The 230,686-nt window shown below is 70.4% G+C and carries 191 protein-coding genes, 1 pseudogene and 1 riboswitch (2 of these 193 running past the window's edge); of the genes and pseudogenes, 84 read left to right on the top strand and 108 right to left on the bottom strand.

Going from position 1 to position 230,686, the window contains the following annotated elements:
- Window positions 1-502: the final stretch of a BTAD domain-containing putative transcriptional regulator gene (locus OG598_RS07075; RefSeq protein ID WP_328653623.1), read on the top strand. It extends 1,796 nt beyond the left edge of the window; the window shows 502 of its 2,298 coding nt (coding positions 1,797-2,298); the start codon falls outside the window, past its left edge; it ends in the stop codon at window positions 500-502.
- Window positions 503-552: 50 nt separating this feature from the next.
- Here OG598_RS07075 and OG598_RS07070 read toward each other — a convergent pair whose 3' ends face one another.
- Both OG598_RS07070 and OG598_RS07065 read right to left on the bottom strand, forming a co-directional pair.
- Window positions 553-2,634 carry a PQQ-dependent sugar dehydrogenase gene (locus OG598_RS07070; RefSeq protein WP_328653622.1) on the bottom strand — a complete coding sequence of 694 codons (2,082 nt, stop codon included), beginning with the start codon at window positions 2,632-2,634 and terminating at the stop codon, window positions 553-555.
- A 156-nt stretch (window positions 2,635-2,790) separates the two neighbouring features.
- The gene (locus OG598_RS07065; RefSeq protein WP_328653621.1) at window positions 2,791-3,339 is read right to left on the bottom strand and encodes an RNA polymerase sigma factor; all 549 of its coding nucleotides are present in this window, start codon (window positions 3,337-3,339) and stop codon (window positions 2,791-2,793) included.
- A gap of 56 nt (window positions 3,340-3,395) precedes the next feature.
- Here OG598_RS07065 and OG598_RS07060 point away from each other — a divergent pair, with 56 nt between their 5' ends.
- Window positions 3,396-4,760 (top strand): serine/threonine-protein kinase, encoded by a 1,365-nt coding sequence (locus OG598_RS07060; RefSeq protein WP_328653620.1) that lies wholly within the window; start codon window positions 3,396-3,398, stop codon window positions 4,758-4,760.
- Here the strand turns inward: OG598_RS07060 and OG598_RS07055 are convergent.
- A complete protein-coding gene (locus OG598_RS07055; RefSeq protein ID WP_328653619.1) occupies window positions 4,757-5,461 on the bottom strand; it encodes a hypothetical protein in 705 nt (234 codons plus the stop codon). The genes OG598_RS07060 and OG598_RS07055 overlap by 4 nt on opposite strands.
- Window positions 5,462-5,771: 310 nt before the next feature.
- On the opposite strand from OG598_RS07055, the gene OG598_RS07050 reads away from it, so the two are divergent.
- The 4 genes from OG598_RS07050 (at window position 5,772) to OG598_RS07035 (ending at window position 11,086) form a co-directional block, all read left to right on the top strand.
- On the top strand, window positions 5,772-7,739 hold the full coding sequence (locus OG598_RS07050; protein WP_328653618.1) for a serine hydrolase domain-containing protein: 1,968 nt from the start codon (window positions 5,772-5,774) through the stop codon (window positions 7,737-7,739).
- A gap of 42 nt (window positions 7,740-7,781) precedes the next feature.
- Window positions 7,782-9,077: a sensor histidine kinase gene (locus tag OG598_RS07045; RefSeq protein WP_328653617.1), complete on the top strand. Its 1,296-nt coding sequence runs from the start codon at window positions 7,782-7,784 to the stop codon at window positions 9,075-9,077.
- Entirely contained in the window at window positions 9,074-9,730 is a 657-nt protein-coding gene (locus tag OG598_RS07040) for a response regulator (protein ID WP_091399607.1), read from the top strand. Before OG598_RS07045 ends, OG598_RS07040 begins: the two co-directional genes overlap by 4 nt.
- A 180-nt stretch (window positions 9,731-9,910) precedes the next feature.
- Window positions 9,911-11,086, top strand: coding sequence for a sulfite oxidase (locus OG598_RS07035; RefSeq protein ID WP_328653616.1), 1,176 nt, complete (start codon window positions 9,911-9,913; stop codon window positions 11,084-11,086).
- On the opposite strand, the gene OG598_RS07030 is transcribed toward OG598_RS07035, so the two are convergent.
- The 11 genes from OG598_RS07030 to OG598_RS06980 all read right to left on the bottom strand — a co-directional run bounded on the left by OG598_RS07030 (window position 11,053) and on the right by OG598_RS06980 (window position 23,746).
- The gene (locus tag OG598_RS07030; protein ID WP_328653615.1) at window positions 11,053-12,177 is read right to left on the bottom strand and encodes an LLM class flavin-dependent oxidoreductase; all 1,125 of its coding nucleotides are present in this window, start codon (window positions 12,175-12,177) and stop codon (window positions 11,053-11,055) included. The two genes, OG598_RS07035 and OG598_RS07030, sit on opposite strands and share 34 nt — an antisense overlap.
- A gap of 18 nt (window positions 12,178-12,195) precedes the next feature.
- On the bottom strand, window positions 12,196-13,263 hold the full coding sequence (locus OG598_RS07025) for an LLM class flavin-dependent oxidoreductase (RefSeq protein WP_328653614.1): 1,068 nt from the start codon (window positions 13,261-13,263) through the stop codon (window positions 12,196-12,198).
- A gap of 28 nt (window positions 13,264-13,291) precedes the next feature.
- Complete coding sequence (locus tag OG598_RS07020; RefSeq protein ID WP_328653613.1) at window positions 13,292-14,641, bottom strand: NtaA/DmoA family FMN-dependent monooxygenase; 1,350 nt, start codon at window positions 14,639-14,641, stop codon at window positions 13,292-13,294.
- Window positions 14,642-14,656: 15 nt separating this feature from the next.
- Window positions 14,657-15,862 (bottom strand): LLM class flavin-dependent oxidoreductase, encoded by a 1,206-nt coding sequence (locus tag OG598_RS07015; RefSeq protein WP_328653612.1) that lies wholly within the window; start codon window positions 15,860-15,862, stop codon window positions 14,657-14,659.
- Window positions 15,859-17,502: an ABC transporter ATP-binding protein gene (locus OG598_RS07010; RefSeq protein WP_328653611.1), complete on the bottom strand. Its 1,644-nt coding sequence runs from the start codon at window positions 17,500-17,502 to the stop codon at window positions 15,859-15,861. Before OG598_RS07010 ends, OG598_RS07015 begins: the two co-directional genes overlap by 4 nt.
- A complete protein-coding gene (locus OG598_RS07005; protein ID WP_328653610.1) occupies window positions 17,502-18,392 on the bottom strand; it encodes an ABC transporter permease in 891 nt (296 codons plus the stop codon). Before OG598_RS07005 ends, OG598_RS07010 begins: the two co-directional genes overlap by 1 nt.
- Before the next feature lie 5 nt (window positions 18,393-18,397).
- Window positions 18,398-19,333, bottom strand: a complete 936-nt coding sequence (locus OG598_RS07000) for an ABC transporter permease (protein WP_328653609.1) — start codon at window positions 19,331-19,333, stop codon at window positions 18,398-18,400.
- 1 nt (window position 19,334) lies between these two features.
- Window positions 19,335-20,975, bottom strand: a complete 1,641-nt coding sequence (locus OG598_RS06995; RefSeq protein WP_328653608.1) for an ABC transporter substrate-binding protein — start codon at window positions 20,973-20,975, stop codon at window positions 19,335-19,337.
- Window positions 20,976-21,373: 398 nt separating this feature from the next.
- Entirely contained in the window at window positions 21,374-22,282 is a 909-nt protein-coding gene (locus OG598_RS06990) for a zinc-binding dehydrogenase (RefSeq protein WP_328653607.1), read from the bottom strand.
- A gap of 40 nt (window positions 22,283-22,322) precedes the next feature.
- Entirely contained in the window at window positions 22,323-22,856 is a 534-nt protein-coding gene (locus OG598_RS06985; RefSeq protein ID WP_328653606.1) for a flavin reductase family protein, read from the bottom strand.
- 32 nt (window positions 22,857-22,888) lie between these two features.
- The gene (locus OG598_RS06980) at window positions 22,889-23,746 is read right to left on the bottom strand and encodes a DUF1684 domain-containing protein (protein WP_328653605.1); all 858 of its coding nucleotides are present in this window, start codon (window positions 23,744-23,746) and stop codon (window positions 22,889-22,891) included.
- 364 nt (window positions 23,747-24,110) lie between these two features.
- Between OG598_RS06980 and OG598_RS06975 the strand changes: the two genes are divergently transcribed.
- Window positions 24,111-24,908: an SAM-dependent methyltransferase gene (locus OG598_RS06975; RefSeq protein WP_328653604.1), complete on the top strand. Its 798-nt coding sequence runs from the start codon at window positions 24,111-24,113 to the stop codon at window positions 24,906-24,908.
- A 55-nt stretch (window positions 24,909-24,963) separates the two neighbouring features.
- On the opposite strand, the gene OG598_RS06970 is transcribed toward OG598_RS06975, so the two are convergent.
- Complete coding sequence (locus tag OG598_RS06970) at window positions 24,964-25,686, bottom strand: cellulose binding domain-containing protein (protein WP_328653603.1); 723 nt, start codon at window positions 25,684-25,686, stop codon at window positions 24,964-24,966.
- A gap of 316 nt (window positions 25,687-26,002) precedes the next feature.
- Between OG598_RS06970 and OG598_RS06965 the strand changes: the two genes are divergently transcribed.
- Window positions 26,003-27,076, top strand: a complete 1,074-nt coding sequence (locus OG598_RS06965; RefSeq protein ID WP_328653602.1) for a hypothetical protein — start codon at window positions 26,003-26,005, stop codon at window positions 27,074-27,076.
- 37 nt (window positions 27,077-27,113) lie between these two features.
- Here OG598_RS06965 and OG598_RS06960 read toward each other — a convergent pair whose 3' ends face one another.
- Together OG598_RS06960 and OG598_RS06955 are read right to left on the bottom strand one after the other, a co-directional pair.
- On the bottom strand, window positions 27,114-28,211 hold the full coding sequence (locus OG598_RS06960; RefSeq protein WP_328653601.1) for a winged helix DNA-binding domain-containing protein: 1,098 nt from the start codon (window positions 28,209-28,211) through the stop codon (window positions 27,114-27,116).
- 125 nt (window positions 28,212-28,336) lie between these two features.
- Window positions 28,337-29,593: a phosphodiester glycosidase family protein gene (locus OG598_RS06955; RefSeq protein WP_328653600.1), complete on the bottom strand. Its 1,257-nt coding sequence runs from the start codon at window positions 29,591-29,593 to the stop codon at window positions 28,337-28,339.
- 349 nt (window positions 29,594-29,942) lie between these two features.
- Here OG598_RS06955 and OG598_RS06950 point away from each other — a divergent pair, with 349 nt between their 5' ends.
- Complete coding sequence (locus OG598_RS06950) at window positions 29,943-35,405, top strand: ATP-binding protein (protein ID WP_328653599.1); 5,463 nt, start codon at window positions 29,943-29,945, stop codon at window positions 35,403-35,405.
- Window positions 35,406-35,491: 86 nt separating this feature from the next.
- Here OG598_RS06950 and OG598_RS06945 read toward each other — a convergent pair whose 3' ends face one another.
- The 10 genes from OG598_RS06945 to OG598_RS06900 all read right to left on the bottom strand — a co-directional run bounded on the left by OG598_RS06945 (window position 35,492) and on the right by OG598_RS06900 (window position 46,620).
- A complete protein-coding gene (locus OG598_RS06945) occupies window positions 35,492-35,953 on the bottom strand; it encodes a hypothetical protein (RefSeq protein WP_328653598.1) in 462 nt (153 codons plus the stop codon).
- Between the two features lie 209 nt (window positions 35,954-36,162).
- Window positions 36,163-36,741: a sigma-70 family RNA polymerase sigma factor gene (locus OG598_RS06940; RefSeq protein ID WP_328653597.1), complete on the bottom strand. Its 579-nt coding sequence runs from the start codon at window positions 36,739-36,741 to the stop codon at window positions 36,163-36,165.
- Window positions 36,742-36,911: 170 nt separating this feature from the next.
- Window positions 36,912-38,738, bottom strand: coding sequence for an ABC transporter ATP-binding protein (locus tag OG598_RS06935; RefSeq protein WP_328653596.1), 1,827 nt, complete (start codon window positions 38,736-38,738; stop codon window positions 36,912-36,914).
- The gene (locus OG598_RS06930) at window positions 38,735-40,441 is read right to left on the bottom strand and encodes an ABC transporter ATP-binding protein (RefSeq protein ID WP_328653595.1); all 1,707 of its coding nucleotides are present in this window, start codon (window positions 40,439-40,441) and stop codon (window positions 38,735-38,737) included. Before OG598_RS06930 ends, OG598_RS06935 begins: the two co-directional genes overlap by 4 nt.
- Before the next feature lie 55 nt (window positions 40,442-40,496).
- Window positions 40,497-41,087: a gluconokinase gene (locus tag OG598_RS06925; protein ID WP_328653594.1), complete on the bottom strand. Its 591-nt coding sequence runs from the start codon at window positions 41,085-41,087 to the stop codon at window positions 40,497-40,499.
- Window positions 41,077-42,306, bottom strand: coding sequence for a D-mannonate dehydratase ManD (gene manD / locus OG598_RS06920; protein WP_145795781.1), 1,230 nt, complete (start codon window positions 42,304-42,306; stop codon window positions 41,077-41,079). The genes OG598_RS06925 and manD overlap by 11 nt, the downstream gene beginning before the upstream one ends.
- 30 nt (window positions 42,307-42,336) lie before the next feature.
- Window positions 42,337-43,485 (bottom strand): galactonate dehydratase, encoded by a 1,149-nt coding sequence (gene dgoD, locus OG598_RS06915; RefSeq protein WP_328653593.1) that lies wholly within the window; start codon window positions 43,483-43,485, stop codon window positions 42,337-42,339.
- Window positions 43,486-43,492: 7 nt separating this feature from the next.
- Window positions 43,493-44,308: a carbohydrate ABC transporter permease gene (locus tag OG598_RS06910; protein ID WP_238683956.1), complete on the bottom strand. Its 816-nt coding sequence runs from the start codon at window positions 44,306-44,308 to the stop codon at window positions 43,493-43,495.
- Entirely contained in the window at window positions 44,305-45,258 is a 954-nt protein-coding gene (locus OG598_RS06905) for a carbohydrate ABC transporter permease (protein ID WP_328653592.1), read from the bottom strand. The genes OG598_RS06910 and OG598_RS06905 overlap by 4 nt, the downstream gene beginning before the upstream one ends.
- Window positions 45,259-45,333: 75 nt before the next feature.
- On the bottom strand, window positions 45,334-46,620 hold the full coding sequence (locus tag OG598_RS06900) for an ABC transporter substrate-binding protein (protein WP_328653591.1): 1,287 nt from the start codon (window positions 46,618-46,620) through the stop codon (window positions 45,334-45,336).
- 135 nt (window positions 46,621-46,755) lie between these two features.
- Here OG598_RS06900 and OG598_RS06895 point away from each other — a divergent pair, with 135 nt between their 5' ends.
- On the top strand, window positions 46,756-47,529 hold the full coding sequence (locus tag OG598_RS06895) for a FadR/GntR family transcriptional regulator (RefSeq protein ID WP_328653590.1): 774 nt from the start codon (window positions 46,756-46,758) through the stop codon (window positions 47,527-47,529).
- Between the two features lie 36 nt (window positions 47,530-47,565).
- Here OG598_RS06895 and OG598_RS06890 read toward each other — a convergent pair whose 3' ends face one another.
- The 13 genes from OG598_RS06890 to OG598_RS06830 all read right to left on the bottom strand — a co-directional run bounded on the left by OG598_RS06890 (window position 47,566) and on the right by OG598_RS06830 (window position 61,783).
- On the bottom strand, window positions 47,566-48,969 hold the full coding sequence (locus tag OG598_RS06890; RefSeq protein WP_328653589.1) for a carbohydrate-binding domain-containing protein: 1,404 nt from the start codon (window positions 48,967-48,969) through the stop codon (window positions 47,566-47,568).
- 148 nt (window positions 48,970-49,117) lie between these two features.
- Window positions 49,118-49,858, bottom strand: a complete 741-nt coding sequence (locus OG598_RS06885) for a DUF6069 family protein (RefSeq protein ID WP_328653588.1) — start codon at window positions 49,856-49,858, stop codon at window positions 49,118-49,120.
- Window positions 49,859-49,862: 4 nt separating this feature from the next.
- Complete coding sequence (locus OG598_RS06880; protein ID WP_442931495.1) at window positions 49,863-50,864, bottom strand: RNA polymerase subunit sigma-70; 1,002 nt, start codon at window positions 50,862-50,864, stop codon at window positions 49,863-49,865.
- A 258-nt stretch (window positions 50,865-51,122) separates the two neighbouring features.
- Window positions 51,123-52,034 (bottom strand): hypothetical protein, encoded by a 912-nt coding sequence (locus OG598_RS06875; protein WP_328653586.1) that lies wholly within the window; start codon window positions 52,032-52,034, stop codon window positions 51,123-51,125.
- Window positions 52,035-52,046: 12 nt separating this feature from the next.
- Window positions 52,047-52,835, bottom strand: a complete 789-nt coding sequence (locus OG598_RS06870) for an SDR family NAD(P)-dependent oxidoreductase (RefSeq protein ID WP_328653585.1) — start codon at window positions 52,833-52,835, stop codon at window positions 52,047-52,049.
- Between the two features lie 82 nt (window positions 52,836-52,917).
- Window positions 52,918-54,222 carry an enolase C-terminal domain-like protein gene (locus OG598_RS06865; RefSeq protein ID WP_328653584.1) on the bottom strand — a complete coding sequence of 435 codons (1,305 nt, stop codon included), beginning with the start codon at window positions 54,220-54,222 and terminating at the stop codon, window positions 52,918-52,920.
- Complete coding sequence (locus tag OG598_RS06860; RefSeq protein ID WP_328653583.1) at window positions 54,222-55,061, bottom strand: fumarylacetoacetate hydrolase family protein; 840 nt, start codon at window positions 55,059-55,061, stop codon at window positions 54,222-54,224. Before OG598_RS06860 ends, OG598_RS06865 begins: the two co-directional genes overlap by 1 nt.
- 64 nt (window positions 55,062-55,125) lie before the next feature.
- Window positions 55,126-56,103, bottom strand: a complete 978-nt coding sequence (locus OG598_RS06855) for an aldo/keto reductase (protein WP_328653582.1) — start codon at window positions 56,101-56,103, stop codon at window positions 55,126-55,128.
- Window positions 56,100-57,632, bottom strand: coding sequence for a sugar ABC transporter ATP-binding protein (locus OG598_RS06850; RefSeq protein ID WP_328653581.1), 1,533 nt, complete (start codon window positions 57,630-57,632; stop codon window positions 56,100-56,102). The genes OG598_RS06855 and OG598_RS06850 overlap by 4 nt, the downstream gene beginning before the upstream one ends.
- On the bottom strand, window positions 57,629-58,579 hold the full coding sequence (locus OG598_RS06845; RefSeq protein WP_328653580.1) for an ABC transporter permease: 951 nt from the start codon (window positions 58,577-58,579) through the stop codon (window positions 57,629-57,631). The genes OG598_RS06850 and OG598_RS06845 overlap by 4 nt, the downstream gene beginning before the upstream one ends.
- Window positions 58,576-59,649 carry an ABC transporter permease gene (locus OG598_RS06840; RefSeq protein WP_328653579.1) on the bottom strand — a complete coding sequence of 358 codons (1,074 nt, stop codon included), beginning with the start codon at window positions 59,647-59,649 and terminating at the stop codon, window positions 58,576-58,578. The genes OG598_RS06845 and OG598_RS06840 overlap by 4 nt, the downstream gene beginning before the upstream one ends.
- The gene (locus tag OG598_RS06835) at window positions 59,646-60,734 is read right to left on the bottom strand and encodes a mandelate racemase/muconate lactonizing enzyme family protein (protein WP_328653578.1); all 1,089 of its coding nucleotides are present in this window, start codon (window positions 60,732-60,734) and stop codon (window positions 59,646-59,648) included. Before OG598_RS06835 ends, OG598_RS06840 begins: the two co-directional genes overlap by 4 nt.
- Window positions 60,734-61,783, bottom strand: coding sequence for a sugar ABC transporter substrate-binding protein (locus OG598_RS06830; protein ID WP_328653577.1), 1,050 nt, complete (start codon window positions 61,781-61,783; stop codon window positions 60,734-60,736). Before OG598_RS06830 ends, OG598_RS06835 begins: the two co-directional genes overlap by 1 nt.
- A 124-nt stretch (window positions 61,784-61,907) precedes the next feature.
- On the opposite strand from OG598_RS06830, the gene OG598_RS06825 reads away from it, so the two are divergent.
- From OG598_RS06825 to OG598_RS06810, 4 genes are read left to right on the top strand one after another with little or no spacing between them, the layout of a single operon-like run.
- The gene (locus OG598_RS06825; protein WP_328653576.1) at window positions 61,908-62,627 is read left to right on the top strand and encodes a GntR family transcriptional regulator; all 720 of its coding nucleotides are present in this window, start codon (window positions 61,908-61,910) and stop codon (window positions 62,625-62,627) included.
- Between the two features lie 28 nt (window positions 62,628-62,655).
- Window positions 62,656-63,366, top strand: coding sequence for a (Fe-S)-binding protein (locus OG598_RS06820; protein ID WP_328653575.1), 711 nt, complete (start codon window positions 62,656-62,658; stop codon window positions 63,364-63,366).
- Window positions 63,363-64,808, top strand: coding sequence for a LutB/LldF family L-lactate oxidation iron-sulfur protein (locus OG598_RS06815; RefSeq protein WP_328653574.1), 1,446 nt, complete (start codon window positions 63,363-63,365; stop codon window positions 64,806-64,808). Before OG598_RS06820 ends, OG598_RS06815 begins: the two co-directional genes overlap by 4 nt.
- Window positions 64,805-65,419: a LutC/YkgG family protein gene (locus tag OG598_RS06810; RefSeq protein ID WP_328653573.1), complete on the top strand. Its 615-nt coding sequence runs from the start codon at window positions 64,805-64,807 to the stop codon at window positions 65,417-65,419. Before OG598_RS06815 ends, OG598_RS06810 begins: the two co-directional genes overlap by 4 nt.
- On the opposite strand, the gene OG598_RS06805 is transcribed toward OG598_RS06810, so the two are convergent.
- Window positions 65,408-65,917, bottom strand: coding sequence for a signal peptidase II (locus OG598_RS06805; protein WP_328653572.1), 510 nt, complete (start codon window positions 65,915-65,917; stop codon window positions 65,408-65,410). The two genes, OG598_RS06810 and OG598_RS06805, sit on opposite strands and share 12 nt — an antisense overlap.
- 186 nt (window positions 65,918-66,103) lie before the next feature.
- Here OG598_RS06805 and OG598_RS06800 point away from each other — a divergent pair, with 186 nt between their 5' ends.
- Genes OG598_RS06800 through OG598_RS06780 form a run of 5 tightly spaced genes read left to right on the top strand, consistent with a single transcriptional unit; the run spans window position 66,104 to window position 71,237 of the window.
- Window positions 66,104-67,693, top strand: coding sequence for an ABC transporter substrate-binding protein (locus OG598_RS06800; protein WP_328655287.1), 1,590 nt, complete (start codon window positions 66,104-66,106; stop codon window positions 67,691-67,693).
- On the top strand, window positions 67,663-68,682 hold the full coding sequence (locus OG598_RS06795) for an ABC transporter permease (protein ID WP_328653571.1): 1,020 nt from the start codon (window positions 67,663-67,665) through the stop codon (window positions 68,680-68,682). Before OG598_RS06800 ends, OG598_RS06795 begins: the two co-directional genes overlap by 31 nt.
- The gene (locus OG598_RS06790; protein WP_328653570.1) at window positions 68,675-69,559 is read left to right on the top strand and encodes an ABC transporter permease; all 885 of its coding nucleotides are present in this window, start codon (window positions 68,675-68,677) and stop codon (window positions 69,557-69,559) included. The genes OG598_RS06795 and OG598_RS06790 overlap by 8 nt, the downstream gene beginning before the upstream one ends.
- On the top strand, window positions 69,556-70,560 hold the full coding sequence (locus OG598_RS06785; RefSeq protein WP_328653569.1) for an ABC transporter ATP-binding protein: 1,005 nt from the start codon (window positions 69,556-69,558) through the stop codon (window positions 70,558-70,560). Before OG598_RS06790 ends, OG598_RS06785 begins: the two co-directional genes overlap by 4 nt.
- On the top strand, window positions 70,557-71,237 hold the full coding sequence (locus OG598_RS06780; RefSeq protein WP_328653568.1) for an ABC transporter ATP-binding protein: 681 nt from the start codon (window positions 70,557-70,559) through the stop codon (window positions 71,235-71,237). The genes OG598_RS06785 and OG598_RS06780 overlap by 4 nt, the downstream gene beginning before the upstream one ends.
- A 79-nt stretch (window positions 71,238-71,316) precedes the next feature.
- Here the strand turns inward: OG598_RS06780 and OG598_RS06775 are convergent, their stop codons facing one another.
- Window positions 71,317-72,216, bottom strand: coding sequence for an ABC transporter substrate-binding protein (locus OG598_RS06775; RefSeq protein WP_328653567.1), 900 nt, complete (start codon window positions 72,214-72,216; stop codon window positions 71,317-71,319).
- Between the two features lie 176 nt (window positions 72,217-72,392).
- Here OG598_RS06775 and OG598_RS06770 point away from each other — a divergent pair, with 176 nt between their 5' ends.
- Window positions 72,393-72,752 (top strand): ankyrin repeat domain-containing protein, encoded by a 360-nt coding sequence (locus OG598_RS06770; RefSeq protein ID WP_328653566.1) that lies wholly within the window; start codon window positions 72,393-72,395, stop codon window positions 72,750-72,752.
- 60 nt (window positions 72,753-72,812) lie between these two features.
- Here OG598_RS06770 and OG598_RS06765 read toward each other — a convergent pair whose 3' ends face one another.
- The 3 genes from OG598_RS06765 to OG598_RS06755 form a co-directional block, all read right to left on the bottom strand.
- A complete protein-coding gene (locus tag OG598_RS06765; protein WP_328653565.1) occupies window positions 72,813-73,535 on the bottom strand; it encodes a sigma factor-like helix-turn-helix DNA-binding protein in 723 nt (240 codons plus the stop codon).
- A 21-nt stretch (window positions 73,536-73,556) separates the two neighbouring features.
- A complete protein-coding gene (locus tag OG598_RS06760; protein ID WP_328653564.1) occupies window positions 73,557-73,706 on the bottom strand; it encodes a sigma factor in 150 nt (49 codons plus the stop codon).
- 370 nt (window positions 73,707-74,076) lie between these two features.
- Window positions 74,077-74,808 (bottom strand): class I SAM-dependent methyltransferase, encoded by a 732-nt coding sequence (locus OG598_RS06755; RefSeq protein WP_328653563.1) that lies wholly within the window; start codon window positions 74,806-74,808, stop codon window positions 74,077-74,079.
- A 133-nt stretch (window positions 74,809-74,941) separates the two neighbouring features.
- Here OG598_RS06755 and OG598_RS06750 point away from each other — a divergent pair, with 133 nt between their 5' ends.
- Window positions 74,942-75,799 carry a hypothetical protein gene (locus tag OG598_RS06750; protein ID WP_328653562.1) on the top strand — a complete coding sequence of 286 codons (858 nt, stop codon included), beginning with the start codon at window positions 74,942-74,944 and terminating at the stop codon, window positions 75,797-75,799.
- Between the two features lie 448 nt (window positions 75,800-76,247).
- Here the strand turns inward: OG598_RS06750 and OG598_RS06745 are convergent, their stop codons facing one another.
- A complete protein-coding gene (locus OG598_RS06745) occupies window positions 76,248-77,564 on the bottom strand; it encodes an MFS transporter (protein ID WP_328653561.1) in 1,317 nt (438 codons plus the stop codon).
- A gap of 268 nt (window positions 77,565-77,832) precedes the next feature.
- On the opposite strand from OG598_RS06745, the gene OG598_RS06740 reads away from it, so the two are divergent.
- On the top strand, window positions 77,833-78,732 hold the full coding sequence (locus OG598_RS06740; protein WP_328653560.1) for a LysR family transcriptional regulator: 900 nt from the start codon (window positions 77,833-77,835) through the stop codon (window positions 78,730-78,732).
- Between the two features lie 130 nt (window positions 78,733-78,862).
- Here the strand turns inward: OG598_RS06740 and OG598_RS06735 are convergent, their stop codons facing one another.
- On the bottom strand, window positions 78,863-79,141 hold the full coding sequence (locus OG598_RS06735) for a phosphotransferase (RefSeq protein ID WP_328653559.1): 279 nt from the start codon (window positions 79,139-79,141) through the stop codon (window positions 78,863-78,865).
- Window positions 79,142-80,309: 1,168 nt separating this feature from the next.
- Here OG598_RS06735 and OG598_RS06730 point away from each other — a divergent pair.
- Window positions 80,310-80,744 (top strand): hypothetical protein, encoded by a 435-nt coding sequence (locus tag OG598_RS06730; RefSeq protein WP_328653558.1) that lies wholly within the window; start codon window positions 80,310-80,312, stop codon window positions 80,742-80,744.
- Window positions 80,745-81,056: 312 nt separating this feature from the next.
- On the opposite strand, the gene OG598_RS06725 is transcribed toward OG598_RS06730, so the two are convergent.
- Window positions 81,057-82,025, bottom strand: a complete 969-nt coding sequence (locus OG598_RS06725; protein WP_328653557.1) for a hypothetical protein — start codon at window positions 82,023-82,025, stop codon at window positions 81,057-81,059.
- Window positions 82,026-82,227: 202 nt separating this feature from the next.
- On the opposite strand from OG598_RS06725, the gene OG598_RS06720 reads away from it, so the two are divergent.
- The 4 genes from OG598_RS06720 to OG598_RS06705 all read left to right on the top strand — a co-directional run bounded on the left by OG598_RS06720 (window position 82,228) and on the right by OG598_RS06705 (window position 86,838).
- Window positions 82,228-82,929 carry a hypothetical protein gene (locus OG598_RS06720; RefSeq protein ID WP_328653556.1) on the top strand — a complete coding sequence of 234 codons (702 nt, stop codon included), beginning with the start codon at window positions 82,228-82,230 and terminating at the stop codon, window positions 82,927-82,929.
- Between the two features lie 227 nt (window positions 82,930-83,156).
- Window positions 83,157-83,843 (top strand): hypothetical protein, encoded by a 687-nt coding sequence (locus OG598_RS06715; protein ID WP_328653555.1) that lies wholly within the window; start codon window positions 83,157-83,159, stop codon window positions 83,841-83,843.
- A gap of 1,268 nt (window positions 83,844-85,111) precedes the next feature.
- Window positions 85,112-86,005 carry an NAD(P)H-binding protein gene (locus tag OG598_RS06710; protein ID WP_328653554.1) on the top strand — a complete coding sequence of 298 codons (894 nt, stop codon included), beginning with the start codon at window positions 85,112-85,114 and terminating at the stop codon, window positions 86,003-86,005.
- Entirely contained in the window at window positions 86,002-86,838 is an 837-nt protein-coding gene (locus tag OG598_RS06705) for an NAD(P)H-binding protein (RefSeq protein WP_328653553.1), read from the top strand. The genes OG598_RS06710 and OG598_RS06705 overlap by 4 nt, the downstream gene beginning before the upstream one ends.
- A 1,260-nt stretch (window positions 86,839-88,098) precedes the next feature.
- Here OG598_RS06705 and OG598_RS06700 read toward each other — a convergent pair.
- The gene (locus OG598_RS06700; protein WP_328653552.1) at window positions 88,099-89,085 is read right to left on the bottom strand and encodes a zinc-dependent alcohol dehydrogenase family protein; all 987 of its coding nucleotides are present in this window, start codon (window positions 89,083-89,085) and stop codon (window positions 88,099-88,101) included.
- A 114-nt stretch (window positions 89,086-89,199) separates the two neighbouring features.
- Complete coding sequence (locus tag OG598_RS06695; protein WP_274523461.1) at window positions 89,200-89,646, bottom strand: acyl-CoA thioesterase; 447 nt, start codon at window positions 89,644-89,646, stop codon at window positions 89,200-89,202.
- 197 nt (window positions 89,647-89,843) lie between these two features.
- Window positions 89,844-90,057: riboswitch (cobalamin riboswitch) on the bottom strand.
- A 131-nt stretch (window positions 90,058-90,188) separates the two neighbouring features.
- On the opposite strand from OG598_RS06695, the gene OG598_RS06690 reads away from it, so the two are divergent.
- The 6 genes from OG598_RS06690 (at window position 90,189) to OG598_RS06665 (ending at window position 98,519) form a co-directional block, all read left to right on the top strand.
- Complete coding sequence (locus tag OG598_RS06690) at window positions 90,189-92,252, top strand: copper resistance CopC family protein (RefSeq protein WP_328653550.1); 2,064 nt, start codon at window positions 90,189-90,191, stop codon at window positions 92,250-92,252.
- 65 nt (window positions 92,253-92,317) lie between these two features.
- Window positions 92,318-92,920 (top strand): copper chaperone PCu(A)C, encoded by a 603-nt coding sequence (locus OG598_RS06685; protein ID WP_328653549.1) that lies wholly within the window; start codon window positions 92,318-92,320, stop codon window positions 92,918-92,920.
- A gap of 23 nt (window positions 92,921-92,943) precedes the next feature.
- Window positions 92,944-94,158 (top strand): Dyp-type peroxidase, encoded by a 1,215-nt coding sequence (locus tag OG598_RS06680; protein WP_328653548.1) that lies wholly within the window; start codon window positions 92,944-92,946, stop codon window positions 94,156-94,158.
- Complete coding sequence (locus OG598_RS06675; protein ID WP_328653547.1) at window positions 94,155-94,733, top strand: copper resistance CopC family protein; 579 nt, start codon at window positions 94,155-94,157, stop codon at window positions 94,731-94,733. The genes OG598_RS06680 and OG598_RS06675 overlap by 4 nt, the downstream gene beginning before the upstream one ends.
- Window positions 94,734-94,791: 58 nt before the next feature.
- A complete protein-coding gene (locus OG598_RS06670) occupies window positions 94,792-96,906 on the top strand; it encodes a cytochrome c oxidase assembly protein (RefSeq protein WP_328653546.1) in 2,115 nt (704 codons plus the stop codon).
- A gap of 137 nt (window positions 96,907-97,043) precedes the next feature.
- Window positions 97,044-98,519 (top strand): PepSY-associated TM helix domain-containing protein, encoded by a 1,476-nt coding sequence (locus tag OG598_RS06665; RefSeq protein WP_328653545.1) that lies wholly within the window; start codon window positions 97,044-97,046, stop codon window positions 98,517-98,519.
- Between the two features lie 48 nt (window positions 98,520-98,567).
- Here OG598_RS06665 and OG598_RS06660 read toward each other — a convergent pair whose 3' ends face one another.
- Window positions 98,568-99,701, bottom strand: coding sequence for a cupin domain-containing protein (locus tag OG598_RS06660; protein ID WP_328653544.1), 1,134 nt, complete (start codon window positions 99,699-99,701; stop codon window positions 98,568-98,570).
- A 13-nt stretch (window positions 99,702-99,714) separates the two neighbouring features.
- On the bottom strand, window positions 99,715-99,975 hold the full coding sequence (locus OG598_RS06655; RefSeq protein WP_328653543.1) for a hypothetical protein: 261 nt from the start codon (window positions 99,973-99,975) through the stop codon (window positions 99,715-99,717).
- 197 nt (window positions 99,976-100,172) lie between these two features.
- Between OG598_RS06655 and OG598_RS06650 the strand changes: the two genes are divergently transcribed.
- Together OG598_RS06650 and OG598_RS06645 are read left to right on the top strand one after the other, a co-directional pair.
- Window positions 100,173-101,753 (top strand): helix-turn-helix transcriptional regulator, encoded by a 1,581-nt coding sequence (locus OG598_RS06650; protein WP_328653542.1) that lies wholly within the window; start codon window positions 100,173-100,175, stop codon window positions 101,751-101,753.
- 7 nt (window positions 101,754-101,760) lie between these two features.
- Window positions 101,761-102,588 carry a GNAT family N-acetyltransferase gene (locus OG598_RS06645; RefSeq protein WP_328653541.1) on the top strand — a complete coding sequence of 276 codons (828 nt, stop codon included), beginning with the start codon at window positions 101,761-101,763 and terminating at the stop codon, window positions 102,586-102,588.
- A 3-nt stretch (window positions 102,589-102,591) separates the two neighbouring features.
- Here the strand turns inward: OG598_RS06645 and OG598_RS06640 are convergent, their stop codons facing one another.
- Window positions 102,592-103,602 (bottom strand): aldo/keto reductase, encoded by a 1,011-nt coding sequence (locus tag OG598_RS06640; protein WP_328653540.1) that lies wholly within the window; start codon window positions 103,600-103,602, stop codon window positions 102,592-102,594.
- A gap of 116 nt (window positions 103,603-103,718) precedes the next feature.
- On the opposite strand from OG598_RS06640, the gene OG598_RS06635 reads away from it, so the two are divergent.
- Window positions 103,719-104,327, top strand: a complete 609-nt coding sequence (locus tag OG598_RS06635) for a TetR/AcrR family transcriptional regulator (RefSeq protein ID WP_328653539.1) — start codon at window positions 103,719-103,721, stop codon at window positions 104,325-104,327.
- Window positions 104,328-104,332: 5 nt separating this feature from the next.
- On the opposite strand, the gene OG598_RS06630 is transcribed toward OG598_RS06635, so the two are convergent.
- The 3 genes from OG598_RS06630 to OG598_RS06620 form a co-directional block, all read right to left on the bottom strand.
- A complete protein-coding gene (locus OG598_RS06630) occupies window positions 104,333-104,962 on the bottom strand; it encodes a VOC family protein (protein ID WP_328653538.1) in 630 nt (209 codons plus the stop codon).
- Window positions 104,963-105,026: 64 nt separating this feature from the next.
- On the bottom strand, window positions 105,027-106,217 hold the full coding sequence (locus tag OG598_RS06625; RefSeq protein WP_112697299.1) for an MFS transporter: 1,191 nt from the start codon (window positions 106,215-106,217) through the stop codon (window positions 105,027-105,029).
- A gap of 98 nt (window positions 106,218-106,315) precedes the next feature.
- On the bottom strand, window positions 106,316-106,795 hold the full coding sequence (locus tag OG598_RS06620) for a MarR family winged helix-turn-helix transcriptional regulator (protein WP_328653537.1): 480 nt from the start codon (window positions 106,793-106,795) through the stop codon (window positions 106,316-106,318).
- Window positions 106,796-106,881: 86 nt separating this feature from the next.
- On the opposite strand from OG598_RS06620, the gene OG598_RS06615 reads away from it, so the two are divergent.
- A complete protein-coding gene (locus OG598_RS06615) occupies window positions 106,882-107,727 on the top strand; it encodes an NAD(P)H-binding protein (protein ID WP_328653536.1) in 846 nt (281 codons plus the stop codon).
- 76 nt (window positions 107,728-107,803) lie between these two features.
- Here OG598_RS06615 and OG598_RS06610 read toward each other — a convergent pair whose 3' ends face one another.
- The 4 genes from OG598_RS06610 to OG598_RS06595 all read right to left on the bottom strand — a co-directional run bounded on the left by OG598_RS06610 (window position 107,804) and on the right by OG598_RS06595 (window position 111,385).
- The gene (locus OG598_RS06610) at window positions 107,804-108,688 is read right to left on the bottom strand and encodes a pyridoxal-phosphate dependent enzyme (protein ID WP_328653535.1); all 885 of its coding nucleotides are present in this window, start codon (window positions 108,686-108,688) and stop codon (window positions 107,804-107,806) included.
- A 63-nt stretch (window positions 108,689-108,751) separates the two neighbouring features.
- Window positions 108,752-109,285, bottom strand: a complete 534-nt coding sequence (locus tag OG598_RS06605) for a hypothetical protein (RefSeq protein ID WP_328653534.1) — start codon at window positions 109,283-109,285, stop codon at window positions 108,752-108,754.
- Between the two features lie 125 nt (window positions 109,286-109,410).
- Window positions 109,411-110,124: a GAF and ANTAR domain-containing protein gene (locus OG598_RS06600; RefSeq protein WP_328653533.1), complete on the bottom strand. Its 714-nt coding sequence runs from the start codon at window positions 110,122-110,124 to the stop codon at window positions 109,411-109,413.
- Window positions 110,125-110,257: 133 nt separating this feature from the next.
- A complete protein-coding gene (locus tag OG598_RS06595) occupies window positions 110,258-111,385 on the bottom strand; it encodes a DUF4185 domain-containing protein (RefSeq protein WP_328653532.1) in 1,128 nt (375 codons plus the stop codon).
- A 248-nt stretch (window positions 111,386-111,633) separates the two neighbouring features.
- Here OG598_RS06595 and OG598_RS06590 point away from each other — a divergent pair, with 248 nt between their 5' ends.
- Genes OG598_RS06590 through OG598_RS06575 form a run of 4 tightly spaced genes read left to right on the top strand, consistent with a single transcriptional unit; the run spans window position 111,634 to window position 116,950 of the window.
- Window positions 111,634-113,076, top strand: coding sequence for an FG-GAP repeat domain-containing protein (locus OG598_RS06590; protein WP_328653531.1), 1,443 nt, complete (start codon window positions 111,634-111,636; stop codon window positions 113,074-113,076).
- Between the two features lie 19 nt (window positions 113,077-113,095).
- Window positions 113,096-115,150, top strand: coding sequence for an N-acetylmuramoyl-L-alanine amidase (locus tag OG598_RS06585; protein ID WP_328653530.1), 2,055 nt, complete (start codon window positions 113,096-113,098; stop codon window positions 115,148-115,150).
- Window positions 115,151-115,165: 15 nt separating this feature from the next.
- On the top strand, window positions 115,166-116,158 hold the full coding sequence (locus OG598_RS06580; RefSeq protein ID WP_328653529.1) for an alpha/beta hydrolase: 993 nt from the start codon (window positions 115,166-115,168) through the stop codon (window positions 116,156-116,158).
- A 21-nt stretch (window positions 116,159-116,179) separates the two neighbouring features.
- Window positions 116,180-116,950, top strand: a complete 771-nt coding sequence (locus tag OG598_RS06575) for a DNA alkylation repair protein (RefSeq protein ID WP_328653528.1) — start codon at window positions 116,180-116,182, stop codon at window positions 116,948-116,950.
- Here OG598_RS06575 and OG598_RS06570 read toward each other — a convergent pair.
- Complete coding sequence (locus OG598_RS06570) at window positions 116,869-119,166, bottom strand: LLM class flavin-dependent oxidoreductase (protein WP_328653527.1); 2,298 nt, start codon at window positions 119,164-119,166, stop codon at window positions 116,869-116,871. The two genes, OG598_RS06575 and OG598_RS06570, sit on opposite strands and share 82 nt — an antisense overlap.
- A gap of 144 nt (window positions 119,167-119,310) precedes the next feature.
- On the opposite strand from OG598_RS06570, the gene OG598_RS06565 reads away from it, so the two are divergent.
- Entirely contained in the window at window positions 119,311-119,835 is a 525-nt protein-coding gene (locus OG598_RS06565; RefSeq protein ID WP_328653526.1) for a MarR family winged helix-turn-helix transcriptional regulator, read from the top strand.
- A gap of 74 nt (window positions 119,836-119,909) precedes the next feature.
- Here the strand turns inward: OG598_RS06565 and OG598_RS06560 are convergent, their stop codons facing one another.
- The gene (locus OG598_RS06560; RefSeq protein ID WP_328653525.1) at window positions 119,910-120,692 is read right to left on the bottom strand and encodes an SAM-dependent methyltransferase; all 783 of its coding nucleotides are present in this window, start codon (window positions 120,690-120,692) and stop codon (window positions 119,910-119,912) included.
- A 253-nt stretch (window positions 120,693-120,945) separates the two neighbouring features.
- On the opposite strand from OG598_RS06560, the gene OG598_RS06555 reads away from it, so the two are divergent.
- The 3 genes from OG598_RS06555 (at window position 120,946) to OG598_RS06545 (ending at window position 124,298) form a co-directional block, all read left to right on the top strand.
- On the top strand, window positions 120,946-121,380 hold the full coding sequence (locus OG598_RS06555) for a hypothetical protein (RefSeq protein WP_328653524.1): 435 nt from the start codon (window positions 120,946-120,948) through the stop codon (window positions 121,378-121,380).
- A gap of 117 nt (window positions 121,381-121,497) precedes the next feature.
- A complete protein-coding gene (locus OG598_RS06550) occupies window positions 121,498-122,433 on the top strand; it encodes a hypothetical protein (protein ID WP_328653523.1) in 936 nt (311 codons plus the stop codon).
- Between the two features lie 173 nt (window positions 122,434-122,606).
- On the top strand, window positions 122,607-124,298 hold the full coding sequence (locus OG598_RS06545) for a cellulose binding domain-containing protein (RefSeq protein WP_328653522.1): 1,692 nt from the start codon (window positions 122,607-122,609) through the stop codon (window positions 124,296-124,298).
- 100 nt (window positions 124,299-124,398) lie between these two features.
- Here the strand turns inward: OG598_RS06545 and OG598_RS06540 are convergent, their stop codons facing one another.
- From OG598_RS06540 to OG598_RS06505, 8 genes are all read right to left on the bottom strand, one after another.
- Window positions 124,399-125,388, bottom strand: a complete 990-nt coding sequence (locus tag OG598_RS06540) for a LacI family DNA-binding transcriptional regulator (protein ID WP_328653521.1) — start codon at window positions 125,386-125,388, stop codon at window positions 124,399-124,401.
- A gap of 112 nt (window positions 125,389-125,500) precedes the next feature.
- Window positions 125,501-127,228 (bottom strand): IlvD/Edd family dehydratase, encoded by a 1,728-nt coding sequence (locus OG598_RS06535; protein WP_328653520.1) that lies wholly within the window; start codon window positions 127,226-127,228, stop codon window positions 125,501-125,503.
- Window positions 127,229-127,310: 82 nt separating this feature from the next.
- Window positions 127,311-128,195 carry a carbohydrate ABC transporter permease gene (locus OG598_RS06530; protein ID WP_210781498.1) on the bottom strand — a complete coding sequence of 295 codons (885 nt, stop codon included), beginning with the start codon at window positions 128,193-128,195 and terminating at the stop codon, window positions 127,311-127,313.
- Window positions 128,196-129,137, bottom strand: a complete 942-nt coding sequence (locus OG598_RS06525) for a carbohydrate ABC transporter permease (protein WP_328653519.1) — start codon at window positions 129,135-129,137, stop codon at window positions 128,196-128,198.
- Window positions 129,138-129,213: 76 nt separating this feature from the next.
- Window positions 129,214-130,554: an ABC transporter substrate-binding protein gene (locus OG598_RS06520; protein ID WP_328653518.1), complete on the bottom strand. Its 1,341-nt coding sequence runs from the start codon at window positions 130,552-130,554 to the stop codon at window positions 129,214-129,216.
- A gap of 104 nt (window positions 130,555-130,658) precedes the next feature.
- Window positions 130,659-132,842, bottom strand: coding sequence for an alpha/beta hydrolase (locus tag OG598_RS06515; RefSeq protein ID WP_328653517.1), 2,184 nt, complete (start codon window positions 132,840-132,842; stop codon window positions 130,659-130,661).
- Between the two features lie 171 nt (window positions 132,843-133,013).
- Window positions 133,014-134,009, bottom strand: coding sequence for a LacI family DNA-binding transcriptional regulator (locus tag OG598_RS06510; RefSeq protein WP_328655286.1), 996 nt, complete (start codon window positions 134,007-134,009; stop codon window positions 133,014-133,016).
- A 316-nt stretch (window positions 134,010-134,325) separates the two neighbouring features.
- Window positions 134,326-136,698 carry a glycoside hydrolase family 3 N-terminal domain-containing protein gene (locus OG598_RS06505; protein WP_328653516.1) on the bottom strand — a complete coding sequence of 791 codons (2,373 nt, stop codon included), beginning with the start codon at window positions 136,696-136,698 and terminating at the stop codon, window positions 134,326-134,328.
- Window positions 136,699-136,981: 283 nt separating this feature from the next.
- On the opposite strand from OG598_RS06505, the gene arfA reads away from it, so the two are divergent.
- A complete protein-coding gene (gene arfA, locus OG598_RS06500; RefSeq protein WP_328653515.1) occupies window positions 136,982-138,505 on the top strand; it encodes an arabinosylfuranosidase ArfA in 1,524 nt (507 codons plus the stop codon).
- 111 nt (window positions 138,506-138,616) lie between these two features.
- On the opposite strand, the gene OG598_RS06495 is transcribed toward arfA, so the two are convergent.
- The 7 genes from OG598_RS06495 to OG598_RS06465 form a co-directional block, all read right to left on the bottom strand.
- Window positions 138,617-140,191, bottom strand: a complete 1,575-nt coding sequence (locus OG598_RS06495; protein WP_328653514.1) for an alpha/beta hydrolase-fold protein — start codon at window positions 140,189-140,191, stop codon at window positions 138,617-138,619.
- Between the two features lie 322 nt (window positions 140,192-140,513).
- On the bottom strand, window positions 140,514-142,031 hold the full coding sequence (locus OG598_RS06490) for an aldehyde dehydrogenase family protein (RefSeq protein ID WP_328653513.1): 1,518 nt from the start codon (window positions 142,029-142,031) through the stop codon (window positions 140,514-140,516).
- Window positions 142,028-143,230 carry a fumarylacetoacetate hydrolase family protein gene (locus OG598_RS06485; RefSeq protein WP_328653512.1) on the bottom strand — a complete coding sequence of 401 codons (1,203 nt, stop codon included), beginning with the start codon at window positions 143,228-143,230 and terminating at the stop codon, window positions 142,028-142,030. Before OG598_RS06485 ends, OG598_RS06490 begins: the two co-directional genes overlap by 4 nt.
- Entirely contained in the window at window positions 143,227-144,408 is a 1,182-nt protein-coding gene (locus tag OG598_RS06480; RefSeq protein WP_328653511.1) for a mandelate racemase/muconate lactonizing enzyme family protein, read from the bottom strand. Before OG598_RS06480 ends, OG598_RS06485 begins: the two co-directional genes overlap by 4 nt.
- Before the next feature lie 8 nt (window positions 144,409-144,416).
- Entirely contained in the window at window positions 144,417-145,247 is an 831-nt protein-coding gene (locus OG598_RS06475) for a carbohydrate ABC transporter permease (RefSeq protein ID WP_145794216.1), read from the bottom strand.
- The gene (locus tag OG598_RS06470) at window positions 145,244-146,197 is read right to left on the bottom strand and encodes a carbohydrate ABC transporter permease (RefSeq protein WP_328653510.1); all 954 of its coding nucleotides are present in this window, start codon (window positions 146,195-146,197) and stop codon (window positions 145,244-145,246) included. The genes OG598_RS06475 and OG598_RS06470 overlap by 4 nt, the downstream gene beginning before the upstream one ends.
- A gap of 75 nt (window positions 146,198-146,272) precedes the next feature.
- Window positions 146,273-147,547, bottom strand: a complete 1,275-nt coding sequence (locus OG598_RS06465; protein WP_328653509.1) for an ABC transporter substrate-binding protein — start codon at window positions 147,545-147,547, stop codon at window positions 146,273-146,275.
- A gap of 135 nt (window positions 147,548-147,682) precedes the next feature.
- Between OG598_RS06465 and OG598_RS06460 the strand changes: the two genes are divergently transcribed.
- Window positions 147,683-148,474 carry an IclR family transcriptional regulator gene (locus OG598_RS06460; protein WP_328653508.1) on the top strand — a complete coding sequence of 264 codons (792 nt, stop codon included), beginning with the start codon at window positions 147,683-147,685 and terminating at the stop codon, window positions 148,472-148,474.
- 19 nt (window positions 148,475-148,493) lie between these two features.
- On the opposite strand, the gene OG598_RS06455 is transcribed toward OG598_RS06460, so the two are convergent.
- The gene (locus OG598_RS06455) at window positions 148,494-148,808 is read right to left on the bottom strand and encodes a chorismate mutase (RefSeq protein WP_328653507.1); all 315 of its coding nucleotides are present in this window, start codon (window positions 148,806-148,808) and stop codon (window positions 148,494-148,496) included.
- 139 nt (window positions 148,809-148,947) lie between these two features.
- On the opposite strand from OG598_RS06455, the gene OG598_RS06450 reads away from it, so the two are divergent.
- Window positions 148,948-149,832, top strand: coding sequence for a CDP-diacylglycerol diphosphatase (locus OG598_RS06450; RefSeq protein WP_328653506.1), 885 nt, complete (start codon window positions 148,948-148,950; stop codon window positions 149,830-149,832).
- Here the strand turns inward: OG598_RS06450 and OG598_RS33530 are convergent.
- From OG598_RS33530 to OG598_RS06440, 3 genes and pseudogenes are all read right to left on the bottom strand, one after another.
- Window positions 149,742-150,089 (bottom strand): hypothetical protein, encoded by a 348-nt coding sequence (locus OG598_RS33530; protein WP_442931494.1) that lies wholly within the window; start codon window positions 150,087-150,089, stop codon window positions 149,742-149,744. The genes OG598_RS06450 and OG598_RS33530 overlap by 91 nt on opposite strands.
- 191 nt (window positions 150,090-150,280) lie before the next feature.
- A pseudogene (locus OG598_RS06445) lies at window positions 150,281-150,802 on the bottom strand (TetR/AcrR family transcriptional regulator); the annotation flags it as partial.
- Complete coding sequence (locus OG598_RS06440) at window positions 150,795-151,631, bottom strand: alpha/beta fold hydrolase (protein ID WP_328653504.1); 837 nt, start codon at window positions 151,629-151,631, stop codon at window positions 150,795-150,797. The gene OG598_RS06440 and the pseudogene OG598_RS06445, both read right to left, overlap by 8 nt.
- 145 nt (window positions 151,632-151,776) lie before the next feature.
- On the opposite strand from OG598_RS06440, the gene OG598_RS06435 reads away from it, so the two are divergent.
- A complete protein-coding gene (locus OG598_RS06435; protein WP_328653503.1) occupies window positions 151,777-152,379 on the top strand; it encodes a class I SAM-dependent methyltransferase in 603 nt (200 codons plus the stop codon).
- Between the two features lie 93 nt (window positions 152,380-152,472).
- Here the strand turns inward: OG598_RS06435 and wrbA are convergent, their stop codons facing one another.
- Window positions 152,473-153,081, bottom strand: coding sequence for an NAD(P)H:quinone oxidoreductase (wrbA, locus tag OG598_RS06430; RefSeq protein WP_091399821.1), 609 nt, complete (start codon window positions 153,079-153,081; stop codon window positions 152,473-152,475).
- A gap of 182 nt (window positions 153,082-153,263) precedes the next feature.
- Here wrbA and OG598_RS06425 point away from each other — a divergent pair, with 182 nt between their 5' ends.
- Window positions 153,264-156,086: an AfsR/SARP family transcriptional regulator gene (locus OG598_RS06425; protein ID WP_328653502.1), complete on the top strand. Its 2,823-nt coding sequence runs from the start codon at window positions 153,264-153,266 to the stop codon at window positions 156,084-156,086.
- 69 nt (window positions 156,087-156,155) lie between these two features.
- Window positions 156,156-157,721, top strand: a complete 1,566-nt coding sequence (locus tag OG598_RS06420) for an alpha/beta hydrolase (RefSeq protein WP_328653501.1) — start codon at window positions 156,156-156,158, stop codon at window positions 157,719-157,721.
- A gap of 119 nt (window positions 157,722-157,840) precedes the next feature.
- Here OG598_RS06420 and OG598_RS06415 read toward each other — a convergent pair whose 3' ends face one another.
- The gene (locus OG598_RS06415) at window positions 157,841-158,233 is read right to left on the bottom strand and encodes a YybH family protein (protein ID WP_328653500.1); all 393 of its coding nucleotides are present in this window, start codon (window positions 158,231-158,233) and stop codon (window positions 157,841-157,843) included.
- A gap of 360 nt (window positions 158,234-158,593) precedes the next feature.
- Here OG598_RS06415 and OG598_RS06410 point away from each other — a divergent pair, with 360 nt between their 5' ends.
- Window positions 158,594-160,342 (top strand): alpha/beta hydrolase-fold protein, encoded by a 1,749-nt coding sequence (locus OG598_RS06410; RefSeq protein WP_328653499.1) that lies wholly within the window; start codon window positions 158,594-158,596, stop codon window positions 160,340-160,342.
- A gap of 66 nt (window positions 160,343-160,408) precedes the next feature.
- Here OG598_RS06410 and OG598_RS06405 read toward each other — a convergent pair whose 3' ends face one another.
- Window positions 160,409-161,122, bottom strand: a complete 714-nt coding sequence (locus OG598_RS06405; protein ID WP_328653498.1) for an alpha/beta fold hydrolase — start codon at window positions 161,120-161,122, stop codon at window positions 160,409-160,411.
- A gap of 109 nt (window positions 161,123-161,231) precedes the next feature.
- On the opposite strand from OG598_RS06405, the gene OG598_RS06400 reads away from it, so the two are divergent.
- The 3 genes from OG598_RS06400 (at window position 161,232) to OG598_RS06390 (ending at window position 164,504) form a co-directional block, all read left to right on the top strand.
- On the top strand, window positions 161,232-161,897 hold the full coding sequence (locus OG598_RS06400) for a DNA alkylation repair protein (protein WP_328653497.1): 666 nt from the start codon (window positions 161,232-161,234) through the stop codon (window positions 161,895-161,897).
- Between the two features lie 74 nt (window positions 161,898-161,971).
- On the top strand, window positions 161,972-163,210 hold the full coding sequence (locus OG598_RS06395; protein WP_328653496.1) for an MFS transporter: 1,239 nt from the start codon (window positions 161,972-161,974) through the stop codon (window positions 163,208-163,210).
- A 1,009-nt stretch (window positions 163,211-164,219) separates the two neighbouring features.
- Window positions 164,220-164,504, top strand: a complete 285-nt coding sequence (locus OG598_RS06390) for a hypothetical protein (protein WP_328653495.1) — start codon at window positions 164,220-164,222, stop codon at window positions 164,502-164,504.
- An 87-nt stretch (window positions 164,505-164,591) separates the two neighbouring features.
- Here OG598_RS06390 and murQ read toward each other — a convergent pair whose 3' ends face one another.
- Window positions 164,592-165,485, bottom strand: coding sequence for an N-acetylmuramic acid 6-phosphate etherase (gene murQ, locus OG598_RS06385; protein ID WP_328653494.1), 894 nt, complete (start codon window positions 165,483-165,485; stop codon window positions 164,592-164,594).
- A 252-nt stretch (window positions 165,486-165,737) separates the two neighbouring features.
- Here murQ and OG598_RS06380 point away from each other — a divergent pair, with 252 nt between their 5' ends.
- Genes OG598_RS06380 through OG598_RS06370 form a run of 3 tightly spaced genes read left to right on the top strand, consistent with a single transcriptional unit; the run spans window position 165,738 to window position 171,406 of the window.
- On the top strand, window positions 165,738-167,300 hold the full coding sequence (locus tag OG598_RS06380) for a sodium:solute symporter (protein ID WP_328653493.1): 1,563 nt from the start codon (window positions 165,738-165,740) through the stop codon (window positions 167,298-167,300).
- Between the two features lie 11 nt (window positions 167,301-167,311).
- On the top strand, window positions 167,312-168,508 hold the full coding sequence (locus OG598_RS06375; RefSeq protein ID WP_328653492.1) for an anhydro-N-acetylmuramic acid kinase: 1,197 nt from the start codon (window positions 167,312-167,314) through the stop codon (window positions 168,506-168,508).
- Between the two features lie 24 nt (window positions 168,509-168,532).
- Window positions 168,533-171,406, top strand: coding sequence for an FAD-binding and (Fe-S)-binding domain-containing protein (locus OG598_RS06370; protein WP_328653491.1), 2,874 nt, complete (start codon window positions 168,533-168,535; stop codon window positions 171,404-171,406).
- Between the two features lie 69 nt (window positions 171,407-171,475).
- Here the strand turns inward: OG598_RS06370 and OG598_RS06365 are convergent, their stop codons facing one another.
- From OG598_RS06365 to OG598_RS06350, 4 genes are all read right to left on the bottom strand, one after another.
- Entirely contained in the window at window positions 171,476-172,399 is a 924-nt protein-coding gene (locus tag OG598_RS06365) for a peptidase inhibitor family I36 protein (RefSeq protein WP_328653490.1), read from the bottom strand.
- 6 nt (window positions 172,400-172,405) lie between these two features.
- A complete protein-coding gene (locus OG598_RS06360; RefSeq protein ID WP_328653489.1) occupies window positions 172,406-173,290 on the bottom strand; it encodes a peptidase inhibitor family I36 protein in 885 nt (294 codons plus the stop codon).
- A gap of 33 nt (window positions 173,291-173,323) precedes the next feature.
- Window positions 173,324-174,187 (bottom strand): peptidoglycan-binding domain-containing protein, encoded by an 864-nt coding sequence (locus OG598_RS06355; RefSeq protein ID WP_328653488.1) that lies wholly within the window; start codon window positions 174,185-174,187, stop codon window positions 173,324-173,326.
- Window positions 174,188-174,395: 208 nt separating this feature from the next.
- Window positions 174,396-175,424 carry an NBR1-Ig-like domain-containing protein gene (locus OG598_RS06350; RefSeq protein ID WP_328653487.1) on the bottom strand — a complete coding sequence of 343 codons (1,029 nt, stop codon included), beginning with the start codon at window positions 175,422-175,424 and terminating at the stop codon, window positions 174,396-174,398.
- Between the two features lie 137 nt (window positions 175,425-175,561).
- On the opposite strand from OG598_RS06350, the gene OG598_RS06345 reads away from it, so the two are divergent.
- Entirely contained in the window at window positions 175,562-175,978 is a 417-nt protein-coding gene (locus OG598_RS06345) for a hypothetical protein (protein ID WP_328653486.1), read from the top strand.
- A 70-nt stretch (window positions 175,979-176,048) separates the two neighbouring features.
- On the opposite strand, the gene OG598_RS06340 is transcribed toward OG598_RS06345, so the two are convergent.
- The 4 genes from OG598_RS06340 to OG598_RS06325 all read right to left on the bottom strand — a co-directional run bounded on the left by OG598_RS06340 (window position 176,049) and on the right by OG598_RS06325 (window position 180,670).
- Entirely contained in the window at window positions 176,049-178,088 is a 2,040-nt protein-coding gene (locus OG598_RS06340) for a hypothetical protein (RefSeq protein ID WP_328653485.1), read from the bottom strand.
- 156 nt (window positions 178,089-178,244) lie between these two features.
- Window positions 178,245-178,391 (bottom strand): hypothetical protein, encoded by a 147-nt coding sequence (locus OG598_RS06335; RefSeq protein ID WP_167337290.1) that lies wholly within the window; start codon window positions 178,389-178,391, stop codon window positions 178,245-178,247.
- A 132-nt stretch (window positions 178,392-178,523) separates the two neighbouring features.
- A complete protein-coding gene (locus OG598_RS06330) occupies window positions 178,524-179,165 on the bottom strand; it encodes a GNAT family N-acetyltransferase (protein ID WP_328653484.1) in 642 nt (213 codons plus the stop codon).
- Between the two features lie 275 nt (window positions 179,166-179,440).
- A complete protein-coding gene (locus tag OG598_RS06325; RefSeq protein WP_328653483.1) occupies window positions 179,441-180,670 on the bottom strand; it encodes a cellulose-binding domain-containing protein in 1,230 nt (409 codons plus the stop codon).
- Window positions 180,671-181,076: 406 nt separating this feature from the next.
- On the opposite strand from OG598_RS06325, the gene OG598_RS06320 reads away from it, so the two are divergent.
- The 8 genes from OG598_RS06320 to OG598_RS06285 all read left to right on the top strand — a co-directional run bounded on the left by OG598_RS06320 (window position 181,077) and on the right by OG598_RS06285 (window position 190,857).
- A complete protein-coding gene (locus tag OG598_RS06320) occupies window positions 181,077-181,679 on the top strand; it encodes a hypothetical protein (RefSeq protein ID WP_328653482.1) in 603 nt (200 codons plus the stop codon).
- Between the two features lie 112 nt (window positions 181,680-181,791).
- Window positions 181,792-182,178 (top strand): YciI family protein, encoded by a 387-nt coding sequence (locus tag OG598_RS06315; RefSeq protein ID WP_328653481.1) that lies wholly within the window; start codon window positions 181,792-181,794, stop codon window positions 182,176-182,178.
- Entirely contained in the window at window positions 182,178-183,392 is a 1,215-nt protein-coding gene (locus OG598_RS06310; protein ID WP_328653480.1) for an RNA polymerase sigma factor, read from the top strand. Before OG598_RS06315 ends, OG598_RS06310 begins: the two co-directional genes overlap by 1 nt.
- Window positions 183,393-183,531: 139 nt before the next feature.
- Window positions 183,532-184,023, top strand: coding sequence for a sigma-70 family RNA polymerase sigma factor (locus tag OG598_RS06305; protein WP_328653479.1), 492 nt, complete (start codon window positions 183,532-183,534; stop codon window positions 184,021-184,023).
- A 14-nt stretch (window positions 184,024-184,037) separates the two neighbouring features.
- Window positions 184,038-184,880: a hypothetical protein gene (locus OG598_RS06300; RefSeq protein WP_328653478.1), complete on the top strand. Its 843-nt coding sequence runs from the start codon at window positions 184,038-184,040 to the stop codon at window positions 184,878-184,880.
- Window positions 184,881-184,927: 47 nt separating this feature from the next.
- The gene (locus tag OG598_RS06295) at window positions 184,928-185,281 is read left to right on the top strand and encodes a VOC family protein (protein WP_328653477.1); all 354 of its coding nucleotides are present in this window, start codon (window positions 184,928-184,930) and stop codon (window positions 185,279-185,281) included.
- A gap of 221 nt (window positions 185,282-185,502) precedes the next feature.
- Entirely contained in the window at window positions 185,503-188,643 is a 3,141-nt protein-coding gene (locus tag OG598_RS06290) for a glycosyl hydrolase family 95 catalytic domain-containing protein (RefSeq protein ID WP_328653476.1), read from the top strand.
- 84 nt (window positions 188,644-188,727) lie between these two features.
- Window positions 188,728-190,857 (top strand): ThuA domain-containing protein, encoded by a 2,130-nt coding sequence (locus OG598_RS06285; RefSeq protein ID WP_328653475.1) that lies wholly within the window; start codon window positions 188,728-188,730, stop codon window positions 190,855-190,857.
- 194 nt (window positions 190,858-191,051) lie between these two features.
- On the opposite strand, the gene OG598_RS06280 is transcribed toward OG598_RS06285, so the two are convergent.
- A complete protein-coding gene (locus OG598_RS06280; protein ID WP_328653474.1) occupies window positions 191,052-193,760 on the bottom strand; it encodes an RICIN domain-containing protein in 2,709 nt (902 codons plus the stop codon).
- A gap of 563 nt (window positions 193,761-194,323) precedes the next feature.
- On the opposite strand from OG598_RS06280, the gene OG598_RS06275 reads away from it, so the two are divergent.
- Window positions 194,324-195,454 (top strand): LacI family DNA-binding transcriptional regulator, encoded by a 1,131-nt coding sequence (locus OG598_RS06275; protein WP_328653473.1) that lies wholly within the window; start codon window positions 194,324-194,326, stop codon window positions 195,452-195,454.
- Window positions 195,455-195,569: 115 nt separating this feature from the next.
- Here OG598_RS06275 and OG598_RS06270 read toward each other — a convergent pair whose 3' ends face one another.
- Window positions 195,570-196,046, bottom strand: a complete 477-nt coding sequence (locus OG598_RS06270) for an RrF2 family transcriptional regulator (RefSeq protein ID WP_328653472.1) — start codon at window positions 196,044-196,046, stop codon at window positions 195,570-195,572.
- Window positions 196,047-196,156: 110 nt separating this feature from the next.
- Here OG598_RS06270 and OG598_RS06265 point away from each other — a divergent pair, with 110 nt between their 5' ends.
- Complete coding sequence (locus tag OG598_RS06265; protein ID WP_328653471.1) at window positions 196,157-196,624, top strand: cupin domain-containing protein; 468 nt, start codon at window positions 196,157-196,159, stop codon at window positions 196,622-196,624.
- Between the two features lie 81 nt (window positions 196,625-196,705).
- Here the strand turns inward: OG598_RS06265 and OG598_RS06260 are convergent, their stop codons facing one another.
- Window positions 196,706-199,186: a M14 family metallopeptidase gene (locus OG598_RS06260; RefSeq protein WP_328653470.1), complete on the bottom strand. Its 2,481-nt coding sequence runs from the start codon at window positions 199,184-199,186 to the stop codon at window positions 196,706-196,708.
- Window positions 199,187-199,417: 231 nt separating this feature from the next.
- Here OG598_RS06260 and OG598_RS06255 point away from each other — a divergent pair, with 231 nt between their 5' ends.
- The 4 genes from OG598_RS06255 (at window position 199,418) to OG598_RS06240 (ending at window position 202,850) form a co-directional block, all read left to right on the top strand.
- Complete coding sequence (locus OG598_RS06255) at window positions 199,418-200,446, top strand: hypothetical protein (protein ID WP_328653469.1); 1,029 nt, start codon at window positions 199,418-199,420, stop codon at window positions 200,444-200,446.
- Entirely contained in the window at window positions 200,433-200,963 is a 531-nt protein-coding gene (locus OG598_RS06250) for a hypothetical protein (protein WP_328653468.1), read from the top strand. Before OG598_RS06255 ends, OG598_RS06250 begins: the two co-directional genes overlap by 14 nt.
- Before the next feature lie 79 nt (window positions 200,964-201,042).
- Complete coding sequence (locus OG598_RS06245) at window positions 201,043-201,990, top strand: hypothetical protein (RefSeq protein ID WP_328653467.1); 948 nt, start codon at window positions 201,043-201,045, stop codon at window positions 201,988-201,990.
- An 8-nt stretch (window positions 201,991-201,998) separates the two neighbouring features.
- Window positions 201,999-202,850: a CPCC family cysteine-rich protein gene (locus OG598_RS06240; RefSeq protein ID WP_328653466.1), complete on the top strand. Its 852-nt coding sequence runs from the start codon at window positions 201,999-202,001 to the stop codon at window positions 202,848-202,850.
- Here OG598_RS06240 and OG598_RS06235 read toward each other — a convergent pair.
- Together OG598_RS06235 and OG598_RS06230 are read right to left on the bottom strand one after the other, a co-directional pair.
- Window positions 202,828-203,781 (bottom strand): cyclase family protein, encoded by a 954-nt coding sequence (locus OG598_RS06235; RefSeq protein WP_328653465.1) that lies wholly within the window; start codon window positions 203,779-203,781, stop codon window positions 202,828-202,830. The two genes, OG598_RS06240 and OG598_RS06235, sit on opposite strands and share 23 nt — an antisense overlap.
- Window positions 203,782-204,030: 249 nt before the next feature.
- A complete protein-coding gene (locus OG598_RS06230) occupies window positions 204,031-204,450 on the bottom strand; it encodes a VOC family protein (protein WP_328653464.1) in 420 nt (139 codons plus the stop codon).
- Between the two features lie 228 nt (window positions 204,451-204,678).
- Here OG598_RS06230 and OG598_RS06225 point away from each other — a divergent pair, with 228 nt between their 5' ends.
- A complete protein-coding gene (locus OG598_RS06225; RefSeq protein ID WP_328653463.1) occupies window positions 204,679-205,866 on the top strand; it encodes an amidohydrolase family protein in 1,188 nt (395 codons plus the stop codon).
- Window positions 205,867-205,879: 13 nt separating this feature from the next.
- Here the strand turns inward: OG598_RS06225 and OG598_RS06220 are convergent, their stop codons facing one another.
- Window positions 205,880-206,314 carry a glutaredoxin domain-containing protein gene (locus OG598_RS06220; RefSeq protein ID WP_328653462.1) on the bottom strand — a complete coding sequence of 145 codons (435 nt, stop codon included), beginning with the start codon at window positions 206,312-206,314 and terminating at the stop codon, window positions 205,880-205,882.
- A gap of 364 nt (window positions 206,315-206,678) precedes the next feature.
- On the opposite strand from OG598_RS06220, the gene OG598_RS06215 reads away from it, so the two are divergent.
- From OG598_RS06215 to OG598_RS06200, 4 genes are all read left to right on the top strand, one after another.
- Entirely contained in the window at window positions 206,679-208,082 is a 1,404-nt protein-coding gene (locus OG598_RS06215; protein WP_328653461.1) for a family 43 glycosylhydrolase, read from the top strand.
- A 62-nt stretch (window positions 208,083-208,144) separates the two neighbouring features.
- Window positions 208,145-209,791 carry an RICIN domain-containing protein gene (locus tag OG598_RS06210; RefSeq protein ID WP_442931460.1) on the top strand — a complete coding sequence of 549 codons (1,647 nt, stop codon included), beginning with the start codon at window positions 208,145-208,147 and terminating at the stop codon, window positions 209,789-209,791.
- Window positions 209,792-209,911: 120 nt separating this feature from the next.
- Window positions 209,912-210,430: a hypothetical protein gene (locus OG598_RS06205; RefSeq protein WP_328653460.1), complete on the top strand. Its 519-nt coding sequence runs from the start codon at window positions 209,912-209,914 to the stop codon at window positions 210,428-210,430.
- 184 nt (window positions 210,431-210,614) lie between these two features.
- Window positions 210,615-212,357 carry an RICIN domain-containing protein gene (locus tag OG598_RS06200; protein WP_328653459.1) on the top strand — a complete coding sequence of 581 codons (1,743 nt, stop codon included), beginning with the start codon at window positions 210,615-210,617 and terminating at the stop codon, window positions 212,355-212,357.
- A gap of 71 nt (window positions 212,358-212,428) precedes the next feature.
- Here OG598_RS06200 and OG598_RS06195 read toward each other — a convergent pair whose 3' ends face one another.
- Together OG598_RS06195 and OG598_RS06190 are read right to left on the bottom strand one after the other, a co-directional pair.
- The gene (locus tag OG598_RS06195; RefSeq protein WP_328653458.1) at window positions 212,429-213,694 is read right to left on the bottom strand and encodes a prolyl oligopeptidase family serine peptidase; all 1,266 of its coding nucleotides are present in this window, start codon (window positions 213,692-213,694) and stop codon (window positions 212,429-212,431) included.
- Window positions 213,695-213,862: 168 nt separating this feature from the next.
- Window positions 213,863-214,462: a hypothetical protein gene (locus OG598_RS06190; RefSeq protein WP_328653457.1), complete on the bottom strand. Its 600-nt coding sequence runs from the start codon at window positions 214,460-214,462 to the stop codon at window positions 213,863-213,865.
- Between the two features lie 173 nt (window positions 214,463-214,635).
- On the opposite strand from OG598_RS06190, the gene OG598_RS06185 reads away from it, so the two are divergent.
- The 4 genes from OG598_RS06185 to OG598_RS06170 all read left to right on the top strand — a co-directional run bounded on the left by OG598_RS06185 (window position 214,636) and on the right by OG598_RS06170 (window position 219,539).
- Window positions 214,636-216,894 (top strand): ATP-binding protein, encoded by a 2,259-nt coding sequence (locus OG598_RS06185; protein ID WP_328653456.1) that lies wholly within the window; start codon window positions 214,636-214,638, stop codon window positions 216,892-216,894.
- A gap of 85 nt (window positions 216,895-216,979) precedes the next feature.
- Window positions 216,980-218,119, top strand: coding sequence for a sensor histidine kinase (locus OG598_RS06180; RefSeq protein WP_328653455.1), 1,140 nt, complete (start codon window positions 216,980-216,982; stop codon window positions 218,117-218,119).
- Window positions 218,116-218,775, top strand: a complete 660-nt coding sequence (locus OG598_RS06175) for a response regulator transcription factor (RefSeq protein ID WP_328653454.1) — start codon at window positions 218,116-218,118, stop codon at window positions 218,773-218,775. The genes OG598_RS06180 and OG598_RS06175 overlap by 4 nt, the downstream gene beginning before the upstream one ends.
- Window positions 218,776-218,876: 101 nt before the next feature.
- Window positions 218,877-219,539 (top strand): DUF2306 domain-containing protein, encoded by a 663-nt coding sequence (locus OG598_RS06170; protein WP_328653453.1) that lies wholly within the window; start codon window positions 218,877-218,879, stop codon window positions 219,537-219,539.
- Window positions 219,540-219,612: 73 nt separating this feature from the next.
- On the opposite strand, the gene OG598_RS06165 is transcribed toward OG598_RS06170, so the two are convergent.
- The 6 genes from OG598_RS06165 to OG598_RS06140 all read right to left on the bottom strand — a co-directional run bounded on the left by OG598_RS06165 (window position 219,613) and on the right by OG598_RS06140 (window position 224,297).
- Window positions 219,613-219,945, bottom strand: coding sequence for a TraR/DksA family transcriptional regulator (locus OG598_RS06165; protein WP_266301961.1), 333 nt, complete (start codon window positions 219,943-219,945; stop codon window positions 219,613-219,615).
- A 441-nt stretch (window positions 219,946-220,386) separates the two neighbouring features.
- Window positions 220,387-221,121 (bottom strand): VOC family protein, encoded by a 735-nt coding sequence (locus OG598_RS06160; RefSeq protein WP_328653452.1) that lies wholly within the window; start codon window positions 221,119-221,121, stop codon window positions 220,387-220,389.
- Window positions 221,122-221,272: 151 nt separating this feature from the next.
- Window positions 221,273-221,923, bottom strand: a complete 651-nt coding sequence (locus tag OG598_RS06155; RefSeq protein WP_328653451.1) for a hypothetical protein — start codon at window positions 221,921-221,923, stop codon at window positions 221,273-221,275.
- 174 nt (window positions 221,924-222,097) lie between these two features.
- The gene (locus OG598_RS06150) at window positions 222,098-222,454 is read right to left on the bottom strand and encodes a DNA polymerase ligase N-terminal domain-containing protein (protein ID WP_328653450.1); all 357 of its coding nucleotides are present in this window, start codon (window positions 222,452-222,454) and stop codon (window positions 222,098-222,100) included.
- A gap of 50 nt (window positions 222,455-222,504) precedes the next feature.
- Window positions 222,505-223,617 (bottom strand): Gfo/Idh/MocA family protein, encoded by a 1,113-nt coding sequence (locus tag OG598_RS06145; RefSeq protein ID WP_328653449.1) that lies wholly within the window; start codon window positions 223,615-223,617, stop codon window positions 222,505-222,507.
- Entirely contained in the window at window positions 223,587-224,297 is a 711-nt protein-coding gene (locus OG598_RS06140; RefSeq protein ID WP_328653448.1) for a ThuA domain-containing protein, read from the bottom strand. Before OG598_RS06140 ends, OG598_RS06145 begins: the two co-directional genes overlap by 31 nt.
- A gap of 776 nt (window positions 224,298-225,073) precedes the next feature.
- On the opposite strand from OG598_RS06140, the gene OG598_RS06135 reads away from it, so the two are divergent.
- Both OG598_RS06135 and OG598_RS06130 read left to right on the top strand, forming a co-directional pair.
- Window positions 225,074-228,823, top strand: coding sequence for an nSTAND1 domain-containing NTPase (locus OG598_RS06135; protein ID WP_328653447.1), 3,750 nt, complete (start codon window positions 225,074-225,076; stop codon window positions 228,821-228,823).
- A 197-nt stretch (window positions 228,824-229,020) separates the two neighbouring features.
- Window positions 229,021-229,473, top strand: coding sequence for a peptidoglycan-binding domain-containing protein (locus OG598_RS06130; protein WP_328653446.1), 453 nt, complete (start codon window positions 229,021-229,023; stop codon window positions 229,471-229,473).
- A gap of 175 nt (window positions 229,474-229,648) precedes the next feature.
- Here the strand turns inward: OG598_RS06130 and OG598_RS06125 are convergent, their stop codons facing one another.
- A protein-coding gene (locus OG598_RS06125) for an RICIN domain-containing protein (protein ID WP_328653445.1) crosses the window boundary here: on the bottom strand, window positions 229,649-230,686 show its 3' portion. It continues 438 nt past the right edge of the window; the window shows 1,038 of its 1,476 coding nt (coding positions 439-1,476); the start codon falls outside the window, past its right edge; its stop codon occupies window positions 229,649-229,651.

Raw genomic sequence — 230,686 nt, 5'->3', positions numbered from 1 at the left:
CGCGATGCTGATCCGCGCCGACGAGTTGTACGGCGGGGACTTCCTCGCCGACGACCCGTACGAGGACTGGGCGCAACCGCTGCGGGAGGAGGCACAGGTGGCGCACACCCGCGTGTTACGGGCCCTGGCGCAGCACACCTCGGACACCGACCAGAAGTTGGTCTACCTGATGCGGCTCGTGCACCGGGACCAGTACGACGAGGACGCCCACCTGGAGTTGGTGGAGGTGTTACGCGCCGCCGGCCGGCACGGCGAGGCGCAGCGGCGCTACCGTGCGTACGTCGAGCGGATGCGGGAGCTGGGCATCGACCCGGCGCGCGCCGACGACCCGGCCACCTCGGCCGGACCGCGTACCGACTCGTCGGCCGGCCCGGGGTCGCGGGTGGCCCGGTGGCGGGCGCCGGCCACGCTGTCCCGGCCCTGGACGACGGAGTTCGGGGACGCCGAGATCCCGACCCAGCGGGCACTGAGCTTCCAGAGTCTGAGCAAGCACCCGGTCTGACCCGCGCCCCACCAGGGCCGCCCGGAGGCGGCCCCGCGGGGACGTCGGAACTAGTTGCCGAGCGTGACGTGCAGAATCCTCTCGTTGCTGTTGTTCGGGGTGCTGTCCTTGTCACCGACGTTGGTGGTGGTCAGCCACAGCCCCCCGTCGGGAGCCGGCTCCACCGTCCGCAACCGACCGTAGGTGCCACTGAAGTACGTCTGCACGTTCGTCAGGCTGCTGCCGCTGATCACCGCGCGGTACATCCGAGCGCCTCGGGCACAGGCCACATAGAGCGCGTCGCGCACGATCGTTATGCCGGAGCAGGACCCTTCGGCAGTCGGATAGGTGCGCGCCGGCGCGATGAACCCGGCCGTACCGCAGGCGCCGCTGGTGCCCTCGCACGCCGGCCAGCCGTAGTTTCCACCCTTGGTGATCAGGTTGGTCTCGTCCATCACCGAGTTGCCGAACTCCTGCTCCCACAGTCGGCCCTGCGAGTCGAACGCCAGCCCCTGCGGGTTGCGGTGGCCGTAGCTCCACACGTAGTTGCCGAACGGGTTGTCCGAGGGGACGGTGCCGTCCGGGTTGAGTCGCAGGATCTTGCCTTCGAGGCTGGACCGGTCCTGGGCGTAGTTACCGTTCTGGGCGTCGCCGGTGCTGGCGTACAGCTTGCCGTCCGGGCCGAACCGCAGGCGACCACCGTCGTGGTACTTGTTACGCCGAATGCCGCTGAGCAGGACCTGCTCGCTGGCGGTGTTGAGTCGCCCGTTCTCCAGCCTGATCCGGACGATGCGGTTGTCGCTCGGCGAGGTGTGCATGATGTACAGCCAGCGGTCGCTGGAGTAGCTGGCCGAGATGGCAAGCCCCAGCAGGCCGCCCTCACCGTCGGTGCTCTGCACGTTCGGCACGGTGCCCAGGTTGGTCTTGGCCCCGGTGGTCGGGTTGAGCTGGATGATGTCGTGCGCGTCGCGGCGGTTGTAGAGCACGCTGCCGTCGGGCAACGTCACCAGACCCCACGGGATGTCGGTGTCGGTGGTGACCTGCCGCACCCCGCACACCGGGTTGGCGCACGCCGCGCCGGTGGTCACCGTCGCGGTGCCGCTGCGCGACGAGGCGTTGTCCTGCGCGTCCCGAGCCACCACGTAGTACTGGTAGGAGGTGTTCGCCGCCAGGCCGCTGTCGGTGAACGTGGTCGCCGGCGGCGCGCCGGTGACCGTTCCCACCTTCGTGCCGGCCCGGTAGATGTCGTACGCCCGGACCCCGATGTTGTCGGTCGACGCGGTCCAACGCAGCGTCACAGTGGTGCCCGACGCGGTGCCGGTGAGCTGTTGCGGCGCCGTCGGTGGCTGACTGTCGGCCTGACAGGGCGGCGGAGTGATCGAGACAGTGGCGCTCGCCTGAGACACGTTGCCGGCGGCGTCGCGGGCGTTGACGTACAGGCCCCAGGTCGCCCCGGCCACCACTGTCAGGTTGGTGGAAAGCGTCGTGCCGCTCACCGACGTCATCAGCTGGCCGTCGTGGTAGATGTCGTAGAAGGCCACCGCGACGTTGTCCGTCGAGGCGTTCCACGCAAACGTCACCGAGTTGCAGGTCAGGCCGCTGACCCGTGGGCTGCCCGGCGCCGTCGGCGGCTGGCTGTCGGCGCTGCCGAAAGCTGTCGTCCACCGCTGGTTGGACTGCCCGTTGCAGGTCCAGAGACCGACTGTGGTGCTGTTGGCCGTGCCCGCGCCGGACACGTCCAGGCACAGGCCGGACTGGACCCCGACGATGGTCCCGGAGGTGGTGATCCGCCAGCGTTGGTTGGCGCCGCCGGTGCAGCCGTTGATCTGTGCCGCGGCCGGGGCGGTGGTGTCCTGGCCGACCACGTCCAGGCACATCGTGTCGTCGTAGACCCGCAGCTCACCACTTGAGGTGAGCGTCCACGCCTGGTTGGCCTGGCCGTTGCAGTCGTAGATGTTGATGCCGGTACCGGCGGTCCTGACGTTGCCGACCACGTCCAGGCAGCGACCGCTGGCCACGCCGACGACTGTCGACGGCGCCGCGGCGGCTGCCGGCACACCGACGGCCAGGCTCAGCAGCGTCACCGCCGCCATCGCCACCGGCAACAGCCGCCGTCGTGGGCGTAGTGGGCTTCTCCGGGCGATGACTCGCATCCGTCCTCCAGGCTCAGGGCGTCGCCCGACCCGGCCAGACGACCACGCGCCCGACCACGCCGAACAGACACATCGACCATCAAAGATGCGTTCGGCGTACATGTCAAACGATGTCCCCCGATCGGGGGCAAACCCACGGATCGGCGTGCGCTTCGCTCAACTACCCTGCAACGCCTCTCGGACGTACCGACGGGCGTGATGGATCCGGGACTTCAGCGTGCCGATCGGGATACCCAGCTGCCCGGCGATCTCCTGATAGTCGAGCTGACACAGGTCGCGGAGCACGAGGGCCGTGGCCAGCTCCGGCCGGTGCGCCTCCAGCCGGTCCAGCGCGTCCAGCAGGTCGAGACGCGATCCGGCGATGACGCTCGTCGTACGGGGGTCGGGCACCTCGACGGGCAGCAGCGCGCTGGGCCGCTCGGCCGCCCGTCGCCGCAGTGACCGGTAGGTCTGACGGGCGCAGTTGGCGACCACCGTGTGCAACCAGGTGGAGAAGAGCGACCGCCCCTCGAACCGTTGGATGTGCCGGGCCACCTGCAACAACGCGTCCTGTGCCGCCTCCTCCGCGTCCTGCCGACAGGGCAGGAACCGCCCGCACTGCTCCAGCACCCGTGGACCGATCGCGGCCAGCAGCGCGTCGAGGGCGGCGGTGTCGCCGGCCGCCGCCCGCCCCGCCAGCTCCTCGATGTCAGATTCCTTCGCCACCCGCGCTCCCCCGCTCATGGGCGTCACCGGAGTCCCGATCGCCGGATAATACGATCATGTCCATCCCGCCGCAGGTTGGCCGGTACCGCATCGCACGCCCCGTCGGCGCCGGTGCGTTCGCCACCGTGTGGCTGGCGTACGACGACGAGCTGCACTCGCCGGTGGCAGTGAAGGTCCTCGCCGACAACTGGTCCCAGCGGGCCGACATCCGGGGGCGCTTCCGCCAGGAGGCCCGGTTCATGCGGCAGGTCGACTCCGATCACCTGGTCCGGGTGTTGGACATCGGTGAGCTGCCCGACGGCCGCCCGTACCTGGTGATGACGTACGCCGCTGGCGGCACACTCGCCGATCGGCTGGACGGCGGGCCGATGCCGGTGCGCGCGGCGCTGCGGATCGCCGCCGACATCGCCAGGGCGGTGGCGGTCCTGCACGACAGCGGCGTGCTGCACCGCGACCTCAAACCCTCCAACGTGCTGTTCGACCCCACCCCGGCCGGTGACCGCGTGTTGGTCGCCGACCTGGGGCTGGCCAAGACGCTCGCGCACGCGTCCGGGTTCACAGTGGTCGCCGGCACGCCCGCCTACATGGCGCCCGAGCAGCTCGTCCCCGGCGGAGGGATCGACGTGCGCGCCGACGTGTACGCGATCGGCGCGCTGACGCACCACATGTTGACCGGCTCGCCGCCCGGGCAGCCGGTGGCGGCGGCACCCCACGCCTCCGCCGCCGTCGAGCGCGCCGTCCGCCGGGCGCTGCATCGCGATCCGGACCGCCGCTGGCCCACCGCGGCCGCTTACGCCGCCGCGTTGGAGGGTCTGCTCGCCAGCCGGCGGCTGGCGGCCCGCCCGCCGCCGCGGCGCATCCGCCGGTTCCTCGCCGCCGTCGGCACAGTGACCGCGACGCTGGTCATGGCCGGATCCGCCACCGCCGCCACCGCGCCGCACGGCTGGACCCGGGTGGGTGACACGACCGGCGCGGTCTCGGTGGCCGTTCCCGACGGCTGGGCACGGCAACTGCGCGACGGCGGCTGGGACCCGGCGGTGATCGGCCTCGCCGACGGACGCGGCCCCGGCCTGCTCGTCGGGACCGACCTCACCGAGTGGTCCGATGTCGACAGCGCGACACCGGGGGTCTTCGTGGGAGTGAGCCCCGGGCTGCGCGAAGCGGAGCGGCCGGCGCTGCCCGATCACAGCCGATGCACACCCGCCGCCGGCCGGGCGGTCACCGTCGCCACGTTCAGTGGGACCGTCCGGCACTGGGCGCGATGCGGTGGCACGCAGACGTCGTTCAGCGAGGTCACACTGGTCGCGGCCGCCGGCACCTTCGGCGTGTACGTCCAGGTCAAGCAGACCGACGGCGTGGACCGCACCGACGAGATCCTCGGCACCTTGCGGGTGGACACGTCGAGCGTCCCGCAACGCTAGTACCGTTCCCAGTTCCCGGCGAAGTCGACAGTGCGCCACCGACGCGTCTCGGTGCCGCCGTCGAGCTTTCGGACGGTGGCCTGCACGTCCTGGCCCACCACCCGGTACGAGACGAACGTCATGACCCGGTCGCCGGACGGGCTGGAATTGTCCCCCAGGATGATCGGCCGCGCATACCGCTCTCGGCCGTCGTACGAGAGCTGGACCGGCACGAGGGCCTGCCGCCGTGCGGCATCGGGGTTGCCCAGTTCGACGAGGACGAGCGCGTCCTCGGTCGATGGCGCGTTCGCCGGCTCCTCGGTGAGGAAATCGGCGTATACCGGCCGCGCGCCGTTCGGCAGGATCCGGCACGGGATATCGAGGCCGTTCGACCCGTTGCGGAACACCACGGAGTCGTCGGACTCACCGCAGAATTTCAGATCTCGGATGACCGCGTTGGGCCAGTTGGTCCGCCTGATCTCGCTCACCGGCGCGGCTGGCCGGGAGGTACGGGTGGCCGGAGCACTCGGGGTGGCGCTGCGGGTGGCCGGAGCACTCGGGCCGGCGCTGCCGGTCGCCGGAGCGCTCGACGCCGACGGGCTCGCGCCTGTGGACGGAGAGCCGGCGGGTCCGGCGTCGCCGCCGACCCGCTCCACCGGTGACGTGCAACCGGCGACGAACGTAAGGGTGAGCATCGCACCGACGAGCAGGTTGCCGCGCATGGGTGGTCCTTCCTCCGCAGGGTCTGTCACAGGGTTTGATGCACCGGCACGGGCGTTGGTTCACGCGACAAGGGCGGCACCTCTGCCCACCATCGGTGCACCCGCTCCTCCTCCTCAGGTCGTAGGCGCATTGCCGTCCTGCGCCAGATGGATCGGCGCGGTCGCTCGAACAGGCTTGTCCCAGGGCATCGGGTGACGCCGTACGGACCCGCTCCGGACACCCGTTCGCCTGGGAAGGCTCTGGCAGCCAATGCGCCCTCTATCTCTTCTTCCATCCCGCCCACCCCGGCCCGTCGTCCGACTCGGCGCGGTGCTGGCGACCGCTGTCGTTCTCGCCGTGGGCGCCGCCGGCTGCGGCGCGCCCCAGCAGAACCCCGCACCGCACATCGATGCTCCGGCGGCACCCGCCGCAGCGAGCGGGACAGGCTCCGCCCTGACCGACACCGACGTCAACGCCTGGCTCGACGGCCTGCTGCCAGCCGCGCTCGACCGTACCGGCATCGCGGGCGCCACTGTCGCCGTCGTGAACAACGGCAAGATCCTCACAACCCGGGGGTACGGGTACGCCGACACCGGCGCCGGCGGGAACGCGGCCGTACCTGTCGACGCGGACCGCCACCTGTTCCGGATGGGATCGGTGTCGAAGCTCGTCACCGCCACCGCGGTGCTGCAACTCGTGCAGGACGGGAAGCTCGACCTCGACACCGACGTCACGACGTACCTCGACTTCGAACTGCCGCTGCGCTACGAGCGGGCTGTCACCCTGCGGCACCTGCTGACGCACACCGCCGGCTTCGAGGAGCGGATCGCCGGCCTCATCGGCACCGACGCCGGGGACCTCAACCTGCGCAAGGCCCTGATGACCGACCCACCGGAGCAGATCTACCAGCCCGGCACCGTCCCCGCGTACTCCAACTACAGCAACGCGCTCGCCGGCTACATCGTCGAACGCGTCAGCGGGACACGCTTCGAGGAGTACGTCCAACGCAACGTCCTGGACCGCGCGGGCATGCCGTCGTCGACCTTCGAGCAGCCCCTCCCGGCGGCGCTGCGCGACCGGATGTCCAACGGGTACGACACCTCCGCCGGGCCTGCCGCGCCGTTCGAGATCGTCGGCACGCCCCCGCCCGGTGCGCTGAGCGCCCCGGCGACGGACATGGCGCGATTCATGCTCGCCCAGCTCGGCGAGCCGGTGGGCTTCGCGCCCCTGCTGGACCGACCGACCCGTGAGCTGATGCAGCGGCCGGCACTGGACGCGGCGTCGTTGGGCACGCTGGCCGACGGGCCTCGGATGACCCTCGGATTCTTCGCCGAGGACCGCAACGGCCACCGGATCCTCGGCCACGGCGGCGACACCAAGTACTTCCACTCCCACCTTCAGATCTACCCCGACGACCGGGCCGGAATCTTCCTGTCCCTCAACAGCAACGGCTCCGGCGCCCTCGACAGCCACGAGCTTCGCGAGTCGCTCGTGAACGGCTTCGCCGACCGCTACTTCCCCGCCCGCGACGACCAGCCGACCGCCGGCGTGGACCCGGCGACCACCGCCAAGCACGCCGCGCTGGCCGCCGGCACCTACGAGTCCTCGCGAGCGATCGGGAGCAACTTCCTGACGGCGATCGGCCTGGTCGGCCGGACCACTGTCAGCGTCGCCGACGATGACCGGTTGCTGGTGGAGCCGGGCCCGCTGTCGGACTCTCCCGCCCTCTACGAGGAGGTGGCACCCTGGGTCTGGCGTGAGGTCGGCGGGCAGCGCACCATCGCCATGCGGGCCACCGACGACCGGGTCGAGGCGATCAGTTTCGACTCCGCGTTCGCGTTGCTGCCCGTCGAGCCCGCCCGCGCCTGGGAGGTGGCCGTTCCGGTGCTGGCCCTGTCCACGGTCGTGCTGCTGCTCACCGTCCTGTCCTGGCCGGTCGGCGCGCTCGTCCGCCGTCGGCTCGGCCGTGCTCCCCGGGAGCGGGCGGGGCGGACCGCGCGGATCCTGAGCCGCCTCGCCGTCGCCGGCACGCTGCTCGCGTTCGCCGGTTGGGTGCTGAGCATCGGCAGCATCATGAGCCTCCAGGACGTTCCCGGGCCCGCCCTTCGCACCATCCAGGTGCTGCAACTGGTCGGCCTGCTTGGAGTGCTGCCCGCTGCGGTTCGGCTCGTCGACGACGTGCGACGCCACGTCGGCTGGCGGCGGATCACCGGCAGCGGCCTGATCCTTGTCGCTCTGGCCGGCGCGGGCTGGTTCGCCGTGGAGTTCCACCTGCTCGCGCCTAGCATCTCCTACTGACCCGCCCGACCCGGGACGATCCGGAGCAAGGATGCGCGCCGCATGAGGGACCACGCCGACACCGAACCCGGCACACCGCGACTGACGAAGTGGCTCGACGGACGGCTCACCCGCATCGGGGTGACCGGGGTGTTCCCCCGGGACTGCCTGCTGGCCGCCGCGCTGACCGTCCTGACGTTCGTCCTGCTCACCGCACTGTTCTGGTTCGTGGCACCGGAGGACGGGGTGTCGTTCGACAGGGCGCGGGCCTGGCTGCTCGTCGCCATCTGCTGCGCGCAGGCGATGCTGCTGTGCCTGCGTCGGGTCCGGCCACTGCTCTGCCTCGCACTCGTCGTCGGTCTTCAACTGCCCATCATCGGCTTCTCCCTGCCCGAGGCGACCATCCGGGGCCTCGCACCGTTCGTCGTGGCGTACACCGTCGGGTCGTTGCTGCCGGTTCGCCGGGCGCTGCTGGCCGTCGGTGCGGTCGTGGTGGTGGAGTCGATCGGGGCGGCCGTCGTGGTCACCCCGGATCTGCTGACGGCCATCGCGTACGTCTCGGCGAGCGCCCTGACCTACGCCAGCGCGACCTTCGTCGGCGGCTACGTGGCCACCTACCGGCGCTACGTCGAGTTGGTCCGGGTACGGGCGGACGAGGCGATCCGGGAGCAGCGCACGAAGGTCCAGGCGGCGATCGGCGCGGAGCGTTCCCGGATGGCCCGGGAGTTGCACGACGTGGCGGCGCACCACCTCTCCGGCATGGTCGTGCAGGCAGCGGCGGTCGAGCGGCTGATCGACCGGGACCCGGCGGCCGCGAAGGCCGGTGTGGCCTGGATCCGCAGCCAGGGCAAGGAGACCCTGGACAACCTGCGGCTGGTCGTCGGTGTGCTGCGCGGCAGGCCCGGGCACGAGGGCGGCGACGGTGCCGCCCCGGTGCCCGGGCTGGGCATGCTCGACGACCTCGTCGACACCGCGGGCAACCTCGCCGGCCCGGTGGAGTTCGTCCGGGAGGGCGAGCAGCGCGAGGTGCCGCCGATCGCCGACGTCGCGCTCTACCGGATCGCGCAGGAGTCGCTCAGCAACGCCCGCCAGCACGCCCCGGGCGCTGCGGCGCGGGTGGTGCTCCGCTTCGAGCCCCGCTCGGTGTCGCTGGAGGTGGTGAACGAACCCGTCGCGCCGCGACGCGTACCGGCGGCACGGACCGGTGGCGTCGGCCTGGTGGGCATGCGTGAGCGCGCCCAGCTGATCGGGGCGACGTTCACCGCCGGCCCGACGGCGGCCGGTGGCTGGTCGGTCGCCGCGACCCTCCCGACGAACGGCCCCGCCGCAACCCGGTCGAAGGAAGAGGCCCCAGCATGATCAGAGTGATGCTCGTCGACGATCAGGCAGTCGTCCGCGCCGGCTTCCGCGTCATCCTGGAGCAGGCCGGCGAGATCGAGGTCGTGGCGGAGGCGTCGAACGGGTCCGCCGCCGTCGAGCTGGCCCGCCGGCTGCAACCGGACGTCATCTGCATGGACGTCCGGATGCCGCACGGCGACGGGCTCACCGCGACCCGGCAGATCGTCGCCGAGGCGACCGGGACGCCACCGGCGGTGCTGGTCGTGACGACCTTCGACCTCGACGAGTACGTCTTCGGCGCGTTGGAGTCCGGCGCCAGCGGGTTCATCCTGAAGGACTGTGAGCCCGAGGAGCTGATCGAGGCGATCCGTCGCCTGGCGAGCGGGTACGGGCTCGTCGACCAGGCCGTCACCCGTCGGGTGATCTCGGAGTTCGCCAGGCGTACGCCCGCTCCCCGCTCGGACGCGGCGGCGGCGCACCAGCTGACCGCGCGGGAGACCGAGATCGTTGAGTTGCTCGCGCAGGGCCTGTCGAACGTCGAGATCGCCGAGCAGCTCTTCATCGAGACCAGCACCGTCAAGTCGCACCTCGGGCGCGCCATGGCCAAGATCGGCGCACGGGACCGGCTACAGACCGTCGTGTGGGCGTACCAGAACGGGGTGGTCCACCGGTGACAGCCACGCTCCCGTGAGGCAGGCGCGGCTGTCACGACCGGCACCTCGGCGGTCAGCTGGGTAAGGAGGCGCGCAAGCCCGGGTAGACGTCGAAACCCTCCCAGGTAGGGGTCGGGCTGGCGCACCGGTAAGTCCTATTGATTCAATAGGATTTGCCAACAAAGATTCGGAGGGGTTCGGGTGACTCTCTCCCTCCCGTCCCGTACGGACGCGACGATCGCCAAGCCACTACCCCCACGGCTGCTCACCCTCCGCGACGGCAACGCCGAGATGCGGTGGGAAGCCATGGCGGGGCAGGGCTTCGCGGTCCCCACTGACCGGTTCTTCGTCCGCAACCACACCCGCAGCCCGCTGCTGGACGTGGACGCGTGGCGTCTGCGCCTGTTCGGCACCGGCCTGCGGGGCTCACCGACCCGCGACGACCCGGTCGAGTTCGACTACGGCGACCTGCGGGCCATGCCCGCCGAGGAGACCCCGGCCCTGCTGGAGTGCGCGGGCAACGGTCGCCGCCTCTTCGCCTCCCAGCAGGCCCACCCGACACCGGGGGTGCCGTGGGGTCTCGGGGCGGTGGGGGTGGCGCGCTGGCGCGGCGTACGGCTGTCGACCGTCCTGCGCCACGCCGGGCTGACCGAGGACGCTGTCGACGTGCAGCCCGAGGGCCTGGACCCGGACTTCGTGACCGGCGGGGTGAATCTCGGCCGAGTGCGCCGCCCGATCCCGATCGCCAAGGCCCTCGACGACGTGCTGCTGGCGTACGAGATGAACGGGGAGACGCTGCCGGTCGACCACGGCTTCCCGGTGCGGGTGGTGGTGCCGGGCTGGATCGGCATCTCCTCGATCAAGTGGGTCGGTCCGATCGAGGTCTCCGCGACGCCTCTCTCCTCGGCGTGGAACACCCGGTTCTACCGCCTGTTCGGGCCCGGCCATCCGGTCGACGGCCGGCTGGTGACGGCCCCGGTGGTCAAGAGCGCCTTCGAGCTGCCGTGGGACGTCAGCGTTCCGAACGGCGAGCCGCTGCTGATCGCCGGCCGGTCCTGGTCCGGCAACGGCCCGATCCGCGCCGTCGACATCAGCACCGACGACGGGGTGACCTGGCAACCCGCCGACCTGCACGCCGACGACGAGGGCGGCGCCTGGCAGCGCTGGACGACGCTCTGGCGTCCGCCACGGCCCGGCCGGTTCACGGTGCGGGCTCGGGCCACCGACGTCACCGGGGCGAGCCAGCCGGACCAGGCCCGCCCCAACGCTCTCGGGTACCTGTTCGACGGTGTCGTCCGGCACCCGGTGACGGTCTACCGACCACCGCCGCCGTCCCCGCCGGGTCAGTCGTTCCACTCCTTGGCGAGCAGCTCGTAGGAGCTGACCCGGTCGGTGTGGGCGTGGGTGATCGTGGTGACGAGCAGCTCGTCGGCGGCGGTGACGTCGCGCAGGGTACGCAGCAGCTCGACCACCGTCGGAGGTGATCCGACGAACTGGGTGTCCACCCGGTCGGCGACCAGTTCGCGATCGTCGTCGGTCCAGGGCAGCGCGGCGGCCTGCTGCGGGCTCGGGAACGGGATCGCACCCTCGCCGCTGCGGATGCTGCGCACCCACGGGCCGTACGGTGCGGCCAACCGGCGTGCGGCGTCGTCGGTCTCGCCCACTACCACGTCGGCGGAGACCACCACGTACGGAGCGGTGAGCGCGGTCGAGGGCCGGAACGCGGCGCGGTAGGCGGCGACCGCGTCGAGCACCGACGAGGGGCTGACGTGGTAGTTGGCGGCGAAGGGAAGGCCCAGCGCGCCGGCGAGTTGGGCGCTCTCCCCTCCGCTGCTGCCCAGCAGCCACACCTGGAGATCGGTGCCCTCCCCCGGCACGGCGTGCGCGTCCAGGCCGTCGGCGTCGGTGTAGTCGCCGCGCAGCAGGGCCAGGACGTCGGCCACCTGTTCGGCGAAGGGCGGTGGCTGGGCGCCCGGTTGGTGCAGCAGGGCGCTGCTCTGGGCGAAGCGCGGTGAGGCGAGCACCTGGGCGTAGGAGAACGGGGGCGGAATGAGCAATCCGTCGACCACCCGGGCCGGGACCGGAGGCGCGGTGGGAGCGACTACCTCCCGGGCGGCTTCGACGCGCCGTTGACCGGATCGGCCGAGCCCGAGGTCGATGCGGCCGGGGTACAGCGCGGCGAGGGTGCCGAACTCCTCGACGACCGACAGGGCGGTGCGGTGACCGACCTGGACGGCCCCGGAGCCGACGCGGATGGCGCTGGTGGCCGCGGCGACCTGCCCGATGAGCACGGCCGGCGCGGAGCTGGCGACACCGGTGGCGAGGTGGTGCTCGGCCAGCCAGTAGCGGTGGTAGCCGGACTGCTCGGCCCGACGGGCGAGGTCGACGGTGTTGCGCAGGGCGTCGGCGACGGTGCTACCGGCGGGCACCGGGGCGAGGTCGAGGATGGACAGTGGCGTGGAGGGCATGGTGATCCCCGTTTCTGGTCAGGCCGTGGCCGCGGCGGTCAACGGCGGATGGAAGGGACGGCTGGGAATCTCCCGGCGCAGCACCGGCGCCACCTCGGCCTGGAACAACTCCAGGCTCTCCCGGTGCTGTTTGTCGGTCAGCCCGTCGTGGTCGGCCTGGAGGTGGATGACCTCGTGGCCGAACTGTTCGTGATAGCGCAGCACCTTGTCGACGAGCTGCTGCGGGCTGCCGACCAGGATCGAGCTGCGGTCGATGGCGTCCTCCAGGGTGCCGAAGACCGGTGGCACGCCGAGTCGCCGGAACGCGGCCACCCGGGCGTCGAAGATCGGCCGGTACCGCTCGATCGCCTCCTGCGAGGTGCGGGCCACGTGGAAGCCGGCGGTGCCGGCACCGACGAGGGCGTCGGCCGGGTCGTGCCCGTAGTGCGCCCACCGTTCCCGGTAGTGGCGGATGAGTTCGGCGTACGGCTCGATGGGGTTGGTGACGTTCGCGGAGAAGATCGGGTCGCCGTACCGGGCGGCGAGGTCGACGGATTCTCGGCTGGTGGCGCTGCCGTGCCAGACCCGGATGGGCTGTTGGAGCGGGCGCGGCCAGGTCTCGGCCTCGGTCAGCGACGGCCGGTACGTCCCGGACCAGGTGACAGTGTCCTCCCGCCAGAGCCGGCGGAACAGCTCGTAGCCCTCCCGGTTGCGGTCCCACTGGTCGTCGGCGGTGACGTGGAACAGTTGCGCCTGCGCGGCCCCGTTGCCCTTGCCGATGATCAGTTCGAGTCGGCCGTCGGAGAGGTGGTCGAGGGTGGCGTAGTCCTCGTAGGCGCGGACGGGGTCGAGCAGGCTGAGCGTGGTGACCGCGGTGAACAGCCGGATGGTGGAGGTGCGGGCCGCGATGTGGCTCAGCACCACCGGCGGCGACGACGAGATGAACGGACGCTCGTGCCGTTCACCGACGCCGTACCCGTCGAACCCGAGCTCCTCGGCGAGGACGGCAGTGTCGACCACCTCCCGGAACCGCTCGGTGGTGCTCCTCCGCTGGCCGGTGACCGGGTCGGGCAGGTGGGTGATGAGCGTTATCAGCAGGAACTTCACGCGGGGACCGTCACTTTCGGCTGGAGGGTCAGGCGGATGCCGCCGCGGTCACCGCAGGGCTGAGGCCCAGGTGGTCGCGCAGGGTGGTGCCGGCGTACTCGGTGCGGAAGACGCCACGCTCCTGGAGCAGTGGGACCACCCGGTCGACGAAGTCGTCGAGCCCACCCGGGGTCAGGTGGGGCACCAGGATGAACCCGTCGGCGGCGTCCGACTGCACGAAGTGGTTCATCCGCTCGGCGACCTGCTGCGGGGTGCCGACGAAGGACTGCCGGCCGGTGACCTCGATGATCAGGTCGCGGATGCCCAGCCCCTTCTCCTCGGCCAGGGCCCGCCACTGCCGGGCGGTGCCGACCGGGTCGGGATACATGCCGGTCCGGCCTCGGCTGATCGCGTCGCCGGAAACGTCCGGGTCCTCGGCGGGCAGCGGCCCGTCCGGGTCGTACCCGGACAGGTCCCGATTCCAGAGCTGTTCCAGCAGCAGGATCGCGGTCTGCGGGCTGACCTGCTGTCGGCGGATGTGGTGGGCGCGTTCCTGCGCCTCGGCGTCGGTGTCGCCGAGCACGAACGTGACGCCGGGGACGACCTTGAGGTCGTCGGGTTGGCGGCCGTACCGGGCGAGCCGGGACTTCACGTCCCGGTAGAACTCCTGGCCGTCCTCCAGTGTGCCGTGCCGGGAGAAGATCGCGTCGGCGCTGGACGCGGCGAACTCACGACCGTCGGGGGAGTCGCCGGCCTGGAGGATCACCGGGTGCAGCTGAGGGCTGCGGGGCACTGTGAAGTGCCCGGCGATGTCGAACTGGTCGCCGTGGTGCGCGAAGGCGCCGGGGCCGGCCTTGGTGACGTACCGGCCGCCGTCCCGGTCGCCCACTATCGCCTCCGCCGGCCACGACTCCCACAACTGACGCGCGGTACGCACGAACTCGGCGGCGCGCTCGTAGCGCAGCGTGCGGTCGAGGTAGCCGCCCCGGCGGAAGTTCTCCCCGGTGAACGCGTCGGAGGTGGTGACGACGTTCCAGGCGGCGCGCCCGCCGGAGAGGTGGTCGAGGCTGGCCAGCTGCCGGGCCAACTCGTACGGTTCCCGGAAGGTGGTGTTCAGCGTGCCGGCCAGCCCCAGGTGGGTGGTGACCGCCGCGAGGGCAGCGAGCACTGTCAACGTGTCCGGGCGGCCGACCACGTCCAGGTCGTGAAGACGGCCCCGCTGCTCGCGCAGACGCAGCCCTTCGGCGAGGAAGAGGAAGTCGAACTTGCCGCGCTCGGCGGTGCGGGCCAGGTGGACGAAGGACGCGAAGTCGATCTGGCTGCCGGAGGCGGGGTCGCTCCACACCGTGGTGTTGTTCACGCCGGGGAAGTGCGCGGCCAGGATGATCTGCTTGGGCATGACGGTCTCCAGTGCTCAGACGGTCGCGGCGGCGTAGCGGCTGGCCGGTCGGGGCAGGCCGAGCAGGTCGCGCAGCGTCCCGCCGGGGTAGCCGGCCCGGAACAGGCCCCGGTCGCGCAGCGCGGGCACCAGTGCCCGGGTGATGGCGGTCAGGTCGTTCGGGAGCACGGCGGGCCGCAGCCGGAAACCGTCCACTCCGGCGTGGTGCCACTCGGCGAGCAGGTCGGCCACCTCACCCGGCGTGCCAACGACGATGGACGCGTCGGAGGTGAACTGCGCGCCGTGCAGCTCGTCGAGGCGGGTCCCGCGGCGCCGGGCCAGCGTCGACGTCTCGTCGAGCAGCACGACCAGGTCGGCGAGGATCCGCAGCGGTGCGCCCGCCCGGCCGACGGTCTCCTCGGTGGCCCGCACCTCGGCCACGATCGCGGCGGCGTGCTCCGGCCCGGTCGGGGTGACGAAGACGATGTCGGCGTGCCGGGCGGCGAACGCGTACGGCACCGACGAGTGGGCGAGCGCGGCGACGAGCGGTTGCCCCTGCGGGGACCGGGGCACGATGGACGGGCCCTTGACGGAGAACCACTGGCCGGTGAAGTCGATGTAGTGCAGCCGCTCCCGGTCGACGAAGCGGCCGGTCGGCACGTCCCGGATCACGGCGTCGTCCTGCCAGCTGTCCCAGAGCCGGCGAACCACCTCCACGGCGTCGCCGGCTTCGGCGAAGAGGTCGCCGACGACCCGTACGGCTTCCGGTTCGTCGAGGCGGGCCAGGTCCAGGGGCGGGATGTCACGGCGACCGAAGTGCCCGGCCTCGGCCCTGCGCGCGGAGACCCGGGGCCGCCAACCGGCCCGCCCACCGCTGATGTGGTCGAGGGTGGCTATCGCCGTGGAGAGGTGGAACGGTTCGGTGTGGGTGGTGCTGGTGGTCGGGATCAGTCCGATGTGCCGGGTCAGCGGGGCGAGCCGGGACGCGATCTGCACCGCGTCGAGGCGGCCCCGGACCTCGTCGACGCGGTCGTCCGGGCCGTCGGGCTGTGACGACTGGAGGTCGAGGCTGTCCTCGATGGTGAGCAGGTCCAGTGCGGCGTGTTCGGCCTCGCCGGCGAGGGCGTTCCAGTAGCGCGCGGTCAGCGGCGCTGTCGCGTCGGCGTGCGAGAGCCGCCAGGCGGCGGGATGCCAGCCGAGGCCGTCGAGGGCCACGGCCAGGTGCAGGCTCTTCTCGGTCATGGGTGTCTCTCCTCCGGTCGGCCGGCGGTGACCAGCGTGGGCAGCGCGTTCAGCAGGGACCGTGTGTAGTCGTGTCGGGGGTAGGTGAAGACGTCGCCGACCGGGCCCTGCTCGACCACCGCTCCCTGGTGCATCACCAGCACCCGGTCGCTGAGGTGGTGCACCACGCCCAGGTCGTGGGAGATGAAGAGCAGGGCGGTGCCGTCGGTGGCGCGCAGCTCGGCCAGCAGGTCGAGGACCTGCGCCTGCACGGAGACGTCGAGGGCGGAGACCGGTTCGTCGCAGATGATCAGGCTGGGTCGGGGAGCGATGGCACGGGCGATGGCGACGCGCTGCCGCTGCCCACCGGAGAGCTGCCGGGGATGCCTGTCGAACAGGTCCGCGCCGAGACCGACGCGACGCAGCAGGTCGACGACGTGCTCGCGGCGGTCGGCGCGGCCGACCTCGGGGCCGAGGTTCTCCGCGACGGCCCGCCCGACGCTGTAGCGCGGGTCGAAGGAGCTCAGCGGATCCTGCGAGATCAGCTGCAACCGGCGCCGCAGCGGGCGGCGGGCCCGCTCCGGCACGCCGGCCCACGGCGTCTCCTCGAAGGTGACGGCGCCCGCGTCGACGTCGAGCAGACCGGCGACGATCCGGGCCACAGTGCTCTTGCCGGAACCGGACTCCCCCACCAGGCCGAGCGTCTCACCCCGGGCGATGGTGAAGGAGACGTCCCGCACGACCGTGTGCTCGCCGTACCTCTTGGTCAGACCGGTCGCGTCGAGCACTGTGTCGTCGGCGCGGACCTCGGGCCGGGCGGGCAGCGTCGCCCGTGCGTCCCCGGCCCGTGCCGGCCCGGCGAGCCGGCGGCCCCGCGAGGTCGCGGACGGCACCGCGGCCAGCAGTTGTCGGGTGTACTGGTGTTCCGGTGCCCGCAGCAGCCGGTCGGTGGGGCCGTGCTCGACGATCCGACCGTCGCGCATCACCAGGACCCGGTCGGCGACCTGGGCGACGACCGCCAGATCGTGGCTGATCAGCAGCAGGCTCACCCCGGCGGCGCGTCGCTCGGCGAGCAACCGCAGGATCTGCGCCTGCACTGTGACGTCCAGCGCTGTGGTCGGCTCGTCGGCGATCAACAGGGCCGGCTCGCCGGCGATCGCCGAGGCGATCAGCGCTCGTTGCCGCAGCCCACCGGAGAGCTGGTGCGGGTACTGCCGGGCCCGCCGTTCCGGCTCCGGCAGGTGGACCTCGTCGAGCAGGTGGGTGACCCGGCCGGCCCGTTCGCGGCGGCCGACGATCTCGTGGGTGGTGAGCACCTCACCGATCTCGGCGCCCACGGTGCGCAGCGGGTCGAGGGAGACCAGCGCGTCCTGCGACACCAGCCCGGCGAAGCGGCCACGAATCCGCCGCCAGTCCCGTGGCCGGTGGCCCCGCACGTCCCGATCTGCGAGTTCCAGTCGGGCGGCGCGGACCCGCGCGCCCGGGCCGGCGAGACCGACAAGGGTACGAGCGGTGACGCTCTTGCCCGAGCCGGATTCCCCGACGACGGCCACGCACTCGCCACGCTCGACGGTGAAGCTGATCCCGCGCACCGCGGCCACCCGGCCGGTCGGGGTGTCGAAGTCGACGTGCAGGTCCTCGACCGTGACCAGGGGTGCCATCAGCGCCGCCGCCCGTCGAAGCGTGCCTGCCAGTGGCGGCCGACGACGGTCAACGACACCACTGTGGCGGTGACCGCCAGGCCGGGCAGGATGCTGATCCACCAGGCCACCTGGAGGTAGTTGCGTCCCTCGGAGAGCATCGCCCCCCACTCCGGCGACGGCGGCTGTGCGCCCATGCCGAGGAAGCTGAGCCCGGCGGCGGCCAGGATCGCCTCACCGAGCCCGATCACCGCGAGCACCGGCACCGGGCCGACCACGTTGGGGAGAACGTGGCGCAGCACCAGCCGGGGCCGGGACTGGCCGAAGGTGACTGCCTGTTCGACAAAGCCTGCGCGGCGGACGACGAGCGTCTGACCACGGACCACGCGGGCGTGGTGCGGCAGGGTGGCGATGCCGATGGCGATGATCAGGCTGGCGGTGCCGGGGCCGGCGATGGCGATGAACAGCAGGGCCAGCAGCAGCATGGGAAATGCCGACAGCGCGTCGAACGTGCGGCTCAGCGCCTCGTCGGCGATCCGGTGCGTGAGGCCGGCGAGCAGGCCGAGCAGCACCCCGCCGGCCACCGCGAGCGCGGTGGCGGCGACACCGATGGTGAGCGAGTGGCCGACGCCGTGCACCACCCGTGTCCAGACGTCGCGGCCGAGGTGGTCGGTGCCGAACCAGTGCGCCGCGTCGGGCGGGCCGAGCACGCCGAGCGGGTCGGCCGCGAGCGGGTCGCCGGGGGCGAGCGCCGCCGGCCAGACCGCGGCGACCACCAGCAGGATGAGGTACGCCCCGGCGGCGAGCAGGCCGGGTCGCGGCCGGGACCGTCGGCGTACGGCCGGTTCGGCCGGGTCGGCGAGGATCCGCGCGGGGGCGTCGGTGAGCGGGGGGCCCACTGTGACTGTCATCGGGGTCAGCTCCTTCTCAGACGCGGGTCGACCAGCAGGTACGCCAGGTCGGCTGCGGTGTTGACCACGACGTAGACGGCAGCCGAGAGGGTGACCACGGCCAGCACCACAGGCATGTCCCGGGTGGTGACCGCAGTGAGGGTGACCTGGCCGAGGCCGGGGCGGCCGAAGACCTGCTCGACGATCACGGCGCCGCCGAGCAGGATGCCGAAGAGCCAGCCGGCCAGGGTGACGGCCGGCAGGAGGGCGTGCCGCAACGCGTGGCGCACCAACACCGTCCGTTCCCGTACGCCTCGGGCGCGGGCGGTGAGCACGAAGGGCTCGTCGAGGGCCTTGTCGATGCCGTCGCGCAGCACCTGGGTCAGCAGCCCGGTGATGGGCAGCGCGAGGGTGACGGCGGGGAGCACCAACGCGGCGATCCCCCGATCGCCGGAGACCGGGAAGATCCCGAACCGGAACGACAGCACGCTGAGCAGCAGAAGTCCGATCAGGAACGGCGGGGTGGAGACCAGCAGCAGTTCGGTGCCGGAGCTGACCCGGCGCAGCCACGGTCGCCGGTCGCCGGCGGTGGCCACCGCGATGAGCAGGGCGAGCAGCACCCCGAGCCCGGCGGCGGCGACCGCGAGGGTGAGGGTCGGGGCGAGTTGTTCGCCGATCACCTCGGCGACCGGGCGTTGCAACAGGTACGAGCGACCGAGGTCGCCGCCGACGAGCCGCCGGAGGTAGTCGAGGTACTGCACGACGGCAGGGCGCTCCAGCCCCCACTCGGTGGTGATCTCGGCACGGATCTGCGGGGTGTCGGCGCCGTCGCCGACGATGTTGTCCACTGTGTCACCGGGGGCGGCCAGCAGTGCCAGGTAGGCGGCGGTGGCCGCGACCCAGAGGACGACCAGGCCGGCACCGAGCCGGCGGGCCACGGCACGTACGGGTGGGCGGCTCATGTCACTTGCCGATCCACAGGTCGTACGCGCTGGCGGGAACCCCGGCGGTGGGCTCGAAGCGCACCCCGCCGACGCTGGTGCTGGCGGCGATCTGGTCGGCCGGGGCGTACAGCGGCAGCAGCAGGGCCTGCTCGGCGACGACCTGCTGTTGCAGGTCGGCGTAGATGCCGGCGCGCTTCGTCGGGTCGGCGGTGGCCTGACCGGTCTCCAGAAGCTTGTCGATGCGCGGGTCGTTGACCTGGGTGCGGTTGATGCCGCCCAACGAGTGCAGCAGCAGGTTGAGTGCGGCGCCGGCGTCGGTGTCGGCGCGCGAGTTGTCGAAGACCTCGTACTCGTTGCGCTGGAACGCGTCGGTGGCGGTGCCCTGGTCGACAAGCGACACCTTGAGGTCGATGCCGGCGCTCTGCTTGACGGCGGCCTGGACGGCCTGGGCCAGGACGTCGCGGCGGTCCCGGACGAAGGGTGCGGACTGCACGAGCCGTACGGTGAGCCGCTTACCGGCCTTCACCCGGTAGCCGTCGGCGTCCCGGGCAGCCCATCCGGCCTGGTCGAGCAGGGTGTTCGCCTTGGCGGTGTCGCCGCTGTAGCCACCTTCGAGCCGCTTGTCGTACAGCGGGCTGGACGGGCTGATCACGCTCCAGGCACGGGTGGCGGTGTCGCGGTAGACCGACTTCAACACGGTGTCCACGTCGACGGCCTCCCGGAACGCCTGCCGGACCCGCAGGTCGTCGAAGGGCGCGTGGGAGGTGTTGAAGTAGTAGGAGTAGGCGGAGCCGGAGTTGAGTTCGCGGTTCAGGCGCAGCGTCCGGTTGCCGGTTACCAGCGGCTGGTCGGTGGCCGGCACCCCCTCGATGATCTGCACCTGGTTGGACGTGAGGGCGCCGACGCGTACCGCCGACTCCTTGAGGAACCGGTAGGTGATCCCGTCGAGGTGCGCCGGGCCGGTGTGCGTCGCGGTGGGTGGCGCCCAGTCGTAGCTGGCGTTGCGCCGATAGTGCAGCTCCTGGCCGGGGACGTAGCGGTCCAGCACGAACGGCCCGGTGCCGACCACGTCGATGCCGCCGGCTTTGAGGTTCTTCGCCTGGCGCAGCGACGTCGGGGAGACCTGCGCGCCCTGTGGGGAGGCGAGGAAGTCGAGGATGAGCACGTCCGGCGCGCTGAGGACGAGCCGTACGGTGCGCGGGTCGACCGCCTCGACGGCCTTGAGGTTGCGCAGTTGGACGGCGGCGACGGCCGGGGCGTACCCGGGTTCCCGGAGCTTGTCGATGTTGGCTTTGACGGCCGCCGAGTCGAAGGGCGTGCCGTCGGAGAAGGTGACCCGGTCGCGCAGCGTCAGGGTGTAGGAGAGCCCGTCCGGCGTGACCGTCCAGCCGGTCGCCAGCCACGGCACGAGCTTGCCCTGCTGGTCGTAGGTGAGCAGCGACTCGAAGGTGTTCCAGACCAGCAGGCGGGCCTTGGCCTGGGCGTACTGGTGCGGGTTGAGGGTGACCGGCTCGGTCTCCACGGCCCAGGTGAGGGTGCCGCCGGAGCGGGGTTGGCCGGCGGCCTCGGCGGTCGGGGTGGCGGTGGAGCAGCCGGCAACGACGGCGAGCAGTGCGGCGAGCGCGGTGGCGGGCAGGGTTCGCAGACGGTTCGCGGGCATGGTGAGATCTCCTGTCCAGGCAGGCGGAAGCGGGTATGCCGACACCCGGCCCCACGCAGGGGCGTGGGCCGGTGAGGGTGTCGGGTGCGGTGGCGGCGCGGCGGTGCGCCCCACCCCGGCGGGCCGGTACGGCGGGCCGGGCTATGGGCGAGGGTGCCGGGTCAGGCCAGACAGGAACTCGACCACACTCGACCGAAGTCGATGTGGCCACGGATCGTCAGCCGCAGCTCGCTGGACATGAGACCGAGTCCACCTCCAGCGCGTGGTGGTGTCAACGAATCCAGGGCCGGATGTCGGCTATCGCACGGGCGGGCGTCGATTCGTTGACGCATATCCTACTAAGGCTATAGGGTTTACAGGGATTGCGCCCGGTTGCCGGGTCAGCCGGAAGCCAGTCCTCAATCCAGGTCGAGCACAACCTTGCCCGCCACGCGGCGTCCCCGCAGCGCGTCGGCCGCCTCCCCGAGGCGCTGCCACGAGCCGCGCCAACCGATCGGCGACCGCAACACTCCGCGGGCCACGAGACCCGCCAGGACCGCGAGATCCGGCCCCGCCGCGGTGGCGTCGCCGAAGGACCGCAGCGTCCGTGCCGCGCCCGGGGCGAAGGTGGAGTTCACCGGGAAGACGGACGGCTCACCGGACGCCCAGCCGATGCTGTGCAGGACCCCACCCGGGGCAAGCAGACCCCAGGCCGCCACCAGCGAAGGACCGCCGACCGTCTCCAGCACCACGTCGACCGGGTCGACGATCGCATCGAGGCCGACCGCCACCTCGTCGGCGCCCAGATCGGCCAGCCCGGCGCCACGAGCAGAAGAACCGACCACCGCGACCACGTAGGCGCCTCCGTGTCGCGCGAGCTGGACGGCGACCTGACCCACACCCCCGGACGCGCCCGTGATCAGCACCCGGCGACCGAGGAGCGCGCCTGACGTCCGTAGGGTGCGCAGTGCGGTCAGGCCAACCATGGGCAGTGCGGCCATCTCGGCCAGGTCCACGTCGGCCGGGACCACCGCCACGCTGTCCACGTCGAACACCGCGAGACGGGCCCAGGCACCCGCGCCGAAGGCGACCACGCGCTCACCCTCGCGCGGTCCGGTCCCGTCGGTCGCGCCTCGCGCCACGTGACCCGCGGCGTCGTACCCGAGCACGCTCCCGGCCGGCCAGACGTCGAGGTGACGGATCTCGCCGGCGTTGACCGCCGCGTGCCGCACATCGACGAGGACCTGCCCAGGGCCGGGGACGGGGTCGGGCAGGTCCGTCAACCGGAAGCCCTCGGGTGTGTCCGGAGCTGCGACGATCGCACGCATGCGGATCTCCTCGGCGCGGATGGGCGAGCGGCGGCGCCGGTCAGGCGGCGGGACGGCGGGACGCACCCGGCTGATCGCCGGCCAGCCCGGCGTAGCGCCCCCGGTGGTACAGCAGGGGCGAACCGACGTCGGCGTGCCGGAGCACCTCCGGCTCGGCCAGCACCACGGCGTGGTCGCCGACGGTCACCCGGTCGACGACCCGGCAGAGGAGCCAGGCCAGGGTGTCGTCGAGGATCGGCACCCCCTCCGGGCCGGCCCGCCAGCGAGTGGGTGTCGCGAACCGGTCGATGCCACTGGTCGCGAAGGTCCGGGCCAACTCCTGCTGATGGTGGGCGAGCAGGTGCACTGCCACGTGGCGGGCACGGGCGACCGCGGGCCAGCTCGACGACCCGAGGTTCAGACAGAACGAGACGATCGGCGGTGCCAGCGACACCGAGGTGAACGAGGTGGCGGTGAAGCCGACCGCCGGCGAGCCGGGAGCGGTGACCACAGTGACGGTGCTGGCCTGGTGGCGCAGCAACGTCCGCAGCGCGTCGCTGTCGGCGTCGATCGGGGCGTCGGCGGACTGGGTCATGGCGATCCTCCCGAGGGTCTGGTCCGCTGGGACTACGAACGGTCGGCGGAGCTGTCCGCCAGCCGCTCGTACGGGGTCTTCTCGCCGGCCTCGACGGCGATCGGCAGCCGGTTCTCCGACGGGGGCAACGGGCAGGTCGCGTAGTCGGTGTACGCGCACGGCAGATTGGTGGCCCGGTTGAAGTCGACGGTGACCCGGCCCCGCTCGTCGGGGGCGCCGACCACCAGGGACCGGTTGGCCGGATAGGTAGTGACGCCCGAGGTGGCGTCGGTGAACAGCACCGACAGGCTCCCGGGCGCGTGCCCGTTGAACGCGGTCACTGTCAGCGGCACCCCGTCGACGGCGAACTCGATCTGGCCGGGGGCGTCGTAGACGTGCGTGAGCCCCTCCACCGCCGCGCCGACAGTGGTCGGCCGAGGGCTGTCGAACGGTACGAAGCGGCCGCTCAGGACCCATCGGCGGCTGGGGGGATAGGTGGGGGTGCCCCGGTAGGCGACGCGGAGTGGGTGATCCGGGCGCCGGGGACGGAGGATGTCGTGCCCACCCCGGCGGGCCACCTCCAGCACCCCACCGTCGATTCCCACTGTGACGCCGCCGCGCTCGGCGATCGGCCCGAACTCGTGCCGGCCTCGAATCGGCAGGTCGTCGACGACGAGCACCTCGTCAGCGTCGAGAGCCACAACGGGTCCGCTCTCGCCGGTGTGCCACTCCCCCGGCATGTCGGGAAATCGCTGCGGCGCCGAGGTGAGCCAGTGCAGACCGGTCACGGCGAGGAAGCCGTGCCTGTCGGCCCGAGCCTCCTCGTGGCGTCGGTGCCACTGCCGCCACTCCTCGTCGAACTGGGGCTGGGCGTCCGCGGCGGCGGGTGCTGGGGCGTCGTTGATCGTCACAGGTCCTCCTCGACGGGGTGCACCTCCGCGCTGGCGGGGTGCGGGGATACCGGTCGCGCGCGGCGGGCCAGCGGCGACGACCGGGCAGGCGAGGGCTGGAAAGCCCGTTCAGGCAGGGATGGGCGCGCCCGGACAGAGCTGCGCGGCGACCCGCATCAGGTCGACGACCCGGCGCGAGGTGAACATCCGAACGGGTGGCATGCGGTCGATTTTCCTACCAACAAGGTAGGATTTCAAGCCCCCAGGTCGGGCGAAGCGCCGCACGGCCACCGACCCTGCGTCGAGAGTGGACCTTGCCGGAGTACGATCCCGGGCGTACCGCTGTGGAGACCTCCAGCTGACGACCCCTCGATAGGAGCCAGGCATGGCCGGCCCGGACCCCGAACTCGCCGCGAAGCTTCAGCCCGACGTGCCGCACGCGGCACGGATCTGGAACTACTGGATGGGCGGCAAGGACAACTTCCAGTCCGACCGGGCGGCCGGTGACGCTGTCGCCGAGGTCTACCCGGAGATCGTCCTCATGGCGCAGCAGTCGCGCGTGTTCCTGGTGCGGGCCGTGCGTCACCTCGCGGCCGAGGCGGGCATCCGGCAGTTCCTGGACATCGGCACCGGCCTGCCCACCATGCAGAACACGCACGCGGTCGCCCAGGGCGTCGCGCCCGACTCGCGGATCGTCTACGTCGACAACGACCCGATGGTGCTGGTGCACGCGCGGGCGCTACTGGCCAGCACGACGTCGGAGGGTGTCACCACCTACGTCCCGGCCGACTACCACGACCCGGAGAAGATCCTCGCCGAGGCGGCAAAGACACTCGACTTCGACCAGCCCATCGCCGTCATGTACATGGGCGTGATGGGCTACGAGCCCGACCTGGACGTGGTGCGCTCGATCGTCGGACGCACGATGGACGCGGTGCCGTCCGGCTCGCACCTGGTGCTCTGGGACGGCACCAACACCAGCCCGGCGGTGGTCTCCGGCGCCGACCGGCTGGCGCAGAGCGGCGGAGTTCCGTACATCCTGCGCAGCCCGGAGGAGCTCGAGAGCTGCTTCGACGGACTGGTGATGGTGGAGCCGGGCCTGGTGCCGATCCCGCTGTGGCGACCCGAGGACTCCGACGCCGTCGGGATCGACGCCTACGGCGCTGTTGCCCGCAAGCCCTGACCGACACGACGTCCGCCCCGCTTTCGCCATCGCGTCGGAGCGGGGCGGCCGTCGTTCACCGCGCGCACGTCAGGGTCAGGCCGTCCGGCACCGCGCTGGTCGTCACGAGCAGACCGAACGTGGTAGCCCCGTCCAGCGCCAGCGTCCCGTTGTAGGAGGCGTTGCGCACTGTGACGTCGGAGCCGACCGTCTCGGCCACCCCACCCCAGGCCGTGTGGACCTGCTCGTCACCGGACCACCGCCAGGAGACGCGCCACTGGTCCAGCGGCAGCGTCCCGGTGTTGCGGACCGTGACCGTCGCGACGAATCCGCTGCCCCAGCGGGCATCGATCGTGGCCGTGGCGCGGCACGAGGTCAGCGAGGCGGTCCGGGCCGAGGCGATCACGTACGGGTCGCGTCGGCCGTCGACGTCGGTGAACCGGTACCAGTACTCCGTGTCGGGAGTGAGCCGGTCGATGGTCACCGAGCCGTAGCGCTCCGGCCCGGAGACGCCCTCGGCGACAGCGGCCCGCCACTGTTGGGCGTCCTCGCGGCTGGTGAAGAGGCTGACGGTCATCGGCGGGTCGTAGCCGCAGGGCGGGCGGAAGAATATCGAGTACGAGATGGTCAGGCTCGTGGTGGTGTTCCCGGTGACGCTGGCGCTGATCGGCAGGGCCGGCGGGCAGGCCGGCGTCGGCGTCGCTGACGGCGTCGGCGCGGGTGTCGCTTCGGCGGCGGTGGTCGTTCCGGTCCAGGCGGCCAGCGCCATGGTCGTGACAGTGAGGAACATGCGAAGCATCGGCACCTCCGTGGTCAGCGGGCACCGATGACCGAGGTGGTGGACGGTGCCGCGCTCGGGTTTCCGGTCGCCGACGAGGCTGCCCGGCACGGGTGACATGGTCACCTCGCGCGCCCCGTGGACCGGAGGAGATCTGGTGCGCGCTGGCTCCCCGAGCACGACCGAACCACAGCATGACAGTCGGTGAGCATTGATACAAGACGATCCCGATCCCGTCGAACATCGTCCGCCTTCTCGTCGCCGCACTGACACCCAATGGGCGCCCGAACCCCGAATGATCCATTGTGGTCTATTCATTCGGACACGGGAGCACACCATGCTCGACGCAAGCAGCACGACCCGGCGACCCCGGGGAGTGAGGGCACTGATCGCGGCAGGCGCGGCGACGGTGCTGGCGGTCACCGCGCTGGCCGCACCAACCCCCGCCGACGCCGCCGCCAGCCGGGCCGAGCTGGCCCTCCGCTGGGCACCCGTCCACTACCAGGACGTCGATGCCACCGGCAGCCACGCCCTGAGCGGTCAGTCGGACTACCTCACCCCTGTCGACTTCGACGGCGACCTGGACGGACGCGACAACTGGGACCGGGCTGGCCAGGCAGGCACCGCACTCGCCGCGCACGTGTACTACTCCGTCGTGGAGACGAGCACCCACTGGTACATCACGTACTTCTTCTTCCACCCCCGCGACTGGACCGACCACCCGTTCTTCGAGACCGAACACGAGAACGACGGTGAGGGCGCGCTGTTCGCGGTCGAGCGCGACGGCTCCACGTACGGCGTCCTCCGCTCGGCCGTCACTGTCGCGCACAGTGACTTCTTCTCCTACACGCCGGCCGGCAGCACCTGGACCAGCGGCGGCGAGAGCATCGACGGCACCCTGCGGTTCCAGGCGTCACCGCACGACACGTTCCAGCACCCGGTGACGGCGCAGGAGGCACAGGGCCACGGCCTCAAGGCACACCCGCAGTACGACATCAACGGCGACGGCCTGGTCTACTACCCGTCGACAGTCGCCGAGACGCCGAGCAGCAGCAACGACCGCGACGTGCGGTATCAGCTGATCGACATCTTCGCCGCCGGCGGCCTGTGGGCACAGCGGTCCAACGCGAGCCTCTTCGCCAGCCTGGGCACGTTCGCCGGTGACACGTCCGGCGACTGCGGCGTCGGCACCTGGAGCTGTTCGACCAACTCGGCCAACGCGCCCTGGGGCTGGGACGACGGCAACGACGCCCCCGCACGTGGCGAGATCGCCAGCGACCCGGCGAAACTGTCGGCCGCGTACTTCACAGTGCCGGCCGGTCTGGCCCGCACCTACAGCTACAACCCGTACGCCGGCGCGGCGGCGGCGCTCGCCGAGGCGGCGAGGACGGCTCCGCCGACCGTCGACTGATCTCTTCGTCTCCCCGGGGTCGGACCGTCCTGGCCCGTCACCGGGGAGACGAACCGACCCGCACCCGGTCGCTCTCGTTGTCGGAGAGGAAGGACGCCAGGGCCTGCCCCTGCTCGGTCACGGCGGCCTGGTCCGCTCGGGAGAAGCCGCGTAGTGGGTTGATGCTCACCGCGCCCGAGTCGACGCTCCAGGTCGCCGCGACCCGGCCGTCCACGAGCACCACGCGCTCGCCGGCCACCGAGAGGAGACGGTGCGCGTCGTCGATGATCCGGCTGCGGTCGTCGTAGCCGAGGATCGCGTTGTCGAACGCCGGCAGGAACCGCACCGGGGCGGGTGTCTCCGGGTCGGGGCGCGGCGCGTCGGGAAGGTCGATCAGCGTCCGGCCACGCTCGTCGCGGAAGGTCACCAACTCGTCCCGCATGGCGGTCACCGCGGCGGGCAGCCCGGCGAGGCCGCACCAGGCCCGCAGGTCCGCAGTGGCCGCCGGGCCGAACGCGGCCAGATAGCGGCGTACGAGCAGTTGGCCGACGGGATCGGCGCCCGCCGGGGTCGGCGGGGCGACCTCCCGGCCGAGCCATGCGGAGAGCAGGACGTAACGCGCGCCTCCCGTCGTCCGCCACAGCCCGCGTGGCGGCAGCTGTGTCATCGGGAGCAGCGCGACAGCGATCTCGCCCAGCGCCCGCGGCCCCGGCGTCGGCCAGCGCTCGCTGAGCGCCCGCCCGATCTCGGGCATCGAGCGGGGCTCACCGTCGGCCACCACCGCCCGCGCGGCAGCGGCGAGGTCGTCGAGGTCCACCCCGTCGAGCTCGCCGCGGTAGACCCCGAGCACGCGTTGGCGCAGCATGGCGTCGTGACGGGGTCGCCAGGCCACGGCGTCGTCGGCGACGAGCAGGTGGACGGTGCGGCGCATGAGGTGGGTACGCACCACGTGTCGCTGGGTCAGCAGGGTCGAGAGCACCGTCGGGTCGAACGCGCGCAGCCGCGACCACAGCCCGATGAACGGCTCCTGCGGCTCCTGGGCCTGTAGGCCACCGAGGTGGGCGACGGCGTCGAGCGCCGGCAGGTCGGCGCGGTCGAGCAGGAGCTGCCGGGCGAGCGTCGCGCGGTTGAGCGCCCGGGTGTCGAGAACGGTCATCGGGTCCCTTCGGTCGACCTCATTGTCCGACCCGGGGCCGACAGTCCGGGTGCCCGGCTTCTCGGGTACGCGAATTCGCCCCGTCCGGTGGCATCGGGCGGGGCGAATTCGAGTGGGTACACCTATCAGTGCTTGCCCACGAAGATCCCGATGCCGTTGGCGACCATTCGCTCCGTACCGTCGGACGGGCTGTTGCGGGCGGTGGCTGCGGTCTGGCCCGGCTCGCGGACGGCGACAGTGCTCGACCCGCCGCCGTCGAGGTTCACGGCGGCGTCCGCGCCGAGCGAGCGCATCAGGTCGGCCAGTTCGGCGATCGTGAACCCGGCGCTGGCCGGGGCGCGGCCGGCCAGGGCGACCAGGTACACGGTTCGCCCGTCGGGGCTGACGCCGGCCGCGCTGCGTACCGCGGCGGTCTTGGTGTCCAGGCCGGCCAGCGGCGCGCCGTCGCGCAGGATCGGCGCGCCACCGACCGCGAAGGTCAGCTTCGGCTTGCCGGCGGACTCGAGCTTCTCGCGCACCTGCACCCGGTCACCGACGGCGAGGTCGTCGAGCGCGTCCGCGCCGCCCTCCCGGCCGACCAGCACCTGCGTGTCGGCCGGGATGGTGCCCGCACCGGGCGTCGGGCCGACCGCTGTCACCACACCGTCGCGTACGGTCACCTCGTAGGTGTGGGTGCTGCACGGGTCGCTGCGGCTCGTGTCGGTGCCGCAGGTGGACCGGACCCGGGAGGTGGTCCCCCAGTCGGCGGTGAACAGGCCGACGCCGTCGACCGGGAGCGCGTACTGGTTGAGGCCGCCGAGCGCGATCGTGCCCTTCGTGCTGCGCACCTCGCCGTCCAGGCTCAGGGTGTCGACGCGCGCCTTGCCGTTCACGCCGACGCCGAACACGTCCCGGGTCGAGGTGCCCGGGGCCAGGCCGGGGCCGAAACGCTGCGCGGTCGGCACCGCGAACTTCAACTCCTCGCCGTCGGCGATCTCCGGACCGGACGACGAGTAGGTCGGGGTGACGCCGGCGTGCGTCTCACTGTTGTTGAAGAAGTCGCCGTTGACGCCGGCGACGGCACCCTGGTCGTTCGTCATGGAGGAGACGACCTGGCGCTGCGCGACAGCGGCGGGGTGCAGCAGGTCCAGGGAGACCTTGTTCTTCTTCAGGTCGGCCGTGAGCAGGTAACCGACGGTGACGCCCCGGGGCGTGCTCACCTGGAACGAGCCGTACGTGACGCCGGGGGCGAGCTGCGCGGTCGAGGTGATGGTGATCGGGGTGCCCGTCGCGGGTACCGTGGCGGTCGCGGCGTGGGCGACGCCGGCCGGCGTGACGAGCGCGGTGAGTCCCGCCGCGAGCAGCAGCGCCAGACGTGGGCGTACGAGGTGCGGTGCCCTCATTGCCGCTCCTTTCCTGGTGCGTCCCTGGCCTGGGCCGGGATGGTCGAGCCGGGCCGGCGGTTGACCGGACCGGCGATGATCTTCCTGGTCAGCCGATCACCCGGGGGTGAACACGGGAGGCTGCGGACGTGAACCGCCCGCACCGTCTTGATCAACTGCCGGAGCGGCCAGACCGGGTCGGCGCGTCCTCGGGGGTGCCAAAAAGTTTTGTGCACTTCCTACAACTGAGGGACGGTGGGTTCGGTGGTTGCGCCATAGCGCTGGCCGCCGCCACGCGGAAAGGTGATCACTGCTGGGAGGCCGTCGTCTTCCGGCACGCAGGTCGAGGTCTAGCTAAGGGGTTCTTCGGGTGTTCAACCGTGTCGCCATCGTCAACCGTGGTGAAGCCGCCATGCGGCTCATCCACGCGGTCCGCGAGCTGGCCGCGGAGACCGGCATCCCGCTCGAAACCGTGGCCCTCTACACCGATGTCGACCGCAACGCCACATTCGTCCGCGAAGCGGACATCGCCTACGATCTCGGTCCGGCGTCCGCCCGCCCGTACCTCAACCTGGCGGTGCTGGAGCGCGCCCTGGCCGAGACCGGGGCCGACGCCGCGTGGGTCGGCTGGGGCTTCGTCGCCGAGGATCCGGCGTTCGCCGAGCTGTGCGAGAAGATCGGCGTCACCTTCGTCGGGCCGAGCGCGGACGCCATGCGCCAACTCGGCGACAAGATCGGCTCGAAGCTGATCGCCGAGAAGGTCGGCGTGCCGGTCGCGCCGTGGAGCCGCGGCGCCGTCGAGACCCTGGACGCCGCACGTGCCTCGGCGGCCGAGGTCGGCTACCCGCTGATGCTGAAGGCGACCGCCGGCGGCGGCGGGCGCGGCATCCGCGTGATCAGGAACGAAGCCGAGCTGGTCGACGCGTACGAGCGCACCAGCCAGGAGGCGGCACGGGCGTTCGGCAGCGGCATCGTGTTCCTGGAGCGCCTGGTCACCGGGGCTCGGCACGTCGAGGTCCAGGTGATCGCCGACGGACAGGGCACCGCGTGGGCGCTCGGCGTCCGCGACTGCTCGGTGCAGCGACGCAACCAGAAGGTCATCGAGGAGTCGGCGTCGCCGGTGCTCGACCCGGCGCAGGCCGCCGAGCTGAAGACGTCGGCCGAGCGGCTGGCCGTGGCTGTCGGTTACCGGGGCGCGGCGACAGTCGAGTTCCTCTACCACCCCGGGGACCGGCTGTTCGCGTTCCTCGAGGTCAACACCCGCCTCCAGGTCGAGCACCCGATCACCGAGCTGACCACCGGGTTCGACCTGGTCAAGGCGCAGCTGCACGTCGCCGCCGGCGGGCGCCTAGACGGTGCGCCGCCGGCCGAGCGCGGGCACGCCATCGAGGCGCGGCTCAACGCCGAGGACCCCGACCGAGACTTCGCCCCGTCCCCCGGCCGCATCGCCCGGCTGGACCTGCCCAGTGGCCCCGGGATCCGGGTGGACACCGGCGTCAGCGAGGGTGACACCATCCCGGCCGACTTCGACTCGATGATCGCGAAGATCATCGCGTACGGCCGGGACCGCGACGAGGCGCTCGGCAAGCTGCGCCGGGCGATGGCGAACACCACGGTGATCATCGAAGGTGGGGCGACGAACAAGAGCTTCGTGCTCGACCTGCTCGACCAGCCCGAGGTGATCGACGCCAGCGCGGACACCGGCTGGATCGACCGCGTCCGCGGCGAGGGCCGCCTCGTCACCCACCGCCACTCCGCTGTCGCCCTGGCCGCCGCCGCCATCGAGGCGTACGAGGAGGAGGAGCGCGTCGAGCGGCAGCGGCTGCTGTCGACGGCGGCCGGCGGGCGCCCGCAGGTGCAGCACGCCAGCGGCCGACCGTTGGACCTCAAGCTGCGCGGCGTCGCTTACCGCACCCGGGTGGCACGGGTCGGCGCGCACCGGTTCCGGGTCGGCATCGAGACCGGCCCCGTCGTGCGCACCGCCGACGTCGAGCTGGACCGCTTCGACCGGCACACCGGTCAGATCGTCGTCAACGGCATCCGCTACCGCCTGCTCACCGGCACGTACGGGCCGACCCACCTGGTCGAGGTGGACGGCGTGACGCACCGGGTCAGCCGGGACGAGGGTGGCGTCCTGCGTTCCCCGATGCCCGCGCTGGTCGTCGCCACGCCGCTGGAGGTTGGCGCGGAGGTCGAGGCGGGCGCGCCGGTGCTGGTGCTGGAAGCGATGAAGATGGAGACGGTGCTGCGGGCGCCGTTCAAGGCGCGGCTCAAGGAGTGCGCCGTGTCGGTGGGCAGCCAGGTGGAGGCCGGTGCGCCGCTGCTGCGCCTGGAGCCGCTCGCGGACGACGCCGAGGAGACCACTGACGACCAGAGCACCGAGACCGTCGAACTGGACCTGCCCACCGCCGCCACGGACATCCCGGCGTACGAGCGCAGCAGGCGCGGCCAGGAGGACCTGCGAGGTCTGCTGCTCGGCTTCGACGTCGACCCGCACGACGACCGCCGGGTGCTCGACGACTACCTCACCGCGCGGCGGACGGCCACCGAAGCCGGTCAGCGGCCCCTGGCCGCCGAACTCGACCTCATCGAGGTGTTCGCCGATCTCGCCGAACTGAGCCGCAACCGGCCGACGGGCGAGGACGGCGGCGCCGCGCACGTGCACAGCGCCCGGGAGTACTTCCACACCTACCTGCAGAGCCTCGACGTCGAGCGGGCCGGGCTGCCGGAGGCGTTCCAGACCAGGCTCGGCAAGGCCCTCGGCCGGTACGGCGTCACCGACCTGGACCGCACCCCCGCCCTCGAAGCGGCCGTCTTCCGGATCTTCCTCGCCCAGCAGCGCGCCTCCGCGGACGCGCAGGTCGTCGCGGCGCTGCTGCGCGCGTGGCTGCGGGAGACCCCGCCGGACGAGACGCTGCGCGAACCGGCCGGCCTCGCGCTGGAGCGGCTGATCGCCGCGACGCAGGTCCGCTTCCCAGTGGTCGCGGACCTCGCCCGCGGCGTGGTGTTCGCCTGGTTCGCCCAGCCGCTGCTGCGCCGCAACCGCGCCCGCGTCTACGCCGAGGTCCGTGGGCACCTGCGGCACCTCGACGCGCACCCGGACGCCCCGGACCGCGCCGAGCGCATCGCCGAGATGGTGCGCAGCACCGAGCCGCTGGTCCGGCTGCTCGGCCAGCGGCTCGTCCGCGACCACCTCGACAACGCGGTCATGTTGGAGGTGCTGACCCGGCGGTACTACGGCAACCGGTCGCTCACCAGCGTGCGTACCCGCGAGGTCGCGGGCTGCACGTTCGTGGTCGCCGAGCGCGCCGACTCCAGCGTGGTCTCCGCCGCCGTCAGCTTCGACGCATTGGGCAGCGCCCTGCGGGGGCTGGCCGAGCTGGCCACCGGCGAGGACGCAGTGGACGCCGACATCTACCTCGGCTGGGAGAACCAGCCGGAGGACTTCGACGCGATGGCGGCCGCGCTGGCCGAGGTCATCGCCGCGCACCCGCTGCCGCCCCAGGTCCGTCGGGTCACCACCACCGTCGCGGGTCGCGGCGGAGCGGTGATGCACCACCACTTCACCTTCCGCCCGTCGGGCGACCAGTTGACCGAGGACCGGCTGATCCGTGGGCTGCACCCGTACATCGCGCAGCGGATGCAACTGGAGCGGCTGCACAAGTTCGACCTGACCCGGCTGCCGTCGTCGGACGAGGAGGTCTACCTCTTCCAGTGCGTGGCCCGGGAGAACCGCGCCGACGAGCGCCTCGTCGCGTTCGCACAGGTGCGTGACCTGACCGAGCTTCGCGAGCAGGACGGCCGCCTGGTCGCGCTGCCGACCACCGAGGACGCCATCGCCGCCTGCCTCGACTCGATCCGCCGCGCCCAGTCGCGGCGGCCGTCGAAGACGCGCTTCAACACCAACCGCATCGTGGTCTACGTGTGGCCGCCGAGCGAGCTGACCCGCGAGGAGATGGAGATGATCGCCGGGCGGGTCCGCCCGACGACAGCGGGCGCCGGCCTGGAGGAGATCCTGTTCATCGCGCGCCAGCGCGACCGCCGGACCGGCGAGCTGACCAAGATCGCCGTACGGATCTCGTTCGACGCCGCGGGCGGCGCCGAACTGGCCGTCGGGGAGCCGCCGGTCGAGCCGATCGAGCCGCTCGACGAGTACCGGCTCAAGGTGCTGCGGGCCAGCAGCCGCAACACCGTGTACCCGTACGAGCTGACCGGCCGGCTCGGCGACTTCGTCGAGCACGACCTCGACGACGACCACGCGTTGGTGCCGGTGGACCGGCCGAAGGGGCGCAACAGCGCCGCCATCGTCGCCGGGGTGGTCACGACGCCGACCGAGCGTTACCCCCAGGGTGTCACCCGGGTGGTGCTGCTCGGCGACCCGACGAAGTCGCTGGGCGCCCTGTCGGAGCCGGAGTGCCGGCGCGTGATCGCCGCACTGGACCTGGCCGAGCGGATGCAGGTGCCGCTGGAGTGGTGGGCGCTGTCCGCCGGGGCCCGGATCTCGATGACCTCCGGTACGGAGAACATGGACTGGGTGGCCGCGGCGCTCAAGCGGATCGTCGAGTTCACCCAGGCCGGCGGTGAGATCAACATCGTGGTCGCGGGCATCAACGTCGGCGCGCAGCCGTACTGGAACGCCGAGGCGACGATGCTCATGCACACCAAGGGCATCCTGGTGATGACGCCCGACTCGGCGATGGTGCTCACCGGCAAGCAGTCGCTCGACTTCTCCGGTGGTGTGTCCGCTGAGGACAACTTCGGCATCGGCGGCTACGACCGGGTGATGGGGCCGAACGGGCAGGCGCAGTACTGGGCGCCGAACCTGACGGCCGCACGAGACGTGGTGATGGCGCACTACGACCACACGTACGTCGCGCCCGGCGAGGACGCGCCCCGGCGGGCGGTCACCACCGACCCGACCGACCGCGACATCTCCGGGTTCCCGCACGACGTGGCCGGCAGCGCCTTCGCCACGGTCGGGGAGATCTTCTCCGTCGAGTCCAACCCGGACCGCAAGAAGCCGTTCGACATCCGTACGGTGATGCGGGCCCTCTCCGACCAGGACCACCCGGTGCTGGAGCGCTGGGCCGGCATGGCGGACGCGGACACCGCAGTCGTGCAGGACGTCCACCTCGGTGGCATCCCCGTCTGCCTGCTCGGCATCGAGTCCCGGTCGGTGCCCCGGCACGGCTTCCCGCCCACCGACGGCCCGGACACCTACACGGCGGGCACGCTGTTCCCCCGCTCGTCGAAGAAGGCCGCGCGGGCGATCAACGCGGCCAGCGGCAACCGGCCGCTCGTCGTGCTGGCGAACCTGTCCGGCTTCGACGGCTCGCCGGAGTCGATGCGCAAGCTGCAACTGGAGTACGGCGCCGAGATCGGCCGGGCGATCGTGAACTTCCAGGGGCCCATCGTCTTCTGCGTGATCTCGCGCTACCACGGCGGTGCGTTCGTGGTGTTCTCGAAGGCGCTGAACCCGAACATGACGGTGCTGGCGCTGGAGGGCTCGTTCGCCTCGGTGCTCGGTGGCGCACCCGCCGCCGCTGTGGTGTTCTCCGCCGACGTCAACGCTCGTACGGCAGCCGACTCGCGGGTACGGGACCTGGAGGCCCGCACCGCCGCCTCGGCCGGCACCGAACGGGCCGCGCTGACCGCGGAGCTCGACGAGCTGCGCTCGTCGGTGCGCGCGGAGAAACTCAGCGAGGTGGCCGCGGAGTTCGACCGGGTGCACAACATCCACCGCGCCGTCGAGGTCGGCTCGGTGGACGCCGTCATCCGCGCCGCCGAGCTGCGTCCGCGCATCATCGAGACCATCGAGGCCCGCCTGGGCTAGCGCGGCCGGAACGCCCGCACCACGTCAGCACCACCGGTCGTCGACCGGTGGTGCTGACGTATGGAAGGGGTGAGGTGCCCGGCGGTCTAGCTGAGCGCTGCGTTCAACGCGACGGCGACGGCGAGCCAGACGATGACGGTGCCGATACCGATACCGACCATGGCGAGCGCCTTGACGGCGGTCGTCATCCGGGTGTGGGCAACTGTCAGGTTCCCCCAGACGCCCAACGCCCCGACCAGCGCGCCCAGGATGCCGCCGACGGTGAACAGCAGGATCGGCAGCATAACCAGGATGCGCAGGAAGATCGGCATGGAGGGCCCGGTCCGGTGCTTGACACCGTTGACCTCCACTGTCGGGTAAGGGTCGGCGAGAACGTTGCGGACCGTGGCTTGAACGACACCACCGTCCACAGTCGGCAACGCGTAACGTCTGCCCGTCCTGGGGGCCGGCACTCCGCCGACGGTGACGGCGGGGTGGCCAAAGACTGCCTTGGTGTTGATGACGATCGGGCCAGCTACGCCGGCGACGTGGAGAGGTTCGGTGTTCACCGGCGTGATCATAGGAATCCCGGTACGCCCCGTCCATCCCGTTGACCAAGCGGGGGTGCCGCTCGCAGTCCTCGGGTCAGGTGGCGTGTCGGAGCAGCTCGTGGATGAGCGCCACCCCGTCGGCGTTGATGGCGACGCCAGGCGCCGTTCGAGGGCGGCCACCGGCCCGTCCGGTCCGTTCGGCGGCATGGCCGGGTCGACCTCCACCCTCAGCCGGTTCGTCGCCCGCGGCTCGGGTCGCTGTCGGCCTGCCAGGCGGCGACGAGATCCTCGCGCGCCCGGGCGACCCGGGAACGGATCGTGCCGACGGGGCACTGGCAGACGTCCGCCGCCTCGGCGTAGGACAGGCCGAGCACCTGGGTGGCGACGAACGCCTCGCGGCGCTCCGGGGTCAGCCCGGCGATCAACTGGTGCAGGGTCACGCCCTCGTCGGCACCGGCGGTGATCGCACCGGCGGCCTCGGCCGCCGCCTGCCAGTCCGGCACCGACGCCAGCCTCGGCCGGGCCACCGCCGTCCGGACGTGATCCACGGCGACGCGTCGGGCGATGGTGAACACCCAGGTACGGGCCGACGACCGGCCGGCGAAGCCGGGCAGGTTGCGAATCGCCCGTAGGAACGTCTCCTGGGTCAGGTCGTCGGCCTCTCCCGGCCCGGCCAGGTGCGACAGGAACCGCCAGACCTGGTCCTGTAGTGCCCGGACGAACGCCGTGGCGGCCTGCCGGTCACCCCGGCCCGCCTCCCGCGCCCACCGGGTCACCTGGTCGTCGTCAGCGACGCCGTTCCGCACAGACCACCGTCCTGTGTGCCACGGGCGCTCCTTCATGCCGAGATGCCGTCGTCGGAACGCCGCCGGTCGGCCGCGCACTCTGGTGGTCGCCGGCCGGTCCGGAAAAGTTCCCGAGGTTCCCACGTTCGACTGATCTCGCGGAGGTCCGAGGTGACCGGAACCGCTGCCGCTCAGCTCGGGACGGGCTGGTCCGCGCTCTCGCGTTCTCGCGGGACCACGAGGTCGGGCATGCTCCACGAGCGCCACAGCTTGCTATACCCGCCCCCGGCCCTGAGCAGTTCGGCGTGCGTGCCGTGCTCGGCGACGCGCCCCTGGTCGAGGACGACGATGCGGTCCGCGGTGGCCGCCTGGCTGAGTCGGTGGGCGACGATCAGCGTGGTACGGCCCTCGGTGGCCGCCACGGCGGCGCGGTCGAGGTCGCGTGCGCCGACGCTGCCCGCCTCGGCGGTGGCCTCGTCGAGGACAGCGACGGCCGGATCGGCGAGGACGAGGCGGGCCAGCGCGAGCTGTTGGGCCTGGGCCGAGGTGAGCTGCCGCCCACCCTCCCCCACCGCTGTGGCGAGGCCGTCGGGCAGGGTCCGCACCCACTCGGTGGCGCCGACGAGGTCGAGGGCGGCGGCGATCTCGGCGTCGGTGGCGTCCGGGTCGGCGAGGCGCAGGTCGTCGGCGAGCGGCCCGGCGAAGACGTGCACCTCCTGGCTGATCAGGGCGATCTCGCGACGTAGGCGGTGTTCGTCGAGCTGTGTCAGCGGCACGCCGCGCAGGGTCACCGCGCCGTCGGTGGGCGCGATGATGCCGGCGATGATGCCGGCGAGGGTGCTCTTGCCCGCGCCGCTCGCGCCGACCAGGGCGACGCGCTCCCCGGGGGCGAGACGCAGGCCGATGTCCCGCAGCACCACCGGCCCGTCGTCGTAGCGGTGCTGTCCGACGGTCACCTCCAGTGCCGCCGGTACGCCCCGATCGTGGCGGGTGGGCTCGGCGCCGGCGGGGGTCGCGGTGTCCGGGAGTGTGGTGACCCCGACGAGTCGGGCCAGGCTGGCCCCGGCCTGCAACACCGAGTCCGACTCGAACAGCAGCAGCCCGATGGGGTTGAAGAGGCGGTGGAAGTAGAGGGCGGCAGTGGTGGCGGCGCCGACGGTGGCCAGGTCACCGCGGACCAGCAGGAAGCCGGCGAGCAGGACGGCGGCGAGCCCCACGAATTCGGAGCGGTTGATGCGCAGGCCGAAGCGGGTGTAGAGACCGAAGATCTCCAGCGACAGGTCGCGGGCGACGCCGGAGCGCTCCGCGATCCGCGCGACGTGGGCGTCCTCCATCCGGTAGGCGCGCACTGTCGCCGCGCCCCGCAGCGCCTCGGCCGTCGCCTGCGCGCGCTCGCCCGTCGCCACCCGCTCGCGGGCGTAGTACGGCACCGACCGCTTGAGGTACCAGCGCAGCGCCACCGCGTACGCCGGGGCCGCGACCAACCCGGCGATGCCGAGCCGCCAGTCGAGGGCGAACAGGCCCGCCGCGGTCAGCACGACGGACAGCAGCGCGCCGAGGAAGGCGGGACCGCTGGTGGCGATCACATTCGTCACCACTGCCACGTCGTCGCCGGCGCGGGCCACCAGGTCCCCGGTCCCGGCCCGCTCCAGGGTCGCCGAGGGCAGGTGCAGGGCCCGGTCGAGGACCCGCTCCCGGAGTCGGGCCAGCACTGTCTCGCCGAGTCGCGCGGCGACGGCCGCTCCGACCGCGGTGAGGAGCCCCGCGAGCACGGCGGCGCCAGCGATCACGCCGGCCCAGGCGATCACCCGAGCCGTGTCGGTCCCGGCGATGACGTCGTCGACGAGGCCGCCGAGGACCCAGGGGGCGACCAGCCCGGTCGCGGCGGCGGCGATCAGCAACGTGCCGGCGACGGCGCTGAGCCCCGGCAGGAGCGCCAGCTCGGTTCGGAGGGCGACCCAGGTCTGCCGGCCGGTGGCCGTTGGCAGCAGGTGCCGGGTGATCGGCTCGGACGTCATCGCAGGGTTTCCTCCCGGTAGCGGGCGTCGCTGGCGAGCAACCGCTCGTGCGGGCCCTCGGCGACGACCCGTCCCCGGTCGATCACCGCGACCCGGTCGGTGATCCGCAGCAGCGCCGGGCTGGTGGTGATCACAACAGTGCCGCGGGTGCCCGCCCCGCGAGCCTCGGCCAGCCTGGTGGCGAGCAACCCCTCGGTCACCGCGTCGACAGCCGTGGTGGGGTTGTGCAGCACCAGCACGGGCGGGTCGGCGACGAGCGCCCTAGCCAGCCCGATCCGCTGCCGCTGCCCACCGGAGAGGTTCGCCCCGCGTTCGGTGAGCAGACGGTCGAACCCGTGCGGGTGGGCGGCAAGCACGTCCTCGGCTGCGGCGGCCCGCACGGCGGCGCGCAGCACCTCGTCGTCGACGGAGGCGCCGGCGCTGAGGTTGGCGCGCAGCGTCCCCTCGAACAGCGCCACGTCATGCTGCTCGACCAGGACCACGGCGCGCGCGACGTCGATGTGCAGCTCGTCGGCGGGCACACCGTCGACCCGGACCGTACCCCGGTGGTCCGCGCGGGGCACCCGACCGGCCAGCAGCGCGACCAGCGCCTCGGCCTCGCTCGGGTCGTAGGCGAGCACGCCCAGGATCTCACCGGCGCCGACGCGCAGGCTGACGTCGTCGAGGCCCGCGTACGAGACCCCGTCGAGGGTGAGCCGGGACGGGCTCGGGGCGGGCGGGCCTGCGTCACCCGGCTGGACGACCGGCGCGGCGCCGAGGACCCGGGCGACCCGCCCCGCTGAGGCTCGGGCCATGGCGAACAACTGGACGCAGTACCCGAGCGTCTGCACCGGCTCGGCGATGAACTGGGCCAGCCCGACCACGGCGACGAGCTCGCCGATGGTGAGCCGGCCCTGAAGCGCGAGCCAACCGGCGACTCCGGCGACCGTCGCGAGGAAGAGGCCGTTGACAGTGGTGGTGAGCCCGAGGTGCAGACCCTTTGTGGTGGCGGCGCGCAGTGTGACGTCGAGCGCGTGCCGGCTGGCTCCCGCGTACCGGCGGGCGGCGTGGTCCTGTGCGCCGATGCCGCGCAGCACGCGCAGGCCGCTGACGAGGTCGACGGCGAGGGCAGTCGTGGCGGCGAGCGCCTCCTGCTGCGACGTGCTGCGCCGGGTGAGCAGCGGCGCCATCCGCTGGAGGGCGACGACCAGCAGGGGTACGCCGATGAGCACCCCGAGGCCGAGAGGAATGTCGACGACGAGCAGCGCGACGGCCGCGACCACGATGGCGGTGAGCGCCGCGGCGGTGAGTCCCGCGACCCGCACGACGAGCGCGGACAGCTCGGCGTCGGAGGCCGTCACGGACAGCAGTTCGCCGTCGCGCATGCCCGACCGGCGTCCGCGCGGGTCGAGGGCGCTGCGGACGATCTCGACCCGGGTGGCGTGCGCCTCGTGTTCGACGGCGGCGAACGCCAGTCGTGCGCCGGACCGGTAGGCGAAGGCGAGCACTGTGAACAGGGCGGCCAGGCCGGCCAGCGAGAGCAGCAGGGCGCGTACGTCCCCGGTGGCCACCGCGCGGTCGATGACCACGCCGATGGCCACCGGGACGAGGGCTTCGGTGGCCTGGTGGGTGCAGAGCAGCGCGATGCCGGCGGCCACCCGGGCGCGCTGTCGACGCAGCGCGCGACGGAGCACCACGCCACCGGTGGTCTCGGCGACTGTCATGCTCGGATCGATGAGGGCACGGCGACGGACTCCACTACGATTAGGGCAGGCTAACCTAACATGCCCCCGGGGTGGGATCGGACGCGCGGTCCCGGTGCTCCCCCACCGGCATCGCAGCGGGCAGACCAAGACCCATGACGGCCGCCGCGACCAGGGCTTCCGGGGGCAGCGAGACATCGAGTACGAGCACCGACTCGTCCGGCTCGGCCGGTTCCAGCGTGGCGAGCTGCGACCCCAACAGACTGGCCGGCATGTAGTGCCCCTCGCGGCGGGCCAACCGGGCTCGGATGATCTCCGCCGGCCCGTCCAGGTGCACGAAGTCCACACGCAGCGGGCCCTGACGGAGCACGTCCCGGTACGACCGCTTCAACGCCGAGCAGGCCAGCACCGTCGAGCGGCCCTCCGCGCCGCGATCGGCGATCCACCCGGCGATGTCCCGCAGCCACGGCCACCGGGTGGTGTCGTCCAGCGGTACGCCGGAGCGCATCCGCGCCACGTTCTGCGGGGAGTGGAACTCGTCGGCCTCGGCGAACGTCAGCCCGGCCGCCGCGCCGATCCCGCGCGCCACAGTGGTCTTGCCGGCCCCGGAGACGCCCATCACCACTACGTGCCGGGTGGGCCGGGCGCCACGCCGCTCACCAGTCATGAACCGTGCCGTCCTTGAGCCGGTTGAACGGCAGGTACGCCGGCTCGTACGGGAATCGCGCCGCCGCCTCCTCGTCGAGCTCCACCCCCAGCCCCGGTTGGTCGCCCGGGTGCAGGTAGCCGTCGGTGAAGGTGAACGACTGCCGGAACACCTCGTTGGCCAGCGGGGTGTGCTTCATGTACTCCTGGATCCCGAAGTTGTGGATGGCCAGGTCCAGGTGCAGCGCCGCGGCCATGCCCACCGGGGAGATGTCGGTGGGGCCGTGGATGCCGGACTTGATCTGGTACTGGGCGGCGAAGTCGAGCAGCTTACGCATGGCGGTGATGCCGCCGGTGTGGGTGACAGCGGACCGGACGTAGTCGATCAGCTGCTCCCGGATCAGGGTCTGGTAGTCCCAGACGGTGTTGAAGACCTCACCGATGGCCAGCGGGGTGGTGGTGTGCTGGCGGACCAGCCGCAGCGCCTCCTGGTTCTCGGCCGGGGTGCAGTCCTCCAGCCAGAACAGGTCGTACGGTTCGAGGGCCTTGCCGAGCTTGGCGGCCTGGATGGGGGTCATCCGGTGGTGACCGTCGTGCAGCAGCGGCAACTCCGGGCCGAACTCACCGCGCACCGCCTCGAAGACCGACGGCAGGTGGCGCAGGTACGCGCGGGTGTCCCAGTCCTCCTCGGCGGGCAGCGGGGTGCGCTGCGCGGGCTCGTAGTCGTAACGCTGGCCGGTGGCGCTGGGCTGCGCGGCCACGCCGTAGACGGCGTTGATCCCTGGCACCGCGGTCTGCACCCGGATCGACCGGAAGCCCTCGTCGAGGTGGCGGCGGATCGAGTCGAACAGCTCGGGGATGTCCCGCCCGGACGCGTGCCCGTACGCCATGATGCCGGTGCGCGACGCGCCGCCCAGCAGTTGGTACAGCGGCATGCCGGCAGCCTTCGCCTTGATATCCCAGAGCGCGACGTCCACCGCGGCGATGGCCGCCATGGTGACCGGGCCGCGCCGCCAGTACGCCGACCGGTACAGGAACTGCCAGGTGTCCTCGATCCGGTGCGGGTCCCGTCCCATCAGCAGCGGGGCGACGTGGTCGCGCAGGTACGAGGCGACGGAGAGCTCGCGGCCGTTGAGCGTGGCGTCGCCCAGACCGGTGATGCCCTCATCAGTGGTGATCTTGAGGGTGACGAAGTTCCGGTCGGGGCTGGTCACGATGATGTCTGCTGCGACGATCTTCACGGGGTGCCTTTCGTTCTCGCGGTCGGGGTCTCACCACTCCGCGTAGGAGCCGTCGGGGTGCCGCCAGGTCGGGCTGCGCCAGGCGTGCCCGCGCTTGTCGGCGGTCCGCACGGCGTGTTCGTCGATCTCGATGCCGAGACCGGGCGCTGTCAACCGCTGCACGTACCCGTCGACGAAGGTCAGCGGGGTCTGGTCGAGGCAGTAGTCGAGCACCTCGGCGCCCTGGTTGTAGTGGATGCCGATGCTCTGCTCCTGGATCAGGAAGTTGGGTGTGGCGAAGCCGACCTGGAGGCAGGCGGCGAGGGCGATCGGCCCGAGCGGGCAGTGCGGGGCGAGCTGCACGTCGTACACCTCGGCCAACGTGGCGATCTTGCGAACCTCGGTGATGCCGCCGGCATGCGCGAGATCCGGCTGGGCCACGGCGATGCCGGCCTGCAACACGGGCAGGAACTCCTGCCGGCTGTAGAGCCGCTCCCCCGTCGAGACGGGGGTGGTGGTGCAGCGGACGACCTCACCGATCAGGTGCGAGTTCTCCGGCACCACCGGTTCTTCCAGGAAGAACGGCCGGTACGGCTCCAGCAGCGGGGCGACCCTCCGGACGTTGGCGAGGGTGAACCGACCGTGGAAGTCGACAGCGACGTCGCGCTCGTCGCCGAGGACCTCGCGGGCGACGGCCACCCGCTGCACCACAGCGTCGAGGTCGGCGACCGAGGCGAGCGCGCCCATCCGCCCGGACGCGTTCATCTTCACAGCGGTCAGGCCCGCCTCGATCCGGGCGCTGATCTGGTCGCGGATCTCGGCGGGCTCGTCACCACCGATCCAGCCGTAGACCCGGATCCGGTCCCGGACCGGCCCACCGAGGAGCTGGTGCACGGGAGCGCCGTAGTGCTTGCCGGCGATGTCCCACAGCGCCTGGTCCAGACCGGACACCGCGCTGGCCAGGATCGGGCCGCCCCGGTAGAAGGAGCCCTTGGTCAGCACCTGCCAGTGGTCCTCGATGCGCAGCGCGTCCCGACCCGTGAGCAGCTCGCTGAGTTGGTGGACGGCCGTACGCACGGTCTCGGAGCTGCCCTCGCAGGTCGCCTCGCCCCAGCCGACGATGCCGGACTCCGTCTCGATCCGGACGAACAGCCAGCGGGGCGCGACCAGGAACGTCTCCACCTTCGCGATCGTCGTCATGTCCCGGTCAGCCCTTCGTGGCACCGGCGGTGAGGCCGGAGACGACGTACTTCTGCACGAACAGGGCGATCAGCATGATCGGCAGGGTGACCACTGTCGCGGCGGCCATCAGGCCACCCCAGTCGATGCTGGCGTAGCCGACGAAGTCGAAGATCGCGACCGGGAGCGTCTTGGTGTCGGAGCCGGAGAGCACCAGGGCGAACATGAAGTTGTTCCAGGAGAAGATGAAGGAGAGGATGCCGGCGGTCGCGACGCCGGGCACCGACAGCGGCAGGGTGATCCGCCGGAACGCGCCGATGTGGGTCAGCCCGTCGACCAGCGCGGCCTCTTCCAACTCGGTCGGCAGGCCGTCGAAGTAACCCATCATGATGTAGACGATCAGCGGCAGCGACACGAACATGTGGCTCAGGATCAGCACCGTGAAGCCGCCGACCATCTTCAGGTTCGAGAAGACGTAGTACCAGGGCACCAGGAGCGAGACGCCGGGGATGACCCGGGCCATGAGCACGACGAGCGCGGACTTCTTCATGCTGAACCGGCTCATCGAGTACGCGGCGGGCACCCCGAGCAGGAGCGAGAGCGTGGTGGCCGCGAACGCCACCCAGAGGCTGTTGCCGATGAACTCGAGGTAGTTCGCCTGCTGGAGAACTGTCTCGTAGTTCTTCAGGCTGGGCGAGAAGACGAACGCCTTGGCCGTGTCGTAGATGTCCACGTTGGTCTTGAACGACGCGGCGATCATCCACAGCAGGGGCGCCATCAGCGCGAACACCACGACGACGAGAGCCGAGTTGCGGAACACCCGGTACGGCTTGCTCGGCTTCATCGGCCCAGCCCCTTCTTGCGATAGGTGAGGGCCCACATCACCCCGATGATGATCAGGAAGAAGATGATGAGGACCGTCGACGAGACGCCGTAGTCGTTGTAGTCGAAGCTGAGGCCGTACGCGTACACGTTGAGGGTCTCGACCTCGTGGAAGGAACCGCCGCCGCGTCCCTTGGTGGCGTAGAGGATGTCGAACGTCTTCAGCGCGTCGATACCGCGCAGCAGGATGGCGACGATCACCGTGGGCATCAGCAGCGGGAGCGTCACGTGCCGGAACCGCTGCCAACTGCTGGCGCCGTCGATCCGGGCCGCCTCCTGGGGCTCGTCGGAGAGCGAGGTGAGCCCGGCGAGCAGGATCAGCACGACCATCGGCGTCCACTGCCAGATGTCGATGAACATCGTCGTCGGCAGGGCCGAGTGCTGCCCAGCCAGCCAGGGTTGGGGGCCGACGCCGATCCAGCCGAGCAGTTGGTTCGCCATCCCGATGTTGGGGTCGAAGATCAGGCGCCACATCATGCCGACCGCCACCGGAGTGGCCACCAGCGGCAGGAGGATCGCGACCCGGACCCACTTCTCACCGCGGAAGGGCCGCCACAGCAGCAGGGCGATCGCCATGCCGAGAATGACCTCGAAGAACAGCACGACGCCGGTGAAGAGGACCGTACGCCAGACCGCCGGCCAGAACCGGTCGGTGTCGGTGAGCACGTCGAGGTAGTTCTGGAAGCCGATGAACTCGGACTCGGCGCGTACCGAACCCTCGGCGTCGGTCAGGCTCAGGTACCCGGTCCACGCCACCGGAAAGATGATCAGCACGGCGACGAACGCCATGGCGGGCGCCGCGAAGAGCCACTTTCGGTGTTCGTTGGCCCAACGCGACCAGGCCGACGTCGTGTCCACTGACGCCGCGGGGGCCTCGGGCGAATCGGTACGGGGGGTGAGAACGGCTGACATTGAGATCTCCGGGTTGGAGGGGTCAGGTCCCGGCGAGGCGGCGGAGCCGGTCGGCCCCGCCGCCCTGCTCGTCGGTTACTTCGCCTCGTCGTCGAGGAACTTCTGGAACGCCGCGTTCGCCGCGTCCGCGGAACTGGCGGCGTCCTTGCCGGTGATCGCGTCGACGATCGGCTGGCCGACGATCTCCCGCGCCTGGGCCACCTTGACCACCAGCGGGCGGTCGTGCCCGACCCCGTTGGCGGTGCTGACCGTGTTGGCCTCGGCGAGGTCCTTCGGGTAGGAGGCGGTACCCGCCGGGTTCGCCCAGACCGAGGCGCGGGCACCGGGTACGCCGGCGGTCTGCTGCGCCAGCGCCTGCTCCTTGCCGGCGGCCCACTGGATGAACTTCCAGGCGTTGTCCTTGTTCTCCGAGCTGTCGTTCACGCCGAGCGCCCAGGACGGGATGTTGTACGGCTTCGATCCGGCGGGGCCGGCCGGGAAGGCGGCGAAGCCGACGGAGTCGACGACCTTGGACTTGGTCGGGTCGGTGGCGTTCTTGTAGAGCGAGTTGGCCTCGGTGTAGAAGGCGGCCTTGCCCTGCGTGAAGATCGCCATCGCTTCGGACCAGCTCATGTCGGTGCTGATGTTCTCCGGGCCGTGGTCCTTGAGCAGACCGCCGTAGTAGGCGTACGCCTGCTTGGCCTGCTCGGTGTTGACAGTGGCCTTCCCGCTGGCGTCCACGAAGTCGCCGCCGAAGCTGAAGAGGAAGCTGGAGAACTGCGTGACCGCGGCGGCCTTGCCGGTACGAGCGACGAAGCCGGCGACGCCCGGGTTGTCGGCCTCGATCTTCGCGGCCTGCGCCTTGAGCTCGTCGAGGGTCTTGGGCGGCGCGGTGAAGCCGGACTTCGTCAGCAGGTCCTTGCGGTAGTAGAGGACCTCCTGCTCGGTGATGATCGGCAGCCCGACGACCTTGTCCTCATAGGTCGTCGCCTGTACCGGCCCGGCCTGGAAGTCACCGAACTCGAAGGCGCTGTCGGACTTGACCTTCTCGCTCAGGTCGGCGAGGTACTTGTTCTTGCCGAACAGCTTCCCCTCCTGGAGGGGCCGGTACATCATCACGTCGAGGTCGTCGGACCCGGCGTTCAGCTTGACGTTGTACTGGTCGGAGAGCTGGTCCTCACCGAGCTGGGTGACTTCGACCTTCAGGCCGGACTGCTTCTCGAACTCCGGCAGGACCTTCTTGATGTTCTCTGTCCACACGTGGTTGACCAGTGTCACGCGAACGGTCTTCGAACCCTCGCCGCCGTCGTCGCCGCCGCAGGCGGTCAGGCCCATGGCGGCGACCACAGCCAGAGAAGTGCCGATTATCGATCGACGTCGCACGCTTGTCTCTCCTTCTGTCGTGGCCGCCGCCCCGGTGGGAGCCGCTACCTCGGCGTTACATCCGCTTAACATCCGGATGCTAGGCCGAAAAAGCTGATTACCTCAAGAGGTAGATGCAAATGATATGATCTTTGAGTGGAACCGTCCTCACCAGAGGTTGCAGCCGCTCCGGCCCGCCCCGCCGAGTCCGGGCTGCACGCGCGCGTCCTCGAACACCTCGGCACCGCCATCTGCGGCGGCGAGCTGGCACCCGGATCGGTCCTCAACATCGACGAGCTGGTCGACCGGTACGCCGTGTCCCGCTCGGTGGTCCGCGAGGTGCTACGGGTGCTGGCCTCGATGGGATTCATCGAGGCGCGCCGACGGGTAGGTGTGATGATCCGACCGGCGAGCGCCTGGAACGTCTTCGACCCGCAGGTGATCCGTTGGCGTCTCGCCTCGGCCGGCCGGATGGCCCAGCTCCGCTCGATCACCGAGCTGCGCACCGCAGTCGAGCCGCACGCGGCCTACCTGGCCGCCAGCCGGATCGGCCGTGACGAGGCGAGCGACCTCGTCGGGCTGGCCGCGAAGATGTGGGCCGCCGGCGAGGCCGGCGACGAGGAGCGCTTCCTGCACCTCGACATCGAGTTTCACCGGCGCGTCCTGCTCGCCTCCGGCAACGAGATGTTCGTCCGGCTCCAGGAACTGGTCGCGGAGGTGCTCACCGGCCGGCACAAGCACCACCTCATGCCGCACCACCCGCACGAGCAGGCCCTCCAGATGCACGCCGACGTCGCCCAGGCGATCCAGCGGCGCGACGGGGAACGTGCCCGGCGGGCGATGGTGCAGCTGATGGAGCAGGCCTTCGACGAGATGAAGTCGCTGTGGGAGCAGACCGGCGAGCCCGACCGCGGGGCGACCAGTCGCTGACCGGTCGCCCCGATGATCGACTTCAGGGGCTACGCCTCAGCGGACCACGCCGATACCCGTGAACGACCTGTCGTACTCGGTGAACGACCGGTTCGTGTACGGCGCGTAGATCCAGGTCCGCAGCGAGTTGGCGGCGGTGTCGACCTCGACCAGGCGTACCGGGTTGGTGCTGTTGGAGTGGAACGTCTGGAGGAACGAGTAGATCTTGTTTCCGTTGACCCCGGTGTCGACCCGGTTGGCGGCGATGCCCGTGTGACCGGAGAAGACGAACCGGATGTTGGCGTACTGCTTGACCAGATTGTCGAAGAGGTACTGCGGGCTCGTCGCGCCGTACCCGGCGCTCTGCTCGATGGCGCCGTTGCCGTCGATGTAGTCGTGGGTGACGACGATGACGTTGTGCCGGGGGTTGGCGGCGACGACGCTCCTGGCCCAGTTCACGGCCGCGACCCGGGGCCAGAGTTCCAGGGTCAGCACCATCCACTGCACGCCACCGGCAGTGAAGGTCGAGTACGAGTTGTCGACCTTGCCGGCCTCGAACTGCCCCCGGACCGCGCGGTACTGGCTGACTGTGAAGTACTGGTTGAACACGCTGGTGTCGCGGATGAGTTCGCGGGTGCGGGCGGGGTCGCGGGCGGAACCGCCGACGCCGGTGGCCTGGGTGTCGTGGTTGCCGAGAGCCAACGCGTACGGGATGGCGGCGTTCTCGATCGGCCGCATCGCGTTACGGGCGATGACGTACTGCGCGTGGTCCGGGGTGTCCCAGTTGACCACGTCTCCGGAGGAGGTCACGAAGCGCAGGTCCAGCGCGGACCGGTTCTGCACCAGCCAGTTCGTGCGGTTGAGGAACCGGGCGTCCGAGCTGTTGAGCACCTCCTGCTGGGTGTCCGGCAGGACGGCGAAGCTGAACTTCGGGTCGATGGCGCTCGCGGTCTCCATCCGCGCGGACGCGATGTGGACGTTGCGGTCGCAGGAGTCGGCCCGGAAGTCGTTGACGAGCTGGATCCGCACCGTGTGCTGGCCGGCGCCGACCGCCGCGCCGACCGGATAGGTGCCGTAACTGGTCGCGCTGACGATCGTGGTCTGGCCGACGTTGACACCGTCGACAGTCACCTGGACGGTGGGCCAGCCCTGGCAGTTGTCCCCGATGGCCCCGATCAACACTCGACCGGAGCCGCTGACGCTGGTGCTGGCGTAGCTGGAGTTGCCCCAGAGCGAGGCGTGCGTGCCGGAGGCGGGCACCGGGGTGCCGGTCGCCGTACGGATCGCACCGTCCACGACGGTGAACGGGGAGGGCTCGGCGGCGCTCGCGGTGCTGCCGGCGAACGCTCCCCCCGCGACGACGACAACTGTCGCCACGGCCATCGCCACGATCGTGGACCCTGATCTCCTGATTCGCACCGCTGATCCTCCCTTGTCGGCGTACGCCCAGAAGCTGGGCATTCGTAGCCTAGGAGGAATCGGGACGACACATGTGAATACTTAACGGCCATCCTGCGTACCCGAGTTGTACTCTCCGAACAGCTGAGCCGACCCTGGGGTGAGTGGCCACCAGAGTGACCACCCACCCGCTCACGGCAGACTGTCAGCGTCAGTCGCTCCGGGCACTGAGGCTCCGTGCCAGGGCCGGGATCATCACCGCCGCGGCGACGAGGTGTAGCCCGAGAAGGGCGGTGACGGTGGCCGCGTTCGCCCCCGAGATGAGGGCCGGGACCAGCGAGAGCGCTGTCAGCGCCACTGCCGTCCAGACGAACCGGTCGGCGGGCCGAGCGCTCCACCGGAGCAGAGCCACGGCGATGACGACTCCCACTACCGAGAAGAAGCCGGTCACCACGGCGAACCCGGACAGCGGAATCGTCTCGCCACCGTCGGGGATCTCGAAGTCGACGCCGGCGGCCCGGGCCAGCGCGGCGGCGAGGGTGGTGCTCACCATCGCCGCGAGCGTGGCAGTCAGGCCGGTGCCGGCGAGCCCCCGGAATCGGTGGATGTGGCTGGGTCGGTCCGATGCCGGGCCGGCAATGATCTCGGTGTCCTTCATGCTGTTCATGTCGTCTCCCTCATACGGAGGCTGGCGTACGGGATGTGTTGACTGGCGTGTGACGGCACCGGGCGTGAAGACACGCACCCTCGCCGTACGACGGCCGGGGTTGCGCAGCGCGCGGACGCCGGTGCCGCGCAGCCAGAACCCGGCATCGCGCCCGAGGACCGGCCCGGGTTCTCCGTCGCGCAGCTCCAGCTGCACCCGCCCACTGGTGACGACACCGAATGCGTCGTACCACTGCTCGGTGGCCACCGCGGCACGCGCGCCACCGCGCAGCGTGAGCGTCCACACCGGACTACTCCGTGCCGTCCGCCGGCAGGCGCTCCGGCAGCCCGAGCCGCGGGAACTGATCGTCGTGGAAGATGAAGACCTCGGTGATGACGCCGCCGGTGATGCGCAGGACGTCGATCGTCAGCGGCAGGTACGCGCCCTCCTGCTCCCGCCAGTGGTAGAACGCGACGGCGGGCTGGCGGTTCACCGAGGTGGGGACCGCGCGCAGGCCCGTCATGCCATCGAAGCCATCCTCGACCCAGCTGTTCACCACCGCGTCGCGGCCGACGTACAGGCCCGGCGTGGGTGGCATCGAGCAGCGGACGTCGTCCCGCAGCATGCCAGCGAGCACGTCAACGTTCGTGGCCACGCTGGCGTCGGTGAAGCGGCGCACCAGCTCGCGCGTGCCGGCGTCCTCCTCGCCGCCGGTCCAGTCCTGCCGCTCGGCGGGCAGGTGCTCCCGCATCCCGGCGCGAGCCCGCTGCAGGGCACTGTTTACCGAGTTGACCGAGTCCCCGAGCAGCTCCGCGACGTCCTTCGCCGGCCAACCGAGCACGTCCCGCAGGATCAACACGGCCCGCGGACGCGGCGCGAGATGCTGGACCGCCACCAGGTACGCCAGCTCGATCGTCTCCCGCGCGACGGCGACGGTCTCCGGCTCGTCCGCGTCGCCCGCGGGCAGCTCGTCGAGCAGCCGGTCCGGGTAGGGCTGCAACCACAGCACCTCGCCGCCGGTCGCCGGCTCCGGGCGACGCTTGGCGAGCAGGTCCAGGCAGGCGTTGGTGGCGATCCGGTACAGCCAGGCCCGGAACGTCGACCGCCCCTCGAACGTCTCCCGCCGCCGCCAGGCACGCAGGAACGTCTCCTGCACAGCGTCCTCGGCGTCCTCGAACGACCCGAGCATCCGGTAGCAGTGCACGTGCAGTTCCCGCCGGTGCCGCTGCGCCAGGCCCGAGAACGCCGGCTCGTCGACCTCGCTCAGACCGCTCACGCCCAGCTCCTCCAGCCGCGTGTCCGCACTCATCACGTCATCCTTCCGCCTCGTCATGTCCTGTCCTAGGTATGACGGGCGCGGCCGCGACAACTCATCACTCGGGTGTGATCGAGTTGGTGAGTGGCGGCCGTACTGATCCGACGGCAGCTGGCCTCACCGACCCGCACGGTCGTCGTCGTGGGGCGGACGCCCTGACCAGCGTGATGACTCACAGACATCTTTATGCCGGTGAGTCATCACGCTCGCGGGCGCATCCGCCTCTCGGCGGACCGGTGAGGCGCGAGCGTGGTCCTACTGGGCCGTGCCGCCACCCGATCGACCCGCACCGGTGGCGGAGGGCCGGTGCGCGATGCGGGGCGCCCGCACGGCGGAGGCGTTGCCGGCGCCGGGGCGGTAGTCCCGTGCCGCGCTGGCCACCATCTCGTCGGCATCGCGAGCGAGCGACTGCCGGATGTGCGGCGGAACGAAATCGGACGTCGCCATCGCCAGTCGGACCTGCACCGAGCGGTCGTCGACCAGGCGGGCCAGATCCGCCTCGTCCAGCTCGACGGCCCGCACCAGCGCGGCCCGGACGTCGACCACCGGGTCCGCGGCGAGCGCGCTGCGCTGCTCGGCGGTGGTCCGCGGGTTGCGGGCAACCCCCTTGCGTACGCGTGCGGTGCGATCGGCCAGCAGGGCGGTGATCACGTCGGGGTCGTGGGTGTGCGTGGCGAGTCGTTCCCGTACCTCGGGTGAGACGTCGTCGATCAGCTTGGCGGCCAGCTCCGGCTCCAGCTCACGACTCTCCGCGAGGAGACCGCGAAGCTCCTTGTCCGAGGTCTGCGACATGACCTGGCGAATCGACTCGTCACAGGCCGGGTTGCCGGCGACCGCCCAGCGGACCCACCGGTCGGCGTCCTTGACCAGGCGCATGAGATTGGCGATCGAGGTGGAAGGGTTTCGCGCCACGGCCTCCCGGACCTGACGATCATGGTCGCGGGTGAGCGGTCGCAGGGCCTGCGCGGGTGCGTCGGCCCGTGAGGCGACCGCCTTGCGGACCAGCTCCGATGGGTCGGACGCGAGGTCGATAAGGGTCATTTGTGGCGTTGTGGGGTCCTGAGCGAGGGCGAGCCGAGCGTCAGCGCTGCCACCGATCGGACGGTGGGCGGTGGTGCCGGACTCGCTGTGACTGTCGGCCGCGCCGACGTCCTGCTGTTTCCCCATGGCGCAATCATGTCACGCACCCGGTTCGGCAGTGCCGGCCGTGGGCGGCACCGGGGCGGGCAGGCGCAGGCCGGACATGCCGCCGTCCACCGGCAGCGACGAACCGGTCACCGACCCGGTCGCGGGCGAGGCGAGGTAGACGACGGCGGCGGCCACCTCGTCGGCTGTCACCAGGCGGCCGGTCGGCTGCCGGGACGCCAGGTGCCGCTTCTCGGCCGTCGGGTCGGCAGCGCCGGCGAGCAGGCGGGCCACCCAGGGCGTGTCGACGGTGCCGGGGGCGACACAGTTGACCCGGACGCGCTCCGTCACCAGGTCGGCCGCCATGGCGAGGGTCAGGGCGTGCACGGCGCCCTTCGACGCCGAGTACAGGGCGCGTTTGGGCAGGCCGACGGTCGCCGCGATGGAGGAGATGTTGACGATCGCGGCGGACGACGACCGGCGCAGGTACGGCAGGGCGACGGCGCTGGTTCGGGCCACGCCGGAGACGTTGACGTCGAGTACCCGGCTCCACTGCTCGTCGTCGTTCTCCTCCACCGTGCCCACCGCCGAGATGGCGGCGTTGTTCACCAGGATGTCGATGCCGCCGAACGCCTCCGCAACGGAGGCGACGGCCACGCTGAGGGAGGACCGGTCGGCCACGTCCGCCCGGACGCCCAGTACGCCGGGGTCCTCCGGCAGACCGGACAACTCCAGGTCCAGGACACCCACCCGGGCACCGGCGGCGACGAACGCCCGCACGCAGGCAAGGCCGATCCCCGATCCACCTCCGGTCACCACCGCCACGAGACCGTCACACCGCATGCTGCTCTCCCCTTTCCGAGTGGTCCGCTGACGTGACGCACCGCCCGCGACGGGGCCGTGCGGTAGTGCGTGTCGAGGTTCGTCAGACCCATGCCGGTCCGTCCGGGTACGCGTACGTGGCGAGGCTCTCCGGACGCATCGCGGCGGAGAACCCGGGGGCGCTGGGCGCCACGTAGTGCCCGTCCTTGATCACCACCGGATCGAGGAAGTGCTCGTGCAGGTGGTCGACGTACTCGACGACCCGGTCGCGCATCGAACCGGACACCGCCACGAAGTCGAACATCGACAGGTGCTGCACCAGCTCGCACAGGCCCACTCCCCCGGCGTGCGGGCACACCGGCACCCCGTACTTCACCGCCAGCAGCAGGATGGCGACGTTCTCGTTCACGCCGCCCACCCGGCACGCGTCGATCTGCACGACGTCGACGGCGTCGGCCTGGAGCAGCTGTTTGAACACGACCCGGTTCGCCACGTGCTCGCCGGTGGCGACCCGGATCGGCCCGCCGTCGGGTGCGCTGGTGGCCAGGGCGGACCGGATCGCCGCGTGGGCGAGCACGTCGTCGGGGCTGGTCGGCTCCTCGATCCACCACGGGTCGTACGGCGCCAGCTCCCGCATCCGGTCGACCGCCTCGGCGACGTCCCAGCGCTGGTTGGCGTCGAGCGCGATCCGGATCCGCGGGCCGACCGCCTCGCGGGCGATCTTCAGGCGGCGCACGTCGTCGGCGGCGTCCGCGCCCACCTTCAGCTTGATCTGGGTGAACCCGTCGGCAACGGCCTGCCGGGCCAGCCGGACCACCTTGTCGTCGGAGTAGCCGAGCCAGCCGGGTGACGTGGTGTAGGCGGGGTAACCCCGCTCGGTCAGCCGGGCGACCCGGTCGGCCCGGCCCGGCTCGGCGGCGCGCAGGATCTCCAGCGCCTCGTCGGGGGTGAGGGCGTCGGTGAGGTAGCGCCAGTCGACCAGGTCGACGATCTGCTCGGGGCTGAGGTCGGCCAGGTAGCGCCAGACCGGCTTGCCCGCTCTCTTGGCGACCAGGTCCCACATCGCGTTGATCACCGCTGCGGCGGCCAGGTGCATCACGCCCTTCTCCGGGCCGAGCCAGCGCAACTGTGAGTCCTGGGTGAGCGAGCGGGCGAACGCACCGAGGTCCACGGTGTCCGGGTCGAGGCCGACCACGTACGGCACCAGCGCCTCGATGGCCGCCCGGCACACGTCGTTGCCCCGCCCGATGGTGAAGGTGAACCCGTGCCCGTCCGGGCCGTCGTCGGTGCTCAGCACCAGGTACGCGGCCGAGTAGTCGGGGTCGGGGTTCATCGCGTCGGAGCCGTCGAGGTCCCGCGAGGTCGGGAACCGGACGTCGTACGTGTCGACCGAGGTGATCACCGCCATCAGGCGTCCCGGAGCGCGTTGCGCTGCCGGCCGAGGCCGTCGATCTCGACCTCCATCACGTCGCCGACGGACAGGTACGGGAACCGGCCGGAGAGCGCCACCCCCTGCGGGGTGCCGGTGTTGATGACGTCGCCCGGGTCCAGGACGGTGTACTGGGACAGGTGCCAGACCAGGTACGCCACGTCGAAGATCATGTCTTTGGTGCTGGAGTCCTGGCGGGGCTCGCCGTTGACCCAGGAGCGCAACCGCAGCGCCTGCGGGTCGCCGATCTCGTCGGCGGTGACCAGCCACGGGCCGAGCGGTTGGAACGTCTCGCAGGACTTGCCCTTCGACCACTGGCCGCCGGAGACGGCGAGTTGGAAGTCCCGCTCGGAGACGTCGTTGGACAGCACGTACCCGGCGATGTGCCCGAGGGCGTCGGCCGGTGAGGCGAGGTAGCGGGCCGTCCGGCCGATCACCACCGCCAGCTCCACCTCCCAGTCGGTCTTCGTCGATCCGCGCGGGATCAGGACCTCGTCGTACGGGCCGACGACCGTGTTGGGCGCCTTGTAGAAGATGATCGGGTCGGTCGGTGGCGCGGCGCCCGACTCGGCGGCGTGCGCGGCGTAGTTCTGCCCCACGCAGAGCACCACCCCGGGCCGGGCGACCGGTGCGCCGACCCGCTGACCGGTGACGTCGATCTCGGGCAGGTCGGTTGCTTCGCGGACCCGCCGGACGCCGTCGCCGGCGAGGAACTCGCCGTCGATGTCGGCGGTGAGCGACGAGAGGTCGAAGTGCCGCCCATCGACGTACAGCACGGGACGTTCCCGCCCCACGGGCCCGACGCGCATGAATCTCACGAACCAACCTCCAGTGCATAGGTACGAATTGCGGTGCAAGCCCGACGGCTGCTCGCGTCGATGATCACGGCGTCGGCACCTCGCTCGGCAGCAGACCCTCGGCCTTGAGATCGGCCCAGAGGGCGCCGGGCACGTCCCACTCGAACATCGTCACGTTGTCGACGATCTGCTCCGGGTCCCGGGCGCCGACCACCACGCTGGCGACCGCCGGGTGCCCGAGCGGAAACTGGATCGCCGCGGCCCGCAGCGGTACGCCGTGCCGCTCGCACACCGCCCGGATCGCTGTGGCCCGGTCGAGCAGTCCCTGCCCGGCCGGTGCGTAGTCGTAGTGGGCGCCCGGTGTCGGGTCGGCCAGCAGACCCGAGTTGTAGACCCCGGCGGCGATGATCGCGATCCCCTTCGCCTGGCACAGCGGCAGCAGCTCGTCGAGGCCGGACTGGTCGAGCAGCGTGTACCGGCCGGCGAGCATGAAGCAGTCGAAGTCGCCGGCGTGGGCCAGCTCGACCAGCGCCGGGGCCTGGTTCATTCCGGCGCTGACCGCGCCGATCTCGCCGGCCTCCCGCAGTTGCGCCAACGCCGGGTACGCCCCGGCGACCGCCTCGGCGAGGTGGTCGTCCGGGTCGTGGATGTGCGCGATGTCGATCCGGTCCAGCCCCAACCGGGCCAGGCTCTCCGCGTGGGAACGGCGTACCCCGGCGGCGGTGAAGTCGAACTGCGGCGTGAGGTCGGTCGGCTCGGCCCAGAACTCCTGGCGGTCACCACCGTCGGGGACGAGCAGCCGACCCACCTTCGTGGAGACTGTGAACGCGTCGCGCGGCTTGCCGGCGAGGACCGCCCCGGCGCGCCGCTCGGAGAGGCCGCAGCCGTAGAGCGGGGCGGTGTCGAAGTATCGGAGCCCGAGATCCCAGGCCGCCTCGACTGTGGCGTGGGCGACCTCGTCCCCGACGGTGTCGAACATTCCACCGATCGGGGCGAGCCCCAGCCCGAGCCGGGTCACCGCAACGTCGGTACGCCCCACTGTCACTCGTTCGGTGGCCTTCACGCGACGACCCCCTGCCCGTCATGGATGAACCGGATCACCGACTGACTCATCCGGTCGTAGTCGTGATCGTTGTCCAGTTCACCAACAATGGCGAACTCCCGCATCACGGCGATCCGGTCGGCGAGGGTGACCATCTCCGGCAGGTCCGACGAGATCAGCAGGATGGCCATTCCCCGCGTGGCCAGGCCGGCGATCAACTCGTGGAAGGCGGCCTTGGTGCGCACGTCGATGCCGACTGTCGGCTCGTCGATGATGAGCACGTCGCAGTCGGCCGCCAGCCACTTGGCCAGGCTGACCTTCTGCTGGTTGCCACCGGAGAGCTGGCCGGCGTGCTGGTCGGGCGAGGCGAGTCGGATGCCCAGCCGATCGGCGTACTCGTCGACCAGGGACCGCTCCGCCCGGTCCCGGACCAGCCCGAGCCGGGCCAGCCTGCGCCACACCGTCACCGCCGTGTTGCGGGCCACTGTCTGGTCGAGGAAGAGGCCCTCCTCCTTGCGGTTCTCGGTGACGTAGCCGATCCGGTACCGGTGCAGGGCGTCGCCCACGTCCCGGATCCGGGCCGGACGCCCGTGCACCCGCACCTCGCCGGCGGTGATCCGGTCGAGGCCGAGCAGCGCCTTGGCCAGCTCGCTGCGGCCCGCGCCGACCAACCCGTACAGGCCGACGATCTCACCGGGACGGACGGCGAGGCTGACGTCGTGGTGGCCGGCGGTGGTGGCGACGGCATCGAGGACCAGCGCCGGTTCGACGTCCGCCGCGACGGTCCGGGGGGCGAGGTGCACCTGCTGGTACGCCCGGCCGACCATCAGGTCGACGATCTCTTCGCGGCTGTGGTCGGCGAGGGGTTCCGCCTCGGCGACGCTGCGCCCGTCGCGCAGCACCGTCACCGTGTCGGCGACCGCGAAGACCTCCTCCAGTTTGTGGCTGACCAGCACCGTGGCGTGGCCCCGCTCGGACAGCCGACGCACGATGCCGTAGAGCCGGTCGGCCTCGTCGTTGGTCAGCGACGCGGTCGGTTCGTCGAGCAGCAGCACCGTCGAGTCCGCCGACAACGCCTTGGCGATCTCCACCAGTTGTAGCTGCGCCACCGACAGCCGCGACACCGGCAGGTCGGGGTCCAGGTCGAGGTCGAGCAGGTCGAGGCAACGGCGGGCCTCGGTACGCAGTGCCGCCCGGTCGAGCAGGCCGGCGCGGCGGGGCAGGTGTTGCAGGCAGATGTTCTCGGCGACGCTGAACGCCGGGATCAGGTTCCGCTCCTGGTGCACGACACCGATGCCGGCCCGCTGGGCGTCCTGCGGGTTGCCGAGCTGCACCGTGCGCAGCTCGCCGTCGGGCCCGGGCAGCCGCAACTGCCCGCCGTCCGGCCGGTACACCCCGGTCAGGATCTTGATCAGGGTGCTCTTGCCGGCGCCGTTCTCGCCGAGCAGCGCGTGCACGCTGCCGGCGGTCACTGTCAGCGTCGCCTCATCCAGGGCCCGTACCCCGGGGAACGTCTTGACCAGTTTCTCGGCGGACAGCACGACGCTCATCGTGGACCTCCGGAGAGCTTGTCGCGGAACTGACCTAGCAGCACGGCGCCGAGGACGACAGCGCCGATGATGAGGTCCACCCACCGTCGGTTGATGTCGAACTGCGACTGGCTCACGTCGACCAGCCGCACCAGGAAGGCGGCGAGCACCGTGCCGGTCACGCTGATCATGCCGCCGGCCAGTGCCACCCCGCCGATGATCGGCGCGGCGAAGCTGGGCAGCAGCAGGTCGTCGCCGATCGAGGCGTTCACCGAGCCGAAGGCGGCCACCACGATCACCGCGGCGAAGCCGGCCAGCAGCCCCGACAGGGTGTGGGCCAGCACCAGCGCCCGGTCGTTGGAGATGCCCGACAGCCGGGCGGCGAACGGGTTGCCGCCGGAGGCGAGCAGGTGCCGTCCGGGCACCGTGCGCCGGAAGAAGAGGGCGACCGCGACGGCGATCACGACCGCCAGCAGGAAGACCACTGGTACGCCGGCCAGTGACGCCTGCCCGAACTCGCGCAGGCCGGGCGAGTAGCCCTGGTAGGTGCCGGTGCCGTTCACCCCGTAGCGCAGTCCTTCGAGGATCGTCATGGTGGCGAGTGTGACGATGAACCCGTTGATCCGGGTGAAGATCACCAACAGGCCGTTGACCAGCCCGACGACGGCGCCGAGGGCCAGCGCGGCGAGCACCGCGACCGGGGCGGGCAGCCCGGCGTCGACCATCAGCCAGCCCGAGGCCACGGCGCAGAACCCGGTGAGGACGCCCACCGAGAGGTTCATCTGACCGACGGCGAGCACCACCATCTGGGCCAGGCCGATGACGATCGGCAGGGCGAGGAAGCGCAGGAAGGCGTCCAGGGTGCCGGCGGTGAGCAGGTTGAAGTCGGTGGCGACCGCGAGCGCCGCGAACCCGAGCGCCGCGATCACCGCGAGGGTGAACTCGTTGGTCCGGATCACGCTCCTCATGACGGTGACACCGCCCTTCGCTCGGCGAGCACGGCCCGCAGCCGGTCCAGCGACAACGCCGCGAGCAACACGAGTCCGATGTAGAGCTTCAGCTCCTCCAGGGAGAACTGGAGCAGGTTGAGGCCCTTGTAGATGACCTGGGTGAGGGTCGCGCCGAGCGCGGTGCCGAGGACGCTGACCGCCCCACCGGCGAGCAGCGTCCCACCGAGCACCGGGGCCAGGAACGACGGCAGCAGAAACGACTCGCCGATGTTGGCGGAGAAGGCCCCGTTGTTGGCGGCGAGCAGGAACCCGGCCAGCGCGGCGAGCAGCCCGCTCAACGCGTGCGCGGCGACGACCCGACGATGCGTGGGGATGCCGGACAGCTCGGCGGCGACCGTGTTGGAGCCGGTCATCAGGATCTCCCGGCCCAGCCGGGCGTGCCGGAACAGCAGCCCGACAGCGAGCGCCGCGGCGACCGCGATCGGCACCACCAGCGGGATCCGGGGGCCGCAGACCTCGCCCATGCAGTAGTCGGCGAAGGTGTCGAAGCGCAGCGCGGAGAGCCCACTCGGCTGCACCGCGAACGACACCCCGCCGGTCGCCCAGGTGTAGAGGATCGTCACCAGGCCCAGCAGCCCGAAGTCGAGCGCGAGGGTGACCACGAAGGAGTTCACGCCGGTCTTGGCGATGAGCAGGCCGGCGAGCGCGCCGATGCCCGCCCCGACGGCGAGACCCAGGAGCAGCCCCACCAGCAGTGGGACGCCGAGCCGGTCGTAGGCCAGGCCCATCGCGAAGGTGGACAGCGCGGCCATCCGGCCCACTGCCATGTTCATGTGCCCAAGTGAGAGCACGGCGAGCTGGGCGAGACCGACCACGACGTACACGCTGATGTCGGCCTGTAGCGGTGCCAGGGTGAGGCGGGGGTCGAGGAACGCGGGGGTGAGCGACGAGAAGAGGACGACCAGCACGGCGATGACGATGAGCAGGCCGAGCCGGGGGTTCGCCCAGACTGGCAGGGCCCGGGCGGGTGCCCTGGCCTCCGCGGCCGGAGGCACCGCCGGCGCCTCCGGCGCTGTTTCCGTCTTCACGCCACCCTCCTGTCCTCGATCGCGTCGCGGTCCCAGTCGATGCCGAGGCCCGGCTCGCCGGGGGCGAGCGCGTGGCCGTCGACGATCGCGATCTCGGTCCGGGTGATCGCGCGCAGTTGCGGGATGTGCTCGACGTAGCGGCTGTTCGGCACGGCCGCGCAGAGGCTCACGTGCAGTTCCATGAGGAAGTGCGGGCAGACCACCACGTTGCAGGCCTCGGCCAGGTGCGCCACCTTGAGCCACGGGGTGATGCCGCCGATGCGCGCGACGTCGACCTGGACGACGCCGGCCGCCTGCCGGCGGAGGTACTCGGCGAACTGGCCGATCGAGTACATCGACTCCCCCACCGCTACCGGGATGCTCGTCGCGCGGGCCAGCAGCTCGTGCCCTGCGACGTCGTCGGCGGGCAGTGGCTCCTCGAACCAGGCGAGCTGGTGCGGTTCGAGCAGCCGGGCCCGGCGGATCGCCTCGGCGGTGGTCAGTGACTGGTTGGCGTCGACCATCACGTCGAAGTGGTCGCCGAGGGCTGCCCGGACCGCGCCGATGCGAGCGGCGTCCTCGGCCGGGTTGGGCTTGCCGACCTTCAGCTTGACGCCGGGCCAGCCGGCCGCCTGGGACGCCTTCGCGCCGGCGACCAACTCGTCCTCGGTGAGGTGCAGCCAGCCACCCTCGGTGTCGTACAACGGGATCCGGTCCTTGGCGCCACCGGCGAGCACCCACAGCGGCAGGCCGGCGGCGCGGGCGCGCAGGTCCCACAGCGCGGTGTCGATCGCGGCGAGCGCCAACGAGGTGATGGCCCCGACCGCTGTGGCGCGGGTGGCGGCGTGCAGGTCACGCCAGACCGCCTCCACCCGGGCGGCATCGCGGCCGACCAGGTGCGGCAGCAGATAGTCGCGCAGCAGCGCAAGCACCGCCGTGCCGCCGGTCCCGATCGTGTACGCGTACCCCGTGCCGTGCCCACCGTCGGCCGTGCGCACCTCGACGAAGAGCGTCTCCTGCTTGAGGAACGCCTGTACCGCGTCGGTGCGGACGGTCTCGACGGGAATGTCGACGAGGTACGCCTCGGCCTTGGTGATTGTCGACATCAGCTGCACTTGAGCAGGTCGCCGTCGAACTTCTTCCGCAGAGCGTCGGTGGTGGCGGTGCGGTCGGCCTCGTAGCCGTACAGGTTGTCAGTGGTCACCACGAACGAGCCCGAGTCGATCGTCACTCCGGGTTCGGCCATGGTGCAGCCGCCGCTGAGCTTCATCAGGGCGTACGAGCCGACCTGGGCCTGACCGACCGGGTTCTGCAGGACGGTGGCGGCCACCGAGCCGCCGCGCAGCCCGTCGAGGACCGTCGGGTCGTCGTCGATGGCGATGACCTTGATGGGCAGCTTCGACTGGCGGACCCCCTCGGCCGAGGCGACCGCCGGGTTGTAGGCGGTGTTCACGATCGCCTGGATCTGGCGGCCCTTCGCGGCGAGGAGGTCGGCCACGGCCCGCTGCGCGCTCTGCAGGTCCTTGTCGATGTCGGTGACGCTCTGGAGCAGTGTCACCTTGCCACCGGTCTCGGCGACCGCCTTCTCCACGCCCGCGATCCGACGCTGGGTGTTGGAGTCGACCTTGTTTCCGGTCAGGTGCACCAGGTTGCCCTGACCGCCCATCGCGTCGATGGCGGCCTTGGCGCCCTTGTAGGCGGCGACCTCCACGTCGGTGGAGAGGCAGAAGTCGGCCTTGTTGGCCCCGGCCGGGCAGGAGGCCAGGGAGCCGACGGGGAAGCCCTGCCGCTTGAGGTCCTCGAAGGTGGAGTTGATGTTGTCCGGCGAGACGCCGAAGATGCCGAAGGCGTTGTAGCCCTGCGCGGCCAGGGACTTGAGCACGTCGTTCTGCTTGGTCTGGTCCCAGCCGGCGGTCTCGTTGAAGGTGACGTCGCCGAGCGCGAGTTCCGTCTTGGCCTTGGCCCCGGCGTCCTTCCAGGGCTGGAAGTACGGGTGCGAGCCGCCGGGCACGAGCGCGACCTTGACCTGCGCCGGTTCCCGGCCACCGGCTTCGGCGTCGGTGGTGTCGCTCTTCTTCGTGCAGGCCACAGTGGTCGTGGCGAGGGCCACGACGGTCAGGCCGGAGCCGATTCGGGACAGCATTCTGCGCGACATGTTCGTCTCCTCGGGGGTGGTGGTGGCGAGACGGTGGCGGGGGAACCTATTTCCTATAGGATGTTGCTTTGCTAGTGTGTACTCGCTCACACCGGCACAGTCAAGGGGTTGCTGAGGAGACGAGATGACCCAGCAGGAACCTCGCGAGGGTCGACTCCGTCCCGCCCGTCGACTCACCCTCACCGAGGACGTCTACGAGTCGATAAAGACGCTGGTCATGGACCACATCCTTCCCCCCGGCGAGCGGGTCAACATCGACGCGCTCGCCCGGGAGCTGGACGTCTCCCCCACCCCGGTCCGTGAGGCCCTCGCCCGGCTGGAGGCCGACGGCCTGGTCCGTAAACGCCCGCTCTCCGGCTACACCACCACGCCGCTGCTGAGCCGCGCCGAGTTCGACGACCTGTTCGACGTCCGTCAACTGTTGGAGGGCGCCACCGCCGGACGGGCCGCCACGCACGCCTCCGCCGAAGCCCGCCAACGGATCAGCGTCGAGGCGGCGGCGAGCATCGACGTGGAGGCCGGCGACGGCTACCGCCGACACGCCGCCTTCACTGCGCTGGACGCGAAGTTCCACGACCTGATCGCCGAGGTCTCCGGCAGCCCGCTGCTGCGGGACACCATCACGCGGCTGCACTCACACCTGCACCTGCACCGGCTGTACTTCCCGGTCGCCGGCGCGCCGGACACCAACACCGAGCACCAGCGCATCGCCGCCGCCATCGTCGCCGGCGACGCGGCAGCCGCCACCGAGGCGATGCGCGCCCACCTCAGCGCCGCCCGGGAGCGTCACCTGCCCGCCTTCGACCAGCTCCCCACCCCCGGAGCACCGCGCGACTCGGCGTGACCCACCCCCACACACCCGAGGAGCCGCCATGCGCATCGCCCTCTTCATCACCTGCGTCAACGACCTCGCGTTCCCGGCCACCGGCATCGCGGTCACCCGCATCCTGCGGCGACTCGGCCACACCGTCGACTTCCCCGCCGACCAGACCTGCTGCGGGCAGATGCACGCCAACACGGGTTACCGGGCCGAGGCCCTGCCGATGGTGCGCAACTACGTCGACGTCTTCGACTCCTACGACGCCATCGTCGCGCCGTCCGGGTCGTGCACTGCGATGATCCGCGACCAGTACCCGCACCTGCACCCGCCCGCCACCTCGGTGGCCGCCCGCACGTACGAGCTGTCCGAGTTGCTCGTCGACGTTCTCGGCGTCACCGACGTCGGCGCCGTGTTTCCGGAGACTGTCACCTACCACCCGACCTGCCACGGCCTACGCATGTTGCGCCTCGGCGACCGGCCGCTGACCCTGCTGCGCCACGTGCGCGGGATCAAGCTGGTCGAGCTGGGCGACGCCGAGGAGTGCTGTGGTTTCGGCGGCACCTTCGCCCTGAAGAACCCGGACGTCTCCACCGCGATGCTCACCGACAAGTGCGCCCGGGTCCGCGACACCGGGGCACGGGTGCTCGCCGCCGCCGACAACTCCTGCCTGGCGCACATCGGCGGCGGCCTCGACCGCCACCGCTCGGGCGTACGGGCCGTGCACTACGCCGAGATTCTCGCCGAGACGGGAGCCACCTCATGAGCCAACCGGTCGCACCCGCCACCGGGAGCGGGCGGATCCGCACGCCGTTGCCGTTCCCCACCGCCGCCAAGCCGGCCGTCGCCGACACGCAACTGCGGGCCAACCTGCACCGGGCCACCCGCACCATCCGTGCCAAGCGAGCACGGGTCGTCGACGAGGTACCCGACTGGGAGGCCCTGCGCGACGCCGGCTCGGCGATCAAGGCGGACGTCCAACGTCGCCTGCCGGAGCTGCTGGAGCAGTTCGAGGCGTCCGCCACCGCTGCCGGCGCCACAGTGCACTGGGCCCGCGACGCGGCCGAGGCGTGCCGGATCGTCGTCGCGTTGACCCGGGCCACCGGGGCCGAGGAGGTCGTGAAGGTCAAGTCGATGGCGACCCAGGAGATCGAGCTCAACGAGGCGCTGGAGGCCGCCGGGATCGCCGCGTACGAGACCGACCTGGCGGAACTGATCGTGCAGCTCGGCGACGACACCCCCTCGCACATCCTGGTGCCGGCGATCCACTACAACCGGGCCCAGATCCGGGAGATCTTCCAGCGTCGCATGGCCGACGCGCCCGCCGACCTGAGCGACGAACCCGCCGCGCTGGCCGAGGCGGCCCGCGCCCACCTGCGACGGCGTTTCCTCTCCGCCCGGGTCGCCGTCTCCGGCGCCAACTTCGCCGTCGCCGACACCGGCACGCTCGTGGTGGTGGAGTCCGAGGGCAACGGCCGCATGTGCCTCACCCTTCCCGAGACGCTGATCAGCGTCGTCGGCGTCGAGAAGCTGCTGCCGACCTTCACCGACCTGGAAGTCTTCCTGCAACTGCTGCCGCGATCCTCGACCGGCGAGCGGATGAACCCGTACACCTCGATGTGGACCGGCGTCACCCCCGGCGACGGCCCGCAGGACGTGCACATCGTGCTCGTCGACAATGGCCGGTCCGCGGTGCTCGCCGACCCGGTCGGGCGGCCGGCGTTGTCGTGCATCCGCTGCTCCGCGTGCCTCAACGTCTGCCCGGTGTACGAACGGGCCGGCGGGCACGCGTACGGCTCGGTGTACCCGGGCCCGATCGGGGCGATCCTGTCGCCGCAGCTGACCGGCGTGGCCGACAACGCCTCGCTGCCGTACGCGTCGACCCTCTGCGGCGCCTGCTACGACGTGTGTCCAGTGAAGATCAACATCCCGGAGATCCTGGTCCACCTCCGCCAGCAGGCACCGCACCCACCCGTCGAACGGGCCACCATGCGCGTCCTGTCCTGGGTGATGCGCAGCCCCCGACGGTGGGCGGCCGCCCTGCGCCTGGCCCGGGCCGGTGCGGGGCCGCTCGGGGCGTACCGTGAGCGGCGCACCGGCGCTCGGACGCTGCGGCGACTGCCCTGGCCCGCCTCGGCGTGGACCCGGTCGCGCGACCTGCCGCTGCCCGCGCCGCAGACCTTCCGGGAATGGTGGGGAGAGCAGTGAGCGCACGTGACGAGATCCTGGCGCGACTCCGGACGGCCCTGGCCGACAACCCGCCGCCGGTGGAGGTGCCTCGCGGGTACCGCCGGGTCGACGACCGCCCCGACCTGATCGGGACCCTGGTCGACCGCCTGGAGGACTACCGGGCGGTCGTCCACCATGGCATCGACGCCCTCCCCCGACTGCTCGATGGGGTCGACCGGCTCGCCGTCCCCACCGACGTCCCCGCCGCCTGGCTGGCCGGCTACGCCGGGAAGCTGCACCGCGACGCGCCCCCGCTGTCACCGGCCGCGCTCGACGACCTGGACGCGGTACTGACCGGCTGCGCCGTCGTGGTCGCCGACACCGGCACCATCATCCTGGACGCCGGCCCGACGCAGGGGCGGCGCGCGCTCACCCTGGTGCCCGACCGGCACATCTGCGTCGTCCGCACCGACCAGGTCGTCGGTCTGCTGCCGGAGGCGCTCACCCGACTGGACCCGCGCGCCCCGCTGACCTGGATCTCCGGCCCGTCCGCCACCAGCGACATCGAGCTCAACCGGGTCGAGGGAGTGCACGGCCCGCGCCGGCTGGAGGTCGTCCTGATCAACCCGCCGGGCGGCTCAGGAGCCTGACGACGGCACCTGCTCGTCGCTGCGGCGCTCGCCCGCCGTCGCGCGCAGCGGAACGCCGCGCACGTTGAGCAGCATGACGATGCCCACGCCGACCACCAGGGCGATGTCGGCGACGTTGCCGACGAAGAACCCGGCGTAGTCGATGAAGTCCACCACGTGCCCGCGAGCGAACCCCGGCTCCCGGAAGAGGCGGTCCAGCAGGTGCGTCACCGCGCCGCCGAGCACCAGGCCCAACGCCACCGCCCAGGCGCGCGACGTGACCCGCCACGCCACGACCGTCACCGCGACCACCGCCGCCGCCGCGAACACCGCGAAGATCCAGGTGTACGCGGAGCCGATCGAGAAGGCGGCGCCCGGGTTGTACAGGAGCCGCAGTTGCAGCAGGTCACCGACGACGGTGATGGTCTGCCCGCCGGAGAGCGCGGACTCGGCCCAGTACTTGGTGAGCTGATCCGCAGCGAGCACCACAGCAGCGATCAACACGACGGCGCGGAACATCCCGGAACCCTACCGGTCACCGGTGACCGTCACCACCGACGGATGCGTCCTGATCAACCACGTGCTGCATCCCTTTGGTAATTGCCAAAGAGTGGCAACTGTGCCACCGTGATGATCAACGGATGCGGCGCCACGCCCACCCGATCAACGATCCTCCCCACACCACAGGAGCCCTCTGTGACCCGGATGCGTCCGACCTTCCGACGCCTCGTGGCGTCGACCGCGGCGGCGGGGATGCTCGTCCTCGCCGGATGCTCGGCCCCGGCCACCCCCGACGGCCCATCCGGCGGCGCGACGCTTGTCGTCGCCACCTCCGACGAGCCGGACGCGTTGAACCCGGTGCTCAACTACGGCGTCGACGGCGCCTCGCTGATCTTCGACGGCCTCGTCAGCCGGGACGCCGACAACCGCCTCGTCGCCGGTCTGGCCACGGCGTTGCCGGAGCTGTCCCCCGACGGACGCACAGTGACCGCGAAGCTCCGCGACGGCGTGCAGTTCCACGACGGCACCGCGCTGACCGCCCAGGACGTCGTCTTCACGTACCAGGCCGTGCTGGATCCGACCGTCGATTCGACGCTCCGCTCCGATTTGGACATGGTCGAATCGGTGACAGCGCCCGACGCGGCCACCGTCGTGTTCCGGCTGCGCTACCCGTACGCGCCGTTCCTCCAGCGGCTCACCCTCGGCATCGTGCCGGCGAAGCTGCTCAGCGGGCAGGACATCAACACCGCCGGGTTCAACCGCAAGCCGGTCGGGACCGGGCCGTACCGGGTCGACTCCTGGACGCCGGGTGACCGCCTGGTGCTCACCGCCAACGAGCGCTACTTCGGTGGCCGGCCGAAGAACAACCGGGTCGTGGTCGCGTTCGTCGCCGACGACAACGTCCGCGCCCAGCGGATGCGGGCCGGCGAGTTCGACGCCGCCGAGTTGCCGCCGAAGCTGGCCTCCGGTTTCGACGCCGACGCCACGTACCGGGTGCAGCGGGTGCCGACCGCCGACTACCGCGGCGTGATGCTGCCGACGGGCAACCCGGTCCTCGCCGACCCGGCGGTCCGTCGGGCGCTCAACCTGGCCGTCGACCGGGCCGCAATGGTGACCGGGCTCCTCGGCGGCGCCGGCGAACCGGCGTTCGGACCGATCCCGCCGACCTCCGAGTTCGCCGACCCGTCGATCATCGGCAAGCCCACCGCCGACCCGACGGCGGCGGGAGCGCTGCTCGACGCGGCCGGCTGGACCCCCGGCCCCGACGGGGTACGCGTCAAGGACGGCCGACCGGCCCGGTTCACGCTGATGTACCCGGCGAGCGACACGCTGCGCAAGGACCTGGCCCTCGCCGTCACCGCCGACGCGAAGAAGGTCGGCATCGCTGTCACTCCGGCGGGGCTCACCTGGGACGCCATCGACCCGCGGATGAGGTCCGACGCCCTGCTGATGGGCTACGGCACGCCGTACGACCCGGACTTCGTCTCGTACAAGCTGTTCGGCTCGATGTTCGCGGGGCAGGGCTACTTCAACCCCGGCTCGTACCGCTCCGAGGTGACCGACCGGGCCCTCCAGGAGGGACGCGACCAGATCGACCCCGCCCTTCGCACTGCCGCGTACGCGCAGTTCCAGAAGCAGTTGGCCGCCGACGTACCGTGGCTGTTCCTCACCTACCTGCGGCACACCTACGTGCTGAAGTCCTCGGTGCGGGGCGTGACGCCGCGGGTCGAGGCGCACGAGCACGGGGTGGCGAACAGCCTCTGGTGGAACATCGACACCTGGACGCGGTCGTGACCCGCTCGCCTCGACTGGCCGGGGCCGGTGCGGTGGTCCGGCGTCGGCTTCTCGTCGCCGTGCCGGTGCTCGCCGCTACCAGCGTCGGGATGTTCGCCCTCGGTGCCGCCTCGCCGGTCGACCCCGCGAAGCAGTACGCGGGCGCGGCGGCCTTCACCGCCAGCGAGGAGAACCTGGCCCAGCTGCGCGCCAACTGGGGCGTCGACGACCCCCTGCCGGTGCAGTACCTGCGGTGGATCGGCAACCTGGTCCAGGGCGACCTGGGTTGGTCGACCAGCCGCCACGAGCCGGTCGCCTCGGTGCTCGCCGCCCGGGCCGGCTGGACGCTGCTCCTGATCGGTGTGTCCCTCGCCCTGGTCCTGGTCGCGAGCCTGCTGCTGGGCGCGCTGGCGGCATACCGGCGGGGCGGGTTGTTCGATCGGGCGTTGCGGACGGCCGCGTACGCGGTGCAGTCGATGCCGGTCTTCTGGCTGGGCCTGGCCGCGATCGCCGTGTTCGCGCTGGCCCTGGGCTGGTTGCCGGCGGGCGGGCTCACCGACGTCACAGCGACCAGCACGTCCTGGTCCGATGTGGCGCACCACCTGATCCTGCCGGTCGGGGTGTTGGCAGTGTCCCAGGCGCCGTGGTTCGTACTGTTCGTCCGGGACGCGGTAGCGGAGAGCATGCGCGACGACCACGTGCTCGCGGCGCGGGCACGCGGGTTGCCCGGTCGGACTGTGCTGTTCGGGCACGCGCTGCGGACCGCGCTGCTGCCGTTCCTCACCCTGGTCGGCACCCACCTGCCCGAGTTGGTCGGCGGGGCGGTGCTGGTCGAGACGGTCTTCTCGCTGCCGGGCCTCGGCGCCGTCACTGTCGCCGCCGCACTGGGCAGCGACTTCCCGCTGCTGGCGGCGATCACGCTGGTCACCACAGCTGTGGTGCTGGCCGCGAACCTCGCTACCGACCTCGCCTACGCCGCCGCCGACCCGAGGGTACGACTCGATGGCTGACCTCGCTGCCCGACCGCCGCTGCTGCGGGTGGCCCGGTCCCGACTGCGGCTGCGGTCCGGCCGGGCCGGTGCCGTGGCGGGCGGCCTGGTCCTGCTCGTGGCCGTCGCCGGCTCGCTGCTCGCCCCGCTGGTCTGGCCGCTGGACCAGAGCGCTGTCGCGCTGGACCAGACCCGGTTGGCGCCGTCCTGGGCCCACCTCGCCGGCACCGACGACCTGGGCCGCGACGTGGCGCACCGCGCCGTCTACGGTCTGCGGGTCTCGCTGCTCGTCGGCGCGGTCGCCGCGCTCGTCGCCACAGTCCTCGGGGGCGTGGTGGGCGGGATCGCCGGCACGCTCGGCGGCCGGGTGGACCGGATCCTGATGCGGATCGTGGACACCATCGCCGCGATGCCGCACCTGCTGTTGGGCATCTTCATCGTCGCCATGCTCCGTCCCAGCCTCGGCGCCGTGATCGCCTCCGTCGGGCTCACCCACTGGCTCTCCACCGCCCGCATCGTCCGATCCGAGTTGTTGAGCCTTCGGACCCGACCGTTCATCGACGCCGCCATCAGCGGCGGAGCCGGCCGGCTCCGGGTCCTCACCCGGCACCTGCTGCCGCACGTCCTGCCCCGGCTGGCCCTGGCGACCACCCTGATGATCCCGCACGCGGTGTGGCACGAGACCGCCCTGTCGTTCCTCGGCCTCGGTCTGCCGCCGCACCTCGCCTCGCTGGGCAACATGATCAACGACGGTCAGGGGTCGCTGTTGACCGGCGCCTGGTGGGCCAGCCTGGCGCCGGGCGCGGTCATCATCGTCGTCACCCTCGCCATCGCGGTCCTCGCCGCCCGCTGGCGCGACCGCCTCGATCCCCGGATCCGAGCGGAGCTGCACCTGTGACCACGACCGAATCCGTTCCCGCTTCGGTGCCTTCCCGCACCGTGGTGACTCGGCCGCTGCTCGCCGTGGACGGCCTCGGCGTCGAGTTCCGGCTCCGCGACGCCCGTGTGCGCGCGGTCAGCGATCTCAGCCTCACCGTCCGGGCCGGCGAACTACTGGCCATCGTGGGCGAGTCCGGCTGCGGCAAGTCCGTCCTGGCCCACGCCCTGCTCGGCCTCCTGCCGGGCAACGCCACGACCACCGGTCACGCCGTGCTGCACCACTCCGGCGCCGACCCGGTCGACCTGGTCACCTGCGGGGAGCGCCAGCTGGCCCGCAGGGTACGCGGACGCCGGATCGGGTTGGTCCCGCAGAGTCCGGCCACCGCCCTGAACCCGGTCCGCACCGGACGGCGACTGCTCGCCGAGACGCTGCGGACGCACGGCCGCGACCGCGCCGACGCCGACCAGCTCGCTGTCGACGTCGGGCTCGACCCGGCGGACCTGGACCGCTACCCGCACGAGCTGTCCGGTGGCATGGCACAGCGTCTGGTCACCGCGCTGGCGCTGGCACCCGACCCGTCACTGCTCATCGCCGACGAGCCCACCACCGGGCTGGACCGGCCGCTGGTGGACCACACCCTCGACCTGCTGCGCCGCCGTTGCGAGAACGGCGCGGCCGTCGTACTCATCACGCACGACCTGGCCGCCGCACGCCGGGTCGCCGACACCGTCGCCGTGATGTACGCCAGTCGCATCGTGGAACACCGCGACACCGACCAGCTCTTCACCGCGCCGGCTCACCCGTACGCGTCGGCGCTGCTCGACGCCCTGCCGGACCGGGCCTTCCGGCCGGTGCCGGGCGACCCGCCGATGCTCACCGCGCTGCCGCCCGGTTGCGCGTTCGCGCCCCGCTGCCCACGCCGCACCGACACCTGCGCGGACCGGCCACAGTCGACGCCGGTCGCCGGCGGCGGCACCGTGGCCTGCCACCACCCGATCCCCACCGGAGCCATCACGTGACCAGCGCGCAGCATCTGCTCGCCGACGAGGTGAGCGTCTCCTACGGCCGCCAGGTCGTCCTCGACGGCGTCACAGTGCGGATCGGCCGGGGAGAGACGGTCGGACTGCGGGGGCCGTCCGGCTGCGGAAAGTCGACACTGGTCCGCGTCCTGGCCCTGCTGCACCGCCCCGATCAGGGCCGGGTCAGCATCGACGGCACCCCTGTCGACGCCGTCCGGTACGCCGTGCCGGTCGCCCTACGGACCCACGTGGCCGCCCTCTTCCAGAGCCCGCGCGCCGCCGCCGACCCTCGATTGAGCCTCGCCGATCTGATCGCCGAACCGCTGCGCGCCACCCGGACGCCCGAGTCGGCGGTCCGGGAACGGGTGGCCGAACTCGCCGACCTCGTGGGCCTCACAGCGGATCTGCGCAGCCGGCGTCCCCACGCGGTGTCCGACGGGCAACTGCAACGCGCCTGCCTCGCCCGGGCCCTCGTACACCGCCCCGACTACCTGCTCTGCGACGAGGCCACCGCCATGCTCGACGCCTCGACCCAGGCGCACGTCGCCGCCGTCATCCGCGACTACCAGCGGACCCAGCAGGCCGGTGTCCTGGTCGTCACCCACGACCAGACCCTGCTGGACCGCTGGAGCGACCGGATCGTCGACCTCGCCGGCGCAGCGGGGGCACGCGCCTGACCCTCGGTGCGTTTGCGAATGCCGGGGCAACTGGCGATCGGCATCGGAGGTCCGCCTCCGCCACTCCGGCGCGGCAACGTCAGCCGACGTCGAGGGGCATCCGCCGAGCGCGGGCGTCCGGACGGCCGCCGAGGATGCCGGCGAGGATCTCCGCGCCGTCGACGACCCTCGGGCCAGGGCGGTTGAAGTAGGCAGGCCCGTCGACCACCCACACCTGCCCCTGACGGACCGCGGGCAGGTCCGCCCAACCGGGTTGCGCGGTCGCCACTGACAACTCGTCGACGGTTCGCTCGGGCGTGAACCCGCACGGCCCGAACACCACCACCTCGGGAGCCAGGTCCGCCACCACCGACCACAAATGTGGAGTGCTGTGCGCACCCGGCCCGAGCAGCAGCGACCGCCCGCCCGCGTAGGTGATCTGCTCCGGAACCCAGTGCCCGCCCGGCATCAACGGGTCGAGCCACTCGACGAACAGCACCGTCGGCGCGCCGGGCACCGGCCCCGGCAACGCGGCGAGGCGACGCTCGGCGTCGGCTCGGATCTCCGCCGCCCTGCCTTCGGTGCCGGTCAGCGCGGCCACGGCATCGACAGTGTCCAGGATCCCGTCGATGGTCCTCGCCTCCAGGGACATCACACTGGTGTCGAGATCGATCAGACCAACCGCGTCGTTGACCCGCTCGTAGGAGACCGCACACACGTCGCACAGATCCTGGGTCAGGATCAGATCCGGCTTCAACCCCTCCAGCATGGCGACGTCGAGCTGGTACAACGACGATCCTCGGTGCGCGTCACCGGCGATCGCCGCCGAGATCTCCCGGCTCGTCAAGGTCTCCGGCAGGGACGTCGCGGTCACCGCCGGGATGTCGGCCAGGGCCCCCGGCGGCCAGTCACACTCGTGGGTACGGCCGACCAGTTGCCCGGTCAGGCCAAGCATGGCCACGATGTCAGTGGCCGCCGGCAGCAGGGAGACGATTCGCACGTCCGCCTGCCTACCAGGCGCGACCGAGCCACGTCCACTCATGGATGACCCCACAGGCCAGGCGGTCTTCGTCAGGCCAGTCGTGTCCATCACGATTCGTTCGAGTACCTCGCCCTGTCACATCGGCTCGTCGTCTGGGCTCATAAGCACGAGTGCACACACGCGAGGAGGACACAGTGCAGTTTGAAGAAGCCGCCGAGGCCGCCGACGAAGCGACGATGCGGTCGATGCTGTCCGCCGACCCTGGGCTGTGCGATCGGCACGCAGACCTGGTTACGCGGATGGCCGAGGCGCGCAACTGGTCAACGGTCCGGCTGCTCATCGATCTTGGCTTCGGCGTCAACGGTGTCACCACCGCCGGCGCCACCGCCTTGCACCATGCGGCGGCAGCGGGTGAGCTGTCGATCGCGCGCCTGCTGGTCGAGCACGGTGCCGACCACACCGCCCGCGAACCTGGGTTCAACGCGCAGCCGGCGGGCTGGGCGCAGTACTTCAAGAAGCGGGAAACCCAGAGATATCTCGAGTCCCTGGCCTGATGCTGCGCCGTCCGGTCACGCGGCATCAGACCCACAGCTCGTGGAAGTGGTGCTCGGCATTCACCCCACTGTTCGCTCCGCCTGGTTCAGGAGGGCGGACGCGAGGCGGTGGACGCGGTCGGGGTCGCGGACAACGTCGATCCTGACGATCTTTTCGGCCGCGACAGTGAAGGCCATGACAGAAAACAGCTGCCCGTCGCGGCTGATCAACGTTCCGATCGCGCCGTTGACCAGGGCGGGGCGCAGCTGGCCACCGCGTGGGGCGCGGGCCTGCTTGGCCACGGCCGCCGCGCCGCGAACGACGGTCGCCGGCCTGGCGGTGCCGAAGTCGGTGCGCAGGACGACGTCGGGGTCGAGGACCTGCACGAGGGCGTCGAAGTCACCGGTCCACGCAGCCGCGTAGAAGGCACGGACGACCTGCCGCTGGCGCGCTAGATCCGAATCGGGTGACGGGATCTCGGCGCCGTGCACCCGGCGGCGTGCCCGGCTGGCGAGTTGTCGCGCGGCGGCCGGGGTGCGGCCCGCGATGCCGGCGATCTCCTCGAAGGGCAGGTCGAACATGTCGTGCAGCACGAACGCCAACCGCTCAGCAGGGGTGAGCTGGTCGAGCACGACGAGCAGGGCCAAGCTCACCGAGTCGGCCAGCAACGCCTCCTGCTCGGGGTCGAGGTCCCCGTCCGGGATGACAACCAGGTCGGGCAGGTGCGTGGCGAACGGATCCTCCCGGCGGCGTCGGCGAGAACGCAACATGTGCAGGCACTCCCGGGCGACGACAGTGGTCAACCATCCGCCGAGGTTGTCGATCTAATCCGCGTCGGACCGGCTCAGCCGTAGCCAGGCATCCTGAACAGCGTCGTCCGCGTCAGCCAGCGAACCGAGCATTCGATAAGCCACCCCCCGCAGCCGGGGTCGGTGCTGCTCGAAGCGCGCGGCCAACCAGTCATTCTCGTCCATCGGTCACACCATCCCATCGCCAGGGCTCACAGAGATGAACCCTCAGGCGCGGCGAACGTGACACCGCCGGTGTGAAGCAGGACGCCGCACCCGCTCTGGCCTGCGAGGACGAGAAGCCACAGGTGGGGCAGGTGCAGTTGAGCGCCGTTGTGCGCCGTTGGATGCAGTTCAACGCCGTTCAGGACACCCGGCTGCTCCCACCCTGCTCCCCGATCCCGGGCTCGTGGCCTTGGCGTCGCCTAGGCGCCTGGGGGCTCACCTTCGGCACTTCATCGAGCAGTGCGAGGCGAGGCCGACGTTCAGTCAACGCTACCGGGCGCCGAGGCGCAGCCCGCCCGGTCGGCAGCGTGTGGGGACGCTGTCGGTGCAGTCAGTGGTCTTCGGCGTAGTAGGAATGCACGGCGGGTTGTCCGGTGTAATTGGCTCCAGCGCGATCGTCGGCGCCGAGGTAGCTGTACGGGAGGTGGACGTCGCGGCGGCCGGTGCAGCTGATCCGGCGGCGACGGGAGTCGTAGGAGAACCCACTGGCGCGGAGTCGGCCGGTGAGGCGCTGCCCAGCGGGTCGCCCGTCAGGAAGCCGAATGCTGGACAGGTCCAGGTCGGCGACGAGCCGGCCGGTGGGAGTCAGCCAGTCGGCCGCGCGGGTCAGGACGGCGAGTTTGTCTCCGACGTAGTGCAGTCCGTGCAGACAGGTGATCAAGTTGAACGTCCGCGTTGGTGCCCAGTTGGCCACGGAGGCGCAGATCAGTTCCAGGTTCAGCGGTGGTGCCGGTACGGGATCAAAGGCGTCAACCAGGTCTACCCCGACGAGGACTGTCCGCTCGTTCAACCCTGCCAGCCGCAGCTCCCCGGCGGCTTGGATCAGCGCTCGACCGGTGCCGCAGCACAGATCCAACCAGCCAGCGGCTGCCAAGGGCTCGGCCCGGCCGGTGCCAACAGGGCCGGCGGCGAGAACGTCTAGGGGGTTGAACCCCAGCTCTCGGGTGTAGCTGTTGACCCCGGACAGCTGCCGCTCGCGGTTCATGGCGCAGTTCGCCACCACGGCGGACTGCTCCAAGGCGTCGTTGCCAAGCAACTCGAAACTGGCGCGTTGGTCGACCACAGCAACATCATCTCAGGAGCAGCTCTTCAGGCCGAGCCCTTGACCAGCGGCATGAGAGTGCGTGGTGTCCTGAGTGTGGGTGGTCGGCGTGAGCGCGCCTGCGATGATCGTTGGATTGGCGCAGGAGGTCCCCATGATCGAATGGCTCGACGATGTCTGGTCTCGGGCACACGCCGTGCAGATTGTCGAAGGTGGTGAGGACAGCGGTCCTCTTGCCGGTCGTGGAATTCTGGCCGAGCTCCCGGATGCCGGGTCGGTTGACACGGCGCGCGTGTTGACTACGACGGGTCGCCTCATCGGTGACATGTGTCGTTGTCACGGTGGGCCGACGATCGTGCTCCGCGATGTGGCGGGCGAGGTGCTCGCCAGCGCTGGCTTGCATGGCCACGGCTCGGTCAGTTGGGAGCGGTCGCGGTTCTGCAACGACCTCGTCGTGGCAGATCCTGGGGCGCTCCACCTGTTTCTGGCGGGGCTCGGTGTACCGGATCAGCTGACGTCGTTCCTGGCGCCCTTGGCCGACCTGCTGAACCTGCGGGAGGGCCGCCCGCAGTTCCGGCCCGCCGGGCGAGAGGGTAAGCGGTACCTGATTGAGCGTGGGGTTCCTAGCGCGCTGCATCCCGTGTTGGTCGCCGCCACCGGTCAGCAATGTGGCGAGCTGTCCGACACGCACGTCGACGATGTCCGTCGACGGCTCACCGCCGCCACGCCCTCAGCCACCGGCAGGGCGGCGATCCTGCTGTCCTGGCTGGGCCGGCTCTCCATTCCGGCAGAGGCATTCTGGGGCGAAGGTGTTCTGGTGCGGCAGTTACTCGCCGATCTCGCGCTGCCCGACATCGAGGCCGCAGCTGCCGAAACCCGCACCGGCGACGTCGCAGCGGGGGTGGTCAACCTGGTCATGCACTCCGGCGACGACGGCACGCTCGCCACGGCCATCGGGCCGACGCTGCGTCAACTGTTCCCACCGGCACCAGCGCCGAAGACCACGCGCTAGCGGTCAACCATCCGGTCGGCGAACTGCTCGCGGACGCAGGTCGCCTACCCGCCATCAGATCCGCGCGACCGACCGTTCCGCCTGCTCAGCGGCAGGCATGTGCCGGACACCTCTGGGTGGGCCCGGGTGAACGACGTTCTGAGGCCGGCCTGCCCAACGCGCGGCGCCGGTATCGCGCGTCACTGAGCCCAGGGGTGGCAGCACCGTTCGAGTCGGGCCAGCCTCCGGGGAGCCCGCTCACAATGAACGGGCTCCCGAACACAACCCCGTCTGGCCGAACCGTGCAACCGCAACTGGGCGGAGTGCGGCAGATGCGGATGCTTTGGCACCCTCCTCACCGGGCACAACGCCCGGCAGGTCCGGCCGCAAACACCTTCAGACCGCAGACCCACGGAACTCAACGAAGCCCGGACGCTGATCGAGCAGTACAAGACCGTCCGCCGAACGCTCAGCGGGCCGAAACCCCAACGGGTTGCGGTGATTCGGGTGCGCTCTCGTGAATCGGGCCGTCGGGTTCCGGGTGTCCTGGTCCGGGAGTCGTGGCGGCGTCGCGTAGTGCCGATTCGACCCGGCGGTTGCTGGTCATGGTGGCCGTGACGGCGGTCATGGAAAGGAGGATGCCGGCGGCGACGTAGAGCGGGGTGCGTACGTCGTAGGCCGCGGCCAACCAGCCGCCGAGGATGGCGCCGAGGGGGGCGGCGCACATGGCGAGCATGCGGGAGGTGGAGGCGACCCGGCCCATCAGGTGGGTGGGGACGATCGCCTGCCGGAGGGAGGGGCCGAGCACCATCGTGGCGCCCATGCCCGCCCCGCAGACGGCGAGCGCCAGCCCGGCCAGGTACGGGTTCGGGGCAGCCGCCAGGCCCAGGATGGCCAGCCCTTCGACGGCGGCCGTGCAGGTCAGTGCGGTGCCGGTGCCGAGTCGTCGGCCGAGGAAGGAGGCGATGCCCGCGCCGAGCAGGCCGCCAGCGGCCTCCGCCGTGAGGAGCAGGCCAAAGCCGTAGGTGTCGATGCCGAGCCGGTCGTGCGCGAAGAGGGCGAGGACGGTCTCCACGGCGAGGAAGGCGATATTCCCGACCGCCGGACGCAGCGCGAGCCCGAGCAGCAACCGGTCCCGGAAGACGTACGAGGCCCCGGCCCGCGCCTGCCGAAGCAGCGATTCACGGACCTGCGGTACGGGCCGGGGCACGGCAGGCAACGACCGTACGAGCACAGCGGACAGCGCGAACGACACCGCGTCGACGAGCAACGGAACCGCCCGCCCGAGCGCGAGCAGGGCACTGCCCGCAGGCGGCCCGACAAAGCCGGACGCGGCGGTCTGGGCGCCACGCAGACGGGCGTTGGCGCGCTCCAGGAGCGAGGGGTGCCGGCCGAGCAGATCCGGAAGATAGGCCGTGGCGGCCGTGTCGAAGAAGAGTCCACCGAGGCCGAGCAGAAAGGCGACGGCCGCAAGAAGTGGAATGCTCAGCACGTCGAGGGCGGCCGCTGCCGCCGGTATCACGAGCAGCACCGCCCGTGCCGCATCCACGACCCACATCGTGCGCCGACGGTCCCAACGGTCCACCAGCGCACCGCCGAGCACCCCGAAGAGCAGCCACGGCAGTGTCCCGGCGGCCGTGACGACGGCGAGTGCCATCGGATCCCGTGTCAATGTCAACGCGAGCAGCGGCAGGGCGGCGTGCGTTACTCCGTCACCGAGCGAGGAGATCGTCTGCGCGGTCCAGAGCCGCCCGAACCCGGTCGGCAGCTTCACCATCTCATTCATCCGATTCCGGGTCACCTACCCTCCCCCTCGACCTGCTGGCGCCGAGCCGGCTGGTACCGCCCGAAGACCAGCGACGCGGCTGTGCTCATCGGTGGCGTCCCTGTCCCAATGTCGATCAAGGTTTCGCTCATGGGCCCACGATCACCTCCGCCACCCGGGCGGAACAACGCGAAAGATCGAACCGCCGCTTAAGCCACCGGTTATCGTTCGGCGCCGAAGTCGTAAACTTCCCCGATCACGCAGTACAGAGGCAGGATCCGGACGGGCGGTGACAGGGAAGGGAGACGGCCTGGTGGAGCTGCGCGACATCGAGATCTTCCTGACACTGGCCGAGGAGCTCCACTTCGGGCGTACGGCCGAACGCCTCCACGTGTCCCAGGCGCGGGTCAGCCAGTCGATCAAACAGCAGGAGCGCCGGATCGGCGGTGCCCTGTTCGAGCGGACCAGCCGTAGCGTGCGACTCACCCCGCTCGGCGAGCGGCTGCGCGACCGGCTCGACGCGGGCTACCGCGAGATCATGGCAGGCATCGACGAGGCCGCCGCCGCCGCTCGTGGACAAGTCGGCACGCTGACCATCGGTACCTTCGACACCCACCACCGGCAGATTGCGGCCGTCCTCGACCTGTTCCGGCAGCGGCATCCGCGATGCGAGCTGCGCATGCGCGAGATCCTCCCCTCCGACCCGTTCGGCGGGTTACGCGCGGGCCGCATCGACATCGGCCTGCTCTGGCTACCCGTCCGCGAGCCCGACCTCACCGTCGGGCCGGAGCTGTACACCGAGCGGCTGGTGCTGGCCGTCGCCCCCACTCATCCGCTGGCCGGCCGGGACAGGGTCGAGATGGAGGACCTCGGCGATCACCCGGTGGTGGACCTGGAGGGGCCCGTGCCAGACTACGTGTGGCAGGCGCACACCCCTGCCATGACACCGTCCGGGCGGCCCATCCGGCGCGGCACCACAGCGGCCACCCTCGAGGAAGCCCTCACGGTGATCGGCACCGGCAGCGTCGTGTCCCCCGTCGGGTCGTACGCGGCCGCCTCCCGGCAGCGTCGTGACCTCGCATTCGTGCCCATCACCGACGGCCCGATCCTGCGGTACGCCCCGGTCTGGCGCAGCGCCGCAGAGACCACACTGATCCGCACCTTCGTCCACGCCGCCGGAGGCGGCTGACCTGCGTTGTGTGCCTACCGACCTGGGCCTAGCAGCGCTTCGCCCCAGCAGTCCGCCAGCACTTCGCCGAGAGCGTGGGAAACCTGCCGGGTCATCAGTGGGTTGGTGTCCCATTAGTAGGCCAGGCCGGTCACCGCCTGGTACACCGTCCAGCCGCGACCCCGCAGCCAGGTGGCGTCGTCCATCCCCACTGCCTCCCGGAAAAGCTGTCGGCTCGGCCCCGAGAACGTGTTCCATGCCGGTTGCAGGTCACAGGGGGGTCACCGGCCTTCAGGCCACCGAAATCGATGACGGCGTTCAACCTGCCGTGCTGGAACAGGAGGTTGCCCGGCAGCGGGTCGCCGTGCGTCCAGACCCCGGGGCGATCCCAGTCATCGACGTCGAGGGACTGCTCCCAGGACCGGGTCATCGCGGCCACCATCGCCGGCCGACTCGCCGCACCAGTCACCGCGCCCCTCGCCGCCCTCCTGCACACCACCGCCAGATACGGACCCGCCCGGCGAGACGTGGTTCACCCCGGCAGCCCGGCTCGGGTCCGCGCACCCGGCGATGGACGGCGGGACACTCATCCATTCGGACCTCAACCCAGCGAACCTGATCGTGACCCCACTCGGCCTACGCATCGTGGACTGGGCGTGGGCAACCAAGGCCGCCGCATGGGTCGAACTCGCGGTGCTCATCCCATGGCTGACCGGTAGCGGCCACAGCGCCGAGCAGGCAGAGAAGTGGATAGCGCAGCGTCCCGCATGGACCGCGACTGACCGTCTGGTCCTGGACGACTTCGCTTCAAGGAACGCAACGAAGTGGGCCACCCAGTCCCGGCGAAGCACGGAGACCCGGGTACACGACCTCGCAATGTGGACCAGCGAGTGGGCGGACCACCGGACCCGACGGCCACCAGTCAGCCCGTGAGCCACAGCGCGGGGGCACCCTCCCGTGATGTGGCCGCCGGTAGCGGTAGGACTAGCTCCTCAACCAGCCAGACCGGGCTCGCACCAACATGCGGACCATAGGATCCACCTCTATGGTCCGCACCACGCCTCCGCGTCCCCTAGACATCACCGAACTCTTCCCCGAACTGCGGGAACATTCCATCACCGCTACCCGCCTGCATCCCCGACCCGGCACTCCCACGGTTACGGACAGCTCGGTCGGCGGACCGCTGCTATGGCCGGCCGACGAGGTATGGCCGGTCTGCGACGACGCCGAGGCGCACGAACCATGGAACCTGACCACCCCGGCCGCCCTACACCGCAGGCGGGAGATCCTTGCGACCGCAGAAGCCCGGGAGCCGCTGCCGGGCGGGGGCTTCTTGACTGCGAAGGAGCGGGCCGAGCTCGATGCGGCCGATGCTCTGGACCTGGACGACCTGATCGAGGATCCCTTCTCGTTGGTTCCGGTCGCGCAGCTGTACCGACAAGACATCCCGGACTACGTCGGTCCGGACGGCACCGACCTGCTCCAGGTGCTGTGGTGCCCGGTGGACCACTCGGACCGGCACTACAGCCCTCGCGTCTTCCTCCTGGCGCGACAGTTCCCTAGTCGGCCCGCTACTCGAAGCGCCGCCCCAACCGCCGGTGATCAGCGACATGTACCTGCCGGTTCCGTGCGTGGTGCACCCCGAGCAGGTCCGCGAGTACCAATACGCCGACCTGCTCCCCGATGACCTACGCGAGCGGCTCGACGAGTGGGATGACGACGAAGACGAGAGCCGTCCCCACTATCAGAGTGACTTGTCGCTCGCGCCGGGATGGAAGGTCGGCGGGTACGCGAACTGGTCGTTGACCGATCCGTACCCGATGGAATGCGCAGTGTGCGGCACCACGATGACCTTGATTCTCACCGTGGGCTCGGGCGACTGGAACGGCAAGGATTGCAGCTGGCGCCCGTCCGAGGAGAACCCGACCGCGTCTCCAGACATCGTCGGTGTGCAGATCGGGCGCGGCTACTCGCTGTACACCTTCCGCTGCCCCAAATCATTCGATCATCCCCCGGTTACCGCTATGCAGTGACGTTGCCTCCCTCCATGGCTTGCCAGCCTCCAGAAAGCGCTCAACTCGACGTGAACGGACGCCGCCCGACTGACGACCGGGAGCAACCTTGGCTGAAATTTTCGGCTCCGTCGAAGGGGGTCGCCACAGTGGACGCGCTGGTGAGGGCACTACCGGGTGGCAATGCTGTCTCAGCTGACTACACCAGTTACCGATCCGGTGGCGCCGGAAGCCTTCGGCTCGCCGCGCCCAGCCCTGGCCTTGCTGGTCAGTGCAGGAATTCCGGGGCTCTCCCAGAGGGCAGATCACCGCTGCCAGGTGCAGGTGCCTGGGTTACAGGATGCGGGTCAGCTCGTGCATCGCGGCGAACTGCGTGTCCGGACGTGGTGGTGGCAGACGCAGACGGTCAGCGGCGTCGCGGTCGCGCTGTCGGCTGCCCAGCACGATCTCGGCGCGTTCGAGTGTCGGGTGACCAACGAAGGGGACGACCGCGTCGACTGGCAGATGCGGCGCTGCGACCAGAAGCTCCCGCAACTGCGGCGCCGCGGCGAGGCCCTCGAGGGCTGCCGGATGGCGGAGATGACGCAACCCGAGGCATTCGGCGCGCGCCAGCATGATGCTGGAGCTGAAGTCCGCAAGCCGTTCGACGGTGAGCGTTTCCAGCCACAGCCACTGCAGCGCGCGCAACCGTGTCACCGAAGTGAGGACGTTGAGCTTTCGCACCTGGCGCAGTGCCAGGTAGCGAAGCGTGGGGATCTGGGTGAGCCATTCGCTGTTCGTCAACGAGCCGAGGGTCAATGCCAAGGCGTGCAGGTGCGGCAGGGCAATGATGGGCAGGACGTGGTCGACGGGAAGCCGCCACAACGACAGCTCCCGCAGACCCGGGTTGGCGTGCAGCAGCTCGGGAAGACCACGCCGGTGCTCGACGACCCTCAGTCGGCGAAGCCGACGAAACTGGGCAACCGGAGCAAGGTCGAGAGGCTTCCGGGTCTCGCCGATGTCAAGGAACTCCACATCAGCGCTCAACTGATCCAACAGGGCCAGATCGGTCAGGTGCCACAGGCCCGCGACGCTGAACCGGCGAACATGTGGAAACCAGCGCAAGAACCGCAGCGTCGCAAGGTCGTCATCGAAACCGTAGACCCGCAGCGGGACCATCGGATGATCCCCCAGGAGCGCGGCCACCGACCGATACTCCGCCTCGGTGAGCGGCTCACTGAACTGGACGACATCGGCATTCCCGAGCCGGGGGCGGAGCTGCGCGACGTCGACCGGGCTCCGCACCTCCACGACATCGCCCATCCCGAACATGATCCTCCACCACCCATATCGCCCGCGGCGAGCACCTCGATCCGCCAGCGGCGCCCGTTTCGGTCGACGGGGGTCAGCAGCACTTGCACGCCGGCGACGCTACGCGCGCCGCCGCGGGTCTGCCCGGCGTTGCAGTAGGCGCGAGAATCACATCCAGCCCTGAGGGCTTCTCGCAGATCGGACAGGGGGTCGCATGGACGTTCAGGACACGGTGCGCAACTTCGTCAAGGCGCTCGAGCACTGTCAGAACATGGTCGTCGTTCATCGCGCCGTCGGCGACGGCGGCCGCGGCCGCCGTCTCGAGGAGACGTCGCTGAACCGAGGCGTGGTGGTGTTCGCTGCGGCGACCTGGCAGGCGTTCGTCCAGGACCTGGCGATGGCGCTCCGGGACGCCACCCTGGTGCAGCTGAAGGCCGTCACTGCTCCTCCCCTGCTGAACGGCGCGATGAGGCAGTGGGAGACTGACTTCAACTCGTCGCTGGAGAAGTTTTCGACGCCCGGCCCCGGACAGACGCAGACGCTGCTCCGACGCGTCGGGTTCGACCCGCAGCCGGCCTGGACCTGGCAACAGCGCGTGAGGGGCAGGAAGGTGCACGTCACGCCGAGCCACGTCAGGACGGCGATGACCCAGTGGCTGGACGTGCGGCACGGCGTCGCTCACGGCCACGCGGTACTGCCCATAGTCAACGTCCTCCAAGGGGTGCGTGACCGGACCACGGCGGAGGCCCTGCCGGCGTCGAATGTGCGGCTCAGCGACGCGATCGACTGCATGCGGTTCTTTCGCGCGGTGGTCAAGGTGACCGCAGACGCGGCGGCGGCCTACGTCGGCCAGTCGGCACCGAGTTGGCCCTACAAGGTGCCGATGGTGCTGGGGTTGGACCCCGCGAAGCTGTAACGCGCGGCGCTGGACGACGGGTGCCGACCAGCGCCGCGCGGTGGGTCAGGTGCCGGCGGAGGTGTGCCGCTTGAGCACCACGCTCTCGGCCTGTCCGTTGCGATTACGGTCGGCGGCAGATCCCTGCGCGGGTTCTCGGGGTCGCCACCGACGCGCCTCTGATCCGGATGCACGGTCGCGGGACCTAGGCTGTCGTCGCCGGTCTGGCTGAGGCACTTGGGGTTGCGGTGAGTTTTGACCTGTACGTCTGGCACGAGGAACAACCGGTCACGGCGGCCGAGGCGCGAGCAAAGCTGGAGCGCTGGGGCGACGGCGAACAAGAAGTGTTCGCCGCGCATCCCGCCGTGGGACGGTTCTATGACGCACTGCTCGATCGCTTCCCACCGCTGGAGAGTCTCGGCGAAGACGACATCGACCGGCTCGGAGTGTGGAGCATGACTCCCGAGCGTTCCGACGCGATCGTGGCCGTCTCGTGCGTCTGGTCGCGAGCGGACGACGTCGGTACCGCCGTCCTGACGCTCGCCGCCGAACACGGCCTGATTTGTTACGAACCGGGCTACCACGTCGTCAACCCGAACGCGCCGGGCCACGTAGCGCTCTTTACGCTCTCGTCGGAGAGCTTGCCGACGATGCCCGACCCCGACGCGGGCCGATTGGAATGGATCATCGGCCAAGTCGGCAAGAACAACGGCTACGTGATCCTCGAGCGCGCCGACGGATGGTTCGTCCAGGTTGGCTACGACGACGCTGCCGGAGTACCCGCCGGGACATACGCACTGGAGTATCAGGAAGGCTCCACCGACCGACACTTCCGCTGCCAGACCACCGACCGCGAAGCAGCCCTACGGCTCTTGCAGGACTTCCGAGCCGGCGACGAGAGGTGGAAACGCCGTCACCTATGGGAACCGCTCTGACCAGTCCCACAACCCTCCATCCAGCCGTCACAGATGTCCGGACGCGTATGCCCTGCAGAGTCCCACCGCACTGAGGCCCGCTCGGCAGCATCGCGGTGCGCCTCGAGCACGAGCCTGAAGCCGCGCGCTTCTCTCGGCATGTGCGGACCCTCGCCCTACCGCCTTCGCAGGGCGCCGACGCTGACGCCTTCGGGCTCGTCGAAGAGGTCTTCAGCCTGAAGGGCCTGGTCAGGGCGTTCCCCGTAGGATCGGTGTCTCGGATGACGGAACCGCGGCGGACTCCAGCACGCTCACCCGCAACGCTCAACATCGATCTGCGACACGCCTACAGCACGTGGCCTTAGACGAATCGGTACGCCGACCGGCGCCAGCCATCCCGGCAGCAGCAACGCCTGACCACTTCGACCTCTACTGGGAGGTCACGCGGCACCGCTCGACCGCATCACCACAGGTCAAAGCCCTCGTCTCTCTCCGGCGTCGGTGAGCACTTCGGGCGCGGAGACCACTTCGCCAACCTGCACCCAATCTGCTCCCTGTTGCAAGGCCAGGCCAACCAACGGCTCCTTACCGCCTTGACCTGCGCACACTCCCCTACGAGGCAACATAGAGCGCTGTCGACTGCTGCGCAGAACCGCAGAGCACTCCGCGGTGAAACAGGACGCCGCACCGACTCTGACCTGCGACAACGTGGAGCCGCAGGCAGGGGTGGGTGCAGTTGAGCGCCGTTCGATGTCGTTGGCCGCAGTTCAAGGCCGTTCAGGGCACCCCGCTGCTCCCAACCTGCTCCCCCTAACCGGGCTGGCACCGGGCCGCCCACCGATCGTGAGCTGCCAGCCCGGGGCCCTGGTTTGGCACCAGCGCTGACTCCCGTAGTCGCATCGGTTGACCGGGGAGCACGCCCACCGTCGCCGCGCCTTGTCAGCGGCAGATCCGGATACTCACTGGGATTGAGCCGGGCCGGGTGTTGCGCGGTCAGGTGTTCCTGGCCCGCGGCTGTCTCATCCCCGGGCCTCGAGGTGAAGTAGCCGGGCGGCGTCGACCCTGGCGGCGCGCAGGGCACCGGCGGAGCAACGCCGTGCGTAGGGGTACCCGCGCCATCCGGAACACCGACACCACCGGACTGCGGTGGCCGTGCATGTCGTACATATGTACGATGTGCGACTTTTGAGATCTCCGCCTAGCCTGCGTGGTGACCGCCGCCGCGCCATTGGCCGTGGATTCGCGGCGGCGGTCTATTGCCCCACTCCAGGTATTCGAGAAGGAGCAACGTGACAATCCTAGTAACCGGAGCGACCGGAAACGTGGGTCGCCAGGTGGTGACCCAACTGGTCCGGGCCGGGCAACCGGTGCGGGCGATGACCCGCCGGCCGCAGACAAGCCGGCTGCCGGATGAGGCCGAGGTGGTCCAGGGAGACTTCGAACGTCCCGAGACCTGGCGAGCGGCGCTGGACGGAGTGCAGTCGGTGTACCTGTTCCCCTTCGTGTACGCCGCGACCGACCATGGGTTCGTCGATGAGGCGGTCAAGGCCGGCGTCACCCGGTTCGTCGTGCACTCCGCGGCGGCGGCCGGGTTCGCACCCGGAACCGGAGGCGACGGCGCCCTCGGGCGGCACCTGGCCGAGGAGCGGGAAGCGCACCGCGGGTTGGAACTGCTGGTGGAGGCCTCCGGCGCTGAGTGGACCCATGTGCGGCCGGGCCTGTTGGCCACCAACGCGCTGCGGTGGGCCGACCAGATCCGGGCCGGACGGGTGGTGCGCGGGCCATACGCGTCCGCTGGCTACCCGGTGGTCCACGAGGCCGACGTCGCCGATGTGGCGGTCGCGGCGCTGCTGACCGACGACCATGTCGGTGCCGCGTACACCGTCACCGGCCCGGTGAAGGTCTCGCAGGCGGAGCAGGTCACCGCGATCGGCGCCGCCATCGGCGTGCAGGTGCGATTCGAGGAGCTCGATCCAACCGAGGCGCGCAGGCAATGGCTGCGCGACGGCTTCGATGAGGAGACCGTCGACTGGATGATTGCGCTGCTCGCCGACGCGGTCGACGGGACGGGAGCGTTGCCGCCGACGGACACCTATCTGCGGGTGACGGGACGACCACCGCGCACGTTCGCCCGGTGGGCCAACGACCATGCCGCCGACTTCCGGCCGGAGGTGACGCGATGACGATTCTGGTCACGGGTGCCACCGGCATGGTGGGCCGACACGTCGTCGCCGAACTGGTGAAGACCGGCCATCGGGTCCGCGCACTGACGCGGACGCCGTCGGCGGCGAGTCTTCCGGACGGGGTGGAGGTCGTCGGCGGCGATCTGACGGACCCGCCGTCCCTGGAGCCGTCGTTGAACGGTGTGGAGCGGATGTACCTGTTCGCGGTCGGACGGACAGCGCGTGATGTTGTTGCTGCTGCGAAGCAGGCCGGCGTGCGGCGCATCGTCGTGCTGTCCGGGGCGCTGGCCGACACCGATGACAGTGAGGACGGGTACCTGGCGGTCGAGCGTGCGGTCGAGGATTCCGGTCTGGAGTGGACGCACCTGCGGCCCGGGGAGTTCGCCGCGAACTGGCTCGACTGGGCCCCGACCATCAAGGAAGGTCGGGTGGTCCGCCGGCCGTACGGGGCTGCGGTGACCCAGCCCACCCATGAGGCGGACATCGCCGCGGTCGGCGCGAGGGTGCTCGTCGAGGACGGCCACACCGGCCGGACCTACACCTTCGCCGGCCCCGAGGCGCTCACCACCGTCGCGCAGGTCGACGCGATCGGCACTGCGATCGGTGCCACGGTGCGATTCGACGAACTCGATCCAGCCGAGGCCCGGGCCGAGTGGATCAGCAACGGCTATCCGGAGGCGTTCGTCGACTGGATCTTCGCCATGTGGGCGGAGTCCGCGCGTGATCCCGCCCCGACGAACCAGGAGTGGGCAGACATCGTCCCGCGCCTGACCGGCCGACCCGCGCGGACATTCGCGCAATGGGCCACCGACCACGCGGCCGACTTCCGGTAGACGGTTCATTGTGGGGCATGGCGACCCGTCCGGGCCACCATGCCCCACACGACCGTCAACCCAGCACGACGCGCGACGAACGCTCCGCGCAAAAAACATCCTCAACTCGACATGAGCGGACGCCGCCCTACCGAACTCCGCGGGAAGCCAGCGCTGACGCCTTCGGGCCCGCCGAAGAGGTCTTCAGCCTGAAGGACCTGTTCAGGAGGTTGCCCGTGGGATCGGTGTCTCGAATGGCGGAACTCCAGCGGACTCCAGCAAGCCACCCGCAACGCTCCACACCAACCTGCAACACGCATACGGACGTGGCCTAGGTGAACCGAGACGGCCGGCCGGCACCAGCCATCCCGGGAGCAGCAAAGCCTGACCACTTCGACCTCTACTGGGAGGTCACACCGCACCGCTCCACCGGATCACCGCAGGTCAAAGCCCGCGCCTCTGTCCCGCGTCGATGAGCACTTCGGCAGGGAGAGCACTTCGCCAACCTGCATCCAATCTGCTCCCAGTCGCAAGGCCCATGCCAACCAACGAGTCCTTACCGCCTTGACCTGCACACACTCCCCCAGCAGGCAACATAGAGAGCTGCCGATCATCGCGTAGAACCGCTGAGCACTCCGCGGGAAACAGGACGCCGCACCGACTCTGACCTGCGACAACGTAAAGCCGCAGGCAGGGGTGGGTGCAGTTGAGCGCCGCTCGATGCCGTTGGACGCCCTTCAAGGCCGTTCAGGACACCCTGTTGCTCCCCACCTGCTCCCCTTAACCGGGCTCGCACCGGCCACCGAACGATCCTGACCTAACGAGCGCGGCTGGAGTACTAGCCACCGCCGCGCTGATGGTAATCGAAGAAGGGCTTGGGTGGCCTCGAGACGAGTCGCTCGTATACCTCGACGGGCACCAGGTTGAACGGAGCTGCCGCCATCTGCGCCTCCAGCGATCAGATGGCGCTCGGCGTCTACGAGCCGGCCCCCCCGGAAGCAGCGACGCCTGACCACTTCGGCCTCTACTGGGGGTCACGCCACACCGCTAGACCGCATCACCACAGGTCAAAGCTCTCGTCCCTGCCCGTCGTCGCTGAGCACTTCGAAAGCGGAGACCTCTTCGCCAACCTGCACCCAGGTTGCTCCCAGTCGCAAGGCCAGGCCAACCAATGGCTCCTTACCGCCTTGACCTGCGCACACTCCCCCACCAGACGACATAGGGCGTTGTCGACCGCTGTGGAGAACCGGGGGGCACTCCGCGGGAACGAACGGATCGTCGTCAACCGGCGACGTCCACGACGACCTTGCCCTCGGCGGCGCCGTCGGCGACCAGCCGGTGGGCGTCCATGACCGTGTCGAGCGTGAACCTGCGCCCGTCCAGCCGGGGGCGCAGGGCACCGGCATCGGCCAGCGCCGCGATCTCACGCAGGATGTCGCCGTGGTGTTCGCGGCCCCGCCCGGTGAGCATCGGCAGCAACGTGAACACGCCGGAGTAGGTCGCGCCGCGGAACGACAGCGGGGCGAGCGAGTGTGAGCCCCAGCCCAGCGCGCTGACGACGTGCCCCTGGTAGGTGCGTACCGCCGCGAACGACGCGTCGAGCGTCGCGCCACCGACGTTGTCGACGACGATGTCGAACCCTTCGCCGCCGGTGTACCTCTCGACGTACTCCTCGACCTTGCTCGTGGTGTAGTCGATCGGCACGGCGCCCAGGCTCTCGATCACCCGCATGCTCGCCGGCCCGCCCGTGGCGTACGCCTCGGCGCCTCGCGCCTGGGCGAGTTGCACGCCCACGTAACCGACCCCGCCGGCGCCGCCGTGCACCAGCACCTTCTGCCCGGCGCGGACCCCGGCCCGGTCGACGAGCCCCTCCCAGGAGGTGATCGCCGCCAGTGGCAGCGCGGCGGCCTCCCGCATCGAGAGGGTGTTCGGCTTGCGGGCCAGCAGCCGGGCGTCTACTGCGGCGTACTCGGCAAGCGAACCCTGGAGGTCTCCCACGCCCCCGCACAGCCCGTACACCTCGTCTCCCGGCTCGAAGCCGGTCACCTCCGCGCCGACCGCCGCGACGACGCCGGCAAGGTCCAGGCCGAGCACCGCAGGCAGCTCGACCCGCGCGTGCGCGGCCTTTCCGGCCTGGATCTTCGTGTCGAGCGGGTTGACCCCGCTGGCGACGATCCGCACCAGCACCTGCCCGCGCTCGGGGGTGGGTTTATCGATTTCCTCGACCGTCAGCGGAACGTCGAACTCCCGCAGCACCGCAGCACGCATGGCAATCCACACTCTCCGTGATCGAGGCGTCACGTGGACGCTATCCGACCGGATAGGTGGCGGGGCGGGTTCCTCGGACCGCGCCCGCGCTGCGACGGGCGGACCGCGCGCGGGTCAGTCGTCTTCGGCACCGTCGAGCAGCGCGCGCCGCAGTGCCAGCCGGTGCTTCCGGCGGATCTCCGCCTCGCGGTACCGTCGCCGGTCCGCATCGGTCTCCGGCAGCAGCGGCGGCACCGTACGAGGCTGGCCGTCGTCGTCGATGGCGACCATGACCAGGTGGGCGGTTGCCACGTCGGTGGGCGGCACGGCCCGGTCCCACCGGTCTGCGGTCACCTTGACGGCCACCTCCATCGAGCTGCGGCCGGCCCAGGTGATCCGGGCGTCGACGTGCACGACGTCGCCGACCCGCACCGCGCGGAGGAACGCGGTCTCGTCGATGGCGGCGGTCACCGCCGGCCCGTCGGAGTGCCGGGCGGCGACCACACCGGCGACGGAGTCGATGAGGTTGAGGATCCGGCCGCCGTGCACCGTACCCATCAGGTTGGTGTGGTGCTGGTCCATGATCTGCGAAAGGGTCAGGTGCGACGCCGACGGCGCTCGGCCGGGGATCGTGGTGGTGTCGTGCACAGCGGTAGTCCGTCCCTCGGGAAACCACACCGCCGGGTCGCGGACACACGTTGGCGAGGATCTGGCCGTGCGCCACACGCACGGCCCGTCACCCGCTCAGCCCACCCGCGAGGCCGACGGCAGCGCACACGGTTGTGTACGCGGCGCCGGCAGGTCTTCGGACTCGCGGGCCTGACCGGTCGCGCCGGTCCCCTACTGGCCGTCGCTTCCCAGGCCACTGGCCCAGTGCTGATGACGGCGGTCGTTCCCACTCACCGCTGCGGGGCAGCCCCGGATTTTCACCGGGTTCCCTCTTACGACGCCCCGCCGGTCACGACGGGGCGAACCAGCGCCGCCGGCGAGCATAGCTGGCCAGGGAATGTGTCCATCCGGGGCGTCCTGCCGGGGCGGCGGATGGCCTCATCGTCAACTTTTGTCGTCTGAGGAAGAAGATCGTCACCTCTTGAAAAAAGTCTCGCGAGGGTGAGGATATCCAGATGCGTCGTCTCCCCCAGACTTGCGGGCGGGTGGTCTCGGGCCTCCTCGCGTTCCTCCTCGCCTCGGCGGTCGCCCTCCTCGCGTCCGCCCAACCCGCCGCAGCTCACGGGACCCTCGCCGCGTCCACACCGGCGAGCGGCGCCACAGTGCGCGAGCCGTTGACGGAGGTGCGGCTGTTCTTCACCGAGAAGGCCGCGGCCAACGCGTTCTTCACGATCACCGCCCCGGGCGGCGCCCGTGTCGACAACGGCTGGTCGCAGGGTGAGCCGAAGCCGCTGGACAAGCCGGTACGGGAGTACTTCCTGGTCAACGGGCAGTTCGAGCCACGGGAGTACACGACGGGGTTCCCCGCGGTGGTGTCCGTCGCCCACCTGCCCGCCAAGGGCCAGTACTCGGTGAGCTACCTGTCGGTCGCCTCGGATGGCGATACAGTGCGGGGCACCCTGACCTTCCGCTACGACGGGCGGGTGACGGCAGCACCGAAGGGGTGGAGCCCGCCGTCGACCCAACCGGACCCGGCGCTGGTGGCCGCCACCGAGCAGCACAACACGTCCGGGCAGGCCTCGGCGGTGCCGACCACAGCGGACGATCCGTCGAGCCCGCCGGCTGCGGCGGCCCCGTCGACCGGGTCGACCGAGGAGAGCGGTTCCGGGGCACCGGCCTGGGCCGGCTGGGCGGCGGCGGTCGCGGCGGTCGGGGCGGTGGCGGGGTTCGTCGTCTGGCGTCGCCGATCCGCCGGCACACCCACCGGCCGGGGCCGTGCCTCGGGGGCGACCTCCGGTCGACGCGGCGGTGGCGCCCGTGCCACGAACAGGGCCGGCGCTGGCAGGACGGTCGGCGGCAAGGCTGCCAAGGACAAGGCCGTCGGGGGCAAGGCTGGCGCTGGCAAGATCGGCGCGGCGACCGGCGTCGTCGCGCGTACCGCGAGCGACAAGCAGCGGCCCGCCACCGTGCCGGCGGCGCGCAAGGGCAACACGGTCGTCACGGCCCGCACGGACGTTGCTGTCGATCCGATGCCCACCGATCAGGTGACCAAGGCCCTCGCCAGCACGGACGGCGAGCCGGCGGTCGACCCCCGACCGCGGGCCGACACGGACCTCGCCGCCGCGACGCCTGGGTCCCGGTTGAGCAACACCCACCTGGCGCTGTTCGTCGGTGGTCTGGTGGTGGCCCTGTTGGCCGGGTTCGGGTTGGCCCGTATCGGCACCGCCGACGAGAATCCGGCGACCGGCAACGCACGACCGTCAGCCGGTGGACCGCCCGCCTCGGGCCAGGTGGGCTCCGCGACCGACGGGCACCAACACCCGGCCGGTACGGGGCCGCACACGCATCGGGGTGACGACGCGACGGGCGCGACGCTGGCGACCGGCACGACGGTCAGCGCCGGTGGGTACACCCTGCAACCGCTGGAGCGGTCCCAACCGCCTGGTGTACGCGCCGACTACCGGTTCCGGATCGTCGGGACCGACCGGCAGCCGGCAACGACCTTCGCGGTCGTCCACGACAAGCCGTTGCACCTGATCGTGGTGGGCCGTGACCTGTCCGGCTACCAGCACCTGCACCCGACGATGGCGCCCGACGGCACCTGGAGCGTCCCCCTGACGCTGGCCCGACCCGGCGGCTACCGCGTCTTCGCCGACTTCTCGGTCACCGCGGCCGACGGCAAGCAGCAGCCTCTCGTGCTGGGCGTCGACCACACGGTGCCCGGCGCGCACACCCCGACCGCGCTGCCGCCCGCTCAGGCGCAGGCGACGGCTGGTCCGTACGCGGTGTCGATGACCGGCTCCCCGACGGTGGGGGTGACGGCGCCGATCCACTTCCAGGTCAGCGCCGACCCGACCGTACCGGCGCAGTTGGAGCGCTACCTTGGCGCGTACGGACATCTGGTCGTGGTGCGTGAGGGTGACCTCGGCTACGTGCACGTCCACCCCGAGCAGGAGCTGGTCGACGGGACTGTCAAGTTCTGGCTGACCGCGCCGAGTTCGGGCCGGTACCGGGCCTTCTTCGACTTCCAGGTCGCCGGCACTGTGCACACCGGGGAGTTCACGATCAACGTTCCCTGAGTCCGGAACTTTCTCCGAGCTGCGGCCGACCAACCTCCCAGCAGCAACCATCGGAGGAAGAACACATGCGCACCACCAGCCCGAACGCTTCACGCCGCCGGTCGGCCGCCATTCTCGTCGCCGCGATCCTGACGGTGGGCGTCGCCGGTTGCGGCTCGTCGGACTCTCCGTCGACAGCGCAGGCGGGCCCGTCCGCGTCGGCCTCGGCCAACCCGGACGCTGGTGTGCTCGGCATTCGTGACCCGTGGGTGAAGGCGGCCGACAAGGGCATGACGGCGGCCTTCGGGACTCTGGTCAACGACGGCGACACCGACGTCACGGTGACGAGTGCGACGACCTCGCTGTCGCCGATGGAGCTGCACGAGATGGCCGTGAAGGACGGCAAGATGGTCATGCGGCAGAAGCAGGGCGGCATCCTGATCAAGGCCAGGAGCACGCACGCCCTGGAACCCGGCGGCGACCACCTCATGCTGATGAACCTCACCAAGCCCGTTCAGGCCGGCGACGAGTTGACAGTCACCCTGACCTTCGCCGACGGCAAGACCCAGCAGTTCCGCGCCGTGGCCAAGCCGTTCACCGGCGCGCAGGAGAGCTACGCCCCCGGGCACGGTGAGCCGATGCCCGGCATGAGCGCCACGCCGGAGATGAGCATGAGCCCGGCATCGTGACGCAGACACCACAGGTTCGACCGGTGAGCAGGCGTGGCCTGCTCACCGGCGGAGCACTGGCTGCCGGCGGAGCACTGGCAGGCGGTGCCACGATCGCCGCCACCCGCGCGGGGAGGACCGGGCCGCCGTCGGCGACCGCCGCCGACGCGACGCTGGCGGCGACCGTCGGCGGGCTGGTCGAGCCGTTCCACGGCGCTCGACAGGCCGGGGTGGCCACCGAACCGCAGGCGCACGCGTCGTTCGTGGCCCTCACAGTGCGGGCCGGCGTCGACCGGGCCGCGCTGGGTCGGATGTTGCGGTTGCTCACCGACGACGCCGCCCGGCTCACCCAGGGTCGGCCCGCGCTGGCCGACACCGAGGCCGAACTCGGGCTGTTGCCGGCACGGTTGACGGTGACTTTCGGCTTCGGGCCGGGCCTCTACCGGGCGGCCGGCGTCGACGACCGCCGGCCGGCATCGGTCACCGACCTGCCGTCGTTCCGCATCGACCGGCTTCAGCCGGCGTGGTCCGGCGGTGATCTGCTGCTGCAGATCTGCGCGGACGACGCGATCTCCGTCGCCCACGCCCAGCGGGTCCTGATCAAGGACAGTCGACCGTTCGCCACGGTGCGGTGGGTCCAGCAGGGCTTCCGGCGCAGCCCCGGTGTCGAGCCGGGCGGCCACACCCAACGCAACCTGTTCGGTCAGCTCGACGGGACCGCCAACCCTCGGCCCGGCGCGCCCATGGACACCGCGCTCTGGGTTCCGGACGGCCCCGCGTGGCTGCGCGACAGCACCACAGTGGTGCTCCGGCGGATCAGCATGAACATGGAAACGTGGGACCTGCTCGGCCGGACCGACCGCGAACTCGCCGTCGGGCGACGGCTCGACACCGGCGCCCCGCTCACCGGCACCGCCGAACACGACGAACCCGACTTCGCCGCCACCGACGCCGACGGCCTCACCGTCATCCCCGACTTCTCGCACCTGACCCGCGCCCACGTCACCGACGACCGGCTGAAGATCCTGCGCCGGCCCTACAACTACGACGGGGTGCCGACGGCGGAGGGCCACGCGGACAGCGGCTTGATCTTCACCTCGTACCAGGCCGACATCGCCCGACAGTTCCTGCCCATCCAGCGCCGGCTGGCCGACCGGGACCTGCTCAACGAGTGGACCACGCCGATCGGCTCCGCCGTCTTCGCCATCCCGCCCGGCTGTGAACCGGGCGGTTGGATCGGCGAGCAGGTGCTCGGATGACCACGCCAACCGTCATGACCGTACCGTCGTCGCGGCCCGCCGCCGTCCGGCTCGGCGCGGCGGTGCTCGCCGCCCTCGTGGCGGTGCTCATCCCGGCCAGCCCGGCCTGGGCGCACAACTCGCTCAAGACGGCCACGCCCGCCCGGGACGCGACAGTGCCGAGCGCACCGACCGAGGTCACGCTCGAATTCATGCAGCGACTCGACCCGGCGTTCACCACCATCGTGCTCACCGACGCCGCCAAGCGGAAGCTTCCCACCGGCGAACCGGTGGTCACCGGAGCGAAGAGCACGGTCGAGGTGACCGACACCCTGCCGAACGGGACATACACGGTCGCCTACCGGGTCGTCTCCGTCGACGGGCACCCGGTGCAGGGGTCCTACCCGTTCACTGTGGCCGATCCGACGTCCAGTGCCGCGCCGGTCGCCAACGTCAGCGCGTCGGCGCCTCCCCCGTCCGCCGCCGCCGCGAGGTCCGGTGGCGGTCCGAGCGCCGGTGTCCTCGCGGCTGTCGCGCTGGCCCTCCTCGTCCTGCTGACGGCTGGGCTGCTGTGGCGGCGGGCGGCCCGGCGCTGATCCGACCCGCCCGCGTGCGGTCGGCTCGCCCCATCACCTCACCAAGCAAGGTCACCACGTGTCCGACACAGAACCACAGCAGTTCGCCACCGACGATCCGAGCGGTGCCCGCACCGTCGCGGTGATCCCGACCGGTCCAACCCCGTCCGCCGCCCGAGACAAGGGTTCTCCGGAATCCGGCTGGCTGGTCACTGTCGTCGCCGTCGCGTCGGGGGTCACCCTGTTGGTGCTCGGCCTTCGGGTCGGGGGTGCGCTCACGGCCGCGATCCCGGGCCTCCCCGACGCGGGACCGATCACGACCCGGGCACTACCCGTGTTCCGGCTGCTGTCCGACGGACTGGCCACCGTCACCGTCGGCATGCTGGTGACCGCCGCGTTCCTGCTGCCCGGCGACGGACGCAGCGTCTCGCCGCACGGCTACCTGCTGCTGCGGCGGGCCGGTGTCGCCGCGCTCGGTTGGTCGGCGACGGCGCTGTCCCTGATCGCGCTGACCGCCTCGGACCTGCTCGGACAACCACTGACGACGCTCGGGCCGGCGACCGTCGTCAGTTTCGCCACCACCATCTCGCAGGGCCAGTCGCTCACAATCCAGGCCGCACTGGCAGTGGCCGTGGCACTGCTGGCCAGATTCGGGGTGTCCCGTGGGCTCGCCGCGACCGTCGCGGTCCTGGCAATGGTGGCGGTGCTTCCCCCGGCCTTCACCGGGCACTCCGCCGGGGCCGGTAACCACCAGATCGCCGTCACCAGCCTGGCCCTGCACATCCTCGCCGCCGCCGTGTGGATCGGCGCCCTCATCGCCCTGCTGGTGGTACGACGCAGTCGGCTGCTGGCCGACGCGGCCGCTCGGTACAGTCGCCTCGCCCTGGGCTGCTTCGTCGCCGTGACGGTCAGCGGGGCGGCCAACGCCGCCGTCCGCCTCGGGTCGGTCGAGCAGCTCTGGCACTCCCGCTACGGCTGGTTGGTGCTCGGCAAGCTCGCCGCCCTGCTGATCCTCGGCACGCTCGGCGCGACACACCGCTCCCGCACCCTGCCGGCGTTGCGCGTCGGACGGCGATGGGCGTTCGGCCGACTGGCCGCCGGCGAACTGGTCGTGTTCGCCGCCACAGTGGGGCTGGCGGTGGCGCTGTCGCGCAGCCCCACTCCGGTCGCCGAAGCCGGCACCGACGCCGACCCGATCACCGAGCTGCTCGGCTTCCCGATGCCCACCGCACCCACTGCGGGCAACCTGCTCGGGCAGCCGCTGCCGGACATGTTCTTCCTGACCCTCTGCGCTCTCGGCATCGGCGGTTACCTGGCCGGGGTGCGACGGATGCACGTCGGCGGGCACCGCTGGCCGGTCGCCCGGACGGCGAGTTGGGTGGGTGGGCTGCTGCTGCTCGCCGCGACCACCAACCTCGGTGTCGCCCGCTACGCGTACGTGCTGTTCAGCGCGCACATGGCCCAGCACATGGTGCTGTCGATGCTGGTGCCGATCCTGCTGGTAGGCGGCGCACCGGTCACCCTCGCCCTGCGCACCCTGCGTCGACCGGCCGACCCGGGGGTACGCGGTGCCCGGGAGTGGCTGCTGATAGTGGTGCACAGCCGGCTCACGAAACTGCTCACCCATCCGCTCGTCGCGCTGGGCATCTACACCGCCAGCCTGTTCGGCCTGTACTTCAGCGACCTGCTCGGCGTGCTGATGCGCTCCCACCTCGGTCACCTCGCGATGCTCACCCACTTCGTGGTCGCGGGCTGTCTGCTGTTCTGGGTGCTCATCGGGGTCGACCCGGGCCGCCGACGCGTCCCCCATCCCCTGCTGGTGATCATCCACTTGGCGTCGATGATGGCGCACGGCTTCTTCGGCCTGGTCCTCATGCAGACGACCACAGTCATCGCCCCCGACTGGTACCTGGCCGTGCACCCCGGCTGGGCGTCGTCGCTGCTGGTCGACCAGAAGCTCGGCGCCGGCATCGCCTGGGCGTTCGGCGAGCTGCCCGCCGTCGTCGTCATGATCGTCCTGATTCGGCAGTGGATCCGCGCGGACCAGCGTGAACAGGGCCGCCTCGACCGGGCCGCCGACCGGGCCGACGCCACCGGCGCGGAGGACGACCTGGCCCGCTACAACGCGTTTCTCGCCGCAGCCGGACGGACCGACAGCGATCCGCGCCGCACGGTCCGGCCGGACCAGCCCTGACACCGGGAACCCGATCGTCGGGAACCGGCGACGGCTCTCCCCCGACTACCAGTCAGGGCCGACGCGACACCTCACCGGGCGACCAGACCAGTACGGGAAACACCTTCGTGCTTCCCGACTCTTCCGATCGGATCACCATGTCTCTCACCGAACTGTCCGGCACGCCGACGCCGGAGCCCGCCACGACCGCCGAGAAACCGGCCCGGCCCGCCCGGCGCGCGTCGCCGTTCGGCGCGCTCCTGCTGCGGCTGCACTTCTACGCCGGCATCCTCGTCGCCCCGTTCCTGGTGGTCGCCGCACTGACCGGCCTGGCCTACACCACGACCCCGCAACTCGACACGATGCTCTACGGCGACCAGCTGACAGTCGCCCAGGTGGGTGACCGCCGACTCCCGCTCGCCGAGCAGATCGGGGCCGCGCGCAACGCGCACCCCGACGGCAGCATCACCACTGTGCAACCCGGCAACGGCGACCGGACCACCAAAGTGGTGTTCTCCCTGCCCGAGCTCGGCGAGAACCAGCACACCGTCTACATCGACCCGTACACCGGCGAGTCCCAGGGGCAGCTCACCACCTGGTTCGGGTCCACGCCGGCCACCACCTGGCTGGACGACCTGCACCGTCACCTGCACCTGGGCACCGTGGGCGAGTACTACTCCGAGCTGGCCGCGAGCTGGCTGTGGGTGATGGCGCTCGGCGGGGTCATCCTCTGGTGGCGTCGACGCGGCGCCGCCCGAGCCGCCGCCCGGCACCTGCTCGTGCCGGACCTGTCCACCGGTAAGGGTGTCCGCCGTACCAGGGGATGGCACGCCACCACCGGCATCTGGCTCACCGTCGGGCTGCTCTTCCTCTCCGTCACCGGCCTGACCTGGTCCCGCTACGCCGGCGCCAACTTCGCCGCCGGTCTCGACGCGCTGAGCGCCCGCACTCCGGAGATCTCCACCAGCCTCACCGCCGGTCCTCCCGCCCCGGCCGAGACCGGCGGCGGCCACGAGCACGGCGCCGCCGGGGCGGGCGGCGTCGTCGAGTCGGCGGCATTCGATCGGGTCCTGACTGTCGCTCGCGGCGCGGGGCTCTCCGGGCCGGTCGAAATCAGCCCCGCGCCGGAGCCGGGCTCCGCCTGGACCGTCACGCAGGTCGACAACACCTGGCCGGTCAGGAAGGACCGTGTCGCCGTCGACCCGGCCTCGGACACGGTCACGGCCCGCAGCGACTTCGCCGACTGGCCCCTGCTGGCCAAACTGAGCGGCCTCGGCATCCAGGCCCACATGGGGATCCTCTTCGGCCTGGTCAACCAGATCCTGCTCGCCGCGCTCGCCCTCGGCCTGCTCTGCGTCATCTTCTGGGGCTACCGCATGTGGTGGCAACGCCGACCCACCCGCGCCGACCGCCGTGCGATCGCCGGCACCCCACCAGCCCGCGGCGGCGTACGCGGCCTGCCGCTCTGGGCGCTGCTGATCGGCGTACCGGTGACAGTGGCGATCGGCTGGACGCTGCCCCTGTTCGGGCTCACACTGCTCGCCGTCCTCGTCATCGACCAGGTGGTGGGTGCTGTGTCTCGACGCCGACGACCCGCCGCGGCTCCCACCTCCCCGGCACCTGCGGGGAGCTGATCCACCGGATCGGCCGTCCGTCCTCCGGCGGACGGCCGGGCGCTTCGTTCAGATGACTACCTGTTTGGTGTTCGGCAGGCCGTCGACTATCGACTTCTGCACGTTGATCGTGTCGGCGATGACCTCGTGGGGCGTGTTGGCCATCCACTGCATCACCGAGATGTCCTCGAACCGGGGATGGCGGAACATCTCCAGGAACACCAGTGGCTCGTCGCCGGTGTTCTCGATGTAGTGGCCGTACGCGAACGGGACGTAGCCCACGTCGCCGGCCTGGAAGTCGAACGTCCGGGCTGCGGCCTGGGAGGCGAAGACGCCCATCCGCCCGGTGCCGGAGATGTAGTACTGCCACTCGTCGGTGGTGGGATGCCAGTGCAGTTCGCGCATCCCACCCGGCTCGACCTCGACCAGCGCCGCGGCGGTGGTCACGGAGGCGGCGAAGTTGGTCGAGTCGGTGATCCGGACCGTTCCGCCGCGGAATCGCTGCGGGGTCTGCGCGAGCATCCGGTGCTTGAAGCTTCGCGGGATGTCGCCGGTCGGGCTGACCACCCGATCCTGTTGCAGGGGTGGTGGGACGTCGCCCTGGAAGATGTACTTCTCCCGCTCGGGCAGATTCTCCATCTGTTCCAACGTCCAGCCGAAGTTCTTGGCCAGCACGTGTCGAGGGGTGTGGGCGAAGAAGTCGCTGAGCAGGAAGGTGTTGTTCTCCGAGAAGGCGCCGTCGTCGAAGACCAGCAGAAACTGCGCGCCGTCTTCCAACGCCTGGATGTTGTGCGGCACGCCCTGCGGAAAGAACCACAGATCGCCGGCCTTCACGTCCTCGATGAAGTTGCGGCCCTCGTGGTCGACGGCGCTGATCCGGCAGCTGCCGCTGAGCATGTACGCCCACTCCGACTGCTGGTGCCAGTGGATCTCCCGGTACGCGCCCGGCTCGAGACCGAACTGGACGCCGGACAACTGGCTGGCGATCGGGAGGTCTCGGCTGGTGACCTCGCGGGTCCAGCCGCCCTTCTCCACGCGGGTGTGCGCCTGCGAGAACGAGAACTTGAGGTTGGGCACCAGCCGGCTGTCGGTCGTCGGTGGAACCAGGAGGTCCGGGTTCTGCCGCTCGAGCTCGACGTTACGGCCCGCGAAGGGCGGGGCGCCCTGGTCGCCGCGCCGCGGCTGAGGATCGCTGTTCGCCATGATCGCTGTCTCCTCACTCGGGTTGGATCGGATGGGGCGCGGGAACGGACCCGCCCCGCAGCCGTAGCCGGGACGAGACGCCCAGCAGGGCACGCAGTCCGGGCCAGCCGTACTGGACCGCGATCGCGACCGGGACCGCCGCGACGGTCGCCATCAGCACCAGGCGGGTCCACGCCGGAGCGTGACCACCCGCCCCGGTGCCGGCGTAGAGGACGAACATCAGCAGCACGACCCGGAGCCGACGCAGACCGGGAAGTTCTGGGAGCTGGGCCATGATTCGATGATCGGCGGCGAACGTCGCCCGTCGCATCACGTGATCGCGCCATTACCGCAGGTCAAATCCCGGACGGTGGGGCCATTCGGCGCAATCCCGTCGGTTCGTCGATCCGGTCGCCCGTACCTGCCGCCATGGCTAGGCTCGGTCGCAGGACGGCCTTTCGACGTGCCTGGTAACAACCGGGGAGACCGCCATTGTCCGAATCACCCTTCAACGCCGGAACGCTCCCGGCCGATGACATCGCCACCGACGCCGAGCAACGACGGCACGGCCTGTTCGCCACGGCGGACCAGCTCCGGCTGGCCGGACGCGGGATGGAGGCGCTGCACGTCCTGGCTGCGGAGATCGCCACGAGTCGCAGCGGCGAGCGCCATCGCGCCCACCTGCTCGGGCGCCTGGCGCAGATCGTGGCACTGGAGCAGCCGACCATCGCCCTCGCCGGTCTGCGGGAGGCCCTGAAGCTCCGACTGGACGCCCACAGCCGCGCCACAGTGCTCGCCCTGGTCGCCACGATCGCGGCCCGCACGGGACATCCGGACACCGACGCCCTGCTGCGCGACGCGGGCACCGCGCACGCCGCGTCGGGTGATCAGGCGTCCGCTCGCCACCTTGCCCTCGGCCGGGCCGCCCGCTCGCTCGCGCACGGTGATCTGCCGGGCGCCCAGGCCGTGCTGGCGGCCCTGGACCCGGACTCCTGGACGGCACGCGGCGACGCCCCGTCCATCCGGGCGGAACGGATCCTCGTGCAGCTCGGTCTGGGTCGGCACCAGGACGCGTGGGCCGCGACCCGCCAGTCGCCCGAGGCGACGGACGTCTCACTCGCCGGGCTGACCGCGCTGGACTGCCTGCGCATGGTGGCAGTGGGAGAGCTGCCCGAGGCGGCCGCGCTGGCCGTAACGACGCTCAGCTCCGGCTCTGCGGACCTCAGTAGGGAGGTGCGTGCCCTGTTGGTCGCGGTGATCGGCGAGGTGCGCTACCGCCGAGGCGAATACGACGACGCCCGCGCCATCCTCCGCGCCTGCCTCGCCGAAGACCGATGGCCTGACCGTACGATGTGGACGTTCGCGTTCTGTGTGGCGGTACGCGACCCCGCCCTCAGCGCGCCGACCGGCCTGCTCACCACTGTCGTCGCCGACCTGCACCGGTCGGTCCGGTCACTCCTGCCCGTGCCGCACTTCGGCCCCCGACTGGTACGCGCGGCGGTGGCGGCCGACGACACCCGGGCCGCCCGCCGGGTCACCGAACTGGTCGAGCTGGTCTCCACCCGTACCCCGGTGCCGCTGTGGCACGCGCTGGCCGACCAGAGCCGAGGGTTGCGCGACGGCGACCCGGACGCCCTCCGGTCGGCGGTGGACCAACTGCGCACCACCGCCGCGCGGCCGGCGCTGGCCGACGCGTTGCTCGACCTCGCGAACAGCCCTCGGGCGCGATCCGGGGAGGCGCGCGACGCCGCGCACGAGGCGGCTGCCCTCTACGCCCGGATCGGCGCTCCTGGCGACCAGGCGATCGCGGACCGGCGCTGCGCCGACCTCGCCGCCACCCCGCGCCACCGGCCGCCGATCGACGAGTCGCCAAACCGGGGCATCGGCGCGCTCACCCCCGCCGAGGAGCGGGTGGCCGAGATGCTCGCCGCCGGCGCCACGAAGAAGGAGGCGGCCAGGAGTCTCTTCGTCTCCTTCCACACCGTGGACACCCAACTCCGGTCCATATACCACAAGCTGGGCATTCACAATCGGATGCAGTTGGTGCGGGCCTGGGAACGGACCAGACGATAATCAGCCGATGACCGCGCCAGCCGACCTGACCCCGCTCGCCGAGGCCGTGGAGTGCGAATTCATGCACTCCTACGAGTCGCAGGCGCCCGGGCCCGCGTACACCGATCTCGGGATCGCGACCACCCGCATCGGCGGCGGTGTCGCCCTCGCCATGCGCAACGATCCCTCCGGCGGGTACTGGAACAAGGCCCTCGGCTTCGGCACCACCGAGCCGTTCACGGTGCAGACCCTGGATCGCGTCCTCGACTTCTACCGGGAGCAGGGCGTCGACCAGGCGGTCCTTCAGCTCGTTCCGTCGGTGCTGCCGGCGGGCTTCGACGAGGTCGCTGCCGCGCGCGGGCTCGAGGCGGGAAGCACCTGGGTCAAGCTCGCCGCCCGACCCGGCGACGTCGCCGTGGCGCAGACCCGTCTGCGCGTCGCCCCGGTGCCGGCCGCCGAGGCGCGGCGCTGGGCCGACGTGCTGCTCACCGGGTTCGGCATGCCGACCGGTGGGCTCACCGACATGCTGGCCGCGACGGTCGGCCAGCCGGCGTGGCGACCGTACGCGGCCTGGGACGACGGCGAGCTGGTAGCGGGCGGCAACCTGTTCCTGCACGGCGAGGCCGCGTCGCTCAACGCCGCCGCGACGGCCACCGGGCACCGCGGGCTCGGGGCGCAGTCGGCGCTGATCGCCGCCCGCGCCCGAGCCGCGGCCGAGGCGGGATGCCGGTGGCTGTTCGCCGAGACCGGCAAGCCCGCGCCCGGTCAGCAGAACCCGTCGCTGAACAACATGCGCCGGGCCGGGCTGGTGCCGCTCTACGAACGCCGCAACTGGGTCTGGCGGGCAACTGCCTAAGGGTCACTTCTCGCTGTCGAGCAGCGCCATCATGGCTGTCGCGTAGCGCTGGCCGGAGGCGGCGCCGGCCGGCACGGCACGCTCGATCTCGTCCAGCGCATCCTGGTCGAGCACCAGGTCGACAGCGGCCAGCGACTCGGTCAGCCGGTCGCGTCGCCGCGCCCCGACCAGCGGCACGATCTGTTCGCCCTGTGCCGCCACCCAGGCGATCGCCACCTGGCTGGTGGTCGCCCCCAGCCGCTGTGCGACCCGGCCGAGCGCGTCCACCAGGCGCAGGTTGGCGGCCAGGCGCTCGCCCTGGAAGCGTGGGCTGTTGGCCCGGAAGTCCGTGCCGGGCAGCGCACGGTCCGGCGACCAGTGGCCGCTGAGCAGACCTCGGGACAGCACCCCGTAGGCGGTCAACCCGATGCCCAGCTCCCGCAGCGCCGGCAGGATGGTGGCCTCCGGGCCTCGGGAGAGCAGCGAGTACTCGATCTGGACGTCGCTGATCGTCGCCACCGCAGCGGCCCTGCGGATGCTGTCCGCGCCCACCTCGGAGAGCCCGATGTGCCGAATGTAGCCGGCCTGCTGCATCTCCAGCAGCGCGCCCACCGTCTCCTCGATCGGCACCTGCGGGTTCAGCCGCGACGGCCGGTAGATGTCGATGTGATCGGTGCCCAACCGTCGCAGCGAGTACGCCAGCCGGTCCTTCACCGCCGCCGCCGACACGTCGTACGGTGCCGCCTGGAAGCCGCCGTCGGGTGTCCGGCGTGCGCCGAACTTCACGCTGAGCACCACCTCGTCCCGGCGACGCTCCCGCAGCACGCGGCCGATCAGCATCTCGTTGTGACCCGACCCGTAGAAGTCCGCGGTGTCGATCAGGTTCACGCCGGCGTCGATCGCCGCGTGCAGCGTCGCGACGCTCTCCGCCTCGTCGGCCGGCCCGTACAGGTCGGACATGCCCATCGCGCCGAGCCCGATGATCGACACCTCCGGCCCGGAGGCACCCAAACGTCGCCGTCGTAGACCCGTCATGTCGCTCGTCTCCTTCGGTCGTCGTCGCGGTGCGTCGTGGAGTGCGGGCACCGCTGTGTACGCTGTGTCCATATAACCAACAAGTAGACAGCGTGTCCATATAACCGGGAGGACCAGTGGCCGAGCTCACGCCGGATGCCCAGACGCCAGCGCGCCGTGGTCGCGGCCGCCGACCCGCCGATCAGGTACGCGCGGAGATCCTCACGGCCGCAGGTGAACTCCTGCTGGCCGAGGGCATGGCCGGCTTCACCATCGAGAAGGTCGCGGCGCACGCCGGAGCCAGCCGGATGACCATCTACAAGTGGTGGCCCTCCAAGGGAGCGCTCGCCCTGGACGGCTACTTCACGGTCGTCGCGCCCACCCTGGCCTTCGCCGACACCGCGGACATCGTCGCCGACCTGACCAACCAGCTCGTCGCCTTCGTCCACCTGGTGCGCGACACCACCGCCGGGCGGGTCATCAGCCAACTCATCGGGCAGGCGCAGACCGACCCGGAGCTGGCCGCCGCCTACCGCGAGCGCTACTCCGCACCCCGCCGGGCCCTCGCCGTCGAGACCCTCACCAGGGCCATGGCCCGGGGGCAGCTACGGCCCGACATCGACAGCGAATCCGTCGTCGACCAGCTCTGGGGGGCCTGCTACCACCGGCTTCTCATCGCCGACCTGCCGCTCACCGAGGACTTCGCCCGCACCCTTGTCGACAACCTCATCCGCGGACTGCGCTGACCGGCTCACTCGGGTGGCGTGGCCCCCGACTGCTCGCTGACCATGTACGCCGCGTACCAGTCGGGCCAGTTGTCGTCATGCTCGCCCGTACGTTTCTCGTGCTCACCGTGCGCGGCGGCCGCGCGCCGAAGCGCGCTCGCCAGGTCGCTCGTGGAGCCGAACGACGTGAGGCCACCCTCGATGCGTCCGGGAAGCCTGGTCGTGATCTCCTGCATCAGCCAGGTGTTGCCGTCCGGGTCGCGCAGCGTGGCACGCGAGAAGTAGCTGCGCCGCTGCGGGTCCGGCCCGTCGACCGGGCCGTCCGGGCTGACGTGGAAGACGTCGCCGATCTCGACACCGGCGGCGGCGAGGGTGTCGTGGGCCGCCTCGATGTCGGACACGATCAGGTACGCCATGGCGGAGCCGGGTGCCGCCGACGTGAGCCCGGGGCCGAACTGTACGGAACACGCGGAGCCGTGCGGCGTCAACTGGACGATGCCGGGCGGGGTCTGGTCGAGCCGCCACCCGAGCCGTTCGTAGAACGCCTTCGCCCGGTCGACGTCCGAGACCGGAATGACGATCACCTCAAGCTTGACGTCCAGGCTCTCGATGCGCGACGTCGCACTCGCGTCGCCCTGGGCCACCTTCGGGCTCATCGCCCCTCCCTTTCTGATCATCACGCCACTGCTGGCGTCAGTGTTCGGTGCCGGCTTCCCGGCATCAGCCCGGCGCCATCCTGGTGGCCCTGCGCACCCCCAGCAGGGCGACCAGGGCGAGGAGGATGACGGCGACGGAGTACTCGTCGGCGGTCCTCGGCAGGCCGCCGGCGTAGACAACGAGGAAGCCGGCGATCACCGTGGGGAGACCGAAGCCGACGTAGCAGACGACGTAGAGCACTGACAGCACGCTGGCGCGTTGGTGCGCTTCGACCAGCGGCATGACCGTCTTGAGGCTGCCCTGGAACCCGCTGCCGAAGCCGACGCCCCCGAGCGCGAGGCCGACGAAGAAGACCGGGATGGACTGCGCCATGACCGCCACCAACGTGACGATCATGCCCAGGATGAGCGCGACGATTCCGGTCAGGATCACGGTCCGCGCGGCGGTGTTGCGCTGCACCAGCACGGCGATCGACCCGAAGACGGCGAAGACGAAGAGGACCAGACCCCCGATCACGATCGACGTGTTCATGAGGCTGCGGATCAGCGCCGGGCCGAGCGCGCCGAAGAACCCGGCCAGCGCCCAGACCGCGAAGAGCACCGGGATGACGACGAGGACCGGTTGGCGCACCGAGCGGGGCAGCGTGATGTCCGGTCGCAGGCTGCCTCGGGCCCCGGCCATCGGGGTGACCGTCTCCGGCATCAGCGCGACCCCGACGGCCTGGATCAGCAGGATCACGAGCAGCACGAGGTACACCAGGCGCGTCGGCGCGGGCAGGAACTGGATGAGCAGCGCCGAGAGCAGGGCGCCGCTTCCGGTTCCGATGCCGGGAGCGATCGAGTTCGCGAGCGTGCCCCGGGCCCGGTCGATGTCGAGCATGGCGGCGCCCACCGCGCCGGTGGCGGCGCCGGCTGCCAGGCCCTGCACGAGGCGGGCGACCAGCAGGGCCGCAACGCCGTTGGCGAAGATGAAGACGACAAGCGCGAGCATCTGCACAGCGATCGCGACGGCCAGCACCGGCCGCCGACCGACGTGGTCGGACAACTTGCCGAACGTGAGCAGCGACGCCAGCACCGCGAGGGCGTAGACGGCGAACACCACTGTGGTCGTGACCGGCGAGAAGTGCCAGCGCTCCTGGTACACACCGTAGAGCGGGGTCGGGGCGGCCGACGCGGCCAGGAACGACACCAGGATCGACGCCAGCAGCACCAGGGAGACCGTCGGTGTGAGTCGGGCCCGCCCCGCGATAGGCATGTCGGTGCTCCTCGGCTGCGTGAAAAGCGGTCAGCCTGGGCGTTCCGCCGGCCCCGGGGGCCACGGCGGCGTACCCGGTTGGCGCCGGCACATGCCAGTCAGCCCTCGGTGTCCTGGCTGGTAGCCGGGAGGCTCGCCACACCACGGGCCAGCGCGTCCCGGAAGTCGCGGTACCGGTCGGGACCGAGCGTGTCGGCGAGTTTCTGCTCGATCAGGTGCACGAAGCCGTCGGAGGCCGCGATGAAGCGGAGACCCCGATCCGTCGGCACTATCAACTTTGCCCGGCGGTCGGCCGGGTCCGGCGTACGTCGGACGTAGCCCAGCCGTTCCAACTCGTCGAGGATCGCGCCCATCGTCTGCTTGTTGCGGCCGGCCAGCCGGGCCAGCTCGCCGGGGCGGGTGCCCTCGGCGTCCAGGTACGCGAGGACCGCGCCGTGGCGCGGCCGGACGTCGTCGAACCCCTGCTCCGCCGAGCGTCGGAAGATCTCCCGCTGGACACGCGCGGAGAGCTGCACGGCCAGGATCCCGAGGTCGGGGTCCTGCTCCTTCAGTGTGCTGCGCTTCATAATTTGGTCCAATCATTGGACGGTACAAGTTATGGACTATATCGTCGCTGGCGGCGACCGTGGTCCGACCTCGGTCCGCCATGACCGAGAGGATGACCATGACCATTCTGATAACCGGGGCAAATGGCACCGTGTCGCGGGAGGTGCTGCGGGAGCTGGCCGGCACGCAGCCGCTCCGTGCCCTCGTCCGGGACGCGTCGCGCACACCGGGGCTCGACGAGGTCGAGTACGTCGTTGGCGACCTGGACCGCCCCACCACACTGACCCCGGCGTTCGAGGGCGTGACGACGCTCTGGCTGCTGATGCCCATGGGCCCACTGGCGCCGAGCCAGAGCATGAACGCGGTGTGGGCGGCCCGGCAGGCCGGCGTGCGGCACATCGTCCGGCTCTCCGCGATCGGCGCCGCGCACGACGCGCCCACCCGCAACGGCCGCCTGCACGCGCTCTCCGACGCGGAGCTACAGGAGTCCGGTATCCCCTGGACCATCCTGCGACCGAGTCACTTCATGCAGAACCTGCTCGGCGCCAAGGCCGGTGAGCACCTCTACGGTCTCTTCGGTGACGCGCGGGTCGGCCTGATCGACGCCCGGGACATCGCCGCCGCAGGGGCGGCGATCCTCGCCGCGCCACAGCCGCACCAGGGCAAGATCTACACCCCCACCGGCCCGGAGAGCATCACGCTCGACCAGGCGGCCGACGAGATCGCCCGTACCCTCGACCAGCCGGTGCGCTACGTGCCGCAGAGCCCGGAGCAGGCACGCGACGGGCTGCTCCAGGCCGGCCTCGACCAGTGGTCGGCCGAGGTCCTCGCCGAGTACCGGGTCGCCTACGGCTCCGGGTGGGGCGACTTCACAAACGACCACGTCGAGCGGATCGTCGGCCGGCAGCCGCGGACCTTCGCCGAGTTCGTTCGCGATCACCGCGAGCACTTCGCCAGCGTCTGATCCGTCGACAGCTCGGCGCGGTGCCCTCCGGCGCGATTCCGCCGGAGGGCACCGCCGTGCGTGCCGGCCGGCGCCCCTACAGCTCGGGGTGGCCGAAGAGTCCCGGTAGCCCGCCGCTGTGCAGGAAGACGACCCGGTCGCCGTGCGGGAAGCTGCCAGCCAGCAGCGCCGCCATCGCCCGACCGGTGTACGTCGGGTCCAGAAAGACCCCCTCCGTACGCGCGGTCACCTCCAGCGCCGCCCGGACGGCGTCGGTCAGCGTGCGGTACCCGGCACCCACCTGGGTGCCGTCGATCCGCAGCGCGTCCGGCTCGACCTCGCCGACGAGCAGCCCGGCGACGGTCGCCCGTGGGTCCGGCACGGCACCGACATCCACGCCGATCACCCGCTGCGCGCCCAACTCCCGCACCAGGCCGGCCATCGTCCCGCCGGAACCGAGCGCCACCACGACCTCGACCCCGTCGATGGCCGGCAGTTGGGTACGCAGCTCCCGACCGCACTCCACATAACCCTGGATCGACGCGGGTGAGGTGCCGCCGAACGGGATGACGTACGCCGACCGGCGCTCCGCCTCGACCGCCACCACCTCGGCGAGCGGACGGTCCCCGGCCCAGACGGTCTCCGCCCCGGCGAGCCCGTCGAGCAGTAGGTTGCCTCGCGGGCTCTCCGGGGGCGGGCCGGCGAGCACCAGCACGCAGGAGAGGCCGAGCCGCGCGGCAGCGGCCGCGGTGAGCCGGGCGTGGTTGCTCTGCGGCGCCCCCGAGGTGATCACCGTGGTGGCGCCGTCGGCGATCGCCTGCGCGCAGGTGTACCGGAGCTTGCGGATCTTGTTGCCGCCCCCGCCGAGGCCGGTGAGATCGTCACGCTTGAACCAAAGCTCGGCCAGCCCCAGCCGGGCGGCGAGCCGGGGCGCGGCCTCCAACGGTGTCGGCCAGGTACCGAGGGGAACGGGTGTGATCATCCGTGCAGCTAAACACTCTCCGGCCGCGCACGCAGCTTCCTGGCCGTGGGCGCTCTTCCGCAGCTACGTCCGGCGTGCTGCTGCCCGGGGCAGCGGACCGACGTCCGAGTGGCGACCGGGACGGAGTGCCGCGTGCCGCTGCCCCGGACCCGCTCCGTCGCGGGCGGCGAGCACGTCGGCCACCGCTCCGGTGGTGAACGCGTAGATGGACTTGTGCAACACGTCGATGGCGAGTTCGGGGCGCGGCCAGGTCAGCGGAGGTGCCCCCACGCCGGTGGCGTTCTCCAGGATCTGATCGTTGGTCAGGCGTACCGCAGTGAACATCGTCGAGGCCCAGGCGCCGCGCAGTCCGGCCTGCGCCATGACGCTGCGCAGCACGCCGAGCAGCGCACCCTGGCCGTAGTGCATCGACAGGTTCTGCCAGCGGGGCTGCTGCCCGGAGGATTCCGGCAGGCCGGTCAGCCTGGCCAGAACCCGGGCCGGCACGTAGGAGTCGGGCCGATCGGTCACCCGCTGTTCGATCTTCTCGGCGGCTGTCATCACCGCCGCCCCGGCCAGGCCCGCCACCAGTCCCTGCCACACCGCTCGCTTCAGCATGGTTCAGCCCTACCCAGCGATCAGGCACCCACACCCGCGACTCGTCACCGGACTTCGCGCCGGACGACTGCCTGGTTCGCCACCGTCCCGGGGTGGGTGCCGCGCCGGTCACGTCCGGGCGAGACTCACCCCTGAGATTTTCCCACCGCCTGGGCGACCAGGGCTTCTGCGACCTCGCGCACCTTCCGGTTGGTGTCCTGGGAGATCTTCGACAGCAGAGCGAACGCCTCCTCCGACGAGCACCGCCGGCTCCCCATGACGATCCCTTTGGCCTGCTCGATCACCGCGCGATTCCGCATCGCCTCCTGCATCTGCGCGGCCAGCGTGGCGGCGTTCTCGTACAGGTGCGCGTTGGCCAGTGCCACCGCCGCGTACGCGGCGAAGCCCTCCGCGCTGGCGATCGAGGACGGATCGAACGCGTTCGGCGAATCGCTGTAGACGTTGAGCGCACCGACGACCGAGCCCTGGATGGGAAGCCCGATGGAGAGGGAACTCTTCACCCCGGCGGCCCGAGCCTTCTCCGCCCATACCGGCCAACGCTCTTCGGTGGCCATTCCCGGCACGGAGATGGTGTCACCGCTGGCGGAGGCATCAAGGCAGGGGCCCCGGTGCTGCTCGTACTGCCACTCGTCCAACTGACGGGCCAGCTCGCCGGTGAATGCCCCGGTCCAACCGACCGGACCCCGCACCAGGGTGACAGTCACTTCCCTCGTCCCGGGAATGCTCCCCTTGGCGAGTTCGGCGATCCGGAGCAGCATGTCGTCGAGGCTGACCTCGTCGAGTCTGACCCGGCCCAGCTCGGCCAACGCGTCGGTGGGATCCATCGTCGGCTGCGTCATCGCAGGGTCGTACCCCCTGAATCACCCACTCACACCCTGCTGAGGACATGGCGGCCCGCGTTTGCGCCGATCAGCTCCAGCGGGTTGGGGTCGCGAATGTCGGGCCACGACGACGGCCGGTCAGCGGCCCCCGTCAGACCGAGCCGGTGAACTGGCTGACGTGGTAGGCGGTGCTGCGGCCGTCCGGGGTGCGGGTCCACTTCGAGACCATCAGGTGCAGGTCGTCGGCGTTCCGGCTGGACCAGGGATGGATGAACCCACCGTAGAGGGCGGGCTCCTGCCAGCTGGTCAGCTGAATCTTCTCCCCTGTCCAGGCCCGGTCGGGTCCGGACGCGGTCCGGGTGACCAGACACCCGTTCTGGCAGTTGAGGTAGGACATCACCCAGGTCCCGTCGGCCAACCGGCGCACCGATGGCTCGCCGAAGCGCCCGGTGAGGATCGGTGTGCAGGGTCTCCCCCAGCCCCAGTTGGCCCCGTTCCAGCCCCATCCCTCGTACGACTCCGGGTAGAACAGCCGATCCCACCGCACGCGTCGCAGCATCATCGGACCGTCCTGCCGCCCCGAACGGACCGAGAAGACGTAGACGTACTCGCCGTCGCGTTGCATGGTCCACATCTGGAACGGGTCCTTGTTGTCCGGGCTGTTCCACCACTTCAGCGGCGTACGGATGAAGTCGTTGCCGTTGTCGGAGAAGGCCAGCCCCGCGTAGCGGGACCTCCACTGCGGCCCGGCCGGGCCGGCGGAGTTCCAGTTCTCGATGCTCATGTAGGAGATGAGCTGTCGGCCGGTCTCCGGAAAGCTGATGCCGTCGTTGGGGATGACTGTCACCTCGGGAAGGCCGTCCATGCCGATGCCGTGGTGGCCGTTGTGCATCAGCTCCGGGGCCCGTCCGTTGCCGACGACCCGTGCGGCGCTGTCGAAGACGATTCCGCCCGGCGCGCCGGGGTGGACGGCGGAGCGCAGCATGACCGGCGACCGCCAGTCGTTCGGCAGGGGCGGACCCTCGGGCCACGGCGTGTCGAAGGTGTCGCCGAAGAGGTAGCCGATCGACCCGTTCTCCAGCACGTAGGGGATGCCCAGGTCGGTGCCGGCCACCCGCCATCGGCTGCTGGTGTCCAGGTCCGCGCCGGTCAGCCGCTTCTTCCAGACTGCTGCCTGGGCCGGAGCGGCACTGGTCAGGATCGCGCCGACGGAACCGACCGCGCTGGCGGCCCCGATCGCGGCGGCGCGGCCGAGCAACGAGCGACGACGTACACCCATGGCTGCCCTCTCCTGTCGCACTCGTCCTGGCCCTGCCGCGGTCATTGGACAGCGGTTGCGGGCGAGTAAACCCGTCGACAATCGTCGCTGTCAATGCCTGCCCGCCTTGAACGATGCATTGAAGGAATTCTTCATAGAACATTGACAGCCATCAGCACCCTGAAGAAACTCTCAGCAATCGGTCTCCCGGTCGGTGGCGGTCTCGTGACGCCCATCAGTCGACCATCCCCGACCCGACGAGGAGCAGCGTGAGACGTACTCTCCTGGCCCTGCTGGTCGCCCTCGGCATCGTCGGTACGACGGTCCCGGCCACGCCGGCGCACGCGGACCCGGTCGGCACCCTGGCCTGCCCCTCCATCCCCGCCAACCGCGACCCGGCGGTGACAGTGGTCGTCTACCGGGTCGCCCGGGCCCACAACGCCAACGACAAGGTGACGCTGTCCGCCTTCGAGGCGGGCTGGGTCGAGTCACACATGAACAACCTGCCGTGTGGCGACAAGTCGTCGCTCGGGGTGTTCCAACAACGCTGGGACTACGGATGGGGCACTCCGGAGCAGATCATGGACCCGGTCTACGCCAGCACCCAGTACGTCACCCGGGCCATCGTCTGCGACCGCAACAACCCGGGGTTCAGCGCGGGCCAGGTCGCCCAGTGCGTCCAACGGTCCGGTTTCCCCGACCGGTACGACCAGGCGGCCGCCACTGCCCGGGCCCAGCTCAACGAGGCGGCCCGTACCCACGCCATCGCCGGTGGATCCCAGACGGACGTGACCGGCGACGGCCGGGACGACATCGTCACCTTCACCCAGAACGCCCTCGCCGACGTCTACGTGGGCACGTCGACCGGCAGCTCCTACACCGGCACCTCGGCGAAGTGGAACGACTTCTTCTCCCTCGGTGGCGAGACCGCCACCACCGGCGACGTCAACGGCGACGGCCGCGACGACATCGTCACCTTCGCCCACAGCAACACCGGCGACGTCTACGTGGCACTCTCCACCGGCACCTCGTTCGGTGCTGGCCTCAAGTGGCACGACTGGTTCGCCCCCGGCGCGGAGATCGGGGCGGTCGGCGACGTCAACGGCGACGGGCGCGACGACATCGTGGCGTTCACCCACAACCCCGCCGGCGACGTGTACGTCGCGCTGTCCACCGGCACCGGCTTCGGCGCCGGCCTCAAGTGGCACGAGTTCTTCAGCCCGTTCGGCGAGTTCCCCGCGCTCTGTGACGTCAACGGCGACGGCCGGGACGACATCGTCACCTTCACCCAGGGCACGGCCACGGCCAGCGACGTCATCGTCGCGCTGTCGAACGGCAGTTCCTTCGGCACCGCGCAAAAGTGGCACGACCTGTTCGCCGTGGGCGCCGAACTACCCCGGGTCGGTGACGTCAACGGCGACGGCAGAGACGACATCGTCACCTTCACCTGCGATCCCAACGCCGACGTGTACGTCGCCACCTCCACCGGCACCGGCTTCACCGGGACCACTGCGAAGTGGCACGACTTCTTCTGCCTGGCCGGCGAGTTCCCCTACCTCGGCGACGCCAACGGGGACGGCACCGACGACCTCATCGTCTTCACCAAGGGCGCAACCAACGATGTCCACGTCGCGCTCTCCACCGGCACCGGCTTCCTCGGCGCCACCAGATGGCACGACTTCTTCGGCCTCACCGGCGAGACGACGCTGTGATCAGCGGATTGGAGACCCCATGCGACTGACCAGGCGCACGTGCGCCCTCTTCCTGGCGGCGGCGCTGGCCGGTCAGGTCGCGGTCGCACCGGCCGACGCGGCCGGACCCCTGGCGTCCGGTTCGCTCACCGCCGACTTCACCCGGGCCGCCGCCGAGTTCGACGTGCCCCGGGACCTGCTGGTCGCCGTCGCCTACGGTGAGTCCCGGCTGGACGGGCACGGCGGCCTGCCCAGTCAGGCCAACGGGTACGGGGTCATGCACCTGGTCAGCAACCCCACCCAGCACAGCTTGGAGCGGGCGGCCACGCTCACCGGCGAACCGGTCGACCGCCTGCGCTCGGTCACCTCCGCCAACATCCGCGGTGGCGCTGCGGTGCTTCGCGACCTGGCCGACGACGAGGGGCTGACCGGCGGGGCACGCGACCGGCTCTCCGCCTGGTATCCGGTGGTGGCGCGCTACAGCGCTGCCGGCGACGCGTCGACCGCCCGGCTCTACGCCGACCACGTCTACGAGCTACTGCGAACCGGGATCGCCGCCGGAGCGGTACGGGTCGCGCCGCGACCGCTGCGACCCGAACTCGGCCGCTACGCGGGTGTCGCCCCGGCGGGCGCCGCCGGTACGAACGTCGCGGCGGCCGTGCCGGAGTACGCGCCGGCCCGGTGGGTGTCCGCCTACGGCGGCAACTACCAGGCCGGCCGATCGGCGCGGATAACCACAGTGGTGGTGCACGTGACCCAGGGGTCCTACGCCGGCACGGTGAGCTGGTTCCAGAACCCGTCGGCGGGGGTGAGCGCGCACTACGTGGTGAAATCGAGCAACGGCGAGATCACCCAGATGGTGCGCGAGGGCGACACTGCCTACCACGCACGCTCGGCCAATCCGTACGCGGTGGGCATCGAGCACGAGGGTTTCGTGGACAACCCTGCCTGGTTCACCGACGCCATGTACCGGTCGTCCGCCGCGTTGACCCGTTACCTCTGTGACAAGTACGGGCTGCCGAAGACCCGTGCGTCGATCAGGGGTCACAACGAGCTGCCCGGCAACGACCACACCGACCCTGGGCCGAACTGGAACTGGAACTACTACGTCTCCCTGGTCAACGCCGGCGGCTCGGGGGGTCGGTACCTGGCGGGTTCACCGACGGACTTCACCGGCGACGGCCGCGACGACATCGTCGCGTTCACCCGTGGCTCGCTCAACGACGTGTACGTGTCGGCGTCCACCGGCTCCTCGTTCGCCGGAACATCGGTGAAGTGGAACGACTTCTTCGGGCTCAACGACGAGACGCTGTTGTCCGGGGACTTCAACGGCGACGGGCGCGACGACGTGGTGGCGTTCACCCACGGCTCGCTCGCCGACGTGTACGTGGCACTGTCGAACGGGTCGTCGTTCGCCGGCGCCACCAAGTGGCATGACTGGTTCGCGCCGAACGCCGAGGTCGCCGCGGTGGGGGACGTCAACGGCGACGGCCGCGACGACATCGTCGCCTTCACCCATGACGGCGCCGGGGACGTGTACGTCGCGTTGTCCGCCGGGTCGTCGTTCACCGGGACGGCACTCAAGTGGCACGAGTACTTCTCGATCGCGGGTGAATACCCGGCCCTCGGCGACGTCAACGGTGACGGCCGCGACGACATCATCACCTTCACCCAGGGGCCGGTCGCGGCGTCGGACGTCATCGTCGCCCTGTCCACCGGCGCCGCGTTCGGGGCGGCGCAGACCTGGCACGACGTGTTCGCGGTCGGCGCGGAGCTGCCGCGCGTCGGGGACATCAACGGCGATGGCCGTGACGACATCGTCACGTTCACGTGCAACGCCGATGCCGACGTCTACGCGGCCGTCTCCACCGGCACCTCGTTCGTCGGCACCACAGTCAAGTGGAACGACTTCTTCTGCCTGCCCGGCGAGTTCCCCTACCTGGGCGACTACAACGGCGACGGCAAGGACGACATCGTCGCCTTCACCAAGGGCAGCTTCAACGACGTCCACGTCGGCCTCTCCACCGGCACCAGCTTCCTCGGCGCCACCAAATGGCACGACTTCTTCGGCCTGCCCAACGAGACGACCTTCTGACGCAGGGAGACTCCAATGCTCGACGTACCCCCGCCCTCGTCGATCAGTCGGCGCCGGCTGATCGGTGGCTCGGCAGCGGCGGCCGCCGCCGGGCTGTTCGGCGGCGCCCTCGCCGGGTCGTCCGCCGCCCAGGCCGCCGGTGACGGGTACGGCCTGCGCATCGTCGACCGTAACGAGAACGGCGGCCGGTTGCAGTACTACCGCTTCGCCACCGACGCCATCGAGTGGGATCCGGGCGTGAACGTGCTGCTGCCCGACGGCTACCACACCAGCGGCAAGCGGTATCCGGTGCTGTACCTGCTGCACGGCGGCAACGCCGACTTCCGCACCTTCCACCTCCAGGACAACATCGTCGGTCTGACCGCTGGCCGGGAGGTCATCGTCGTCATGCCGGACGCGTCGACCGGCTGGTACTGCAATCCGGTGACCAGCTTGGTCGGGCCCCGCAACTGGGAGACGTTCCACATCGCCCAACTGCTGCCGTGGGTCGACGCGAACTTCCGTACCTTCGCCGAGTACAACGGGCGTGCGGTGGCCGGTTTCTCGATGGGCGGCTTCGGTGCGCTGAAGTACGCGGCCAAGTACTACGGCCACTTCTGCTCGGTCAGCTCGCACTCCGGGCCGGCCAGTCTCCGCCGAGACTTCGGACTGGTGGTGCACTGGGCGAATGCCACCTCCGCCGCGCTGGACCTCGGTGGAGGCACCGTCTACGGGGTCCCGTTCTGGGACGAGGCCCGGGTCAACGCCGACAACCCGGTCCAGCGCATCCCGAGTTTCCAGAACAAGCGGATCTTCCTGGCGGCCGGAACCTCCCCCGACCCGATCAACTGGTTCGACACCGCCAACGAGACCCAGGTGCTCGCCGGTCAGCGCGAGTTCCGCGGGGCACTCGCCCGAGCCGGCATCCCGCACGAGTGGCGCGAGGTGCCGGGTGGGCACTTCTTCCGCCACGACCTGTTCGTCCAGGACCTCGACGGAATGCTCGGACGCCTCCGCCGCGCCGGCTGACCCCCGGTAGCGTCGACGGTCATGGCCACCAACGTCGACGTGTCTCGGGCGCTCGCCAGCCTCGCCGATCCCCGTCGAGCCGAGGCGTCGAGCCGGTTCCTCCAGATGGTCCCGGGTGGGTACGGCGAGGGCGACCGGGCCCTCGGTGTCTCAGTGCCCGACCAGCGCACTGTGGCCGCCCGGTTCTGGCGCGACCTCTCGCTGGCCGAGACGACGACGTTGCTCACCGGCGGCGCGCACGAGGAACGGTTGACCGCGCTGCTCATCCTGGTGCGGAAGTTCGTCAAGGGCGACGAGCCGGAACGGGGTCGGATCGTCGACATCGTCCTTTCCAACACCGACCGGATCAACAACTGGGACCTGGTGGACTCGTCCGCGCCGTACATCGTCGGCCCCTGGCTGCTGGACAGGGACCGGAGCGTCCTGGACCGGTTGGCCGAGTCGAGCCTCGTGTGGGAGCGGCGCATCGCCATCATGGCGACCTTCGCCTTCATCAAGGCCGGTGACTTCGAGTGGACCTTCCGACTCGGCGACCGGCTCCTGCACGACCCGCACGACCTCGTTCGCAAGGCGGTGGGCTGGATGCTGCGTGAGGTGGGCAACCGGGACAGGGCGGCGGAGGAGGAGTTCCTCGCCCGCCGCTACCGGGTCATGCCACGGGTCATGCTGCGGTACGCGATCGAGAAGTTCGAACCGCAGCGTCGCCGCGACTATCTGTCCGGCGCCGTCCAGTCGGCCGGCTCAGCCGGTGGGATGGGGAAGTTCCGGTTGAAGACGTTGTCCGGGTCGTAGCTGGCCTTGACGGCGCGCAGCCGGCCGAGGGTGGGCTCGGGCCAGGCATCCAGCAGTCGAGCCGGGTCGGTGTCGCTCTCGAAGCTGAGATACAGGCCGTCGAGGTGCGGGTACAGCTCGGCCCACAGTTTGTCGAGTTGGGGCCGGCGGTCAGGGACCGTGGCGGCGAGTACCGAGAAGTTCTGCTCCCGGTGCGGGTAGGCGGTCGCGTCGCGGGCGACGTCGTTCACCGCCCCGCCGACGGATCGCACCTGCATGATCATCACATCGCTGGAATGGATCATGTTTTCCATGAGGTCGGCCGCCTGCGGTGTGACGTGGTGCAACAGGCCGCTGCGGGTGTCCTTCAGCCCCTGCCCCCGATGCTGGTTGCCCGCCGGCACGACGATCGCCGGGTACGGCACGAGCTGTGCCTGCTGGTCGAGGATCGGCCCGATCTCCAGGAACGGGCTCAGGGCGGACTGCGCCGCCTCGACGTCGTCACCGGCGTAGACCAGGGTGACCTGGGCAGCCGGCGGGTTGCCACGGCGGCCGGGAAAGAGGGAGAGGAAGCTCGTCAACTCCCGTGGCGCGTCCTCGACGAGTTGGCCCCACCGGCGCAGCAGTCGGGCGGTGTCGGTGGCGTCAGCGACGAGCTGGGCGTAGACGACCTTGTCGACCTCGTACGCCTCCAGCTCCAGCGCCGTGACCACACCGAAGTTTCCACCGGCGCCGCGGATGGCCCAGAACAGGTCGGGGTGATGCTCGTCGTCGACGCGGAGCTGACGGCCGTCCGCGGTGACGATCTCGGCGGCGACGACGTGGTCGATGGTCAGGCCGTGCTTGCGCGCCAGGTATCCGACGCCGGCGGTGGTGGCGAGACCACCGACGCCGACGTCGCCGTAGTCGCCCGAGCTCATGGCCAGGCCGTACGGAGCGAGCGCCCGGGCCACCTCACCCCACCGTGCACCCGGCTCCAGGCGCACCCGACGGGTCGCCCGGTCGAGCACCTCGACCTTGTTCATCCTCGACATGTCAATGACGACTCCCCCGTCGTTCGTCGACCGGCCGCTGATGCCGTGCCCGCCGCTGCGCACCGACAGTGGGACATCCTGCGTCCGGGCGTACGACACGGCGTCGACCACCTCGGCGGCGTTGCGCGGACGGATCACCAGGGCCGGCGAGCCGTGCCAGCTGTAGGTGTGGCGTACCCGCTCGTACTCCGGGTCACCGGGCTCGACGGACCTGGTGGCCAGCGACGGGGGCAGCGCGTCGTAGTCGAGGCCGGGGTGCCGCTCGGCCAGCGCGACTGTCGTGCGGACCGGCCCGGTGGCGACCTCACCCCCGGTGCGCTCCTTGGCGACCGCCTCCCGCAGCGCGGGGGCGATCTCCTGCCCGAGGGTCTGGATGAGGCGTGGGTCGTCGCGTCCGATCAGGAAGGTGCTGAACCCTTCCTCGACGACCAGCGGAAGGAGTTGGTCGACCCACTGCTCGACAGGCCCCTGGAGGAAGCCACGGCTGCGCGACGAGACGTCGACAGTGAACAGGTTGAGCAGCCGCTGGATCTCCCGGGGCTCGCGGCCTGCGGCGATGGCCGCCTCGTCGATGAGCCGGTTGGCGGTCACCCGGTCCGGAGATCGCAGGTATTCCAGCGTCGGCAGCCAGCCGTTGGCCTTCTGGCCGGTCAGGGCCAGCATCTTCGGCTGGTACGCGCCGAGCCAGATGTCGATGGCGTGTGCCGGCTTCGGGCCGCGCTGCATGCCGGGTACGGGGTAGTACTTCCCGTCCAGCCGCAGCGGCCCGGTGTCGGTGTCGTCCCAGACGCCGCGCAGGACGTCGATGGCCTCCCGCAGGGCCGCGACTCCCTGCCCCGCGGTCAGCCGACGCGCCCCCATACCCTCGATCCCGTCCCAGAACGCGCCGGCGCCGAGGCCCAGTTCGAAGCGGCCGTGCGACAACCGGTCCAGGCTCGCCGCGGCCCGGGCCAGCACGGCCGGCGGGCGCAGCGGCAGGCTGAGGACGTTCCCGGAGATCCGGAGCCGCTCCGTGCGGGCGGCGACCCAACTCAGCAGCGTCCAGGTGTCGAGGAGCTCGGCGTTGTACGGGTGGTCCTGGAAGGTGACCAGGTCCAGCCCCGCCGCCTCGGTCAGCTCGGCCAGCGCCACCACCTGATCCGGGTCGTGCACGCTGGGTGTCAGGAACGACCCAAACCGGAGTTCGTGTCCGTAGTCCGACATTGCTTCACCATCCACGCGATCGTTTGATCAACCTATCATGTGTCGTACCTATCGTTTGTCAGACAACCTATCTTCGCCGCCAATCATTCCTCGGCTGCCGCGATGTCAGATGATGATCAACCTGCCGGCCACTAGCATCGGGACATGTCCGCGACCGATCCGTGCGAGCTGCCGGCCGACCGCAAGCGCGGCTCGAACTTCGGCTGGTCGCTGGGCATGGTGCTGCGCCGCTGGCACGAACGCGTCGAGGAGCTGCTGAAGGACCTGCCGCACGGCAGTCGGGGCTACCACATCCTGGCCGTCGTCGTGCACGAAGAGGTGCCCACGCAGGGTGCCCTGGCCGCTCGCCTGGCCATCGACCGCAGCGTGCTGACCTACGTCATCGACGACCTGGCGAACGCCGGCCTCATCGAGCGCAGGCCCGACCCCCAGGACCGGCGGGCCCGACGGATCGTGGCCACCGAACGCGGACGCCAGACGCTCGCCGAGGCCGAGCGGCGGGTCGCCCACGCCGAGGACCACGTGCTGGGCGGGTTACCCGAGGAGCAGCGCGAGGTCTTTCGCGACCTCGCCGCCCGGGCCGCCGAAGCGATCCACGCCGCCGCACCCGCCACGGATCCCTGCGTGGCGGTGCAGAGCGTCCTACCGCCAGCCGACCAGTCCGGCTGACCCGTCCGTACCGCGCGGCGGCGCAGCCACCAGGAAAGACCCACACTGGTGGCGACCGCCGCCGCCGGACAGCGTCAGCGCTTGCGGCCCACCCCGCCGAAGGCGTCGATGTCGGCCGGCGTGTCGACCGCGTCGTCCGGTCGCCACTGCGGGCACGGCACGACGCCGGGCTCGACCAGCTCCAGGCCGTCGAAGAAGCCGGCGATCTCGTCGGGAGAGCGCAGGGTGTACGGAGTCGCGCCGCTGTCGTTGTAGTCGTCCTGCGCCTGCTGCATCTCGGCGCTGATCAGGCTCGTGCCGTCGTTCAGCGAGAGATAGCTGCCGCTCGGCAGCGCCGCCACCAGCTGCCGGGTGACCGCACGGGCCTCCTCGTAGTCGGGCACGTGGCCCATGACGCCACTGAGGATGAGGCCGATCGGCTGCGCGAAGTCGAGCGTCTTACCGGCCTCGGCGATGACAGCGGCCGGGTCGTGCAGGTCGCCGTCGATGTAGGCGGTCCTGCCCTCGGCCGTGCCCACCAGCAACGCGCGGGCGTGCACCAGCACCAGCGGATCGCTGTCGACGTAGACGATCCGCGCGTCCGGGGCGATCCGTTGGGCCACCTCGTGCGTGTTGTTGGCGGTCGGCAGCCCGGTGCCGACGTCGAGGAACTGGCGGATGCCCGCGTCGGCGGCGAGGAACATGATCGAGCGGACCAGGAACTGCCGGGAGGCCCGCGCCACGTCGACGACGCCGGGGAAGACCTGGCGATACTGGTCCCCGGCCTCGCGGTCGACAGCGAAGTTGTCCTTGCCACCGAGCCAGTAGTTCCAGATCCGTGCCGAATGCGGCACCGACGTGTCGATCTTTTGCTGCACGCCAGCCTCACCGGCCTCCGGCCGGCCGGTCGTCGACGATTCCATGCTCACAACTAACCCCCGTGTCGAACGCGTACGCGACGTCGTCGCGGGACGGCCCGGTCGAGGAAGTGGCCACCCGTGACCGTGCCACGGTATAGAAGGCCGAGGATTCCCACCACACCCGGTCACTCCACAAGAGACCGGGGCCGCTTGACGCACTCGCCATGCTGGAACCGCACGCCGTCGTCCCGTACCACTCGAGGAGGACTCGATGGCAAAGCCGGTCAAGACCGCGGCAGCCCTCTTCGGGCTGGGCGTCGGCCTCGTGGTCGGTCCAGCCCTCGGACCCGTTGCGATCTGGCTCGGAGTCGCTGTCGCCGCGCTCGGCATCGGGCTCTCCCTGATCGGTACGGCCGAGTCCGATCTGGTGAGGGACGGCATGGTCGACCGCGACGAGCCGGCCGGCGACCGATCGGCAGCGGGCACAGCGGGCGTCGCCGAACGACAGCGGCGGAACGCGAACAGACCCACGTTCGCCCACCTGGGACCCCAGGTGGAGCGGATCCTCAAACTCGCCGAGGAGCAGGCCGACGATCACCTCAACGCCGCGCGGCTCGACGCCGAGAAGACGGTGAACGCCGCCCGCCAGGAGGCAGAGGCGATCCTGCGCCGGGCGCGCGAACAGGCAGCGGGGAACGCCGGATAGCAGGCAGTCCCCGCGCTCTGTTCGGCGCATCCACGGTCCGACCGATCCCTCGCGCGAGGGAGTGACGTCCCCTGTCAGCGGGGTTCGCCCACTGCGGTACGCCGCCAGGATCGGTCCATGACGACATCGACACGGATCGTCGGGCGGAGCGTCCACGGCCTGACGTACGCAGTGCTCGGCTGGGCCGTGGCATACGGGGGCGTGCGTCTGGCCTGGACGGTCGGCGATGCTCCGGAGTTCGGGCGGCTCGGGCTGGACCTGCTCGGCTTCACCGGCTGGTGGTCGGTGGCGTTGTGCGCGGCCGCGGGCGGGCTGGCGGTCGCCCTGGACCGGGTGGCGACCTGGCGGCCGGCGCTTGCGGGGCTCGCCTGGACGGTCGCCGGAGCGCTGGTCGCGGCAGCCGCGATCCTGCTGCCGGAGCTGGTGGGCTTCCTGCTGTTCACCGTCGGCCCGTTCTTCGACCCGCTGGCGTTCGTCAGTCGGCTCGTCTGTGTCACCGGAGCGGCACTGCTCGCTCTGAGCACCGCGCGCTATCAGCGGCGCACCCGGGGCGACTGCCCAGCCTGCTGCCGGACGGTCCGACCGGGTACGCGGCGCTCGGTACCCGCGCGGTGGGCGCGCTGGGCGGCGTGGGCCGCTGTGGGCGGTCTCGTGACCCGCTTCGCGGCCCAGTTCGTGGTGGGGTTCGACCGAGTCGACCAGAGCGCCTCCCTGCTCGGGTTGGAGATCGGCCTGGTGCTGGCGGGAGTGCTGTTGCCACTGGCGCTGGTGTACCACTGGGGTGAGGTCTGGCCGGGGTGGGTTCCGCTGCTCGCCGGGCGCACCATTCCTCGTCTGCTGCTGCTGGTGCCCGGCTTCGGGCTCGGCGCGGGCATCGTGGCCTACTTCGGCATGGGGATCGTGCAGGTGTCGTCGGGCTCGCACAGCGAGTTCTCCGACGCCTTCCTGTGGGTGGCGATGTCGGCGTACCTCGTCATGGGGGTGGGCCTGGTGATCGGGTCCACCGACTACCACCTGCGCACTCGCGGGCAGTGCGGCACCTGCGGCCGGTGACGGCCCCAGTGCGCCCGGGCCGATTACATTGACAGGATTCGTTATACGAATTAGCTTTCTGGGATCACCAACCTGGGAGCGCTCCCAATCCTGCCGCCGCCCACCATCGCTGAATCTCGCCGCAGACGAGCCCTCCCGAGGCGTGAAGCCACCACCACCTCAGGAGGAGTTTCATGAGAAGAAGAAGAGTGACGAACGCGGCAGTGGTGTCGGCCGGCGCCGTCCTGCTCGCGTCGGCAGCCGTCGCCGTGGCGATGCCGGCGGGGGCCGCAGCCGCCGGCTGTTCGGTCACGTACAGCGTGTCGTCGCAGTGGCAGGGCGGCTTCGGCGCCAACGTCGCCATCACCAATCTCGGTGACGCGGTGACGAGTTGGACGCTGACCTGGAACTACAACGCCGGCCAGACCGTCACGCAGGCATGGAACACGACGCTGACGCAGAGCGGCACCGCCGTCACCGCCAAGAACGTCAGCTACAACGGGGCCATCCCGACCAACGGGACCGTCTCGTTCGGTTTCAACGGCTCGTGGACCGGCAGCAACCCCGATCCGACCACTTTCGCGTTGAACGGGGTGGGCTGCACCGGTGGCACCGAGCCGACCGACCCGCCGCCCACCACCACCCCGCCGCCGAACGGGCCGGCTGACATCACCGTGAACAGCGCGACCAGATACCAGACGGTCGACGGCTTCGGGGCCGCCCAGTCCATCTGGGGCAGCGCCTGGTCCACGACGGACACTCAGACGCTGGTCGGAATGGGCGCCAACCAGCTGGGGCTCTCCATCGTGCGGACCGGCCTGTCGCCGGAATCCAGCGAGTGGGCGACGCACGTGAACTCGTTGAAGACGGCGAAGTCGTACGGGTCCAACGTGAAGATCCTCGCCTCACCGTGGACCGCACCGGCGGCGTGGAAGACCAACAACAGCCGGGTCAACGGCGGCAAGCTGAAGACCGACTACTACGACGACTACGCCAACCATCTGAACAGCTACGTGCAGTACATGCGCGGCCAGGGCGTGCCCATCGACGTCACCTCGGTGCAGAACGAGCCGGACTGGCACCCGGACTACGACTCGATGGACTGGAGCGGCACCGAGCTGCGCACCTTCGTGCGCGACCAGGGCACCAAGGTGCAGAACACCAAGCTGATGGTGGCCGAGGCGGTGAACATGAACTACAATTTCACCAATCCGACCCTCAACGACGCGACCGCCCGCAACAACATCGGCTACATCGGCGGACACCTGTACGGCACCGAGGAGTCGGGCCGACTGCGGCCGTACTCGCTGGCGGAGCAGCACAACAAGCCGGTGTGGATGACCGAGTGGAACCTGCACGCCGCCGACGGTGGCGGCTCCAACATCTGGGGCAACCCCGCCAACGCGGCGGTCTGGAACGAGACCCTCGACGACATCATGCGCACAGTGCACAAGTCGATGGAGGCCAACTGGAACGCCTACATCTGGTGGTACGGCAAGCGCTACTACTCCTTCATCGGTGACGGCGAGTCGGCGTTCGGCACCGTCGCGGGCGCTCCGCTCAAGCGCGGGTACGCCTTCTCGCAGTACGCGAAGTACGTCCGTCCCGGCTACCAGCGGGTCGCCCTGTCGAAGAGCTCGAAGGCCTCGCCGCTGGAGGTGACGGCCTACCAGGGGGACGGGAAGATCACCCTGGTGATCCTCAACCGCTCGAACAGCGCGGTCAACAACGCCGTGATCCAGGCCCCGCAGAACGTCAGCCGGGCCGAGCACTACCTCACCTCGCAGAACGCCAACGCGGCCAGCCAGCCGACCAGCGTGAACGGCGGTCAGGCCACCATCAACGTCGGCGCCCGCAGCATCTCCACGCTCGTCTTCACCCTCTGAACACCTCGTTCGCCCGGAGCGCCATCGACGTCGCGGGAGCCCCGGCCACACGCTGGGGCTCCCGCCCGTCGGCGGGCAGCCCCTCCAGATCGTCGGCTTTTCAGGTAGCGGTCGGCGGCGCCGCCGTGCTCTGCCGCACCACGAGCTGGGGGACGACCAGCGGCAGACGCTGCGGCACCGTGTCGTCGATGGCCTGGGTGACCGCCGTGATGGCCCGCCGACCGACCGCGTCGAAATCCTGCTGGATCGTCGTCAACGGCGGGATGAGGTAGGGCGCCTCGGGCACGTCGTCGAATCCGACGACGGAGACGTCGTGCGGCACCCGCCGCCCACGCTCGTGCAAAGCACGCAGTACACCGATGGCCATCTGGTCGTTGGCGGCGAACACCGCGGTGGTCGCGCGCATCGCGCCGACCCGCAGCCCGGCGGCGTAGCCGCTGTGCGCTCGCCAGTCCCCCTCGATCGGCTCCGGCGGGCGTAGGCCCGCAGCAGTCATCGCCTGGCGCCACCCTTCGAGGCGAGCGCGGGCCTCCGCCCAGTTGAGCGGACCGCTCACATGCACGATCTCTCGATGCCCGAGGTCGAGGAGGTGCTCGGTGGCCATCCGGGCGCCGAGCACCTGGTCGACGCCGACCGTCACGCTGGCCCTGGACAGATCGCCCTCCACGACGACGAAGGGGACACCCGAGCGCGTCATCCGCACCACCTCGAGGGCCTCGTCGTTGCCGGCGATCATCACGACACCCTCCACGCCGACGCGCATGAGGTGTTCGGTGGCGTCGCTGAGCGCCCGTACCGTCACCTCGGAGAGGCTCACCGAGGTGGCGAAGTAGCCGGCCGCGCGGGCGGCGTCCTCGACACTGCGATGGATGCTCGTCGGACCGAACAGCGTCCTGGCCGTGCCGATGATGCCGATCATCCCGGACCGTCCGCGCACCAGCGCGCGGGCGGCGGTGTTGGGGCGGTAGTCGAGTCGTCGGATCGCCTCGAGGACGCGCTCCCGCGTCTCGCGCCTGATGCTGGGCGCCCCGTTGATGACCCGGGACACCGTCTGATGTGACACGCCCGCCAGGCGAGCGACGTCGGCCATGACCGGAGGCCGGTCGGCCGCTGTCACAGCGGCCTTTGCGTGAACTCGCACTGGCGGGCCGTCCGTTCTTCCATGGAATCAGTTCCTCGTGGGCTTCGTCCGATCGTGGCCGTCAGTGTGAGTGACGGGGCACCGCGCTGCCGCTGCCACCGACGAGAAAGTCGAGGTCCGCGCCGCTGTCCGCCTGGAGGACGTGCTCGCTGTAGAGCCGTACCCAGCCCCGGTCGGCCACCGGCTGCGGAGGCTGCCAGGCGGTGCGGCGTTGGGCCAGTTCGACGTCGTCGACCAGGAGGTCCAGGCGGCGCGTCGTCACGTCGACGCAGACCAGGTCGCCGGTGCGTACCAGCGCGAGCGGGCCACCCACTGACGCCTCCGGTGCCACGTGCAGGATGCAGGTGCCGTAGCCGGTGCCGCTCATCCGAGCGTCGGAGATCCGCACCATGTCCGTGATGCCGTCGGCGAGCAACCGTCGTGGCATGGGCACGTTGCCCACCTCCGGGAAGCCGGGGTAACCACGTGGTCCGGCGTTGCGCACGACGATCACCGTGTCGGGGGTGACGTCGAGGTCCGGGTCGTCGGCGGCGACGACGTACTCCTCGATCCGGTCGAAGACGAGCGCCGGACCGGTGTGCGTGAGGAGGTGGGCGGAGGCGGCGGAGACCTTCAGCACCGCCCCGGACGGCGCGAGTGAGCCCCGCAGCACCACGGTGCCCGAGCCGGCGGGCTGGAACGGCTCCTCCATGGTGGCGATGACGTCCCGGTTCCAGCACTGGGCGCCGTCGACGTTCTCCGCCACGCTCCTGCCGCTGACGGTGACGTGATCCATGTGCAGCAGCGGGGCGAGTTCCTTCATCACCACCGGAAGGCCGCCCGCGTAGGCGAAGTCCTCCATCAGGTACATCCCGGACGGCATGAGGTTGACGAGCATGGGCACGTCGGCGGTGAGGGTGTCGAAGTCCTCCAGCGACAGCGGAACACCGAGGCGTCCGGCGATCGCGAGCAGGTGTACGACCGCGTTGGTGGAGCCGCCGATGGCGGCGTTCACCCGGACGGCGTTCTCGAACGCCTGCCTGGTGAGCACCGAGGACAACCGTTGGTCCTGTTCGACCATGGCGACGATCCGGCGTCCGGCGGCCTGCGCGAGCGCGTACCGCCGGGAGTCGACCGCCGGCACGGCGGCCGCCCCCGGCAGCTGCACACCCAGCGCCTCGGTCACACAGGCCATCGTGGACGCGGTACCCATCGTCATGCAGTGGCCACGGCTGCGGGACATGCCGACCTCCGCCTCGGAGCAGTCGGCCGCTGTCATCCGACCGGCCCGCATCTCCTCGGTGAAGCGCCAGACGACGGTGCCCGAGCCGATGTCCTGGCCGCGGAACTTGCCGTTGAGCATCGGGCCGCCGGTCAGCATCAGGGTCGGCAGGTCGACGCTCGCCGCTCCCATCAGCAGGCCGGGGGTGGTCTTGTCACAGCCGGAGAGCAGCACCACCCCGTCGAGCGGGTTGGCGCGGACCGACTCCTCCAGCTCCATCGCCAGTAGGTTGCGGTAGAGCATCGTCGTGGGTCGCATCAGCGGCTCGCCCAGGCTCATCGCCGGGAACTCCAGCGGCAGGCCCCCGCTCTCCCACACGCCCCGCTTCACCGACTCGGCGAGGTCGCGCAGGTGGGCGTTGCAGGGTGTCAGCTCCGACCACGTGGTGGCGATGCCGATCACCGGACGACCGTCGAAGACGTCGTCGGCGAAACCCTGGTTGCGCATCCAGGACCGATGGATGAACCCGTTGCGGCCTTCCGCACCGAACCACTGCGCGCTGCGCAGCGGTCGATTCGTCGTCGACATCAGCACACCTCTCTGTCATCCGTCCGGCCGCGTCCTGCGCGGCGGCGATCAATGCCCGTGGTGGATTGGCTGGTGGCGCCGCCTATCGGAGACCTCCGACGGAGAGGCCGCCGCGCCAGTGTCGTTGCAGGCTGAAGAACGCGATGATCAGCGGGATCACGGACACCAGGGAACCCAGGATGATGAGGCTCCACAGCGAGGTGGTTCCCGCGTTGTTCGCGGACGCGATCCCCTGCCAGAGGCCGAGACCGACGGTGACCGGGAAGAGCCGGTTGTCGGAGAGCATGGCCAGCGGCAGGAAGTAGTTGTTCCAGGACGCCACGGCCGACAGGAGCAGCACGGTGACCACCGCGGGACGCATCAGCGGAAGAGCGATCTGAAGGAACGTCCGTACCTCTCCCGCGCCGTCGACCCGCGCCGCGTCCAGGAGTTCGTCGGGCACCGCGTCACGCGCGTACACGTGCATCAGGTAGACGCCGAACGGGTTGAGCAGCGACGGGAGGATCACCGCCCAGACCGTGTTCGTCAGGCCGAGCCGGGAGAACATGATGAAGGTCGGGATGACCAGAGCGGTGGCGGGCACCATCAGCGCGCCGAGCACGATGGCGAAGCTGAAGCGTCGGGCGGCGAACCGGTACTTGGCGAACCCGTAGCCGGCCATGACCGCCAGGACTGTGGCGCCGATGCCGCCGGCGATGGCGTAGAGCGTGGAGTTGAGCATCCACCGCAGGTAGATGCCACCGTCGTAGGTGAAGAGCTGCCGCAGGTTACCGAGGTAGTCGATCTGGTCGGTGAACCAGAGGGTGTTGCCGCCGCCGAACAGGCCCGGCGCGTCCTTGGAGCTGTTGACGATGACCCACCAGAACGGTACGAGGAAGTAGATCACCAGGAAGCCGAGGAGGATCTGAAGGGGGAGATAGCGCTGCGGTCGGCGGGCGCCGGCGCGGACGCTGGTGTGGTCGGTCATCTACAGGAAGCTCCTCCGCTTGCGGGTGAAGAACAGGAAGGCGTACACGCAGATGAACACGATCCCGCCGAGGGCGAAGGAGATCGCGGACCCGTAGTTGAAGTTGGCGAGCGAGAACGCCTGTTGGTACGCGTACATGTTCGGGGTGAAGTCCGAGCCGATCGTGCCCGCGGCGAGGTATCGCAGGATCTGCGGTTCGTTGAAGAACTGCAGGGTGCCGATGAGCGAGAAGACCAGGATGAGGATCAGGGCGGGCGCGATCAGCGGGATCTTGATCCGCGTCGCGATCTGCCACCGCCCGGCGCCGTCCATCCGGGCCGCCTCGTAGAGCGTCGGGTCGACGCCCTGCAACGCCGCGTACAGGATGATCATGTAGTAACCGGCCCACTGCCAGGTGACGACGTTGAGCAGCCCGTAGAAGATCAGGTCGCTGCTCAGGAAGTCGGGTGCTGTGGCGCCGAACAGCCCGAAGATGTCGGTGAGCGGGCCGAAGCCCCGACTGTAGAGGAACCCCCACATCACGGCCCCGATGACTGTGGGGATCGCGTACGGCAGAAAGATCATGAGGCGGGAGAAGCGAGCGAACAGGGTCGTCACCGAGTCCAGGATGAGGGCCAGCGCGAGCGCGATGACGATCTGCAGCGGGATCGAGACCAGCGAGAAGCGGATGACGAACCACGCCCCGGACAGGAAACTCGGGTCGGTGAAGGCCTTCACGTAGTTGTCGAAGAGAACGAAGCTGGTGCCGCCGATCAGCTTCTTCTGAAAGAGACTGAGGTACAGCGCGTACCCCAGCGGTGCGATGAGGAACGCCAGGAACACGATCCCGAACGGCCCGACGAAGAGCCACCCCATCAGGTGTTCGCGGAGGTGCACCTTGCCACGGATCTTGCGCGTCTCAGGCTGAGTACGCGGTGCGCGCTTCTCGGTCAGGGATGTCATCTTGGTCTCCGGGACGTGGACGCTGAGGGGGGCGGGTGGGCCGGCCGGCCAGTGTCGGCGCGGCCCACCCATCCGGTCACTGAACGGTGAAGCCTTGTTCCTTGGCGTACTTCGCCACGTCCTCCTGGAGCCGGTCGGCAGCCTGCGAACCGGTGACGGAGCCCTTGATGATCTCGCTGACCTGCTTGGTCATGGCGTCGAGGTAGTACTGACCGAAGGGGGCGTACGCGACGCCCTTGTAGGCCTCGGCGGCGGGAAGGTAGACCTCCTTGTTCGCCTGCTGGCCGTTGAAGAACGCCACCTTCAGGTCGACGAATGCGGGGTCCTTGAGCGCCGTGAGGTTCAGCGGGAAGATGATCTGGTTGGTCCAGCCGTCGGTGAGCGACTCCTTGTCGGCGTAGAGCCCGTAGGCGACCTTCGCGGCCAGCTCCGGCTTCTTCGCCTGCTTGGTCACCGAGAAGGCCGACCCGCCCCAGTTGACCTGCACCGGGTTGGCCGGGTCCCACTGCGGCAGCGGCGCCACAGCGAACTTGCCGGTGTCCTGCCCCTTACCGACGCCGGCGCCGGTGAGGTAGCCGGGCGCCCAGGCCGCCGAGATGTACGTCGCGTAGTTGCCGTTGATGACGCCGGAGATGTACTCCGGGGTGAACTGGTCCTGCGTACCGACCAGGCCCTTCTTGGCAAGGCCGCCCCAGTAGTCCAGCACGTCCTTGGACGCCTGGTCGTTGAGCTTCACCCCGATCGCCTTCGGCTGCGCCGGGTCGTAGGTGAAGGGCGCGGCGCCCTTCTGGATCTGCAGCGCCATGGTGAGCGCCGAGACGTTCGCGCCGAGGTCACCGAAGAGCGGGCCACCGGCGTCCTTGACCTTCTGGGCGGCCTGCTCGTACTCGGCCCAGGTCTTCGGCGGCGTGATCTTGTACTTGTCGAAGATGTCCTTCCGGTAGATCATCGCCACCGGGCCGCCGTCCACCGGCACGCCGTAGACCTTGTCGCCGACCGACACGTCCTTCCAGGCGCCCTCGCCGTAGTTGGCCTTGACCGCGTCGAAGCCGTACTGCTTGATGTCGACGAGAGCGCCCTGGATCTGGAACGTCGGGATCCGGTCCGCCTCGACCATGATCACGTCAGGTGCGCCGGTGCCTGCCGAGATGGCGGTCTGGAACTTGTCGTACTCGTCGCTGCCCTGGCCGACGTTGGTCCAGCAGACCTGTACGTCGTCGTGCTGCTTGTTGAAGTTGTCGACGACGAGTTGGGTGTTGGGGTACCAGCCCCACATCGTCACGACCGGCACGTTCTGCTTGGTGATGGTGTTCGTGCAATTGCTCGCGTCGCTGCCGCCCTCGTCGGAGGAGCAGGCGACGAGGCCGGCCCCCGCCGCGAGCATGGCTACCGTGGCGAGTATTCGTCTTCTCTTCATTGAGATGGTTCCCTTCGGCGATGGCGGTGCACTGCATCCATGCGCTGGCGGGCGCCACCGGGGGCAGGAAACCCTGCTCCCGGTGGCGTCGCCGGCGAAGGCTCCTAGCGCTTGAACAGACGGGGCGCCAGGTCGATGAGGTTCTTCTGCCACACGTCCCAGCCGTGCGGCCCGGGGGTGACCCCGTCGAACTCGTAGCGGATACCGAGGTTGTTCAACGTGGTCAGCGACGTCATGAAGCTCGGGTACACGAAGTCGGTCTGGTCACCGACGTAGAGGCGCAGCATCTTGGTGCCGTTGTTGATCGCCGCCACGTCGACGCCGGTGCCGCTGCCGAAACCAGCCGAGAACGCGGCGACGTAGGCGAACTCGCCCGGGTAGGCCCGAAGGACGCCCAACGCCTGCCCGCCGCCCATCGACAGGCCGGCGAGGGCCTGCTGCGACGAATCGCTGGAGATGTTGTAGCGGGCACGGGCCGTCGGAACGATGTTCTCCCGCAGTTCCCGGTTGAAGTTCGACGAGTTGCCGTTGCCCATCACGACGACCATCGGCGTCAGGTCGCCGTCGAGGAACTGATTGTCGAGGATCTGCTTGGCGCGGCCCATCTCGACCCAGTCCGTGTAGCTCTGGCCACTGCCGTGCTGGAGGTAGAGGACGGGGTACGGCTGCGCCCGGCCCGGGTCGTAACCCGGTGGGGTCCAGACCAGCGCGGTGCGGTCCTGGCCGGCCACCGTGCTGGCGTAGGTCATGTTCTCAACTGTTCCGCCGCGGCCGGCGGGGACGTCCGACAGCAGCCGGGCACCCGGCCCGGGGATGAGGAAGGTGCTCCACATCGGCTCGGTGGTGACAGTTGTCGGGTTGGAGGCGTCCTTGACCGCGACCCGGTCCACGATCAGCCGGTAGTAGTAGAACCAGGGCTTCAGCGGGCCAACGGTGGCCCGCCACCGGTCACCGTCGCGGGTCAGTGGCAGGCGCAACCAACTGCCGCCCGGCGCAACGTTCGCCCAGACCGTGACGTGCTGAGCGTCAGTGAAGTCCGTGGTGGTCTCGAAGGTGACGAACCCGTCCTCGCTGACGAAGGGCGTCGGGGTGGTGCCGGCCGGCGGCGGGGTGAACTCCCGCTTGAGCGGCTGGTGACCGGGGCTCGGCCCGTGGTCGGCCACGTGCCGGAACAACCGCGGCACGAAGTCGACGAGGTTCTCCTGCCAGGTGGTCCAGGTCGCGCCGCCGTCGGGGTTGACCCCGTCGAACTCGAACCGGACGTCGGCTCGGCCCAACGCCTTCGTCAGCCGGTAGGTGGGGTTGTACGCGGGATCGGTGACGTTGCCCGTGTACAGGCGCAGCAGCTTGACGCCGCGGTTGATCGATTTAGCGTCCTTGCGGTCGATCTCCGGCGCTGACGTGCCCGAGAACGAACCGACGTGACCGAACTGACCCGGCTTGGTGAGCGCGGCCCGCAGCGCCTGCGTGCCACCGTCGGACACACCCGCGATCGCCTGGTGCGCCGGATCGCGAAGGACCCGGTAGTTGTCGGTGACCGCCTTCCGGAGGTCCTTCAACTCCTTGTCGTCCGCGACGTCGGCGTTGTTGATCACAACGACCATCGGGCTCATGGCGCCGGCGGCCGAGAGGTTGTCGAGGATCTGCTTGGATCGGCCGAGGTCGAGCCAGTCGGTGGCGGCCACACCGTCACCCGACTGCAGGAAGAGCGCCGGGTATCCCTTCGGGCCCTTGGCCGCGTAACCAGGTGGCGTCCAGACCAGGGCGGAGCGCTGCGCGTTAGTGGTCCGATAGGTCAGCGTCTCGATCTTCCCGCCGGTGCCGGCCGGCGCGTCGAGCAGCCACCGCGCCGAGTCACCAGCGACGAGAAAGGTGCTCAGGAGCGGGTTGGAAGCGACACTGGTGCTGTTCGTCGGGTCCTTGATGGTCAAGGTGTCGTCGGCGGTGACCTGGTAGTTGTACAACCCGGGCTCCAACGCGCCGAGAACACCCGACCACACGTCACCCCGACGGGTCAGACCGAACTCCGCCCAGCTGGCCGACGGACCGAAGTTTCCCTCGACGACGACCTGCGAGACGGTGCCCAGGTTCTCCTGGACGTACGCCGCCGGGACGGCGAACGTGGCGTAGCGGTCCGCGGAGACGTCCAGCCACGGCGTGTCCGCCGCCGCCGGTTGCGGCGCGATGAGCACCGCCGCGGTGGCGATGACCCCGGCGGTGAACGCCGCCGAGAGCCGCCGACGTACGCCCAGACGGCGTAAGCGCCCGTGATACTGTTCGGTAGTCACACTCCACTCCTTTCATGTGCCGGCAGCGGATGCGACCCGCCTGACCGGCTCAACTCAACTGTGGATCTGGCCGTCTGTGCTGCCTGCACCTCCTTCAGGCCGCTGCCACCGGCACACCTGACCTGACCGCTCTGTCGGGAGCGATCAGGCTCGTGCACCCATGGGCTGATGTCATGGTCGTGCCGCGCTCTTCGGCGGTGCGGTCGAGTCGCGCACGACGAGGCTGGTCGGAAGCACGATCTGGCTCGGCTCGTCCCACTCACCGGTCACCAGCGACTTCAGCATCCGCGCGGCCTCGTACCCGAGCTGATACATCGACTGGTCCACAGTGGTCAGACCCGGCTTGGTCAACGCCGACTCGGGGATGTTGTCGAACCCCACGACGGACAGGTCCCCCGGCACCGAGAACCCCAACTCCCTGGCGACCTCCAGAACCTTGAGGGCCATCCCGTCGCTCGCCGCGAAGATCGCCGATGGCGGGTCCGGTCGTTGCAGCAGGACGCGCGCCAGCGGAGTCGCCGACTCGGGGTTGAAATCTCCTCGGCCGATCAGCGTCGGGTCGACCGTGACCCCGGCGGTGGCCAGCGCGGCCCGGTAGCCCTCCTCCCGGGACCAGGCCGAGGCCAGGCTGTCGCGGCCGGCGATGAACCCGATGCGCCGATGACCCAGGCCGAGCAGGTGCTCGACAGCGGTGGTGGCGCCAGTGAGGTTGTCGGAGATCACCGAGGGCGCCGTCGAGCCCCGCACCGGGTCGATGGCCACGACCGGCGCCCGGGTCCGGAAATCACCCCAGGGCGTGACGACGATGCACCCGTCGGTGAGGGTGCCCGACAGTCGGGTCAGGTGCCGCTGCTCCCAACCCTCCGAATACGACCCGTAGAGGTCGCTGTTGGCGTAGATGATCAGATCGAAGCCCGATCGGCTCAGCGCCTTCATCACACCCTTGAGCACTTCCGCCGTGTACGACTGGAAGCTGTGCGCCACGAGGCCCAGAACGTTGGTGCGGCTGCGTCGAAGGCTGGTGGCCACCAGACTCGACTCGTAGCCGAGCTGCTCGATGGCGGAGCGCACCTGAGCGACAGTGCGAGCGCTGACGCCGTAATGCCCGTTGACGACGCGCGAGACGGTGGCTGTGGAAACGCCAGCAGCTCGGGCGACATCACTCATTGTTACCGGCGCATTGGCTTCAATCATGCCGCTCTCTCTGGACTGCAATCGTTATCGGTTACGTTTCCAGGATGTTGCCAACGTAACTGAGAACGATTACGAACACAAGACCTCTTCGTCCTTACCCGACCACCGAGAAGAACGTCCTAACTGGACCCTCGCAAGAGCGCGATTGACCCTCGGATGCCGTTGCGGATAACGCAATCGGCATCCTCTGCCGGGGGTCGAAGTGGGTCCGGTTTCCGCGTTGGTGCCACCCGTTGACAACAGAACGGCACGCTCCGTCAAGAACCATTCCCCGTTCCCGGGTGAACGCTCACAGCCGCCGAACCTCGGCGGTCCCGGTAAAGACCTTCGACGTCGGCCGGTCCGGGTCCGCACCGATGACGAACGTACCGGCATGGGTGTGGTCGGCGACCGAGAAGCCGACGTACACCTCGATCTGCCCGGCCTCCACCGCGTAGGTCATGCTCCGGTCGTAGAAACCGAGCTGGCCGGTGGGGAGCGCGAACCGCACCGCCACCCGCTGGCCGGCGGCGGCCTCGACGCGGGCGAAGGCCTTCAGCTCCAGCACCGGCCGGGTGATCGTGGCCTGCGGGTCGCGGACGTAGAGCTGCACGACCTGCTCCCCCGCCCGGTGCCCGGTGTTGGTGAGCGTGACCTCGACACCGACGCTGTCCCCGGCGCGGACCTCGGCGCTCTCCAGCGTGGCCTCCTCGATCATGAACGAGGTGTACCCGAGGCCGTGGCCGAAGACGTATCGCGGCGCGACCGGCGAGTCCACGTAGTCGCCATGCCAGTGTGACCGCCCGCCGGACACCTTGTGGCCGTAGAAGACGGGGATCTGGCCGACGCTCCGGGGGTACGAGATCGGCAGCTTTCCGCTCGGGTTGACCTCACCGAGGAGCACCTCGGCGATCGCCCGCGCCCCGGTCTCCCCCGGCAACCAGGCCATCAGCACCGCGGCGCACTCCTCGTGCAGGAAGTCGCTGCCGACCGGTCGGCCGGCGACGAGCACTGCCACGACGGGCGTGCCAGTGGCGACGACGGCACGGACGAGTTCTTCCTGCACGCCCGGCAGGTCCAGACTGGACCGGTCCCGCGACTCGCCAGTGGTGGCCCCGGGCGTCAGTCCCGAGCGGTCACCCAGGACCAGCACCGCGACGTCGGCCGCCGCGGCGGCCGCTACCGCCTCGGCGAACCCCTCGGTCGACGGGTCGAGCACGTCGCAACCCGGGGCGAAGCGCAGCCGGTCGCCCAGCCGCGCCGCGAGTTCGTCGCGCACCGTGGGTACACCGTCGATGCTCTCGTCGATCTCCAGATCGTCCGGGATCGTCATCATCTCGCCGAGCAGGCCGCGCCGCTTGCGTGCCGCGACCAACGACTCGATGTGGGCCGCGAACGAGTAGTCACCGAGCAGGTGTCGGGCGTCGTCGGCGTTCGGGCCGATGAGAGCGACGGTTCCGGCGCCCGCCAGCAGCGGCAGCAATCCGTCGTTCTTGAGCAGGACGAGGCTGCGGCGGGCGATCTCCAGCGCCACGCCCCGGTGCCGCTCGGCGTTCGCCGACGTCGAGGCCGCGTCCTCGTCGACGTACGGGTTCTCGAAGAGCCCGAGTTCGATCTTGTGCCGAAGGACCCGTGCGACCGCCTCGTCGAGCCGGGCCTCGGTGACCTCGCCGGCGTCCAGGGCGCGGGTGAGGGCGTCCGCGTACGCGTCCGTCGCCGGGAGCTCGACGTCCACGCCCGCGCCGAGGCCCACCGTCGCGGCCTGCTGCTTGTCCTGCGCGAAGTGGTGGTACGAGTGGAGGTCGTTGACGCCGAAGTAGTCGGAGACCACGCTGCCAGTGAAGCCCCACTGCCCGCGCAGGACGTCGGCGAGGAGTTCGGGGTTGGCATGGCACGGGACGCCGTCGAGTTCGTGGTAGCCGGTCATCACCGACTGGAGCCCGCCCTCGCGGACCGCCGCCTCGAACGGATACAGGTACACCTCACGCAGCAGGCGCGGCGGCAGGTGGGCCGGCGCCCAGTTCAACCCACCCTCGGACGCCCCGTAGCCGACGAAGTGCTTGGCGGTGGCAAGAACGCCGTCGGTCAGGTCGGTGCCCTGAAGGCCCCGGACGAATGCCACCCCCATGCGGGACACCAGGTACGGGTCCTCGCCGTAGGTCTCCTCCGTCCGGCCCCATCGTGGGTCGCGCACCACGTCCAACACCGGCGAGAGCCCCTGGTGACTTCCCATGGCGCGCATCTGTGCGCGAACAACGTCCGCCAGTTGGCGGTTCAGCTCCGGCGCCCAGGTGCTCGCGACGCCGATCGCCTGCGGGAAGATGGTCGCCTCGCGGGCCATGACCCCCGAGCAGACCTCCTCGTGCACGATCGCCGGGATGCCCAGCCGGGTCTCGCTGACCAGGAAGCGCTGGATCGCGTTGGCGGCCCGCGCCACCTGCGCCGCCTTCAGACTGGTCGCGCCCGCGATGCGGGTCACGTGCCCCAGGCCGTGTCGAAGGATCGGCCGGGCCCGCTCGGCCGCGAACCGTCCGCCCTCCAGCACTGAAAACGCCCAGGTGCTGCCCAGCTGCGCGAGCTTCTCCTCGCGGGTCATCCGGGCCAACAGATCCGACACCCGTTCGTCGACGGGCGCTGTCGCATCCGTGTAGGTCGCCTCGGTCTCCGGCTCAACAGTGGTCATCCGGTCACCCCAATCACCGCGACAAGCTGGTCTTTCGGCCGGGGCGGCAGGACCCGAGGGGGATGCCGGCCAGACATTGATCCAGGCGTCGTGTTCCCTTACGTAAACGTAATCGGTAACGTTTACATAGATCGACAACGTAATCGAGGTCGATCACGTTGTCCAGAGCTCACAGTGCCTCCACCACCCCCGGTCCCGGCGCTCGGGCAGTGCTGCCGACGTCGGACCTGCACGAAGGGAGCCAGCCCTGAACACCCACCTCGACAGCGCGCCGGAGAACGGCGTGAACACGGCCCGCCTGACAGTGGACCCCCGCCGACGCGTCGCACCGGTGCCGCGTCGACTCTTCGGCTCGTTCGTGGAGCACCTGGGTCGCTGCGTCTACAACGGAATCTACGAGCCGGGGCACCCGACGGCCGATGCCGACGGCTTCCGGGGCGACGTCCTTGAGCTGGTGCGCGAGTTGGGCGTCACCACGGTCCGCTATCCCGGCGGCAACTTCGTCTCCTCCTACCGCTGGGAGGACGGCGTCGGCCCGGTCGACAAACGGCCGGCGAGGCTCGACCTCGCCTGGCACAGCATGGAGACCAACGCGTTCGGGCTCGACGAGTTCATGCGATGGGTCGGCAAGGCTGGCGTGGATCCGATCATGGCGGTCAACCTCGGCACCCGTGGCACCGCCGAGGCCGTCGACCTGCTCGAGTACGCCAATCACCGCGGTGGGAGCCACCTCGCCGACCAGCGCCGCGACAACGGCGCCGTCGATCCGTACGGGATCAGGCTGTGGTGCCTGGGCAACGAGATGGACGGCCCGTGGCAGGTGGGTCAGCGCAGCGCGACCGAGTACGGACGGCTGGCGGCGCAGACGGCGAAGGCCATGCGCCGCTTCGATCCCGATCTCGAACTCGTCGCCTGCGGCTCCTCACACCTCGGTATGCCGACCTTCGGCAGCTGGGAGCGCGACGTGCTGACCGAGGCGTACGACGACGTCGACCTGATCTCTTTGCACGCGTACTACCAGCCGGTCGACGACGACCTGGCCAGCTTCCTCGCCTCGGCCGAGGACATGGACAGGTACATCGACGCCGTCACCGCCATCGCCGACTCGGTCGGAGCGATCCGTCGGTCGACCAAGAAGATCATGATCGCGTTCGACGAGTGGAACGTCTGGTACCAGTCCGCCGCCCCGTCCACGCCGCCGAGCGGCGAGGACTGGCCCGTCGCGCCGCCGCTGCTGGAGGATCACTACAGCGTGGCCGACGCGGTCGTCGTCGGCGGTCTGCTCATCAGCCTGCTGCGACACAGCGACCGGGTGAGCGCGGCCTGCCAGGCCCAACTGGTCAACGTCATCGCGCCGATCATGACCGAGACGGGCGGCTCGGCCTGGCGGCAGACCATCTTCCATCCCTTCGCCCGCACCGCCCGGCACGCTCAGGGCACCGTGTTGGACGTGCTGCGCGAGGGCAGCACGACGACCACCGACCGCTACGGTGAGGTCGACGCGGTCGACGCGGTCTCCACCTGGGACGACATCACCGGGGAGATGACCGTCTTCCTCGTCAACCGCGCCCTCGACACTCCGGCCGAGGTGACCATCGACGTCGCCGGCGCGCAGGTCAGCGACATCATCGAGTGCGTCACCGTCGGCGGCACCGACCTGCACGCCAAGAACACCGCCGACGGTCCGGACCACGCCGCGCCGCGACCCAACGGCACGGCACGCGGCGCCGACGCCAGCGTCCAGCTGATTCTTCCGCCGGCGTCCTGGACCATGCTGCGCCTGCGCGCCACCGACACGACTGTGTGACCGGCTGACGAACGGTCCCGGGCGTGCCCCGGCCGCGCACACCCTGGCAATCACCAGGGGTGCGCGGCCGGGGGCTTCCCCACCACAGGGAGTACGGGGTCCAGCCTGGGACTACCGGGCGTCGACCGGGGAGCTGTGGGAGTCGTTGAAGAGCGTGTCGCCCTGGTAGCGGGCGACCACCGGCGCGTTCAGCTCACCATGGAGTGTCTTCTTCAGCCGGGCGACGCCGTGCTGCACCCGGGCCGACCCGAGGTGCGTGTCACCCGCGTAGAAGTCGACGGTGCCGGAGGGTGAAGCCGTGCTGGTGCTGACCGTGCTGACAGTCGCGGTGGCGGTGACCCTCGTGTGGTGCGACGGGCCCGCCGGTGACGTGGTGACGTCGAGATCGGTGGTGGTGGCCCGGAACGTCAGGGTACGCAGGTAGTGGTTCAGCAGCGGACGCCACACGTGCCAGGTGTGCACACCCGGCACGTTGTACTCGTCCAGCTCGACGCCGGCGGCCCGCAGGGCGGCGGCGTTGCGCTGCGAGTTCTCGGCGATGTTGCCCAGCCGGTCCTGGAGCCCGGTGCCGATCATGATGCCGCCGGCCACCGCCTTCATGCTGTCGACCTGGGCCTGGGTGGCTGCCGGGCCGCCCGCGCTCCAGGCCGCGTGGTAGCCGAACAGGTCGGTGTGGTTGTACATGATGGTGTACGCCCGGCTGCCGCCTGCGGAGAAGCCGGCGAACGCGCGGTCCTGTGCCCGGGTCGAGACGCGGTAGTTCTGCTCGACGAACGGGAAGATGTTGTTCCGTAGTTCGTCGACGTAGCCCTCGTTGCCACCGGGGAGGCCGTTGAAGTCGGTGGACACGATCACCATGGGCTGCGCCGCACGGTCCTTGATCGCGTTCTCCAGGATGAGGTGGGCCACGCCCTGCATCGTCCAGGCGGTCGAGTGGTCGCCGCTGCCGTGGCTCAGGTAGAGGGTCGGGTACGGCGTGGCCCGGTTGGGGTCGTAGCCGTGCGGCAGGTAGACGACGATGTCGTGGACTCCCGCCGGGTTGGTCGACAGCGGCGAGGTGTACCGCCGGGACTCCAGCCGGCCGACCCTGGCCACCGGCGCCTGGTAACCGGTGTCGTACGTCGGGAACTTCCGACTGGCCGGGACGTAGATCGTGCTGCGTACCGCGCCGGGCGCTCCCGGGTACTGCGGCTGGATCTGCCACCGGTTGGCCGGGTCGTCGTACAGGACACAGCCGGTGGCGAGCTCGTTGGCGCAGTCGTGAGTGAACGCGTAGCGGAAGGTGCCCGCCGGCAGCGGGGTGGTGAAGGTCCAGACCCCGTCGGGGCCCTTTCGCATGGCCTGGGTGTGCCACGGGGTGGCCGCGACGTCGCCGGGTTGCCACTCGGCGGGCGGCCGCGCGTCGCCGCAGTCCTGGCAGTCGATGTTCTCCGGTCGGGAGTAGAACCAGTCGCCGTAGACGTGGACCTGCTGAACGTCCTCGGGCGCCCGGTACCGGAAGGTGACGGTGTACCCGGTCGGGGGCTTGTCGGCGCGGGTGACGGTCGGGCCCAGCGGCGCGGGCGGTGCCGCCGAGGCCGCCGGGGCGGCGAGCGTTCCGGCCGTCACGGTGACGGCGGCGAGCAGCGCGAGCAGCAGCCGGCGTGTCGGTGCCGGCGTCCGGGGACGGGGAGGTGCGACGGGCATGTTCCTGCTCCCTCTTCGGCGTGTGGTCAGACCGCACCGAGCGGCCGACCGACCATTCGATGGTGAGGTGAAGGGATACCAGTAACGAGCGATGCAGCTATGCGAGCGCTAACATCGTTCCCTGTCGAAAACACAACCATGAATTGCATTGACGGTCAAGACGGAAATCGCAACGGATAATCGCGTCCAAACAATTCGGGCGCGCTTCAGCGGCACCTTGACAACTGGCGCGCGAATTCTCTGTCGGGGCAATGTCGTCGAGGAATTCGCGCGCCAGTCGCAGGTGGCCGGAAACGCGCCCGGGAGCAACCGGCAGACGCCGTTATTCGACCGCTGGCTGCAACCTCCCGTCGACTCGCCGGGAAATGGCGGTGTACTCGTCGCGCAACTCCTCCGGGAGGACCCAGGCCGGGGCGTCCTGCCACGCCAGCGGGCGGAGGAACCGTCGGATCGACGTGGCGCCCACCGACGTGTGCACGGCGTTCGTCGACGGCCACGGTCCACCGTGGTGCTGGGCCCACGACACCCGGACGCCTGTGGGGTAGCCGTCGAAGACGATGCGACCCGCGCGGGCGGAGAGCACGTCGACGAGTCGGCGGACGACGTCGGCGTCGTCGCCCGCTCCGCTGTGGAGCGAACCGGTCAGCGACGGCGGGACGGTGGCCAGGGCGGCGTCGAGGTGGGCGGCGTCGTCGTAGCGGACCACGACCAGGAGCGGGCCGAAGCACTCGTCGGCGATCTCGGCGGTCAGACCGGCGAGGTCGACCTCCAGGAGGGTCGGTGCCACTGTGAAGCCCGCCCCTGGTTCGACAGTGGGCCGCGCCGACACCCGGGCGCCGGCCCGCTCGAACTCCGTGGAGCGGCTCTCGTACGCGTCCCGGATGCGCTCGTTGAGCAGGACGGTGCCGCCCGACGCGTCGACTCTGGCCCGCAGCGCGTCGACCAGGCCGTCACCACCCGGATCTGACGGAACGAACGCCAGGCCGGGCTTGGTGCACAACTGACCGCCCGAGTTCGTGAAGGAGCCGAACAGCCCCTCGGCGATCTGGTCCGCTCGGGCGGCGGCCGCGTCGGGCAGGACGACGATCGGGTTCACGCTGCTCAGTTCGGCGTACAGGGGAATGGGGTCGGGTCGTTCGTCGATGGCCGCCTGGATGGCGCGGGCGGCGTTGACCGAGCCGGTCAGGGCGGCCGCGCGGATCGCCGGGTGGCGCACCAGCGCGCGACCGGCCTGCTCCCCGTACACGGTCGCGACGACACCCTCGGGCCCGCCGAGGTCGCGGACGGCCGACTCGATCGCGGCGGCGGAGGCGTGCGAGGTCAGCGGGTGCGACGGGTGGGCCTTCAGGATCGTCGGGCACCCGGCGGCGAGCGCCGCGGCCGTGTCACCGCCGGCGACCGAGAAGGCGAACGGGAAGTTGCTGGCCCCGAAGACCGCTACCGGTCCGAGGGGTACCAGCATCCGCCGCAGGTCCGGGCCGCGGCCGAGCGGTGTGTCGGCGGCGTGGTCGATGGTGGCCTCGACGTACGCTCCGTCGCGCAGCACCTCGCCGAACATCCGGAACTGGAGCGCCGCCCGGGTGAGTTCCCCGTCGAGTCGCGCGTGGCTCAGCCCGGTCTCCGCCTCGGCGGCAGCGACCAGATCCACCCGACGGGACTCCAGCGACGCGGCGATCGCGTCCAGCAACTCCGCGCGGCCGAGCCTCCCGCGCGCGGCCAGCCACTGCGCCGCCGGGGACGTCTGACCGGCGATCACCTCCAGTCGAGACTCGTCGGTCTCGGTGAGTTCCGTCGCGCGACGCTGACCGTCGCGCGGATCGACAGTGCTGACCACGTTCACAGCAGTCCTCTCCTTACCAGATTGCCCATGAGATCGCGGACGCCGAAGTGCCAGGGCTCGCACTCCTCCGCGTGCCGCACCCGGTTGACCAGGGTGCCGAGCGCCGGGCAGCTGATCCGTACCACGTCGTCGACCTTGTGGGTGAAGCCCTCACCGGGGCGGTCCCGGTCCTGGATGGGCGCGAACATGGTGCCGAGCATCAGGGCGGCGCCGTCGGGATAGTGGTGGTGCGGCCCGATCAGCTGCCGGACCAGCTCCTCGGGATCACGCGACATCTGGGTCATCTCCGAGACCGCCTCCAGGTGGAAACCGTCCTCGCCGCGAACCTCCAGGCGCACCTCGAGTTCGCGTACCCGATCCATGCCGAACCGGTCGTCGAAGAGCCGGATCAGGGGGCCGAGGGCGCAGGAGGCGTTGTTGTCCTTCGCCAGGGGAAGCAGGAGCGCCGAGCGGCCCTCGATGTCGCGCAGGTTCACGTCGTTGCCGAGGGTGGCGCCCACGATCCGGCCACTGGACTGGACGATGAGCGTGACCTCGGGTTCCGGGTTGTTCCAGGTCGACGCGGCGAGCACGCCGACCGGAACGGCGGTGCCGACGGCGGAGAGGATCTGTCCCTTGGTGAAGATCTCGGCGTCCGGACCGATGCCCACCTCCAGGTACTGGCTCCACATGCCCTCGGCGACCAGCAGACCCTTGAGCCGAGCCGCCTCCGGCGAGCCCGCCTGCAGGCTGTGCAGGTCGACACCGACGTCGGCGAGCATGCGGTGCCGGATGTCCGCCGCCAGAGCCAGGTCTCCCCGCGCCCGTTCCTCGATCACCCGCTCGATCATGGAGATCGGGAAGGTCACGCCCGCGGCCTTGAGCGCCTGGAGGTCGACCGGCGCGAGCAACCACGGCCGGCCACGGTCGCGGGTCGCCGCCCCCGTGTTGGCCAGAATCTCAGCGAAATCGCCCACCCTCGGCCCGTCGAGCCCGGCCACCGTCGCGGCGGGATCGGGCAGCTCGCAGATGTCGCGGACGGTCGGGAACCGGTGGCTGATGTCGATGACCTCGCCGTCGCGGACGGTCACCGGTGAGGGGCCGTCGCCGGACGGGTCCCAGATCCGGCCGACGAGGACGCTGTCGGCATCGTCGGGCAACGCTTCGGCGGCGGTGCCGACCCAGTCCGCGGCCGACCCTCGTGGCCGTGGCAGCGTCATGAGTGGCTCTCCAGGTTGAAGAAGGACCGCTCGTCGCGGGGACGGATGTCGAAGACGGCGTCCTGGAACATCCGCAGCGGGTGCGGTGTGAACGGATGCTGCTCGACCGCGGTGAGATCCACCTCGATGCCCAGGCCGATCCCGGTGGGGATGAGGATGTCGCCGTCGTCGGTCAGCACCAGCCGCTCGTTGGTGATCTCGGGACGCCAGGGCACGTCGGTCGCCATGATCTCCAGATACCGGAAGTTGGGCAGCGTCGCCCCGAGTTGCAGCGTCGCGGCGGTGCTGAGTGGACCACTCGGGTTGTGCGGCGCGAAGCCCACGTAGCTGGTCGCGGCGAGCGTGGAGATGAAGGCCAACTCGGCGATCCCGCCGGCGTGCGTCACGTCGGGCTGGACGAAGTCCACCGCCTGGCGGGCCAGCGCCGGCGCGAAGCCCTGCCGCCCGTACCACCGCTCCCCCGCGGCGATCGGCACCGGCGACGCGCGACGGATGTCGACGAGCGCGTCGAGGTTGTCCGGTGGGCAGGGCTCCTCGAACCACACCGGGTCGAACTGGGCGATTTCCTTGGCCACCTTGATGGCGTGGCGGACGTCGAAGCGGCCGTGCCCCTCGACGAACAGCTCCACCTCGCGGCCCACCGCCTGACGGACGGCGTCGATCTGGGCCAGCACCCGGTCCAACTGCGCTGTGGTGATGGTCAGGTCGTAGTTCTCGAACGGGTCCCACTTGAGGCCCCGGAAGCCCGACTCCACAGTCCGGCGCGCGGCGGCCGCGTAGTCCTCCGGCGTGACGGCGCCGGAGAACCAACCATTGGCGTACGCGCGGACCCGGTCGCGGGTCGCGCCGCCGAGAAGCCGGGAGACCGGTACGCCGAGCTCGCGCGCCGAGATGTCCCAGAGGGCCATCTCCAGCGAGCTCAACGCCGTCATGATCACCGGCCCGCCGCGCCAGTACCAGTCCCGCGCGGTCTCGTAGAGGATCTTCGAGATGCTTGTGGGATCCAGGCCCACCACCGCCTCGGCCAGCTCGGCGATGGCCCCCTGGACGGCACGTTCCTTGCCCTCCAGGGTGGCCTCACCGAGCCCGACGATCCCCTCGTCGGTGTGGACCCGCACGATGACGAGGTTCGTACGGTAGAAGTCGACGACCAGTGTGTCGACAGAGACGATCTTCATCTTTCGGCTCAACCCTTCACCGCACCGGCGGTCATGCCGGACACCACGTACTTCTGCACCAACAGGTAGAAGGCGACGGCGGGCAGCGTGAACAGGAAGGCGACAGCCATCACCGTCTGGATCGGTGTACCCAGTTCGCCGATGAAGTTCGCGATGCCGACGGAGGCCGGTTGCAGATCGGGGTTGAAGATGAACGTCACCGCGAACACGTACTCGTTCCAGGCGTGGAAGAAGGCGATGACCGCGGTGGCCGCGATCGACGGCGCGATGAGCGGCACGTTGATGCGGGTCAGGGTGGTGAAGGGCCGGGCGCCGTCGGCGCGCGCGGCCTCCTCCAGCTCCTTCGGGATTCCGTCGATGGCGCCCTTGAGGATCAGCGCGACGATCGGCAGGACGAAGGCGGAGTTCACCAGGACGAGGCCGGTCAGCGAGTCGAGCAGTTCGAAGCGGCGGAACAGCGCGAACAGCGGGACGACCATGAGCGCCTCGGGAAGCATCTGCGTGAACAGCAGCACGACGGTCAGCACGGCCTTGCCCCAGAACGAGAACCGGGACAGCGCGTAGCCGAGCGGGATGCCCAGGCCGACGGAGAGAACCATCGTGCCGACGGCGATGATCAGGCTGTTGAGCAGCCACCCGGCCGCCTTGCCCTCGGCGAGCGCGTCCACGAAGACCCCGAACTGGCCGAGGTCGGGCGTGAGCCGGGGCTTGTCGGCGAAGAGGTCGCTGTTGCTGGACAGTGCCGTGACGAACATCCAGTACAGCGGGAACACCGCGACACCCAGCACGACGAGCACGGCGACGATCCGTGCGGTGACACCGAATCGGAAGCGTCTCATCGGACGTCCCCCTTCTCCACGGCACGGGCGACCAGGCGGCTGCCGATGATGACGATGAGCGAGATGACGACGCCGACCATTCCGATGGCCGCCGCCGATCCGAGTTCCTTCGAGTCGAACGCCTGCGAGTAGAGGTCGATGACGAGCGTCTCGGTGGCACCGACCGGTCCGCCCTTGGTCATCAGCCAGATCAGCTCGAACCGCCGCAGCGACCAGATCGTCATCAGCAGGGCCAGCAGGCCCACTGTCGGCTTGATGACCTGCCAGGTGACCGCGCGGAAGGTGGCCCATCGTCCGGCGCCGTCCACTGTCGCGGCCTCGTTGAGGTCCTGCGGAACGGACTGCAGGGCGGAGAGCAGCACCACTGAGGTGAACGGGAACAGCTGCCAGATGGTCGTGGCGAGCACCGCCGGGAGCGCGTAGCGCGAGCTGTCCAGGATCGCGCCACCAGGGACGCCGAGCCCGACCGCGTCGAGGAAGCGGTTCACGATGCCGTACTGCGCGTTGAGCATCCAGGTGGCGATGAGCGCGACCGCGATGCCCGGAGCGGCCCAGGGGACGGTCACCAGCGCCCGTGCCACGCCCCGGCCGCGAAACTTCTTGTTGAGCAGGAGCGCGACGGCGAGGCCGGCGCCGATCGCGACGACCACACAGGTGATCACGTAGACGACGGTGATCAGCAGGGTGCGGTGGAACTCGGGGTCACCGAAGATCCGGCTGAAGTTGTCGAGCCCGACCCACTCGCTGCGCGTGGGGTTGAGCAGCCTCGTCCTGGTGAAGCTGAGGTACACCTCCTGAACGAGGGGTACCGCCTGGAAGACGAGGATGAACAGGGCGGCGGGTCCCAGGAACAGGTACGGCGTCCACTTGCTGCCCAGCGGGCTGGGCCGACGCCGGGGCCGGCCTGGGGTTGTTGTCTTCGGTGCTCCGGTCTGCTCGACCACAGTCATCGGGTTCGATCCTTCTGGGGAAGGACGCTGCCGGCGCACGGATCGTTGCGCCGGCAGCGTCGCCGTGTCGAGCGGTCAGCGGACCAGTTCGCTCGCCTGCTGCTGGGCGCGATCCAGTGCCGACGTGAGGTCGGCCTTGCCCTGCAGTGCCGCGACCACGTTCTGCACGACCACCTTGCGGATGTCCGGCGTCTTGGCCTCGAACCCCAGCACGATCTGCGGCAGGCTGGTCTCGGTGAGTCCGTCGAAGACGGGGAGGAACGGGGTCGCCTTGAGCGCCTCCGCGCTGCGCTGCGTGGTGGTGGCCACGCTGCTCGCGCCGAGGATCTCCTGCAGCTTGACCTGGTTCTGCGGCTCCAGCGCCCACTTGATGAAGGTGCCGGCCTCGTCCTTGCCCTCACTCGCCTCGTTGATCACGATCGGTGCGAGGATGGCGCCCTGCTTGCGGACCGGGAACGGGATGGGCGCGACGTTGAAGTTCAGCTTCGCGTTCTGGCCGCGGGTGGCGGTCACGTAGCCGCCGTTGTTGAGCTCCATCCCGACCTTGCCCTCGGCGAACATCCGCCGGAAGGTGGCCGCGTCCGCTCCGCGCGGGATCACGTTCGCGTCGTACAGGTCCTTGAACGCCTGCAGGCCCTTGAGGTTCTCCGGCGAGTTGATCGTCAGGTTCTTGCCGTCGGACCACGCGCCGCCGAAGCCGTACACGTAGTTGAAGATGTCCTGCCAGACACCGGCCTCCTCGGCCTCCGTCTGACGGAACGCCAGGCCGAAGACGTCGCCCTTGGTCAGCGACTTCGCGGTGGAGCTGAACTGCTCGTAGGTGGTCGGCGGCGTCGGGATCAGCTCCGCGTTGTAGAACATCGCGTAGTTCGACGCTTCGAAGATGACGCCGTGCCGGACACCGTCGTGGACCATGAACTGGTCCGGCTGCTTGAGCAGGTCGTACTTGCCGGCGTCGATCACCTTGTCCAGCGGCGCGACGAGGCCGGCGTCCGAGGCCGCCTCGAACTCGGGCATGTCGAAACGAATCAGGTCGGGGCCCTTGCCGCTGCCCATCTGCGTGAGCACGGTCTGGCCGAAGGTCGGGTACGGCACCGCGGCGGCGGACACCTGGACCTTGGTCTGGCTCTGGTTGAACTCGTCGAGCCACTTCGTCAACAGCGGCCCGCGGCCCGGGTCGCCGAAGGTCGAGGCGGCGAAGGTCAGTTTGGTGACGCCGTCGCCGGAGTCGCCGTCCGAGCCGCAACCGGTCAGGAGGGTGGCGACCAGGCCGAGGGCACATGTCGCCCTGGCGATGCCGAAATGAGCGCGCTTATTACCCATCGTTACTCCACTGTTACGTGTTGGCACCGAACCGATTAAATTGCAACGATCGTAGCGCCATGTGCAACGGTGTCAAGTGGCGATTGCGCATCGCGTCATCTATATTGCATAATGTGCAATGACTGCGACGGTGCTGTCCGTCGCGCGAGGGGAGACACAGCCTTGGCGCAATCAATCCGCCGCGCGATCGACCTCATCCGTCGATCCGCGGAGCACCCGCTGTCCCTTACGGAGGCTGCGGACGTGCTCGGCGTCCACAAGTCCACAGCCCTGCGCATCCTGCAGACACTGGAGTCCGCGCGCTTCGTCCGCCGCACCGGCGCGGGCACCTACGTGCTCGGCAGCGGCCTGATCGAGCTGTCCGAGCTCGCGCTCGGCTCGATGGACCTCCGCCAGCCCGCAGCCGCGCACCTGCGTGCGCTGCAACGCGCGACCGGCCACACCGTACACCTGGCGCAACTGACCGGCGACGAGATCATCTATATCGACAAGGTGGACAGTCCGGCGTTCGACGCCGTCAAGCTGCCCTCGCGGGTGGGACGCGCCGTGTCCATCTACGCGAGCGCCGTGGGCAAGACGATCCTGGCCTACCTCCCCCGGCAGGAACGCGACCGACTGCTCTCCCACGTCGTCTTCGAGAAGTTCACCGACACCACCTTCACCGACAACGACGCCCTGGAAGCCGAACTTGCCCGCATCCACGACTGCGGCTGGGCCGTGGACAACGGCGAGCACGACGCGTACGTGATGTGCGTGGCCGCACCGATCAGGGATTCGCGGGGACAGGTCATCGCCGCCGCCTCGATCACGGCGATCGAGGTCATCGCAAGCCTCGACCAGCTCAAGAGCAACCTTCCGCTGCTCCTGGAGACCGCCAACAAGATCTCGTACGAGCTCGGCTACGCGCCGCCCGTCTTGGCGACCCCGGACGGCGAGAGCCGCTCCGCTACCTGAACGCGCACGTCCCGGGCGATTACCGCGTTCTCGGCGCCGAGCCGTCGGTGATGCGGTGGTGCTCGTCGGTCTCCATGTCGATGAAGGCCTGGATCATGCCCCGGTAGATCTGTTCGATCAGATCCGGGTCGGCGCCGGCCTCGCCGGCCAACGTGCGGACCCGGGCCACCACCTGCGCCACCCGGTCCGGCGCACGGACCGCCTGAGCGTCGCTCTTGAGCGGGGCGGCCTGCCGGACCAGCGCCTCCCGTCGGGCGAGCAGCCCGACCATTTCCCTATCCAGCTCGTCGATCCGAGCACGGATCTCGGTCAACGTCGCCGCAGTCTCTGCCACGCCGGGAATCGTCGCACGACGGCGACACGATCAGGCGACCCGTTCGCCGGGCGACGCATCGAATGCCCGTTTTCGACCTAATCTCGACACGTTCATGTTCGCCTCGGCACGGCAACCACGGAGGATGACGATGGGCGGAATGCCACGACGTCAGTTCGTCAGACTCTCCGGGACCGCCGGCGCCACGGGACTGCTGGGTCTGGCCGGCGCGGACCGGGCGCTGGCCGACGGCGGCCCGACCCCCGAACCCTCCCCATCGACCCCCGGCGGCCCGGGCGTCGGGGCGTGCCCCACACCCTCGGCCCTGTGCGGCCACCCCACCGACACCGGTGGCAGATACGACCTGTGGGACCGGGTCCAGGTCTGCGAGGGCACGAAAACCGGCCCACCGTTCCCCCAGTGTCTGCGCACGACTCCCACGTACGTCATCCTCAATGGAGGATCCGGGTCGAACCACGACTTCCTGCTCGTACCCAGTTGCCGGATCAGCGGCATCGAGTGCCCGTTCATCACCACCGCCAACGCGCCGAACTACTGGCTGGAGGCGTGGAACAACGCGCAGCCGGGGCAGCCGGGGCACGTCGTCTACCCGCACATCGGGCTGGGCGTCAACTCGGCCGACCCGACGATCCGGATGCAGGACCAGTTGCACATCCACCTGGCCGGGATCCACTCAGGGATACAGACGCAGCTCAACAACCACGACGGCGCGATCAGCAACGACCCGTCGCGCTGGCGCAACCAGATCGTGCCGATCTGGGGTCTGACGAGCACCGGCCTGCCCGCCCCGCGCTCGTACCGGGTGCTGCACGTCGCGAACCTGAACGGGAACCTCTTCCGACTCCTGCTGGACAGCGTGGTGCTACCGACCGGGGCGACCATGGCCGCGCAGATGCTGGCCGTGACGCCCCGTCTGATCGGCAGCGGCGGGTTCTACGTCCTGAACAGCGAGCCTGGCCTGCCCGTCCCGGCCGGCCAGCCCGGCGGCACGGGCACCGTCGACTTCCTGCTCGCGTACGCCTGAGCCGTCCGCTCAGCGCAGCAGCGCCATCCGGTCGATGATGGAGTCGCCCAGCGCTGGTGTCCAGGGGAACAACGGCGCCGCCACCTGGAGCTGGGCGAATCCGTGCAGCCGACCCGGAGCACCGTCGCGTCGGCGAAGAGGTCCGCGCCGTGCACGAGCAACGTCATCGCGGCGTGAGATGCCGAGCCGGGTTCGGTGGTGGCGACGACAACGGTCTGGCCGTCCTCGGTACGCAGGGTCTGCTGTGTCACGTCCATCGCACCGACCAGCGGGTGACACATCTGGTAGACGGTGTCGCCGCCGGCCTTCACCCCGGCGGTCGGCCCACATCGCCGCGAACTGCGGACTGCGCACCGTCAGCTCACCGACCAGCGCCGCCATCAGCGGGTCGTCCGCTGCCGCTGGCAGCGCCGGCGCGAAGGCCCTGATCGATAAAGTTGATCAACCAGGTGAAGCTGTCGTCGACGGACGCGTCGATCTGGAAGCCACCGGCCGCCTCCAGGGTGGCGAAGCCGTGCAGGACGCTGCGCAGCGTCCGCATGGCGTGGATCTCCTGGCCGGGGTCCAGGTCGTACCCGTTGAGCATGGCCGCCCAGGAGGCGAGCACCCGCTCGCTGGCCGGGATGAACGGGTCGTCGGGGCCGGTCGGGCGGGTGGCGTTGGCGGCCGCGTACCGGCCGGGGTGTTCCCGCACGTACGTCCGCATCGCCTGCGCGCCAGCGGCGAGGGCATCGCTGCCGGACCGGCCCTGAATGGCGTCGCGGATGGCATCGCCGGCCTCGGTCATGCCCAGGACGGCGATCCGGTGCGCCAGCTCGGCCTGGCTGGTGACGTGCTTGTAGAGCGAGGGGGTCTTGACCCCGAGCCGTTCGGCGAGCAGACCCATGCTGAGGTTGTCGAAGCCGACCTCGTCGACCAGCGCGGCCGCGGCTTCGGTGACCGATGCTGGGGTGAGCCGCGCCTTAGGCACTGGTCAGCGTCCGGGCGAGGAAGGGCAGGGCCAGGGCGAGGACCTCGTCGGGCGTCTGGGCGTGCGGATAGTGGCCGGCGCCCTCGATGACTGCCAGCTCGCCGAGCCCACGCGGCAGGTCGGCGAGGATGCGCTCGCCCTCGGCCCGCGGGTCGGCCCAGTCGGGGTCGGCGCCGCCCTGGATCACCAGGACCGGGCAGGTGACGTTGGGCAGTTGCCGACCGGCGTCGGCCGGGCTGGTCTTGGCCATTGCCTGGAGGACCTTCATCCGGCCGGGCTCACTCATCGTGGCGTCGATGCGCGCCAGCTCGCTGTGCCAGTCGGCGGGCTTGGTGGGGTACGCCACGTCGAGGTACTTCTTCCAGTTCGCCAGGCTGCCCCGCAGCAGGACCTGCGCCAGTTGGAGGTAGCCGGCCCGGAAGCGCTTCACCCGCACCAGCCCACCCAGATCGAAGGACTGTGCGCGGGTGAACGGCGCCAGCTCGATGACGCCGACGATCAGCTCGGGCGCGGTGGCGGCCGCGATGGTCGCGGCGCCGCCGCTGATCGACTGGCCGATGATGACGGCCGGTCCGCCGAGGTGGCGCACGACGGCGACGAGGTCGCCAGCGATGTCGGTACGGCTGTAGCCGTCCCAGCCGAGGCTGGAGTCGCCGCAGCCGCGGATGTCGACGTTGGCGACCTGGTATCCGGCCGCGACCAGTGCCGGCGCGACGAACCGGTAGGAGTGCCGGGTGTCGCCCATGCCGTGTGCCAGGACGACCAGTGGGCCCTGCCCGGTGACCTCGTAGGCGATGGTGTTGCCGGCAATGCTCAGGTGTTCGATCATGACGCCCTCCACGGAAGCTAACGCGATTAGCTTAAGGCTAACCGCATTAGCTGGAGCTGGCAAATGCCGGCCCCCGCTGCTTTCCTCCGCCCCGGCCGGGCTGGGGATGGAGCGCATCGGGGGCGGCGTTCCGTATAGTGCCGCGATGGAAACGGACACGGTACGGCAGGCTTACGCGTCCGTCGCGGAGCTCTACATCGAGCTGTTCGGCACGAGCCAGCAGGTGGACACCGACGACCTCGCCCTCATCGAACGACACCTGGGCAGCCGGACCGGCCGGGTGCTCGATCTGGGGTGCGGGCCTGGCCACCTCACCGGCTACCTTCGAGAGCTGGGCGTCGACGCGATGGGGATCGACCTGGTCCCCGAGTTCATCGCGCATGCGCGGGCGTCCCATCCGGGCGTCGAGTTCCACCTCGGTTCGATGGAACGCCTCGACGTGGCCGAGGACTCCATCGACGGCATCCTGGCCTGGTACTCGTTGATTCATCTTCCGCCGCCGGAGTTCGACGGCATGCTCAAGGAGTTCCGGCGAGCGCTGGTCCCGGCCGGGCGGTTGGTCCTGGGCGTCTTCGACGCCGAGGAGGTCGGCGCCTTCGACCACAAGGTCCTGACCGCCTACCGCTGGCCGGTCGACGAGATCTCCGAACGACTCGGCCGGGCCGGTTTCCGGGAGGTCGAACGCCTCCGGCGACCCGGCACCGACGAGCATCGACCGCTTGCCGCCGTCGCGGCGATCGCGGTGTGAGACGCCGAGGGCCGGCCTCCCGTCGTGGGAGACCGGCCCTCGCCCAGCAGAGCACCCGCGTCGACTCGGGCGTCCGTTACGGCGCCAGCGCGCTCAGGCGCTGAGCTTCCCGGCGATCTTGACGACCCGCTCGGCCATGTGGTCGAGGGCAGCGAACTGGGCGTCGCCCAGCGGGGCGTCGTTGCTTCCGCCGGTGACGTGCGAGACGCCGTACGGGTTGCCGTCGGCGAACTTCAGCGGGTCGGTGTAACCCGGGGCGACGACCAGACCGCCGAAGTGGTGGACGGTGTTGTAGAGCGCGAGAAGCGTCGACTCCTGGCCGCCGTGCGCGGTCATGGAGGCGGTGAAGCCGGCGTACACCTTGTCGGCGAGCAGCCCCTGCGCCCACTGCGGGCCGAGGGTGTCGATGAACTGCTTGAGCTGGCTGGCGACGTTGCCGTAACGGGTGGGCGTGCCGAACAGCACCGCGTCGGCCCAGACGACGTCGTCGGCGGTCGCCTTCGGCTCGTTCTTCGTGGCGTCGAAGTGCTGGCTCCAGGCGGCGTTGGAGGCGATGGCCTCCGCCGGGGCGAGCTCCGGAACCTGACGCAGCCGCACCTCGGCGCCCGCCTTCTCGCCGGCCTCGGCGAGGCGCTTGGCCATGGCGTGGAGGGTTCCGGTGGACGAGTAGTAGATGACGGAGAGCTTGGTCATCGGAGGCATCCTTCCCAAAGTAGTTGCCGCTGATAAATTTGCGGCCGCAACAATCTCGACTGTAGCAGCCGCCTCGCGGCACCCCAACGTCCTGACGATGCCCGCTGCGTGACGGAGCACACCAGGAAACGGGGGCGGGCCGCGGCCGTCCAGCCGATGAGGCCGGATGGTCGGGCCCCTACGATGAGGCGATGGACCGGGCTGGGGCGACATCGGCGCCCCGGTACCAGATGCTCGGACCGGTCGAGGTGCGCTCGGCCTGCGGGGACCGGCTGGCCCTCGGCACACCGATGCAGGTGCGCCTCCTGGCCGTCCTGATGTCGCAGCCCGGCACCGGGTGGTCCATCGACCAACTCGTCGACGAGCTGTGGCAGGGGCGCCCACCGAAGACGGCAGCCGGCAACGTGAAGACCTACGTCTGGGCGTTGCGCCGGGCGCTGCGTTCTCCGGGCTTCCCCGACCCCGCCATTCTCGCCGGACCGACCGGCTACCGCCTCGCCCTGGACGGGCTGACGGTGGACAGCGTGGCCTTCGACGACCTGGCCCAGCGCGGGTATTCCGCGCTGCGGCACTGTCACTGGTCAGCCGCCCAGGAGTCGTTCGAGGCCGCGTTGGCGCTCTGGCGCGGGGAACCGTTCGCGGGCCTCCCCGGCTGGGGGGTGTTGCTCTCCGTCCGAGCGCGGCTCCAGGAGCAGCGGTCGAGCCTGGCGGAAGAGGTCGCGGACCTCCAACTGCGCGCCGGACGGCATCACGAGCTGATCGAACCGCTGCGGAGCCAGGTCGACGACGATCCGCTGCGCGAGCGCCCATGGGGGCAACTGATGGTGGCCCTGGCGCGGACCGGTCGGCGTGCCGACGCGCTGGCGACGTACCGGCAGCTCCGCCGCCTCCTCGCCGAGGAGGTGGGCGTCGAGCCCGGTCCCGATCTCCAACACCTGCACACTCGCATCCTGCGGGCGGAGCGGGAGCTGTTGACATCCGATCCCCCGCCACCGGAAAGAACCCCGCCGCGAATCGTGCCCCGGCAGCTACCGGCCCCACCGACGTTGTTCACCGGCCGGGCCGAGGAGCTGGCCCGGCTCACCACGCTGCTGCTCGGTGACTCCCGCTCAGCCAGCACCGTCGTCATCACCGGTACGGGCGGCGTCGGAAAGAGCTGGCTGGCGCTGCGCTGGGCGCACGACAACCTGCGTCACTTCCCCGACGGGCAGCTCCACGTCGACCTGGGTGGATTCGGCACCGCGACGCAGGAGGCGTCACCCTCGGCCGTCGTCGTACGCTCGCTCCTGCCCGCCCTTGGTGTGAAACCCCTGGAGATTCCCGCGGAGCCGGCGGCCCAGTTCGCCCTGTACCGCAGCCTGACCGCGGACCGGCGGCTGCTCGTGCTGCTCGACAACGCCCGCGACGCGGAACAGGTGCGACCGCTGCTTCCGGGGTCGACAGGCTGCGGTGTGCTCGTGACGAGTCGCCACACCCTGCCCGGCCTGGTCGCCACCGATGGCGCCCACCCCCTCGCGCTGGACCTGCCCAGCGACGACGAAGCGCGCCAACTACTCGTCCGCCGACTGGGTGCGCAGCGGGCCGCCGCCCAGCCGGCAGCGGTGGACGAGCTGATCAGACGTACCGCGCGGTTGCCACTGGCCCTGTCCATCGTGGCCGCGCGAGCCGCCGCCCGGCCCACGTTTGCGCTCCAGGCCATCGCCGACGATCTGGCGGCGAGCCGGGGTGGGCTCGCCGCCCTGGCCACCGACGATGCCGCCACCGACGTGCGCACCGTGCTCTCCTGGTCGTACCGATTGCTCAGCGCTGACGCGGCCCGACTGTTCCGGCAGATCAGCCTGCACCCCGCCCCGGACGTCAGCGCGGCGGCGGCGGCCAGCCTCGCCGGGGCGCCACCGCAGAGGATCCGGCCGGCGCTCGACGAGTTGACCCGAGCGAACCTGCTGGCCGAGCCGTCCCCCAACCGCTTCCGTTGTCACGATCTGCTCCGCGCCTACGGGGAGGAGCTGACACACGCGCTCGACAGTCCGGCCGACCGTAGCGCCGTCCGCAGGCGGGTGCTCGACCACTACCTGGTTGCCGCTCGGGACGCGGCGAGGCTGGTCGACCCCGGCTGGCAGCCGCTCGATCCGCCGCCCCTGCCCTCCGACGCGTCGGCGTTCCCCGACCACCGGGCCGCGTTGGCCTGGTTCACCATCGAACAGCGGGTGCTGCTGGCCGCCGTCGACGACGCTGTCGCGCACAGCTTCGACGCCCACGCCGGGCAGCTCGCCCAGGCCCTCACTCCCCTGCTCGGCCGGCTCTCGCAGTGGCACGACCTCGCCGCCGTGCAGGCCATCGCGGTCGCGGTCGCGCACCGCCGCAATGATCCACGCGCCGAGGCGCTGGCCCACCGCGACCTCGCGCTGGCCCACATCCAGCACCGCCGGTTCGGTGCGGCCCACCATCACCTCCGGCGCGCGATGGCCCGGTACGACCAGGCCGGCGACCGCCCGGGGCAGGCCAGCACCCACCTGCACCTCGCCTGGCTGTCCGACATCGAGGGCGACGCCGGCGCGGCACTGCCGCACGCCAGGCAGGCGCTGGCGCTGGCCAGCAGCACCGACGACCGGCTCGGCGAGGCGGCGGCGCTCAACGCCCTCGGCTGGAGCCACGCGCGGTTGGACGAGCACGCCCGCGCCATCACCTACTGCGAGCAGGCGCTCGCGCTCTACGAGGAGGCCGAGGACCGGCTCGGCGCGGCCCACACCTGGGACAGTCTCGGATTCGCCTATCACGGCCTCGGGAAACATCCGACCGCGGCGGACTGCTACCGGCGCGCGCTCACGCTCTATTCCGACGTCCAGGACCCGTGCGGAAGGGCTGACACACTCGTCCGCCTCGGCGACACCCATCAGGCGGTGGGCGACCACGACACCTCTGTCGACCTGTGGCGGCAGGCCTTGGCGATCCTCGACCGGGTCGGTCATCCGCAGGCCGCGGTGCTGTCCGAGCGGCTGGCGGCGTACCGATGAATGCCCTGCGCCGGCCGTCCCCGGACCGGCATGGATCCGACGTGGACCGGGCGTCGGCAGGCTGGACGAATGTTGACCACGAAGAGAACCACCTTCCGGCCTCCCCGCGGGGCTGACCGTCGACGACGGCGGCTCCTCGGCAACCTCTCGGCCGTCGTCGCGGTCCTCGTCGCCCTGTCGCTCAACGCCCCACCGTCGCTCGCGGGCACCACGCCGACGGCCGGCGGCACCGGGCCGGCCACCGCAGACACCACCGGCGGTGGGAACGGTCGGATCGACTGGCAGGCATGCCCGGAACAGCCCGACGATCCGGGCACGCGCTGCGGCACCCTGCGCCTGCCTGTCGACTGGGCCCGACCGGGAGGGGAAACCTTCCCACTGGCCCTGGCCCGGCGTCCCGCCACCGACCCGGCCGCCCGCATCGGTGTCCTGGTCTTCAACCCCGGCGGTCCCGGGCTGTCCGGGGTGGACGTGGCGCTGACGGCCGCCAGCCAGCTCGGGCCGGACGTGCTGCGCCGCTTCGACATCGTCGGCTTCGACCCACGGGGCACGGTCCGTAGCGCACCGGTGCGCTGCTCGTCGGCGCTGCTGGGCCAGCACCCCTCCCTGACACCCGCCACCGCGACGGAGTTCGAGCGACTGCGGACCTACAACCGCCAGTTGCGCGACGACTGCCGCGCCCACAGCGGCCCACTGTTCGACCACCTGGACAGCGTGAGCGTCGCGCGGGACACGGACGCCATCCGGGCCGCACTCGGTGAGCGGCAGCTGAGCTTCTATCAGTGGTCCTACGGCACCCTGATCGGGCAGTCCTACGCGGAACTGTTTCCCGACCGCGTCCGCGCACTGGTCATGGACAGCGTGATGGACCACAGCCAGGGGGTCAGGGAGTACTTCCGCAGCGGGGCGGCCAGTAACGAGGAGCTGTTCCACGAGTTCGTGACCTGGTGCGGGCGGAACTCCGGCTGCGCGCTGCACGGGCGTGACGTGCCGGCGCTCTACGACCGACTGATGCGCCGTGCCGATGCTGGCACGCTTGTCGACGCGACCACCGGCGCCACGCTGACCTGGTTCGAGCTCGGGTTCGCGACCTTCGTCAACTTCTTCGACGCGACCTGGGCCGATCTCGCGACCATGCTGCTCGCGCTGGAGCGGGGCGAGCCCGCCTCACTCGCGTCCCCGATGGTGCCGGTGGACGGCGACGAGGACCTGACCGAGTACGCGCTGCCGGCGTTCTGCCAGGACTGGTCGCTGCCGATCGACGGGTTCGCCGACTGGAACCGATATCTCGACCTGTCCCGCTCTGCGGCACCGCACCTGCGGGCTTCCCCGTTGGCCGTCCGCTTCGGCGCGATCTGTCTGGGCTGGACGGCGACGAACCCACAACATCAGCTGCGGGTCCGGACGAGCGCGCCGCTGCTGGTGCTCAACGGGCGGTACGACCCGGCCACCCCGTACGACGGGGCTCAGCGGGTGGTGCGCCAGCTCGGCAGCCGGGGCCACCTCGTCACCTACGAGGGGTCGGGCCACGCCAGCTACCCACGGACCGAGTGCACCCGTCGTCAGGTGGAGCGGTACCTCATCAGCAGAACCACACCGCCGGTCGGCGCGAGCTGCCCGGCCGCCCCGGTCTGACGGGTCGACGTCGTCACGGCGACGCCCCAGCTCGCGCCAGGTAGTGCGACCGGTCCGACGTCATGTCGGTCAGGTCTCCTACCCGGCGGCTGGGGCGTCGCCGGCGCAACCGTTTCCGGTCAGGAGCCGTCGGGCGGGTCGGCGGGCTGCTGTCCCGGCCAGAACGGCCACTCCTCGAATGAGCGGCACCGTCCGTCGTCGGCGAACCGCATGATCCACAGGTCGCGGTACTCCTGGTCGACGGGGTCGCCGTAGCGGACCTCTTGGCGCGACACGGCGGTGTCACCGTCGACCGCGACGATCTCCGTGGTCAGCTGGAACACCTCGTCGGGGCCCTTGCGCTGCTTCTCCCACATCCGGGCGATGGCCGGCAGGCCGACGACGGGCGTCCAGTACGGCCCCTGCTGATAGCTCGCGTCCTCGGTGAAGAGCGTGACCAGCGCGTCGGTGCCCGGGGTCCGCCAGAGCCGCTCGTAGGTGGCAAGCCAATCCTCGACGTGCTTCCTGTCCATGGCCCTCACCTTGCCATCCGTGCGGCGATCAGCTGGGCAAACGCGCAGGCCGCGGGTGGCGCACCCGTCGAGGCGCTGGCCGGCCTCGGCCCTGGACACCCTTGACATCGAAAGGTTCAGCCAGCCACACTCCCGATGCTAATTCGATTTAGCGGCCATCGAAGCCCTCAACCCCAGCACCGGACCAGACCGCGACGAGCGACCACCACAAAGGAGTCTTCGCGCATGAGGGAAACGACCGGAAGACGCAGGCTCCGGCTTGCGATCTCGATTCTCACGCTCACGGCACTCGGTGCGGGGTCCGTCCTCCCCGCCCCGGCTGCCGCCGCCGGCAGGCCCGCGCCCGCGCCGGGTGCGACGGTGAAGGCGGACCGCACCTCACCGACCGGATACACGGTCACGTTCGTCTACCGCAATGCCCACGCCACCCAGGTCCGCCTCGCCGGGGACCTGACCCTGCTCGACGTCGACACCGGCACCACGCGCTACCAGCCGGAAGAGTGGCAACCGGGGCGCTACCACGCGGGCGGCACCGAGTTCCTGCGGGAGATGACCAGGGACCCGAAGGGGAACTGGTCGGTCTCGGTCCCGCTGCACGCCGGAGGTCTCAGCTACTGGTACCGCGTCTGGGACCCGACGCAGGGCTGGGAGAACAAGCGCATCTGGGACCCCGCCTCGACGAACCCTCGGCCGCCGGGCGAGTCGTCGTTCCGGGTCAGGAACAACGACGTGCTCGACGCCGTGCACGTGCCGTACGCCAAGAAGCAGAACGACCCGGTGCTGAAGGCGCGTGCGGACTACGAGGTGCCGGTGGCCGACCGCGCGAAGCGGGGAACCGTCCGGTACGTCCCGTACACCACGATCCTGGGTGACAGCGGCCACTACCTCGGCGTCTACCTGCCGGCCAACTACGACGCCAACCGCGCGGAGCCGTACAAGGTCGCGTACCTCGCCCACGGCATCTTCGGCGACGAGACCGACTTCATGGTCCCCGCGAACGTCCCGAACATCCTGGACAACATGACGGCCAGGGGCGAGATCGAGCCGACGGTGGTCGTCACCATGGGCAACCACTTCACGGGCACCAGCCTCGGCTTCGCGTCCTACAACCAGACCAACGCGGCCAACAACCTGGTCCGGACGATCCTTCCTCTCATCGAGAGCAGCTACAACGTGTCGACCGAGCGCTCCGGGCGGGCCTACGCCGGGTTCTCGTACGGCGGGATGACGGGCGGCGTCGTCATCAAGAACTACCCGACCATCTTCGCGTTCTACGGGCACTTCTCCGGCAACCCGTCGCTCACCACCCAGGACTACGACACCATCGCGAACGCGGTCGGGGACGACGATCTGTCCGTCTTCCTCGGCAATGGCATCTTCGAGGGCAACCTCAACGCCCAGAACGCCATAGCTGACAACTTCCGGGCCCGGGGCTACGCCGCCGCGACGACCCAGGTCCCCGGCGCGCACGACGGGATGACGGCGGGCCAGCTGTTCACGATCTTCGCCCGGGATCACCTGTGGTCGGGGGTCGACTCCGTGTCGGTGACGCCCGCGACGGTGAACCTGACGAAGGGCTGGAACTGGGAGAGGCAGTTCACCGCCCAGGTGACGACCAACGAGGGTGTGAGCCCGGCGGTGACGTGGTCGGTCCAGGGAGCGACCTCCACCGGCACCAGCATCTCCGCGGAGGGCCTGCTCTCGGTCGCCGCAGCGGAGACCGCGTCGTCGCTCACCGTCGTGGCGACGTCGGTGGTCGATCCGACCAGGTCACGCTCGGCCCAGGTCACAGTGACGCCTCCGGGCCCGGCACGGGTCGCGGTGCAGGCGAAGGCCACGCCGGCCTCGGTCGTCAGCGGTGGCACGTTCACGCTGACCGTCGACGTACGGGCACAGTCTCCGCACCGCAAGGCTCCGAAGGTGACCGGCGAGGTCGCCGTCACCTTCGGCGGCACCACCCAGATGGTTCCGCTGCGTGGTGGCTCGGCCGTCGTCGAGTTGCCGACCGGCGGGCTGCCAGCAGGGGTGTACCCGGTGCAGGTCGCCTACTCGGGTGACAGGGTCCACGCCCCCACCGCTGCGGTCCACCAAGGGCTGCGGGTTCGCTAGCCAGCAGGCAGGGGTGGGCCGGCGACCTCTCGTCGTCGGCCCACCGCCAGCTGTCCGTCCGGACCGTCAGCTCACGCCCCGAACCGCCTCGATGATCGTCTCGGCGACCTCGCTCGGCCGGGCCACAGTCATCGCGTGCGAACCGCCGACGACCTCGCGCTGCCCCCGGGGGTTGGCCCGCTCTGCCATGAACCGGTGCGCTTCGGCGGGGATGTTCTTGTCAGCGTCCCCGAACACGAACCAACTGGGCAGCGATCGCCAGGCGGGGTCGCCGGTGAGCTTGCCGCCCAGGCCCTCTTCGGTGATCGGCCGCTGGGTCCGGGCCATCAGCGCGGCCACGTCGTCCGACGAGTCCGCGCAGAACTGCGCGTGGTACTGGTCCTGTCCGATCGCCACCTCGTTCCCGCCGGTCGACAACGGGTACTGCACCAGCGTGTCGGCGAGCGTACTGCCGGGGAACTTCGCGGACAGCGTCATCGCCGACTCGCCGGTGTCCGGGGCGAAGGCGTTGACGTACACGAGGGCCCGCACCGAGGTATCGCCGGCTGCGGCCTGCGTGATCACCATGCCGCCGTACGAGTGGCCGACGAGGACGACAGGACCGCCGATCCCGCGGACGACATCCCGCACGTACGCGGCGTCGCCTGCCACGCTCCGCAGCGGGTTCGCGACGGCCACCGAGTCGTACGCGGCGCCCAGCCGCTCAAGGACACCGTTCCAGCTCGCCGACTCGGCGAACGCACCGTGCACGAGCACGATGGTGGGCTGTGGATCAGGCATGACAGGTGCCCCCTCACTCCGTGAAGCTGTTCACCGCCGGTCGCACTGGTACGCCTGGATACCCGTTACGCGAGTGTGAAACGTCCGGCCCGATGAGCAGGAGGCTGCGATGGATACGACGGCGGTGGCCGAGGTGATGGCCGAGCTGGCCGAGTTGGAGGACCCGAAGGCACGGGAGGTGAACGCCAGACACGGTGACGATCATGGTGTGCACCTCGGCGCGCTTCGGGCGCTCGCGAAGCGACTGAAGACGCAGCACGATCTCGCGCGCCAGCTCTGGGCGACGGGCGGGGCCTCGGCGCGGCTGCTGGCAATCCTGATCTGCCGTCCCAGGGCGTTCGAGCGGGACGAGTTGGACGTCATGGTGCGCGAGGCGCGCGCCCCGAAGGTGCACGACTGGCTCCTGAACTACGTGGTGAAGAAGAGCCCGCACTCCGAAGATCTGCGGCTGGCCTGGTTCGCCGACTCGGATCCCGTGGTCGCGAGTGCCGGCTGGGCGCTGACCACCGAGCGCGTGACGAAGAAGCCCGAGAGTCTCGACCTCCCGGGACTGCTCGATGTGATCGAGACCGAGATGAAGGACGCGCCGGATCGCCTGCAGTGGGCGATGAACCACTGCCTGGCGCAGATCGGTATCGAGCACGCCGAGCACCGCGCCCGGGCGATCGACATCGGCGAACGCCTCGAGGTGCTCAAGGACTACCCCACCTCGCCCGGCTGTACGTCTCCGTTCGCGCCCACCTGGATCGGCGAAATGGTGCGCCGAGCGGGATAGGCAGCGGTTCTCGGTCGAGCCCGCATCGGCGGGGTCGACGTCGTCTCCCGCGCACCCCTATAGTGAGTTCCGTTATGGGACTTACTACGTTCTGGCGGTGGTGGATCGCCGGCACGACCAGCCAACTCGGCTCGGCGGTCGGCGCGCTGGCCCTACCGCTGACCGCGCTGACAGTGCTCCACGCGTCGGCGTTCGAGATGGGTCTGGTCACGGCGGCGGGCTACCTGGCGTACCTTCTGATCAGCCTGCCGGCGGGCGTGATCGTGCAGCGCCTGCCGCTGCGTGGCATGCAGGTCGCCCTGGACCTGGTCCGGGCCCTCGCCATCGCGTCGGTCCCGCTGGCCTGGTGGTTCGACCTGCTGACGGTGGCCCAGCTGGTCGCGGTCGCCCTGGTGGTGAGCTTCGCCAACGTGCTGTTCGACGTGGCGAACCAGACCTTCCTGCCGGAGATCGTGCCGGCCGCGCAGTTGCAGGCCCGCAACAGCCTCACCTCCGGCACGCACGCCGCCACCGCGCTCGGCGGGCCCTCCCTGGGCGGTCTCGCCGTGCAGGTGCTGGGCGCGGTGCCGACGCTGTTCGTTGACGCCGTCAGCTACCTGCTCTCCGCCACGTTGCTGCGCACCCTGCCGTCCCGGCGGGTGCAGCGACCGACCGAGCGGCCGCCGATGGTCACGATGATCCGCGAGGGCTGGCACTTCGTGCTGCGGCACCGGATCATCGGACCGGCCATGTGGGACGCCACAGCGACGAACTTCGTCAACGGCGCCATGCTCGCCCTGTTCCCGTTCTACCTGGTGCGTGAGCTGCACGCGTCGCCGCTCATGGTCGGGCTGCTGCTCGCCGCCGACGGCCTCGGCACGCTCATCGGCGCGGCGTTGACGACCCGGTTCACCGATCGGTTCGGTACCGCACGTGGCCTGATCATCGCGGCCTTCGTCGGCGTGGCCGGCGCGCTCATCATCCCGCTGGGCACCGGTTTCGCCGCGTTCCTGGCCTTCGCCGTCGGAAACCTCATCTTCGCCAGCTCCACCGTGGTGCTCAGCGTGACCACCCGTACCTACCGGATGCTCGCCAGCCCACCGGAGCTGCTGTCGCGGGTGATCGCCACTGTCAAGTTCGTCTCCTGGGGCGCCATCCCGATCGGCGGCCTGCTCGCCGGCATCCTGGCCGGGCCACTCGGCGCCCGTACCACCCTGCTGATCTTCGGGGCTCTCACCGTGCTGTCCCCGATCATCTACCTGTCGACGCCGATACGCCGACTGCGTGACCTGCCGCTCGACCCCACGCCGACACCCACCGAGGCGAGGGTGTGACCCGGCCGGGTGCGCTCCCGGTCCGTCCACATGGCTCACCGAGAGATATCGACAGGAGGTGTAGCCCTCGGCGCCCCGGGGCAAGAACCCGCACATGGAGGAAACGGCAGGGCGCGAGGGGCAACAGCTCGGCCGGCGGCACCGCACCGGTGAGCCGGACCGGGCAGGCCTGGCGGCCGTGCTGCCAGCGGCCTCCGTCTGATGCGGCTGAGGCACAGCCTCCCCCCGGTGGCGCTCGGCGCGGTGGCGCTCGGCGCGGCTCTGGGCGCCAACCCCGCCCACGCCGACACCCCGTCGCCGTCGCGGCTACCGCTGGTGGAGGTCGCCACCTCGCCGCAGGCCGTCAAGGTTTCGGTGGCCCACGTGGTCGGGGTGCAGCTGACCGTCCCCCTGCCCCTGCCGACCGCTGTCGTCTCCCTGCCCGTGCCTCTACCGTCGACGGACCCGCTGCCTCTGCCGTCGACGGACTCGCTGCCCCTGCCGTCGGCTGTTCCGCTGCCGACGCCGTCGGCCGAGCCCTCCACCGCCCGGCCAAGTCGGCCGGCCGATACCCCGTCGTCGTCGCAGGCCACAGGTGCACCAACCGCCTCGGCGTCTCCAAGGGCACGGGTGGCCTCGGGGCCATCGCCGGCACCGTCGACGCGTGTACCGGCGACGGTGACCCGAAGCGGCGCTCGCGGCATGTCCGATGGCCGCGCGTCGGCGCAGGCACGGGCGACGATGACCGCCGTCACCGGACAGCGGCCCAACCCGCCCGCCCGTCCCGCACCGGGGCCACCGGCGTTCGTGCTGGCGCTCGCGTCCGCACCGACTGGCGTCGGCGCTGGCGCCGCTGATCCACCCACGTCAACAGCCGAAGCGTCGCCGCCCATTTCGCCGCTGCGGCCAGGTCTCACCGTCACCGCCGTCGACATGCGCGCCAGCAGCCGTCCCGTCGAGCGGGGTCCTCCCCCGCCCCGACAACTCCTGATCACCCACTCGCGTCCACGACGTTGATCAGGAGAGGTTCATGGAAATCGCCGTTATCTGGATCCCCGCCCACATCGAGCCGTCGGAGCCCGCCGTCGCGAGGTGCCTCAGCCACCTTCGCGGACACTCCTACCGATTCGCAGGAATCATGCGGGCCCCGTGGGAGACCGTCGAGCAGACGATGATCGACGGTGAGGTGGATGTCGTCGTCATCGCCGACTTCGCCCACCTCCCGCCGGATCGGTCCCCCCGGATCGAGCTGGCCAGCTCCCCCGACGGCGACGCGGACGAGGATCGAACGGTTCCGGACACACAGCTCGACTGACACCACGAAGCGCCCCGTCCGTCATGGACGGGGCGCTTCGTCGATCTGGCTTACTGCTCCGCACACCGTGCGAACAGAAGCCTGGGGTCAGGCCGCGACGGCCGCCCGGACGTCGTCGTCGGCGGCGCGCAGCCGGGCTGCGGCCTCCTCGGCGGTGCAGTTCGCCAACAGCAGCACGATGGCCGTCTTGGCGTGCCCCTGCGCCGCCGCGAGCGCCCGCGCCGCCGTGTCGAGGTCGGTGTCGGCGGCCTCGGCGACGATCCGACGCGCCCGGTCGACGAGCTTCTCGTTCGTGGCGTTCATGTCCACCATCAGATTGCCGTACACCTTGCCGAGCCGGGCCATCGTGGCGGTGGAGAGCATGTTGCAGACCAGCTTCTCGGCGGTGCCGGCCTTGAGCCGGGTGGAGCCGGTGAGCACCTCGGGGCCGGTGGGCACCTCGATGGCGACGTCGGCGTGCCGGCTGGTCACCGCGTCGGTGTTGCAGGCCACCGAGACGGTCGCCGCGCCAAGCGCGCGGGCGTGATCCAACCCACCGACCACGTACGGGGTGCGGCCGCTGGCGGCGAGCCCGACGACCGTGTCGCGGGCGGTCAGGCCGACGGCGTCCAGGTCCGCGACGGCGCGGGTCGGGTCGTCCTCCGCGCCCTCGACGGCGACACCGAAGGCTCGTGCCCCGCCGGCGAGCAGACCGACGACCCGCTCGGGCGTCGTACCGAAGGTGGGTGGGATCTCGACGGCGTCGAGCATGCCGATCCGGCCGCTGGTGCCCGCGCCGAGGTAGATCAGCCGTCCGCCCTGACGGAGCGACGCCACGATGACGTCGACGGCGGCGGCGATGTCCGGCACGGCCCGGCGGACGGCGTCGGCGACCGTCTGGTCCTCGTCGTTCATCGCGAGAAGCAACTCGGTGGGAGACATCCGGTCGAGGTCGCCGGTCTTGTCGTTGCGGGTCTCGGTGCCGAGGGTGCTGAGGTCCACGGGGTGCTCGTTCCTCTCGCTGGTGTGCAGTCGCCGGCCGGCGGGGAGAGGTCCTCCGGTCGCCCGGCGGCTCGCCGTCGAGCGTGTCCTCGCGACCCGCCGCCGCGGCCAGGCCGAGGGCGCAGCCGCGAACAGTCCCCGTATCAGCAGGCTGAAACCACAGCGTAACCAGCCCGGACGGGCGGTGGCAAAAAGTTTCGCGCTAGGCTCAGTCAACGTCACTTATTGACAACCGCTGGTTGGGAGCGAGCCGTGCGTCAACTCGACCTCGTCGTGATCGTGCTGTACCTCGTGGTGATCGCCTACGTCGGACTACGCCTGTCCGGTAAACAGAAGTCCGCCAAGGACTACTTCGTGGGCGAGGGTCGGCTGCCCTGGTGGACCGTCTCGTTCTCCGTGGTCGCCACCGAGACCAGCGTCCTGACCGTGATCAGTGTTCCCGGCGGCGCCTACAGCGGTCAGGGCTTCGGCAACGTCGAGCTGGCCCTGGGTTACGTCATCGGTCGGGTCGTCGTGGCCGCGGTGCTCATCCCGCTCTACAAGCGGGGTGGGTTCGTCAGCGCCTACCAGTACCTCGGTGAGCGGTTTGGCCTGAAACTCCAGGGGCTGGCGTCGGTGACGTTCGTCTTCACCCGCCTGCTCGCCGAGGGTGTACGACTGTTCGCCTCGGCGATCCCCATCAAGCTTCTTCTCGACGAGTTCGGGCTGAATGTCGGCTATCAGGCCATCATCGTCGTCCTGACGCTCATCACTGTGGTCTACACCTACCTCGGTGGCATCAAGGCGGTCATCTGGACCGACGCCATCCAGATGGGGCTGTACCTGGGCGGGGCGATCCTGGCCATCGCGGTGCTCAGCCACGCCGTCGGCTTCGACGGCTACTCGCAGGCGCTGGACGCCGGCAAGTTCCAGCTCTTCGACACCAACTTCGCCCTCTCGCACGTGCTCACCAGCCCGTTCGCCCTTCCGACCGCGATCATCGGTGGCGCGATCTTCGCGATGGCCAGCCACGGGTCGGACCAGCTGATCGTGCAGCGCATCCTGTCGACCCGCACGCTGCGCGAGGGGCAGAAGGCGATGATCTCCTCGGGCATCTTCGTGGTGATCCAGTTCGCGGCGTTCTCCCTGGTCGGCGCGCTGCTGTGGTCGTACAACAAGGGTCAGACCTTCAAGGAACTCGGCCTGGCCAGCAGCGACAACCTCTACCCGAGCTTCATCCTGCACGCCCTGCCGGTGGGCATCTCGGGTCTGCTGGTGGCCGGCATCCTCGGCGCCGCCATGGGCTCGCTGTCCTCGGCTCTGAACTCGATGTCGAACTCCACAGTCGCCGACTTCATCCACAGCTTCTTCCGCACGGTCCCGTCCGACGACGCGATGCTCCGCCTCGCCCGGGTGATGACCCTGGTCTGGGCGGTGCTGATGGCGGTCTTCGCCTGCGCGTTCAGCTCCAGCACCGGAAACGTCTACCTGACCGGTTTGACCATCGCCGGCTACACCTACGGCGCGCTGCTCGGCGCCTTCCTGCTCGGCCGCCTCGTCAAGCGGGCCAACCAGGTCGACGCGGTGATCGCCTTCCTGGTGACCGTGGCGGTGATGACCTACATCGTCCGCTACGTCAAGATCGATGTGACGACGGCCGGGACGACCACCGCCACCGCCATCGCCGCGCAGTGGCTGGTCCCGATCGGCGTCCTGATCACCCTGGTCGTCGGCGCGGTGTCCAGCCGGTTCCACCCGGCCCCGGAGACGCCGTACGACCATGGACGTAGCGACGAGGTCGACGACGACGCGGCGGCGCCAGCCGGCCACGCGTGAAGGAGGACGTGATGCGCGTGATCGGCCTGATGTCCGGAACCTCCTACGACGGCATCGAAGCCGCCGCGGCCGAGTTCGAGGTGAGCGGCGACACACTGCGAATGCGACCGCTGGGTCGGCTCAGCCATCAGTACTCCGACGAGTTGCGCACGCGGATCGCCGCGGCCCTGCCGCCCGCGGCGACCACCACCGAGGCGATCTGCGTGCTGGACACCGGCATCGGCCAGGCCTTCGCCGAGGCCGGCGTGCGGGCCCTCGCCCACCTGTGCGACGGCGATGCCGACCTGGTCGTCTCGCACGGGCAGACCATGCACCACTGGGTCGAGGACGGCACGGTTCGGGGCACTCTCCAGTTGGGTCAGCCGGCCTGGATAGCGGAGGCCACCGGCCTTCCGGTCGTGGCCGACCTGCGCAGCCGCGACGTGGCCGCCGGCGGCCAGGGCGCTCCCCTGGTCGCCCTCTTCGACGCGCTGCTGCTGGGTGGCCTGCCCGGCGTTCCGGCCGCCCTGAACCTGGGTGGCATCGCCAACATCACCGTCGTCGCTCCGGACGCGGACCCGCTCGCCTTCGACACCGGGCCGGCGAACGCACTCCTCGACGCCGCCGTCCGCCACTTCAGCGGGGGCACCGAGGAGTACGACCGGGACGGGCGCGGGGCCGCCGCCGGGCAGGTGAACCCGGACCTGCTGCGCCGGCTGCTCGACGAGCCGTACTACCGGCTGCCCAGCCCGAAGAGCACCGGGAAGGAGCTGTTCCATCTGCCCTACCTGCTCGCCGCCCTCGCCGACGCGCCCACGCCGGACCCGCAGGACGTGTTGGCCACGCTCACCCGGCTGACCGCGGTCACTGTGGCCGGCGCCTGCCGCGACCACGGCGTCACCCGGCTCGTCGTCTCCGGCGGCGGCGCACACAACCCGACGCTGATGCGCATGATCGCCGACGAGCTGCCCGGCGTCGAGCTGTCCTCCAGTGACGACCTGGGCGTCGCGTCGGACGCCAAGGAGGCGCTGGCCTTCGCGCTGCTGGGCTACCTGACAGTGCACGCGCTGCCGGGCACCCTGCGCTCGGGCACCGGCGCGCGGCACGCCTCCGTGCTCGGCAGCATCACCCCCGGCCGGCAACCGCTGCGGCTGCCGGCCCCGGCCAACACCGCTCCCCGCCGACTGCTGATCGCCGGCCGTCCCGCCGTGCCGCCGGTGGCCGGCTGACCACGCTCCCGGGAGGATCCGCCGATGAGACCCCTCGTACCCGTGCCACCACCGACCGCGTCCGGCGCTCGCGCCCGCGCGGTCGCCGAGCTGCTGCGCTCACGCCTCGATGATCCGAGCCGGGCCAGCGCCGAGCTGCCCCGAAGGCTGGCGGCAGCGCACGACGCCTCGCCGTACCTCTTCGAGCCGCAGGCAGTGGTTCGCGCCGCCTCGGCCGCCGAGGTGGGGGCGTTGATGGCCGGCGCCCGGGAGGCCGGGGTGCCGCTGACCCTGCGCGGCGGCGGCACCAGCCTCGCCGGGCAGGCCGGCGGCGCGGGCGTGCTGGTCGACGTCCGTACCGACTGGCGGCACGCCGAGGTCCTCGACGACGGCCGCCGCATCCGGCTCCAGCCGGGCCTGACGATCCGGCAGGCCAACGCCCGGCTGGCCCGCTACCGACGCCGGCTCGGCCCGGACCCGGCCAGCGAGGCCGCCTGCACTGTGGGCGGCATGGTGGCAAACAATTCCAGCGGGATGACCTGCGGCACCACCGACAACGCGTACCGCACCATGGAGTCGCTGCGCTTCGTGCTCCCGTCCGGCACCGTCGTCGACTCCGGCGCCCGCGACGCCGACGACCGGCTGCGGGCCGACGAGCCCGAACTGCACGCTGGGCTGCTGCGCCTGCGCGACCGGGTGCGATCGACGCCGGGGTCGCGCGCCACCATCGAGCGGCTGTTCGCGATGAAGAACACCATGGGGTACGGCCTGAACTCGCTGCTCGACCACAGCACCCCGGTCGAGATGCTCGCCCACCTGATGATCGGCAGCGAGGGCACGCTCGGCTTCGTGGCCGAGGCCGTCTTCCGTACCGTCGAGATCCACGACCACGCTGCCACCGGCCTGCTGATCCTGCCCGGTCTCACCGACGCCACCGACGCGCTGCCGGCCCTGCTCGCCGCCGGCGCCCGCACCGCCGAGCTGCTCGACGCGGCCGCGCTGCGGGTCAGCCAGCGCGATCCGGGCGCCAGCCCGGCCCTGCGCGGGTTGACGGTCACCGGCCACGCCGCGCTGCTGGTGGAGTTCGCCGAGGACAGCGCGGAGCAGTTGGCCGCGACGCTGGCCGACGCCCGGCCCGTGCTCGATCGGCTGCCGGCCGTCACCGGCACCGAGCTGACCCGCGACCGACGCGAGCGGGTCAACCTCTGGCACCTGCGCAAGGGCCTCTACACGGCCGTCGCCGGGGCCCGCCCGCCCGGCACCACGGCCCTGCTGGAGGACGTCGCGGTGCCGATGCCACGCCTGACCGGCACCTGCGACGGGTTGATCCGCCTGTTCGACAGGCACGGCTACCCGGACGCGGTGATCTTCGGACACGCCCGCGACGGCAACCTGCACTTCATGCTGACCCAGTCCTTCGACACAGCGGCCGAGATCGACCGCTACGCCCGGTTCACCGACGACATGGTCGACCTGGTGCTCGCCGAGGGGGGAACACTCAAGGCGGAGCACGGCACCGGTCGGGCCATGGCGCCCTTCGTCCGCCGCCAGTACGGCGACGAGCTGTACGACGTGATGCGCGAACTCAAGCGGTTGTGTGACCCGAGCGGCCTGCTCAACCCCGGTGTGCTGCTCAACGACGACCCGACGGTGCACCTGCGGCAGCTCAAGGCCGTCCCGACTGTCGACCCCGAGCTGGACGCCTGCGTCGAGTGTGGCTACTGCGAGCCGGTCTGCCCCACCGCCGACGTCACCACCACGCCCCGGCAGCGCATCGTCCTGCAACGGCAGATCGCCCTCGCCACCGCCGCCGGCGACGAGGAGCGCCGCCGGGAGCTGGCCGCCGACTACGAGTACGCCGCAGTGGACAGCTGCGCCGCGGACAGCCTCTGCGTCACCGCCTGCCCGGTCGGCATCGACACCGGTGCCGCGATGAAACGGCTGCGCGCCGAGCGGCACAGCCCTCGCGCCCAGCGCACCGCCCGCACCGCGGCTCGGCACTGGCAGGCCGCCGTGACGGGCGTACGGGTGGGGCTGACCGCCGCACACGCCGTACCGACGCCGGTGACCCGCGCCGCCACCAAGGCGATCCGTGGGATCGGCGCCACCGAACTCGTGCCGCTGTGGAGCGACGACATGCCGCGCGCGGGCGCGCCCCGCCCCACCCCGCGCAGCGCGCCGGACGCCCAGGCGGTGTTCTTCGCGGCCTGCGTCGGCAGCCTCTTCGCACCCGAGGACGGCTCGTCCGGCGGAACGGCTGCGGCGTTCCTGCGCCTCTGTGAACTGGCGGGAGTGCCGCTCGTCGTGCCGACCGGCACGGCGGGCCTGTGCTGCGGAACCCCGTGGCAGTCCAAGGGTTACCCCGCCGGTCACCGTGAGATGGCCGAGCGGACGCTGGCCGCGCTCTGGGTGGCCAGCGACGAGGGTCGCCTGCCCGTCGTGTGCGACGCGTCGTCGTGCACGCACGGGCTGACGCAGCTGACCGCCGCGCTGGCCGAGGAGGACCAGGCACGGTACGGCGCGCTGCGCTTCGTCGACAGCGTGACCTTCACCGCCGAGCACCTCCTGCCGGCGCTGCCGCAGCCCCGGCGACTGGGCTCGCTGGCCCTGCACCCCACCTGCTCCACAGTGCACCTCGGCGGCATCGACGACCTGCGCGCGGTGGCCGGGGCGGTCGCCGACACCGTCACAGTGCCGGACAGCTGGGGGTGCTGCGCCTTCGCCGGTGACCGGGGGCTGCTGCACCCCGAGGTCACCGCCGGCGCCACCGCGGCGCAGGCCGCCGAGATCAACGAGCGCGACCACGACGCGTACGCCTCCTGCAACCGCACCTGCGAGATGGGCATGAGCCGGGCCACCGGCCAGCAGTACCGGCATGTGCTCGAGGTGCTCGTCGAGGCGGTCGAGCCGCCGGCGTAGCCGGTGCCGTACCCATGGGCGCGCCGCCCGCCGCGGAGCTGCGGCGGGCGGCGCGGTTCGTGCGGTACCTCAGGAGAGCGCGATGTCGCGGTAGTAGTAGCGCAGGATCGCCTGGTAGTTCTTGCCCTCGTTGGCGAGGTCACGCGAGCCGTACTGCGACAGCCAGTCCCCGTCCACCCAACCACCGCACGCGGTCGTCGTCGCGCAGTAGTGCGCCCGCAGGATGTTGCCGCTGCGGGTCATCCGGGCCGACCAGGTCCGGTCCACAGCGGCGGACGTCGACGTCTGTGCCGACGACGGACGGTAGACCTGGTCGCCGGTGTCGTCGCGGACGTCGTAGCACTGTCCGGCGGACGTCTTGCGGGTCGAGTGCAGCGCCCAGTACCAGCCGTAGCTCTTGACGGCCATCGCACCGGCGTCCAGCGAGGCGGCCGGCCAGCTCGTCACCCACTCGTTCGGGAGGACGTTCTTGACGTACGTCTTGAAGTCGACCCGGTCGACGCGCCCGAGACCGACCCGGTAGACGAGGATGGTGCTCGGCAGCTTGCTGTTCGTGCCGTCGGTGCTACAGCCCGTCGGCCCGCTCACCAACTCGTGCGAGGCGTTGTTGTTCTTCAGCGTGGCGTTGAGGTTCCCCTTCGTCCCGGCCGCGAAGTCCTGGGTGGCACCGGCGAAGTTGCTGTTGAAGTAGACCCGCACGGTCTTGCCGGTGCGGTTCCACACCGACGCGGCGTTGTTCTTCACGCACAGGCCCTTGCCGCTGCCCGCGCCCTTGAAGTCGTAGCAGGTCGGCTGGGTCGTACCGTAGTCGTCAAGTGAGTCGGTGAAGTCGGAGACCGAGCCGGCCTGGTTGCTGTTGTAGTAGTAGCAGAACTCGCCGCTGTCGCAGGTTCCGTCCCGATCGGCCGCCGCTGCCGGCGACGCGACACTCAGGATGGATGTGGACATGGCGAGGACGGCGCCGACGACGGCGAGGCCCTTGCGGATATTCATGTCGTCCTACTTCTCGTTGTAGCCCTGGGAGTTCCAGAACGACGTCGGGTCGGCGTTGTCCAGGGTGGGGTCGCCGACGCTGACGGCCGCGTGGGTCTGCCGGCCGGCCCGGACCTCGACGTGGGTGTGCGCGCCCGAGCTGGAGGAAACCCCGTGCCACGACTCATCGGCGATGATCTCGCCCTTGCTGATGGCGTCGCCCACGCTCACCCCGGACTTCGGCGCGGTGTGCAGGTAGATCACCGACTTGTTGAGCGAGGAGTTGTAGACGGAGATCGTGGACAGGCCGCCGCTGCCGGTGCTGCCCCGCGCGACGTAGATGACAGTTCCGGAGACCAGGGCGCGCACGTCCGAGCCGACGCTGCGGGCGATGTCGATGCCCTCGTGCCGGCCGGGCGTGGTGGTGTAACCGTCGAAGCCGCACGTGACAGTGCCGCCGCTGGCCTGGTACAGGGCGTACGACAGGTTCGTGCGCGTCGAGGGCGAGAACTGGTGCGAGGCGTTGTTGTTCTTCAGCGTGGCGTTGAGGTTGCTCTTCGCGCCGGCTGCGAAGTCCTGGTAGGAACCGGCGTAGCCGCTGTTGAAGTAGACGCGTACGGTCTTGGTGCTGCGGTTCCAGACCGAGGCGGCCTCGTTCTTGATGCACAGGCCCTTGCCAGCGCCAGCGCCCTTGAAGTCGTAGCACGAGGGCTGCTCGGTGCCGTAGTCGTCGAGCGAACCGGTGAAGTCCGAGATCGATCCCGCGTTGTCGCTGTTGTAGTAGTAGCAGAACTCGCCACTGTCGCAGACCCCGTCTCGGGCCGCCGCCGACGCGGGCGATGCGACGCTGAGGATCGAGGTGGTCGCGGCCAGCGCGATGCCGGCGGCAGCGAGGCTCTTACGGATGTTCATGGTGTCCTTTCAGAAACGGTGAGGGGGTGCGGGTCACTGCCCGCGCTGGTACTGCTCCCAGGTCTTGATCGGGATTCGAGGGCCGTCGTCCGGCCCCTGGTTGGCCAGGCCGTTCATGCCGAGGTAGTAGTCGCCGACCTGGTGCTGTGCCTGGCTGGACAGGTCGGTGTCGTTGATCGCCGTGGCGTGGATGTGCCACGGCCAGTCGCCCTGATTCGGGTTGCGGACCCAGGCGGCGAAGCCGACCTGGCGCAGGGCCCGGGCGACGGCGGTGCGCTTGGCCGCGGTCATGCCGGTGACCGCGATGTCCACCACACCGCCGCCGTCGTGCGTACCGGCCGAGGTGGGGTCACCCCCGGGGTTGTACGAGCCCTGGTCGAGCACCAGGGTGTAGCCGAGCAGACGCTGCGCCTCGGCCAACATGGCCTGCGTACGGGCGTTGACGACGTACCCGTCACGCGGGACCTTCGCGCCCGGGCCGATGGTGTTGCCGACGGTGTAGCGGTTCTGCCCGAGCTTCGTCAGCGACGTCGTGCCGGGCAGCCCGTTCGCGGCCAGCCCCGTGTAGCCGAGCGAGCGTTGGTACGCCGCGTACGCCGAGACCGTCACGGTGCCGAAGTAGCCGTCGACCCACTGCGCGTTCAGCAGGCCCTGCGCCTGGAGCGCCTGCTCGACGGCGAGCACCGAGGTCTTCGCGCCCGGGGTCAGTGTGTTGTCGGCCCGGCGCGGGTCGATCTGGGCGGCCAGGACGGTGGCCTCCATGTCCACGACCGGCCGCGCGGCCGTGGTGACGGTTCGCTGCGCTGTGGCGCCGGATGTCGCGGCCCAGGCGTGGGCCGGGACGCCGACGGCCACGCAGAGCGCGGCGAGCCCGACGGATAACCAGGGACGGCGCACTGTCGATCCTCCTCGCAGTTGGTGAGTCGTTCGGGGAACGGACATCACTGTGCGAGAATCGGCCTGCTGTTCGGTACCCCTGCTGTCCTGTCAGATCCGTCAGGCGTCACTGACCTCGATGGATGTGCTGTTGTCAGCTTCGGTGGCACCCGGGACTGACATCGAGGTTTCGCGCTCTGACACCGGTCGAGGCGGCCGGGGAGCGCGCTCAGGCGGTGACGGTGACCATGAAGTACACCGGCCGGCGGGTGGGAAAGTACTCCTGCCCGTTCTCGTCGACCATCTTCCAGCTCACCCAGCACTTCCCGGGACGACTCGGAGCGGTGACCTCGACACTGATCATCACCTGCTCGTCGGGCGGTGTGTCACCGATCGCCACCCGGTCCGGCACCTGGCAACCGTCGGCGTCGGCGGTGGGGTTGGTCCGCGCGAGGTAGCGGTTGTGCCAGGCCACCTTCCCCACGTTCTTGAGGGCCCATACCTTGACGAACTGGGAGTTCACCCGCACCCGGGTGCCGTCGGGGATGGTGACGTCGGAGATGAACTTGCTCGAGTCGCCGGGGATCAGCGAGTCCGAGAACGCTGAGGCCGACGGCGACACCGACGGTGCGGACGACGCCGCCGCCGCACCGGAGTCGTTCCGCGACGACCGGCCGCGCACGACGATGCCCAGGACGGCGACCATGGCCACCACCAGGACCACCGCTGCGGCGGCGAGCCACGGCAGCCGGAGCCGCCGTGCACCCGCGACGTCCTCGTCGGTCGGCGGAAAGTCCGTGCTGCGCAGAGCGTTCTGCTCCTCCGACGACGGCAGGGGGACGACGGACACGACGGGCCCGTGGGTCTCCGGGGCGTCGGTCCCGGTGTCGGGCTTCTTTCCACCCGTGGTGACCGGGGTGTCGACGCCGGTCGGGGAATCGGTGCCGACCGGCGCGGCATCGCCATCCGCGATGCCGTGGACCGTCGCGGGGCGCTGCGCGTCCTCCCAGCGACGCCGCCACTGGACCTCGTCGGCCTCGCAGGCTCGGACGAACTCCCGCACGGTCTCCCAGGAGGGGAACCTGGTCCCGGCGGCGGCCTCGTGCAGCGTGGTGTGCGAGATCCGGCCCGACCGCCCCGCCATCTTGCGGAACGACGGGTCACCGGCGGCGGCACGCAGGGCCCGTAGTTGTTCGGCGAACCTCTCGGCGGCCTGTCTGTCCTGAATCGACTGGGCGGCGGCACGCTGGTCCTTCATCACTCCCCCATGTCAGACGACGTCGTCAGGCGTTGTCAGAGCGTGTCAGAGGGTACCGAACGGGACAAGGCCGCCATCAATGTGGTGCATCGACGACACCGGGCTCCACAGCTCCGGTGCATTGAAGGAGGTCACCGTTGAAGAACCTTTCCCGCCGCGGCGTACGCATCCTCGCGGCCTCCGGTCTGGCTGTGCCCGCGACACTGGCGTTCGCCGCACCCGCGCACGCCGAGACCAACCCGCGCTGCGTCGACTCGGTGCAGATCGGCGCCACCGCGTACGTCACCGTCGGCGGTCAGACAGCGGCATCGGTCAAGCAGTACAAGGGCTGCGGCAAGAACTACGCCTACACGTACGTGTGGCAGCAGTACCGGGCCAGCCACGGCTCGTACCAGGTCTGCACCTCCATCGTGACCGGTAGCACGCTGCGTGACCTGCAGTGTTCCAGCGGGCCGGAGGTCTGGTCCTCGGGCGCCAACACGCTGTCGGTGTGCACCCGGGCTCTCGGTGGCATCTCGGACGTGGCACAGAAGGAGACCGAGGTGCGCTGCTGACCCGGCGAGGTCGGCGTTTCCCGGCGGGGCGCTGGCACGACCAGCGCCCCGCTTCGTCCCGAGCCTCGCGTCACGGGCAGGGTGTCCGCGCGCAGACGTCGACGACCTTGCCGGTGAGCAGGAAGACCGCCTTCTGTTTCTGGGCCCCGGCCTGGGCGCGAGGGAACTCGTGCGGATCGTCGCCGAACTCCGGCCCGGCCGGGGCGAGGTTGGTCGGCGGCGGCGCGTACGCCGCGCCGCTGTTCCAGATCACGATCGCCGAGCCGGTGTACGGGTAGCGGCGGATCGGCGTGATACCCCAGTACGGCCGCACGTCCAGTGACCAGCCGTCGGCGAGCGCCGGGGTGTGCAGGCGCGCGCCGATGGTGCGCGCCTGCACCTCCGCCGCGGCGGGCGAGACCTGTTGGTCGCCGAAGGCCACGTGCATCAGCACCTGGTGCGCCGGGGTGCGCGGTAGTGGCCGGTCGGTCATGTGCTGGGCGTACCCGTTGGCCTCGGAGCGGTCCCACAACATCTGCAGCAGCGCGAGGACCAACTGTTGGTCGACAGTGTCCGGGTAGTAGCCGTCGAGCACCGTCTGGAACGGTGCGAAGTCCACGCTGCGTTGCAGCAGCGTGGAATAGTTCATCGCCGGTACGCCGAGCACCGAGCGGGTCCAGTCCTGGGCGATGGCGGTGAGCGCACCCCCGTTGATACCGCCCTGACTGTTGCCGTCGTAGTGCAACCCGCCGACGCGATCGATCAGCGGCCGGGCGGTGGCGTCCCGGAACGCCGGGTGGGCCGCGAACCCCGCCGGGTGGATCATCGCGCGACCCAGGAAGAGGAAGTTCAGGAAGCTCTGCTGCAACCGGTCCGCCACCGCGGGGAAGACGCTGAGGTCGGTGAAGGCGTTGGCCACGAAGGGAACGTCGGCGGCGGCCATGCCGATCCAACTGGTCGCGCAGAAGGTGAAGTTGTGGGTGTTCGACATCGTCCTGACGTTGCCGGCGTTGATCTCGGTCGGCCGGCCGAGCAGTCCGTGGCCGTAGAGCGAGAGGTGGGCCGGCCGCGCGGCCGAGGCGCTGCGCGGGATGTTGCAGACGAAGTCCGCCGCCACCGTCGCGCCGGACGGCGTGGGCAGGGCGTCCGGTGTGGGAGGTGTCCCGGCGCCGCCGGCCGGCCCGTAGTGCAGGCGGGAGCCGGGCCCGCCGTCGCCGGTCAGGTAGGACGGTACGCCGACGGTGCCGGTGACCTGCCGGGCGATCAGCGGATCCTGCTCCGGTGAATAGTCGGTCACCTGGGTGACGGTGACCGGCGGCGCGGCCCGGCCGAGGTCGGCGAACGCGTCGTCCCGGACCGCCACCATCCGCCCGGTCAGTCCGTGCCGGCTGGCCACAGTGAAGTCCCAGGCCAGGTAGAGGCTGTGCCGCTTGACGCCGGTCCGGTTCAGCTCGGCGACGATCCGCCTCAGTTGCGGCCCCCGAGCGTCCCGCTGCTTGAGGCCGGCACCGGTCAGGTACGCCGTGAACGCCTTCGGCGCCGGAATCAACGACCCGTTGCCATCGCGCAGGTCGCGCAACCCGACGACGTAGCGGGTGCCCTCGGTCAGCGCCACCGCCGGCCGGATGATCAGCAGCTGCCGGTCGGGCTGGCCGGCGGCGTGCGCGTCCAACTCGGCCCAGTACGGCGTGCGCTCACCGGTCCGGGTGTTGAGCAGCACGATCGGCGCGTTCGGCGCCAGTGAGCGGCCGATGTCGGTGACCGGCGCGATCCCGCTCGCCGCGGCGTCGAGACCGGGTACGCGCACCAGGATCGGTGAGCCCGGACTGAACCCGTCCTGCCGGTTCCACTCCGTCGGGTCGATCGGGGTTCCCCGCACGTTGGCGGGCATCGCGGCGGCGGCGAACCGAACCCGCTTGCCGGTGGGGCTGCTCCGGTCCGGCACCGTGAAGTAGTCGTTCGGGAACGGCAGCAGGCAGGCGGTCGGGTCGATCGGGTCGCAGGACGGCTGCCCGGTCGGAACGGGAGTCGTTGGCGGTGCGGCAGGGGCCGCCGTGCCGAGCAGGACGGCACCTGCCGTCACCAGCACGGACACGGCGAGACGGAGCCCTCTGGAGGTGGTCACACGCATCTCCTTCGACGCTGGACGCGGATCGACGGGTGGTGTTCTTCCTACGCGTGTGAAGGAGACTCAGCAAGCGAAACAAACTCGCGGCCGGTTGCCGGGCAGCCCGATCACGTTCTGGCTGCGCGGCAACCGGCCGCAGCGACGACGACCAACGAGAGATCAGTCGGTGATCACCGGCCAGGCGTAGGCGAGCAGGGCGCAGGCGGCACCCAGAAGCGCGAGCGAGACACCCCTCGTGGGCAGCGGCAGAGCAGCGAGCACGATCAGGATGACGGCGACAACGTAGAGAAATGCCTGGACCGACATGGTGCTCTCCTCGATCAGGGGTAACGAGCGGCTGACTTCATCCGCGGGATGCCCCCGGGCGTGATCTCGGAAACCCTCCTGCTGATCACGGTTTGGCCCACAGTGGCATGTGCGGATCGTCCAGTGCGGTACCTACATCGGAAGAAGAAGCGCTTCGGCGCCCACCGGTCGAAAGCCCGCCGCCTGGAAGGCACGCACGCTGCGCGCGTTGCCGGCGGCCTGCTGGGCCCAGACCGGCCGGCCGTCGGGCACCAGATGTCGGGCGGCCGTCGCCAACGCCCGCCCCAGGCCCCGATGGCGACGCTCGTCGTCGACCTCGATCGCCGCCTCCCAACGGCCGGCCACTCCTCGGCCGAGCACGACCACCCCACCGTCGGCGGCCCAGACGCGAATGTCGTCACGGCGCCGCCGTGACCTGACTTCGCGAGGATGATCGGCGTCCGCCAGCTCAGTCAGCGGTAACGGAGGTGGCCCGGCAAGGCAACTCGCGACGGTCAGCAGGTCGATCGTGTCCATGGAGCGCCGGGTGCGGTCGAGCAGCGCACCCAAAAAACGCGGATTCATCGTGGCCGCCAGTGAGTCGCAGTCGAGGGTGGCCAGCGTACGACGTACCCACTGGGGATCTTCGTCGGTGAACACCACCGAGTGTCCGGTGAAGGCGATGACTCCGGCGTCGCGGCGGCTCGGCTGCGACACCACAGTGGTCCCGCCGTCCGGTGGCGGGAACTGCCCGTGCGCCGCCGCTTCCAGGATGTCGGTCAACATGTTGCCCATGGTCGCCTCTCCTCGGTCCCCGACCGCGCGGCTGCCGAGGGCGGACGCGGCAATGCGCTCCCGCCCCTTGCCACCGCGTGGACCAAACAGTGTTCAGACATCCTCCCGGGTGAGGTGTAGAGCTGGGTGCCCGCAGTGCGGTGGCGGCGCTCATGCTGCTCGTGAGGGCGGTCGATGACGATCGAGGGTGTGACAGGACTTCCGGGTCACACCCTCGACGCGTTCATCACCATTGCGGGCACCGCTGACGGGCCCCGTTCACGACCCCCGAAGGGTCAGCAGCCGATGCGGCTGGACCCCACCGCGACGTCGTCGTACCAGAGGGTGTCGGCTCCACCGCCGTAGCTCTCCCAGCCCAGCTTCAGGTCGGTGAGCTGCGGCCGCCAGGTGCGGTTGTACCACTGGCCGTCGATGTCGTGCGTCGGCGCGCCGTCCGCGGTCAGCCCGGGGATGGCGGTGCCGTCCACCCAGGTACGTAGCTGACCGGCAGAGCCGTCGACCATGAACTCGACGCAGGTCCACCGGTTGGTGGGTAACGGCAGACTCTGCGCCACCCCGGCCGGGCTCTGCTCGGGCAGGGTCGCGTCGTCGGAGGCGCGGTTCCACTGCAGGGCGCCGTTCTGGCCACCCAACCGCAGGTCCTTGTTGCCGTCGGCGGCGTCGGCCATCGCCATCATCGTGGTGTGTTCGGTGGGCTGGGCGGTGGTGTGCCGGACCCAGATGCGGCCGTACCGGACGTTGCCCACGCTGCCAAGGCTCTTCGTGGATCTGATGAAGACGTGGTTGCAGTACCCGGCGGCACCGTTGATCCGAACCGACCGGCTGCCGCTGTGCGTGGTCGCCGTGTCGATGGTGGCGGTACCGGCGCCGGAACAGTCAGGGCTCACCACGGCCCAGTCACCGGACGGTGTCGAACCGGTCTGGCTCTCGAAGCCGTCGCAGAGCACCGCGCCGGCACACCCGGTCGGCGGCTCGGTGGTGGGCGGCGGGGTGGTGGGCGGCGGGGTGGTCGGCGGAGGCGTCGTGGGTGGCGGGGTGGTTGGCGGAGGCGTCGTTGGCGGAGGCGTGGTCGGCGGCGGCGTGGTGCCGTTGCACGCCACGCCGTTCAGGCTGAACCCGGTCGGCGCGCCACCGCTGGAGCCGTACGTTCCCTGCAACCCGAACTCGGTGGAGCCGCCGGCCGGGATGCTGCCGTTGTACGACGCGTTGCGGGCGGTCACCGTCGATCCGGACTGGCTGACCGTGGCGTTCCAGCCGCTGGTGACCCGCTCGTCCCCGGCGTACGTCCAGGTGACGGTCCAGCTGGAGACGGCCGCGTCTCCCGGGGAGACCTTGACGGCGGCGGTGAATCCGCCGGGCCACTGGTTGGGCGTGTAGTCGACCCGGCAGCCCTGAGCGGCTGCGGCCGGGCCGCTGGCCACTGCCGCTCCCGTGGTGATCGCGGCGGTGGCCAGCGCGGCGACGACCACCAGGGTCGCGGCGGGGCGGGCACGGAAAATCGTCATGAAGGGTCCTTCTGCCATCGAGCTGAGCGAAGACGGCACGGCGGCGCGTCCTGGACGGACGCGGCGCGACAACGTGCCCTGGATGTGGCGCGGCGATGCGCCACAGCGACCGGTCGCGCGTACGACCGAAATGCCCGGCTCGGGGGTGGACCTGTCAGCCGCCGACGGCCCGGTTCACCCGAACCCCGGCGGCGCCCACCCTCAATCTATTGACGATTGCCGATCGAATCAAGCGTCGCCGCTCCGGACGCCCACGCACCGGGCTCGCTCTCCCGCGAGCGGGGCACGGTGTCCCAGGCGCGGGGGAACGACTCCCCCCACAGAGGGGATCACTCCCGCTTCCAACCCGCCGAGTCTGGAGGCATCGCAGGGCCGCGGTGTTCGCGGCCGGATGAGGAGGACGACAATGCGCAGAACACTCGGGTGGGGCATCGCCGCAGTGACCATGGCAGTTGCGGCGGCGACGCCGGCCGGGGCGGCAGAGCACCGACCGGCGCGGGTGACCGGATCGGCGGAGTTCGTGCTGCCGTTCGGGCAGGGCGACGACGTGCAGTCGTTCGCCTTCGACGCCCGGTCGGCGCCGTACAGCCGGCCGCTGCCGATTCCGCGTGGGGAGAACGGCACCCCTGCGGACGCGACGGGGACGGTGCGAGTGGCGCACTGGGTGGCCGAAGCCAACGTCACGGTGCGGTGGGAGGCATCGGTGGACTGCATGATCACCAGCCCGGGTCATGCCACACTGACCGGCATCGTCACCCGCGCCGACGAGATGGCCAGTGATTTCGTCGGTAAGCGGGTCGGGTTCAGCGTGCAGGACGGCGGGCGCCGCGGCGGCGACCGGGTCGGCTTCACCTGGTCAGCCAGCCTGGACCAGGACGAGGCAGGTAAATGGGGCCCGGCCCGAATCGGTACGTGCCTCGCGCCAGCCGCGTTCGCCACTGTGAGTAGCGGCAACTTGACGGTGCGGCACGCCGAAATGACGCCGCTGCCAGAGGGCAAGCGATCCTGACCACGCCGCGACGGGGAAAGAATGTTCCGGGGTCCGTGTCGATCCGCGGGCCGCCCGTTCGACGTGGGGATGCTGGGACCGGGAGACGGCCCCGTCGGATGAGGAGAACACGATGTCGAGATACATGTTGATCATGCGGGGCACCGATGAGACGAACGCGGCCATGATGGCCAACATCGACGAGATGATGGCCACCACCCGCCAGTTCATCGAGGACATGATGAAGGCCGACGTTCTCGTCGCGGCCGAAGGGCTGGACGATCCGCGCCAAGGCGTCGTTGTCGACTTCGGTGGCGAGGCACCGGTGGTCACCGACGGTCCGTACGGCGAGACCAGGGAGTTGTTCGGAGGCTACTTCCTGCTCGACGTCGCCACGAAACAGGAGGCGGTCGAGTGGGCCACGCGGGTCCCGGCGGTCCGCGGGTCCAAGATCGAGGTCCGGCGGGTGGCCGAGGCCGACGAGGTCCCGCAGGGTGGCGAAAGCACCGGCCAGGTCTGATGGGTACGGCCGACGTCGAGGCCGTCTGGCGGATCGAGTCGGCGCGGATCGTGGCCGCGCTGACCCGGCTCACAGGTGACTTCGGACTGGCCGAGGACGCCGCCCAGGAGGCGGTGGCCGAGGCGCTGGTGTGCTGGCCGCGTGCCTCTCCGGCCAATCCGGCCGGGTGGCTGATGGCCACGGCCCGGCGGCGGGCGATCGACGCGATCCGCCGCCGGGTCGCCCTCCAGGAGCGATACACACTGTTGGCAGCCGATCCCGCGCTCGACCAGGAGATCGACCCCGACCGGATCGACGACGATGTGCTGGCGCTGATGTTCGTCAGCTGCCACCCGGTGCTCTCCCGCGAGGCGCGGGTGGCGCTGACCCTGCGGGTGGTCGGCGGCCTGTCCACCGAGGAGATCGCCCGTGCGTTCCTGGTCCCGGTGCCGACCGTGCAGGCCCGCATCACCCGGGGCAAGAAGGCGATCGCGGCGGCCGGGGTGCCGTTCGAGCTGCCGCCGGCCGGCGAGCGCCGGGAGCGGCTGGGGGGCGTGCTCAGCGTCCTCTACGTGATCTTCACGGAGGGGTCGACGGCCACGTCGGGCGACCGGCTGCTGCGCACCGACGTGGCGTACGAGGCTGTCCGGCTGGCCCGCACACTTGCCGCGCTCCAGCCGGACGAGCCCGAGGTGCACGGGCTGCTCGCCCTGTGCGAGCTGACGGCCGCGCGCTTCCCGGCCCGGACCGACCCGGACGGCACCCCGATCCTCCTTGCGGACCAGGATCGCCGGTTGTGGGACTTCCCGGCGATCCACAGTGGGCTGGCCGCGCTGGCCAGGGCATCGCAACACGGCCTCGGCCCCTACGGTCTACAGGCCGCGATCGCAGCCACGCACGCGTCGGCACCCTCGGTCGAGGAGACCGACTGGGCCCGGATCGTCCAGCTCTACGAGACGCTCGGCCGGGTCGCGCCCTCGCCGGTGGTCGAACTCAACCGGGCCGTCGCCGTCGCCATGGCCTCGGGTCCGGCGCCAGCCCTTACCATCGTGGACGAGCTGATCGCCTCGAACCGGCTCCCCGGGTCGCACCTCGTTCCGACCGTACGCGGCGAGCTGCTGACCCGCCTCGGGCGGCTTCCGGAGGCGCGCGCCGAGCTGGAACTGGCCGCCCGGCTCTGCGGCAATCAGCGCGAACGCTCGGTGCTGCTCGGCAAGGCGGCCGCACTGAGCTGACTGCTCCACCGCCTTGCCTGCCCGCCCGAACTCCAGATCAGCAAGCGTGCAACCCTCAGGCGGGAGGGCCGCGTCGTACGGCCGTGAGAGTCAGCGCAAAGAACAGACCCGTGCTGGTCGCCGGAGAGGACAGACCCCGGTGAGGCGGGCCGACGAGACCGACTTCCACGACTTCGTCGCGGGCCGGCTGGATCGCTGGCGGCGCAGCGCGTTCCTGCTCTGTCAGGACTGGCACACCGCCGACGACGTCGTGTCGGTGACCGTGGCGAAGCTCTACCGGAGCTGGCGCACGGCGGGTCGGGCGGACAACCGTGACGCGTACGCCCAGCGGGTCCTGACCCGCGCCTGGCTCGACGAGCGGCGCCGGCCCTGGAAGCGGCGGGAACAGGCGAGCGCGACGCTGCCGGACGTGGCCGTCGCGGCCCCGGAGACGGTCACCGACCGCGAAGGACTCGCCGCGTTGCTGCGTTCCCTCGGCCCCAAGCAGCGGGCGGTGCTCGTGCTCCGCTTCTACCTGGACTGTTCGGTGGAGGAGACCGCGCAGATCCTCGGCATCTCCACCGGCACCGTCAAGAGTCAGTCGGCACGCGGGTTGGCGAACCTGCGCGCCGTCGTCACCGGCCAGTCCTGAGGAAGAGGCAGCAGATGGGTCACCAGTTGTTCGACGAGTTGATCGGGACGCCACCGCCGCCCCGGGTGGACGTGGAGGGCATCGTCCGGCGCGAGCGGCGCGCGAGCCGCGCCCGGCTGGTCGGCGGCCCGCTGGCCGCTGTCCTGGCGGTGGCGGTCGGCGTCGGTGTCGCCGTACACGATCAGGAGCCCGGCCGGCCGCTGGCCGCGCCCTCCCCCACGGCCCCGGACACCGGCTTCCGGCTGGTCTTCGACACCGACGCGAGCGCCGAGGCCAGCGCGGAGCGCCTCGGCGCCGAGTTCGACGCCGCGCTGCGTGCGGTGGCGCCCGGGTCGACGTGGTTCTGGATCCCCGACCACGTGGGCGAGGCCCGCCAGCCGGACGGGCGGCCGCCGGTGTTCACCCACAACGGCCGGGACGACATGGTCGGCGGCGGATCCGGCGTGTCGTATCGGGGACGGAAGGGTCCGCTGGGGGTGTCGATCTCTCCCGACGTCCTCGATCCGGCGCCGACCGGCCGCCCCGCCGACCCCTCGGCACCCGAGGGGCCCGCCGGATTCCACTGGCCGTGCGAGCTGCCGGAGGGTGCGGGCGACAACCGCTACCACCGCGCCTGCGCGGCGGGAACGACCCCCGGCGGCCTCCGGATGAAGACCGAGACGTTGACCGGAAAGCGGACCGCGAGCGTGCAGCACATCGTCTCGATCCAACTGCACGGCAACCGGGCGCTCAGCGCGAGCGTCAGCAACATGGTGGGGGTCGACGAGCAGGCCGTCGCCGCACAGCCGGAGCCGCCGCTCTCCGCCGAGCAGCTCAGGGCCGTCGCGGTACGGGTCGCCGAGCGGGTCAGGGCCTGACGGTCGGGATAATCAGGAGCTATCGATTGCCTGAGCTGGAGGCCCACATGCGCGTCATTCGCATTCTGCCCAACCTTCCGGTGGCCGACGTCAGCGCCGCGAGGGGCTTCTACACCGACTTTCTCGGTCTGAGCACCGAGGCGTTCAACCTGGGTTGGGTGGCCCGCTACACCTCGCCCGACCCTGACGTGGCAGTGCAGCTCGTCTCCGGCGACGCGACAGCACCCGAGGACTCGGTCATCAGCGTGCAGGTGGATGACGTGGACGGCGCCTATGCCGAGGCACAGCGGCTCGGTTACGAGATCGTGCACCCGCTGACCACCGAGCCGTGGGGCGTGCGCAGGTTCTTCGTCCGCGCTCCGGACGGCAACGTCATCAACGTGGCAGCTCACCGTTCCTGAGGTGATCTCGACAATCCTCAGGGATTGACCCTCACAGACGCCCGATGTTAACTGCACATCAACGATGTGGATCGATGTTCATCCGGTTGCCGTGAACGCGGCACGGTGGCGCCGCTCCGCGTCGTCTCGACATCGCCCTCGTTTCGGCGGACGTGGGCACACCGGGGCACTTCCCGGGGTGCGAGACCTGCATCCGCGACGATCCAGAGGAGATCGTGTCGATGACGTTGACGCCGCCACTACGAATCGTGCTCGCTGTCCTGCTCGCCGGTGGTGTCGTCGCCGTCGGGCCGGCCGGTTCAGCGACAGCGGCACCCACGGACGCCGCGTTCGGGACCAGCACCGGGACGTTGAACGTCAACCGGGCGGCCTACCTGTCGAAGCACGACATCGTCTACAACCGCCCGAACACCAATCCCCTGCACGGGCTCACCGTCGGCAACGGCCGCACCGGCGCCATGGTGTGGAACGACAACGGTCTGACCGCCCAGGTCTCCGGTGTCGACCTGGCGCAGCAGTCGACCTACGCCGCCGGGCTGGTCAACCTGTACAGCAACCCGCAGCTCGACACCGGCTACACCACCTTCCAGCAACGCCTCTCGCTGTACGACGGGACGCTGACCACGAAGTACGACAACAACCGCACCGTCACCGTGCTGGGCGCGCCCAACTCCGAGGTGATGGGCATCCACGTCGAGGACACCCGCCCCGGAGTGAGCAGCGTCGGGCTCGACCTGAGCCTGTGGGACATGAACACCGTCCAGAACATCGCGGACGTCCCCGACCTCAACACCTGGCGTACCGTCTCGACCTTCGCCGACGCCAGTGGCGTCGGGTTGAGCCGTGGGCAGACCGACGCGAACAACTTCGGGTACACCCTCGCGGCCACCGTCGAGGGGGCGTCGTACTCGTCCCAGGTGGTCAACGGCACCCGGGTCCGGCTGACGATCACCCCCACGTCGAGTTACACGGTGTGGTTCACCGCGGCCAGCCGGATCAACTCACCGGGCCTGAACTCGGTGATCCAGGCGAAGAACCAGTTGGCGGCGGCCAAGGCCACCGGCTACGCCACCACGTTGAACAACTACCGCAACTGGTGGCACGACTTCTGGGCCAAGTCGTTCGTCCAGTACTCCAACGCGGGCGGCGACGCCGACTACCTGGAGAACGTCTACTACCTGGCGACCTACATGATCGCGGCGGGCGGCTACGGCAACTACCCGCTGCACTTCATCAACGGGGTCTTCCGGGCGACCCAGGACAACTCGAAGTGGAGCAACGGTTACTGGTACTGGAATCAACGGGACGTCTACAACTCGTTCCTGGCCAGCAACCACGTCGACCTGATGGCCGGTTTCAACAGGCTCTACAGCCGCAACCTCTCCGCGTTGAAGTCGTACACCACCACGCGGTACGGCAGCGACGGGCTGTGGGTGCCCGAGACGATGGGTTGGGACGGCAACGCCCGGGGCACGATCAACAGCGACTACGTCAACGACACCTACTCGACCGGCACCGAGGCCGCCTACAACATGTACCTCCAGTACCGGTACAGCAACGACGAGACGTACCTGCGCAACACCGCCTACCCGTACATGCGGGAGGCGGTGAAGTTCTACGAGGACATGCTCGACTACGACAGCGCCACCGGCCGGTGGTACATGGCCAGTTCGAACGCCCACGAGACGTACTGGGACGTCCGCAACGCCATCACCGACCTGGCGGCGGTGCGGCTGCTCTTCCCGCTCACGATCCAGGTGAGCCAGCAACTCGGCCTCGACGCCGGGTTGCGGGCCAACTGGCAGACCATCGTCAACAATCTGGCCCCCTACCAGGTGCAGAACGGGGCGTACCTGCCGCACGACCCACCGATCGCGCAGACCCGCAACAACGAGAACGTGGCGCTGGAGTTGGCCTGGCCCTACGACCAGACCGGCATCGGCTACCCCGACCAGCAGACCGCGATCACCACCTGGAACGTGCGGCCCCACCCGTACGGCAACGTCTGGTCCAACGACCACGTGCACGCCGCCCGGCTCGGCCTCGGCGACCAGGCCTTCCAGGGCATGCGGACGATGCTGCAGAAATACCAGAACTACCCGAACGGGATGACCAACAACACCAACGGGGTCTTCGAGTACCTCGGCGTCCACCTGACGGCGATGAACGAGTCGTTGCTCCAGTCGTACAACGACAAGATCCGGGTGTTCCCGGCCGCGCCGACCGACGCCAGCTTCGTCGGGAAGTTCACACTGCTCGCCAAGGACGGATTCCTGGTCAGCTCGGAGCGCGAGGCGGGCGAAACCAAGTACGTGGGGCTGCGCAGCCAGTACGGCAAGACGGCCCGGGTGGTGAACCCGTGGGGCGGCCAGGAGGTCCGGGTCCGTCGTACCTCGGACAACGCCGTGCTGACCACCACCTCGGCCGCCGAGATCAGCTTCGCCACCGCGGCGAACACTGTGTACGTGGTGGAGCGCACCGCCAAACCGCTGTCGACGTACGCGAGCACCACGTTGACCGGCACCGCCAACCAGGGCGAGAAGAGCCTGTCCGGCACCGCCTCGACACTGGGTCTCGGCGGCGCGGGCGGTGGCGGGCTGGTCAACGACACGATGCTGACCTACGACGCCAACTGGCACCACACCACCGCCCGGGGGTACGGCGACTACAACGACGACACCCACCACAGCACCACTGTCGGCTCGGCGGCCAGCTACACCTTCACCGGCACGGGGGTGGAGTACCTGTCCGAGCGGTTCAGCGACATGGGCAACGTCGACGTCTACCTGGACAACGTGTTCCAGGCCAACGTCAACCTGAACATCGCCGGTGCCCGCCAGGCGCAGCAGGTGGTGTTCCGCAAGACCGGGCTGGCCAACGGCTCCCACACGATCCGCATCGTCAACAAGACCACAGCCGTGGGCATGGTCGACGCGTTGCGGATCCTCACCGGCGGCACACCGACGACCGGGGCGGTCGCGCTGCGGGCCCAGGCGAACGGCCGGTACGTCAGCGCCACCAGTGCCGGCGCGGGCAACCTCGTCGCGTCCGCCGCCAGCGTCGGCAGCTCGGAGCAGTTCGACCAGATCGACCTCGGCGGCGGCACCATCGCCCTGCGGGCCCGGGTCAACAACCAGATCGTCTGCGCCGAGAACGCCGGCGCGAACCCGTTGATCGCCAACCGGGCGTCCGCCGGATCGTGGGAAAGCTTCGCCCTGGTCCGCAACACCGACGGTTCGGTCAGCCTGCGGGCAACGGTGAACAACAGGTACGTGGTTGCCGAGAACGGCGGGGCCGAGGCGTTGGTCGCGAACCGGGACGCGATCGGCCCCTGGGAGAAGTTCGACCTGGTCGCCCTCTGACGCCGGAGCCGGTGGGCCCGAGCGGGCCCGCCGGCTCCGAACCTGCCGCGCCCGCCCGTCCACCCCTCCCACAAGGAGCCCCGCATGCGTAGACGCGCCATCAGCACGCTCGCCGCCGCCGTCGTCACCGGACTCACCCTCGCCGCCGGTGCGGCGACGGTGACCTCGACCCCGGCCGAGGCCGCACCGTTGAGCAAGGTCCTGGTCTTCTCCAAGACCGCCGGCTTCCGGCACTCCTCCATCCCCAACGGCATCGCCGCCATCCAGCAGCTCGGCACGGCGAACGGCTTTACCGTCACCGCCACCGAGGACGCGGCGACCTTCACCACCGCCAACCTCGCCCAGTACCAGGCGGTCGTCTTCCTCAGCACCACCGGCGACGTGCTCAACGCCGGCCAGCAGGGAGCCTTCGAGGCGTACCTGGCCGCCGGCGGCGGTTTCGTCGGAGTGCACGCCGCCGCCGACACCGAATACGACTGGCAGTGGTACGGCGGGCTGGTCGGCGGGTACTTCGCCTCGCACCCGGCCACCCAGCAGGCGACAGTGCGGGTCGAGGACCGGGCCAACGCTTCGACCGCGCACCTGCCGTCGACCTGGACCCGCACCGACGAGTGGTACAACTACCGGGCCAACCCCCGATCGGCGGTCAAGGTGCTGGCCAACCTCGACGAGTCGTCGTACACCGGCGGGTCGATGGGTGGTGACCACCCGATCACCTGGTGCCACAGCTATGGCGGCGGACGCTCCTGGTACACCGGCCTCGGCCACACCGAGCAGAGCTACACCGACCCGAACTTCACACGCATGCTGCTGGGCGGCATCCAGGTGGCGGCCGGGGCGGTGGCGGCCGACTGCCGTCCGGAGCCCGGCTACACCCCGCTGTTCGACGGCACCCAGGCCAGCCTCGGGCAGTGGCGGCAGGCGGGGCCGGGCGGCTTCACTCTGGCCGACGGCACCCTCACGTCGAACGGTGGCATGGGGTTGCTCTGGTACCCGGTGCGCACCTTCGCCAACTACTCGCTCAAGGTCGACTGGATGATGCCGGGCGACGACAACGGTGGGGTCTTCATCGGGTTCCCCGACCCGCAGGGCGACCCGTGGGGCCCGGTCGCCGCCGGTCACGAGATCCAGATCGACGCCACCGACGGCGACCCGACGCGCACCACCGGCAGCGTCTACAGCTTCCAGGCACCCAACCAGGCCACCCGCGCGGCGGCGCTCAACCCACCCGGCTCCTGGAACACCTACGAGATCGGCGTACACGGCCAGCGGGTCGAGATCTGGCTCAACGGCGTCAAGATCAACGATTACGTCAGCAGCCGGGCCATCGCCAACGGCTACATCGGGTTGCAGAACGACGGCGCCGGAATGGACATCAACTACCGCAACGTGCGGATCAAGACCGACGGTCCGAGTGAGCCGCCCGTCAGCGACCTGGCCCAGGGCCGGCCGGTGACGGCGTCCAGCGTGGAGCCGGGCAGCGCGCACGCGGCGGCCAACGCCGTGGACGGCAGCACGACGACCCGCTGGGGCAGCGCGTACGCCGACCCGCAGTGGATCACCGTCGACCTTGGGGCCTCGTACGCGATCAACCGGGTGCGGCTGGCCTGGGAGACGGCCCACGCGCGGGCGTACCAGGTCCAGGTGTCGCCGGACAACGTCACCTGGTCGCCGGTGCACACCACGACCACCGGAGACGGCGGCGTCGACGACCTCACTGTCAACGGCACCGGCCGTTACCTGCGGGTGTACGGCACCCAACGCGCCACCCAGTGGGGTTACTCGCTGTGGGACCTCAACGTCTACGGCACCGCCGCCGCTGGCACAGTGCTCTCCCGGGGCAAGCCGGTCACCGTGTCCAGCGTCGAGCCGGGCAGCGCGCACGCCGCGGCCAACGCCGTGGACGGCAACACGACCACCCGCTGGGGCAGCGCGTACGCCGACCCGCAGTGGATCTCGGTGGATCTCGGCGCGTCCCGCACCCTCGACCGGGTCCGGCTGACCTGGGAGGCGGCGTACGCGCGGGCGTACCAGGTCCAGGTGTCCCCGGACAACGTCACCTGGTCGCCGGTGCACACCACGACCACCGGAGACGGCGGCGTCGACGACATCGCCATCTCGGCCACCGGTCGCTACCTGCGTGTCCAGTGCACCCAGCGGGCCCTGCCCGCGTACGGCTACTCACTCTGGGAGCTGGAGGTGCACGGCAGCTGAGCGCGAGCCCTGAGGCGTGTTTCAAAAGTCGGGTAGCGAGGGGACCGGGTCCGCATCTGTCCGGAGCGGTAGCTCGTGTTCCACAGTGATTGGATGGGCGGCCGACTCGGGGGCACAAACCGTGCCCCCGAGTCGGCGCGACAATCGGCAGCCCGTTACCGGCGGCCGAACTTGACGCTCATCTCTGCCACTGGTCAGGCGGGTACGAACTGCCACTGCTGGTTGGTCCCGCCGTTGGCGGTCCACTGCACGACCTGCGCCCCGTCGCTGGTCGAGGCGGCGGAGACGTCAGCTGCCAATCCGCTGCTGCGGCTGACGATGGTGTAGTAGCCGTTACCGGTGGGCCTCAGGTACCACGACTGGTTGGCGCCGCCATTTGCTGACCACTGCTGCAGTTGCAGGCCCGCCGTGGTGCTGCCGGCGTTGACGTCGAGCATCTTTCCCGAGGCGGTGTAGCGCAGGGTGTACGCGTCCTGCGTGGTGCTGATCGTCCACGTGGGGGAGCCGCTCTGCTGGACCGCCTTGGCACCGTCGGCGGTGGAGTTACCGGCGATGGCGAGGGGCTTACCGCTGTTGCGGTTGACGATGCGGTAGGTGCCTGCTGCCGGGCCGGTTCCACCGCCTCCACTGAGGTTGAAGTACTCGACCGCGTCGGTGAAGACGGTGCTGCCGGACTTGGCGGTCGACAGCTGCAGGTACACGCGGCTGCCGGTGGCGGGGGCGGTGAAGGACACCGGTTGGGTGACCCGCGAGCCGAGCGGGACGGTCAGGGTCGTGCTGCCGGACGCGACGACCGCGCCGGTCGGGCTGTCGAGCCGGGCGGTCCAGGTGAAGCCCACCGAGGTGTTGGTGAGGTCGTCGTTGAACACGGTGATGTTGCGGGTCACCGTGGCGTTGGGGGCGTAGGTGGGCACCGCCTGCGGCAGCGGGAAGGTGCCGTTCGAGTCCGAATTGCCGGAGGCGGACCAGTACGGGAGGTCGATCGCGGCCACCGGGTTGAACGCCGCCTGCACGCGCTGGATCTGCGGGTTGCTCCACGGATCGGGCAGGTTGTCCACTCCGTAGATCGGGTGACCGCCCTCCTCCGGGGTGAAGTCGGTGGACCGCACGCCGGGCACGACGCTGGCCCAGGCGGACAGCAGCGTGTACGGACGCAGGTCGGTGGCGCCCTTGCCACGCTTGGCAGCGGTCGCGGTGGCGAACCACTCGAAGCCCTGCTTGTTGTTGCATGCCGGCCAGATGAACTCGCCCTCGCCGTCGGGCCGCCCGTTCACGGTGACCAGGCCCTCCCCGTACCTGCCGAAGCCGTCGACGTAGTGCGGGATCACCGCGAAGTTGGCGTACGTCATCCCGGGATACAGGCTGACATTGTTGCCGACGCCCACCTCGACAATGATCGGCCGGGTGCCGTCGGCGCCGTTCATCGCCGCGTACAGATCCTTCTCGAACTGTTCGGAATCCTGGCCGCTCTGGTTCGGCTCGTTGTTCTGACTCCAGCGGATGATCGCGGGGTGGTTGCGGTCGCGCAGGACCAGCGCACGGGCGTGGTTGATCATGTTGTCGCGCCCGACGGAGTTCTGCCACTCCTGCGAGGATTGGGAGCCGCGAATCGCGACCTCGTCGATGATCATCAGGCCCATCTCGTCGGCGACATCCAACATGTACGGGCTCCCGGGCTCCTGGTGGATGCGCACCACGTTGTAGTTCAGCCGCTGGTAGTTGTCCACCGCCTGCGGCCAGCCGCCGTTGCCGGACGACGGGGGCAGGAAGCCGGGCAGGGTGTGGTACGCGTCGCCCTTGCCGCCGTTGTTGATCCGGTCGTAGTCGGCACCCTGGAGGTTGTCGCCGCGGAAGTTCACGCGCACGCCGTTGAGGTAGTAGTAGTCACCGTTCTGGGTGGCCTCCCGGAACCCGAACCGGTACTCGGCGTCGCTCGTCCGGCCGTCGTCGGTGACGGCATGCACCGTCAGCCCGTGCAGTTGCGCCCGGTACCCCGACCGGTACGGCACGTTGGGCCACCAGTACGAGGTGCTGTCGAGGTTCCACGCGACCGGCCCGACGGTCACGGTCACGGTCGAGCGGGCCGCCACGGTGACCGTACGGCTGGGCAGCGCCGGGTAGCTGAAAGCCGTTCCGTTCTTGGACGACAGCGACCCGGTCAACGTCACCGACCGGGAACTGCCCGACGTGTTCCGCACCGACACGTCGTAGGTCAACGTCTTGTTCGCCACCGACGTACGTACGAATGTGTCGCTGACGTACACCGCCGGGTAGACCCGCAGGAACGCGGACCCGAAGATCCCCTGCGGGATCGCCTCGGACCACGTGGCGGCGTCGGGCACCAGGTACCGGCCGTTGGATGCCTTCAATGCGCCGCGGCCCTTCACGTTCACCGTGATCGTGTGGGTGGTGCCGGGCGCCGCGTACGCGCTGATGTCGAAGTTCGACGGGGTGAACGCCGTCGTCTGGGTGGCGACCACGCGGCCGTCGACCGACAGTGTCGCCTGGTGGTTGACGGCGCCGAACTCGATCCAGGTCGACTGCGGCTGCCCCGAGTCCGGCACGGTGATGCTGCGCGAGTACACCGCCTCGTTCACGGTGGTGAAGCCCTGCTTGTACCAGCCGCCACCGGGTACCGCGATCGTGGTCGCCGCCCGACCCGCGGGCGTGAAGGTCCACGTCCCGGCCAGGTCGACCGAGGCGACCGCGGCGTTCCCGGCCGCCACACCGTCAACACCGGCGGCCGCGACACTCTGCGTCGCGACCGGCTCGGCCAGGGCCGACCCGGGGGGCGCCAGGGTCAGGCCACCCAGCGTCAGGGGCAGGGCAAGCGCCACGGTCGCTGCCAGCACCCTGGCCAACGCCGACAAGCGGCCACCCCAGTGGACGTTCGTATGATGCACGGTTACCTCCTGTGACTCGTCCGCCAGCTCCGCAACACCGGTTCAGGGCACAGCCTCAAGGCCGATACTCGAATCGATTCGACAAATCAGCCGACGTGGCCGACCACCCGGAAAGGATGGCCGCGGCCCGAATGCATAGATACGTATTAATGGGTATATCGAGCGTGAAGTCAAGGTTTCGCGACGGTTACTTCCTGCTCCTGACGCCTCGCAAGCTTCGAGTGGCCGCCGTCAAATGCGACCCATCCGGAGCGCCAGGGCATCGCGCTCAGGCATTCCGTGTCGCCGGCCCACCGACGCTGCGCCGATCGAATTGCGAACCGATTCGACTCTGTAGCGCCCGGCCGCGTGGCACGGCTGAAGGTGTGGACGCACTGTGGTCCTCGGCGAAGTCGGCGGGCGGCGCGGCCTGACTTGTTCGGTTCGATACTGAAGTTAGGGTGTTGGCACGGAACGTGCTTCGCCAGCGTCACGGGCGGGTTACGGGCTCTTAACGGTGAGTGTCTGACTGCGTAGACATACCGCGCAACCATACAGGACTGTGGCCGGCGATGGGAGGTGCCGTGACGCGACTGGCGAGGCCGGGTGGAAGCCCTCCGACGCCGCGCAGCGTGGACGTCGCGCGGCTGGCCGGCGTCTCCCAGAAGACGGTGTCCAGGGTCCTCAACGACGAGCCGTATGTCTCGGCCGACGTGCGCCGGCGGGTCCTGGACGCCGCCGAGGAGCTCGGCTACCGGCGCAACCAGGCGGCCCGGGCGTTGGCCTCCGGGCGGACCCGGTCGATCGGCGTGGTGACGCTCGGCAGCGCCTTGTACGGGCCGGCGTCGTGGCTCATGGGCATCGAGCGGGCGGTCCGGGAGGTGGGCTACACGCTGCGGGTGGCCTCCACGATCGAGGGCGACCCGGGCGGCATCGCGAGCGCCCTGGCGTCGATGCTGGACCAGGGCGTGGACGGCGTCGTCATCTCCGAGCCGATCGACGAGGGTGTCGGCCCCATCAGCGTCGACGTGCCGGTCCTGGTCCTCGGCGCGCCACCCACCATTGCCGCGCCGCAGGTGGTGACCGCCAGGGTCGGCGCGGCCCGGCTCGCGCGGGCCGCGACCGAGCACCTGCTGGAGCTGGGGCACGCAACCGTCCATCACCTGGCTGGCCCGCAGCGGTGGTATTCGGCACGGGACCGTCTCACCGGCTGGCGCGAGGCGCTGCGAGCCCACGGCGCGGACGAGCCGCCGGTCGTCGAGGGCGACTGGTCGGCTGCGTCCGGCTACGCGGCGGGCCGGGAACTGGCCGGCGACGGTACCGTGACCGCTGTGTTCGCCGCGAACGACGACATGGCGATCGGTCTCATCCGCGCGCAGCTCGAGGCCGGGCGCCGCGTGCCCGAGGACATCAGCGTCGTCGGGTTCGACGACATCCCGGTCGCCGCCTACGTCACTCCCCCGCTCACCAGCGTGCGGCAGCCGTTCGACGAGGTCGCGCGGCAGGGCCTCGCGCTGCTGGTACAGGTCATCGAGAAGCCGGACGTCGAGCTTCCACCGGCGGCCGACCAACCGGTCGAGCTCGTCGTCCGCGCCTCGACGGCGCCACCACCGTCCCGGCCAATCCCCGGACGCGGCCGCCGAGCGAGCCCTCATGCCCACGGTGGCCCGCACGGTCAGCCCGCCGCCAGCGAAGTCCCATCCACCCAGCCCTGATCAGCGTCGATCTGTCCACCTACGGCGGCACGTCACCCGAGACCCGCACCAGCCGTCGCTGACGAGCGGCGGTAGCACCCGCGCGGACGCGCACCCCCCTGTCCCCAGCACTCCCTTAGCGCAGTTCCACGATCCTGGCCCGGGTGTTGGCTGGCGCTTCGGGGTGACCGCGCTCGACGTCGGCCCGGACGTCAGCGACGGTCTTCCCGGCCAACTCCCGCCGCCAGGCCAGGTCGGCGCCCCGCATGGCCTGGGCGAAAGCGCAGGACTGTCGATAGTCGACGCCCGCGTGCTCGCCCGGGCCCTTGCGGAGGATCTGGTCGCACTGGAACAACTCCTCCGGGCCCTCGATCGCGGCCACGATGTCCAGCAGGGAGACCTCCACCGGGGTCCGGGCCAGCTGGAAACCGCCGCGCGGCCCTGAGGTCGACGTCAGGATCCCGGCTCGGACCAGGGCCTGGAGTTGCTTGTTCAGGTACGCCGGTGGCAGCTCGTAGAACGCGGCGAGGGTGCTGGTGGGCACCGGGGCGTCCAGCCAGCTCAGGTTGAGGCATGTGTGGAGGGCCCATTCGACGCCCTGACTCATCCGCATGATCCTGGACTCTACCTGTCCAGGATCTGGGACGCCGGTCACGATCGCTGGCGCCGACCGATTCTGGACATCTAGTGTCTAGGAATCGTTGAACGACGAAGGAGCCGACAATGACTTTGGTACGCGCGGCCCAGGCCGAGGTTCTCGACAGCGACCCCACCAGCGTGATCACGCTGCTGCTCGACCCCGAGCACACCGGCGGCGCCCTGACCAGCAACCGCACAGTGCTCAAGCACGGCACCGACGGTGCGCCGCCACACCTGCACACCCACTCCGGTGAGCTGTTCTTCATGCTCGACGGCGCCCTTGAGATGCTCGTCGACGACGAGGTGCACACCCTGCACAAGGGAGACGCACTCTTCGTCCCGCCGAACACCCCGCACGCCTTCGCGCCCGCCGACGGCCAGGACGCCGACTTCCTCGTCGTGATCACCCCCGGCAAGCCCCGGTTCGACTACTACCGACTGCTCGACAAGGTGCACCAGGGCGAAGCCACCTGGCAGGACGTCGGCGAAACCCAGGACCGCTACGACAACCACTACGTGGACAGCCCGTTGTGGGCGGGCCGACGAGGCTGACCGGCGCGACCTGTTCGTTCGGAAGTTGCCCCGTCGGCGCGGATGGACCGCACCGACGGGGCAACGACTGTCGGACTGGCGCTACCTCTTGGCGATCCTGATCGTCGCGGTGCGGTAGTTGTTGCGCTTGTCGTTCTTCGTCGGGTCGTAGTTCTTCTCGATGTTGCCGGCGCTGTCGACCGAGAACCAGTTGAACGTCGTCGTCTCGGTCACGTGGAACACCTGCCCCGGCTCACGGAACTCGGTCGCCGCGTAGCGGGGCGACTCGAGCGTGGGCCGGCTGCCGTCGGTCGTGTAGTAGATGGTGGCCGGCTCGCTGGTCTCGAAGTGCACGTCGACAGGCCCGGAGTAGCGCCCCGCGCCCGGGACCAGCTGGGACGTCGGGTCCTTCTTGTCCCTGCCCCAGTCCGCCGCGACCCGGAACATCTCCATGATCCCGTTGGCGTACTCCATCGTCTCGGCGTGGCCACTGACAAGCTCGGGGTTCCCGTCCCACTCCGGCTGGAACGACCCGCCCTGCCAGTCACCCGTAGTCGGGTTGTAGACGGAGCCGCCGACCTCCCAGCCGAACGCGTAGATCCCGTAGGTGTGGTAAAGGTCCTCGCGTACGTTGCCCGCCGAGGAGTAGAGGACGTCGGACGAGCCGCCGACGTTCTCCGGCGTGACGACGGTTTCCCGGTGCGCCTTGACCTGCGACAGGATCCGGGCGGCGGACTGCCAGTAGAACGCCTCGTCGCCCAGTGGCGGGCGCGGCGTGGTGATCCGGCCGTCCGCAATGTAGGCGCCGGGCTGCCAGAAGAGCTGACCGCCGTTGGAGTGCACCGACATCATGAACTTGATGTTCTTGTACTTCTCGACCAGCCAGACGATGTTCTTCGCCTCGGGCTCGGACAGCTCCTCCGGCCCCTGGTAGGTGCCACTGACGCAGTTGGTCGACCCTCCCGCGTAGCCGTCGTGGCCCGACCCGACCCGGTAGTTCCGGTTCAGGTCGACGCCCCAGGAGTTCCGCTGCGCCGGATCGGCGCTCGCGTCCGGGCAGTGGTTCGTCATGTTCTTACGCTGCGAGGCGAAGTTGTAGAAGCTGTAGTTCGCCCCGTCCGGGTTGTTGGACAGGATGAAGAAGACGTCGGTGTTCTCGACGATCTTCTTCGTCTCCCGGTCGGACCGGTAGTTGTGCACCAGACGTTCGGCGGACTCCAGGCTGGTCGTCGCCGGCACCCACTCGCGGGCGTGGTCCTGCGCCTGGATGAGGACACCAGGCTTCTTACCGTCACGGTGCTTGCCGATCCGCAGGACCGGGATCGTCGCGGGGCCTCGCGGCACCTCGCCCTCCGGTGCTCCGACGCGCTTCTGGTCGAGGAAGTCGGTCAGCGCGACCGGGCCGGCCGTCGCAGCGACGATGCCGGTGCCCTCGTTGGTGCGGTACGGGTGCGCCCGGTCGATGAGCCCCGCAGAGCGGGTCCGCAGCGCCTCGGCCACCTCGGCGGCCGTGCTCGTCGGCGCACCCGAGGCGTCAGTGGCGAGCAGGACACGGACCGCCTTGCCGGTGACCTCCACCGCCAGCGGGAGATCCGGGTCGGGCCGGTCCACGAAGTCCACAGTGATGTCGTTGCCGCCCTGGTGACCCCACGCTGCCGAGGTGACGACGACCGCCGCCTGCCCGGTACCACCGATCTGGGCCTGCGCCTTGCGTTGGTACCCGTTCGTCTGGTTCGGCAGGTAGACGATCTCGGCGATGTCCGGGTACTGACGGGCGATCTCCTTGGCACGGGTGAAGAGCTGCTGCGGGTGCCGGTAGCCGTCCACGAAGTCCGACTTGTAGGACGGGTTCGCCGTCAGCGGCGGCGGGGCGTCCTCGAGCCAGTTGGAGACGACACCGGTCGCGAAGCCACCGGTGGAACTCGTCAGCTTGATCTTGTTGGGGCGTACGTCGAGCTTGAAGAGGTTCCGGTGGAACATGTACTGCCCGGAGTCGACGAACCGGCTCATCGTCCGGGCGAAGCCGAACGGCGTGCCCTTTCCCGAGTCGTTCTCCAGCTGCATCCCGACGATCGGGTCCGCCTGCTGCCCCTCGGTGGTCCGCGCCTCGACGTAGAGGAAGCCCTGACCCTTCGTGGTGAACCAGTCGGCGCGGACGACGCGTACCGTCGCGTCGTGGTTGGCCGGCTGGGCCGCCCGCGCGGTGGCCGCGCCGATGCCGAGGCCGCCGTCGGCCTCGTCGCTCCAGGCGAAGCCCGCGTCGTCGCCAAGCACCTCGACGCCCATCGCCGTGAGTTCGGTGACCTGCTCGGCGGTCACCACCGCTTCGCCCTCGATACCGTTCGGCACGCGCCGGAGGCCGTGTTCGAGATCGAAGCCGGCGGCGGCCACCGTGTCCAGCATGTCGGCACCGGTCAGCCTGATGTGTACGAGGCGTACCGACTCACGACCCTGAGGTTGGGACCGGCTGGCGGCGGCTGACGGCCCCGTGGGATCGGCGCCCGCAGGGCCGGTCGTCACGAGGATGCTGCCCACCAGGGTGGTCAGCGCGAGTAGCGCGATGCGCCGTTGTGATCGCCGCATTCCCCCTCCTTCTGCCTACGACGGGTGATTGCCGGCGGACCGGTCCGGTGAGCGTATGTGCGTCCGCGGCTTCAGTGGTTCACGTCGATCGAATTTGAGCATTCCTTGAGGCGACCGTCGCCGGCCCCGCGCCGCCGCGTTTGTAACCCGGGCACCTTGTCCCCCGGCGGAGGGAGCGCTTCCCCTTCTGTCGGGGAGGAGAGCTGAGCCGCAGCCCGCGATCGTAGGTCCATGGCTGTTGTTGAGATACCAACCCGCACCAGAGCGTGGGCGCTGGCGTGTGCCGTGTTCGTCGCCGCCGCGGTGGCTCAGCGGCTGTACTGGATCGCGGGTGGCCGGTGGGGGTACACCGCCTGCGACCGCACCGATCTGGTCGATCCGACGGGCGGGTGCGGCGCGGACCAGGTCGTGGTGTTGCCGTTCTGGTCGGGGTGGGGAGCGGTGGGGGTCGGCGTCGCCCTCGCGGTGCTGCTCGCGTACACGGTCCGGATGCCCGGCACCTGGGCGACCGCCGGTGGCTGGGCCGCGGCCGCGCTGCTGCTGGTGGTCGCGTTCCCGCTGCACCTGGTCTTCGAGATCCCGGCGGCGCTGGCGGGGCGGCCCTCGGACTGGCGTGACCTCGGAGCCCGGCTCGTACTGATGACCGGTGGCGTCCTGTTCGCCGGGCTCGCGAACGCATCCGGGACCCGGCGCGGACCGACCGCCGCCGGCTACCGGCCGGTGCCGCTGTGGACGCGCCGCTGGGCGTACGTCGCCGTCGCGCTGCCCGTGGTCGGCTGGGCAGTGCCCCACGCGCTGTGGGTGCTCGGCGTTCCGGTCGGCATCTCCGAGCAGGAACTGAACGACATCGAACGGAGCCTCTCCACGGCGACGGGCGTGGCCATCACGCTCGTCCCGCCGCTCGCCGGCCTGCTCGTTCTCGGGCTGGTACAGCGGTGGGGGCAGCAGTTTCCGCGCTGGGTGCCGGGTCTCCACGGTCGACAGGTCCCCCGGCGGCTGGCGGTGATCCCAGCCGCCGTGGTGGCGCTCACGCTGGTCACCTACGGCGTGCTGAGCATCGCGGTGCTCGTCGGCCGACTGCTCACAGGTGACACGCGCTGGTCCGACGTGTGGGACGGATGGGCAGTCACCGCCACGCTGCTGGTCTTCCTCGGCTGGGGAGTGTCGTTGGCCGTCACCGCCATCGGCTACGCCCTTGCCACCTCGACCGACGCCGCCATTACCGCCTCCCAGGATCGGAGCGTCCATGAACCACGCTGACTCTGCCCGCGTCTCGACCGCCGACCCGCCGCCCTGGGCGATCTGGGCCGCCTACGCCGTACCGCTCTGCGTCCTACCGTCCGCGGCCTGGCGACTGTCGTTGGTGTTCACCGACGATGGCACCACGCACTGGTACATGGTCTTCCTGTCCGCGCTGTCGATGGGACTGGCCCTGTTGACACTCGGGCTGGTGCACCGGTGGGGACAGCGAGTTCCGCACTGGGTGCCCGGCGTCGGAAGCCGTCGCATCCCGGCGCGTCCAGTCGCGCGCGTCGCGCTGACCGGCGGCTGGCTGCTCGTCGCCATCTGCGTGTACTTCCTCCTCAACCACAGGTTCCATCTCGTGCAGAGCGGCTGGGTAGGGATCGGCGGCGACGAACCGGTGCACCCGACTCCCGGCTGGGAGGTGTTCCGTTACTACGCCCCAATGCTCGCCTGGGGACCGCTCGTCATTGCCGTGGCCGCCGACTACGGCCGGCGCGCAGCCAGGGTTCGAAGACTGGATCAGCACCGGTGAGAGTTCGTGTGTGGGGGCCACTTGGGTCGTGACGTTTTCCCGCCTGCGGGAGCAGAACGCCCGGTCCTATCCTTGCGCAATGTCGTACGCCGATCTCACTCATGCGCAGTGGAACGACCTCTCCGATGGTGCTGCCCGCCGGCTCGCCGAGGAGATCGCCGACCGGCACGGTCTGACCGTGCCGGTCGGCCTTCAGGACACTGTGTACGCGGGGCGGCCGCACCGGGTGGCGCTGTTCGAGCGGGACGAGATGCGCTTCGCGCTGGTACCCGGCGGCCGACCGACGCTCGGTCACGACGCGGCCCGTTTCCAGCCCACGTCGGACCAGCTGGCCAGCTACGCCGACAGTGCCGACGAGTACGGCCTTCCACAGTTGGCCGAGTACGTCGACGCGATGACCTCGCCGGTGCGCACCGTGGAGTTGCCAGCGACACTGGTCGCTGTCGACGCGTTCGACCCGTGCGAGGTTTCACTGGCGCCGGACGACCCCCGGGTGCTCAACCTCATCGCGTCGGAGGGAGCTCAGCTCGACGGGGTGAGCCAGTTCCGGTCTGCCGGTGGGCTGACCGTCGAGTTCGACCGGACCGGGCAGGTGACGAGGGCCCGAGCGATCACGGACGTCTCCTACGACGAGGCGATGGCCCAGCTCGCGAGCGCCGGCCTGCGGACGACGACCGCGGACGAGTGGGAGTGGGCATGTGGCGCGGGGGCGACGACCCTGTTCCGCTGGGGTGATGACTGCCCCAACGACGGTTACCCGTACGACCACAAGACCGGGGTGCACCGCGAGACCAACCTGTGGGGGTTGGCGATCGGGCAAGATCCGTACAAGCACGAGGCGACCACCGAGCGCACCATCGTGTGCGGCGGCGACGGCGGCGGCACCACCTGCGGAGGCAGCGGTTTCTTCCTGGGGTGGCTCACCCTCGCGACCGCCTACCGGGACCAGGATTTCGGCCAGTGGCTCGCCTCTGACGACGGGTACGCCGAAGAGATCCTGACCCGGCCCGTCCTGGAACTGAGCTGAGCCCACACATGGAGCCCGCCTACCCCTGTGTGTGCTGCGGATATCGCACCCTCTTGGACCCACCGGGATCTCATGAGATCTGTCCCGTGTGCGGATGGGAGGACGACGTCTACCAACTCCGCTGGCCGTATCAGGCGGTCGGCGCGAACGATCGCTCGTTGTTCGATGCCCAGCGGAGCTTCATTCCGCCCGCGTCCAGCCCTGGTTCCAGCCGTAGGCAGACCCGCGCCGACGTAGCCGATGTCGAGCGGGATCCCCTCTGGCGGCGCATCGATGATCGCCGCGACCGGTTCGAGCCACGCGGCGGGAGCCTCGCCCCCTGGCCCGACGATCGGACGATCCTGTACTGGTGGCGGCGCCGCACCTCGAGAGCCTGGTGGGAGGACGTCGCACCCAGTGCCCTCACCTACGGCGACGACGCCGACAGTCGGGCCACCGAGTTCACCGCTGCCGTGCATGCTGTCGCCGACGCGACGCCCCCTGCCGATCCTGACAACCTCTCCGGCATGGAGATCGACTTCGACCACTACCTCTGGCGCTGCCGATCGATCCGCGAGGTGACAGTGTCCAGCAGCGCGGACCCTGCGCGTCAACTGACCGCCCACTGCCTCGCCACACAAGCCGCAACGCCACAGCAGGTCGCAGCGGAGATCGAGAACGCGTGGCTGCGGGACCTTCGCTACCAGGACTGGGAGGCCCACCTGCTGGAGGTCACGCCGACCTCGGTAGATCTGCACGTGGCGACCAGGAACAGCCAAGGCGGCTACTACATCACCGCTTCGATCTTCACACGATGGTCCGACAACGTCGATGTGCCGACAGGCGCAGCACCCGAGTTCAGAACGTGGCGATCGGGTTGACCGGGCTGCCGGACGTGCCGGCGAAGCGAACCGGTGCGACTGCCAGGTGGAAGTCCCACTGGCCAAGCTCGGCAGCCGTCGCCGCGCACGCCTCCAGGTCGCAGTTGTCGAGCATCCACAGACCCATCGCGACGAGGCTCACGGCGTGGACCGGCATCAACACGTCGTCGTACCCCGACGGCTGAACGTCCTGTGGTGTATCGGCCCCGATCAGCGCGACCCCCCGTTCGTGCAGCCACGGCAGGCAGGACGCGTGCCAGCCGGCCTGCGTGAAACCGCTGGCCGCACCGTTCTCGTGCCGGAAGCGCCCATAGCCGGTCCGCAGGAGTACCGCATCGCCGGGTCGCACCCGCACACCCTGGCGACGCTCGGCCTCCTCGAGATCGTCGGGAGACACGCCCTCCCCCGGCGCCAGCCACGGCACACCGCGGGCCGCCGCGACGTCGAGCAGAACACCACGCGTCACGATCCCGTTCGCGGCCGCCGTGACGGCCGCCCACGCCGAGCCCGTCGCGGCGTCGACCAACGAGTGCGACCGCCCGTTGTACATGGTGCCGTCCCAGTAGATGTGGCACGGCGAGTCGAGGTGGGTGAGGGTGTTGCCGTGGAACGAGATGCCGAGCCGCTCGGACGAGAAGCCCCAGCGCCGGTCGGCGTGGAAGGCGGCCGGCATGTTCTCCGCACCCGGCATGTCGGCGGTGCACGGGCACGTCGTCGTCGACCGCTCCATGTCTCCCGGTGCGACAACCTCCCAGGCGCAGGACACGCTCCTGCCGTGCCGCACGGCCCGCGCCGCCGCCAACCGGACGTCGTCGGTGATGTGGTTCAACGTGCCGAGTTCGTCGTCGTCGCCCCACCGCCCCCAGTTGGACAGCGTGTCGAAGTACCCGAGCACCTCGTCCTGGGTCGGCATCGGTCGTCCTGCCGTCATGTCAGCATCGACTCCTCTGGTCACGCGGTTTCGAGGCACCGCAGGCCAGGGTAGCCCGCCGCTTGATCGACGGACGTTCGCAGGCAGCGAACCTGCCGATCTCGCCGTCCGGAATGCCCGCCTCGAGCGCGGCACGACGGAGCTGGCCTTGATGATCCATGGCCCAGCATGATGCCATCGAGGTACGACGAGAGGACGCCGCGCGGCCGGATGGCTCGCCCTGTCGGCACCATCGCTGGTGCCCGACGGTCAGAGGCCCTGCCCCACCTCGACCAGGTAGCCGTCCGGGTCACGCAGGTAGCAGCGGATCTCCGTTCCGTGGTCCTTCGGCTCGGTGATGAAGTCCGCCCCCCGGGACTTCCACTCCTCGTAGAGCTTCCGAATGTCCCGGACCCGGACGTTCATCGCGCAGCTCAGGGTGTTGGAGTCGGCCGGCGCCTTGGCCTGCACCGTCGGCTTGTCGTCCGTCGGACCGCCCTCGACGTTGATGATGATGTAACTGTTGAAGAACTGCATGATCAGCGGGCTGCTCTCGTGGACGCAGGTCGCCCCGAACACCCGCTCGTAGTACTCCCGGGACCGCGCCAGATCGCGAACGATCAGCAATGTCGCGAGGAACATTCCGTCCTCGGGCTCGAAGTAGTCGGGTGCCGGGTTGGCCAATGCCATGACCGTCCTCCTGTCGTTGCCCGTTCAACGCGAGAAGTCGGGCGGCGTCGTATCCCCCACAGATGGTGGTGAAAACGCCACTGCGGCGGGTGATGTCCCGACCGACCCGACAGGTGCCGACCCGGCCGGGGGATGGCATATCGCTCGGGCGAGGGAGGCCGGTTGCCCGTGGCGATGCGATGGTCAGCCCAGGACCGGTGGCAGTTGTGGCCGAGCGGGGGGATGACGATGACGCAGCACGCTGTCCGGGTGGCCCGGATGTTCGACGGCGAACGGCTCGTGGACGGTGGGGTGCTGGTCCTGCTCGACGAGGGGCGCATCGTTGACGTGCGCCGGGGTGGCGCCGAGACGCCGGAAGGCTGGCCGGTGCGCGACGAGCCGAACGGCACGCTGCTGCCCGGTCTGGTCGACGCGCACGTGCACCTGTGCGCCGACGCCGGGCCCGACGCGCTCGGCCGGCTCACCGATCGTCCCGAGTCGGACCTCGACGCGGTCGTCGAGGCGTCGCTACGTACGCACCTGGCGGCCGGCGTCACGACGGTCCGGGACCTGGGCGACCGACGTGACGCGGTGCTGCGGTGGCGGGATCGGCGGGTGCGGGACGACCTTCCGACGGTGGTGGGGTCGGGCGCACCGCTCACCAGCGTCGGCGGGCACTGCTGGTCGTTGGGCGGTGAGGCGAGCGGTGTCGACGGGGTTCGCGAGGCCGTACGTCTGCGGGCGGCGGCCGGTGCCGATCTGGTGAAGGTCATGGCCAGCGGCGGGGTGTTCACCCCGGGCACCGACACCACGAGGCCACAGTTCACCGACGAGGAGCTGACCGCCGCGCTGACGCAGGCCCATGATCTCGGCCTGCCGGTGACCGCGCACGCGCACGCGCTCAGCGCGGTCGAGCAGGCGCTGCGCGTCGGTGTGGACGGCATCGAGCACTGCACCTGCGTCACCGCGGCCGGCGCCCGTGTCGCCGCTGAGCTCGCGGACCGACTGGCCGCCTCCGGGGTGGCGGTCTGCGCCACGCTCGGCACCGACCCAGCAGTGGTCACGCCACCGGAGGTGGTGGAGATGGCGGCGCGGGCCGGGCTCAGCGAGGCCGCGCTGCGCGACGGGGTTGCCACACTGCACCGGGCCGGGGTCCGCCTGGTGGCCGGTTCGGACGCGGGCCTCGGCCCCGCGAAGCCGCACGGGATCCTGCCCGAGACGCTCGTCGAGTACGTGGCCTGCGGTATGTCCGCCACCGACGCCCTCGCCGCTGCGACCTCGGTCGGGGCCGAGGTGTGTGGCCTGGGGCGACGCAAGGGTCGGGTCCGCCCCGGGTTCGACGCCGACCTGCTGATCGTGGACGGCGACCCGACGAGCGTCATCACTGTGCTGCGCCGCCCGCTCGGTGTGTACCTCGCCGGTGACCTCGTGAGATGAGGGTGTCGCCGGGTCAGGACGAGCGGAGCTGCTCGCGGACCCAGGCCCGGTCGGGGTTCACGACAGCCTGATCGCCGAGCACGACGGTGGGCACTGTCTCGTTGCCGCCGGCTACCGCCCGGACGGCGGCGGCAGCGGCCGGGTCGCGCCAGATGTCCACCCAGTGCGCCCGCCGGGCGAGCCGGCCGAGGGAGAACCGGAGCCGTAGGCAGTAGTGACAGCCGGGACGCCAGTACACGATCGGCCGGCCGTCCACCGCACTGGCCCCTTGCGCCTCGGCGGCGCCCGTCGAGCGGGGGAAGGCCCACGGCGACAGCAGCAGCGCCAACGCCAGGAAGACCAGCAACTCGACGCCGCCGACGACGGGCAGACCGTCGGCCAGTTGCGTCACCGCCACCAGCACGCCGAACGCCGCCATCAGGATCGCCAGAGCCCACCGTCGCAGCACGCCGAGGACCCTACCTCCAGGTACGCGATGGCCGCTGTTCCGGCCAGGTGGGCGACCACAACACCTTGACAGGCATCGATGTTAACGCCAACATGAACTCCGCCACCTGATTGCAACGCCACCGTCACATTCCCAGCCCTTCGCGCCTCTCCCCCGGTCCTGCCCGACGTCGCCGCGTGGCGTCGACCGGATCGGCTACGGGATCGCCGCGGTTCTACCGGTGCTGGTCAATGGCCGTTCCCAAGCTCGCGGAGGACAGATGCCGCTGCCATCCCCTCGAACCGACCCGACCATTCGTCGGGCCGTCCGCCGGGGGCCTGCCGGCCACGGTGTCCCTAGGCGTCTGCGGTCGACGCTGGCCGCGGTGTTGGTGGTGCTGGCCGTTTCGGCCGGCCTGCCCGTGGCGGCGCAGGCCGCACCGGCCGTCAGCTACACCAACCCGTTGGTGAACCAGCGGGCCGACCCGCACATCTTCCGGCACACCGACGGCTACTACTACCTGACCGCGACGGTGCCGCAGTACGACCGGATCGTGCTGCGCCGCGCGACCACCCTGCAAGGGTTGGCGACGGCGGCGGAGACGACGATCTGGAGCCGCCACACCAGTGGAGAGATGGGCGCCCACATCTGGGCCCCGGAGATCCACTTCATAAACAACCGGTGGTACGTCTACTTCGCCGCGGGCCGCACCGACGACGTGTGGCGCATCCGGATGTACGTGCTGGAGAACGCCAACGCGAATCCGCTGACCGGTTCGTGGACGGAACGCGGCCGAATCACGACACCCTGGGACACCTTCAGCCTGGACGCCTCGACCTTCGTCGCCAACGGGGTGCGCTATCTGACCTGGGCCCAGCAGGAACCGGCGATCGGAAACAACTCCAACGTCTATCTCGCCCGGATGGGCGCCAACCCGTGGCAGATCACCGGCACCGTGACTCGACTCGTCGTGCCGACGTACGACTGGGAGACCCGCGGCTACCGGGTTGCCGAGGGACCGGCGGTGATCCAACGAAACGGCCGGATCTTCCTGACCTACTCGGCCAGCGCCACGGACGCCAACTACTGCCTCGGGATGCTGAGCGCCTCCGCCGGCGCGAACCTGCTCGACGCTGGCTCCTGGAGCAAGAGCCCCAGCCCGGTGTTCGCCAGCAACGCGGCCACCAGTCAGTACGGCCCCGGCCACAACTCGTTCACCGTCTCCGAGGACGGGCAGAGCGACATCCTCGTCTACCACGACCGGAACTACCGCGACATCACCGGTGATCCGCTCAACGACCCGAACCGACGCACCCGGCTGCAGAAGGTGTACTGGAACGCCGACGGGACCCCGAACTTCGGCATCCCGGTGCCCGACGGGGCCACACCGGTGCGGCTGCGATCCCATGACCAGGCCAGCAGCTACATCCGGCACTACGACTACCGGGCCCGCATCGAGCCGAACGTGACCAACCTTGCCGACTCCCAGTTCCGCATCGTCACCGGCCTCGCCGGCGGCGGTTCGGTGTCGCTGGAGTCGACGAACTTCCCCGGTTACTACCTACGCCACCGGGGCTACGCCCTGTACGTGGAGAAGAACGACGGCTCGGCGCTGTTCGGCGGCGACGCGAGCTTCCGTCGTCAGGCCGGCCTCGCCGACAGCGCCGGGATCTCCCTGGAGTCGCAGAACTTCCCGGGCCGCCACGTGCGCCACCGCGACGGTCTGCTCTACATCGAGGCGGTCGGTTCGAGCGCCGAACGCGCCTCGGCCACCTTCCACCTGGAGTAGGTGCCAGCGGTCGTCGACACCCGTCCCGGTACGCCCGGAGCCCATTGCAGCCAGGAGGAGCGATGCCCTTCACCAGCACGAGAAGACCGTCCGGCGGTCTGTCGATCCGTCGCGGCCGGCGGACGGGCCTGGTGCTCGCCATGATCATCACGCTGGTCGGCGCGGCCGGTGCCGCTCTGGTCGGCGCACCGCCGGCAGCGGCGGCGAGCATCGACACCAACGCCTACTACGTCCTGGTCAACCGGTACAGCGGCAAGGTCCTCGACGTCCGGGACACCTCGACGGCGGACGGCGCGGTGATCCAGCAGTGGTCCCGTAACGACGGCGCGTGGCAACAGTTCCAGTTCGTCTCCTCCGGCAGCGGCTACTACCGCCTCAAAGCCCGGCACAGCGGCAAGGTCGTCGACCTCTGGGAGTGGAACACCGCCGACGGCGCCGAGTACCGCCAGTGGTCCGATGCCAACGGCGCCAACCAGCAGTTCCAGGTCCTCGACTCCGACAGCGGTTACGTCCGGCTGATCAACCGCCACTCGGCCAAGGCACTTGAGGTCTGGGAGCGGTCCACCGCCGACGGCGGCCGGATTAGTCAGTACGCCGACCTCAACGGCCCGAACCAGCAGTGGCAGTTGGTCGCGGTAGGCGGCGGAGGCACCGGCTGTGGCAGCGGGTCGACCAACGCCGAGGCCGTGCTGAGCGGGAGCACCTGGACGGCCCGTAACGGCTCGTCGACTGTCTACTCGGGTTCGGACATGCTGTCGGCGATGCAGGCGGCGGTCAACTCGCTCTCGGCGGGCCGTACGTCGAAGCAGCGGGTGGTGGTGCGCGGCTCCGGCTCGATGAGCGCGGGCTCGCGGTTGTCGCTGCCGTCGTACACGACCCTGGCCGTGTGCGGCACGATCAACGCGACCGGGTCGGGCTCGGGCGACCAGGCGCCGGTGTACTCGCGGGGAACCACTGACGTCGAGGTGCAGAACCTCACGCTGACCGGTTCGCCGTTGTACGGGATCTTCATGCGCAACGTGAACAACCTGACTCTCGGGCAGATCGACATGCGGCTCTCCGCCGGTCTGGGCGTCCGCATCGACAACCACGGCGGAGATCGAGCGGTCAAGGTGCGCAACGTCCGCATCGACAACGTGTACGTGTCGGGAACCGGTACCCACGGGGTGGAGACGTACGGCGTGGACGGTCTGACGATCGGCACTGTCACGGCCCGGAACACCCGGGACTCCGGGCTGCTGCTCAACGACACGATCAACGCCACGGTGGGCACTGTCGACGCGCAGGGCGCCGGGGCCGGAACCGGGTACGCGGCGTTCCGGATGGCCAACCGCAACGGCCGGGTGGGCAACTCGTACCCGACGAACATCCGGGTCGGCACCGTGCTCGCGTCCGGCGGTGGTCGGGGGATCTTCTGCGTGTCCGAGTCCGGCGGCGCGGTCATCGACCGGGTGACGATCTCGAACACGGGGAACAACGCGATCCTGGTGGAGAACTGCTACAACGTCGTGATCGCCGGGGTGTCCGGGACGGTGACGGGCGGTGGTGAGGTACGGATCGCGGCCCGGAGCGAGTTCCCGATCTCCTCTGGCATCCGTTTCCAGAACCTGACAGTCAGCGGCACCAACATCACCCAGAGCCCCTGCGGTGGGGCGAACAACACGATCAGCAACGTCACGCGGATCAATTCGACGCTGACGTGGTGCTGACCCGGTGAGGAGCGGCCGCCCGGGTTCGGGCGGCCGCTCTCCGCCGGATCGCGGCGCTGGTACGTCGCCCGGACCGGTCGCGGGGTTTCACCGGCTGGCGCTTCCGGGTAGCGATGGCCCATGAACCGCAATCTCGTCAAGGCCCTGCAGGTCGCGTGGGAGCTGCCGGAGTTCCGCACCGGGGTGCGACACGTCGTCGATCTCGAGGAGATCGCGGGGCTGCTGGCGACGCTGTCCGTCCCGGACCATGACCACGAGGTGGAGCGCAGCCTACTGAGCCTGCTGCGGTCCGCCCTGGACACTGTCGAGATTCGGGAAGCGGTGTTGCTGCTGCTGGAGCAGGACGAGGTACGCAGACCGCTGGTCGCGGCGGCGGTGGAGCCGCTCGCGGACCGGCCGGGTCAGGCTGCCGCCATCACGTCGGCGGCCGAGGACCCTGTGGTGCGGCGTGAGGTGCGGGCTGTGCTGGCCAGCGCCAAGGTGCGCGAGCTGATCTGGCAGGCGATCGAGAACCAGATGAGCGACAACCGGTTCGGCCTGATCCGCCGGGCGGTGGTGCTGTTCGTGTGGCACCCGCGCGTTCGACGCCTCGCGTGGGCGGTGCGCCGGCACGGCGTGTTGCGCGAGCTACGCCGGTAGCAGTGATCCAGCCCAGTCGATGTCGGAGGCGTAACAATTCTGTTAGCGTTAACAGTTGCGACGATCTATCAGAGCCGGATCGGTCGTCGAACCACGGTGAACCCCGTGACAAGCGCAGCAGACCGGTGCCGACCGGGCCAACGGGACCGAGCAGGCGCGCACCACCACCCAGGAGGACACGACAATGACGCAAGATCAGAATGAGCAGGTGACCGGCGAACGGAAACGGCTGACCCGGCGCACCGTGCTGACGACGATGGGGGCCGTACCGGTCGCAGCGGTCGCGACGGTCGTGGGGGCCACCGAAGCCGTTGCCGCACCGGCGAGCATCAACCCGTCCGCAACACGGCAGACGATCCGAGGCTTCGGCGCCATGGCCCACGCGGCCTGGATCGGCGACCTGACCGCCGCCCAGCGGGACACGGCATTCGGCACCGGTGAAGGTCGGCTGGGGTTCTCCCTGCTGAGGATCCCTGTCAACGAGAACCAGGCGGACTGGAGCCGCGACCTGGCGACCGCGCAGCGCGCTGTCGCGCTCGGCGCCACCGTCTTCGCGTCGCCGTGGAACCCGCCGGCCAGCATGATCGAGACCTTCACCCGCGGCAACCAGACCAACGCGAGGCGACTCCGATACAGCTCGTACGGCGCCTACGCCACGCACCTGAACGACTTCACCACCCACATGCGCAACAACGGGGTGAACCTGTACGGCATATCGGTGCAGAACGAGCCGGACTACGCGGCCGAGTGGACGTGGTGGACCTCCTCCGAGATGCTCCGGTTCCTGCGGGAGAACGCCGGCTCGATCAGCACCAGGGTCATCGCGCCGGAGTCCTTCCAGTACGTGAAGTCCGTGTCGGACCCGATCCTCAACGACTCCGCGGCGCTCGCCAACGTCGACATCATCGGCGCCCACCTCTACGGCACGTCGTACGCGAACTTCGCCTACCCCCTCTTCAAGCAGAGGGGTGCGGGCAAGGAACTCTGGATGACGGAGGTCTACTACCCCAACAGCAACACCAATTCGGGTGACGCCTGGCCCGAGGCGCTCGACGTGGGCGAACACGTGCACCGGGCCATGGTGGACGCGGAGTTCCAGGCGTACGTCTGGTGGTATCTCCGGCGCAGTTACGGTCCCATGCGCGAGGACGGCCAGATCAGCAAGCGCGGCGCCATGATGGCGCACTTCGCCAGGTTCGTCCGACCCGGATACGTACGGATCGACGCGACGGCGAATCCCGCGTCGAACGTCTACGTCTCGGCGTACCGGGGTGGCGACACCGTCGTCATCGTCGCCATCAACAAGAACACCTCGTCGGTGAGCCAGCAGTTCACACTGTCCAACGCCACCGCGTCCGGCAGTGTCTCGAACTGGCTGACCGACGGGAGCAGGACCGTCGCGCCCCAGGGTGCGCTCAGCATGTCGAACGGCTCGCTCACCGTCACCCTTCCCGCCCGAAGCGTGATGACCTTCGTGACCAATGTGAGCGGCACCAGCAGCCCCGAGGGCACCTACAAGTTGGTGAACGTCGACACCGGCCTGGTTCTCGGCGTACAGAACATGTCCACCGCCGACGGTGGTCTGGCCGTGGTCTGGAGTGACAGCGGCACCGCCGACCACAACTGGGTCCGGGTCACCGACGGCAGCGCGTTCCGGTTCCGCAACGTCAACAGCGGCAAGGTCCTCGGCGTCGAGAACATGTCGACCGCCGACAACGCCCGCGTCCTGCAGTGGAGCGACAACGGCACCGCCGACCACCGCTGGACCCTGGTGGCCAACAGCGACGGCTCCTACCGGATCCGCAACGTCAACAGCGGCAAGGTCCTCGCCATCCTCAACGGGTCCAGCACCTTGGGCACCCAGGCCGTCCAGTACGCCGACAACGGCAGCACCAGGAACAACTGGCGCCTGACCCAGGTCGGCTGAGCGTCAGCGGCTCCGGGTCGACCTCACCCGGTCGGCCCGGAGCCGAACTCCCGCGTCGCTCGGCGGCGGAATCACCGACGGCGGCGGGCCATCCACTGCCAGATGTGGGTGCCGTCGAGGCTCGGGTCGTTGCGGGCCACGTAGATCCAGGACCAGTGACCGGGGAACTGGTAGCCGTTCCAGACGACGTGGTCGTACAGGCTGATCAGCGATCCCGGGATGAGGTCGTGGGCGTGGATCGTGTTGGTCTCGGGTGGCACCGTGTCGTCGTCGCGCGAGGTGACCAGCCAGGTCGGGGTCCGAATCCTCGCCAACTCCGCGTCGGTGATCAGCGGCGGGCCCTCCCCGCTGAGCGGCTCGACGACACCGCAGATCGGCACCGAGGCCGCGAACAGGTCGGGGTAGGTCGAGGTCATCTCCAGGGACATGTAGCCGCCGTTGCTGCAGCCGACCACGTAGATCCGGTCCGGGTCGACACGCTTGCGGCGTACGAGGTCCTGAACGATCTCGCGGATCAGCGGGGCGAACCGGGGGCCGTCCTCCATCCAGTAGGAGGTGCTCTGCGGAGCGACGACGTACGCGCCGGAGAAGATCCGCTGGGCCTGCGGGGTGGCGAAGCCGAGCGCTCCCCGGTTGGCGCGCAGCGTGGTCTCGTTGTCGTAGTAGTCGTCCGGCAGCGAGGCGCCCTCGCCGCCACCGTGCAGCCAGACGATCAGCGGCCGCCGGCCGTGCCGGGGCGAGTGGTCGGGCGAGTACAGCCGGTACTTCATACCCGAGCCCGAGACGTGGTAGCTGAAGGCGTCCACCTCGGGGTTCGACAGCCCTGCCTGCACGAAGCGGCTGATGGTCACCGGCGAGCCGTGCCGGCGGACGATCGGGGTGTTCTGGGTGATGGTGTAGACGAGGTCCAGCTGGACGTTGCGGCCCCTGCTCAGGATGTAGCCGAGGGTGCCACCGCCGGGTTGACCTTCGGCGTGGCTCAACTCCAGCACGATGTTGCCGTGCCGGTCGAGTCGGGCCGCGGTCACCGTGCGGTCCAGGTCGTACTCGCTGAAGATCTGGTCACCGGGAGCGACAGGGATCGGGCTGGTGGCCTTGGCGTGCACTGTGAACGTGCCGGGGGTCAGCCCGGCCGGGTCGATCGACCCGAGCCGGCGGGTGTCGAGGGTGACCGAGGTGACCTGCTCACCGCCGTCGAGCGTTCTCGCGTCGAGGGTGAAGCTCACGCTGGTGGGATGGTGTCCACCGGCGTGGGCGGCGGCGCCGGGCAGGGCCAGGCCGATGGCGGCACCGGCCCCACCGGCCAGGACGGTGCGGCGAGTGACAGACGTGGACATGCGGGGCCCCCGTACCTAGCGACGTAGAAGTTCATCGATGACACCTCAACGTAACGCCGCGGTGATCCGCTGGCAACCGGTGCCAGCACGAGTGATCAGGGCGCCCCGCGCCCTCGGAGCTACGCGGAAGACGCCCTGATCGTCACGGGAGGAACGCCGCCCGCACAGTCAGCTCAGGCGCTGGAACACGGAGAACGGGTAGACCCAGGCGGGGTTGAAGATGAGGCCCAACCGGTGCAGGTACCGCTGGCAGGCGCTCGGCTGCGCCGGGTCGGGGCAGAACGTCACCCACAGCTCCGAGTACCCGTCCTTTTCGGTCGGGCTGTAGCTGACGACCTGGTCCCGCACGACGAACTGCATCGAGGTCAGTCGGGGGTCCTGCACGTCGTTGGGGAAGGAGAGGGACGTGTCCAGGCCGTACAGCACGATCTCGTTGGAGAACAGGCAGACGCTCGCCTGGAAGTACAGCTCGTAGATGGTGGTGTAGGTCGCCGTCTCGTAGACCTGCTCGGAGACCTCCTCGCGGTAGCAGGGGGTGCCCGGCGGGAACGCTGGTGGAGTGGGCACCGGGATCGCGTTGGTGGTGATGTCACCGGTGGTGCGGGCCGAGCCGCCCGACGACGTCGCGCGCAGGCCGCCGTCGGAACAGGCCGCCTTCGTCTTGCAGATGGCCGTTCCGGGTGCCGCCGACGCGGCCGCCGCCGGGACGGTGAGCGTCGCCGCGAGCACGGTCAGGGCCAGGACCAGAGGCTTGAGATGTACGGACACGTAACCTCCAATGGTTCGATCAGTGCGCTCTGCACCCGAGCAGAATCGCCGATCGGGCCGGGCCTCTGGCCGGGATTCCGTACACCGCCGTACACTGACGAACGTCTATTTTGGCGGCGGGGGGCAGGACGCTGGATGCTGCGACGGCGCACACGTCCGACGACCTTGCCGGGTTGTTGCGGGCGTTGCGACGCAGGCACGCACGCCAACAGGGCGACAGCGAGCTGACCTATCGCGAGCTTGCAGCCCGCACCGGCTGGTCGCACACCGCGATCGCGGAATACCTCACCGGAAAGACGCTGCCGCCCACCGACCGGCTCGACGCCCTGGTCCGGCTCCTCGGTGCCACGCCCGCCGAGCAGGGCGCGTTGGCCACCGCCCGGGACCGGATCGAGGAGAGCCGCCGCCGCGCGCCACGCGCACCCGCCCGGATGGTGCCCCGGCAGTTGCCCGCCGACGTCGCCAGCCTCGCTGGGCGCGACGACGAGTTGGCCCAACTCGACAAGTTCGTCGCCGCGCCCACCGCCGTCGTGGTCGCCGCCATCTCGGGCACCGCCGGAGTGGGTAAGACGGCCCTGGCCGTACACTGGGCGCATCGCGTCGCCGACCGGTTCGACGACGGTCAGCTCTACGTGAACCTGCGCGGCTTCGACCCTCGCGGGCAGGCGCTGAGCGCGGCGAAGGCGCTGCACAGCTTCCTGGACGCGCTCGGAGTGCCGGCAGCCCGGGTGCCCGCCGACCTCGACGCCCAGGCCGCCCTCTACCGCAGCGCGCTGGCCGGCAAACGGGTCCTGATCGTGCTCGACAACGCCCGGGACGCCGAACAGGTCCGTCCGTTGCTGCCCGGCACACCCACCACAGTGGTGCTGGTGACGAGCCGCAACCAGCTCACCTCTCTGGTCAGCCTCGACAGAGCGCACCCACTGCCGCTCGGCCTGCTCAGCCGCGCCGCGGCCAGTCATCTGCTCACCAACCGGCTCGGCGCCGAACGGGTGGCCGCCGAGCCCGATGCCGCCGAGGCGATCACCGCCGCCTGCGCCCGGCTACCGCTCGCGTTGAGCATCGCCGCCGCCAGAGCCCAGCAGTCCGGCTTCCCGCTGGCCGTCCTCGCGACCGAACTGGGGACGGCCGGTCGGCGATTCGGCGTGCTGGATGCAGGTGACGCGGTCGGTGAGGTACGGGCCGTGTTCTCCTGGTCGTACACCGCGCTCACCCCGCCGGCGGCCCACCTGTTCCGGCTGCTGGGCCTTCACCCCGGCCCGGACATCACGGTGGCCGCGGCGGCGAGCCTGGCCGGTCTTCCGGCGGAAGGAACCCGCCGGTCGCTGACCGAGCTGACCCGCGCGAACCTGCTCGCCGAGTACCGGCCCGGCCGGTTCACGGCGCACGACCTGTTGCGGGCGTACGCCGCCGAACTCAGCGACGGCACCGATACCGAGCCGGACCGTCGGGCCGCCACCACTCGGCTTCTCGACCACTACACCCACACCACCCACACCGCCGACGCCCTGCTGCGCCCGTACAGCGACCCGGTCGACCACCTCGCGACGCCGCCCGCTGACGGCGTGCATCCTGAGCGACCCACCACCCACGCGGAGGCGATGGCCTGGTTGGCTGCGGAACACCCGGTCCTGCTCGCCGCGCTCCGGCACGCCGCCAGCGCCGGATTCGACGCGCACACCTGGCGGCTGGGACGGGCCCTCGACACGTTCCTCGACCGGCAGGGGCACTGGCACGACCGTGTCGAGACCTGCCGCGCGGCCCTGCTCGCCGCCGAGCGCCTCGGCGATCCGATCGCACAGGCGGTCGCGCACCGCTTCCTCGCCGGCGCCCACACCGTCGTCAACCAGTACGCCGACGCGCTGGGCCACCTCGAACAGGCCCTCGACCTGTACGTCCGCGCTGGGGACACCGAGGGCGAGGCGCGTACGCACCAGAACCTCGCGTCGCTGTGGGACCGGCAGGGCGAGCCCCGGAAGGCCCTTGAGCACTCGAAGCGGACCCTTGTGCTGGCCGAGGCCGCTGGCCATCGCCGGGCCCAGGCCGACGCGCTCAACGCGGTCGGCTGGTGCCTTGCCCAGCTCGGCGAGCACCTCGGGGCGTTGGCGTACTGCGAGCAGGCACTCGAACTCCTCCAACAGCTCGACGACAGCGCCGGTGAGGCCGCCACCTGGGACAGCCTCGGCTTCGCACACCATCACCTCGGCCAGTACGGGCGGGCCGTGGAGTGCTACGAACGCACGCTTGGGCTGACGCGCGACCTCGGGGACCGCTGGGGCGAGGCGGACACTCTCAGCCGGCTCGGTGACACCCGCCACGCCCTCGGCGACCCCGTTTCCGGCCGGGCCGACTGGCAGCGGGCACTGGACATCTTCACGGCCCTCGACCATCCGGACGCCGCCGCCGTCCGCGCCAAGCTCCAGCTCAAGTAGTCGAGCCCTTCCGCCCAGAGACCGGCCACCCGGGTCGTACTTTGGGACGATCTGGAGTCGCACCACCGTTCGTACGATGAGTGCCATGCACCCTCGCCTGCACGCGGTGTCGACCGAGCCGCGTGTCTCCCCCGCCCCGTCGCGGACGTGGCGCGACTGGGCACTGATCGCCGCCCTCGCGCCGGCGATCGTGGTGGAAGGAATCTTCCGACCCGATCTGCCCTGGCGGGTGGGCTGCGTCGTGGTGGCGCTCGCGCTGCTGTCCACGCTCCTGTGGCGACGTACGGCACCGCTCGCGATGGTGGTGATTGCTTTCGGTTGCACGACGGTCGCCCCGTTCGTGCTACCCGGCGATCCCTGCCAGCTGTTCACTGCGAGCTTCCTGGTCCTCCTGGTCTACGCGCTGTTCCGCTGGGGCTCCGGCCGGGAAGCCGTGCTCGGTTCGTTCTTCGTGGTGGCCAAGGTGACAGCCGCCGGCCTGGTCGGCTCGATCGACGGTGGTGAGCTGGTCGCCGGCTTCGCGGTGATGTTCGCCGCCGCCACGCTGGGTGTCGCCATCCGCTTCCGCGCCGCCACCCGGCTGCGCGAGTTCGATCGGGTGAAGCTGTTGGAGCGTGAACGGCTCGCCCGCGACCTGCACGACACGGTTGCCCACCACGTGTCGGCGATGGCGATCCGCGCCCAGGCCGGCATCGCCGCGTCGGCGACCCAGCCCGATGCCGCCGTCGAGGCGCTGCGCACCATCGAGGCCGAGGCGTCCCGTGCGCTTGCCGAGATGCGCGCGATGGTCCGCGTCCTGCGCCGCAACGAGCCCGCCGACCTGGCGCCCAACCCGCAGGTCGCCGACATCGGGCGGCTCGCCGGCCAGTTCCGCACCGGTCCGACCGTCGACGTGGAGCTGCGCGGCGACCTCGACGACCTTCCGCCCACTGTCGGCTCCGCGCTCTACCGCCTAGCCCAGGAGTCGGTCACCAATGCCCGTCGCCACGCGCGCCACGCCACCCGCATCGAGGTCAGCGTCGCGGCCGATGACACGTCCGTGCGTTTGCGGGTCAGCGACGATGGCGAGGCCGGCGCCGCTCGTCCGACCGGCTCGGCCGGTTTCGGCCTGACGGGCATGATGGAGCGCGCCGACCTGCTCGGCGGCACCTTCGAGGCCGGCCCCGATCCCGACAGTGGATGGACCGTCACGGCCGTGCTTCCGCGCGAGGGGGTCGGCGCGTGACGGTTCGCGTGCTCGTGGCGGACGACCAGGAGATCGTCCGTACCGGCCTCACCATCATCCTGAACACGCAGCCCGGCATCGAGGTCGTCGGTGGGGCCGGCGACGGCCGCCAGGCGGTCGAACTCGCCCGGCGGCTCCGCCCCGACGTGTGCCTGTTCGACATTCGGATGCCGGGCATGGACGGCATCGAGGCCACCCGGGCGCTCGCCGGGCCAACGGTCCCGGAGCCGCTCGCGGTGGTCGTCATCACGACCTTCGACCTCGACGAGTACGTGTACGCGGCGCTGCGGGCGGGCGCCCGCGGCTTCCTGCTCAAGGAGGCCGGCCCCGACCTGCTCAGCCAGGCCGTGCACGCCGCCGCCAACGGGGACGCGCTGATCGCGCCGAGCGTCACCACGCGGCTGCTGAAGGCGTTCGCCGACGCGGATCCGGCCGCACCGCGCACGCAGCCCGTCGAGGCGCTCACCGACCGGGAGGAGCAGGTTCTGGTCGCCGTGGCGCGGGGACGCACCAACCAGGAGATCGCCGACGAGCTCTACATCACGTTGAGCACGGTCAAGTCGCACGTCACCAGCCTGATGACCAAGCTGGGGGTGCGTAACCGGGTCGAGGTGGCGATGTGGGCGTACGAGACCAACCGCCGCCGACGGCACTAGTGACCGACGGAAGTACGACGACGGTGCCCGACCATGGGTCGACCCGATCGCGGCCCTTGTGCCGATGAGCGGCGGCGGGTGCGGCGTCCACCATCGGTGGCATGACGATGCGCGAGTGGCGGCTACCGGCCGCGTTGATCCTGCTGGGCCTGATACCGATGCTCGCCGGCGCCGGACGCCTGACCGAGCTGGGCAGCGGACCGGACGTCACCCCGACCAACGCGCGCTTCGTCGCCGATCCGCTGCCGGTGGTGCTGCACATCGTCGGCGCGGTGGTCTACACGATCCTCGGCGCGTTCCAGTTCGTGCCCCGTCTGCGCCGCTACTCTTGGCACCGCCGTGCCGGCCGCGCGCTCGTCCCCTGCGGGCTGACGGTCGCCTTCACCGGCCTGTGGATGGCCGTCGCGTACGACCTGCCGGCCCATGACAACGGCCTGCTCGCCGGCATGCGACTCGTCTTCGGCTCGGCCATGGCCGGCGCGATCCTGCTCGGCCTCGCCGCCGTGCTACGCCGGGACATCGCCCGGCACCGCAGGTGGATGGCGCGCGGCTACGCGATCGGCCTCGGCGCCGGCACCCAGGCGTTCACCCACGCGCCGTACCTCATCGCGACGGGCGAACAGCCCGACGGGAACCTGAGGGCCGGCCTGGTGGTCGCCGGCTGGTTGATCAACCTTGCGGTGGCCGAGTGGTACCTGCGGCATCCGGCTCGGGTCGTCACCGCGGTGGCCGTGCGCCGAAAGACCGAGCGGCAAAAAGGCTGAGGATCTGCCGGCACTCTCTCGCACCCGGCGGTGTGGCTGCCGTGCCAGCTGGCACGGCAGCCACACCCGGATGTCACCTGTTCTGCTTCTCCTGGCACGGCACGCAGAAGCGAGCGTGCGGGAGGATTTCGAGCCGCTCGGCCGGGATGCTCTGGCCGCACCTGTGGCAGGCACCGTAGGTGCCGTCGCTGATCCGGTTCAGCGCACCGGTGATCTGCTCGATGTTCTGGCGGGTGGCCAGCAGCAGCGCGGCCTGGTTGTGGGCCTCGCCGGGGTCGCCGGTGTCCGCGTTGAGCTCGGTCAGTTCCCGCAGCCGAGCCGTCTGGGTGGCGAAGTCGTCCGCCAGGGACGCTCGCAGGTCAGCCAGCCAACTCTGGTCGAGAGTAGGACGATGATCGACGCTCATGATCTGCCTTTCAAGGGGAATGGGCGGGAAAAACAAAAAGGGCCGAAGCTTGGATAGCTTCGCCCTGGCGGTCGTTCTGGGTATGCAACGACTCCGCAGGTGGGCCTCGGCCGGTTCGCATCGGGCACGACGTTGTGTGCGTGGGCGCGGTGTGCGGCGAGCGGACAACCGGCACCCGCATGTCGGCCTTGGGACGGGTCGCCGTCGGCACGCGCACAGCACCGCCCACCGCCACCTCGGTGGCGGCGGGCGAGCGGAAGGTCACCGGCGGCATGCCCCCACCATAGAGCCGGGTTGCCCTAATGCCAACGTTCGCGGTGGGGCCTCGTTCCGACCAGGAACTGTCACTTTTTGCCGCAATAGGGCCGTTGCCCGAACTCGGTCGCCGCCGTCCGGTTCTCCGTCGGCAACGCAACGAAGCTCACCGGTGTCGCCGGTTGGTCAGCTCGGGGTGAGCAGGCAGAACTCGTTGCCCTCCGGGTCGGCGAGCACCCGCCACGGGACGTCCTGCCCCAGGTCGATGGGGGTCGCGCCGAGACTCCGCAGCCTGGCCGCCTCGACCTCCGGGTCGTCACCGGGGTACGGACGGACGTCGAGGTGGACGCGGTTCCACACGCTCTTCACGTCAGGGGTACGGACGAACTCCAGGTAGGGGCCGACGCCCTTTGCGGAGCGCAGTCTCGCACCCTGATCGGTCACCTCGTGCACTGTCCAATCCGTGGCCTCGCTCCAGAACGCGGCCATGGCTCGCGGATCAGCGCAGTCGACCACTACGGCGGCGATCGGTCCGGTGTCCCGGTAGAGCGCCCTGGGCTCCAGCACGCAGAACTCGTTGCCCTCCGGGTCGGCCATGACCGTCCACGGCACGTCACCCTGGCCCACGTCGGCAACGGTGGCGCCCAGATCCGTCAGGCGGGCGACGACCTGCGCCTGGTGGGCCGCCGAGGTGGTGGCGAGGTCCACGTGCACGCGGTTCTTCACCGTCTTGGGCTCGGAGGAGACGACGAGGTCGACGCAGACAGCGACGGGGTCAGGGTAGACGACGCCCTCGGGTTCGAGGTTGGTCACGCCAGGTCCCTCACTGGAGATTTCCCAACCGAGCGCCTGCGCCCAGAAACCGCCCAGCGCGGAGTCGTTCCGAGCCTTCATGTTGATCTGCACAAGCCGTGTCGCCATGCCGCGATGCTAGTGGCCTATCGAGCCGGCGGTGGTACCCGACATGGAGTGATGGGACGGGTTCACACCGACCGCCGGCACAGCCGGTCCGCCACAACGTGTCCGGCGCCTCCACGCCTGGCGAATCGCTACCACACGTCCAGAACGGTCTCTATTCGTACGGCCAGCACCAGATCCATGCTGCCTTGACGGCCACACTGACAACTGCGCTACCGGGTGACTGCGCCAGCCGGACTACCAGCGTGGGCGTGCCGGCAAGCGGGTACTCGAACCAACGGTCGACTGTTTCGTCGTTCGTGTCATCGAGCGCGCCGGTCAGTGCCGCCTCGTCGAGATCGTCATACGCGTACCCGATGGAGGCGCTGATCTGCCGGAGCAACCGTACGACGTGTTCCTCGGTCACCCACCCCTCGACGCGCGTCACGCCGTCGCGGACTGCCTCGTTCGGCGGCTGCGGCCTGGGCGACACCAGCTGATCCGACTGCGGGTCGTACGAGTCGAGCCCGTGTGCACTGGCCAGAACAGCGAATGCGCTGAGGCCCTCCCACCCATGAGGCAGGGTCATGCCGACGAATCGATCGGCGAGACCGGTGTGGCCCCATGGCTGCCGCCAGCCCAGATCGTCGTGCCACGGGGCAATCATGTCGGCAAGGTCCGGCCAGCGGCGAAGCACCTCGGCGCGGAACGCCAGGACACGGGGATCCGGCCCGAGACCATCCGCCGATTCGTCCGCGAGCCGATCAGCCAGCTGACGAGGATCCTCCGCTGCCCCGGACGGCCAGAAGTACAGGTCGTAGCTCACGCGAGAAGCGTAAGTGGCACGTCTGGGTTCAGTAGTCCACCGTTCGTAGCCACCAAAGGCGATGTCGATGACGGCGCGGGGATCATCCGAGTTAGCTCGCCTTCCATCATCTGGTGTGCAACCACACCGTGTCCACGCCGTCACGGCACAAGCACCACTGGAGCCAGTGGCCATCTATCCGTGCTCGTCCGGGGGCTGTTCCTTGGTCAGGTGCAGCAGCCATCCCTCGCCGGTGCGGATGAGCGCGTATCGCCGGCGACCGGTGCGGCCGTGCAACGTGAACAGCATCCGGCGGTCGGTGCGATCATGCTCCTCCCAGGTGCCGATGTCGGCGATCGACTTGTCGACGTCCTCGTAGGTGAGGTGATCGAGGTCGTGGTCGGGCACGGCGATCGCGAGCCGGTTGTCGCTGGGACTGTCCGGCAGACCGCGAGGCACCGCCCACGAGCGCAGCACACCGTCTTCTTCGAGCCGCAGGTCGAAGTGCGGTCGTGGTTTGCGGTGGTGATGCAGGACGAAGGCTGGTGCCACTCCCCCATTGTCGGCGCAGGCCGGCCCTTCCGCCTGTCAATGCGGCCACCTCACGAGGCCTGGTACGTCGTCCAGTCCTCGGTCGGAGTGAGCGGAACCGGCACGGGCCGCTCCACCACCGTCGTCAGCTCGATCCGCTGGCCTTCCGTCGCGGACCGCAGCAGGCTGGTCATGGTTTCGAGTACGTGCAGTGCGAGTTCGCCGTCAGCGCGCGGGGGACGCTGATCGTCGGCCCTGACCAGGTCGATCAGACCGATGCCCCGGGAAGCCTCGGCGTAACCGGCCCGCGGTTCGAGAGCGCGCCATTCGGTGTCGCCGAGCGCGAAGAGGCGGACTTCACCGTCGAAGTAGTTCGGATCGGGTACGGCGAGGGTGCCGGCCTCGCCGTGCACCTCGATCGGCGCGGCCGTCGTCCGGACGCCGTCGAAGCTCGTCGTGATGGTGGAGAGCGCACCGTTGGTGTGCTCGAGTACGCCGGTGAGGTGGGTGTCCACCCCCACCGGGATCCGCTGGCCGGTGCGGGGGCCCGAGCCGATGACGCGCTCGGCGCGCAGGCGACTGGCGGCTCCGGTCACCGCCCGGACCGGCCCGAGCAGGTGGATGAGCGCCGAGATGTAGTACGGCCCCATGTCCAGCAGCGGGCCGCCGCCCGGGGCGTAGTAGAAGTCGGGGTTGGGATGCCAGCGTTCGTGTCCCGGAGTGACCATGACGGCCGACGCGGACATCGGGCGGCCGATGAGCCCGCCGTCGATCGCCGCCCGCGCCGTCTGCGTACCCGTACCCAGGACGGTGTCCGGCGCGCACCCGACGCGGACGCCGGCCGACGCGGCCCGATCGATGATCGAGCGGCCGTCCGAAAACGTCACGGCGAGCGGCTTTTCCCCATACACGTTCTTGCCGGCGTCGACCGTGTCCAGCGAGATGTCGGCGTGCGCCGCGGGGATGGTGAGGTTGAGCACCGTCTGCACGTCCGGGCGGGCGAGCAGGCGCTCGACGCTCATCGCCTCGGCTCCAGGAATCGTGGCCGCGACCTCGGCCGACCGGGAGGCGTCGAGGTCGGCCACCGCGACGATGTCGACCTCAGGGTGGTCCGCGAGTGTGTCCAGGTACGCGCGGGAGATGACCCCGAGACCTATGACGCCGACGCGGTGCGGGTCGCCCACACCATCCCCCTCTCGATCACGGTACGGACGTCCGCGTGCTCCAGCACGTCGAGGCTGTGTCCCGGGGTCGTCACGACGATGCGCCCGGCACCCCACTGTCGGGTCCAGATCGCCGGTGAGGTGACCGGCCGACGCCACGGATGCCAGGCCTGCGTCGGGTGGGTGGTCACGGCCAGCACGTCGATCAGGTCATCGTGCAGCACCCAGTACTGTTCGGTGACCAGGTCGAAGTCCTCGATGCCCGCAGTGATCGGGTGCTCCCGGCCGAGGTCGGTGACGCGCACGGTGTGCGGCAGGAAGTTGTCCTCCGGGCCACCGTGACGCTCACACGGCTCCCGGCCCGGATGGGTCGCGAACTGGCCGCCCACCAGATGCAGGTATTCGGATGACGCGCGGAACGAGTCGACGATGCCGCCGTGCCAGCCGGTGAAGCCCGTGCCGGCGATGACCGCCGCGCTGAGGCCTGCCACCTGGTCAGCGGTGATCTGCGACATCGTCATGCACTGCACGACGAGGTCGGTCTCGGCCATCTCGGCGGCGTCGGCGTAGATCTCCGTCGACTCCTCGACCCGTACGGCATAGCCGCTACGTTCGAGGAAGGGGAGGAACAACTCCGTCGCCTTGACCGGCTGGTGCCCCTCCCAACCGCCCCGAACCACGAGTGCTCTCCGCTGCGCCACCGTCGCTCCCTCCCACGGTCCGTCGCCACCGGGCTGGCCGCTCCCGCCCCGACGACGTGCCGCCGATGCCCGTACGTGTCGAGCACCAAAACCTTACCCGTGGTCGCCGACGAAGCCGACTGATGCGAGCTTCCGGATTCCACTGTGGTCGATCGCCGTACGACGCACCGGTTCTGGACCGCGCAGAGGTTCCGGGGCCGGTCGGGTCGCAATAGCGAGCGCCGTGGCGGGATCTGCCGATCAACCGCTACGGCGGTTACCATACTGGCGAGGGCTCTGGACCGAGCCGCGGCCGCCGAGGTGCTGACCCTTTCCATGCGGTTGAGGCGAGGCCACCTTGCCCTTCGCGCGTCGGGCAGCCCGATTCGCGGGAACGGCCGGCTGCTCGGTCTCGGTCTCGGCCGTTGTCGAGGTGTCGGCAGCCGCCGCGGGGTCGTCTTGGGCGGGTTCGGGCTCCGGCATCGGCTTCTCCTTGGATGTGGTGGGGTCCTGCGGGCCATCGACGGCCGGCGGCCGTGGACTGATCGACGCCGAGGTGCGCGCCTTGACGGTAGCGCAACGCCATGCCCAGGCGAGTGTTCCCCCGCTCCGAACGGACAGTCGTCACCTGCTGCCTGCCGGCACGGACCGAGCCCGAGGCCGCAACCGCATCGCCGCAACTGGATACTTCTTCTGGCCCGATGCGATGGGCGCCCGTGCCGAAGCTCGCCATGGTCGCGCGGCCAGAGTTACGGCCCAGTATGCGGAGGTGGGTGTTGGGCCGTCCGGAGAAGCCCGTGGACCCGACGGCGGGCCCGGTGCAACGGTTGGCGTGGCAGCTACGACAGTTGCGGGAGCACGCGGGCAACCCGAGCTATCGGCTCCTGGCTCGGCGCGCGCACTACTCGGCGAGCACGTTGGCGGACGCGGCGAAGGGTGACCGGCTGCCGTCGCTGGAGGTGACGCTCGGGTACGTCCAGGCCTGTGGCGGCGACCCGGCCGAGTGGCGGGCACGGTGGTCGGCCATCGCCGAAGCGGCGGTCGCCTCCGGCACCGCCGAGACCACCGCGCATCGCTGCCCATATCAGGGGCTGACGGCGTTCCAGCCCGAGCAGGCGGAGCTGTTCTTCGGCCGTACGGAGCTGGTCGAACGGCTGCTGACACGGGCCGATCAGCGGTGCCTGACCGCTGTGGTCGGGGCTTCCGGAAGCGGCAAGTCCTCGTTGCTGCGGGCCGGTCTGCTGGGAGCCATCACCGCCGACAGTGGGCTCGCCCAGCGGTGGCAGACGATGTTGTTGACGCCGACCGAACACCCGCTGGAGGCGTTGGCCGCCGGGGTCGCGAAGTTGACCGGCCAGGATGCAGCAGAGATCCGGAAGGACCTGGCGGTGGATGCCGCCGCGCTCGACATCGCGGTGCGCAGCACACTGGCGGGCGGCCCGCCGCAGACCCGCGTGCTGCTGGTGGTGGATCAGTTCGAGGAGGTGTTCACACTCTGCCCCGACAAGGCGGAACGCCGCCGGTTCATCGAGGCGCTGCTGGACGCCGCGCAGGGGCCCGATCGCCGCACCACGGTGGTACTCGGGGTACGCGCCGACTTCCTCGCCCACCTCATGCAGTATCCGAACCTGGCCGTCGCGCTGGACGACGACGCGCACCTCCTGGTGCGGCCGGTGAGCGCCACCGACCTGCGGGAGATCATCATTCGGCCCGCCGCCCAGGTCGGCATGGGCGTCGAAGCTGACCTGGTCAGCACGGTGCTCGCCGATGCCGCCGACGAGCCGGGCGCGTTGCCGCTCGTCTCGCACGCGCTCCTCGAGACCTGGCAACGGCGAAGCGGGGAAACTCTCACCCTGTCGGCCTATCAGGCGAGCGGCGGCGTGCGCGGGGCGATCGCCCAGACCGCCGAGCGGGCCTATGGCGACTTCGGGGCAGCCGAGCGACAAGCCGCCCGCAGGATCTTCCTGCGGCTCACCGCATTGGGCGACGGTACCGAGGACACCCGGCGGCCCATCATGCGTACCGAACTCGACGGCATCGCCGACGAGGCGGTCACCGCCCGAGTTCTGGACCAGCTGGCCGAATCCCGTCTGGTGGTCATGGGCGACGGCACGGTGGAGGTGGCCCATGAGGCGCTCATCCGGGCCTGGCCGCGGCTACACCGATGGCTGACCGATGATCGGGCAAACCTGCTGATCCACCGGCGACTCACCGAAGCCGCGCACACCTGGGCGACGCTCGATCGTGATGCCGGAGCCCTGTATCGGGGGACCCAACTCCTGGGCGCGCAGGCCCTGGCCGACGACCGTCCGGAGGAGCTCAACGAACTCGAAAGCGCCTTCCTGCTCGCCAGCTCCGCTCTCGCCGAGTCCGAGCAGAACGCCGGCCGGCGTCAGGCCCGCCTGTTCAAGCGTTTCGTCGCAGGCATATCCACCCTGCTCGTACTCGCCCTGCTGGGCGGCGGCGTCGCCATACGACAACGTCAGGACGCCCGCCGACAGCAGGTGGCCACGCTCTCCAGCGAGCTGTCGCTGCAAGCCCGATCCTTGCTCGCCACCGATCCCGATCTGGCCGGCCTGCTGGCCGTCGAGGCCGACCACCTCAACTCGAACACCGAGACCCAGGGCAGCGTGCTCAGCGCGGCGGCCGCGCCCCGCCGCATCGAACTCAACGTCGGTGGGCCGTCCATCTACACGGTCGCGTTCAACCCGGACCATTCCCTGTTGGCCTCCGCGGCCGGTGACGGCACCATCGGATTGTGGGACCCGGCACGTGGCGAGCGGATCGCCACCCTCTCGGGCCACACGGGTCGGACCGCCGACCTGGCCTTCGCCGACCACGGAAGGCTGCTCGCCTCCGTCGGGATCGACAAGTCCATCATCATCTGGGACGTGGCGACGCGCCAACAGAAGACCCGGTTGACGGAGAACAGCCTCGGGTCGGGCATGGCCTTCAGTCCCGACGGGACCACGCTCGCCGTCGGCCTCACCAGCGGTCCCGGCAACGGCACGAATGCCGGCCGTGCCGGCGACATCGCCCTCTACGATCTGCGGACCACAACTCGCACAGTGCTCCGCGAGCACCGGAGTCCGGTCAGGTCGCTCACGTTCAGCCACGACGGCGCGATCCTCGTCTCCAGCGACGGGGTGGAGCACCCTGCCGCTTGGCGTGTGGCGACCGGCACGGTGTTCGCCAGACTGCCCGCCCAGCATGTCTTCTCGGTCGCCTTCGGTCCCTCGGGGTACGTCCTCGCGGGTTCCGCCGACGACCGCGGGGTGTACCTGTGGGATCTTGCCGGCGGTCAGCCGGTCCGCCTTCCGCCGTTACCGCTGGCCGGCCGCTACGCATGGACCATCTCCGCGCCTACCGACAGCAAGCTCGCCGTGGCTGACGAGAACGGCGCGATCACCATTTGGGACGTGCGACGCCGCGAGTCCCTGCAGACCTTCCAGGACCGCGGCCGCACCGAAACGGTGTCCGTCGCACTGAGCCGGGACGGGGCGATGCTCGCCTCGGCGGGCTTCAACGGAACCATCGTGCTCCACAATCTGAAGGACGCCCCGTTCAGCGGTTTCGCGGCGCAGGTCAAGGACCTGAAGATCAGCCCGGACGGAACCCGTGTCGCCTCGGCGGGCAGCGACGGCACAGTGCGCCTCTGGGACACCGACGGTGAACAAGTGGCCGTCCTCGCCGGGCACGCTGACGAGGTGCAGGCCGTCGCGTTCAGCCCCGACGGGCTCCGGCTCGCCGCCGTGACCCGGAACAACATCATCACGATCTGGGATCTCCAACGCCGACGACACGCCACACGACCGATCGTGTCCAAGGGAATCGGTGCGTCCACCGACGTCGCCTTCGATCCTGGTGGTCGTCTCGTCGCAGCCGCCACGCTCGGCCCCTTCGTCTGGGACGTCGGCGATATCCACAACCCGACCGACATCACAGCCAGGTTCCCGGCGCAGATCGTCACGTCGCTGGCCTTCACCCCGGACGGCCGCCGTCTCCTGGGCGCGAGCGTGGGCGGCTTCGTCAACACGTGGGACGTCACCACCGGCAAACTTCTCGGCCGAGTGAAGAGCCAGCAGGGCACAGTGCAGGACCTCGCGGTCAGCCCTGACGGCGCTCTGCTCGCGACCGCCGGCGACAGCCGTAGCGTCAAGCTCTGGGACGCCGCGACCGGCAGCGAACTCGCCGTTCTGCACGGCCACACCGCACCCGTTCAGGTCCTCGCCTTCAGCCGCGACGGCCGCAGGATCGCGTCCGCCGGCGACGACCGCACCATCGTCGTCTGGGACACCGTCACCCGGCGACGGGTGACGACCCTCAGCGGCCATGGCGCGAGAGTCCGCGGGCTCGCCTTCACCGCGGCCGGAACTCTCATCTCCGGCGCCGAGGACGGCCGAATCATCCGCTGGTCGTTCGATCTCCGCGCCGCCAGGGCCCAGATCTGCGCCACTGCCGGCCGTGAGCTGACCCGGCAGGAATGGGCGAGGCACATCCCCTCAGAGCGGTACGACCCTTCCTGCGGACCACCGCCGAGTCGCTGACCGAGCTGCGCAAACGCCGGAAGGATTGTCCGACGTTGTTTGTCCGGAGCCGCCGCCCTGTCGGACAACCTCGCGCCGAACCAGCCTGACTTCAGGACACGAGCCGTGCGGTGCGTGTCCGCCGAGGAGTCCGGCTGCCCGGGAGAAGCCCGACGGGGGCCCGGGCACCGGACGACACTGCGATGAAGGAGAACTCGATGAAGCGTTTGGCAGCACTGTTCGCATTGCTCATGACCGTGCTCGCGGGCACGCTCGTCGCCGCCAGCCCCGCCCACGCTCGCAGTCAGCCGGAATGCGAGTCCTACACCGTCGTCAGCAACCAGGCGGGTTATCAGGCCGCCGCGCCGATCGGCAAGTACGGCGTCCTGCCATGCTCGCTGGTCTGGGGCGACGCCGGGCCGGGCACGCTGGCCCTCCAGTGGGCCCTGAACGACTGTTACCTCGCACCCGCCGGCAAGGCGCTGCTCAGCGATGACGCGGCGTTCGGCCAATTGACCTTCAACGCGCTGAAGTTCGCCCAGAGCAAGGCGGGCATCACCGCGGACGGCCAGTTCGGGCCGCAGTCACGGGCGTCCCTGAAGTTCCCCGCCTTCACTGGCGGAACCTACGGAACCCCTACCTGTGCCCGGCTCGGCCGTCCGCTGCCGTAACTGCCGCTGGATAGGCCCCGCCGGCGGTGACAGCGCAAACGCTGTCACCGCCGGCTCGCCGATCCCCACGCTGCCGATCGTCTGGGAGACCTTCACAGGTACGGGCTCAGTCGAGTACCGACTCGCCCGCAGCCCGACAGGCCACAGTGGAGCGGCCGTTGCGTCCAGACGACCGTCAGACGGTGGTGCGGGACCACTGCTGGTTGGTGCCGGAGTTGCACGAATACTGCTTGAGGACAACGCCGTCCGCTGTCGCCGCTGCCGGCACGTCCACGCATTTGTTGCTGTGCCGTGCCCGGAGCTGGAAGTAGCTGCCGTTCGCGACCATCTGGAACTGCTGGTTGGTGCCGGTGCCGCAGGTGTACTGGACGAGCTCGGCGCCGTCGGCGGTCGATGCGCTCACCACGTCGAGGCACTTTCCGCTGTTTCGGCTGACGATGCGCCAGTAGCCGCTGCCGGCGTCCTGGAACTGCCACTGCTGCCAAGCACCACCGCCGTACGTGTACTGGCCGATGCGCGCGCCGTTGTCGGTGTTCGGTGACTGGACGTCCATGGCCTTGCCGCTGTGCCGCACGTTGATCCGGTAGAACGTGCCCGTCGACGGCGGGGGCGTCGTCGGGTCGCCGCCGACGGTGTCGCCCCACCCGTACCGGATGCGGTCGGCGCCGGAGGTGTTGCGGACGGCCAGGTTGAGGTCGGTGCCGCTGCCGCTCAGCGCGAACATCGAGTACCAGTCGTAGCCGATGGTGCCGGTCTTGCCTCCGAGGGCGGGCCAGTAGGTGCCACCCATCTGGTTGTCGCGCATGACCTGGGCCATGGCGCGGATGTAGCGCACGAAGTTGTCGGTGCTGCCCGCGTCGGCGTAGTTGCGGCCGTCGTTCATGGGCGCGCCGAACTCGGTCGCGACCGCGCGGGAGGCGCAGTTGCCGAGGCGGGCCTGGATGTGGCTGCGGAAGGCGTCGTAGGTCATCGCGCCGTAGAAGAAGGCGTAGTAGTGGAAGGACAGCAGCGTCGAGTTGAAGCGGCTGTCGTTGCAGATGTCGCGCAGGTCCTGGCTGAAGCCGGTGCCGCCGATCAGCACCCGGCCGGGCACCGCCGAGTAGTGGTAGGTGAGCCAGTTCGCCGCGACGGTGCGCCATTCCGCCGAGCTGTAGCCGTGTGGCTCGTTCATCGGCTCGAAGTAGACGTTGGTGTTCGTGCCGTACGTGTTGGT

It is taken from the genome of Micromonospora sp. NBC_00330 (assembly GCF_036136635.1).
GTDB lineage: Bacteria > Actinomycetota > Actinomycetes > Mycobacteriales > Micromonosporaceae > Micromonospora > Micromonospora salmantinae.
The sequence above is the reverse complement of the archived record's forward strand: the minus strand, read 5'-3'. Positions and strand labels throughout refer to the sequence as shown.

What these genes read in the sequence shown, in the direction of transcription:
- OG598_RS07070 (WP_328653622.1), bottom strand. Translation starts at nt 2,634, where the DNA reads ATGCGAGTCATCGCCCGGAGAAGCCCACTACGCCCACGACGGCGGCTG.
- OG598_RS07060 (WP_328653620.1), top strand. Translation starts at nt 3,396, where the DNA reads ATGTCCATCCCGCCGCAGGTTGGCCGGTACCGCATCGCACGCCCCGTC.
- OG598_RS07055 (WP_328653619.1), bottom strand. Translation starts at nt 5,461, where the DNA reads ATGCGCGGCAACCTGCTCGTCGGTGCGATGCTCACCCTTACGTTCGTC.
- OG598_RS07045 (WP_328653617.1), top strand. Translation starts at nt 7,782, where the DNA reads ATGAGGGACCACGCCGACACCGAACCCGGCACACCGCGACTGACGAAG.
- OG598_RS07040 (WP_091399607.1), top strand. Translation starts at nt 9,074, where the DNA reads ATGATCAGAGTGATGCTCGTCGACGATCAGGCAGTCGTCCGCGCCGGC.
- OG598_RS07030 (WP_328653615.1), bottom strand. Translation starts at nt 12,177, where the DNA reads ATGCCCTCCACGCCACTGTCCATCCTCGACCTCGCCCCGGTGCCCGCC.
- OG598_RS07020 (WP_328653613.1), bottom strand. Translation starts at nt 14,641, where the DNA reads ATGCCCAAGCAGATCATCCTGGCCGCGCACTTCCCCGGCGTGAACAAC.
- OG598_RS07015 (WP_328653612.1), bottom strand. Translation starts at nt 15,862, where the DNA reads ATGACCGAGAAGAGCCTGCACCTGGCCGTGGCCCTCGACGGCCTCGGC.
- OG598_RS07010 (WP_328653611.1), bottom strand. Translation starts at nt 17,502, where the DNA reads ATGGCACCCCTGGTCACGGTCGAGGACCTGCACGTCGACTTCGACACC.
- OG598_RS07005 (WP_328653610.1), bottom strand. Translation starts at nt 18,392, where the DNA reads ATGACAGTCACAGTGGGCCCCCCGCTCACCGACGCCCCCGCGCGGATC.
- OG598_RS07000 (WP_328653609.1), bottom strand. Translation starts at nt 19,333, where the DNA reads ATGAGCCGCCCACCCGTACGTGCCGTGGCCCGCCGGCTCGGTGCCGGC.
- OG598_RS06995 (WP_328653608.1), bottom strand. Translation starts at nt 20,975, where the DNA reads ATGCCCGCGAACCGTCTGCGAACCCTGCCCGCCACCGCGCTCGCCGCA.
- OG598_RS06990 (WP_328653607.1), bottom strand. Translation starts at nt 22,282, where the DNA reads ATGCGTGCGATCGTCGCAGCTCCGGACACACCCGAGGGCTTCCGGTTG.
- OG598_RS06985 (WP_328653606.1), bottom strand. Translation starts at nt 22,856, where the DNA reads ATGACCCAGTCCGCCGACGCCCCGATCGACGCCGACAGCGACGCGCTG.
- OG598_RS06975 (WP_328653604.1), top strand. Translation starts at nt 24,111, where the DNA reads ATGGCCGGCCCGGACCCCGAACTCGCCGCGAAGCTTCAGCCCGACGTG.
- OG598_RS06970 (WP_328653603.1), bottom strand. Translation starts at nt 25,686, where the DNA reads ATGCTTCGCATGTTCCTCACTGTCACGACCATGGCGCTGGCCGCCTGG.
- OG598_RS06965 (WP_328653602.1), top strand. Translation starts at nt 26,003, where the DNA reads ATGCTCGACGCAAGCAGCACGACCCGGCGACCCCGGGGAGTGAGGGCA.
- OG598_RS06960 (WP_328653601.1), bottom strand. Translation starts at nt 28,211, where the DNA reads ATGACCGTTCTCGACACCCGGGCGCTCAACCGCGCGACGCTCGCCCGG.
- OG598_RS06955 (WP_328653600.1), bottom strand. Translation starts at nt 29,593, where the DNA reads ATGAGGGCACCGCACCTCGTACGCCCACGTCTGGCGCTGCTGCTCGCG.
- OG598_RS06935 (WP_328653596.1), bottom strand. Translation starts at nt 38,738, where the DNA reads ATGACGTCCGAGCCGATCACCCGGCACCTGCTGCCAACGGCCACCGGC.
- OG598_RS06930 (WP_328653595.1), bottom strand. Translation starts at nt 40,441, where the DNA reads ATGACAGTCGCCGAGACCACCGGTGGCGTGGTGCTCCGTCGCGCGCTG.
- OG598_RS06925 (WP_328653594.1), bottom strand. Translation starts at nt 41,087, where the DNA reads ATGACTGGTGAGCGGCGTGGCGCCCGGCCCACCCGGCACGTAGTGGTG.
- dgoD (WP_328653593.1), bottom strand. Translation starts at nt 43,485, where the DNA reads ATGACGACGATCGCGAAGGTGGAGACGTTCCTGGTCGCGCCCCGCTGG.
- OG598_RS06910 (WP_238683956.1), bottom strand. Translation starts at nt 44,308, where the DNA reads ATGAAGCCGAGCAAGCCGTACCGGGTGTTCCGCAACTCGGCTCTCGTC.
- OG598_RS06905 (WP_328653592.1), bottom strand. Translation starts at nt 45,258, where the DNA reads ATGTCAGCCGTTCTCACCCCCCGTACCGATTCGCCCGAGGCCCCCGCG.
- OG598_RS06890 (WP_328653589.1), bottom strand. Translation starts at nt 48,969, where the DNA reads ATGCCCAGCTTCTGGGCGTACGCCGACAAGGGAGGATCAGCGGTGCGA.
- OG598_RS06875 (WP_328653586.1), bottom strand. Translation starts at nt 52,034, where the DNA reads ATGGGGAAACAGCAGGACGTCGGCGCGGCCGACAGTCACAGCGAGTCC.
- OG598_RS06870 (WP_328653585.1), bottom strand. Translation starts at nt 52,835, where the DNA reads ATGCGGTGTGACGGTCTCGTGGCGGTGGTGACCGGAGGTGGATCGGGG.
- OG598_RS06865 (WP_328653584.1), bottom strand. Translation starts at nt 54,222, where the DNA reads ATGGCGGTGATCACCTCGGTCGACACGTACGACGTCCGGTTCCCGACC.
- OG598_RS06850 (WP_328653581.1), bottom strand. Translation starts at nt 57,632, where the DNA reads ATGAGCGTCGTGCTGTCCGCCGAGAAACTGGTCAAGACGTTCCCCGGG.
- OG598_RS06845 (WP_328653580.1), bottom strand. Translation starts at nt 58,579, where the DNA reads ATGAGGAGCGTGATCCGGACCAACGAGTTCACCCTCGCGGTGATCGCG.
- OG598_RS06835 (WP_328653578.1), bottom strand. Translation starts at nt 60,734, where the DNA reads ATGTCGACAATCACCAAGGCCGAGGCGTACCTCGTCGACATTCCCGTC.
- OG598_RS06830 (WP_328653577.1), bottom strand. Translation starts at nt 61,783, where the DNA reads ATGTCGCGCAGAATGCTGTCCCGAATCGGCTCCGGCCTGACCGTCGTG.
- OG598_RS06825 (WP_328653576.1), top strand. Translation starts at nt 61,908, where the DNA reads ATGACCCAGCAGGAACCTCGCGAGGGTCGACTCCGTCCCGCCCGTCGA.
- OG598_RS06820 (WP_328653575.1), top strand. Translation starts at nt 62,656, where the DNA reads ATGCGCATCGCCCTCTTCATCACCTGCGTCAACGACCTCGCGTTCCCG.
- OG598_RS06815 (WP_328653574.1), top strand. Translation starts at nt 63,363, where the DNA reads ATGAGCCAACCGGTCGCACCCGCCACCGGGAGCGGGCGGATCCGCACG.
- OG598_RS06805 (WP_328653572.1), bottom strand. Translation starts at nt 65,917, where the DNA reads ATGTTCCGCGCCGTCGTGTTGATCGCTGCTGTGGTGCTCGCTGCGGAT.
- OG598_RS06800 (WP_328655287.1), top strand. Translation starts at nt 66,104, where the DNA reads ATGCGTCCGACCTTCCGACGCCTCGTGGCGTCGACCGCGGCGGCGGGG.
- OG598_RS06790 (WP_328653570.1), top strand. Translation starts at nt 68,675, where the DNA reads ATGGCTGACCTCGCTGCCCGACCGCCGCTGCTGCGGGTGGCCCGGTCC.
- OG598_RS06760 (WP_328653564.1), bottom strand. Translation starts at nt 73,706, where the DNA reads ATGGACGAGAATGACTGGTTGGCCGCGCGCTTCGAGCAGCACCGACCC.
- OG598_RS06750 (WP_328653562.1), top strand. Translation starts at nt 74,942, where the DNA reads ATGATCGAATGGCTCGACGATGTCTGGTCTCGGGCACACGCCGTGCAG.
- OG598_RS06745 (WP_328653561.1), bottom strand. Translation starts at nt 77,564, where the DNA reads ATGAATGAGATGGTGAAGCTGCCGACCGGGTTCGGGCGGCTCTGGACC.
- OG598_RS06735 (WP_328653559.1), bottom strand. Translation starts at nt 79,141, where the DNA reads ATGACCCGGTCCTGGGAGCAGTCCCTCGACGTCGATGACTGGGATCGC.
- OG598_RS06725 (WP_328653557.1), bottom strand. Translation starts at nt 82,025, where the DNA reads ATGGGCGATGTCGTGGAGGTGCGGAGCCCGGTCGACGTCGCGCAGCTC.
- OG598_RS06720 (WP_328653556.1), top strand. Translation starts at nt 82,228, where the DNA reads ATGGACGTTCAGGACACGGTGCGCAACTTCGTCAAGGCGCTCGAGCAC.
- OG598_RS06705 (WP_328653553.1), top strand. Translation starts at nt 86,002, where the DNA reads ATGACGATTCTGGTCACGGGTGCCACCGGCATGGTGGGCCGACACGTC.
- OG598_RS06700 (WP_328653552.1), bottom strand. Translation starts at nt 89,085, where the DNA reads ATGCGTGCTGCGGTGCTGCGGGAGTTCGACGTTCCGCTGACGGTCGAG.
- OG598_RS06695 (WP_274523461.1), bottom strand. Translation starts at nt 89,646, where the DNA reads ATGGACCAGCACCACACCAACCTGATGGGTACGGTGCACGGCGGCCGG.
- OG598_RS06690 (WP_328653550.1), top strand. Translation starts at nt 90,189, where the DNA reads ATGCGTCGTCTCCCCCAGACTTGCGGGCGGGTGGTCTCGGGCCTCCTC.
- OG598_RS06685 (WP_328653549.1), top strand. Translation starts at nt 92,318, where the DNA reads ATGCGCACCACCAGCCCGAACGCTTCACGCCGCCGGTCGGCCGCCATT.
- OG598_RS06675 (WP_328653547.1), top strand. Translation starts at nt 94,155, where the DNA reads ATGACCACGCCAACCGTCATGACCGTACCGTCGTCGCGGCCCGCCGCC.
- OG598_RS06665 (WP_328653545.1), top strand. Translation starts at nt 97,044, where the DNA reads ATGTCTCTCACCGAACTGTCCGGCACGCCGACGCCGGAGCCCGCCACG.
- OG598_RS06660 (WP_328653544.1), bottom strand. Translation starts at nt 99,701, where the DNA reads ATGGCGAACAGCGATCCTCAGCCGCGGCGCGGCGACCAGGGCGCCCCG.
- OG598_RS06655 (WP_328653543.1), bottom strand. Translation starts at nt 99,975, where the DNA reads ATGGCCCAGCTCCCAGAACTTCCCGGTCTGCGTCGGCTCCGGGTCGTG.
- OG598_RS06645 (WP_328653541.1), top strand. Translation starts at nt 101,761, where the DNA reads ATGACCGCGCCAGCCGACCTGACCCCGCTCGCCGAGGCCGTGGAGTGC.
- OG598_RS06640 (WP_328653540.1), bottom strand. Translation starts at nt 103,602, where the DNA reads ATGACGGGTCTACGACGGCGACGTTTGGGTGCCTCCGGGCCGGAGGTG.
- OG598_RS06630 (WP_328653538.1), bottom strand. Translation starts at nt 104,962, where the DNA reads ATGAGCCCGAAGGTGGCCCAGGGCGACGCGAGTGCGACGTCGCGCATC.
- OG598_RS06625 (WP_112697299.1), bottom strand. Translation starts at nt 106,217, where the DNA reads ATGCCTATCGCGGGGCGGGCCCGACTCACACCGACGGTCTCCCTGGTG.
- OG598_RS06615 (WP_328653536.1), top strand. Translation starts at nt 106,882, where the DNA reads ATGACCATTCTGATAACCGGGGCAAATGGCACCGTGTCGCGGGAGGTG.
- OG598_RS06610 (WP_328653535.1), bottom strand. Translation starts at nt 108,688, where the DNA reads ATGATCACACCCGTTCCCCTCGGTACCTGGCCGACACCGTTGGAGGCC.
- OG598_RS06605 (WP_328653534.1), bottom strand. Translation starts at nt 109,285, where the DNA reads ATGCTGAAGCGAGCGGTGTGGCAGGGACTGGTGGCGGGCCTGGCCGGG.
- OG598_RS06600 (WP_328653533.1), bottom strand. Translation starts at nt 110,124, where the DNA reads ATGACGCAGCCGACGATGGATCCCACCGACGCGTTGGCCGAGCTGGGC.
- OG598_RS06595 (WP_328653532.1), bottom strand. Translation starts at nt 111,385, where the DNA reads ATGGGTGTACGTCGTCGCTCGTTGCTCGGCCGCGCCGCCGCGATCGGG.
- OG598_RS06585 (WP_328653530.1), top strand. Translation starts at nt 113,096, where the DNA reads ATGCGACTGACCAGGCGCACGTGCGCCCTCTTCCTGGCGGCGGCGCTG.
- OG598_RS06580 (WP_328653529.1), top strand. Translation starts at nt 115,166, where the DNA reads ATGCTCGACGTACCCCCGCCCTCGTCGATCAGTCGGCGCCGGCTGATC.
- OG598_RS06575 (WP_328653528.1), top strand. Translation starts at nt 116,180, where the DNA reads ATGGCCACCAACGTCGACGTGTCTCGGGCGCTCGCCAGCCTCGCCGAT.
- OG598_RS06570 (WP_328653527.1), bottom strand. Translation starts at nt 119,166, where the DNA reads ATGTCGGACTACGGACACGAACTCCGGTTTGGGTCGTTCCTGACACCC.
- OG598_RS06565 (WP_328653526.1), top strand. Translation starts at nt 119,311, where the DNA reads ATGTCCGCGACCGATCCGTGCGAGCTGCCGGCCGACCGCAAGCGCGGC.
- OG598_RS06555 (WP_328653524.1), top strand. Translation starts at nt 120,946, where the DNA reads ATGGCAAAGCCGGTCAAGACCGCGGCAGCCCTCTTCGGGCTGGGCGTC.
- OG598_RS06550 (WP_328653523.1), top strand. Translation starts at nt 121,498, where the DNA reads ATGACGACATCGACACGGATCGTCGGGCGGAGCGTCCACGGCCTGACG.
- OG598_RS06545 (WP_328653522.1), top strand. Translation starts at nt 122,607, where the DNA reads ATGAGAAGAAGAAGAGTGACGAACGCGGCAGTGGTGTCGGCCGGCGCC.
- OG598_RS06540 (WP_328653521.1), bottom strand. Translation starts at nt 125,388, where the DNA reads ATGGCCGACGTCGCTCGCCTGGCGGGCGTGTCACATCAGACGGTGTCC.
- OG598_RS06535 (WP_328653520.1), bottom strand. Translation starts at nt 127,228, where the DNA reads ATGTCGACGACGAATCGACCGCTGCGCAGCGCGCAGTGGTTCGGTGCG.
- OG598_RS06530 (WP_210781498.1), bottom strand. Translation starts at nt 128,195, where the DNA reads ATGACCGACCACACCAGCGTCCGCGCCGGCGCCCGCCGACCGCAGCGC.
- OG598_RS06525 (WP_328653519.1), bottom strand. Translation starts at nt 129,137, where the DNA reads ATGACATCCCTGACCGAGAAGCGCGCACCGCGTACTCAGCCTGAGACG.
- OG598_RS06520 (WP_328653518.1), bottom strand. Translation starts at nt 130,554, where the DNA reads ATGAAGAGAAGACGAATACTCGCCACGGTAGCCATGCTCGCGGCGGGG.
- OG598_RS06510 (WP_328655286.1), bottom strand. Translation starts at nt 134,009, where the DNA reads ATGAGTGATGTCGCCCGAGCTGCTGGCGTTTCCACAGCCACCGTCTCG.
- OG598_RS06505 (WP_328653516.1), bottom strand. Translation starts at nt 136,698, where the DNA reads ATGACCACTGTTGAGCCGGAGACCGAGGCGACCTACACGGATGCGACA.
- OG598_RS06495 (WP_328653514.1), bottom strand. Translation starts at nt 140,191, where the DNA reads ATGCCCGTCGCACCTCCCCGTCCCCGGACGCCGGCACCGACACGCCGG.
- OG598_RS06485 (WP_328653512.1), bottom strand. Translation starts at nt 143,230, where the DNA reads ATGACGCTGCCACGGCCACGAGGGTCGGCCGCGGACTGGGTCGGCACC.
- OG598_RS06480 (WP_328653511.1), bottom strand. Translation starts at nt 144,408, where the DNA reads ATGAAGATCGTCTCTGTCGACACACTGGTCGTCGACTTCTACCGTACG.
- OG598_RS06475 (WP_145794216.1), bottom strand. Translation starts at nt 145,247, where the DNA reads ATGAGACGCTTCCGATTCGGTGTCACCGCACGGATCGTCGCCGTGCTC.
- OG598_RS06470 (WP_328653510.1), bottom strand. Translation starts at nt 146,197, where the DNA reads ATGACTGTGGTCGAGCAGACCGGAGCACCGAAGACAACAACCCCAGGC.
- OG598_RS06450 (WP_328653506.1), top strand. Translation starts at nt 148,948, where the DNA reads ATGCCACGACGTCAGTTCGTCAGACTCTCCGGGACCGCCGGCGCCACG.
- OG598_RS33530 (WP_442931494.1), bottom strand. Translation starts at nt 150,089, where the DNA reads ATGGACGTGACACAGCAGACCCTGCGTACCGAGGACGGCCAGACCGTT.
- OG598_RS06440 (WP_328653504.1), bottom strand. Translation starts at nt 151,631, where the DNA reads ATGATCGAACACCTGAGCATTGCCGGCAACACCATCGCCTACGAGGTC.
- OG598_RS06435 (WP_328653503.1), top strand. Translation starts at nt 151,777, where the DNA reads ATGGAAACGGACACGGTACGGCAGGCTTACGCGTCCGTCGCGGAGCTC.
- wrbA (WP_091399821.1), bottom strand. Translation starts at nt 153,081, where the DNA reads ATGCCTCCGATGACCAAGCTCTCCGTCATCTACTACTCGTCCACCGGA.
- OG598_RS06425 (WP_328653502.1), top strand. Translation starts at nt 153,264, where the DNA reads ATGGACCGGGCTGGGGCGACATCGGCGCCCCGGTACCAGATGCTCGGA.
- OG598_RS06420 (WP_328653501.1), top strand. Translation starts at nt 156,156, where the DNA reads ATGTTGACCACGAAGAGAACCACCTTCCGGCCTCCCCGCGGGGCTGAC.
- OG598_RS06415 (WP_328653500.1), bottom strand. Translation starts at nt 158,233, where the DNA reads ATGGACAGGAAGCACGTCGAGGATTGGCTTGCCACCTACGAGCGGCTC.
- OG598_RS06405 (WP_328653498.1), bottom strand. Translation starts at nt 161,122, where the DNA reads ATGCCTGATCCACAGCCCACCATCGTGCTCGTGCACGGTGCGTTCGCC.
- OG598_RS06400 (WP_328653497.1), top strand. Translation starts at nt 161,232, where the DNA reads ATGGATACGACGGCGGTGGCCGAGGTGATGGCCGAGCTGGCCGAGTTG.
- OG598_RS06395 (WP_328653496.1), top strand. Translation starts at nt 161,972, where the DNA reads ATGGGACTTACTACGTTCTGGCGGTGGTGGATCGCCGGCACGACCAGC.
- OG598_RS06390 (WP_328653495.1), top strand. Translation starts at nt 164,220, where the DNA reads ATGGAAATCGCCGTTATCTGGATCCCCGCCCACATCGAGCCGTCGGAG.
- OG598_RS06375 (WP_328653492.1), top strand. Translation starts at nt 167,312, where the DNA reads ATGCGCGTGATCGGCCTGATGTCCGGAACCTCCTACGACGGCATCGAA.
- OG598_RS06370 (WP_328653491.1), top strand. Translation starts at nt 168,533, where the DNA reads ATGAGACCCCTCGTACCCGTGCCACCACCGACCGCGTCCGGCGCTCGC.
- OG598_RS06365 (WP_328653490.1), bottom strand. Translation starts at nt 172,399, where the DNA reads ATGAATATCCGCAAGGGCCTCGCCGTCGTCGGCGCCGTCCTCGCCATG.
- OG598_RS06360 (WP_328653489.1), bottom strand. Translation starts at nt 173,290, where the DNA reads ATGAACATCCGTAAGAGCCTCGCTGCCGCCGGCATCGCGCTGGCCGCG.
- OG598_RS06350 (WP_328653487.1), bottom strand. Translation starts at nt 175,424, where the DNA reads ATGAAGGACCAGCGTGCCGCCGCCCAGTCGATTCAGGACAGACAGGCC.
- OG598_RS06340 (WP_328653485.1), bottom strand. Translation starts at nt 178,088, where the DNA reads ATGCGTGTGACCACCTCCAGAGGGCTCCGTCTCGCCGTGTCCGTGCTG.
- OG598_RS06335 (WP_167337290.1), bottom strand. Translation starts at nt 178,391, where the DNA reads ATGTCGGTCCAGGCATTTCTCTACGTTGTCGCCGTCATCCTGATCGTG.
- OG598_RS06330 (WP_328653484.1), bottom strand. Translation starts at nt 179,165, where the DNA reads ATGGGCAACATGTTGACCGACATCCTGGAAGCGGCGGCGCACGGGCAG.
- OG598_RS06325 (WP_328653483.1), bottom strand. Translation starts at nt 180,670, where the DNA reads ATGACGATTTTCCGTGCCCGCCCCGCCGCGACCCTGGTGGTCGTCGCC.
- OG598_RS06320 (WP_328653482.1), top strand. Translation starts at nt 181,077, where the DNA reads ATGCGCAGAACACTCGGGTGGGGCATCGCCGCAGTGACCATGGCAGTT.
- OG598_RS06315 (WP_328653481.1), top strand. Translation starts at nt 181,792, where the DNA reads ATGTCGAGATACATGTTGATCATGCGGGGCACCGATGAGACGAACGCG.
- OG598_RS06310 (WP_328653480.1), top strand. Translation starts at nt 182,178, where the DNA reads ATGGGTACGGCCGACGTCGAGGCCGTCTGGCGGATCGAGTCGGCGCGG.
- OG598_RS06300 (WP_328653478.1), top strand. Translation starts at nt 184,038, where the DNA reads ATGGGTCACCAGTTGTTCGACGAGTTGATCGGGACGCCACCGCCGCCC.
- OG598_RS06295 (WP_328653477.1), top strand. Translation starts at nt 184,928, where the DNA reads ATGCGCGTCATTCGCATTCTGCCCAACCTTCCGGTGGCCGACGTCAGC.
- OG598_RS06290 (WP_328653476.1), top strand. Translation starts at nt 185,503, where the DNA reads ATGACGTTGACGCCGCCACTACGAATCGTGCTCGCTGTCCTGCTCGCC.
- OG598_RS06285 (WP_328653475.1), top strand. Translation starts at nt 188,728, where the DNA reads ATGCGTAGACGCGCCATCAGCACGCTCGCCGCCGCCGTCGTCACCGGA.
- OG598_RS06270 (WP_328653472.1), bottom strand. Translation starts at nt 196,046, where the DNA reads ATGCGGATGAGTCAGGGCGTCGAATGGGCCCTCCACACATGCCTCAAC.
- OG598_RS06265 (WP_328653471.1), top strand. Translation starts at nt 196,157, where the DNA reads ATGACTTTGGTACGCGCGGCCCAGGCCGAGGTTCTCGACAGCGACCCC.
- OG598_RS06260 (WP_328653470.1), bottom strand. Translation starts at nt 199,186, where the DNA reads ATGCGGCGATCACAACGGCGCATCGCGCTACTCGCGCTGACCACCCTG.
- OG598_RS06255 (WP_328653469.1), top strand. Translation starts at nt 199,418, where the DNA reads ATGGCTGTTGTTGAGATACCAACCCGCACCAGAGCGTGGGCGCTGGCG.
- OG598_RS06250 (WP_328653468.1), top strand. Translation starts at nt 200,433, where the DNA reads ATGAACCACGCTGACTCTGCCCGCGTCTCGACCGCCGACCCGCCGCCC.
- OG598_RS06245 (WP_328653467.1), top strand. Translation starts at nt 201,043, where the DNA reads ATGTCGTACGCCGATCTCACTCATGCGCAGTGGAACGACCTCTCCGAT.
- OG598_RS06240 (WP_328653466.1), top strand. Translation starts at nt 201,999, where the DNA reads ATGGAGCCCGCCTACCCCTGTGTGTGCTGCGGATATCGCACCCTCTTG.
- OG598_RS06235 (WP_328653465.1), bottom strand. Translation starts at nt 203,781, where the DNA reads ATGACGGCAGGACGACCGATGCCGACCCAGGACGAGGTGCTCGGGTAC.
- OG598_RS06230 (WP_328653464.1), bottom strand. Translation starts at nt 204,450, where the DNA reads ATGGCATTGGCCAACCCGGCACCCGACTACTTCGAGCCCGAGGACGGA.
- OG598_RS06225 (WP_328653463.1), top strand. Translation starts at nt 204,679, where the DNA reads ATGACGCAGCACGCTGTCCGGGTGGCCCGGATGTTCGACGGCGAACGG.
- OG598_RS06210 (WP_442931460.1), top strand. Translation starts at nt 208,145, where the DNA reads ATGCCCTTCACCAGCACGAGAAGACCGTCCGGCGGTCTGTCGATCCGT.
- OG598_RS06205 (WP_328653460.1), top strand. Translation starts at nt 209,912, where the DNA reads ATGAACCGCAATCTCGTCAAGGCCCTGCAGGTCGCGTGGGAGCTGCCG.
- OG598_RS06200 (WP_328653459.1), top strand. Translation starts at nt 210,615, where the DNA reads ATGACGCAAGATCAGAATGAGCAGGTGACCGGCGAACGGAAACGGCTG.
- OG598_RS06195 (WP_328653458.1), bottom strand. Translation starts at nt 213,694, where the DNA reads ATGTCCACGTCTGTCACTCGCCGCACCGTCCTGGCCGGTGGGGCCGGT.
- OG598_RS06180 (WP_328653455.1), top strand. Translation starts at nt 216,980, where the DNA reads ATGCACCCTCGCCTGCACGCGGTGTCGACCGAGCCGCGTGTCTCCCCC.
- OG598_RS06170 (WP_328653453.1), top strand. Translation starts at nt 218,877, where the DNA reads ATGACGATGCGCGAGTGGCGGCTACCGGCCGCGTTGATCCTGCTGGGC.
- OG598_RS06165 (WP_266301961.1), bottom strand. Translation starts at nt 219,945, where the DNA reads ATGAGCGTCGATCATCGTCCTACTCTCGACCAGAGTTGGCTGGCTGAC.
- OG598_RS06160 (WP_328653452.1), bottom strand. Translation starts at nt 221,121, where the DNA reads ATGGCGACACGGCTTGTGCAGATCAACATGAAGGCTCGGAACGACTCC.
- OG598_RS06130 (WP_328653446.1), top strand. Translation starts at nt 229,021, where the DNA reads ATGAAGCGTTTGGCAGCACTGTTCGCATTGCTCATGACCGTGCTCGCG.